Annotated in this window: 220 protein-coding genes, 2 tRNA genes, 1 pseudogene and 2 riboswitches (2 of these 225 cut by a window edge); of the genes and pseudogenes, 112 read left to right on the top strand and 111 right to left on the bottom strand. The window is 63.6% G+C overall.

The genetic code is table 11. The annotated features are described in order from the left end of the window. The 4 genes in view from AC5Y5C_RS05925 to AC5Y5C_RS05940 are tightly spaced (each overlapping or abutting the next) and all read right to left on the bottom strand, a layout consistent with a single transcriptional unit that may run on beyond the window. Positions 1–572: the 5' portion of an AAA family ATPase gene (locus AC5Y5C_RS05925; RefSeq protein WP_499969992.1), read on the bottom strand. 394 nt of this gene lie to the left of the window's left edge; the window shows 572 of its 966 coding nt (coding positions 1–572); it begins with the start codon at positions 570–572; the stop codon falls past the left edge of the window. Beyond that, positions 569–1,723: a DUF4350 domain-containing protein gene (locus tag AC5Y5C_RS05930; RefSeq protein WP_499969994.1), complete on the bottom strand. Its 1,155-nt coding sequence runs from the start codon at positions 1,721–1,723 to the stop codon at positions 569–571. The genes AC5Y5C_RS05925 and AC5Y5C_RS05930 overlap by 4 nt, the downstream gene beginning before the upstream one ends. After that, complete coding sequence (locus tag AC5Y5C_RS05935) at positions 1,705–2,352, bottom strand: DUF4129 domain-containing protein (protein ID WP_499969996.1); 648 nt, start codon at positions 2,350–2,352, stop codon at positions 1,705–1,707. The genes AC5Y5C_RS05930 and AC5Y5C_RS05935 overlap by 19 nt, the downstream gene beginning before the upstream one ends. Further along, positions 2,352–3,380, bottom strand: a complete 1,029-nt coding sequence (locus tag AC5Y5C_RS05940) for a glycerophosphoryl diester phosphodiesterase membrane domain-containing protein (RefSeq protein WP_499970624.1) — start codon at positions 3,378–3,380, stop codon at positions 2,352–2,354. The genes AC5Y5C_RS05935 and AC5Y5C_RS05940 overlap by 1 nt, the downstream gene beginning before the upstream one ends. A gap of 269 nt (positions 3,381–3,649) precedes the next feature. Here AC5Y5C_RS05940 and AC5Y5C_RS05945 point away from each other — a divergent pair, with 269 nt between their 5' ends. Next, positions 3,650–4,348 (top strand): class I SAM-dependent methyltransferase, encoded by a 699-nt coding sequence (locus tag AC5Y5C_RS05945; RefSeq protein ID WP_499969997.1) that lies wholly within the window; start codon positions 3,650–3,652, stop codon positions 4,346–4,348. Here the strand turns inward: AC5Y5C_RS05945 and AC5Y5C_RS05950 are convergent. From AC5Y5C_RS05950 to AC5Y5C_RS05960, 3 genes are all read right to left on the bottom strand, one after another. Beyond that, positions 4,345–5,673, bottom strand: a complete 1,329-nt coding sequence (locus AC5Y5C_RS05950) for an HNH endonuclease signature motif containing protein (RefSeq protein WP_499969999.1) — start codon at positions 5,671–5,673, stop codon at positions 4,345–4,347. The genes AC5Y5C_RS05945 and AC5Y5C_RS05950 overlap by 4 nt on opposite strands. Before the next feature lie 92 nt (positions 5,674–5,765). After that, positions 5,766–6,590, bottom strand: coding sequence for a DNA-3-methyladenine glycosylase family protein (locus AC5Y5C_RS05955; protein WP_499970001.1), 825 nt, complete (start codon positions 6,588–6,590; stop codon positions 5,766–5,768). A 38-nt stretch (positions 6,591–6,628) separates the two neighbouring features. Next, positions 6,629–7,231 (bottom strand): hypothetical protein, encoded by a 603-nt coding sequence (locus tag AC5Y5C_RS05960; protein WP_499970003.1) that lies wholly within the window; start codon positions 7,229–7,231, stop codon positions 6,629–6,631. Positions 7,232–7,492: 261 nt separating this feature from the next. Between AC5Y5C_RS05960 and AC5Y5C_RS05965 the strand changes: the two genes are divergently transcribed. Both AC5Y5C_RS05965 and AC5Y5C_RS05970 read left to right on the top strand, forming a co-directional pair. Continuing rightward, positions 7,493–8,737, top strand: a complete 1,245-nt coding sequence (locus AC5Y5C_RS05965; RefSeq protein WP_499970005.1) for an acyltransferase family protein — start codon at positions 7,493–7,495, stop codon at positions 8,735–8,737. A gap of 71 nt (positions 8,738–8,808) precedes the next feature. Further along, positions 8,809–9,513, top strand: coding sequence for an Rv0518 family GDSL lipase (locus AC5Y5C_RS05970; protein WP_499970007.1), 705 nt, complete (start codon positions 8,809–8,811; stop codon positions 9,511–9,513). A gap of 181 nt (positions 9,514–9,694) precedes the next feature. On the opposite strand, the gene AC5Y5C_RS05975 is transcribed toward AC5Y5C_RS05970, so the two are convergent. The 6 genes from AC5Y5C_RS05975 to ponA2 form a co-directional block, all read right to left on the bottom strand. Then, the gene (locus tag AC5Y5C_RS05975; protein ID WP_499970009.1) at positions 9,695–10,279 is read right to left on the bottom strand and encodes a hypothetical protein; all 585 of its coding nucleotides are present in this window, start codon (positions 10,277–10,279) and stop codon (positions 9,695–9,697) included. A gap of 69 nt (positions 10,280–10,348) precedes the next feature. Further along, positions 10,349–10,492: a hypothetical protein gene (locus AC5Y5C_RS05980; RefSeq protein WP_191986564.1), complete on the bottom strand. Its 144-nt coding sequence runs from the start codon at positions 10,490–10,492 to the stop codon at positions 10,349–10,351. Between the two features lie 99 nt (positions 10,493–10,591). Next, positions 10,592–10,665 (bottom strand) — tRNA-Pro (locus tag AC5Y5C_RS05985). A 101-nt stretch (positions 10,666–10,766) separates the two neighbouring features. Next, a complete protein-coding gene (gene cds1 / locus AC5Y5C_RS05990; protein ID WP_499970011.1) occupies positions 10,767–11,837 on the bottom strand; it encodes an L-cysteine desulfhydrase Cds1 in 1,071 nt (356 codons plus the stop codon). 1 nt (position 11,838) lies between these two features. Further along, positions 11,839–12,801 (bottom strand): metallophosphoesterase, encoded by a 963-nt coding sequence (locus AC5Y5C_RS05995; RefSeq protein ID WP_499970013.1) that lies wholly within the window; start codon positions 12,799–12,801, stop codon positions 11,839–11,841. Positions 12,802–12,887: 86 nt separating this feature from the next. Then, positions 12,888–15,308: a transglycosylase/D,D-transpeptidase PonA2 gene (ponA2, locus tag AC5Y5C_RS06000; protein WP_499970016.1), complete on the bottom strand. Its 2,421-nt coding sequence runs from the start codon at positions 15,306–15,308 to the stop codon at positions 12,888–12,890. A 261-nt stretch (positions 15,309–15,569) separates the two neighbouring features. Between ponA2 and AC5Y5C_RS06005 the strand changes: the two genes are divergently transcribed. After that, complete coding sequence (locus AC5Y5C_RS06005; protein WP_078311587.1) at positions 15,570–15,887, top strand: WhiB family transcriptional regulator; 318 nt, start codon at positions 15,570–15,572, stop codon at positions 15,885–15,887. Positions 15,888–15,993: 106 nt separating this feature from the next. On the opposite strand, the gene bagB is transcribed toward AC5Y5C_RS06005, so the two are convergent. Both bagB and bagA read right to left on the bottom strand, forming a co-directional pair. Continuing rightward, positions 15,994–17,115: an ATPase BagB gene (gene bagB, locus AC5Y5C_RS06010; protein WP_499970019.1), complete on the bottom strand. Its 1,122-nt coding sequence runs from the start codon at positions 17,113–17,115 to the stop codon at positions 15,994–15,996. Further along, complete coding sequence (bagA, locus tag AC5Y5C_RS06015; RefSeq protein WP_499970626.1) at positions 17,112–18,107, bottom strand: ATPase BagA; 996 nt, start codon at positions 18,105–18,107, stop codon at positions 17,112–17,114. Before bagA ends, bagB begins: the two co-directional genes overlap by 4 nt. Positions 18,108–18,222: 115 nt before the next feature. On the opposite strand from bagA, the gene sp36 reads away from it, so the two are divergent. Genes sp36 through AC5Y5C_RS06035 form a run of 4 tightly spaced genes read left to right on the top strand, consistent with a single transcriptional unit; the run spans position 18,223 to position 20,499 of the window. Further along, positions 18,223–18,384: a Sp36 family protein gene (gene sp36 / locus AC5Y5C_RS06020; protein ID WP_005063257.1), complete on the top strand. Its 162-nt coding sequence runs from the start codon at positions 18,223–18,225 to the stop codon at positions 18,382–18,384. Next, on the top strand, positions 18,381–18,854 hold the full coding sequence (locus AC5Y5C_RS06025; protein WP_499970022.1) for a RidA family protein: 474 nt from the start codon (positions 18,381–18,383) through the stop codon (positions 18,852–18,854). The genes sp36 and AC5Y5C_RS06025 overlap by 4 nt, the downstream gene beginning before the upstream one ends. Next, positions 18,854–19,639 (top strand): MBL fold metallo-hydrolase, encoded by a 786-nt coding sequence (locus tag AC5Y5C_RS06030; protein WP_499970024.1) that lies wholly within the window; start codon positions 18,854–18,856, stop codon positions 19,637–19,639. Before AC5Y5C_RS06025 ends, AC5Y5C_RS06030 begins: the two co-directional genes overlap by 1 nt. A 14-nt stretch (positions 19,640–19,653) precedes the next feature. Next, entirely contained in the window at positions 19,654–20,499 is an 846-nt protein-coding gene (locus AC5Y5C_RS06035; protein WP_499970025.1) for an EamA family transporter, read from the top strand. A gap of 10 nt (positions 20,500–20,509) precedes the next feature. Here the strand turns inward: AC5Y5C_RS06035 and crp are convergent, their stop codons facing one another. Both crp and AC5Y5C_RS06045 read right to left on the bottom strand, forming a co-directional pair. Then, entirely contained in the window at positions 20,510–21,184 is a 675-nt protein-coding gene (gene crp / locus AC5Y5C_RS06040; protein WP_499970026.1) for a cAMP-activated global transcriptional regulator CRP, read from the bottom strand. Positions 21,185–21,275: 91 nt separating this feature from the next. After that, on the bottom strand, positions 21,276–21,614 hold the full coding sequence (locus AC5Y5C_RS06045) for a hypothetical protein (protein WP_499970628.1): 339 nt from the start codon (positions 21,612–21,614) through the stop codon (positions 21,276–21,278). Between the two features lie 283 nt (positions 21,615–21,897). On the opposite strand from AC5Y5C_RS06045, the gene nth reads away from it, so the two are divergent. The 4 genes from nth to marP are packed head-to-tail and all read left to right on the top strand — an operon-like array spanning position 21,898 to position 25,257. Beyond that, positions 21,898–22,578 (top strand): endonuclease III, encoded by a 681-nt coding sequence (gene nth, locus AC5Y5C_RS06050; protein WP_499970630.1) that lies wholly within the window; start codon positions 21,898–21,900, stop codon positions 22,576–22,578. 1 nt (position 22,579) lies between these two features. Next, entirely contained in the window at positions 22,580–23,233 is a 654-nt protein-coding gene (locus AC5Y5C_RS06055) for a TlpA family protein disulfide reductase (protein ID WP_499970028.1), read from the top strand. A 3-nt stretch (positions 23,234–23,236) separates the two neighbouring features. Next, positions 23,237–24,001, top strand: coding sequence for an NUDIX hydrolase (locus AC5Y5C_RS06060; RefSeq protein ID WP_499970030.1), 765 nt, complete (start codon positions 23,237–23,239; stop codon positions 23,999–24,001). 2 nt (positions 24,002–24,003) lie between these two features. Next, a complete protein-coding gene (gene marP, locus AC5Y5C_RS06065; protein WP_499970632.1) occupies positions 24,004–25,257 on the top strand; it encodes an acid resistance serine protease MarP in 1,254 nt (417 codons plus the stop codon). Here the strand turns inward: marP and AC5Y5C_RS06070 are convergent. Both AC5Y5C_RS06070 and AC5Y5C_RS06075 read right to left on the bottom strand, forming a co-directional pair. Next, a complete protein-coding gene (locus AC5Y5C_RS06070; protein WP_499970032.1) occupies positions 25,241–26,212 on the bottom strand; it encodes an alpha/beta fold hydrolase in 972 nt (323 codons plus the stop codon). The two genes, marP and AC5Y5C_RS06070, sit on opposite strands and share 17 nt — an antisense overlap. Before the next feature lie 32 nt (positions 26,213–26,244). Continuing rightward, positions 26,245–26,769 (bottom strand): phage holin family protein, encoded by a 525-nt coding sequence (locus AC5Y5C_RS06075; protein ID WP_499970034.1) that lies wholly within the window; start codon positions 26,767–26,769, stop codon positions 26,245–26,247. Positions 26,770–27,049: 280 nt separating this feature from the next. Here AC5Y5C_RS06075 and AC5Y5C_RS06080 point away from each other — a divergent pair, with 280 nt between their 5' ends. Then, complete coding sequence (locus AC5Y5C_RS06080) at positions 27,050–27,745, top strand: chymotrypsin family serine protease (RefSeq protein WP_499970634.1); 696 nt, start codon at positions 27,050–27,052, stop codon at positions 27,743–27,745. A gap of 76 nt (positions 27,746–27,821) precedes the next feature. Here AC5Y5C_RS06080 and acs read toward each other — a convergent pair whose 3' ends face one another. After that, entirely contained in the window at positions 27,822–29,768 is a 1,947-nt protein-coding gene (acs, locus tag AC5Y5C_RS06085) for an acetate--CoA ligase (RefSeq protein WP_499970037.1), read from the bottom strand. Positions 29,769–29,953: 185 nt separating this feature from the next. Here acs and AC5Y5C_RS06090 point away from each other — a divergent pair, with 185 nt between their 5' ends. The 5 genes from AC5Y5C_RS06090 to AC5Y5C_RS06110 are packed head-to-tail and all read left to right on the top strand — an operon-like array spanning position 29,954 to position 35,879. Next, positions 29,954–31,573, top strand: a complete 1,620-nt coding sequence (locus AC5Y5C_RS06090; protein WP_499970040.1) for a peptide ABC transporter substrate-binding protein — start codon at positions 29,954–29,956, stop codon at positions 31,571–31,573. After that, positions 31,570–32,541, top strand: a complete 972-nt coding sequence (locus AC5Y5C_RS06095) for an ABC transporter permease (RefSeq protein ID WP_499970042.1) — start codon at positions 31,570–31,572, stop codon at positions 32,539–32,541. The genes AC5Y5C_RS06090 and AC5Y5C_RS06095 overlap by 4 nt, the downstream gene beginning before the upstream one ends. Next, entirely contained in the window at positions 32,534–33,448 is a 915-nt protein-coding gene (locus AC5Y5C_RS06100) for an ABC transporter permease (protein WP_499970044.1), read from the top strand. The genes AC5Y5C_RS06095 and AC5Y5C_RS06100 overlap by 8 nt, the downstream gene beginning before the upstream one ends. 6 nt (positions 33,449–33,454) lie before the next feature. Further along, on the top strand, positions 33,455–35,095 hold the full coding sequence (locus AC5Y5C_RS06105; protein WP_499970046.1) for an ABC transporter ATP-binding protein: 1,641 nt from the start codon (positions 33,455–33,457) through the stop codon (positions 35,093–35,095). A 40-nt stretch (positions 35,096–35,135) separates the two neighbouring features. Continuing rightward, positions 35,136–35,879, top strand: a complete 744-nt coding sequence (locus AC5Y5C_RS06110; RefSeq protein ID WP_499970048.1) for a Fic family protein — start codon at positions 35,136–35,138, stop codon at positions 35,877–35,879. A 404-nt stretch (positions 35,880–36,283) separates the two neighbouring features. On the opposite strand, the gene AC5Y5C_RS06115 is transcribed toward AC5Y5C_RS06110, so the two are convergent. Then, positions 36,284–37,108 (bottom strand): HAD-IB family hydrolase, encoded by an 825-nt coding sequence (locus AC5Y5C_RS06115; protein ID WP_499970636.1) that lies wholly within the window; start codon positions 37,106–37,108, stop codon positions 36,284–36,286. A 436-nt stretch (positions 37,109–37,544) separates the two neighbouring features. Between AC5Y5C_RS06115 and ssd the strand changes: the two genes are divergently transcribed. From ssd to AC5Y5C_RS06150, 7 genes are all read left to right on the top strand, one after another. Next, positions 37,545–38,630 (top strand): septum site-determining protein Ssd, encoded by a 1,086-nt coding sequence (gene ssd / locus AC5Y5C_RS06120; protein ID WP_499970051.1) that lies wholly within the window; start codon positions 37,545–37,547, stop codon positions 38,628–38,630. Then, the gene (locus AC5Y5C_RS06125) at positions 38,627–39,787 is read left to right on the top strand and encodes a TadA family conjugal transfer-associated ATPase (RefSeq protein WP_499970054.1); all 1,161 of its coding nucleotides are present in this window, start codon (positions 38,627–38,629) and stop codon (positions 39,785–39,787) included. Before ssd ends, AC5Y5C_RS06125 begins: the two co-directional genes overlap by 4 nt. An 11-nt stretch (positions 39,788–39,798) precedes the next feature. Beyond that, complete coding sequence (locus AC5Y5C_RS06130) at positions 39,799–40,554, top strand: type II secretion system F family protein (RefSeq protein ID WP_499970638.1); 756 nt, start codon at positions 39,799–39,801, stop codon at positions 40,552–40,554. Next, positions 40,551–41,135 carry a type II secretion system F family protein gene (locus AC5Y5C_RS06135; RefSeq protein WP_499970057.1) on the top strand — a complete coding sequence of 195 codons (585 nt, stop codon included), beginning with the start codon at positions 40,551–40,553 and terminating at the stop codon, positions 41,133–41,135. Before AC5Y5C_RS06130 ends, AC5Y5C_RS06135 begins: the two co-directional genes overlap by 4 nt. A 75-nt stretch (positions 41,136–41,210) precedes the next feature. Continuing rightward, positions 41,211–41,378 carry a DUF4244 domain-containing protein gene (locus AC5Y5C_RS06140; protein WP_499970059.1) on the top strand — a complete coding sequence of 56 codons (168 nt, stop codon included), beginning with the start codon at positions 41,211–41,213 and terminating at the stop codon, positions 41,376–41,378. A 41-nt stretch (positions 41,379–41,419) separates the two neighbouring features. Beyond that, positions 41,420–41,704, top strand: a complete 285-nt coding sequence (locus AC5Y5C_RS06145) for a TadE family type IV pilus minor pilin (protein WP_499970640.1) — start codon at positions 41,420–41,422, stop codon at positions 41,702–41,704. Then, positions 41,613–42,041, top strand: coding sequence for an Rv3654c family TadE-like protein (locus tag AC5Y5C_RS06150; protein ID WP_499970642.1), 429 nt, complete (start codon positions 41,613–41,615; stop codon positions 42,039–42,041). Before AC5Y5C_RS06145 ends, AC5Y5C_RS06150 begins: the two co-directional genes overlap by 92 nt. Here the strand turns inward: AC5Y5C_RS06150 and AC5Y5C_RS06155 are convergent. Further along, positions 42,042–42,221 (bottom strand): annotated as a pseudogene (locus AC5Y5C_RS06155) (TetR family transcriptional regulator); the annotation flags it as partial. Between the two features lie 46 nt (positions 42,222–42,267). On the opposite strand from AC5Y5C_RS06155, the gene AC5Y5C_RS06160 reads away from it, so the two are divergent. Together AC5Y5C_RS06160 and AC5Y5C_RS06165 are read left to right on the top strand one after the other, a co-directional pair. After that, positions 42,268–43,227: an alpha/beta hydrolase gene (locus AC5Y5C_RS06160; RefSeq protein WP_499970061.1), complete on the top strand. Its 960-nt coding sequence runs from the start codon at positions 42,268–42,270 to the stop codon at positions 43,225–43,227. A 93-nt stretch (positions 43,228–43,320) separates the two neighbouring features. Beyond that, positions 43,321–44,424: an NADH:flavin oxidoreductase/NADH oxidase gene (locus AC5Y5C_RS06165; RefSeq protein WP_499970063.1), complete on the top strand. Its 1,104-nt coding sequence runs from the start codon at positions 43,321–43,323 to the stop codon at positions 44,422–44,424. Here AC5Y5C_RS06165 and AC5Y5C_RS06170 read toward each other — a convergent pair. Then, positions 44,421–46,730 carry a DEAD/DEAH box helicase gene (locus tag AC5Y5C_RS06170; RefSeq protein ID WP_499970064.1) on the bottom strand — a complete coding sequence of 770 codons (2,310 nt, stop codon included), beginning with the start codon at positions 46,728–46,730 and terminating at the stop codon, positions 44,421–44,423. The two genes, AC5Y5C_RS06165 and AC5Y5C_RS06170, sit on opposite strands and share 4 nt — an antisense overlap. Before the next feature lie 337 nt (positions 46,731–47,067). On the opposite strand from AC5Y5C_RS06170, the gene AC5Y5C_RS06175 reads away from it, so the two are divergent. The 3 genes from AC5Y5C_RS06175 to topA all read left to right on the top strand — a co-directional run bounded on the left by AC5Y5C_RS06175 (position 47,068) and on the right by topA (position 50,954). Further along, positions 47,068–47,271 carry a cold-shock protein gene (locus AC5Y5C_RS06175; protein WP_078292536.1) on the top strand — a complete coding sequence of 68 codons (204 nt, stop codon included), beginning with the start codon at positions 47,068–47,070 and terminating at the stop codon, positions 47,269–47,271. Positions 47,272–47,384: 113 nt separating this feature from the next. Continuing rightward, positions 47,385–47,972 carry a hypothetical protein gene (locus tag AC5Y5C_RS06180; protein ID WP_499970067.1) on the top strand — a complete coding sequence of 196 codons (588 nt, stop codon included), beginning with the start codon at positions 47,385–47,387 and terminating at the stop codon, positions 47,970–47,972. Between the two features lie 186 nt (positions 47,973–48,158). Next, positions 48,159–50,954 carry a type I DNA topoisomerase gene (topA, locus tag AC5Y5C_RS06185; RefSeq protein ID WP_499970069.1) on the top strand — a complete coding sequence of 932 codons (2,796 nt, stop codon included), beginning with the start codon at positions 48,159–48,161 and terminating at the stop codon, positions 50,952–50,954. On the opposite strand, the gene AC5Y5C_RS06190 is transcribed toward topA, so the two are convergent. Continuing rightward, a complete protein-coding gene (locus tag AC5Y5C_RS06190; protein WP_499970071.1) occupies positions 50,951–52,441 on the bottom strand; it encodes an adenylate/guanylate cyclase domain-containing protein in 1,491 nt (496 codons plus the stop codon). The two genes, topA and AC5Y5C_RS06190, sit on opposite strands and share 4 nt — an antisense overlap. Positions 52,442–52,603: 162 nt before the next feature. Between AC5Y5C_RS06190 and AC5Y5C_RS06195 the strand changes: the two genes are divergently transcribed. The 5 genes from AC5Y5C_RS06195 (at position 52,604) to AC5Y5C_RS06215 (ending at position 57,095) form a co-directional block, all read left to right on the top strand. Beyond that, the gene (locus AC5Y5C_RS06195; protein ID WP_499970072.1) at positions 52,604–53,809 is read left to right on the top strand and encodes a DNA polymerase III subunit delta'; all 1,206 of its coding nucleotides are present in this window, start codon (positions 52,604–52,606) and stop codon (positions 53,807–53,809) included. A 57-nt stretch (positions 53,810–53,866) separates the two neighbouring features. Further along, positions 53,867–53,942: transfer RNA gene (locus AC5Y5C_RS06200), tRNA-Thr, on the top strand. A 332-nt stretch (positions 53,943–54,274) separates the two neighbouring features. Beyond that, complete coding sequence (locus tag AC5Y5C_RS06205; RefSeq protein WP_499970074.1) at positions 54,275–54,796, top strand: hypothetical protein; 522 nt, start codon at positions 54,275–54,277, stop codon at positions 54,794–54,796. Beyond that, positions 54,763–55,944 carry a hypothetical protein gene (locus AC5Y5C_RS06210; RefSeq protein WP_499970075.1) on the top strand — a complete coding sequence of 394 codons (1,182 nt, stop codon included), beginning with the start codon at positions 54,763–54,765 and terminating at the stop codon, positions 55,942–55,944. The genes AC5Y5C_RS06205 and AC5Y5C_RS06210 overlap by 34 nt, the downstream gene beginning before the upstream one ends. Next, positions 55,941–57,095: a hypothetical protein gene (locus tag AC5Y5C_RS06215; protein WP_499970076.1), complete on the top strand. Its 1,155-nt coding sequence runs from the start codon at positions 55,941–55,943 to the stop codon at positions 57,093–57,095. The genes AC5Y5C_RS06210 and AC5Y5C_RS06215 overlap by 4 nt, the downstream gene beginning before the upstream one ends. On the opposite strand, the gene AC5Y5C_RS06220 is transcribed toward AC5Y5C_RS06215, so the two are convergent. Both AC5Y5C_RS06220 and AC5Y5C_RS06225 read right to left on the bottom strand, forming a co-directional pair. After that, a complete protein-coding gene (locus tag AC5Y5C_RS06220) occupies positions 57,035–57,457 on the bottom strand; it encodes a helix-turn-helix transcriptional regulator (protein WP_078311548.1) in 423 nt (140 codons plus the stop codon). The two genes, AC5Y5C_RS06215 and AC5Y5C_RS06220, sit on opposite strands and share 61 nt — an antisense overlap. 262 nt (positions 57,458–57,719) lie before the next feature. Next, positions 57,720–58,412: a GAP family protein gene (locus AC5Y5C_RS06225; protein WP_499970078.1), complete on the bottom strand. Its 693-nt coding sequence runs from the start codon at positions 58,410–58,412 to the stop codon at positions 57,720–57,722. Between the two features lie 204 nt (positions 58,413–58,616). On the opposite strand from AC5Y5C_RS06225, the gene AC5Y5C_RS06230 reads away from it, so the two are divergent. Then, positions 58,617–59,312 (top strand): CPBP family intramembrane glutamic endopeptidase, encoded by a 696-nt coding sequence (locus tag AC5Y5C_RS06230; RefSeq protein ID WP_499970644.1) that lies wholly within the window; start codon positions 58,617–58,619, stop codon positions 59,310–59,312. Here AC5Y5C_RS06230 and AC5Y5C_RS06235 read toward each other — a convergent pair. Continuing rightward, positions 59,309–59,743 carry a DoxX family protein gene (locus AC5Y5C_RS06235; protein ID WP_499970080.1) on the bottom strand — a complete coding sequence of 145 codons (435 nt, stop codon included), beginning with the start codon at positions 59,741–59,743 and terminating at the stop codon, positions 59,309–59,311. The two genes, AC5Y5C_RS06230 and AC5Y5C_RS06235, sit on opposite strands and share 4 nt — an antisense overlap. An 83-nt stretch (positions 59,744–59,826) precedes the next feature. On the opposite strand from AC5Y5C_RS06235, the gene AC5Y5C_RS06240 reads away from it, so the two are divergent. Continuing rightward, positions 59,827–60,387, top strand: coding sequence for a TetR/AcrR family transcriptional regulator (locus AC5Y5C_RS06240; RefSeq protein WP_499970082.1), 561 nt, complete (start codon positions 59,827–59,829; stop codon positions 60,385–60,387). On the opposite strand, the gene AC5Y5C_RS06245 is transcribed toward AC5Y5C_RS06240, so the two are convergent. From AC5Y5C_RS06245 to AC5Y5C_RS06255, 3 genes are read right to left on the bottom strand one after another with little or no spacing between them, the layout of a single operon-like run. Further along, positions 60,384–60,947, bottom strand: a complete 564-nt coding sequence (locus AC5Y5C_RS06245; protein WP_499970084.1) for a DUF4352 domain-containing protein — start codon at positions 60,945–60,947, stop codon at positions 60,384–60,386. The two genes, AC5Y5C_RS06240 and AC5Y5C_RS06245, sit on opposite strands and share 4 nt — an antisense overlap. Next, positions 60,944–62,590 (bottom strand): CocE/NonD family hydrolase, encoded by a 1,647-nt coding sequence (locus AC5Y5C_RS06250; protein ID WP_499970086.1) that lies wholly within the window; start codon positions 62,588–62,590, stop codon positions 60,944–60,946. Before AC5Y5C_RS06250 ends, AC5Y5C_RS06245 begins: the two co-directional genes overlap by 4 nt. Before the next feature lie 10 nt (positions 62,591–62,600). Further along, positions 62,601–64,373, bottom strand: coding sequence for a hypothetical protein (locus tag AC5Y5C_RS06255; RefSeq protein ID WP_499970088.1), 1,773 nt, complete (start codon positions 64,371–64,373; stop codon positions 62,601–62,603). A gap of 105 nt (positions 64,374–64,478) precedes the next feature. Here AC5Y5C_RS06255 and AC5Y5C_RS06260 point away from each other — a divergent pair, with 105 nt between their 5' ends. Beyond that, on the top strand, positions 64,479–65,423 hold the full coding sequence (locus AC5Y5C_RS06260) for an NAD-dependent epimerase/dehydratase family protein (RefSeq protein ID WP_499970091.1): 945 nt from the start codon (positions 64,479–64,481) through the stop codon (positions 65,421–65,423). Here AC5Y5C_RS06260 and AC5Y5C_RS06265 read toward each other — a convergent pair. Together AC5Y5C_RS06265 and ppgS are read right to left on the bottom strand one after the other, a co-directional pair. Next, a complete protein-coding gene (locus AC5Y5C_RS06265) occupies positions 65,367–65,735 on the bottom strand; it encodes a DUF2304 domain-containing protein (RefSeq protein ID WP_499970093.1) in 369 nt (122 codons plus the stop codon). The genes AC5Y5C_RS06260 and AC5Y5C_RS06265 overlap by 57 nt on opposite strands. Further along, positions 65,732–66,442: a polyprenyl-phospho-N-acetylgalactosaminyl synthase PpgS gene (ppgS, locus tag AC5Y5C_RS06270; protein WP_499970095.1), complete on the bottom strand. Its 711-nt coding sequence runs from the start codon at positions 66,440–66,442 to the stop codon at positions 65,732–65,734. Before ppgS ends, AC5Y5C_RS06265 begins: the two co-directional genes overlap by 4 nt. A gap of 110 nt (positions 66,443–66,552) precedes the next feature. On the opposite strand from ppgS, the gene AC5Y5C_RS06275 reads away from it, so the two are divergent. Then, a complete protein-coding gene (locus AC5Y5C_RS06275) occupies positions 66,553–67,938 on the top strand; it encodes a WS/DGAT/MGAT family O-acyltransferase (RefSeq protein WP_499970098.1) in 1,386 nt (461 codons plus the stop codon). A 16-nt stretch (positions 67,939–67,954) separates the two neighbouring features. Here the strand turns inward: AC5Y5C_RS06275 and AC5Y5C_RS06280 are convergent, their stop codons facing one another. The 4 genes from AC5Y5C_RS06280 to AC5Y5C_RS06295 all read right to left on the bottom strand — a co-directional run bounded on the left by AC5Y5C_RS06280 (position 67,955) and on the right by AC5Y5C_RS06295 (position 75,769). Beyond that, entirely contained in the window at positions 67,955–69,286 is a 1,332-nt protein-coding gene (locus AC5Y5C_RS06280; RefSeq protein WP_499970100.1) for a polysaccharide biosynthesis protein, read from the bottom strand. Next, on the bottom strand, positions 69,244–70,608 hold the full coding sequence (locus AC5Y5C_RS06285) for a M1 family metallopeptidase (protein ID WP_499970102.1): 1,365 nt from the start codon (positions 70,606–70,608) through the stop codon (positions 69,244–69,246). The genes AC5Y5C_RS06280 and AC5Y5C_RS06285 overlap by 43 nt, the downstream gene beginning before the upstream one ends. After that, positions 70,605–74,609, bottom strand: a complete 4,005-nt coding sequence (locus AC5Y5C_RS06290) for a Pls/PosA family non-ribosomal peptide synthetase (RefSeq protein WP_499970105.1) — start codon at positions 74,607–74,609, stop codon at positions 70,605–70,607. The genes AC5Y5C_RS06285 and AC5Y5C_RS06290 overlap by 4 nt, the downstream gene beginning before the upstream one ends. A 179-nt stretch (positions 74,610–74,788) precedes the next feature. Beyond that, positions 74,789–75,769 (bottom strand): TerC family protein, encoded by a 981-nt coding sequence (locus AC5Y5C_RS06295; protein ID WP_499970108.1) that lies wholly within the window; start codon positions 75,767–75,769, stop codon positions 74,789–74,791. Positions 75,770–76,026: 257 nt separating this feature from the next. Beyond that, positions 76,027–76,171: riboswitch (SAM riboswitch) on the top strand. A gap of 32 nt (positions 76,172–76,203) precedes the next feature. Between AC5Y5C_RS06295 and AC5Y5C_RS06300 the strand changes: the two genes are divergently transcribed. From AC5Y5C_RS06300 to AC5Y5C_RS06315, 4 genes are all read left to right on the top strand, one after another. Further along, entirely contained in the window at positions 76,204–77,514 is a 1,311-nt protein-coding gene (locus AC5Y5C_RS06300; RefSeq protein WP_499970110.1) for an aminotransferase class V-fold PLP-dependent enzyme, read from the top strand. A gap of 82 nt (positions 77,515–77,596) precedes the next feature. Then, positions 77,597–79,186 carry a flavin-containing monooxygenase gene (locus AC5Y5C_RS06305; protein ID WP_499970113.1) on the top strand — a complete coding sequence of 530 codons (1,590 nt, stop codon included), beginning with the start codon at positions 77,597–77,599 and terminating at the stop codon, positions 79,184–79,186. Continuing rightward, positions 79,183–80,142 (top strand): SDR family NAD(P)-dependent oxidoreductase, encoded by a 960-nt coding sequence (locus AC5Y5C_RS06310; RefSeq protein ID WP_499970115.1) that lies wholly within the window; start codon positions 79,183–79,185, stop codon positions 80,140–80,142. Before AC5Y5C_RS06305 ends, AC5Y5C_RS06310 begins: the two co-directional genes overlap by 4 nt. Before the next feature lie 69 nt (positions 80,143–80,211). Continuing rightward, on the top strand, positions 80,212–80,631 hold the full coding sequence (locus AC5Y5C_RS06315) for a hypothetical protein (protein WP_499970117.1): 420 nt from the start codon (positions 80,212–80,214) through the stop codon (positions 80,629–80,631). A 21-nt stretch (positions 80,632–80,652) separates the two neighbouring features. Here the strand turns inward: AC5Y5C_RS06315 and AC5Y5C_RS06320 are convergent, their stop codons facing one another. After that, entirely contained in the window at positions 80,653–81,174 is a 522-nt protein-coding gene (locus AC5Y5C_RS06320) for a 2-oxo-4-hydroxy-4-carboxy-5-ureidoimidazoline decarboxylase (protein ID WP_499970119.1), read from the bottom strand. Positions 81,175–81,288: 114 nt separating this feature from the next. Between AC5Y5C_RS06320 and AC5Y5C_RS06325 the strand changes: the two genes are divergently transcribed. Next, positions 81,289–81,975, top strand: a complete 687-nt coding sequence (locus AC5Y5C_RS06325; protein ID WP_499970123.1) for an MmpS family transport accessory protein — start codon at positions 81,289–81,291, stop codon at positions 81,973–81,975. Here AC5Y5C_RS06325 and AC5Y5C_RS06330 read toward each other — a convergent pair. Further along, complete coding sequence (locus AC5Y5C_RS06330; RefSeq protein ID WP_499970127.1) at positions 81,972–82,460, bottom strand: inorganic diphosphatase; 489 nt, start codon at positions 82,458–82,460, stop codon at positions 81,972–81,974. The genes AC5Y5C_RS06325 and AC5Y5C_RS06330 overlap by 4 nt on opposite strands. 92 nt (positions 82,461–82,552) lie before the next feature. Here AC5Y5C_RS06330 and dacB point away from each other — a divergent pair, with 92 nt between their 5' ends. The 3 genes from dacB (at position 82,553) to tilS (ending at position 85,952) form a co-directional block, all read left to right on the top strand. After that, entirely contained in the window at positions 82,553–83,950 is a 1,398-nt protein-coding gene (dacB, locus tag AC5Y5C_RS06335) for a D-alanyl-D-alanine carboxypeptidase/D-alanyl-D-alanine endopeptidase (RefSeq protein ID WP_499970129.1), read from the top strand. Between the two features lie 68 nt (positions 83,951–84,018). Further along, complete coding sequence (locus AC5Y5C_RS06340) at positions 84,019–85,020, top strand: zinc-dependent metalloprotease (protein WP_499970646.1); 1,002 nt, start codon at positions 84,019–84,021, stop codon at positions 85,018–85,020. Next, a complete protein-coding gene (gene tilS / locus AC5Y5C_RS06345; RefSeq protein ID WP_499970131.1) occupies positions 84,999–85,952 on the top strand; it encodes a tRNA lysidine(34) synthetase TilS in 954 nt (317 codons plus the stop codon). The genes AC5Y5C_RS06340 and tilS overlap by 22 nt, the downstream gene beginning before the upstream one ends. Before the next feature lie 9 nt (positions 85,953–85,961). Here the strand turns inward: tilS and AC5Y5C_RS06350 are convergent, their stop codons facing one another. After that, positions 85,962–87,458: a flavin-containing monooxygenase gene (locus AC5Y5C_RS06350; RefSeq protein ID WP_499970134.1), complete on the bottom strand. Its 1,497-nt coding sequence runs from the start codon at positions 87,456–87,458 to the stop codon at positions 85,962–85,964. Positions 87,459–87,547: 89 nt separating this feature from the next. On the opposite strand from AC5Y5C_RS06350, the gene hpt reads away from it, so the two are divergent. After that, entirely contained in the window at positions 87,548–88,129 is a 582-nt protein-coding gene (gene hpt, locus AC5Y5C_RS06355; RefSeq protein ID WP_499970136.1) for a hypoxanthine phosphoribosyltransferase, read from the top strand. Positions 88,130–88,242: 113 nt separating this feature from the next. Here the strand turns inward: hpt and AC5Y5C_RS06360 are convergent, their stop codons facing one another. The 6 genes from AC5Y5C_RS06360 to AC5Y5C_RS06385 form a co-directional block, all read right to left on the bottom strand. Then, the gene (locus tag AC5Y5C_RS06360) at positions 88,243–88,851 is read right to left on the bottom strand and encodes an SIMPL domain-containing protein (protein WP_499970137.1); all 609 of its coding nucleotides are present in this window, start codon (positions 88,849–88,851) and stop codon (positions 88,243–88,245) included. Positions 88,852–88,854: 3 nt separating this feature from the next. After that, complete coding sequence (locus tag AC5Y5C_RS06365; RefSeq protein ID WP_499970139.1) at positions 88,855–89,604, bottom strand: SIMPL domain-containing protein; 750 nt, start codon at positions 89,602–89,604, stop codon at positions 88,855–88,857. Between the two features lie 24 nt (positions 89,605–89,628). Next, positions 89,629–90,660: a zinc-binding dehydrogenase gene (locus tag AC5Y5C_RS06370; protein ID WP_499970141.1), complete on the bottom strand. Its 1,032-nt coding sequence runs from the start codon at positions 90,658–90,660 to the stop codon at positions 89,629–89,631. After that, positions 90,660–91,877 carry an LLM class flavin-dependent oxidoreductase gene (locus tag AC5Y5C_RS06375; RefSeq protein ID WP_499970143.1) on the bottom strand — a complete coding sequence of 406 codons (1,218 nt, stop codon included), beginning with the start codon at positions 91,875–91,877 and terminating at the stop codon, positions 90,660–90,662. Before AC5Y5C_RS06375 ends, AC5Y5C_RS06370 begins: the two co-directional genes overlap by 1 nt. Next, positions 91,874–92,839: an alpha/beta fold hydrolase gene (locus AC5Y5C_RS06380; RefSeq protein WP_499970145.1), complete on the bottom strand. Its 966-nt coding sequence runs from the start codon at positions 92,837–92,839 to the stop codon at positions 91,874–91,876. Before AC5Y5C_RS06380 ends, AC5Y5C_RS06375 begins: the two co-directional genes overlap by 4 nt. 254 nt (positions 92,840–93,093) lie before the next feature. Continuing rightward, the gene (locus AC5Y5C_RS06385; protein ID WP_499970147.1) at positions 93,094–93,912 is read right to left on the bottom strand and encodes a Coq4 family protein; all 819 of its coding nucleotides are present in this window, start codon (positions 93,910–93,912) and stop codon (positions 93,094–93,096) included. 62 nt (positions 93,913–93,974) lie between these two features. Here AC5Y5C_RS06385 and AC5Y5C_RS06390 point away from each other — a divergent pair, with 62 nt between their 5' ends. Continuing rightward, the gene (locus tag AC5Y5C_RS06390) at positions 93,975–94,637 is read left to right on the top strand and encodes a helix-turn-helix domain-containing protein (protein WP_499970149.1); all 663 of its coding nucleotides are present in this window, start codon (positions 93,975–93,977) and stop codon (positions 94,635–94,637) included. On the opposite strand, the gene AC5Y5C_RS06395 is transcribed toward AC5Y5C_RS06390, so the two are convergent. Continuing rightward, positions 94,634–96,202 carry a substrate-binding domain-containing protein gene (locus tag AC5Y5C_RS06395; protein ID WP_499970648.1) on the bottom strand — a complete coding sequence of 523 codons (1,569 nt, stop codon included), beginning with the start codon at positions 96,200–96,202 and terminating at the stop codon, positions 94,634–94,636. The two genes, AC5Y5C_RS06390 and AC5Y5C_RS06395, sit on opposite strands and share 4 nt — an antisense overlap. Before the next feature lie 205 nt (positions 96,203–96,407). Between AC5Y5C_RS06395 and AC5Y5C_RS06400 the strand changes: the two genes are divergently transcribed. The 15 genes from AC5Y5C_RS06400 (at position 96,408) to clpC1 (ending at position 112,232) form a co-directional block, all read left to right on the top strand. After that, positions 96,408–96,836 (top strand): hypothetical protein, encoded by a 429-nt coding sequence (locus AC5Y5C_RS06400; RefSeq protein WP_499970650.1) that lies wholly within the window; start codon positions 96,408–96,410, stop codon positions 96,834–96,836. Positions 96,837–97,005: 169 nt separating this feature from the next. Beyond that, positions 97,006–99,294: an ATP-dependent zinc metalloprotease FtsH gene (ftsH, locus tag AC5Y5C_RS06405; RefSeq protein WP_499970152.1), complete on the top strand. Its 2,289-nt coding sequence runs from the start codon at positions 97,006–97,008 to the stop codon at positions 99,292–99,294. Position 99,295: 1 nt separating this feature from the next. Further along, positions 99,296–99,910 carry a GTP cyclohydrolase I FolE gene (gene folE, locus AC5Y5C_RS06410; protein ID WP_499970154.1) on the top strand — a complete coding sequence of 205 codons (615 nt, stop codon included), beginning with the start codon at positions 99,296–99,298 and terminating at the stop codon, positions 99,908–99,910. A 7-nt stretch (positions 99,911–99,917) separates the two neighbouring features. Beyond that, a complete protein-coding gene (folP, locus tag AC5Y5C_RS06415; protein ID WP_499970156.1) occupies positions 99,918–100,958 on the top strand; it encodes a dihydropteroate synthase in 1,041 nt (346 codons plus the stop codon). Then, the gene (gene folB / locus AC5Y5C_RS06420; protein ID WP_499970157.1) at positions 100,955–101,338 is read left to right on the top strand and encodes a dihydroneopterin aldolase; all 384 of its coding nucleotides are present in this window, start codon (positions 100,955–100,957) and stop codon (positions 101,336–101,338) included. The genes folP and folB overlap by 4 nt, the downstream gene beginning before the upstream one ends. Further along, on the top strand, positions 101,338–101,874 hold the full coding sequence (gene folK, locus AC5Y5C_RS06425) for a 2-amino-4-hydroxy-6-hydroxymethyldihydropteridine diphosphokinase (RefSeq protein WP_499970159.1): 537 nt from the start codon (positions 101,338–101,340) through the stop codon (positions 101,872–101,874). The genes folB and folK overlap by 1 nt, the downstream gene beginning before the upstream one ends. Continuing rightward, the gene (locus tag AC5Y5C_RS06430) at positions 101,874–102,341 is read left to right on the top strand and encodes a DUF3180 domain-containing protein (protein ID WP_499970161.1); all 468 of its coding nucleotides are present in this window, start codon (positions 101,874–101,876) and stop codon (positions 102,339–102,341) included. Before folK ends, AC5Y5C_RS06430 begins: the two co-directional genes overlap by 1 nt. A gap of 70 nt (positions 102,342–102,411) precedes the next feature. Further along, the gene (locus AC5Y5C_RS06435; RefSeq protein ID WP_499970162.1) at positions 102,412–103,947 is read left to right on the top strand and encodes a DUF6779 domain-containing protein; all 1,536 of its coding nucleotides are present in this window, start codon (positions 102,412–102,414) and stop codon (positions 103,945–103,947) included. Positions 103,948–104,101: 154 nt separating this feature from the next. After that, entirely contained in the window at positions 104,102–105,067 is a 966-nt protein-coding gene (locus tag AC5Y5C_RS06440) for a Rossmann-like and DUF2520 domain-containing protein (protein ID WP_499970164.1), read from the top strand. A 9-nt stretch (positions 105,068–105,076) separates the two neighbouring features. Beyond that, positions 105,077–106,021 carry a pantoate--beta-alanine ligase gene (panC, locus tag AC5Y5C_RS06445; RefSeq protein ID WP_499970166.1) on the top strand — a complete coding sequence of 315 codons (945 nt, stop codon included), beginning with the start codon at positions 105,077–105,079 and terminating at the stop codon, positions 106,019–106,021. Between the two features lie 12 nt (positions 106,022–106,033). Continuing rightward, positions 106,034–106,456 carry an aspartate 1-decarboxylase gene (panD, locus tag AC5Y5C_RS06450; RefSeq protein ID WP_499970168.1) on the top strand — a complete coding sequence of 141 codons (423 nt, stop codon included), beginning with the start codon at positions 106,034–106,036 and terminating at the stop codon, positions 106,454–106,456. A 2-nt stretch (positions 106,457–106,458) separates the two neighbouring features. Next, a complete protein-coding gene (locus AC5Y5C_RS06455; RefSeq protein ID WP_499970170.1) occupies positions 106,459–107,274 on the top strand; it encodes a type III pantothenate kinase in 816 nt (271 codons plus the stop codon). 63 nt (positions 107,275–107,337) lie between these two features. After that, on the top strand, positions 107,338–108,840 hold the full coding sequence (gene lysS / locus AC5Y5C_RS06460; RefSeq protein WP_499970171.1) for a lysine--tRNA ligase: 1,503 nt from the start codon (positions 107,338–107,340) through the stop codon (positions 108,838–108,840). 162 nt (positions 108,841–109,002) lie between these two features. Continuing rightward, positions 109,003–109,347, top strand: a complete 345-nt coding sequence (lsr2, locus tag AC5Y5C_RS06465) for a histone-like nucleoid-structuring protein Lsr2 (protein ID WP_078300490.1) — start codon at positions 109,003–109,005, stop codon at positions 109,345–109,347. A gap of 350 nt (positions 109,348–109,697) precedes the next feature. Continuing rightward, positions 109,698–112,232, top strand: a complete 2,535-nt coding sequence (clpC1, locus tag AC5Y5C_RS06470) for an ATP-dependent protease ATP-binding subunit ClpC (protein ID WP_499970173.1) — start codon at positions 109,698–109,700, stop codon at positions 112,230–112,232. A 61-nt stretch (positions 112,233–112,293) separates the two neighbouring features. Here clpC1 and AC5Y5C_RS06475 read toward each other — a convergent pair whose 3' ends face one another. The 4 genes from AC5Y5C_RS06475 to AC5Y5C_RS06490 are packed head-to-tail and all read right to left on the bottom strand — an operon-like array spanning position 112,294 to position 116,019. Further along, on the bottom strand, positions 112,294–113,160 hold the full coding sequence (locus AC5Y5C_RS06475; RefSeq protein ID WP_499970175.1) for an LLM class flavin-dependent oxidoreductase: 867 nt from the start codon (positions 113,158–113,160) through the stop codon (positions 112,294–112,296). 32 nt (positions 113,161–113,192) lie between these two features. Beyond that, the gene (locus tag AC5Y5C_RS06480) at positions 113,193–114,185 is read right to left on the bottom strand and encodes an ABC transporter substrate-binding protein (RefSeq protein ID WP_499970177.1); all 993 of its coding nucleotides are present in this window, start codon (positions 114,183–114,185) and stop codon (positions 113,193–113,195) included. 8 nt (positions 114,186–114,193) lie between these two features. After that, positions 114,194–114,967: an ABC transporter ATP-binding protein gene (locus tag AC5Y5C_RS06485; protein ID WP_499970179.1), complete on the bottom strand. Its 774-nt coding sequence runs from the start codon at positions 114,965–114,967 to the stop codon at positions 114,194–114,196. Then, positions 114,967–116,019 carry a FecCD family ABC transporter permease gene (locus AC5Y5C_RS06490; protein ID WP_499970180.1) on the bottom strand — a complete coding sequence of 351 codons (1,053 nt, stop codon included), beginning with the start codon at positions 116,017–116,019 and terminating at the stop codon, positions 114,967–114,969. The genes AC5Y5C_RS06485 and AC5Y5C_RS06490 overlap by 1 nt, the downstream gene beginning before the upstream one ends. Before the next feature lie 104 nt (positions 116,020–116,123). Then, a riboswitch (cobalamin riboswitch) is annotated at positions 116,124–116,346 on the bottom strand. A gap of 172 nt (positions 116,347–116,518) precedes the next feature. Between AC5Y5C_RS06490 and AC5Y5C_RS06495 the strand changes: the two genes are divergently transcribed. Then, positions 116,519–116,725 carry a CbtB domain-containing protein gene (locus AC5Y5C_RS06495; RefSeq protein WP_499970182.1) on the top strand — a complete coding sequence of 69 codons (207 nt, stop codon included), beginning with the start codon at positions 116,519–116,521 and terminating at the stop codon, positions 116,723–116,725. A gap of 15 nt (positions 116,726–116,740) precedes the next feature. Then, on the top strand, positions 116,741–117,535 hold the full coding sequence (locus AC5Y5C_RS06500; RefSeq protein WP_499970184.1) for a CbtA family protein: 795 nt from the start codon (positions 116,741–116,743) through the stop codon (positions 117,533–117,535). A 154-nt stretch (positions 117,536–117,689) separates the two neighbouring features. Here AC5Y5C_RS06500 and AC5Y5C_RS06505 read toward each other — a convergent pair whose 3' ends face one another. Together AC5Y5C_RS06505 and mhuD are read right to left on the bottom strand one after the other, a co-directional pair. Beyond that, complete coding sequence (locus AC5Y5C_RS06505) at positions 117,690–119,003, bottom strand: serine hydrolase (RefSeq protein WP_499970186.1); 1,314 nt, start codon at positions 119,001–119,003, stop codon at positions 117,690–117,692. Positions 119,004–119,026: 23 nt separating this feature from the next. Continuing rightward, on the bottom strand, positions 119,027–119,344 hold the full coding sequence (gene mhuD / locus AC5Y5C_RS06510; RefSeq protein WP_499970188.1) for a mycobilin-forming heme oxygenase MhuD: 318 nt from the start codon (positions 119,342–119,344) through the stop codon (positions 119,027–119,029). A 56-nt stretch (positions 119,345–119,400) separates the two neighbouring features. Between mhuD and AC5Y5C_RS06515 the strand changes: the two genes are divergently transcribed. Further along, positions 119,401–120,201 carry an alpha/beta fold hydrolase gene (locus AC5Y5C_RS06515; protein ID WP_499970652.1) on the top strand — a complete coding sequence of 267 codons (801 nt, stop codon included), beginning with the start codon at positions 119,401–119,403 and terminating at the stop codon, positions 120,199–120,201. A 4-nt stretch (positions 120,202–120,205) separates the two neighbouring features. On the opposite strand, the gene AC5Y5C_RS06520 is transcribed toward AC5Y5C_RS06515, so the two are convergent. Next, a complete protein-coding gene (locus AC5Y5C_RS06520) occupies positions 120,206–120,409 on the bottom strand; it encodes a hypothetical protein (protein WP_499970190.1) in 204 nt (67 codons plus the stop codon). A 71-nt stretch (positions 120,410–120,480) separates the two neighbouring features. Between AC5Y5C_RS06520 and AC5Y5C_RS06525 the strand changes: the two genes are divergently transcribed. Next, positions 120,481–121,437 (top strand): helix-turn-helix domain-containing protein, encoded by a 957-nt coding sequence (locus AC5Y5C_RS06525; protein WP_499970192.1) that lies wholly within the window; start codon positions 120,481–120,483, stop codon positions 121,435–121,437. Here AC5Y5C_RS06525 and AC5Y5C_RS06530 read toward each other — a convergent pair. Next, complete coding sequence (locus tag AC5Y5C_RS06530) at positions 121,434–122,276, bottom strand: HhH-GPD family protein (protein WP_499970654.1); 843 nt, start codon at positions 122,274–122,276, stop codon at positions 121,434–121,436. The two genes, AC5Y5C_RS06525 and AC5Y5C_RS06530, sit on opposite strands and share 4 nt — an antisense overlap. A 26-nt stretch (positions 122,277–122,302) precedes the next feature. Here AC5Y5C_RS06530 and AC5Y5C_RS06535 point away from each other — a divergent pair, with 26 nt between their 5' ends. From AC5Y5C_RS06535 to AC5Y5C_RS06545, 3 genes are all read left to right on the top strand, one after another. Next, positions 122,303–122,917, top strand: coding sequence for a carbonic anhydrase (locus AC5Y5C_RS06535; RefSeq protein ID WP_499970194.1), 615 nt, complete (start codon positions 122,303–122,305; stop codon positions 122,915–122,917). A gap of 151 nt (positions 122,918–123,068) precedes the next feature. Beyond that, complete coding sequence (locus AC5Y5C_RS06540; RefSeq protein ID WP_499970195.1) at positions 123,069–124,610, top strand: LCP family protein; 1,542 nt, start codon at positions 123,069–123,071, stop codon at positions 124,608–124,610. A 134-nt stretch (positions 124,611–124,744) separates the two neighbouring features. Next, positions 124,745–125,488: a hypothetical protein gene (locus AC5Y5C_RS06545; protein WP_499970656.1), complete on the top strand. Its 744-nt coding sequence runs from the start codon at positions 124,745–124,747 to the stop codon at positions 125,486–125,488. Here AC5Y5C_RS06545 and disA read toward each other — a convergent pair. Beyond that, positions 125,485–126,570, bottom strand: coding sequence for a DNA integrity scanning diadenylate cyclase DisA (disA, locus tag AC5Y5C_RS06550; protein ID WP_078331302.1), 1,086 nt, complete (start codon positions 126,568–126,570; stop codon positions 125,485–125,487). The genes AC5Y5C_RS06545 and disA overlap by 4 nt on opposite strands. Positions 126,571–126,620: 50 nt before the next feature. Between disA and AC5Y5C_RS06555 the strand changes: the two genes are divergently transcribed. Continuing rightward, positions 126,621–127,136: a PaaI family thioesterase gene (locus AC5Y5C_RS06555; RefSeq protein ID WP_499970197.1), complete on the top strand. Its 516-nt coding sequence runs from the start codon at positions 126,621–126,623 to the stop codon at positions 127,134–127,136. Here AC5Y5C_RS06555 and radA read toward each other — a convergent pair. Beyond that, on the bottom strand, positions 127,126–128,559 hold the full coding sequence (gene radA, locus AC5Y5C_RS06560; RefSeq protein ID WP_499970199.1) for a DNA repair protein RadA: 1,434 nt from the start codon (positions 128,557–128,559) through the stop codon (positions 127,126–127,128). The genes AC5Y5C_RS06555 and radA overlap by 11 nt on opposite strands. A 414-nt stretch (positions 128,560–128,973) precedes the next feature. On the opposite strand from radA, the gene AC5Y5C_RS06565 reads away from it, so the two are divergent. Beyond that, entirely contained in the window at positions 128,974–130,089 is a 1,116-nt protein-coding gene (locus AC5Y5C_RS06565; RefSeq protein ID WP_499970201.1) for a ferredoxin reductase, read from the top strand. 173 nt (positions 130,090–130,262) lie between these two features. Then, positions 130,263–131,357, top strand: a complete 1,095-nt coding sequence (locus tag AC5Y5C_RS06570; RefSeq protein WP_499970658.1) for a fatty acid desaturase family protein — start codon at positions 130,263–130,265, stop codon at positions 131,355–131,357. A 29-nt stretch (positions 131,358–131,386) separates the two neighbouring features. On the opposite strand, the gene AC5Y5C_RS06575 is transcribed toward AC5Y5C_RS06570, so the two are convergent. From AC5Y5C_RS06575 to AC5Y5C_RS06585, 3 genes are all read right to left on the bottom strand, one after another. Beyond that, positions 131,387–131,752, bottom strand: a complete 366-nt coding sequence (locus AC5Y5C_RS06575; RefSeq protein ID WP_499970203.1) for an MmpS family transport accessory protein — start codon at positions 131,750–131,752, stop codon at positions 131,387–131,389. A gap of 82 nt (positions 131,753–131,834) precedes the next feature. Next, positions 131,835–132,290: an MmpS family transport accessory protein gene (locus AC5Y5C_RS06580; protein ID WP_499970205.1), complete on the bottom strand. Its 456-nt coding sequence runs from the start codon at positions 132,288–132,290 to the stop codon at positions 131,835–131,837. 98 nt (positions 132,291–132,388) lie between these two features. Continuing rightward, positions 132,389–133,087: a copper chaperone PCu(A)C domain-containing protein gene (locus AC5Y5C_RS06585; protein WP_499970207.1), complete on the bottom strand. Its 699-nt coding sequence runs from the start codon at positions 133,085–133,087 to the stop codon at positions 132,389–132,391. A gap of 379 nt (positions 133,088–133,466) precedes the next feature. Between AC5Y5C_RS06585 and AC5Y5C_RS06590 the strand changes: the two genes are divergently transcribed. The 6 genes from AC5Y5C_RS06590 to AC5Y5C_RS06615 all read left to right on the top strand — a co-directional run bounded on the left by AC5Y5C_RS06590 (position 133,467) and on the right by AC5Y5C_RS06615 (position 138,554). Continuing rightward, positions 133,467–133,955 carry a CarD family transcriptional regulator gene (locus tag AC5Y5C_RS06590; RefSeq protein WP_499970209.1) on the top strand — a complete coding sequence of 163 codons (489 nt, stop codon included), beginning with the start codon at positions 133,467–133,469 and terminating at the stop codon, positions 133,953–133,955. After that, positions 133,945–134,619 carry a 2-C-methyl-D-erythritol 4-phosphate cytidylyltransferase gene (gene ispD, locus AC5Y5C_RS06595; protein WP_499970660.1) on the top strand — a complete coding sequence of 225 codons (675 nt, stop codon included), beginning with the start codon at positions 133,945–133,947 and terminating at the stop codon, positions 134,617–134,619. Before AC5Y5C_RS06590 ends, ispD begins: the two co-directional genes overlap by 11 nt. Further along, positions 134,616–135,092, top strand: coding sequence for a 2-C-methyl-D-erythritol 2,4-cyclodiphosphate synthase (ispF, locus tag AC5Y5C_RS06600; protein ID WP_499970211.1), 477 nt, complete (start codon positions 134,616–134,618; stop codon positions 135,090–135,092). The genes ispD and ispF overlap by 4 nt, the downstream gene beginning before the upstream one ends. 11 nt (positions 135,093–135,103) lie before the next feature. Continuing rightward, positions 135,104–136,513 carry a cysteine--tRNA ligase gene (gene cysS, locus AC5Y5C_RS06605; protein ID WP_499970213.1) on the top strand — a complete coding sequence of 470 codons (1,410 nt, stop codon included), beginning with the start codon at positions 135,104–135,106 and terminating at the stop codon, positions 136,511–136,513. Between the two features lie 2 nt (positions 136,514–136,515). Next, a complete protein-coding gene (gene rlmB, locus AC5Y5C_RS06610) occupies positions 136,516–137,463 on the top strand; it encodes a 23S rRNA (guanosine(2251)-2'-O)-methyltransferase RlmB (RefSeq protein WP_499970215.1) in 948 nt (315 codons plus the stop codon). Between the two features lie 92 nt (positions 137,464–137,555). Further along, positions 137,556–138,554: a glycerophosphodiester phosphodiesterase family protein gene (locus tag AC5Y5C_RS06615; protein ID WP_499970217.1), complete on the top strand. Its 999-nt coding sequence runs from the start codon at positions 137,556–137,558 to the stop codon at positions 138,552–138,554. Between the two features lie 52 nt (positions 138,555–138,606). On the opposite strand, the gene AC5Y5C_RS06620 is transcribed toward AC5Y5C_RS06615, so the two are convergent. The 6 genes from AC5Y5C_RS06620 to kstR all read right to left on the bottom strand — a co-directional run bounded on the left by AC5Y5C_RS06620 (position 138,607) and on the right by kstR (position 145,315). Next, positions 138,607–139,323: a LamB/YcsF family protein gene (locus AC5Y5C_RS06620; protein ID WP_499970219.1), complete on the bottom strand. Its 717-nt coding sequence runs from the start codon at positions 139,321–139,323 to the stop codon at positions 138,607–138,609. 18 nt (positions 139,324–139,341) lie between these two features. Beyond that, the gene (locus AC5Y5C_RS06625) at positions 139,342–140,172 is read right to left on the bottom strand and encodes a metal ABC transporter permease (RefSeq protein WP_499970220.1); all 831 of its coding nucleotides are present in this window, start codon (positions 140,170–140,172) and stop codon (positions 139,342–139,344) included. After that, positions 140,165–140,950 carry a metal ABC transporter ATP-binding protein gene (locus AC5Y5C_RS06630; protein WP_499970222.1) on the bottom strand — a complete coding sequence of 262 codons (786 nt, stop codon included), beginning with the start codon at positions 140,948–140,950 and terminating at the stop codon, positions 140,165–140,167. The genes AC5Y5C_RS06625 and AC5Y5C_RS06630 overlap by 8 nt, the downstream gene beginning before the upstream one ends. Positions 140,951–140,987: 37 nt before the next feature. After that, positions 140,988–141,866 (bottom strand): metal ABC transporter solute-binding protein, Zn/Mn family, encoded by an 879-nt coding sequence (locus AC5Y5C_RS06635; protein WP_499970224.1) that lies wholly within the window; start codon positions 141,864–141,866, stop codon positions 140,988–140,990. A 179-nt stretch (positions 141,867–142,045) separates the two neighbouring features. Continuing rightward, entirely contained in the window at positions 142,046–144,577 is a 2,532-nt protein-coding gene (gene otsB, locus AC5Y5C_RS06640; protein ID WP_499970662.1) for a trehalose-phosphatase, read from the bottom strand. Positions 144,578–144,637: 60 nt separating this feature from the next. Then, positions 144,638–145,315, bottom strand: a complete 678-nt coding sequence (gene kstR, locus AC5Y5C_RS06645) for a cholesterol catabolism transcriptional regulator KstR (RefSeq protein WP_499970227.1) — start codon at positions 145,313–145,315, stop codon at positions 144,638–144,640. A 192-nt stretch (positions 145,316–145,507) separates the two neighbouring features. On the opposite strand from kstR, the gene AC5Y5C_RS06650 reads away from it, so the two are divergent. Then, positions 145,508–147,625, top strand: coding sequence for an acyl-CoA dehydrogenase family protein (locus AC5Y5C_RS06650; protein WP_499970230.1), 2,118 nt, complete (start codon positions 145,508–145,510; stop codon positions 147,623–147,625). Here the strand turns inward: AC5Y5C_RS06650 and AC5Y5C_RS06655 are convergent. The 3 genes from AC5Y5C_RS06655 to AC5Y5C_RS06665 all read right to left on the bottom strand — a co-directional run bounded on the left by AC5Y5C_RS06655 (position 147,605) and on the right by AC5Y5C_RS06665 (position 149,785). After that, complete coding sequence (locus AC5Y5C_RS06655; protein ID WP_499970232.1) at positions 147,605–147,901, bottom strand: hypothetical protein; 297 nt, start codon at positions 147,899–147,901, stop codon at positions 147,605–147,607. The genes AC5Y5C_RS06650 and AC5Y5C_RS06655 overlap by 21 nt on opposite strands. A 227-nt stretch (positions 147,902–148,128) precedes the next feature. After that, a complete protein-coding gene (locus tag AC5Y5C_RS06660; RefSeq protein WP_499970234.1) occupies positions 148,129–148,740 on the bottom strand; it encodes a hypothetical protein in 612 nt (203 codons plus the stop codon). Further along, a complete protein-coding gene (locus AC5Y5C_RS06665) occupies positions 148,733–149,785 on the bottom strand; it encodes a 2Fe-2S iron-sulfur cluster-binding protein (protein ID WP_499970236.1) in 1,053 nt (350 codons plus the stop codon). Before AC5Y5C_RS06665 ends, AC5Y5C_RS06660 begins: the two co-directional genes overlap by 8 nt. Before the next feature lie 266 nt (positions 149,786–150,051). On the opposite strand from AC5Y5C_RS06665, the gene hsaA reads away from it, so the two are divergent. The 4 genes from hsaA to AC5Y5C_RS06685 all read left to right on the top strand — a co-directional run bounded on the left by hsaA (position 150,052) and on the right by AC5Y5C_RS06685 (position 153,405). Continuing rightward, positions 150,052–151,248 carry a 3-hydroxy-9,10-secoandrosta-1,3,5(10)-triene-9,17-dione monooxygenase oxygenase subunit gene (gene hsaA, locus AC5Y5C_RS06670; RefSeq protein ID WP_499970238.1) on the top strand — a complete coding sequence of 399 codons (1,197 nt, stop codon included), beginning with the start codon at positions 150,052–150,054 and terminating at the stop codon, positions 151,246–151,248. A gap of 15 nt (positions 151,249–151,263) precedes the next feature. After that, on the top strand, positions 151,264–152,166 hold the full coding sequence (hsaC, locus tag AC5Y5C_RS06675) for an iron-dependent extradiol dioxygenase HsaC (RefSeq protein WP_499970240.1): 903 nt from the start codon (positions 151,264–151,266) through the stop codon (positions 152,164–152,166). 2 nt (positions 152,167–152,168) lie between these two features. Continuing rightward, complete coding sequence (gene hsaB, locus AC5Y5C_RS06680) at positions 152,169–152,741, top strand: 3-hydroxy-9,10-secoandrosta-1,3,5(10)-triene-9,17-dione monooxygenase reductase subunit (RefSeq protein ID WP_499970243.1); 573 nt, start codon at positions 152,169–152,171, stop codon at positions 152,739–152,741. 319 nt (positions 152,742–153,060) lie between these two features. Beyond that, positions 153,061–153,405 (top strand): hypothetical protein, encoded by a 345-nt coding sequence (locus AC5Y5C_RS06685; RefSeq protein ID WP_499970244.1) that lies wholly within the window; start codon positions 153,061–153,063, stop codon positions 153,403–153,405. 32 nt (positions 153,406–153,437) lie between these two features. On the opposite strand, the gene AC5Y5C_RS06690 is transcribed toward AC5Y5C_RS06685, so the two are convergent. Next, positions 153,438–154,553, bottom strand: a complete 1,116-nt coding sequence (locus AC5Y5C_RS06690) for an agmatine deiminase family protein (protein ID WP_499970246.1) — start codon at positions 154,551–154,553, stop codon at positions 153,438–153,440. Between the two features lie 142 nt (positions 154,554–154,695). Between AC5Y5C_RS06690 and aqpZ the strand changes: the two genes are divergently transcribed. Then, positions 154,696–155,451 carry an aquaporin Z gene (gene aqpZ / locus AC5Y5C_RS06695; protein WP_499970248.1) on the top strand — a complete coding sequence of 252 codons (756 nt, stop codon included), beginning with the start codon at positions 154,696–154,698 and terminating at the stop codon, positions 155,449–155,451. 18 nt (positions 155,452–155,469) lie between these two features. Here the strand turns inward: aqpZ and AC5Y5C_RS06700 are convergent, their stop codons facing one another. Beyond that, positions 155,470–156,741 (bottom strand): hypothetical protein, encoded by a 1,272-nt coding sequence (locus AC5Y5C_RS06700; RefSeq protein WP_499970250.1) that lies wholly within the window; start codon positions 156,739–156,741, stop codon positions 155,470–155,472. Positions 156,742–156,888: 147 nt separating this feature from the next. Between AC5Y5C_RS06700 and arr the strand changes: the two genes are divergently transcribed. Beyond that, entirely contained in the window at positions 156,889–157,314 is a 426-nt protein-coding gene (gene arr / locus AC5Y5C_RS06705) for an NAD(+)--rifampin ADP-ribosyltransferase (protein WP_499970251.1), read from the top strand. Positions 157,315–157,332: 18 nt separating this feature from the next. On the opposite strand, the gene AC5Y5C_RS06710 is transcribed toward arr, so the two are convergent. Continuing rightward, positions 157,333–157,719, bottom strand: coding sequence for a DoxX family protein (locus AC5Y5C_RS06710; protein ID WP_499970253.1), 387 nt, complete (start codon positions 157,717–157,719; stop codon positions 157,333–157,335). Positions 157,720–157,882: 163 nt separating this feature from the next. Here AC5Y5C_RS06710 and AC5Y5C_RS06715 point away from each other — a divergent pair, with 163 nt between their 5' ends. Then, positions 157,883–158,815, top strand: a complete 933-nt coding sequence (locus tag AC5Y5C_RS06715; protein ID WP_499970255.1) for a hypothetical protein — start codon at positions 157,883–157,885, stop codon at positions 158,813–158,815. Positions 158,816–158,846: 31 nt separating this feature from the next. On the opposite strand, the gene ipdE2 is transcribed toward AC5Y5C_RS06715, so the two are convergent. From ipdE2 to AC5Y5C_RS06735, 4 genes are read right to left on the bottom strand one after another with little or no spacing between them, the layout of a single operon-like run. Then, positions 158,847–159,800, bottom strand: a complete 954-nt coding sequence (gene ipdE2, locus AC5Y5C_RS06720) for an acyl-CoA dehydrogenase IpdE2 (RefSeq protein ID WP_499970258.1) — start codon at positions 159,798–159,800, stop codon at positions 158,847–158,849. After that, positions 159,797–160,762 (bottom strand): acyl-CoA dehydrogenase family protein, encoded by a 966-nt coding sequence (locus AC5Y5C_RS06725; protein WP_499970262.1) that lies wholly within the window; start codon positions 160,760–160,762, stop codon positions 159,797–159,799. The genes ipdE2 and AC5Y5C_RS06725 overlap by 4 nt, the downstream gene beginning before the upstream one ends. Further along, entirely contained in the window at positions 160,759–161,922 is a 1,164-nt protein-coding gene (locus tag AC5Y5C_RS06730; RefSeq protein WP_499970265.1) for an acyl-CoA dehydrogenase family protein, read from the bottom strand. The genes AC5Y5C_RS06725 and AC5Y5C_RS06730 overlap by 4 nt, the downstream gene beginning before the upstream one ends. Then, entirely contained in the window at positions 161,922–163,526 is a 1,605-nt protein-coding gene (locus AC5Y5C_RS06735; RefSeq protein ID WP_499970269.1) for a FadD3 family acyl-CoA ligase, read from the bottom strand. Before AC5Y5C_RS06735 ends, AC5Y5C_RS06730 begins: the two co-directional genes overlap by 1 nt. 99 nt (positions 163,527–163,625) lie before the next feature. Between AC5Y5C_RS06735 and AC5Y5C_RS06740 the strand changes: the two genes are divergently transcribed. The 5 genes from AC5Y5C_RS06740 to AC5Y5C_RS06760 all read left to right on the top strand — a co-directional run bounded on the left by AC5Y5C_RS06740 (position 163,626) and on the right by AC5Y5C_RS06760 (position 167,864). Then, complete coding sequence (locus tag AC5Y5C_RS06740) at positions 163,626–164,828, top strand: acyl-CoA dehydrogenase family protein (RefSeq protein ID WP_499970666.1); 1,203 nt, start codon at positions 163,626–163,628, stop codon at positions 164,826–164,828. Further along, positions 164,825–165,613, top strand: a complete 789-nt coding sequence (gene ipdF / locus AC5Y5C_RS06745; protein ID WP_499970271.1) for a (5R,7aS)-5-hydroxy-7a-methyl-1-oxo-2,3,5,6,7,7a-hexahydro-1H-indene-carboxyl-CoA reductase — start codon at positions 164,825–164,827, stop codon at positions 165,611–165,613. The genes AC5Y5C_RS06740 and ipdF overlap by 4 nt, the downstream gene beginning before the upstream one ends. Before the next feature lie 79 nt (positions 165,614–165,692). Beyond that, positions 165,693–166,328, top strand: a complete 636-nt coding sequence (locus tag AC5Y5C_RS06750) for a TetR/AcrR family transcriptional regulator (protein WP_499970668.1) — start codon at positions 165,693–165,695, stop codon at positions 166,326–166,328. A 17-nt stretch (positions 166,329–166,345) separates the two neighbouring features. Then, positions 166,346–167,494, top strand: coding sequence for a steroid 3-ketoacyl-CoA thiolase FadA6 (fadA6, locus tag AC5Y5C_RS06755; protein ID WP_499970273.1), 1,149 nt, complete (start codon positions 166,346–166,348; stop codon positions 167,492–167,494). A 40-nt stretch (positions 167,495–167,534) separates the two neighbouring features. Further along, a complete protein-coding gene (locus AC5Y5C_RS06760) occupies positions 167,535–167,864 on the top strand; it encodes a hypothetical protein (RefSeq protein ID WP_499970275.1) in 330 nt (109 codons plus the stop codon). Here AC5Y5C_RS06760 and AC5Y5C_RS06765 read toward each other — a convergent pair. From AC5Y5C_RS06765 to AC5Y5C_RS06785, 5 genes are all read right to left on the bottom strand, one after another. Continuing rightward, positions 167,861–168,199 carry a hypothetical protein gene (locus tag AC5Y5C_RS06765; RefSeq protein ID WP_499970277.1) on the bottom strand — a complete coding sequence of 113 codons (339 nt, stop codon included), beginning with the start codon at positions 168,197–168,199 and terminating at the stop codon, positions 167,861–167,863. The two genes, AC5Y5C_RS06760 and AC5Y5C_RS06765, sit on opposite strands and share 4 nt — an antisense overlap. Positions 168,200–168,268: 69 nt before the next feature. Further along, positions 168,269–169,339: a (3aS,4S,5R,7aS)-5-hydroxy-7a-methyl-1-oxo-octahydro-1H-indene-4-carboxyl-CoA dehydrogenase gene (ipdC, locus tag AC5Y5C_RS06770; protein ID WP_499970670.1), complete on the bottom strand. Its 1,071-nt coding sequence runs from the start codon at positions 169,337–169,339 to the stop codon at positions 168,269–168,271. 32 nt (positions 169,340–169,371) lie between these two features. After that, on the bottom strand, positions 169,372–170,118 hold the full coding sequence (locus AC5Y5C_RS06775; RefSeq protein WP_499970279.1) for a CoA-transferase subunit beta: 747 nt from the start codon (positions 170,116–170,118) through the stop codon (positions 169,372–169,374). After that, a complete protein-coding gene (locus AC5Y5C_RS06780) occupies positions 170,115–171,050 on the bottom strand; it encodes a CoA transferase subunit A (protein ID WP_499970281.1) in 936 nt (311 codons plus the stop codon). The genes AC5Y5C_RS06775 and AC5Y5C_RS06780 overlap by 4 nt, the downstream gene beginning before the upstream one ends. Positions 171,051–171,055: 5 nt before the next feature. After that, positions 171,056–171,826: an enoyl-CoA hydratase family protein gene (locus AC5Y5C_RS06785; protein WP_499970283.1), complete on the bottom strand. Its 771-nt coding sequence runs from the start codon at positions 171,824–171,826 to the stop codon at positions 171,056–171,058. A gap of 94 nt (positions 171,827–171,920) precedes the next feature. Here AC5Y5C_RS06785 and AC5Y5C_RS06790 point away from each other — a divergent pair, with 94 nt between their 5' ends. After that, positions 171,921–172,703 (top strand): SDR family oxidoreductase, encoded by a 783-nt coding sequence (locus AC5Y5C_RS06790; protein ID WP_499970284.1) that lies wholly within the window; start codon positions 171,921–171,923, stop codon positions 172,701–172,703. A 3-nt stretch (positions 172,704–172,706) separates the two neighbouring features. Continuing rightward, positions 172,707–173,618 carry an SDR family oxidoreductase gene (locus tag AC5Y5C_RS06795; RefSeq protein ID WP_499970286.1) on the top strand — a complete coding sequence of 304 codons (912 nt, stop codon included), beginning with the start codon at positions 172,707–172,709 and terminating at the stop codon, positions 173,616–173,618. A 45-nt stretch (positions 173,619–173,663) separates the two neighbouring features. On the opposite strand, the gene AC5Y5C_RS06800 is transcribed toward AC5Y5C_RS06795, so the two are convergent. After that, entirely contained in the window at positions 173,664–174,167 is a 504-nt protein-coding gene (locus AC5Y5C_RS06800) for a nitroreductase family deazaflavin-dependent oxidoreductase (protein WP_499970289.1), read from the bottom strand. A gap of 17 nt (positions 174,168–174,184) precedes the next feature. Here AC5Y5C_RS06800 and AC5Y5C_RS06805 point away from each other — a divergent pair, with 17 nt between their 5' ends. After that, complete coding sequence (locus tag AC5Y5C_RS06805) at positions 174,185–174,571, top strand: DUF8021 domain-containing protein (RefSeq protein ID WP_499970291.1); 387 nt, start codon at positions 174,185–174,187, stop codon at positions 174,569–174,571. Positions 174,572–174,686: 115 nt separating this feature from the next. Continuing rightward, a complete protein-coding gene (locus AC5Y5C_RS06810; RefSeq protein ID WP_499970295.1) occupies positions 174,687–175,931 on the top strand; it encodes a cytochrome P450 in 1,245 nt (414 codons plus the stop codon). Between the two features lie 46 nt (positions 175,932–175,977). Here the strand turns inward: AC5Y5C_RS06810 and AC5Y5C_RS06815 are convergent, their stop codons facing one another. After that, a complete protein-coding gene (locus AC5Y5C_RS06815) occupies positions 175,978–177,138 on the bottom strand; it encodes a steroid 3-ketoacyl-CoA thiolase (RefSeq protein WP_499970298.1) in 1,161 nt (386 codons plus the stop codon). Positions 177,139–177,355: 217 nt separating this feature from the next. On the opposite strand from AC5Y5C_RS06815, the gene AC5Y5C_RS06820 reads away from it, so the two are divergent. The 6 genes from AC5Y5C_RS06820 to ltp2 are packed head-to-tail and all read left to right on the top strand — an operon-like array spanning position 177,356 to position 183,416. Continuing rightward, the gene (locus AC5Y5C_RS06820; protein WP_499970300.1) at positions 177,356–178,615 is read left to right on the top strand and encodes a cytochrome P450; all 1,260 of its coding nucleotides are present in this window, start codon (positions 177,356–177,358) and stop codon (positions 178,613–178,615) included. A gap of 22 nt (positions 178,616–178,637) precedes the next feature. Continuing rightward, entirely contained in the window at positions 178,638–179,699 is a 1,062-nt protein-coding gene (locus AC5Y5C_RS06825; RefSeq protein ID WP_499970302.1) for an acyl-CoA dehydrogenase family protein, read from the top strand. A gap of 9 nt (positions 179,700–179,708) precedes the next feature. Further along, positions 179,709–180,872 carry an acyl-CoA dehydrogenase FadE29 gene (fadE29, locus tag AC5Y5C_RS06830; RefSeq protein ID WP_499970304.1) on the top strand — a complete coding sequence of 388 codons (1,164 nt, stop codon included), beginning with the start codon at positions 179,709–179,711 and terminating at the stop codon, positions 180,870–180,872. A 29-nt stretch (positions 180,873–180,901) separates the two neighbouring features. Then, complete coding sequence (locus tag AC5Y5C_RS06835; protein WP_499970672.1) at positions 180,902–181,861, top strand: bifunctional MaoC family dehydratase N-terminal/OB-fold nucleic acid binding domain-containing protein; 960 nt, start codon at positions 180,902–180,904, stop codon at positions 181,859–181,861. Further along, the gene (locus AC5Y5C_RS06840; RefSeq protein WP_499970306.1) at positions 181,858–182,259 is read left to right on the top strand and encodes a MaoC family dehydratase; all 402 of its coding nucleotides are present in this window, start codon (positions 181,858–181,860) and stop codon (positions 182,257–182,259) included. The genes AC5Y5C_RS06835 and AC5Y5C_RS06840 overlap by 4 nt, the downstream gene beginning before the upstream one ends. Before the next feature lie 2 nt (positions 182,260–182,261). Further along, positions 182,262–183,416 carry a 17-hydroxy-3-oxo-4-pregnene-20-carboxyl-CoA lyase gene (gene ltp2 / locus AC5Y5C_RS06845; RefSeq protein ID WP_499970674.1) on the top strand — a complete coding sequence of 385 codons (1,155 nt, stop codon included), beginning with the start codon at positions 182,262–182,264 and terminating at the stop codon, positions 183,414–183,416. Between the two features lie 205 nt (positions 183,417–183,621). On the opposite strand, the gene AC5Y5C_RS06850 is transcribed toward ltp2, so the two are convergent. The 3 genes from AC5Y5C_RS06850 to kstD all read right to left on the bottom strand — a co-directional run bounded on the left by AC5Y5C_RS06850 (position 183,622) and on the right by kstD (position 186,798). Continuing rightward, the gene (locus tag AC5Y5C_RS06850) at positions 183,622–184,146 is read right to left on the bottom strand and encodes a hypothetical protein (RefSeq protein ID WP_499970308.1); all 525 of its coding nucleotides are present in this window, start codon (positions 184,144–184,146) and stop codon (positions 183,622–183,624) included. Positions 184,147–184,241: 95 nt separating this feature from the next. Then, complete coding sequence (gene chsH3, locus AC5Y5C_RS06855; RefSeq protein WP_499970310.1) at positions 184,242–185,108, bottom strand: enoyl-CoA hydratase ChsH3; 867 nt, start codon at positions 185,106–185,108, stop codon at positions 184,242–184,244. 10 nt (positions 185,109–185,118) lie between these two features. Then, a complete protein-coding gene (gene kstD / locus AC5Y5C_RS06860) occupies positions 185,119–186,798 on the bottom strand; it encodes a 3-oxosteroid 1-dehydrogenase (protein WP_499970312.1) in 1,680 nt (559 codons plus the stop codon). A 97-nt stretch (positions 186,799–186,895) separates the two neighbouring features. Here kstD and AC5Y5C_RS06865 point away from each other — a divergent pair, with 97 nt between their 5' ends. The 4 genes from AC5Y5C_RS06865 to dmpG are packed head-to-tail and all read left to right on the top strand — an operon-like array spanning position 186,896 to position 191,351. Continuing rightward, positions 186,896–188,545 (top strand): FAD-binding protein, encoded by a 1,650-nt coding sequence (locus AC5Y5C_RS06865; protein ID WP_499970314.1) that lies wholly within the window; start codon positions 186,896–186,898, stop codon positions 188,543–188,545. Beyond that, positions 188,538–189,323: a 2-keto-4-pentenoate hydratase gene (locus AC5Y5C_RS06870; protein WP_078331251.1), complete on the top strand. Its 786-nt coding sequence runs from the start codon at positions 188,538–188,540 to the stop codon at positions 189,321–189,323. The genes AC5Y5C_RS06865 and AC5Y5C_RS06870 overlap by 8 nt, the downstream gene beginning before the upstream one ends. A gap of 19 nt (positions 189,324–189,342) precedes the next feature. Further along, positions 189,343–190,272 (top strand): acetaldehyde dehydrogenase (acetylating), encoded by a 930-nt coding sequence (locus AC5Y5C_RS06875; RefSeq protein WP_499970317.1) that lies wholly within the window; start codon positions 189,343–189,345, stop codon positions 190,270–190,272. Between the two features lie 2 nt (positions 190,273–190,274). After that, positions 190,275–191,351 carry a 4-hydroxy-2-oxovalerate aldolase gene (dmpG, locus tag AC5Y5C_RS06880; RefSeq protein WP_499970319.1) on the top strand — a complete coding sequence of 359 codons (1,077 nt, stop codon included), beginning with the start codon at positions 190,275–190,277 and terminating at the stop codon, positions 191,349–191,351. A 1-nt stretch (position 191,352) separates the two neighbouring features. On the opposite strand, the gene AC5Y5C_RS06885 is transcribed toward dmpG, so the two are convergent. The 20 genes from AC5Y5C_RS06885 to AC5Y5C_RS06980 all read right to left on the bottom strand — a co-directional run bounded on the left by AC5Y5C_RS06885 (position 191,353) and on the right by AC5Y5C_RS06980 (position 213,742). Next, positions 191,353–192,330, bottom strand: a complete 978-nt coding sequence (locus AC5Y5C_RS06885) for a hypothetical protein (RefSeq protein WP_499970321.1) — start codon at positions 192,328–192,330, stop codon at positions 191,353–191,355. 74 nt (positions 192,331–192,404) lie between these two features. After that, complete coding sequence (locus tag AC5Y5C_RS06890; RefSeq protein ID WP_499970323.1) at positions 192,405–193,064, bottom strand: hypothetical protein; 660 nt, start codon at positions 193,062–193,064, stop codon at positions 192,405–192,407. Between the two features lie 10 nt (positions 193,065–193,074). Further along, on the bottom strand, positions 193,075–193,812 hold the full coding sequence (locus tag AC5Y5C_RS06895) for a hypothetical protein (RefSeq protein ID WP_499970325.1): 738 nt from the start codon (positions 193,810–193,812) through the stop codon (positions 193,075–193,077). 1 nt (position 193,813) lies between these two features. Continuing rightward, on the bottom strand, positions 193,814–195,328 hold the full coding sequence (locus AC5Y5C_RS06900; protein WP_499970327.1) for a hypothetical protein: 1,515 nt from the start codon (positions 195,326–195,328) through the stop codon (positions 193,814–193,816). Positions 195,329–195,349: 21 nt separating this feature from the next. Beyond that, positions 195,350–195,985 (bottom strand): DUF7161 family protein, encoded by a 636-nt coding sequence (locus AC5Y5C_RS06905; RefSeq protein WP_499970330.1) that lies wholly within the window; start codon positions 195,983–195,985, stop codon positions 195,350–195,352. Then, positions 195,972–202,457: an alpha/beta hydrolase gene (locus AC5Y5C_RS06910; protein WP_499970334.1), complete on the bottom strand. Its 6,486-nt coding sequence runs from the start codon at positions 202,455–202,457 to the stop codon at positions 195,972–195,974. The genes AC5Y5C_RS06905 and AC5Y5C_RS06910 overlap by 14 nt, the downstream gene beginning before the upstream one ends. Positions 202,458–203,609: 1,152 nt before the next feature. Then, entirely contained in the window at positions 203,610–204,092 is a 483-nt protein-coding gene (locus AC5Y5C_RS06915; RefSeq protein ID WP_499970336.1) for a YbaB/EbfC family nucleoid-associated protein, read from the bottom strand. After that, on the bottom strand, positions 204,089–205,663 hold the full coding sequence (locus AC5Y5C_RS06920; RefSeq protein ID WP_499970338.1) for a hypothetical protein: 1,575 nt from the start codon (positions 205,661–205,663) through the stop codon (positions 204,089–204,091). Before AC5Y5C_RS06920 ends, AC5Y5C_RS06915 begins: the two co-directional genes overlap by 4 nt. Positions 205,664–205,666: 3 nt before the next feature. Next, entirely contained in the window at positions 205,667–205,981 is a 315-nt protein-coding gene (locus AC5Y5C_RS06925) for a hypothetical protein (protein WP_499970340.1), read from the bottom strand. Positions 205,982–206,044: 63 nt separating this feature from the next. Further along, complete coding sequence (locus AC5Y5C_RS06930; RefSeq protein WP_499970342.1) at positions 206,045–207,061, bottom strand: 3-oxoacyl-[acyl-carrier-protein] synthase III C-terminal domain-containing protein; 1,017 nt, start codon at positions 207,059–207,061, stop codon at positions 206,045–206,047. Positions 207,062–207,063: 2 nt separating this feature from the next. After that, positions 207,064–207,828: a hypothetical protein gene (locus AC5Y5C_RS06935; RefSeq protein ID WP_499970344.1), complete on the bottom strand. Its 765-nt coding sequence runs from the start codon at positions 207,826–207,828 to the stop codon at positions 207,064–207,066. Between the two features lie 188 nt (positions 207,829–208,016). Next, positions 208,017–208,307, bottom strand: a complete 291-nt coding sequence (locus AC5Y5C_RS06940; RefSeq protein ID WP_358149776.1) for a hypothetical protein — start codon at positions 208,305–208,307, stop codon at positions 208,017–208,019. Between the two features lie 49 nt (positions 208,308–208,356). Then, a complete protein-coding gene (locus tag AC5Y5C_RS06945; RefSeq protein WP_358149773.1) occupies positions 208,357–208,629 on the bottom strand; it encodes a WXG100 family type VII secretion target in 273 nt (90 codons plus the stop codon). A 70-nt stretch (positions 208,630–208,699) separates the two neighbouring features. Continuing rightward, positions 208,700–209,515 carry an ESX secretion-associated protein EspG gene (locus AC5Y5C_RS06950; RefSeq protein ID WP_499970346.1) on the bottom strand — a complete coding sequence of 272 codons (816 nt, stop codon included), beginning with the start codon at positions 209,513–209,515 and terminating at the stop codon, positions 208,700–208,702. After that, positions 209,512–210,621: a PPE domain-containing protein gene (locus tag AC5Y5C_RS06955; RefSeq protein WP_499970348.1), complete on the bottom strand. Its 1,110-nt coding sequence runs from the start codon at positions 210,619–210,621 to the stop codon at positions 209,512–209,514. The genes AC5Y5C_RS06950 and AC5Y5C_RS06955 overlap by 4 nt, the downstream gene beginning before the upstream one ends. A gap of 42 nt (positions 210,622–210,663) precedes the next feature. Next, on the bottom strand, positions 210,664–210,948 hold the full coding sequence (locus AC5Y5C_RS06960; RefSeq protein ID WP_499970350.1) for a PE domain-containing protein: 285 nt from the start codon (positions 210,946–210,948) through the stop codon (positions 210,664–210,666). Positions 210,949–210,958: 10 nt separating this feature from the next. Beyond that, positions 210,959–212,308, bottom strand: coding sequence for a hypothetical protein (locus tag AC5Y5C_RS06965; protein WP_499970352.1), 1,350 nt, complete (start codon positions 212,306–212,308; stop codon positions 210,959–210,961). Positions 212,309–212,314: 6 nt separating this feature from the next. Continuing rightward, complete coding sequence (locus tag AC5Y5C_RS06970; protein ID WP_499970354.1) at positions 212,315–212,602, bottom strand: hypothetical protein; 288 nt, start codon at positions 212,600–212,602, stop codon at positions 212,315–212,317. A gap of 460 nt (positions 212,603–213,062) precedes the next feature. Then, entirely contained in the window at positions 213,063–213,419 is a 357-nt protein-coding gene (locus tag AC5Y5C_RS06975; protein WP_499970356.1) for a YbaB/EbfC family nucleoid-associated protein, read from the bottom strand. Beyond that, on the bottom strand, positions 213,416–213,742 hold the full coding sequence (locus AC5Y5C_RS06980) for a hypothetical protein (RefSeq protein ID WP_499970358.1): 327 nt from the start codon (positions 213,740–213,742) through the stop codon (positions 213,416–213,418). The genes AC5Y5C_RS06975 and AC5Y5C_RS06980 overlap by 4 nt, the downstream gene beginning before the upstream one ends. 135 nt (positions 213,743–213,877) lie before the next feature. On the opposite strand from AC5Y5C_RS06980, the gene AC5Y5C_RS06985 reads away from it, so the two are divergent. From AC5Y5C_RS06985 to AC5Y5C_RS07005, 5 genes are read left to right on the top strand one after another with little or no spacing between them, the layout of a single operon-like run. Further along, entirely contained in the window at positions 213,878–217,114 is a 3,237-nt protein-coding gene (locus AC5Y5C_RS06985) for a MinD/ParA family ATP-binding protein (RefSeq protein WP_499970360.1), read from the top strand. A gap of 23 nt (positions 217,115–217,137) precedes the next feature. Continuing rightward, on the top strand, positions 217,138–218,952 hold the full coding sequence (eccA, locus tag AC5Y5C_RS06990) for a type VII secretion AAA-ATPase EccA (RefSeq protein ID WP_499970362.1): 1,815 nt from the start codon (positions 217,138–217,140) through the stop codon (positions 218,950–218,952). A gap of 6 nt (positions 218,953–218,958) precedes the next feature. After that, positions 218,959–220,875 carry a MinD/ParA family ATP-binding protein gene (locus tag AC5Y5C_RS06995; protein WP_499970364.1) on the top strand — a complete coding sequence of 639 codons (1,917 nt, stop codon included), beginning with the start codon at positions 218,959–218,961 and terminating at the stop codon, positions 220,873–220,875. Between the two features lie 17 nt (positions 220,876–220,892). Beyond that, entirely contained in the window at positions 220,893–221,198 is a 306-nt protein-coding gene (locus tag AC5Y5C_RS07000) for a hypothetical protein (RefSeq protein WP_499970366.1), read from the top strand. A gap of 37 nt (positions 221,199–221,235) precedes the next feature. Next, on the top strand, positions 221,236–221,565 hold the full coding sequence (locus tag AC5Y5C_RS07005; protein WP_499970368.1) for a YbaB/EbfC family nucleoid-associated protein: 330 nt from the start codon (positions 221,236–221,238) through the stop codon (positions 221,563–221,565). A 7-nt stretch (positions 221,566–221,572) separates the two neighbouring features. Here AC5Y5C_RS07005 and AC5Y5C_RS07010 read toward each other — a convergent pair whose 3' ends face one another. From AC5Y5C_RS07010 to AC5Y5C_RS07035, 6 genes are all read right to left on the bottom strand, one after another. Next, positions 221,573–222,826, bottom strand: coding sequence for a hypothetical protein (locus tag AC5Y5C_RS07010; protein ID WP_499970370.1), 1,254 nt, complete (start codon positions 222,824–222,826; stop codon positions 221,573–221,575). A 105-nt stretch (positions 222,827–222,931) separates the two neighbouring features. Continuing rightward, the gene (locus tag AC5Y5C_RS07015) at positions 222,932–223,207 is read right to left on the bottom strand and encodes a hypothetical protein (protein WP_499970372.1); all 276 of its coding nucleotides are present in this window, start codon (positions 223,205–223,207) and stop codon (positions 222,932–222,934) included. Positions 223,208–223,880: 673 nt separating this feature from the next. After that, positions 223,881–224,207: a monovalent cation/H(+) antiporter subunit G gene (gene mnhG / locus AC5Y5C_RS07020; RefSeq protein WP_499970373.1), complete on the bottom strand. Its 327-nt coding sequence runs from the start codon at positions 224,205–224,207 to the stop codon at positions 223,881–223,883. A gap of 5 nt (positions 224,208–224,212) precedes the next feature. After that, positions 224,213–224,497 carry a monovalent cation/H+ antiporter complex subunit F gene (locus AC5Y5C_RS07025; protein WP_499970375.1) on the bottom strand — a complete coding sequence of 95 codons (285 nt, stop codon included), beginning with the start codon at positions 224,495–224,497 and terminating at the stop codon, positions 224,213–224,215. Beyond that, entirely contained in the window at positions 224,494–225,072 is a 579-nt protein-coding gene (locus AC5Y5C_RS07030; protein WP_499970377.1) for a Na+/H+ antiporter subunit E, read from the bottom strand. The genes AC5Y5C_RS07025 and AC5Y5C_RS07030 overlap by 4 nt, the downstream gene beginning before the upstream one ends. Then, positions 225,069–226,217, bottom strand: partial view of a Na+/H+ antiporter subunit D gene (locus AC5Y5C_RS07035; RefSeq protein ID WP_499970676.1) — the 3' portion only. The gene runs 444 nt beyond the window's last position; 1,149 of the gene's 1,593 nt are visible here — the last part of the coding sequence; the start codon falls outside the window, past its right edge; its stop codon occupies positions 225,069–225,071. Before AC5Y5C_RS07035 ends, AC5Y5C_RS07030 begins: the two co-directional genes overlap by 4 nt.

A 226,217-nucleotide genomic window follows, 5' to 3' on the forward strand; every position in this document is an offset into this window, starting at 1 on the left:
AGGATGGCGATTTCTTGATCACGTTCCGGCAGAGAGACATTGAGCTTCATCAGAAAGCGATCCAGCTGAGCCTCGGGCAACTGATAGGTGCCCTCGTACTCGATGGGGTTCTGGGTCGCGGCGACGATGAACGGGTCAGGCAGTGGACGGGGGGTGCCGTCGACCGTCACCTGACGTTCCTCCATGGCCTCCAGGAGCGCCGCCTGAGTCTTGGGAGGAGTGCGGTTGATCTCGTCGGCCAGTAGCAGATTGGTGAACACCGGACCGGCGCGGAATTCGAACGCCGCGGTACGCGCGTCGTAGACCAGGGACCCTGTCACATCGCCGGGCATGAGGTCGGGGGTGAACTGGACCCGTTTGAACTCCAGGGACAGTGCCGCCGAGAGTGTGCGAACCAAAAGAGTTTTCGCGACACCCGGAACACCCTCTAACAGGACATGCCCGCGGCATAGCAGCGCAACGACCAGGCCGCTGACCACCGAGTCCTGCCCGACGACCACGGTGGCGATTTGTTCACGTAACGCGGCGAGGGCATTGCGTGCGGCGTCCTCACTGGAAGTTGCCTGTGTCACGAGTCGCGGACCTGCCTTTCGATGATGTCAAGCTGCTGAGTCAGATTGGTGAGCTGCTGGTCGTCGGTTGGGACGGGGCCGAACAGCACGTGGTGAATCTCCTTGGCATTTCGGCCGATTCGCTGCGACACGGTGGTGGTGATGACCTGTGGCCGCTCGTCGACCGGGAGGCCGAGCCGACGCACGATTCGGTACCGTGCCGCCTCGCGGAGCGAGTCGGAGGCGAGGTCGCGGGCACGGCGCGACCGATACAGCCGCCCCCGCCCCTCGGTGGTTTCCGAGGCGCGCACGATCACCGGAAGTTTCTCGGCGACAATGGGACCCAAGCGGCGACCGCGCCAGACGGCGAGTAGCAGCACCGCGATGCAGAGCTGCCAGATGGCCATGCTGACCTGGTCGGGGATCAGGTCGCCCATTGATTTCGGTTGGGCACTGGTGCCGACCTTCGGCCGTTCGGGTACGTACCACACCAGATGGGAGGAGCGGCCGGCGAGATTCATGGCAAGTGCCGCGTTGCCCTGCTTGGCCAGCTGCGCATTGGTCAGCGGGGTGTCATCACCGAGCACGGTAATGGTGTGGTTGGCGTCCTGATAGCGCACCAGCGTGCCTGCATAGCAGCTGATTTGGCCCGGGCCCGGGTTGGTGAATGTGTAGGTGGGGCCGATGTACGTCTGAATTGCGCCGGCGTGCTGGGCTTCCCTCAGATCGCAATTCGGTGTGGCGATCTCGTCGCCTTGATACGAGGTGATGCGTACCTGCGCGGCCAGCCGTTCCCGGGTAGCGGAAAAGGGCGTCAACAGCAGGCGATCCCCCGGAAGCTCGACGAGGACGTCCAGTATGTCGTCGGTGATGTTCCCGTTGTCCAGCACCATGAGTTGGCTGCCGGGGCGCATGGCTTCGCGGACCTCGGCGATGGTGGTGGCGCGTGTGACGGTGATACCGCGGTCGCGCAGCAGTTCGGCGAGCGCGTGCCCTCCGCGCTGGGTGACGGCATCCGGATCCAGATAACCCTCGGGCCGAGGTGATTTGGTGACGAGTAGGGCAGTGACGACGATGCCGACCAATGCGGCGAGTATCCACGCCCAGGTGCGCCAGCGGTCCCGGAGACGTGGAGATGTCGCGGTACTGACGGTCACCGCACCGCCTCCCATCCGGTTGTTACGGCGGGATCGGTAGAGGCGACGAGCACCGGCGCATCGCGGATATGGTCGTCCAGCGCGGCGATCTTGCGATACGCCTGCTCGGTGCCTGGGCGTTCGCCGTAGCTCACGTCGTTGAAAATTTCCGCGCTGGACCGAAACTCCATTGCCAGCGAGGGCAATTCGCGCCCGGCATCGGCAGCCAGCTCGTTGGCGGTACGGCCCGGCACCGGGGTGAGGATCGTGCGCTCTTCGAGCTGACGTGCCACGGCACGCAGCCGGTGCCTGATGGCCGAGGCCCAGTCGCCCTGGGCTGCTGCTAATTCAGCGGCCGCCCGGTGTTCTGTCGCGGTGAGCTCACCGGATTCGAATAGCCCGAAATCGCTGCCGCCCCTGGTCCGGACCGCGCGGCGGGCAATGCGGACCAGCAGCACGACGGCGGCGATGACGATGAGCGTGGTCACCAGGATGGTGAACCAGCCGCCGGGAAGCTCGCTGGCCCGGAACTCGAGATAGTTCAGGTGGTCGATGATCCAATTGATCAGACGGTCGAGCGGCGAGGGGTGCTCGTAGATCGGTTTGGCGAGTTCGCGCTGGGCTGCTTCGGCCGCCGACTCGCGGTCGATATCGACGGCCGGCATTACACCTGAACCGGGGGATACGCGGGCAGCCACAACGCATCCGGGTCGATGCCCGGTTGGCCGAGACGTTCCCGTGTTCTGGTCTCGGTCTGCAGCACCAGATCGAATGCCTCGGTGCGCATCCGCTGATCGGTGTACAGCAGCACGTGCACGGCGGCGTTGAAGGGCAGTGTGATGATCTGGGCGATGATCACGCCGACAGTCGTGAGTGCCAGCCCCAGGATCATCGCCGTACTGCTGGTGTTCGAGGTGCCCATGCCCATGCCGATCTGCCCGGCGATGCTGAAGGGCATTCCTAGGATGCCCGCGACGAAGCCGACGATGACCGAGGTGAGCAACAGAATGCCGAGTAGACGCCAGTAGCTCTTGCGCACCAATGACATCGACCGGCTCAGTGCCCCGAAGACGTTCTGGCGCTCCAGGATCAGCACCGGTGAGGCGAGGGCGAAAACAGGGATCAGATAAAGGTAGAGCGCCAGGAATCCGAACCCGAGTGCTAAACCTGCAGGCACGGCGCCCCATGGGCCGACGGTGAGGGCAAGCGCGACCACGCCGGCGACACCGACCGCGAGGGGCAGGGCGAGCAGTAGGCCTGAAGCGAGTGCCAGCCCGATGAGAGCCCATATGCGCGGTTTGGCGCGCTGCCATGCGGCCCTGGGGGTGGTGTGTTCGCCGAACACCGAACGCCCGACGGTGACCGTGAGCATGCCGCTGAGCACGATGGTGACCAGCATGGTGATCACGTAGCCGATCAGTGCTCCGCCGACGTATCCGACCCCGAATACGGCGGCAAATGCGTCGTCACTGTTCGCGCCGAAGCCGGCGGCGCCGCCGAGGAGCCCCACGATGGGGCCCGCCTGCAATGCGAAGGTCAGCAGCTGACTGAGAACCACGACGACGGCCGTGAGGCCGATGGTTGCTTTTGGGTTGGCGCGGATCGCGGCCACGGCCCCGTTGTAGAGAGCGGACAGATCCAACGGCCGCAGCGGGATGACTCCGGGTTTCAGGGCTGGCGGCACCGGGGTCACCCAGTAGGGGGCCGGCGGCGGGCTCGGGTACCCGGGCGGTGGCGGTTGATATCCGGGTGGCGGGTATCCATATGTCGGCGGAGGGCCATAGCCAGGGGCAGCAGGAGGGTAGGCGGGCGGTGGTCCCGGGGGTAGCGGAGACGGCGTGACGCCCCCCTCGTCGTTGCTCATTGTTCCATTTTGGCGGCTGAGGACGTTCCTGGCAATTGCCTCTCAATTTAGATGTCAGGACCCTTGACATATGTCAGGCGAGTTGACATTCTGGAGATATGACTGAGAAGAGCGCCACAGAGGAATTTGATCTTGCGTTTGAGGCCGCGTACCGCGGCGAGAGTCCCGATGGCCTGGGTGTCAGGCCGCCGTGGAGTATTGGTGAGCCACAGCCCGAGATTGCGACGCTGATCGCCGAGGGCAAGGTGCGTGGAGAGGTGTTGGACGCCGGCTGTGGTGAGGCGGCGACCTCGCTGTATCTGGCCGAGGTGGGACACACTACCGTCGGGCTCGACTCCGCACCGAAGGCCATCGAGCTGGCGAAAGGCTATGCGGCCGAGCGTGGTCTGACTAATGCCAGCTTCGCGGTCGCGGATATCTCGTCCTTCACCGGGTACGACGGGCGCTTTGACACGATCATCGATTCGACGCTGTTCCACTCGATGCCCGTTGAACTGCGCGAGGGTTATCAGCGTTCGATCGTCCGGGCCGCCGCACCTGGGGCACGCTACTACGTCCTGGTCTTCGATCGCGCCGCCTTCCCGGCCGAATCACCCGTCAAGGCCGTTACCGAAAACGAACTGCGGGATGTGGTTTCGAAGTACTGGTCCATTGATGAGATCCGCCCGGCGAAGATCTACGCGAACTTCAACGGATTCGAACAGGGTGTGGCGCAGGGCTTCGCCCGGCACCAGGTCGAGCCCGACGGCCGGTCATCGGTTGCGGCATGGTTGCTCTCGGCGCACCTGGCAGGCTAGCTATCCAGGATGAACCGCTCGGGGTGGTGGTAGTCATTGGTGCGGGACTGGCCAGTATCGAGGTGCGGCGGCGGAATCCATTCGGTAATTCCGTCGCTACGACGTTTTCGCGTGGTCCAGCCCTGTTGGAGCAGCCGATGATGCGGGCCGCAGGCGAAGGTCAGATTGTCGATGTCGGTGGGCCCATCGTCGCGCCAGTCGTCGACGTGATGTACCTGGCAGAGATAACCGGGCACCGTACATCCGGGCGCCGAACAACCGCGATCCTTGGCGTGTAAGACAATTCGTTGATCGGGAGTGGCGATCCGTTTGGAACGCCCGAGGTAGAGGGGGCGGCTGTCGTCGTCGAATATCGCGAGGTAATGCAGGGCGTGGGCAGCCATCCGGATTAGATCGGGGATGGGCACCATGTTGCCGCTGCCCGATATCGCCCGCCCGGCCGCGCTCCGCAGCTCGCTCAGCGTCGTCGAGACCACCACCGTGACGGGTAATCCGTGATGTGAGCCCAGCTTGCCCGAGGTCAAGATGCTGCGTAGGCACGCTCGTAGCCCATCGTGGTTTCGCTGGGCGCAAGTTCGCGTGTCTCGCTCGGCGGCCGCCGAGTCGGGTTCACCTTCGGTCATGGGAGATTCATCGCGAGGATCGCACATGCCTGGCGCCGCGAGCTTGCTCAGTACTGCGTCGAGGTAGGCCCGGGTCTCCGGATCCAGCATGCCGCTGACGGCGCTCATCCCGTCGGGTCCCTGGCGTCCGATCGATATGCCCCGCCTGCGGGCGCGGTCGACGTCGGAGAACCGGCCGTCCGGATTGATCAGAGCCGCGATCCGATCGGCGCCGGCGCGGAGTTGTTCCGGGCCGAACTCGGTTCCCATTGATGCCAGCCGCTCTTCGGCGGCGTCGCGAGTATCGGCGTCGACCGCGTCGGGTAAGAGGTCGAAGAACCTGCGGATGATCCGCACGTGCTCGTCGCCGAGGCGGCCCTCTCGCAATGCGTGGGCGGCATGCGGAAGTAGGGGTTGTAGCGGCTCGCCAGTGAATGCACGCCGCGGGCCGAGATGTGCGGCGTCTGCGAGGCGGCGCCGGGCGGTTGCGGTGCTTATCGAGAGGTGCCGTGCGAGCACCTCCGCGAATGACGCACCGCCCAGCGCGGCCGGCGAACCGCGTTCCACCAGCCGGGCGGCGAGCGTGTGTGAAGCCGCGGTGATCTTGCGCTGGGCGACCTCTAATTGTCTTAGTGCCGAGAGTAATTCGGGGTTATTGAGCTCGTCGAACGACGACTCGACGACAGCCGTGGCCGTCGTCAGTAGATCGTCGATGGGACTCATGCCTGAAGGCTATGGACGACGACCGACAGCTGGCCGAGGTTATCCACAACCGCGATGGCTATCCACAAGTTCGACGAACCGCTTGTCGGATCTCAGAAGTTACGGTAGTCGCGCACGGGCATTCGTGATCCGCGCCTCTCCGGCTTGGGTGCTACGAGCTCGATAAGTCGAATGACGCGATAGCGTTGCCCGGCATAGGGTTCCAGGAGTTCCAGCATGCCGGCGTCATCCGTTTTGTGGCCGGCGAGTGCGAAGCCCACCTGTCCGGCGATGTGATAGTCCCCGACAGGGACGGCGTCGGGATCGCCGAGCGCACGTGCTCGGATCTCAGCCTCGGTCCACGGCCCGACTCCATAGATCGAGGTCAGGTGCTCCGGTTTGGTTTCCACGTCGACGGTCGCGGCGATGCGGACGGTGCGCATGCGGACCGGTTCTGCACCGGACTTGTGCCACTCCCACGACGGGATGTCGAGCCATTTCCTTTGGGGCGGTGGGACCTTGGCGCCCTCCAAGTCGGTGCCGACATGATTGAGCAGATAGCGCCAGGCGCGCCAGGCCTCCGCGCCGGGCACCTTCTGTTCCAACACGGCGGGGACGAGGGCTTCCCAGACGCGATCGCTAGCACCGATACGGACGCCCCTCGCGCCCTGGACCAGGTGGGTGATGACGGCGTGTTTCGGTGTTAGTGCCTGGGGTTCGTCGTCGGCGCCCAGTAGGCGAGGAAGGCGATCGAGCAGCCACTCGGCGCCGTCACCATAGGCGCGGCCGACGACGGTCTTGTCTTCACGCGAGATCGTCAGCACGCCGGGGCCATCCGGGGTGTAGGAGCCCCGGGTGATGGATCCTCCGGGGGATACGCGATATGTCGGGTCGGTCGATCCGCGGCGGTGGATGCCGAGCGTGCGGCGAATATCCAACGGCCACGGTGGAACCCACTCGCGGGTGAGTGGCGCTGCTAGGCCCCCGGGCAGAACTTCCAGCCGCCCGTCTCCTTTTTGAACTCGATGTCGTGCTTGCCCTTGGCGTCGGTGATGTGAATGACGGCGGTGTCGCCATCGATCTCGAGGCCAGTGATTTTCGACGGTCCGTTATCGGCCTTGGTCAAGGCGTTGAGGTCGGGTGCCTGGCCGCTGCCCGCGATGTCTTTGAATGCCTCGCGGTACTTGGCACAGAAGAAAGTGAGCATCTTCTTGAAGTCGTTGGCCTTGGCGGCCTCGGCCATGCCGGAGATGGTCTGCTTGATCTGCTTGATGTCCTCGTCTTTGTTGGAGCCGGAGGAGCGAGGGGCATCGACGATCTGATCGCTGGCGGCGGTGGTCCGCTCGGTGCTGGAGTTGGTGGTGGTGAGGCCGAGCACCAGTAGTGCGATCAGGAAGATGCCGAGCGAGCCGCCGACGAGGGCCAGGGCCTTCTGCTGCGGAGACATCGGCGGCCGAGGCGGCTTCGGGGTGGGGAAGTACCCGCCGGGGGGCTGACCATACTGACCGGGCTGGGGGTATCCCGGGAACTGCGTCTGAGGCTGCTGGTACTGGCCGTGGGGGTACTGCGGTTGCGTCATCTGTGTGTCTGTCCTAGCGCTGCGGTCATGGCGTTCCCTGCCAGTGTGCCGGATGGGGGAAACAGAAGTGCGGGACCCGGTGTACTGCCTCTGCGAGATGAACCTCTGTGCCTCACACGCAGCATGTCCGAGATTCAGGCATTGGCAGGTTGCGCTGTTAGTCTCCGAAGAACGCCGGAATTGGGTCGCGGGGAGGCGTGCTCGACCGGTCGATCGCAAGGAAGCGCGAAAGAGCTGGTAACGAGCCTGACGGAGAGAGTTGTGCGCGGCGGAGAGATCAAGGCCCTCACGGGACTTCGCATCATCGCCGCGCTCTGGGTTGTGCTCTTTCATTTCCGGCCACTCCTGGAGGAAGCAGCCCCCGGATTCCGGTCCGCGCTGACCCCCATCCTCAACTGCGGCGCTCAGGGCGTCGACCTCTTCTTCATTCTCAGCGGATTCGTGCTGACCTGGAACTATCTGGATCGCATGGGCCATCACTGGTCCACCCGGGAGACACTGCACTTCCTGTGGCTGCGCCTGGCGCGGGTGTGGCCCGTCTATCTGGTCACCATGCATCTGGCCGCCCTGTGGGTCATCTTCACCATGCACGTCGGGCACGTACCCGAGCGCACCGACGGGTTCGACGCCATGAGCTATGTGCGCCAGCTTTTCATGGTGCAACTGTGGTTCCGTCCGTACTTCGACCTGTCCAGCTGGAACGGTCCGGCGTGGTCAATCAGCGCCGAATGGCTGGCCTACCTGCTCTTCGGCGGCCTGGTCCTCGTCGTTTTCCGGATGGCGCATGCGACCCGTGCCCGCAGCCTGATGGTTCTGGCCGTGGTGGCCTCCCTGCCGCCGGTCATCCTGCTGTTGCTGACCGGGCAGTTCTACACCCCGTGGAGCTGGTTGCCGCGCATCGTCATGCAGTTCACCGCGGGTGCGCTGGCCTGCGCGGCGGTGAGCCGCCTGCGGCTGACTCACCGTTCTCGCCATATCGCCGGCTACGTGGCGATCGCGATTATCGCGGCGATCGTGGGTGCGCTGTACCTCCTGGACGCTCATCCGATCTCGGGAGTGACCGATAGCAGCGGAGTGGTGGACGCTCTGTTCGTGCCGTTGGTGATGGCACTGGCGGTGGGCATCGGCCCGCTGCCGACATTGCTCTCGACACGCATCATGGTCTACGGCGGACAGATCTCGTTCGGGCTGTACATGGTGCACGAGCTCGTGCATGTCTCATGGACATGGGCGACCAAGCAATTCGAGCTCTCGTTGACGGACCCTGGCGGTGGCTGGATTGTGATCGGTCTGATTGCGCTCGCCGTGGTGCTGTCGATGGCGCTATATCACTGGGTGGAGGAACCCGGACGGCGGTGGATGCGCCGCATGATCGGCGTCACCAAGCCCGCCATCACCGACCATCATGCCCTGCACAACGGGCAGAAACACCGAGCGCCCGCGGACTTGACGGAGCCCGAGCGCAAGCCGGTTGCCGTCGGCTCGGTGGATGTAACGCGCCGTTAGTTTCAAACGAATAACGCTGTGCCGCAGTCGGGCTGAGGGCCCGTAAAATGCTGGGGACAGTGGAGGTAGCAGTGGTTCGTCTGGCGGCGTTCGTCATCGCATTCGCGTTCCTTATCGGTTTTCCCGTCGGCCAGGCTGCCGAGCGGCCCGCGCCCGTGCGCCCGTACCGACTGCTCAATTCCGGGTCCGGTCTGAACCACGTCGCGGTGGTCAGCGATTCGTATACGACCGGCACCAGGGAAGGCGGCCTGGGTGCCAAGTCGTGGACATCGCTGGCCTGGCGGATCCTGAGCCGTGAAGGCGTCCGGGTTACCGCCGACGTCGCGGCCGAAGGGCGTGCCGGATACGGCGTGCGCGGTGACCACGGCAGCGTCTTCGCCGACCTCACCGGTCGGGTGGTGCATCCCGACGACGAGCTCGTGGTGTTCTTCGGCTCGCGCAACGACCAGGGCGTCGATCCCGACGTGTACGCCGAGGTGACTCGCAACACGCTGGCGTCCGCGCGGCGCATGGCACCGGCGGCCAAGCTACTGGTGATCGGCCCACCCTGGCCGACGGCGGATGTCCCCGACGTGGTGTTGCAGCTGCGCGACATCCTGTACGGCCAAGCCCGCGCGATCGGCGCGTCCTGGATTGATCCGTTGGCCGAACGGTGGTTCGTCGGGCGCCCGGAGCTGATCGGCTCGGACGGCGTACACCCCAACGACGCCGGGCACGCCTACCTGGCCGACAAGATCGCGCCGCTTATCGGCACCCGGCTGACCCGTCGGCTCTAGTCGGCGATCACGCCCAGAGCGCCGCGAAATATCGGTAGCAGCTCCCCGAGATCGGTTATGGCACAAACGGATCCAGAGTGGGGCCCGGATGGGCGGTGTCACCGAATATTCAGTTCACGAATCAGGCCGCCTGCATCCCGAAGGACACAGGCGGCCTGATCTGTGATGGAGTTTTAGAGCGTCAGCGCATCAACGATGTCAGCAGTGGATTGCCCGAGGTCTCGGCGCGCTTCTCCGGATCGGTGCAGTCCTTCCACTTTCCGTTTTCCTGCACGAACTCACGCTGCTGGTTGGCGGTCACGTCGTGACCCTGCGCGGTCACCGCCGCAGTCGCCGTCGGCCCGGTCACGTTGATGTCCGAGACGTTGTAGGTGACGCCGGACAGCACTTCGCGAGCCGCGTTGCGGAACGAGGTCCGGTAGGCCTTCTCGTCGTTGTTCTGGATCGCGGTGGTCAGTGCCTGAGTGGTCGGACCGGAGACCCCGGCCGCCGAGGCGACCGCACCGATCATTCCGGGCCCGTATCCGGCCACTTCACCGATCGGGGGGATCTGGTCGTCGGCGGACTTCGAGGCAATCGTGCCGCGGTACTTGTCGCAGAAGAATGTCGACAGCGTGGCGTTGTCGAGCGACTTGATCGCGGAAGCCTCGCCGGAAATGATCTGCCGGATCTGCTGCTCATCGGCAGGTGCGGCGGCGGCCAGCGCCGGTCCGCTGAGTGCGGCTGCCAGTGCGATCACACCGGCACCCACAAGGCGATTCTTCATCTGAAAGCTCCCATCGTCGGGTTTTGTCAAACCTTACCGAATGAAATGTCGCGTGCCCGGGCTTAGCTGTTACCGGTACATCGCGACCAGGAGCACCAGCCCTGCCAGCACGCCGATCAGCATCACGGCCTTGCGCAGCTTCCACACGAGAAGCAGGGCGATGGCGATGGCCGCAAGGGCGACAGGATTCGACGCGAGTTCAGAGACGGCCATGCGTCCACCATGTCACGGTGCCGGGGCAACGGGGCGCTTCGCCATGCGCATGAAAAGGGCCCTGACCGGGGATTCCTGGTCAGGGCCTTACTTCTAGCGTCGGGGTGGCGGGATTCGAACCCACGACCTCTTCGTCCCGAACGAAGCGCGCTACCAAGCTGCGCCACACCCCGCTTTGAAGCCACGCAAGGGTATCGCATCGAGGGCTTCGGTCGCGAATGCGTTGAGCCGCGGGCCTAAAAATCAGGCCTGACGTGCCCTTACGCCGTGAGGTCTAGCCCCAGTGGCCGGTGTCCTCGAACTCGGCCAGCCGCAGTGACGGCCCCTGCAGGTCGAATCCCTGCTCGGCGATCCACGCGTCGTCGAAATAGGTGTCGGCATAGCGGTCACCGGAGTCGGCCAGCAGCGTCACCACCGACCCGCTGACGCCCGTGGCGGCCATCTCGGAGATGAGCCGGAACGCGCCACATAGGTTGGTTCCCGTCGACGCGCCCACCCGACGACCCAGCACGGCGCTGGCATGCCGGGTAAGCGCCACCGACTCGGCATCCGGTATCTGCTCCATGCGATCCACCACCGTCGGTAAGAACGACGGCTCCACGCGGGGACGTCCGATGCCCTCGATGCGCGACGAAATCCCGGTCACCACCTCATGTCCCGCGATGTATGACGGGTAGAAAGCCGAGTTGTCGGGGTCGACCACGCATAGTTGGGTGAGGTAGCGCCGATACCGGATGTAACGCCCGATGGTCGCGCTGGTGCCGCCGGTGCCCGCGCCGACCACGATCCACGTTGGCAGCGGGTGCTTTTCGTGGTGCATCTGGTTGAAGATCGATTCGGCGATGTTGTTGTTGCCGCGCCAGTCGGTCGCGCGTTCGGCGTTGGTGAACTGGTCCAGATAGTGTCCGCCGGTCTTGTCGGCGAGCCGCTGCGCCTCGGCGTACACCTGCTGTGCTTGATCGACGTAATGGCAACTGCCGCCCTGTGATTCGATCAAGGCGATCTTGCTGGGGCTCGTCGAGGCCGTCATCACGGCGATAAACGGTAGCCCCAGTAGTTGTGCGAAGTAGGCCTCGGAAACCGCGGTCGACCCGGAGGAGGCCTCCACGATTGTGGTGTCTTCCCCGATGAACCCGTTGCACAGGCCATACAGGAAAAGTGAACGCGCCAAACGATGTTTGAGGCTCCCGGTGATGTGGGTGGACTCATCCTTGAGATACAGCTGTACATCCACGGCGTCGGCCCATGCCGCAGGCAACGGATATCGCAGCAGATGGGTGTCGGCGCTACGGCGGGCATCCGCCTCGATCAACCGGACCGCGTTATCGGCCCACGCGCGGCTCACGTCACTGCGCGGTGGCACTGGGGAGGCGGTCGCCGGATTCGGCGCCGGCCCCTTGACCGCGGACGCGCGCGGGCACCAGGGTCAGCAGCGTCGCCTCCGGGCGGCAGAAGAACCGCATCGGCGCGAACGGTGATGTCCCGATACCCGCCGACACGTGCAGCTGCATGTGCGAACCCCACTGTGACGGGCCCTTCACTCGGGAACGGTCTAGCTCGCAGTTGGTGACGATCGCCCCGTAGAACGGCAGGCACAGCTGCCCGCCATGGGTGTGACCGGCCATCACCAACTGGTAGCCGTCCTCGGCGAAGCGGTCCAGCACCCGAGGCTCCGGCGAATGGGTCAGCCCCAGTCGCAGCGTGGCCAGCGGATTCGGCATTCCGGCGATGGTGTCGTAGCGGTCCCGATGCAGATGCGGATCGTCCACCCCGGCCGCCGCGATCCGCACCCCGGCGACTTCCAGCTCGTGGCGGGTGTGGGTCATATCGTGCCAGCCGCGCTCGGTGAACGCGGCGCGCAGATCCTGCCATGGCAGCGGTTCACCGTGCTTGCGCTCGTCGCTCTTGTACAGATACTTAGCGGGGTTTTTCAGTCGCGGACCGAAGTAGTCGTTGCTTCCGAAGACGAAAAGCCCTGGGATCGAGAGCAAATCGCCGAGTGCCTGGACAACCGAGGACACCGCCTTGGGATGGGCCAGGTTGTCGCCGGTATTGATCACCAAGTCCGGCTGCCACTGTGCCAGCTCACGCAACCAGGCCTGTTTGAGGCGCTGACCGGGCCGCATGTGGATGTCGCTGATGTGCAGCACGCGCAGCGGAGAGGCGCCGGGATCGAGTACATCCATCGTCGCTTCACGGATGGTGAACGCGTTGCGTTCGATGACCGACGCGTACCCGATGCCCAGCGCGGCCGAACCGGCGGAGTAGGCGGCGGCCCGCTTGATAACCGTGTTGAACGACGTGTTCATCATCCGAGAGTAACTCCGAAAGCTGAGCGACCCCTGATCACCTGCGCGAAACGTGGCGAATTTCTCGTCAACGACCGAGAGCTAGATCACGGGGGCGGCGCCAGCACCGGCACGGTGATCGGCGGCAGGCCGGGGATATTCACGATCGTGGTGGTCATCTCGCCCGGCGGGCCGCCCAGGCCCGGAATGACGATAGGCGGCGGGGCAGGCGGGATGCCGTTACTCAGCATGATGGTGACGAGAGAGCCGGGGATGGTGGTTCCGGACGGGCTGGTTCCGACGACCTCGTTGAACGGTGCGGTGCTGTTCACCACGCTGGCCTGGTCGGCCACCCTGAATCCGGCCTTCTTGAGGACGTCACGTGCCTCGGATTCGCGCAGCCCGTTGATGCTGGGCACCTTGGAGCCCGGGCCTCCTTCGACATACCGCGGTTCAGTGGGCGGCAGCGCGGTAGGGCCGTAGTTCTCGGCAATCGGTTTCATGGCCTCGAACCAGGCCCGCGCGGGCTCATTGCCGCCGTAAAGGTTTCCGTCGCCGCACTTGCGCAGCGGGAACGAGCACAGATCGCCGGGGGTCGTCGAATCGTCGAAGATGTAGCTCGCCCCGGCCACGTTGTTGGTGAATCCCAGGAATGCCGAAGACCGATGTGCCTCAGTGGTTCCCGTCTTACTGGACAACGGCAGGCCCCAACCGACCGAACCCGCCGAACCTGCGGCGGTGCCGCCGGGCTGGTCGTCCTTGCTCAGGGCGTTGGCGAGGGTATTGGCGAGCCCGGTGGGTACCGCCTGCTCGCAGGCCTCGACCGTCGTCGGTACCTCTTTGCCGTGGCGGTCGAAGACCTTGTCGATGGGATTGGGCGGGCACCACTTGCCGCCTGAAGCCAAAGTGGCCGCCACATTGGATAATTCGAGAGCATTGACCTGGATGGGACCCAGTGTGAAGGAGCCCAGGTTGTATTTTTTGATGTAGTCCGCCAGGCTCTCGTCGCCCTCGGGGTCATAGGGCTTGGCGGTGCCCGCCTGCGCGTAGGAACGCATGCCCAACCTGACGGCCATATCGACCGCCTTGGACACGCCGATCGACTGAATCAGCTTGGCGAACGCGGTGTTCGGCGAGGTCGCCAGGGCATCGGTCACGCTCATTTGCCCGCGGTAGTTACCGACGTTCTTGACGCACCAATTGTCCTTGGGGCAGCCCTTGGTGCCATCGCTGCTGCCGAGGCCCTTGGCCGCGAAGGTGGGTGGCACGTCGAGCACGGTGTTGATCCCCATGCCCATATCCATGGCCGCGGCGACCGTGAAAATCTTGAAGATCGATCCGGCGCCGTCGCCGACGAGCGAGAACGGCTGCGGCTGCATGGTCTCGTTGGTCGCGCCATCCAGACCGTAGGTACGGCTGGAGGCCATGGCCAGGATGGGGTGGGCGGTCTGCCCGGGTTTGATGACGCTCATGACGTCGGCGACGCCGTTGAGCCCGGGGTCGGCGACGTGGGAGACGGCCTGCTTCACCGAGTTCTGGACATCGGGATCCAGGGTGGTGCGGATGAGATACCCGCCCTTCATCACCTGGTCCTTGCTGATCCCGGACTTGGTCAGGTAGTCGAGCACGTAATCGCAGAAGAAAGCGCGGTCGCCGGCGGCGATGCAGCCGCGCGGCAGCTCGTTGGGCTGGGGCAGCACACCGAGGGGCTGGGCCCTGGCGGCCAGTAGTTCACTCTTCTTCTCTGGGGCGTTGGCGATCATCGTGTCCAGCACCAGGTTGCGGCGCGCCAGCGCGCGTTCGGGGTTGACGTACGGATTCAGTCCGGAGGTGGACTGCACCATCCCCGCCAACAGCGCCGCCTGCTGCCAGTTCAGGTCCTTGGCGTCGACCCCGAAGTAGGTCTGTGCGGCATCTTGCACACCGAAGGAGTTGTTACCGAAGGACACCAGGTTCAGGTACCGGGTCAGGATCTCCTGCTTGGTGAAGGTGCGGTCCAGCCGCAGCGCCATCCGGATCTCGCGCAGCTTGCGCGCGGGGGTGGTCTCGATGGCGGCCTTACGTTCGGCGTCGGTCTTGGCCACCACCAGCAGTTGGTAGTTCTTCACATATTGCTGCTCGATCGTCGAACCACCGCGGGTGTCCTCGTCGCCCGAGGCGTACCCGGCCAGGCCGCCCAGCGTGCCCTTCCAGTCGACACCGTTATGCGAGGTGAACCTCTTGTCCTCAATGGATAACAGGGCCAGCTTGATGGTGTCGGCGATCTGGTCGGCGGGCACCTCGAAACGCCGCTGTGTGTAGAGGTAGGCAATCTTGTTGCCCTTGGCGTCTTCCACCGTGGTGACCGCGGGCACTTCACCCTCGAGCAGCTGCGTGGAACCGTTGGCCACGACATCGGATGCCCGATTGGATGCCAGCCCGAATCCGCCCGCGAAGGGGAACATCAGTCCGGCCAAGATCACCGCCGCGATAAGCCCGCAGCCCGCGAGCTTCGCGAGGGTCACCGTCTCGGGCGGGCGTTCTGACATACGCACAGGGTACGTGGCGTGCCCAGGGGTGTCTGCGGGTAGTTGATCGGTAACGCGGGGCCCCGAAAAGGCGATGAAAAGACGTTGTCGGCACAACCGTCCCAAAAAATTCGGATCAGGTGTTGCGTTGGAGATCCCTGACCACTAACTTGATCTCACGGTGTGATTCAAGTTACACACCGAGCGGACTGTGGCCCACGCCTCTTGTAGGCCGCTAGTGACAGACAGAAGGGATAGCCAGTGTCAGCTTCACGGCCAGCCATGAGTGCTTTACATACAGTGGGATCGATCGATGGTGGAGAAGCACGCATTGCCTGGGTCTCACAGGCCAGATGCAGACAAGGCGATCCTGACGAGTTGTTCGTCCGCGGAGCGGCACAGCGTAAGGCCGCAGTCATCTGCCGGCACTGCCCGGTGATGATGGAATGTGGTGCCGACGCTCTGGATAACCGGGTGGAATTCGGCGTGTGGGGTGGACTGACCGAACGGCAGCGCCGCGCGATGCTCAAGGCGCACCCCGAGGTGGAGTCCTGGGCGGACTTCTTCGCCGCGCAGCGCAAGCACAAGAGCGCCGTCTAACGCAGCGCGGTTAAACGCAGCGCCGTCTAATACCTAGCGCCGAGCGCGCGCTCAGGCACACCGATCCGTGAGGATTGGAGTACTTGAGTGCGCGCTCGTTGCGTTTCTAGGAAGCGACGCCGGTGATCTGATCGGCGATGGCGCGCAGCGCATCCACGTCAGAGACATCGAACGGGAGTGAAGGCACCCCGACGATCGGGACCGTGGGGTTGGCGCCGGTGAACCGTGACAGCAGCCGGATCTCCCGCTTGGCGGTCGCGGCGCGCTCGGCGTGAACCCGTAACATCGCCCCGGGCAGGCTGTATTCGCCCGATTCCTCGAGATTGTCCGCGACATCGATGGCGCGTTCGACGGTCAGGCTCGATAGCGTGGGGTGGGTGCGGTTAAGGATGAGCCCCGCCAGCGGCATGCCCTCCTGGCTCAGCCGCTCAACGAAGAACGTGGCCTCACGCAGTGCATCGGGTTCGGCGGCCGACACCACAACGAACTGGGTGCTGCGCCGGCGCAGCAGCTCGTAGGTGCGGTCGGCCTTCTCGCGGAATCCTCCGAACGTGGAGTCCAGTGATTGCACGAACATTGAAGCGTCGGAGAGCAATTGCGATCCGAGCACCGTCGACAGCGCCTTCATCGCCAGCCCGACGGCTCCGGTGACGATCCGCCCCAGGCCGCGGCTGGAGCCCAGCAGCATCTTCCAGAGGCGTCCATCCATGAAGCTGCCCAACCGCTTTGGCGCGTCTAGGAAGTCAAGGGCATTGCGGGACGGAGGAGTGTCCACGACGATCAGGTCCCATTTGTCTTCATGGAGAAGCTGCCCCAGTTTCTCCATGGCCATGTATTCCTGCGTGCCCGACATGGACGTGGCGACGGTCTGATAGAACTTGTTGTCCAGGATCGATTGTGCGCGATCGGATCCCGCGTGCTGGACCACCAGCTCGTCGAAGGTGCGCCGCATATCGAGCATCATCGCGTACAGCTCACCTTTGACGCCCTCGACGTGCACCTGTTGCGGCGTGTTGCCCAGCGCTTCGATACCCAGTGACTGCGCCAGCCGGCGTGCCGGGTCGATGGTGAGCACCACGACGGTGCGGCCGTACTCGGCGGCGCGTAGCGCGACTGCCGCGGCGGTGGTGGTCTTGCCGACACCGCCTGCGCCACAACAGACCACGACGCGGTTCTTGCGATCTTCGAGGATGGCCGCCATGTCCAAGACGGCAGGTGTGTTGCTCATCGGACTCCCTGCTCGGCCAGGCTCTCGGCCAGTTCGTAGAGGCTACCCAGGTCGACGCCGTCGGCCAGGGTGGGTAATTCCAGTCGAGGTATCTGCAGCTCGCCGAGCAGCTCTTCACTCTCGGCGCGCGCACGCATCCGTGTCGCATGCTCGATCGTCTCGGTGAGCAGACCGGCGAAGTCCGCGTCGGACAGAGTTACGTTGTTATCGGTCAACGCCTTACGCACCGCGTCGGCATCGACGACGCCCTCGGCCGCCTTGTCCAGATCCGCAGGCGACAGGTGCGGCACCACGGTTCGGTTGACGATGACGCTGCCGATCGGCAGCCCCATCCCGCTCAGTTCGGCGATGGCCTCGGCGGTTTCCTGCATGGGCAGCGCCTCAAGCAGGGTCACCAGGTGGATCGCCGTCTGATCCGAGTGCAGCAGCCTGCGCACTCCCTCGGACTGAGAGTGGATGGGGCCGCCCTTGGCGATATCGGATAGTGCCGACGTCACGTCGAGGAAGCGGGCGATGCGGCCGGTGGGCGGCGCATCGACCACGACGGCGTCGTACACATGCCGTCCTGACTTGTCGACGCGGACGATGCACTCCTTGATCTTTCCGGTCAGGATGACGTCTCGCAGACCCGGCGCGATGGTGGTGGCGAACTCAATGGCTCCGATCCGCTTCATCGCACGCCCGGCCAGACCGAGGTTGTAGAACATCTCGAGGTACTCCATGAACGCCGTCTCGATCTCGACGGCGAGGGCGTTCACCGCTCCGCCGCCCTCGGCGGTGGCGATCTTGAGTTCCTTGGGAGCCAGCGGAGGCACGTCGAAAAGCTGGGCGATGCCCTGCCTGTTTTCGACCTCGACCAGCAGTACCTTGCGGCCACCCGCGGCGAGTGCGAGGGCCAGGGCCGCGGCGATGGTGGACTTTCCAGTCCCACCCTTGCCTGTCACAAAGTGCAGTCGTGCATTCGCGACTCGTGCGGGCCAGGCATCTGACAAGGGCCCCGCCGCCGCATCGCTGGGGGAGTCAGGGGAAGTGTTCACCACGCACGCATGCTAACCGTCCATCATCGAGCCGATGTCAGAACGTCTGTGCTTGTCTAGGGTTGCGTGTATGACCGAACGCACCGCATGGGAGTACGCCACCGTCCCGCTGTTGACACATGCCACCAAGCAGATCCTGGACCAGTGGGGAAGTGACGGCTGGGAGCTGGTGAGCGTGCTACCCGGGCCCACCGGTGAACAGCACGTCGCCTACCTGAAGAGGTCGAAATGAGCACGCATAGTGCCCGGCTCGCCGAGCTCGGAATCGCACTGCCCGCCGTCGCGGCGCCCCTGGCCGCGTATCAGCCCGCGGTGCGCAGCGGCAACCACGTCTACACCTCCGGGCAGCTGCCCATCGTCGACGGCAACCTGGTTACCGCCGGCAAGGTTGGGGCCGAGGTCACGCCGGAGGATGCCAAGGCACTGGCCCGTATCTGCGCCCTCAATGCGGTCGCCGCGGTAGACGCACTCGTCGGGATCAACAATGTCGTGAAGGTGGTCAAGGTCGTCGGATTCGTCGCCTCGGCACCGGGGTTCACCGGCCAGCCCGGCGTGGTGAACGGGGCATCGGAGCTGCTGGGCGACGTATTTGGGGATGCCGGTGTGCACGCGCGCTCGGCCGTGGGCGTTGCGGAGCTGCCGATCAACGCCCCGGTGGAGGTGGAGATCGTGGTGGAGGTCAGAGCGGAAGTCTCCGCCTGATGCCCCATCCCGCCTACGGGCAACTGCGTCCGGTCACCGAGACCGCTTCGGTGCTGCTGGCCAACAACCCGGGAATGATGACGCTGGAAGGCACCAACACCTGGGTGCTGCGGGCGCCTGGCAGCGACGAGGTCGTCATCGTCGACCCCGGTCCGGGTGTCGCCACCGGTGACCCCGATGTGCATGTCGAGGAGCTGGCGAAGATCGGCAAGGTGGCCCTGGTTTTGGTGAGCCATCGGCATTTCGACCACACGGGTGGTGTCGACCGTCTGGTCGAGCTGACCGGTGCGCCGGTGCGCGCCGCGGACCCGGCGTGGCTGCGCGGCGATTCGGTCGCGCTGACCGACGGCGAGCGCGTCGACGTCGCGGGGTTGTCGATCGCTGTGCTCGCGACGCCTGGGCACAGCGATGATTCGGTGTCCTTCGTTCTCGAGGACGCGGTACTGACCGCCGACACCATCCTCGGACGGGGTACGACGGTCATCGCGCAGGACGGCGGAGGCTTGGGCGACTACCTGGAATCGCTGAAACGGCTACAGGGACTGGGTAAGCGGACGGTGCTGCCCGGCCACGGCCCCGAGCGGGGCGACCTGGCGGCGGTCTCGGCGGAGTACCTGGCGCACCGCGAGCAGCGTCTTGATCAGGTGCGCGGGGCGCTATCCGCGTTGGGTGAGGACGCCTCGGCGCGGCAGGTTGTCGAATTCGTGTACACCGATGTGGACCAGGCGCTATGGGGCGCCGCCGAATGGTCGGTGCAGGCGCAGCTGGACTACCTGCGTTCCTAACCAATGAATTACCTATGAATTCGATTCCCCTGGCCCTCACGGGATCGCTCAGCTGGGGTATCAGTGACTTCATCGGCGGGCATGCGAGCAAGCGTCGTTCCACGCTTGCCGTCCTCGCGCTGAGCCGGCCCGTCGGGCTGGCCGTGGTGGGGCTGGTGGCGCTGGTGACGTCGTCATCGCATTTTGATGCCCGCACACTGCTTGGAATGCTTTCCGGCCCCGCGGCTTTCACGGCTCTCTACGCGTTGTATCGCGCGCTTGCCATTGGGCCGATGGGTGTCGTCTCGCCCATCGCAGCGGTGGGCGCGGTGGTACCGGTCATCTGGGGTGCCATGATCGGACAATCACTTTCGGGACTGACATATCTGGGACTGGCAGGCACACTCGTCGGCGTCATGTTGTCCTCGGCTTCACAAGGGCTTGACGGACGGCGTCCCGGGCGGCAGGTGCTCGTGTGGTCGTTCTTTTGCATGGTGATGTTCGGGGTCTGCATGATCCTGCTCGCCGAGGCAGGCCGGTACCACCCCGTGGAGGCGGTGGTGGTTTCTCGCGCCACCGAGGTGGCGCTGATCCTCGTGCTCGGGGCCTTCAGCTGGAAGAGCCTGCGGGAGAACATGCGCCCGCCGTTCGGGGCGGTGCCCTTCGCAGGGGTGCTCGACACCTCGGCGATCCTGCTTTTCACCTACGCCTCGGCGCGCGGCAGCCTCGGCGTCGCGGCGGTGCTGTCCTCGCTGTACCCGGTGGTGACGGTGCTCATCGCGCGACTGGTACTCCATGAGCGGCTGAGCCGGATTCAACAAGCCGGAGCGGTGCTGACGCTGGCGTGCGTCGCGGTGGTGGCGTTCAGTGCATCACGCTGATGCACGAGTGCTAACGCGCGCGGCGAGCCAGACGCTCCGAGTCGGAGATCAGAACGCTCTTGCCCTCCAGCCGGATCCAGCCGCGGTGCGCGAAATCGGCCAGCGCCTTGTTCACGGTCTCGCGTGACGCGCCCACCAGCTGAGCGATCTCCTCTTGGGTCAGGTCGTGCGTCACGCGCAGCGCACCGCCCTCCTGGGTGCCGAACCGCTGGGCCAGCTGCAGCAGCTGCTTGGCCACGCGGCCGGGCACGTCGGTGAAGATCAAATCGGCGAGATTGTTGTTGGTGCGGCGCAGGCGGCGAGCCAACACCCGCAGCAGCTGCTCGGCGATCTCCGGACGGTCGGCGATCCAGGCGCGCAGTGCGTCCCGGTCCATCGACACCGCGCGCACCTCGGTGATGGTGGTGGCGCTGGACGTCCGGGGTCCGGGGTCGAAGATCGACAGCTCACCGAACATGTCCGACGGTCCCATGATCGTCAGTAGGTTCTCACGGCCGTCGGGTGATCGTCGGCCGATCTTCACCTTGCCGGTCATGATGATGTACAGACGGTCGCCAGGCTCGCCCTCGGCGAACACCGTGTGCCCGCGCGGAAAGTCAACCGGCTGCAGCTGCTTCGTCAGCGCCGAGATGGCACTCGGTTCGACACCCTGGAAGATTCCGGCCCTGGCCAGGATCTCGTCCACGTTTGCCCCTTACCCAAATTCGTTGGTCATGCTTGCGCTGGCCTGCTCGACATGAGTCTAAAGGCCAAGTCGCTAAAGAACGTGATCCAAGCTACACCGCTGCCCCACCGGCACGCAGTGAATCCACCACCGAATGCCGTGAGCGCATGGAGGGCACACCCTCGTCACGCAGGCGATTCATGGACGAACCGTTGATTCGTGGCTGGTTGTAGCCGTTTGTCGTGGCCTCGTACACCGCCTCCAACGACGGCTCGATGCGTTGCAGCTGACGCCGGTGCAAACCCTCGATGGCCGACGGCATGCCGTCGCGCGCGAGCCGATTCATATCCGATGGACTCGCTTGGTCCAGAAAATCGGCGACCTCACTCGGTTGCAAGGTATGCCGCATCAACCCGGCTTCCAGCCTTCCCAGCCCAAGGCTGGCAAGCATGAGAAGTCCGGGTACCAACAAACCGAATAGGCCCGACACGGGTTGAAGTAAACACGTCCAAGATCTCGGCGAGGTCACGAAAAACAACCGGTTTGTCCTGCGCAGGGATGCAATCGGCGGACGTGCTCACCCGTGCCGTGTCTCAGGCCCCCGCTACCCTGGGCTTGTGTCTGTGACCGGATCGGCCTCTAAGCCCAGAGCGAAATCGACGGCGAAGACGCCGGCCCCGGTCCGAACCTGGAAGCCCGAGACGCACGCGGGACTGGTCCGTCGGGCGCGCCGGATGAACCGCACTCTGGCGCAAGCATTTCCACACGTCTACTGCGAACTCGATTTCACCACGCCGCTGGAACTGGTGGTCGCCACCATCTTGTCGGCGCAGTGCACCGATGTCCGGGTCAACATGGTGACTCCCGCGTTGTTCGCCAAATACCGCAGCGCGGAGGACTACGCCGGGGCCAACCGGGCCGAACTCGAAGAAATGATCCGCACCACCGGCTTCTACCGAAACAAGGCGAACTCGATCATCGGGCTGGGCACCCAGTTGGTGGAGCGATACGGCGGCGAGGTGCCGCCGCGTCTGAAGGACTTGGTCACCCTGCCCGGCATTGGGCGCAAGACCGCAAACGTTGTTCTGGGCAACGCCTTTGACATCCCGGGCATCACCGTCGACACGCATTTCGGGCGACTGGTACGGCGTTGGGGATGGACCGAGGAAGAAGACCCGGTCAAGGTCGAGCACATCGTCGGCGAGCTGATCGAGCGCAAGGAATGGACCCTGCTCAGTCACCGGGTGATCTTCCACGGTCGACGCGTATGCCATGCGCGCAAGCCCGCCTGCGGGGTGTGCGTGCTGGCTAAGGACTGTCCGTCGTACGGGCTGGGCCCGACAGCTCCCGAACTGGCGGCACCGCTGGTGAAGGGGCCGGAAACCGAGCACTTGCTGGCCCTGGCCGGGTTGTGACGTGGCTCGGCTCAGCACCGGGGCACGGTGGACGATCGTCGGCGTGGTGCTGGTCGCCGCACTGATCACCGTCATGTTGTCGCAACAACGCGATCAGCGGCTGCCGGGGCCGCGGGGGCAGGATCCTGTCGCCGCGCGGGAACGCCGAGACGCCGACACCCCAGCAGCCCTCGCGGAGCTGCGTCGCCAGGCGCAACTGCCCCCATGCCCGACCGCGGGCAGCGGCCCGGGCATGCCGGAACTTGCCGGGATAACGCTGGAGTGCAGTGGTGCCGGGGTGCCGGTCGGCGCCGTGCTCGCCGGGCGTCAGGTAGTGCTGAACCTGTGGGCCTACTGGTGCGGTCCGTGCGCCGATGAGCTGCCGGCGATGGCCGAGGTGCAGCGCCGCGCGGGCGACAGGCTGACCGTTGTCACGGTGCACCAAGACGAGAATGAGGCGGCCGGGCTGGCCAAGCTCGCCGAGCTTCATGTCCGGTTGCCGATGATCCAGGATGGCGCCCGCCGTATCGCAGCCGCGCTCAAGTCACCGAATGTCATGCCCACCACGATTTTGATCCGCGCGGACGGTAGCGTTGCCCGAGTGCTACCGCGTTCGTTCACTTCGGCGGATGAGATCGGTGCCGAGGTGGAGCAAGCGTTGGGAGTGAGGTTCTAGGTCGTGACTGCCGATGAGCCGCTTGCGCGACGAGGATTGGCGACGGCGCCGTTGACGCCTGGCGCTGCTCCTGACTGGATGCGACCGCTGGTGGACAATGCCGCGGGCGTCAAAGACATCTATGGCCGAGGCGTGCACCCCGCGATCAAGGCGGTGCTACGGGCGCGCAAGCTGCCCTCCTCCGGGCGGCCGGCGGCCGTTTTGGTGCTGGTATCCGCGGACGGAACGGTGACCGACCCCACCGAGGCAGATCTGTTGCTCACGGTGCGGGCATCGACCCTGCGTCAGCACAGCGGCCAGGTGTCGTTTCCGGGCGGCGCTACGGATCCTGAGGACGGGGGGCCGGTGGGCACGGCATTGCGTGAGGCCCACGAGGAGACGGGGCTGGACCCCGTTCGCGTGCAACCGCTGACGGTGATGGACCCGCTATTCATCCCTCCGTCCGGTTTCCACGTCTCGCCGGTGCTTGCGTACTCACCCGATCCCGGTCCGGTCCTTGCCGTCGATCCGGGCGAGACCGCCGACGTTTCGCGCGTGAAGATCGGTGACCTGGTCAACCCAGCGAATCGGATCATGGTGACCAAGAAGACTTTTGGTATTCGTTATAGCGGCCCGGCCTTCCTGCTGCCGGGGATGCTGGTGTGGGGCTTCACCGGGCAGATCATCGCGGCGATGCTGGAGGTGTCCGGCTGGGCACAGCCGTGGGACACTCGTAACCTTCGTGATCTTGATGAGCTACTGGCCGAGCACCTGGGAGGGTCGGTATGAACCTGAATCCATCGCAGTGGCTCGATATCGGAGTCATCGCCGTCGCATTCATCGCGGCGGTGTCCGGATGGCGTTCTGGCGCATTGGGTTCCCTGATGTCTTTCGTCGGGGTGATTTTGGGTGCGGTGGCGGGAATCATGCTGGCCCCGCATGTGGTGGGTAACCTGGAAGGGGCGCGCACCAAGCTGTTCGCCTCGCTCCTGCTCATCCTCGTCCTGGTGGTCATCGGGGAGGTCGCGGGCGTGGTACTGGGCCGGGCCATGCGTGGCGCCATCAAGAATCGGGCGCTACGTGCTGGCGATTCGGTGGTGGGGGTCGTGCTGCAGGTGGCCGCCGTCTTGATTGCCGCATGGCTGCTGTCCATCCCGATGCAAAGCTCCGCTCAACCGAATATCTCTGCGGCAGCACGTGAATCGAAGGTGCTCAGCCAGGTCGACAAGTATGCCCCGGACCAACTCCGGAAGGTTCCCAACGATCTGTCGAAACTGCTGGATACCTCCGGGCTGCCCAGCGTGTTGCAGCCATTCGGCAAGACTCCCATTGCGGCCGTCGACGCGCCGGAATCAACCTTGGCCGACGGTCCGGTGGTGCGCGGAGCCGAGCCGAGCGTCGTCAAGATCAAAGGCATTGCCCGCAGCTGCCAAAAATCACTTGAGGGAACCGGATTCGTCATCGCTCCGCACCGAGTGATGTCGAATGCCCACGTGGTAGCCGGCACGAATAGTGTCACCGTGGAGTCGGCAGGGCAGACCTTCGACGCCGCGGTGGTGGCCTACGACCCCAATGCGGACATATCGATCCTCGCAGTTCCGGATATGCCGGCGGCGCCGCTGGTCTTCGCGCCCCAGCCGGCCAAGACCGGGGACGACGCCATCGTGCTGGGCTATCCGGGTGGGGGGAACTACCGGGCGACACCGGCGCGGGTCCGGGAGATCATCGAACTGAATGGCCCCGACATCTACCGGTCCACCACAGTCACCCGCGAGGTGTACACCGTGCGAGGCTCGGTGCTGCAGGGCAATTCAGGCGGCCCGTTGATCGACACGGAGGGTCGGGTGCTCGGGGTGGTCTTCGGGGCGGCGATCGACGATGACGACACCGGCTTTGCGCTCACCGCCAAACAGGTCAAGGATCAGCTCACCAAGGCGGAGCTCGCCGACCCCGTCGGCACCGGCACCTGTATCTCCGCGCCCGAGGCCAACAAGGCGCCGGAGCAGCCCGTCAACGCGCCGCACGCAGTCACCGGCGCCCGATAAAACTCCGTAGGTGTTCGTTGACGGTCGCGGGATCTTCCTCGTGGCCGTAGTGGCCCACCCCGCGTAGCGCGGCGAACTGGCCGTGGGGCGCGAATCGCAGTGACCGGTGCACCGGGTCGGCGAGCACGTAGGGATCGGTATCGCCGCGCATGTGGAGCACGGGGACAGACAGTTCTCGATTCATTGAGCGCATGAAACGCCAACCTTCGCTGCGCAATTGGCTGCGCACCGCCCACCGCTGGTACTCCAGTGCGCAGTGGGCCACGCCCGGGATGGCGATCGCGGTGCGTAGCTCGCTGATGGTCTCGGCGAAATCGTCGGTGGTGGTCCAGTGCGCACCCGCCCGCGAGCGCACCAGTCGTTCCAGCTCGGCGCCGTGATGACGTATCAGGGTGCGTTCGGGGAAGATCGGCACCTGATAGCGCATCAGCGAGGGCAGCAGAGCCCCACCTTGTCCGGTTCCGCGGAAGGTGGCGGTGCGTAAGGCGATCGGGTGCGGTGAACTCACCACTGCGATGGCATCGACAAGACGCGGATGCAGGTTGGCGGTGGCCCAGCAGACCAGCCCGCCCTCGGCATGCCCGACGAGCGTGGCCGACGTATGGCCTAGCGCGCGAATCAATCCGGCGGTATCTCCGGCCAGTGTCCATCCGTCGTATCCACGCGGCGGCTTGTCACTGCCCCCGTAGCCGCGCAGATCGACCGCCACGACGCGGGCATCCCTCAGCTCGCGAAGCTGATGACGCCAGGACCACCAGAAGGACCCGAATCCGTGCAGCAGCAATACGAGTGGTCTGCTGGTGACGGGCGTGTTCGGCGGGTTGGCGTCTTCGTTGTTGGTGGCCTCCACCACGTGAAACCGAATTCCATTGGCATGCACGTCGAAATGGCGCCATGGGCCGACGATGCGGACCACGGATGGGTCGGGATGTCGGGCCGTCTGGTCAAACAGCATGGATGTGTCGGTATCGAGCCGACGTCGATCGGCTACCAGCCCGACGGGTCTGCGGGCTTGGCCGACTTGGTCAGTGCCGGAGTCTCATCGTCCCGTGAGGTGAATACGGTCCGTGTTTCCTTGACGGAGGCGATGGTGTCGCGTGGTCCCCGGATTCGTCTGACCTGGAGGAAACCGATCAGCACTGCGAGGATGGCGACGAACACCATGGCGGCGAAGATGATCAGGTAGGAGGCCCACGCGGGCAGCCACATCTTGAGGATCTCGGCAGCGAAAAAGAAGAAGAAGAACGTCGAGTAGAAGAGGACGACGAGCGCCGCGATGAAGAAGACGCTGCCCGCCACACCCTTCTTGACGTCCCGGACGACCTCGGCGCGGGCCAGCTCCACCTCGGCGCGCACCAGGGCGGAAACCTGGGCGGTGGCATCACGGACGAGATTGCCGATGGTGGGTTCGCCGGTGCCGGTCGCGTTCGGATCGGACAGCGGGATGGCGGCGACTGTAATCGGAACACCATTGCTGTCTGTGCGGTAGTTGCGGCTTCCAGGGCTGCTCACTGTGCTCCCTCCGTGTCCCTTGCGGGTCCGGTGTGATTCCGGTGAAAACTAGTGCGGCCTATGTTGCCACGTCGGTAGCGCCGGGGCTGCGGCGCGTCTGACCTGAGGGCGTCGTTACCCAATCGATAACACTGTGACAGAAGTGGCCAGTGTGAATCTTGTTTAGAATAGGGGCAGGCATGGCCGACGGGGGAGAGATGCGGCCGGAATGAGAAAGGCTGCACCGATGAGCCGCATGCGCGATGAGGCTAAAGCGCCGAAGAGGTCATCGGTGCTGCTTGTGCGGTACGGGCTGCCGGTCCTGATCGCACTGTTCGGCCTCGTCGTGGGTGTGTCTCCAGCCGGTGCGGCTCCCGCGGCCGGCGCCGATGACAAGGTGCCCATGGGCGGAGGAGCCGGACTGATCATCAACGGCGACACCCTCTGCACGCTGACGACTATCGGTCACGACAACAAGGGCAATTTGGTGGGCTTCACCTCGGCACACTGCGGCGGTTCGGGCTCGCAGGTGGCCTCGGAGGACTTTCCCAAGAAGGGCGTGCTCGGCAAGTTCGTCAACGGCAATGAGCAGTACGACTACGCGACCATCCAGTTCGATCCCGAGAAGGTGCAGCCGGTGAACACCTATAAGGGCTTCACCATCACCGGAATCGGGCCGGACCCGCAGCCGGGTGATATCGCGTGCAAGCTGGGTCGTACCACCGGCAACTCATGCGGCGTGACCTTCGGAGCGGGAGCCGAGCCCGGCACATTCATCAATCAGGTCTGCGGACAACCCGGGGACTCGGGTGCGCCGGTCACCGTGAACGGTCAGCTGGTGGGAATGATCCACGGCGCCGCCACCAAGCTGCCGGTGTGCGTCATCAAATACATCCCGCTGCACACGCCGACCACCACATACTCCATCAACACCGTGCTGGCCGATATCAACGCCAAGAACCGCACCGCCGGAGTGGGGTACACCCCGGTCGGCTAGATCCCCACCGAGCGCGAGCCTGGCGCGGAAATCAGGTCGAATTTCCGCGTGATGCTCGCGCTCGATTCGGGTGGACCTACTTGCTGGCCCTGATCGCCTCGAAGACACTGGGGTCGACCAGTGTCGAGGTATCGCCCAGCTCGCGTCCCTCGGCCACATCACGCAACAGCCGTCGCATGATCTTGCCGCTGCGGGTCTTGGGCAGCTCGGGCACCACGTGAATCTCGCGCGGCTTGGCGATGGGCGAGATCTCCTTGGACACCTGGGCTTTCAGGTGTGAGACGAGCTCGTCACCCTCCACGGTATGGCTGGCCTTCAGAATCACGAACGCCACGATGGCCTGCCCCGTCGTGTCGTCGGAGGCGCCGACGACGGCGGCCTCGGCGACACCTTCATGTCCGACAAGTGCGGATTCCACCTCGGCGGTGGAGATTCGGTGACCAGAGATGTTCATGACGTCATCGATGCGACCCAGTACCCAGATGGCTCCGTCGCTGTCATAGCGGGCGCCATCGCCGGCGAAGTACCAGCCCTTCTCGGCGTAGCGGGACCAGTAGGTCTCTTTGAACCGCTCCGGATCGCCCCAGATGCCGCGCAGCATCGACGGCCATGGCTGATCGAGAACCAGATACCCGGTGACGGGCTCATCGCCGCTCGCCGACTCAAGCCGATTCCCCTCGTCATCAACGATTTTCGCGGAGATGCCAGGTAACGCGCGCATTGCCGAACCTGGCTTGGTGTCGGTGATGCCCGGCAGCGGGGAGATCATCGCCGAGCCCGTTTCGGTCTGCCACCACGTGTCGACGATGGGGGTGCGGTTGCCGCCGATGACCTCCCGGTACCAGCGCCAGGCCTCCGGGTTGATCGGCTCACCGACGCTGCCGAGCAGTCGCAGGCTGGACAGGTCATGCGCGAACGGGATCTCGCGGCCCCACTTCATGAACGTCCGCACCAATGTGGGAGCGATGTAATAGATGGTGACGCCGTATTTTTCGATGATCTCGAAATGCCGGTGCTCGTTCGGGGAGGTGGGTGTGCCCTCGTACACCACCTGGGTGGCACCGTTGGACAGTGGGCCGTAGACGATGTAGGTGTGACCGGTGACCCAGCCGATATCGGCTGTGCACCAGTACACGTCGGTCTCAGGCTTGAGGTCGAAAATGTTGAAATGCGTGTACGAGGTCTGTGTCAGGAAGCCGCCGGAGGTATGCACGATGCCTTTGGGCTTTCCGGTCGTACCCGATGTGTACAGCAGGAACAGCGGATGTTCGGAGTCAAAGGACTCAGGGGCATGAGTGGTATCGGCGCGGGAAACCGTCTCGTGCCACCATAGGTCGCGCTCCTGGGTCCATCCGACGGGAATCTCGGTGCGGCGCACCACGAGAACATGTTCAACGGAACTCGGTTCGCCCCCTAAGGCCTCGTCCACGGCGGCCTTCAGCGGAGCCGCGGTACCACGGCGCCATTGTCCATCGGAGGTGATGACGAGCTTGGCCTGGGCGTCGTCGATGCGTGCCCGCAGCGCGGCCGCGGAGAATCCCGCGAATACCACCGAATGCATCAGGCCCAGCCGCGCACATGCCAGCATCGCCACGATCGCCTCGGGCAGCATCGGCATGTAGATGGCTACCCGGTCACCGGAAACCAGGCCCAGCTCAGTCAGATAGTTGGCCGCCTGGCTGACCTGAGCCAGCAGCTCGGCGTAGGTGATGGTGCGCGTGTCACCGGGTTCGCCCTCCCAGTGGATGGCGACGCGGTCACCGTTGCCGGCCTCCACGTGCCGGTCGACGCAGTTGTACGCGACATTGAGCTTGCCGCCGACGAACCATTTCGCGAACGGCGCATCGGACCAGTCGAGCACCTCCCCGAAGGGCTCGCTCCAGTGCAGGCGGCCCGCCTGCTGCGCCCAGAACCCGAGCCGGTCCTCCTCGGCCGCCTGATACAGGTCGGCGGTCGCGTTGGCTGTCGCCACGAACTCTGGCGACGGCGGGTAGCGATCCGGTTCGGTGCTGATTTCAGTCATCTGATCTGGCCTTTCTGCCATAGACAGGTCCGCTTCGAGAGCCTAGTGGGCGGTCTCGGTTACCGAGAAGTAATTGAGGTCGTCGTTCAGATTCGGGCGTGGCGGTGTGTCGATGAAGAGACATCGGCGTAATACCCGCCTATGGTTCGTCCTACCTATTTCAGCTACCGAAGGAAAGGATGAGGATGAGGTTCCGCCAACTGGCCGTAGCGTTGCTCGTTGGTGTTGCCGCGCTCCTTCCCTCCGGCTGCGGTGACCTCGTGACTCCGGCGCCGCCGGGCTACTTCAGCATGTACATCACCGAGCCCGAGCACACCTTGGTGCCGGGAAACACCACAGAGAATCAGGGTGGTCGGATCCTGCGCTCGCTATTTACCGCGCTGGTCGAGTTCAACAACGACACCGCCGAGGTGGAATACACCGGTGCGGCCGAATCGGTCACCAGTCATGACAACGTCAACTGGACGATAAAGCTCAAGCCTGGATGGACATTCCACAATGGCGAACCGGTGACATCCCAATCCTACGTGGATGCATGGAACTACACCGCCCTGAGTACCAACGCCCAGGGTTCCTCGAGTTTCCTCGCCAATATCGAGGGGTTCGATGATCTGCAGGGCGACCCGAAGAACAAGATCCCCCCGCGGGCGACACGGATGCGCGGATTGCATGTCGTGGATGACCTGACGTTCACGGTGCGGCTGAACACTCCGTTCGCGATTTACCCGATGACCTTGGGGTACACCGCGTTTCTCCCGTTGCCCAAGGCTTTCTTTCGGGATCCGGCCAAGTTCGGGGTGCACCCGATTGGCAACGGTCCGTTCAAGGCGGACGGCGATTGGGTGCGCGGCGTCGGATTCACACTGAGCCGCTATGACCAGTACGCCGGCCCGAAGAAGGCCAAGTCCAAGGGCCTGATTTGGCGGGTCTACACCGAGGGTCTGACCGCGTATACCGATATGCAGGCCGGCGCCCTTGATATCCAGCTCGACCTGCCCGACTCCGCGTACGAGAACGCCAGAGCCGAATTCGGATCGGCCTTTCTCGAGCGGCCACGCCCGGACATCACCTCGCTGGGCTTCCCGATGTATGACCCGCGCTTTGGGGATGTGCGTGTGCGCCAGGCAATTTCCATGGCCATCGATCGCGAGGCAATTACCCAGGTGATCTTCTCCGGCACGCGTACGCCGGCCACCTCCTACGGTTCGGCGGTGGTCTACGGGTATCGCAAGGGGGCGTGCGGAAAGCTATGCGAGCTGCACGTCGATGAGGCCAATAAGCTGCTCGATGACGCTGATTTCGATCGAAGCAAGCCCGTCGAGCTGTGGTACAGCTCGTCGAGCACCGGAGCGCTGTCGTGGGTGCAGGCCATCGGAAATCAGCTGCAGTCCAACCTAAAAGTGCCCTATATCCTCAAGAGCCTGCCGTGGTCGCAGTTCCTGCCGTTGCAGGACAGCAAGGGGATGACAGGACCCTTCCGGTCCGGATGGGTGATGGATTACCCGTCGATCTACAACTTCCTGGAGTCGTTGTACGGCACGGTGGCCCTTCCTCCGGCCGGCTCGAACTACGTGTTCTACAGCAATCCGGCGTTCGATGAGCTGCTGCGGCAGGGCAACAACCAACCGACCGTGGAGCTCGCCACCAAGGCGTACCAGAAGGCGGAAGACTTGTTGTTCAAGGATCTTCCGGCCGCCCCGCTGTTTTATGAAGTAAATCAAGCGGTGCATTCCAAGCGGGTGAGCAATGTCAAGATAGGCATCCAAGACTGCATCGAGTACGCCGATGTGGAGGTCACGCAATGACCGCCAAACTTCTTGATGTCCGGCACTTCTGGCAGAACGCGGGCATGTTTCGATACATCGTGAAACGCCTGCTGCTGGCCGTCCCGGTGCTCATCGGAACGTCACTGCTCATCTACGCCCTGGTGTACGCGCTACCGGGCGACCCCATTCGGGCACTGGCGGGCGATCGCCCTTTCACTCCCGAGGTCATGGCGCAGCTACGTGAACGCTTTCACCTCAACGATCCGTTCTTGGTGCGCTATGGCAAGTACATCGTGGGCTTTCTGCACGGCGACTTCGGTACCGACTTTCAGGAACGCCCTGTGGCGCACACTGTTTCGCAGCGACTGCCGGTGACCTTGAGGCTCACGGTGGTGGCAGTGGCATTCGAGACGATCATCGGCATCACTGCCGGAGTGCTGTGTGCTGTGCGCCGGGGATCGTTCTACGACAACCTGGTCCTCGTCACGACGACACTACTGGTCTCGATGCCGGTGTTTGTGCTCGGCTTCTTGGCGCAGTACCTGTTCGGCTTCAAACTCGGCTGGTTCCCCATCGCCGGAATCCGGGACGGCTGGTACAGCTTCCTACTACCCGGACTGGTGTTGGCCTCACTGTCCATGGCCTATGTCGCCCGCCTTACCCGGACTTCGATGCTCGAAACGATGGACGCCGACTATGTCCGCACTGCCCGCGCCAAGGGCATCTCCGAATCGCGCATCCTGCTGCGGCATACTCTGCGTAACAGCCTAATTCCGGTCGTCACGTTCATCGGCGCCGACGTAGGTGCCCTGCTGGCGGGTGCCGTCGTCACCGAGTCGGTGTTCAACATCCCGGGACTGGGGAGGGCGACATTCGACGCCGTCCGAAACCAGGAGGGTGCCGTGGTGGTGAGCATCCTGACGCTGATTGTCTTCTTCTACATCTTCTTCAATCTCGTCGTCGACATCCTGTACGCGCTGCTGGATCCGAGGATTCGCTATGAGTGACCCTGTGCACGCACCGGGCCCGGTGTCGGGCCCCGACGCCGCTGCCGAATCACTGGTGGAGCAGGCGGACCTCTGGGGTAACGCGTGGAAATACCTGCGCCGCAGTGGCTTCTTCATCACCGGATCGATCTTGTTGACGATCCTGGTCTTGATGGCCTTGGCTCCACAGCTGTTCACGTTCGGGAAGGATCCCCGCGAGTGTGACCTCTATCAGGCCCGTAAGGGGATCAGCGCAGCCCATTGGCTGGGTACGGACCTGCAAGGCTGCGACTACTACGCCAACGTGGTCTATGGGGCCCGGGTGTCATTGACGATCGGGCTGATCGCGATGGTGGGAGTTCTGATCATCGGCGTCTTCGTTGGGGCGCTGGCGGGATATTTCGGGGGCGTCGCTGACTCCACTTTGTCCCGGTTGACCGATGTTTTCTACGGAATACCAACGATTCTGGGCGGAATGATCCTCTTGTCCGTAGTCGGTCATCGCACAGTGTGGAGCGTCGCAGGTGCGCTGATCGTGTTCGGCTGGATGACGTCGATGCGGCTCGTGCGGTCCAGCGTTATGGCCATCAAACAGAGCGACTATGTTCAGGCCGCCATCGCGTTGGGAGCGCCGACATGGCGAATCCTGCTGCGACACATACTTCCCAATGCATTGGCGCCGGTCCTCGTATACGCCACCATCGCGGTGGGCAGCTTCATTGCCGCGGAGGCCACGCTCACCTATATGGGAATCGGCCTGGAGTTGCCCGAGATTTCGTGGGGGCTGCAGATCAATGACGGACAATCCCGTTTTGCTACCACGCCAAGACTGGTGATTGTTCCGGCTCTGTTTCTCTCGGCCGCGGTACTGGGCTTCATCATGGTTGGTGACGCCCTCCGGGATGCACTCGATCCGCGGAGGAGGTAGGTGGCGGTGTCCACAGATTCCGTGATCGAGATCAGCGATCTCACGGTCGATTTCGAGGTCGACAAACAATGGGTGCCGGCCGTCAAGGGCGTCTCGCTTACCGTCGCCAAGGGCGAGGTACTCGCTATCGTCGGCGAGTCCGGCTCGGGAAAGTCCACGACCGCCATGGCCATTCCGGCACTGTTGCCCTCCAGTGCACGGATTGAAGGAAGCATCAAGCTCAACGGTGCCGAGCTGCTCGGTGCCACCAATGACGAGCTGCGCGAGGTGCGCGGCAAGGATGTTGCCGTCATCTTCCAGGAGCCGATGACGGCACTGAATCCCGTGTACACCATCGGCTGGCAGATCGCCGAGGCCGTGTGTGCGCATAAGAAGATGACGCGTAGGCAGGCACGCGATCGCGCCATCGAGCTGCTTGAGCTGGTGGACATGCCTGAGCCGCAGAAGCGGGTCAAGCACTACCCGCACCAGCTTTCCGGCGGGCAGCGTCAGCGCGCGATGATCGCGCAGGCTCTTGCGCTAGATCCAGGGCTGCTGATCGCCGATGAGCCCACCACCGCGCTCGATGTGACCGTCCAGGCCGAAATCCTTGATCTCATGCGCGATCTGCGGCATCGCATCGACGCCGGGATCATTCTGATCACGCACGACATGGGTGTGGTGGCCGACATGGCGGACCGGATCATGGTGATGAAGGACGGTGCGGTCGTCGAGGAGGGGGATGCCGACGGCATCTTCCACCGGGCACAGCAGCCGTACACGCAGCAGCTGCTGGCGGCGGTTCCGCACCTGGGTGCGACGCTGCACGATACTGACGAATCTTTTGAACCGGCAAGCGATCTGGCGCTGAAGGTGGAGCGTGCGGTCATCGAGTATCCGGGCCGCGGGGGAAGTTTTCGCGCCATCGACGATGTGTCCTTCTCCATCGGTAGGGGTGAGGTGGTGGGCCTCGTCGGTGAATCGGGATCCGGGAAATCCACCATCGGGCGCGCCGCGGTGGGGCTACTCAAGGTGACGTCGGGAACCATCTGCGTTGCCGGGCAGGATATTTCGAAGGCTAACCGCAAACAGCTGCGGGACATCCGCAGCAAGGTGGGGGTGGTGTTCCAGGATCCGGGATCCTCGCTGAATCCGCGATGGCCGATCGGTCAGTCAATTGCCGAGCCGTTGACCTTGCACACCGATATGGGTCGTTCCCAACGGGAAAGCAGGGTCAAGACGCTGCTGGATCAGGTGCAGTTGCCCGCGAACATGCGAAACCGCTTCCCCCATCAGCTCTCCGGTGGGCAGAGGCAGCGTGTCGGCATCGCGCGGGCCTTGGCGCTGGAGCCGACACTGCTGATCGCCGATGAACCGACCTCGGCGCTGGATGTTTCGGTGCAGGCGCGGGTGCTCGAACTATTCGCCGAGCTGCAACGTGAGCACGGGTTCGCTTGTTTGTTCATCAGCCATGACCTGGCGGTCGTCGAATTGGTGGCGAGCCGCATCGCGGTGCTCAACCATGGCCGCCTCGCTGAATTCGGTTCTGATAAACAGGTATTGACCGCGCCGACGGATGACTACACCAAACGTCTGCTGGCGGCGGTTCCGGTTCCCGACCCCGAGCAGCAGCGAATCCGGCGCGAGGAGCGCAAGGCGTTGCGGTGAGTCTCTTGGACGATGCGCCATTCAGTACGGTTAGGGCACCATGACTGATCCACTCGCGCCGCTGGCCACCTTGCCGGGAGTATCCGAAGCCGCCGAATCTGCTCGTGACGCGCTGAGCAAGGTGCACCGTCATCGCGCGAATCTGCGGGGATGGCCGGTGACCGCGGCCGAGGCTGCGGTGCGGGCGGCCAGGTCCTCATCGGCGCTGGACGGTGGCTCGATGAAGCTGAGCGCCGATGGAGCGGTGGATGACCCGATACTCGCCGGCGCGCTGCGTGTGGGCCAGGCCCTCGATGGAGATGCGCTCAGCCAGATGACGTCGGTGTGGTCGCGCGCGCCGCTGCAGGCCTTGGCGCGTCTCCATGTGCTGGCGGCCACCGGCATGGCCCATGAGGACACCCTGGGACGGCCGCGCCCCGGCGTCGATACCGACCGGTTAGAGCTGTTGGCGCAGCTGATCTCGGGTGGAACATCGGTGTCCGCCCCTATTCTTGCGGCGATTGCACACGGGGAACTATTGGTGCTGAACCCATTTGGTTCCGCAGACGGTGTGGTCGCCCGCGCGGCGTCCCGGCTGGTGACAGTGTCGCGCGGTCTTGATCCGCATGCGCTCGGTGTTCCCGAGGTGATGTGGATGCGGCAATCGGGCAGGTATCGAGAGCTCTCCTCCGCTTTCGCGGAGGGGACGCCTGAAGCCGTCGGCGCGTGGATTATCTTCTGCTGCCAGGCATTAGCGGCAGGTGCTGCTGAGGCGACATCGATCGCCGACACCGCGTCGACCTGACGGAAGCGTGTCGGCACATAAAAACGGGCGACGGTCCGAATAAATCGGCCCGCCGCCCGTTAGCACGGATCCTCCGGTTACCAAGCGTGCAATATGGGTTGTGTGGGTGGCCTCGGCGCTTTCACGACGCTTCAAACTCGGACTTCACCCAAGAAGTCTGATGAGTCATCTCTGTCCGCGATTACGCAGGCCCACAACGCTTCTGCCCTTGTCGCGGCGTGCTCCGCGTGGGTGCCGTGGTCCGTGCTGGGAATCCTAGGTCGGGAGATCGATTCTTCTCTTCCGAGTCGACCTTGGCCTTGCCAGGCTTCCGTACCTTCTTTCTACACTGAGACGACGGTCACATCAAGGGGCAATTCCAATGGTCACTACTTTGTTACGTGCGTGCCAAAAGTGACGAGTGTCTAGTATTGCGTCCGCAACTTGCGGATCAACGAATAGGTAAGTGCCCCAGCGGCAATGGCACTCAGTCCAACAGCGGCGGTGGTGGCTGCCGCGGCGCCGGAGGGAACCGGTATCCGATCGCCCAGCGATACGGGCCGCGAGAACGTCAGCACCGGCCACCCGCGCGCCATGGATTCCTTGCGCAGCGCTCGATCCGGATTGACGGCTGTCGGATGACCGACAGATTCCAACATCGGTAGGTCGGTAATCGAATCCGAGTAGGCGTAGCAGTGTTCCAGTGGATAGCCCTCGCGTTTGGCGAGTTCCTGGATCGCCGCCACCTTCCCTTCGCCGTAGCAGTAGAAGGCGACATCGCCCGTGTACTTCCCGTTCTCCACCACCATGCGCGTTGCCATCGCGTGGGTTGCGCCGAGGGCACGAGCGATGGGAGCGACAATCTCTTCGCCCGAGGCGGAGACCACTACAACATCGCGGCCGCAGAGCTTGTGGTCGGCGATCAGGTCGGCGGCCTCGGCGAACACCAGCGGATCGACGATGTCATGCAGCGTCTCGGCAACGATCGCCTTCACCTGCTCGACGTCCCAGCCCGTACACATATTGGTGAGGTGCGTACGCATGCGATCCATCTGGTCGTGATCGGCGCCGGACAGCAAGAAGAAGAATTGCGCGTAACTCGATTTCAGGACAGCGCGTCTATTTATTAGGCCCTGGTCGAAGAACGGCTTACTGAACGCGAGTGTGCTCGACTTTGCGATCACGGTCTTATCCAGATCGAAGAAGGCTGCCGTCCTGAGAGCCTGCCCGGTGTCCGTGGGCTGGCTCATGGCCGCGGCATCCCGGTCCTCAACGGAAGGAAAGGGCCCGGGTTCCGTTGCGTGGTCGGTCACAGCTCGAGGATAGATCTCGCCGGGTTCGCCGTCGTGTCCATCTGGAAAGTCGCAGTTCAACGGGGGTGGTCTGGTAACGCGGCAGCGCCAGAAGAAGGGTTGCCTTTCTTTCGCTTTTTTCGGCCGATTGGTCTTGCCACCCTCACCCGGTTCGTGTGTATAGTGGGGTTACTCGGCTATGCCGAGTGTGTCTCAGCCCGACCCCCCGGGGCTGAAGCACGACGACCCTCGCCTCCTCCCCCCCTGGCGAGGGTCGTCCTCTTTTCTGGGGACGTTTATCACCGGTTTTTGCGGTTCACCTCGGATTTATCCACAGATTCGTATCCATCCCCAATCGCTGTGAGGCCTCTGGCGCTTCCTCCGTGGAACCTCGATGGTGGAGCGTGTGGAGGGAATCGCGGGGGAGCCGATTGTCGTAGCCATGTGCGATCGAGCTCTTGGCAACGACATCGAACGGATTGTCGCGGCGACCGGTAAACCATTGATCCTCGCTACTGACGCCGGCGCGATCAGCAGGCAGGCGTGGACCCGTGCGAGCGCCGTGGTGCTCGACGGCGCGGACCCGTCGCTGGATATGGTCACTCGACTGCCGCGTCGCGCGCGGGTGCTGCTCGTTTCTCGGGACGAGCCGACGAGTGAGACGTGGCGCAGGGCGGTCGCGGTGGGTGCCGAGCAGGTGCTCGCGTTGCCCGAGGATGAAGCCAGGCTCATCGAGGCCTGTTCTGCGATACGCCCCACCGCCGGCTCGGGCCATTCTCCAGTGATTGCTGTGGTGGGTGGACGTGGTGGGGCCGGTGCATCGGTGCTGTGCGCCGCGATTGGTCTGAGTACACCGGGCGGTGCGCTCATCGTGGATGCCGATCCGTATGGCGGTGGTATTGACCTGTTGCTGGGGTGGGAGGACGTCGAGGGCCTGAGGTGGCCGGATATCGATATGCGCAGTGGGCGAGTGAGTTTCGACGCTCTTCGCCGAGCACTGCCACACCGTCGCGGGCTTGTCGTCGTGTCGGGCGACAGAACGGGGGGCGGTGGCAACGCGGAGGCGGTCGGCGGGGTAATCGACAGCGCGCGGGAAGCGGGAGTTCCGGTGATAGTCGACCTGCCGAGACGGCTCGGTGCGACGAGTGTGGCCGCACTGGAGCGCACCGATCTGGTGGTCGTGGTGGTCCCGGCCGAGGTACGGGCGTGTGTGGCGGCTGCACTTGTGACCACGGCGATACAGGTCACCAACCCGAATGTCGGTGTTGTGGTGCGCGGTCCGGCTCCGAGTGGATTACGTCCGGCAGCGGTGGCCGAAATCGTGGGCGTCCCCATGATCGCCGCCATGCGGCCGGAACCGAATCTCGGCAATCGTCTCGACAACGGTGGTCTGCGACTATCGGGGCGCTCACCGTTGAGGGGTGCCGCGCAGGCGGTGTTGGCGCTGGTCTCGCGTGACGGCAAGGGCGTGGCGGCATGACCGGATCGTTGATCGACCGTGTTCGGGAGCGCCTCGCCACCGAGAATGTGACACTGCGCCCCTCTGCAGTGGCCGCGCTGATACGCGCTGAGTCCGGTGGTGTGCTGGGCGATAGCGATGTGCTGCACAACATAAAGGAGCTCCAGAGTGAGCTGACCGGTGCCGGCATCCTAGAACCGCTGTTGTGCGCGGAGGGTACGACGGACGTCTTGGTGACTGCACCCGATCGAGTCTGGGTGGATGACGGTCAAGGACTGCGGCTCACCACCGTGAGATTCGCCGACGAGGCTGCGGTGCGCCGACTCGCGCAACGGTTGGCTCTCGCGGTTGGGCGGCGTCTCGATGACGCGCAGCCATTTGTCGACGGCCAGCTGACCGGCGTCGGTCCGCCGCGTTCGGTGGTGCGCATCCACGCGGTGCTGACGCCGGTCGCGGTCGGCGGGACATGTGTGTCGCTGCGCGTATTGCGGCCCACCGTTAAGGGTTTGGAACAGCTGATCGCCGATGGCACTGTTGCGGAGGATGCCGGAAGGCTACTTCGCGGGATGCTGGCCGCCCGGCTGGCCTTCCTTGTCACGGGAGGCACGGGCGCGGGTAAGACCACCTTGCTTTCGGCACTGCTCGGAGCCGTCCATCCGTCAGAACGCATCATCTGCGCCGAGGATGCCGCAGAACTCGCGCCACGTCACCCGCATGTGGTCACGCTGGCAGCGCGCACCGTCAATGTCGAGGGTGCAGGGGAGGTGACCCTGCGCCAGTTGGTACGTCAGGCATTGCGAATGCGACCCGACCGAATCGTGGTGGGCGAGGTGCGCGGTGCCGAGGTTGTCGAATTGCTGACCGCACTCAACACCGGCCACGATGGCGGCGCGGGAACCGTCCACGCGAACGCTCCGGCGGAGGTCCCCGCAAGGTTGGAGGCGCTCGGAGCCCTAGGCGGACTTGACCGCGCCGCACTCCACTCCCAGTTCGCCGCGGCGATTCAATGTGTTTGTCACATAAGACGATTTGGGAATATTCGGAGACTGACGGAGATCGCGGTGGTCTGCAAGGGCGACGACGGGATTGCGCGGGTGATACCCGCATGGAACGTCGACGGCAGGCCTTGTTCCGGCGCGGAGCATCTTGACGCGCTGATCGCGCGGAGTGCGACGTGACACAGGTTCTTCTGCTGCTTGCCGCGGCATTTCTCATCGTGCCGCAAAGACACTCCCGCCTAGGGCGGCACAGATCACATCCAAGGTGGAACTGGAAACTGGCGGCGGCACCGCTGGGTGGCCTGACACTGATGGTCCTGTGGTTGTTGCCGACGTCAGTGGTGATGGCGGTGGGTGTCGCAGGTGGGACATTGTGCGTGCGGTGGCGCCGTCGTCGCCGGCTGATGGTCCAATCGGGAGAACTGACTGTCTTGGAGTCCGGCCTCGACGTGGTTGTCGGTGAGCTGAGGGTGGGCGCACATCCTGTGCGCGCTTTCGAGGTCACCGCGGCGGAGCTTGGAGGAGCGGCGGGGGAGGTGTTCGCCGCCGTCGCTGCGCGCGCACGCTTGGGAGTGACGCTGGATCCGGCTGTGCCGGAGCACGGGCCATTGGCATCGCAATGGGATCGGATCAGCCGCGGCTGGATGCTGGCCCAGCATCACGGCCTGGCCATCGCAGATCTGCTCGACGCATGTAGAACGGATCTACAAGAACGACAACGGTTCACGGCACGAGTAAATGCCGGTCTCGCCGGGCCACGTGCGACGGCAGCGGTGCTGACCGGATTGCCGGTAGCGGGAATCGGACTTGGGCAGATGATCGGAGCCAAACCGCTTAGCGTGCTGTGCGCGGGCGGAATGGGCGGCGTGCTGCTCGTTGTCGGGGTGACGCTGGCGTGTGTCGGTCTGCTGTGGTCCGACGTGATCACCGGGAAGGCATTGCGGTGATCACGGCCCTGTTGCTGCTTGCGGCGGCAATGTTGATCGCGCCGGGGGCTTTGCGCGCCCACGCCAGGCTGCCGCACGGCGATGCATCCGTTGTCACGGAGCGCGGCGCCACCGAAAAGGGTTTGTTAGGAATGGCGTTCAGCCTTGATGTGCTGAGCGTGTGTCTTCGGTCGGGGATGCCACTCGCGACCGCTGCGTTGGTGGTGTCCTCTTGCGCACCGCCAGAATTGGCTCGAATCCTGAACCGCGCAGGGGAGATGCTCGCATTGGGCGCACCGGCCTCGGCGGCCTGGGCCAGCCCGGGATCGGCGGACGATCCGGGATATGAGCAGCGGCAGGCGCTGACTAGATTGGCCCGGCGATCGGCCGATTCCGGCGCCATGATGGCCGACGGCATTGCCTCGCTGGCCGTGCAGTGTCGCAGGGATGCATTGGATTCAGCCGTGGCCACCGCCGAACGTGCCGGCGTGCTGATTGGCGCACCGCTGGGCCTGTGCTTTTTGCCGTCATTCGTCTGCCTGGGCATCGTGCCTGTCGTGATGGGTTTGGCGAGGGATGTGTTCAGGAGTGGTGTGCTGTGACCCGCGGAAGTGCCGCGGGGCTGAGAGGGAGGGAATCCATTGATACACAACATATTTACGAAGCTACGCCGACGGATGGTGGTGGTCGTCGAGTCCGAGGACGGCATGTCCACCGTGGAGTATGCGATCGGGACGATCGCCGCGGCGGCCTTCGGGGCAATCCTCTACGCAGTGGTCACCGGGGACTCGATTGTCAGTGCGCTCACCAATATCATCACGCGCGCACTCAACACCAGCGTCTAGGCGACGACGCCGGAGCCGTCACAGTCGAGGCCGCGTTCGGCATAGCAGCGCTGGTGACGGTACTTGTGCTGTGTTCTGCGGGAATCCAGGCAGTGTCGATGCAGGTGCGCTGTGTGGATGCCGCGCGTGAGGCGGCACGATTGGTGGCCCGCGGAGATGATTCCGATGCCAGGGCGGTTGCGCGTCGGATCGCTCCCCGCGGGGCGGTGCTCGAGGTTCGCCGCGACGGCGACTATGCGGTGGCGCGGGTCACCGCGACGAGTCGATTGCTTCCCGCTATTACGATTGCGGCCGAGTCGGTTTCAGCGATGGAACCCGAGGGCTGACCACGGCTCGGCGACCATCATTGCGGTGGCCATGATGGCGGTGCTCTTGGCGTTGACGGCTGGGGGTGCCACGGTGGGTTCGGCCGTAGCAGCCCGGCATCGTGCACAGGCTGCCGCCGACTTGTCTGCGCTGGCCGGGGCGCAGCACGCGCTGTACGGCACGGCTCCCGCCTGTGCGGAGGTGACCCTTGTCGCCCGGAGGATGGGCGCCGCCGTCATCAGCTGCATGGTCGAGGATCTAGACGTGGTTGTCGGCGTGTCTGTTCCGGTGATATTGGGTCGATTCGGCATGGGTCCGGCGCGGGCGTCTGCCAGAGCGGGGCCGGTCACGGACTGAGTCTTTGTTCTTGAAGTGGTGATAGGTCGGACCGACCGCGATATCGGCGGCATCGGCGATGGCATCCATGGTGACCGCATGTACCCGCGCTCCACGAAGGGCCCTTCGGCCGCATCGGAGGATGGCTGCGGTCGTTACGGCTGCGCGGCGGTCTTGACGTCGGGCCCTGGCCTCAGACACCTACCGAGGTTACGGGCGCACGATCGCCTGGCGGTAGCGTTACCGGATGATCGTCACCCTGCACCCCAAGTCGGGTCTCAAGGCTCGGTTGCCGTTTCTGTTCGTATTGCTCTTCGTCAAGCCGCTGCTTATGTTGTTCCCGATTTTTGACGCCGGTCTTCGGCAGCTCAAGTGGCTGGATCAGGGCGCCCAACGAGGTCCCGACGCGCCCGGCATCGAGCGGAGGCGGATCGCGCTGGCCGACAGGCCCACGGATCTGATGGTGCCGGCCGGGGCGCAAGCCGACGACTCTGACACTGCCATTCTCTATCTGCACGGTGGTGCGTTCATCGCGTGCGGCCCCGCCACACACCGCAAGATCACCGGTCTGTTGGCGCGTCAGCTCCAGATCCCCGTCTACGTGCTCGACTACCGGCAACTGCCGGAGGTCGGTGTGGGCTCTTCGGTGGCGGACGCGGTGCAGGCCTACCGAGAGCTACTGCAGGACTACGCACGGGTGATCGTCGTCGGCGACTCGGCAGGCGGGTACCTGAGCGGCAAGGTCATCGAGTATGCACACACCCATGGCCTGCCGAAACCTGTTGCCTATGTCGGGTATTCACCGCTACTAGATCTGGACTTGGCTTCCAATCCTTCTAGTACCAGTCGTCACGACGCATATCTACCCAAGGGCAAACTCGCGAAGTTGGCGCCCAAATTCGACAGGGGTCCAGTGGAATTCACTGGAGAACGTCGGGTGATCTCGGTACCTGTCGAGGCGTTCCCGCCCACGCTGCTCATCACCGCACAGGCCGAGTTCCTGGAGCCTGACGCTCTGGAGCTCGCCGAGAAGCTCACCGCGGCAGGCGTGGTGGCCAAGGTGCACAGCTACTCATGGCAGCTGCACGCCTTCCCTGCCATCGCGGTCTCGCGCGATACGGCCGAGGCCGTGGTTCTCTCCGCCGACTTCATCCGCGAGGCGCTGTCGGTATCCGGGCAGGGGCAGGCGACCGAGCAGACGGGGTAGTCGGGGCGCGGGAAATATTCCGCACGCGTCTGCGTTGCATTGTGCCGGGCCAGCCATGCTGGCCGTCGACCCGACGCGAGGAGCCTTCGGACCATGAGCCTGCTGTTCGAGCCGTACCGGCTACGCGACATCAGTATCCCCAACCGGATATGGATGTCGCCGATGTGTCAGTACTCCGCGAACCCCACCGGGCCGTTGACCGGGACGCCGAACGACTGGCACCGCACCCATCTGATCAGCCGCGCGGTCGGTGGGGCCGGGTTGGTGTTCACCGAGGCCACTGCCGTCAATCCGCAAGGGCGGCTCTCCCCGTATGACACCGGACTGTGGAACGACACCCAAGAGCAGGCCTGGGCGGCCATCGTGGAAAAGATCAAGAGTTTTGGCGCCGTTCCTGCGGTTCAACTCGGGCATGCTGGGCGCAAGGCGTCGACCGTCGCGCCATGGGATGGGCATCGTTCCTTGGAACCCTCGGACTCGTTGAGCTGGAAGACAATTGGTCCCACCGATGCACCGTACGGCGACTTCGCGACACCCGCAGCGGCCACCGCCGCCGATCTCACCGCTATCGTCGCGGACTATGTGGACGCCGCGCGGCGCGCGTTGCGGGCGGGTTTCCAGGTGCTTGAGGTGCACGCCGCGCACGGCTACATCCAGCACCAGTTCCTTTCTCCGGCAAGCAATTCTCGCACTGACGAGTACGGCGGCTCATTCGCTGGCCGGGCCAAGCTCACCCTGGATACCGTCACGGCGGTACGTACCGTCTGGCCCGAACACCTGCCGCTGTTCGTCAGGGTGTCTGCGACCGACTGGGTATCCGAGGAGTCCGGGCTGGAGGCAGACAGCTGGACACCTGACCAGACCGTCGAGCTGGCCGGGCTGCTCCAGGCACGCGGGGTAGACCTCATCGATGTATCGACGGGTGGCAACGTGCCGCACGTCCGGATCCCGACGGGACCCGGATACCAGGTGCGGTTCGCCCGGCGCATCCAGACCGAAACAGCACTTCCCGCAGCGGCAGTCGGCATGATCACCGAGCCGCGTCAGGCCGAATCGATCCTCGCCGCCGGTGATGCCTCTGCGGTGCTACTGGGCCGTGAGCTGCTGCGTGACCCCTACTGGCCGCGGCGGGCGGCGCGCGAGTTGGGTGCCGAGCTGAGCCCTGCGGCACCGAAGCAGTACGCGCGAGCGTTCTAGCCCGGTAGCCTGGACAGTACCAACCGCAGTACCTTGACGGCTGCGGCCTTGTCCAACGGGGAATTCCCGTTGCCGCACTTGGGCGATTGCACACACGAGGGGCACCCTGCCTCACATTCGCACGCCTCGATGGCGTCGGCCGTGGCGCCCAGCCAGATCGCCAGCTGCTGGTACCCGCGGGCAGCGAAGCCCGCGCCTCCGGGGTGGCCGTCGTAGACGAACACCGTCGGCAGACCGGTCTCGAGTTGCAGCGCGGTCGACACCCCGCCGATATCGCCGCGATCACAGCTGGCCACCAGGGGCAGCAGCCCGATCGCGGCATGCTCGGCGGCATGCAGGGCGCCGGGCGTTGTGAGTGCATCGATATCGATGCCTGCCAACGCTTCCGGTGTGACTGTGTACATCACCGCCTTGGTGCTCAGTGTCGAGGACGGCATATCGAGCTCGACGAAGTCGAGAATCTCGCCGGTTGCCAGCTTGCGGAGATACCCGATCACCTGGTGGGTAACATCCACCGGCACCAGCCCAATCTGTATATCGCCCAGGTGCACCCGTTCGCCCTCGCCCGTGATCGCGATATCGATGGTGGACCGGGCGAACGTCGAATAGTCGGGAATAGCGCTGTGCACCAGAGCTATTCCGTCGCTGAAATCGAGCGAATCGACCAGATACGTCTCGCCGGAATGGAGATAGACCGCTCCCGGATGCACCGCGGCCGGGGCTCGACCGGTATCGACGGTTCCCAGCACCCGCCCGGTGTCGGCTTCCAAGATCATGATCTGGCCACCGATCGATCCACGGATATCCACCGCTGCATAGGGATTGAGCCCCGGAGCGGCGAAGTATCCGCCGGGCCGCTTGCGTAGCAGGCCGTCATCGACGAGTCCGGAAACCGCCTCCGTCGCATCCAGGGAATGCACATCCTCCTCGGTCAACGGAAGTTCTGTTGCTGCGCACAGTAAGTGAGGTCGCAGCACGTGGGGATTGGTCGGGTCGATCACCACAGCCTCGATGGGCTTATTCAGCAGCGCGCCCGGATGGTGAACCAGATAGGTGTCCAGTGGATCGTCGCGGGCGACCAGCACCACCAATGAGCCTTGTCCGCGGCGGCCGGAGCGGCCGGCTTGCTGCCAGAAGGAGGCCACGGTGCCCGGGAAACCGGCCACCACGACGGCATCCAATCCGGCGATGTCGACGCCCAGTTCAAGAGCGTTCGTCGTCGCTGCGCCGGTCAGCGAGCCCGTCGACAGGGCGTGCTCCAATGCCCGGCGGTCCTCCGGTAGATATCCCGCTCGGTATGCCGCCACTTGGGATACCAACGCCGGATCGATCTCGGCCAGCCGATGGGCGGCACCGAGCGCCGTCATCTCCGCTCCGCGCCGCGATCGGACGAAGGCCAGCGTCCGGGCGCCTTCCTGGACCAGATCGGCCAGCAGCCGGGAGGCCTCGGTACTGACCGGGCGCCGCACGGGTGCCCCGTTCTCGCCGGTGATCGGCAGCAATGGTGGTTCCCATAGGGCGACCGTGCGCATCCCATGAGGCGATCCATCGGTGATCACTTCTTCGACCGGCTGCCCGATCAGTGCCTGGGCTGCCGAACCGGGGTTCGACGTGGTGGCGCTGGCGAAGACCACCGTCGGATGCGAACCATAGCGTGCGCACAAGCGCAGCAACCGCCGCAGTACGAGAGCCACATTCGACCCGAAAACTCCGCGGTAATAATGGCATTCATCCACCACGAGGTAGCGCAATCCGCGCAGGAAAGCCGACCATCGGGTGTGGTTGTGCAGCAGGGAAACATGCATCATGTCGGGATTGGTGAAGATCCACCGCGAGCTCTCGCGTGCGAACCGCCGCAACTCGTTGGAGCTGTCCCCGTCGTATGCGCAGGGCAGCACCCGCTCGAAACTTTCCATCCCCGTGATCAATTCGCGTACCGAGCGCAACTGGTCATGGCCGAGCGCCTTGGTGGGCGCCAGATAGAGCGCTCGTGCCCGCGGCTCGTTGGCCAGGGCGGTCAGGATCGGCATTTGGTACGCGACCGACTTCCCGGATGCGGTTCCGGTGGCTACCACCACGTGGCGTCCCGCGAACGCCAAGGAGGCCGCGGCGACCTGGTGCGACCATGGAACGCTCACCCCCTGGGCGGCAAAGGCGGCTACCGCATCGGGATGCGCCCACTGCGGCCAGGCGGCCACCTCGGCGTTTCGGGCCGGGATATCACAGATATGCCGCACCGGGGTCTCGCCGCGCGGTGTACCGGCCACGATGAGGTCCAGCAGTTCGCGGCCATAGCTGACTGTCACCGCAAAACCCGCCGTGACCTGCACACTTGTGCCAAAACGGTGCCGGTTTCGCTACCGCAGATGGCCATAACGCCAGGGTAGGGCAGGCCGAAAGAGGGGCGAAGTTTCGCCACTGTTCACCGAACTTCCCGCCAATTATGTGGCACACCGCTATCGCCAACGCCCTAAACATGCTCTACTTAAGGGGGTCGCAGCTTCTGTGTTCGTGTTTTGCACTCGCAGGATCGACGTTGTGATCGCGGTTACTGCGAGGATGATTCCACGGGGTATGGCGGTCGGAACGGGGCCCGACGTGCCGAACGGGTATGTCGAACCCAAGTAAAGAAAGATCAAAGAAATGCCACAGGGAACTGTGAAGTGGTTCAACGCGGAAAAAGGCTTCGGATTCATTGCGCCCGAGGACGGCTCCGCTGACGTCTTCGTCCATTACACCGAGATCTCGGGCAACGGATTCCGTACCCTTGAAGAGAACCAGAAGGTCGAGTTCGAGGTAGGCCAGAGCCCCAAGGGCCCGCAGGCTACCGGCGTCCGCGCCGTCTGACCCACATCCGTCGAAGGAACGCCCCTGGCCATGGCCGGGGGCGTTTCTCGTTCCAAGAATCTCCCGCGCGCGGGAGAGCCCCCTAGCTCGCGGAGAAAGTACTGTCTGTGACTGTGAGCCAGCTGTCCTTCTTTTCTGCCGAATCGGTGCCTCCCGAGGTCACCGATTTGGCTGGGCTGCTGGCCGGACCAGGCCAGGTCGTGGTGGGCACAGGGGGTGCCCGGATTTCGGTGGTCGTGGACCAGCCGTGGCGTGCGCTGGCACTGGCCGAGATGATCACCGAGACCGGTCTGCAGGCAGAAGTGGGCCACACCGAGACCGGGACAGAGAACCATCCGCTGGTGCGTACCGCGATGGATCCCGCGGTATTGCCGGTCGCGCGCGAGTGGACCCGCGGCGCGGTGAAAACCGTGCCCGCGCAATGGCTACCGGGTGCGCGTGAGCTGCGGGCATGGGTGCTTGCCGCCGGGGCGCCGGAAGCCGACCGGTACCTCCTGGGGTTGGACCCACATGCCCCTGATACCCATTCGCCGCTGGCGGCTGCGTTGATGCGGGTGGGCATCGCTCCAACCCTGATCGGAACACGCGGCGCCAATCCGGCGTTGCGGATCAGTGGGCGGCGCAGACTGGGACGGCTACTGGAAAACATCGGAGAACCACCCGGCGACACCGACGCATTTCGCGTCTGGCCGAGGGTTTAAACGGGTTTTAGCAGCGGTTTAGTGAGGACTCGGACACGCTTTTAGCCACCCTGATATCGGGAATACCGATGTCTATATGGAAGGCTAGGTTTGCGCAATTGGCGCGGGGGTGTCATCTTGTGACCACGGTGGACCGCCCCTACACCGTATATATGCGGCTTAATGCGCAGGTAAGGAGACGAAGCAGTGCGACGGCTCGTCATCGTCGAATCACCGACGAAGGCCCGCAAGATCGCTGGCTACCTCGGCGACGGATACGTCGTCGAGTCTTCGCGTGGCCACATCCGGGACCTTCCCCGTGCTGCCGCCGACGTCCCCGCCAAGTACAAGTCCGAACCCTGGGCCCGTCTTGGAGTGAACGTCGACGCCGACTTCGAACCTCTCTACATCGTCAGCCCCGATAAGAAGGGCACCGTCACCGAGCTCAAGGGCCTCCTGAAGGACGTTGACGAGCTCTACCTCGCGACGGACGGTGACCGCGAGGGTGAGGCCATCGCCTGGCACCTGTTGGAGACACTCAAGCCCAAGGTGCCCGTCAAGCGCATGGTGTTCCACGAGATCACCGAGCAGGCGATCCGCGCCGCCGCCGAGGATCCGCGCGACCTGGACACCGACCTGGTCGACGCACAGGAGACCCGCCGCATCCTCGACCGGCTCTACGGCTACGAGGTCAGTCCCGTGCTGTGGAAGAAGGTCGGCCGGAATCTGTCTGCCGGGCGTGTGCAGTCGGTAGCGACCAGGATCATCGTCCAACGTGAACGCGATCGCATGGCGTTCCGCAGCGCCGGGTACTGGGACCTGGGCGCCGAGTTGGATGCCGGCAAGGACAACCCGGCGGCGAAACCTCCTCGCTTCTCAGCCCGCCTGCTGAGCGTTGACGCGCTGCGGGTGGCCTCGGGCCGTGACTTTGACTCCCTGGGCCAGGTCAAGAAGGCCGACGATGTGTTGGTCCTCGACGAGGTGCGGGCCAACGCCCTGGTCGCCGGGCTGGCTCAGGCCACACTGACGGTCGCCTCCGCCGAGGAGAAGCCGTACACCCGCAAGCCCTACCCGCCATTTATGACATCGACGCTGCAGCAGGAGGCCGGGCGCAAGCTGAGGTTCTCCTCCGAGCGCACCATGAGCATCGCGCAGCGGCTGTACGAAAACGGCTACATCACCTATATGCGTACCGACTCCACGACGCTGTCGGAATCAGCGTTGACTGCTGCGCGCAGCCAGGCAGCGGAGCTGTACGGAAGCGAATATGTACATCCTTCGCCGCGGCAATACACGCGCAAGGTGAAAAATGCGCAGGAAGCGCACGAGGCAATTCGTCCGGCGGGTGAGACTTTTAAAACTCCCGGCCAATTGCATTCGTTGATCGACAATGACGAATTTCGTCTGTACGAGTTGATCTGGCAGCGCACGGTTGCCTCGCAGATGGCCGACGCACGTGGCACCACGCTGAGCCTGCGGCTGGCGGGTACCGCCACCTCCGGCGAGCAGGTGGTGTTCACCGCCAGCGGTCGCACCATCACATTCTCCGGCTTCCTGTCCGCGTACGTCGAGACCGTGGATGAGCTGGCCGGTGGCGAGGCCGACGATGAGGAACGTCGCCTGCCGCGGCTCACACAGGGCCAGACCGTGACGGTCACCGAGCTGTCCGCGGATGGACACACCACCAATCCGCCCGCCCGCTATACCGAGGCCTCGCTCATCAAGGCATTGGAAGAGCTGGGAATTGGGCGTCCGTCGACCTATTCGTCGATCATCCGGACCATCCAGGACCGCGGCTACGTGCATAAGCGCGGCAGTGCGCTGGTGCCCTCATGGACCGCCTTCGCAGTGATCGGATTGCTGGAGCAACACTTCGGTCGTCTCGTCGACTACGACTTCACCGCCGCCATGGAGGATGACCTCGACGAGATCGCCTCCGGCAACGAACGGCGCACAAACTGGTTGAACGCCTTCTATTTTGGTGGCGAGCACGGCGTCGAGGGCTCCGTGGCCCGCGCCGGCGGTCTCAAGCGCCTGGTCGGTGTGAACCTGGAAGAGATCGACGCCCGCGAGGTCAACTCGATCAAGCTGTTCGACGACGACCAGGGCCGCCCTATCTACGTGCGGGTCGGAAAGAACGGGCCGTACCTGGAGCGGATGGTGGCCGACCCGGATGGTGAAGCCGGGGCTGTCATCCCGCAGCGTGCCAACGTCAAGGACGGCGTCACCCCCGACGAGCTGACGGTCGAGATGGCCGAGCAGCTGTTCGCGATTCCGCAGGAGGGCCGGACACTGGGTGCCGATCCGGAGACCGGGCACGAAATCGTCGCTAAGGATGGACGTTTCGGTCCCTACGTCACCGAGGTGCTGCCCGCGCCGCCGGAGCAGCTCGACGCTACCGAAGCGGATGCGAAGCCAAAACGGGGTGCCAAGAAGGTCGAAGGGCCCAAGCCGCGCACCGGCTCGCTGCTGAAGTCCATGACGTTGGAGACCGTGACGCTTGAGGACGCACTCAAGCTGCTGTCGTTGCCGCGTGTGGTCGGTGTCGATCCCGCCAACGGCGAGGAGATCACCGCGCAGAACGGGCGCTACGGCCCATATCTTAAGCGCGGCACGGACTCTCGGTCGCTTGCTACCGAGGATCAGATGTTCACCATCACCCTCGACGAGGCGTTGAAGATTTACTCCGAGCCTAAACGCCGTGGCGGACAGGCGGCCTCGGCAGCTCCGCTGCGTGAACTGGGCGCGGATTCGACGACCGGAAATCCGATGGTGATCAAGGACGGCCGCTTCGGGCCCTATGTCACCGATGGCGAGACCAACGCCAGCCTGCGTAAGGGCGATGACGTGCTGTCGATCACCGACGAGCGTGCCTCGGAGTTGCTTGCCGACCGCCGAGCGCGTGGTCCGGTGAAGCGGGCCAAGAAGGCGCCGGCGAAGGCAGCCAAGAAGGCCCCGGCCAAGAAGGCTCCGGCGAAGAAGGCCGCCAAGAAGGCGACCTAGCCGTGACGCGGCCGCGCGACCTGTGTTGACACGTTGCGGCCGCGCAGCTCGACGGTCTCGCCGACGTTCCAGCGCAGCGCTTCCTCGTCGCGAGCCTCCATGACTGCGGAGGCCGATGCCAGCACGTTTCCGGGTTCGTTCTTGGCCAGCTCGGTAAGCCGGGCCGCTTCGTTCACCGGGTCGCCGATGACGGTGTACTCAAAGCGCGCCTGCGCTCCGATGTGGCCGGCGATAGCGCGTCCGGCGGAGACGCCGATTCCGAAATCGTTGGAACCCAATACATTAGTGAGCTCATCGGCCAGCTCGCGCGCGGCGGCCAACGCGGCCGCAGCGCCATCGGGATGGTCGATGGGAGCGCCGAAGATGGCCAGCGCCGCGTCGCCCTGGAACTTGTTGACGAATCCGCCGTGCTTGTTGACGGTGTCGACGATGACTCGGAAGAACTCGTTGAGGACCCGTACGACCACTGCCGGGCCGCGGGTGGAGGCCAACTGGGTGGATCCCACCAGGTCCACGAACAGCACTGCCACACTGCGTTCCTGACCGCCGAGCTCGGTGCCGTATTCGAGCGCCCGGCGTGCGACATCCTCACCGACGTAACGGCCGAAGAGGTCGCGTAGGCGTTGTCGTTCTCCGAGATCGCGCACCATGTCGTTGAACCCGGCCTGCAACAGTCCCAGCTCGCTGGCGTCGTAGATCGGTACGTGGGCGTTGTAGTTGCCGCGCTGCACTTCACTAAGCGCCCAACGTAATTGGCGTAGCGGATCGGCGATCGAGGTGGCCACCAGCAATGTGCCCATCAGACCGATCGCCAACGCGATGATCGCCAGGATCAGGATGGAGCCAGTGAGATTATCGGCATTGGACTTCAGGTATCCCGCGCGCTGCCCCACGACGGTAAGCACGATTGCCAGGATCGGCACGCCGGTGCTCAGTGCCCAGGTGAGGACCTGGCGGACGATAACGCCTGGGGCAGTGACATTTTCCGGTACACCACGGCGCAACGCCTGAATGGCCACGGGGCGCAGGACACGCTCGGATTGCAAGTAGCCGATGATGCTGGTCGTGGTGGCCCCCAGCACCGTCGCGAAGGCGGCGACAAGCACCGAGCTATGGGTAGACGACCAGGTGACGGCGACGAATATCGCGCCACCTACCAGCCACGTCGCGACGCTGATGACAGTGCGATAGAAGGGCATCTGCAAGGCGCGGACGCGGACGTCCTCGGATCCCTCGGACTCGAAGTCGGGGGAGCTGTACTGCCAGCGCAGTACGGGAAGCAGCAGGTAGGTGCTCACGACGGCACCGGCAACAAAGAGGATGAACAGCGAGACGCCGAGAATGATCAGCCGCTGTGTGCCGAGCTCGGACAGCTCCACCCGGTCGCTCGGTGGCAGACCGAACCGCAGGAAGCCCAACACGAACAGCGCCCCGACCAGGTTGGACTGGGCGATACCCATGATGAAGAGGGGCCACGGCGTTCTCATGACCCATCGCGAGTACCGGGCTGCGCGTGCAAGCGGGCGCTGGTCTGCCCTTCCCTCCGCGCCAGTCACTCGTTAACCGTAGCTGTCGGCGGTGACGGCAGCGTTTCACACGCCTATGCGGCTTGTTCTGGGAGTCGGTTCCGGCGGCTAGGGTTGGATTCGATGAGCGGGGTTTTCGGGCGCCTGGTGGATCAGGGAGCGGTGGTTTCCACGCTCTCATCTGCGGCATTGGCTGCGCGTGGTGATGACGTGGGCCGGATGACTCATGCGTGGTTGTTTACCGGGCCGCCGGGTTCGGGCAGGTCGGTCGCGGCTTTGTGCTTTGCCGCAGCCCTGCAGTGTGAATCGGAAGGTGCGGCGGGCTGCGGGGAATGTCGTGCCTGCACGACCACGATGGCCGGCACCCATGCTGACGTGCGCAGAGTCGTTCCCGAGGGATTATCGATCGGCGTCGACGAGATGCGCGCCATCGTGCAGGCGGCCTGGCGCCGGCCGAGCACCGGGCGTTGGCTCGTGGTGCTCATCGAGGATGCCGACCGGTTGACCGAGGGTGCAGGCAATGTCCTGCTGAAGGTGGTTGAGGAGCCTCCCCCGCGGACGGTGTTCTTGCTGTGCGCACCGTCGGTAGACCCCGAGGACATCTCGATCACCCTGCGCTCACGTTGCCGGCATGTGGCGCTTGTCACTCCTTCGGTGGCGGCCATCGCGCAGGTGTTGATGGAACGCGATGGGATCGATGCCGAGCAGGCGCAATGGGCGGCCTCGGTGAGCGGCGGCCATGTGGGTCGGGCGCGCAGGCTTGCCACCGACGAGCAGGCTCGTGCGCGGCGTCTTCGGGCGCTGGGGCTGGCCAGGGAGGCGGCCACTCCGACGCGGGCGTACGCTGCGGCCGAGGAACTCGTCACCAGCGCGGATACCGAGGCCAAGGAGCTGACGGTCGCGCGTAACGAGGCCGAAGAGGAAGAACTGAAGACAGCGCTGGGGGGCGGGGGCACCGGTAAGGGCGCAGCGGCAGCGCTGCGCGGCTCCGCGGGCGTCTTGAAGGACCTGGAACGTAAGCAAAAATCGCGTCAGACCCGAGCATCGCGAGACGCGCTGGACCGCACGCTCATCGATCTGGCCACTTACTTCCGCGACGCGCTGGTGCTGTCGTTCGGCGCTGCGGAGGAGGGCCGGGTGACGTTGCATCACCCCGATATGGCGGACCGGCTGGAGCCCATGGTGGACCGGGTGCCACCGGAACAGCTCCTGCAATGCATCGAGGCTGTCCTGGAGTGCCGCGAAGCACTGGCGATGAACGTGAAGCCCAAGTTCGCAATCGATGCCCTGGTCGCGACGGCGGGGCAGGCGCTGCGCCCGTCGGAATGAGATTGGGAGTCGCGGCAGGGGTGCCGTAGACTCTCGGGCGCTGGGTTCGCCCGGCGCGCTGCCCTAGCTCAGTCGGTAGAGCAATTCACTCGTAATGAATAGGTCGGGGGTTCGATTCCCCCGGGCAGCTCCACGCGGGTTACGTGACCGCTTCGTGATTGCGGTCGGCTGTCGCCGTAAGCCTCTTGAGCTCGGCGGTGAACTGCCTGGCCTCTAGATTCGGGAGCACCATGGAATTGGACGGACGCCTTCAGCGAGATGGTTGCGTGCTGCGGTACTAACGTCGCCATCATCACAGGAATCGCAGAGGTCGTGATTTCCGATGTGGGTCACGTCCTCACGGTGGATGCCCCTGCCTCGGTGGATGCCGCTCTCGTCACTTTTCTCTGGCACTTGACGGTAAATCACTCCGCCCCCGGGTGCTTCTGCTGTGGTCGCAACGTTGGGCCGCTAGCATCAATTCTCATGTGGTTTGCACGGCGCGACGCTGGCCCTTATGGCCTGGTCGTTGCTGCGGTAGACCAGGTGCTAGCCACGGCCACCAGCCGGGCAGGCTCGGTGGTTGACGTGGCACATAGCTGGGCACACGCGAACGGTCGGGTGGTAGACATCGAAGATGCGCCGCTCGCGGCGGGCGTTTTTGGTCAGTGGATATCGTTCCCCGACAGGGACCTGGTGCAGGTCGGGCAAGGAGTCGTGGGCCGCGACCGTACGATCGCACACGAATTGGGCCACATGGTGCTGGGTCATCGCGGTCTGCCGATTGCCGACTACGCCGCGGAGCACGTCCGAGCCGTGCCGCCTGAGCTGGTTGCCCGCATGCTGCAACGTAGTTGCGGCGCCGATGATGAGCCCCACAGCGACGAGCGTTGGCCGCAGGATGAACTGGCTGCTGAGCGGTTCGCGGGCTTACTCATCCGCCGTATGCGGGCTGGGCGAGGCGTCCACACCAGGTGGAGCCCGTACATGGACGACGCATTGGGGTGATCGACCCGGCGCTATGGCATGTGATGGCTGTTGGGCGCATTGCGTTTCTGCTCTGTTTCCTGCCGGTTCTGCTCTATCGGATTTGGCGGCTGTGGCGGTACCCGGCATCTGCCCCTGCGGTTGCAGCCACCTCCTTTGGTGTGGTCATGTGGTTCTGGCTGGTCCTCCTGTCCGATGTCTGGTGGTCGGCACTGCCGCCGCCTGTTCGCGCATCCAGCTTGGGCGGCTGTCTGGTCACCACAGTGGCCGTCTGTATACAGATCTTCATTCTCGGCATCAGCGGCTCCGCTTCGCGGGCGCGGGTCAGGCGCGGTCGGCGAGTCATCTTCGTGGTCACGGCGATTGTGCTCGCTGTGGTTGTGGTGTCCGCCAACCTCAGTCCGGTACTACTGGAAACGGAGGACCTGCACGAGCTCACCAATACTCTGCTGGACGGTGGAGATCGTGGCGCGATTGTGTCGTCGGTCGTCGGCAATGGGTATCTGGCAGTCTCGCTCGCGCAACTGATCTGGGTCGGAATTCGCCACGCCGACTCGACGCCGGTTGGCACCGGTTTGGGCTTGCTTGCAGTTGCCTCTTCCTTCGAGATCGTCGCGGTTGTCGTTGGAGGAGTCTTGCGGCCGTTGACCGGGGGGCACGATGTCATCTCGGGCGTATATGGGTTGGTGCTGCAGAGTGTGGGCGGAGGCGTCGGCGTGACCTTGATGGCCGTAGGCTTTCTCTGGCCCCCGGTGGTGCTTCGTATTCAAGCGCGGCGAGCTGAGCGACGTCTACAGCCGCTTCACGATGAGTTTGTCCGCCTGTTTCCACAGCTGTTCCCTCCTATGGAGCCACGAATACGCTTGTCGGACAAAGTATTCGAATGGGCGATGCATATCCAGGATGGGCTCACGCTTTTGGCGCAGACCCGCGGGGTGCCCCTTGAAACCGATGCCCCAGCCCCAGAGGACAAGTCGAGACGCGCTCTTGCTGTAGCGACGTGGATTGTGGGTCAGTCAATTCCAGGATTTGGTTGCAAATGGCTTAGTACCCCGGCTGGAGTGAGCGATCAGGCGTGGGTGCTCGCCATCGCCGATGCCTATCGGGGCCGTGCGGATGCCTTTGGTACGCGGGAAACACAACGTGGGCATCTGTCGGTGGCGCTGTGACTAGCCGCGCGGCGTGGGAGCTGATGCAGATTGTGCGCGTGGCTGTGCTCGTCTGCTTTCTGCCGGTGTTGCTGTACCGAATCCGGCGGATTGTGCTTGATCCCACGTCAGTCCCTGCTGTCGCGGTAACTGCCTTCGGGATGTCGGTGTGGATCTGGTTCGTGGTGTACACCGACTGGGTGTGGGCGGCACTGCCACCTGGTGCGCGTGCCGTCAGTGTCGTCGGTTGGCCGGCCATCACGATCGCGGCGTGTTTACAGGTCTTCGTCATCGGTATCAGGGGCGACGCGTCGCGGGAGCGTATCCGCCGTGGGCTGTGGGTCACTGTTGCGGGAGCAGTCATCGCTCTCACGATCGTCGTTGTCGCCGTGCATCACAGTGAGGTGATCGGGATGGCGGGCGATGCGCTGACGATCGCAAATATCGTGTATTCCGGGGCTGATCGCGGAGCGGCCATCGCTGTTGCGGTGAGCAGCGCGTACATGATGTTAGTGGTCCTGCAGCTCGCGTGGGTCGGCTCTCGGAACGCCGATCGAACTCCCGTCGGCGTCGGTCTGGGACTGTTAGCGGCCGCGTCTATGTTCCAGGTTGTCGCGAGCTTCTGCGGAGGAATCTGGCGCCCGCTGAGCCATGGCGAGGGCTTTATCGGCGGCGCCGTCGGCGTGTGGTTGCAGACGTGGCCAGGGTGTATTGCCGCGGCTTTGATCGTCGCGGGCTTTCTGTGGCCGCCGGTGATGCTGCGTGTCCAAGCACGCCGAGAATTACGGCGACTACGGCCGCTCCGTGACGCTCTCGGTGGCATGTTCCCGGGGCTGTTTCCGCCGGTGGAGTCGCGAATCCGCTTGTCGGATTTGGTCTTCGAATGGATGACGCATATCCAGGATGGCCTCACGCTGCTAGCGCAGAGCCGCCGGGTGCCGCTCGTAACCAACTCCCCGGTGCCAAGAGGCGGTTCCGAACGGATGCTGGGTGTAGCGAATTGGCTTGTCGATGAAGCGGTTCCGGGATTCAGTTGCGAATGGCTGCGTCCGCCCGACGGCGTGAGTGACGGGCCCTGGGTGCTCGCGATCGCCGATGCCTACCGGGAGCGTCAGGAACGTTTGGAGGCTCCGGCTTCCTTGTCGGGTATGCCCTCTACTTTGCGTAAGTGATCGACCATGTCAGCGATCGCCTGTCGACTGTTCTCGGAAAGCGCGTAGCTTCGTTGCGCGATTTCACGCACTTTCGAGTCACGCAGCTGCACAAGCCAATCCAGATCGCGATTCACCGACGCCGCGTAGTCGGCGTCATAGAAGTAGGCGGGACTCACCTGAAAGAACTCTGCCAGAGCCGTGACGATGTCCGGCGCAGGGTTCGACCGTTCGCCTTTGCGTAGGAGCGAGAGATAGGGCGAAGACACCTCGACGCCGCGCTCGCCAAGTGCGGCGACCACTTCGTTGAGGGAATAAGGTCCGCGCCCCGCCGGATGCACCGTGGCAAACAGATGGCTCAAGCGCTGCGAAAAGTCCGGCACCGCACCCCCTCACATACTTTCACTTCGCAGCCCAACGATACACGCACATGCTGTGCTGCTCACCGTAGGTCTGCGGGTGTCCGAGCGATATGCAACTTATCGGAAGGGTAAGTGATTGACAAGGACTATTTACTGACAGTAATGTCCGATGTGTTCGTTCGGCTAATCAAGGTCGATCGTGCTCGGCTGGCCGCTCGCTGTGCTCATCGTGGGGTTGAGCACAGCGAGCGACCAGCCGAATTTTGTATAACCCTGCCGCTGATCAGCGGAGCCCCAGTGCGCTGTGATGCACCAGCGCACTGACGATGAGGACGCCCCCCAGGCATAGGAAAATCACCCGAATCGCGGTGGGCGCGTATCGCGTCACCGCCCGTACCAGCGTGCGTTGCGCCCGCCGCGCGCCCGGAGATCGTCGCGTCGACAGCACGACAATCAGCAGACTGGGAAGGATGGCGACTAAGCCGTAGCCGACCAGCAGCAACGGCCACATGGACGGCAGTGGGTGACGTGAGGCGAGCATCGCCAGTGCGCTCAGATATGGAACAGATGTGGGAGCCTCCGCGTAACCCAGCGCGAGCCCCACGAGTGCAAGAAGCCACGGATGGCGGCGCGCAATGGTGCGAATCCACGGCGGGGTCACTGGCTCGGTGAACCAGGTCAACGCCGCAACTGCGACCAACAGAATGCCGATGACCAGTTGGGCCCAATACCTGGTAGATGGAGTGATGTCCGAACCACCGGCCACGTCGGTCAGCGAGCGCACACCGAGCACGGTCGCCAGTCCAAACGTGAACAGCGCCACGAACAATCCGGTGACGAAGCTGAGGCCGCCGGGAAACGCTGATCGGCGCTCCAGCCGCGTCACATAGACGATCGTGGTGGCAATACCGATGTTGAGCACGTTGAGGGCATCCAGACAGGCGAATCCCGCGAATGCCAGCAACAAGGTGAGCACGGTTTCAGAACTTACGTGAGGGCGGATCATGTTCCGGCTAGCGCAACGTTGTGGGCACTGCCACAGTTGGACCCGGGCCGGGACCCGGAACGGTCGTCCCGACTGGATCACACTCTGGCCTGGGTCAACGGGACCGCCGGTACTCTGGACCGGATGCCTACTGAGACTGCGGCTACTGCTGCGCCCCTGCCTGGATTGCGGGACGTGCGCACCTATATCGACATTGCCGTCGTGGTCGCTGTTCTCATCGCCACCAATCTGATCGCGCACTTCACGACGCCGTGGGCCAACATTGTCGTGGTCCCGGCGGCGGCCATAGGGCTACTCGCGCTGATCCGCTACCGTGGTCACTCCTGGGCCGAGCTGGGATTGGCCAGCCACCATTGGCGTTCCGGCGCAAAGTACGCCGCCGTGGCGGTCGTCATCGTCGGCACGGTGATCGGCATTGGCCTGCTGCTCCCGATCACCCGCCCGATGTTCCTCAACAGCAGTTATGCGACGACGGTTTCGGGCGCACTGCTGGCCTCTTTCGTCCTGATCCCGCTGCAGACGGTGATTCCCGAGGAGCTCGCCTTCCGGGGAGTTCTGCACGGGACGATGGCCCGGGCCTGGGGCTTCCGGGGAGTCGCAGCCGCCGGGTCCCTGCTGTTCGGCTTCTGGCACATCGCCACGTCGCTGGGTCTGACGACCGGCAATGTCGGCCTGACGAGGCTGCTCGGGGTGGGAATGTGGGCGCAGATCGCCGGCGTCGCCGGAGCGGTGGTCGCCACCGCGATCGCTGGGTTCGTCTTTACCTGGCTGCGTCGCCGCAGTGGCAGTCTCTTGGCGCCCATCGCCTTGCACTGGTCGCTCAACGGGATGGGAGTCCTGGCCGCGGTCCTGGTCTGGCACCTGATCTAGGCCCAAACGACGATCGCGGTCGCTGCGAGAAACAGCAGCTGTTCAGCGGTGCGCCAGCCTAGCGGAGTGGAAAGCGGGCTGGACCGCTGGCTCGCGGCATACACGTTGGCCGGAAACATCATGAGCAGCAGCACGCCTAGGCATGCGGCGGCTACAACTCTCGTCGATGGCACCAGCACTCCGACCGCGCCGAGCAGTTCGAGCACACCGGTCAGCGCCACCAGAAACCCGGCCGCGGGGACCCGTGGCGGCACGATCGCGATCATCGCATCACGCATCTTCGGGACGAAATGCGCGACGCCGGTCAACGTGAACATCGCGGCAAGACCGACCGCCACGGCTGCCGGCCATGAATTGACGGTCGTGAGGGCTTGGACGCCGATGAGGCGCGCCAGCAGGGTCCCCGCGATCAAGGCGATAAGCGGCGCCATGACAATCTCCAATCTTGACAGTGACTAGATGGACGATACTCCCAAACTAGCCACTGTCAAGATTAAAGGTTTATGCTGGTGCGATGTCATATCACCATGGCGATCTGCGGGCGGCGATACTGGCTAGTGCGGCCGAGATGGTGGCGCGGCGCGGCACCACCGAGCTGTCGCTGCGAGAACTCGCCCGGGAAGCGGGTGTCTCGCACGCCGCACCGGCCCACCACTTCGGCGATCGCCGCGGTCTGTTCACCGCTCTGGCCGCCGACGGATTCACCAAACTCGCCGAGGCTCTCGACGGCGCACGCCCTGACTTTCATGCCGCGGCGTTGGCCTATGTGGACTTCGCACTTGCCCATCCGGGCCACTATTCGGTGATGTTCGAACCCGCGCTACTGGATTGCACCGACGCGGAACTCACCAAGACACGAGATCGTGCCGGCGCCGCCTTGAACGCCGGGATCGCGACGCTGACGCCCCGGCAGACGTCGGCCGACAAGGTCACCGCGGCCCGCGCGGCCTGGTCCTTGGTGCATGGGTTTGTCGCGCTGTGGTCCAGTGGGGCGCTTGCCGATTCACGCGATGACGCCGACCCCAGGACGATCGCCTCGCAGATCGCCTACACACTGTTCCCGCCCACCGACTAGCCGAGCAGAACCTTCGCGCCCTTGGACCTGTAGTCGATATGCAGGTCGATCTCCTTGGGGACGGTGCCGACCGGGACGTCGTAGACGAGCACCGACCGCTTCTGCGTGCCGGGTCCGAGTTCTGCGCCGGGCTCGAGTTGTTCGGCGTTGCGCGCCAAAATGTTTGCCATGCTATCGGGGGCGTATTCCTGACCCGTGGCGGCTCTGAGTTTCTGTTCGTCCCCGAGGAAGGAATGCGTGATCTTTCCGAGGTTCAGAACCTCCACGTGCACGACGACGAAGGTGCCGGTCGCCGTCGCCTGCAGGGCTGGATTCGTCTGGTCGCCGACTGTCCCGGCGTCGCTTACCCGTGTGACCACGAATGCGAGGTCACCATCGCGTACCTGTTGTCCGAGGGCGCCGGGCCTACCTTCCTCCGCGGTAACCACCTTGGTTTCGGCGCCGCCGCCGCTGGGGCCGACGTGAATGAGGGTTGGCCGACTCTCTGAAGTCTCGCCGCCGGAGCAGGCGGTGAGCAGTATCCCGATAAATGCCAGCGCGGAAATGGGTTTGGTGATCATGACGTGCGCATCACCGGAAGCGTCACGGCAGAAGGGTGTTCCTTGTCGTGGCGGACCTCGAAGCGGATCGGGACAATGCGACTGGCAGTCGCCAGCGGCTCGCCGGAACCGGTGTTGCGTGCGTGGTTCGGAAACGCGCCCCCGCTGACCTGGACTCGCAGCCGGTGTCCCCGCGCAAAACGGTAGCCGCTGGGATGCATGATGACCTGAACCGGTGAATCCGTCGTACCGTTCAGCCTGACGATTCCATCAGATACGTTGTGGGATAATCCCTTCCGGTTAACATCGCAGAGTCTGACGAACAAGTCACCCTGGCCGCTGTCGGTTGCCGCATGGATAGAGGCCGAGATGGGGCCGATGATGTCGAGGTCGCTCGTCAGCGGCTCGGTGGTGTAAACCAATACGTCGGAGCGTTTTTCGGTAGCCGAGTTGTCTCGCTGGCCAGAGGCCCTGGCGTCCAGCAGTGGCCCGCCGACCACCGGAGTGGGGTCCTCCGGATCGTATGTGAATGTGTCGATGGACTTAACATCTTGCGGTGCTTGCCAATCCAGCCCGCCATCCGGGCGCAGATGCAACAGGGTGGGTGCCGACTCCTCGGGTGGCCAGTGATCGAAGTCCAGCCACTGGCCGGCCTTCTGGAGGTAGGCCCGTACCGGAGCGCGGTGTGTCGATGAAGCGTCGCCCTTCAGGTGCGTCGCCAGCCATGAAAAGCTATCGGTTATCGCCGTCTTGATCGATTTCGCGTGGTCCCATGGACCGATGGTGATTCGCCGCGTGCAGTTCGCTTTCTGTAGCTCCTCGTAATCACGGAGCTGGCCTACCAGAAGCAGATCCCACCATCCCGTCACCATGCTCACCGGTGTACTGAGCGTTGCGAGCTGTGGGGTGTGGTTGATCTCGTCCCAGTATTCGTCGTCGTTATGGTCGGTCACGGTGCGCCAGAAAGGTTCTGGCTTTCCGATCGCGGCGTTGTCGGCCCGGCCGAGAGGCAGGTGGTCCATCGCCCGGCGCACGCGCTTTCCGTGGGCGCCCGCCCTGAGCAGACGGACCAGCTGGGAGGCGTCCGGTGAGCCGATCGCCGCAGACCACGACAGCAGATTATGCAGGTTGAACGACCCGCCCGGGTAGAAGAGCTCGGTGAAATTACTGGTGGTGATCGCCGGGCACATGGCCGCCAAGGGCGGCTCGACGTACGGCGCCACCGACCATTGGGTGTGCCCGAGGTAGGACGGCCCGGCCGTTGCTAGTGTGCCGTCACACCACGGCTGATCCCGGACCCAGGCCGCGGTGGCCAGGCCATCTGCGCGTTCTTGCCGAAAGGCGTCGAATTTCCCCTGGGAACCGAACTGGCCGCGGGTGTCCTGGAGTACGACCTGAAATCCCTGACGTGCCAACAATGTTGCCCACAGCTGGCTGATCATGCCTTTTTTGTCGTATGGCGTGCGGAAGATGACGGCCGGCATTGGGTCCCGTCCGGGCGGGCGGAAGTGGTCGGTAGCGAGTGCGACGCCGTCGGGCATCTTGACCTGGATGTCCCGCCGCGTCTGTACCTCAGCGGACTGGGGTTCTGGCAGGTCGAGTAGCTTCTCGAGGAGGGGTGCGGACAGTCGTCCGGTCCAGGTCAATGCCAGTTCTTCGAGCATGGCGCCCAATCTACCGGGGCGCGAGCGCTCCCACCGGTCCGACGGCGACGCACAGTGATAATGACTGGGTAATCGGTTGCAGGATAAGCGAATTACCTGAACCTGGGAGCCTGATGAATACCCGATTGAGCCCGGGGCGAACCGGAACTTTGACCCTGGGCCCATTGGTGAACGATGCCCAGACCGCGCCCTCGGTATTGGCCAGGTAGTTCAGTTCGACGATCCAGTCCGCGGGAAGCAGCGGTCCGGTCAGGGGCATGGTCTGCGTGGACTGCACCAGGTACCCGCATCCCGGGACTGGCCCCTCGGTGAGGGCACGCACCCACGTCACCTGGGCGTCCAGCAGGTGGCCGTAGCGGTCGAGCATCCGCAACTGCGTTGTGGTGGAACCGATCTCTGGCCGGGGTTGGACCAGCGCGAACATATGGCTCAGTAGGTTCTCCGGCCGTACCACATTCTGCAGCACCAGCGGGTCGACTTCCTGATCAAGGACCGCGGGCCCATCTGCGACCGCAGCCAAGGACTCCCTCACAGTGGCGAGGTAGGGCGTAGCGGGGTTGTTGCGCCAGGTGCGCAGATAGCTGACCGTCGAGACCAGGCTGCTTGCCACGAATAATGCCAACGCACACGCGACCAGCGCGGTGCGTCGACGAGAACTGTCCAGGCACCCGCTGCCCGGACAGTTCGGGGCGGTGAGCCCCACCGCGGCCAGCAGCGTTGCGACCACCACCAGATCCGGCAGATACCGCAAGGTCTGCGCGAGCAGCAGTGCTGTGAACGCCGATGAGCGCATCAGGTAAATCGGCACTTCACTGGCCGCCAGATAACCCAGCAGCGTCAGCCACACCGGTGCGAGCCGCTGCTTACGACAACACGTCAGCACGACCGTCGCGCCCAGCGCGAACGCTCCCAGCCAGATCACGAATGGCGACGGCTCGGCCCACGGGGAGCTGGGCACCCAGCGGTCCCAGTGCCACGGCCCACCCACCAACCCGGGGAGCACCCCATGCGTGAACGAGCGTTGTAGCAGTGACCACGTCATCGACAGATCGGTGCTCCATCGTTTCTGGTCGACCACCACCAGGTACAGCGCAATCCACGCCGCGGTGAGTACCCCGGCCGGAATCCAGAGCGTCGCGCCCCGTCGCCATGTCCGTGGCAGCGCCGACCATCCGTCGCCACGCAGATAGGCCAACAGTGTCACCACCGCGAATGCCACGAACGGAATGACCACAGACTTCTCGAAGAACAGCAGCCCGCCGAGGAACGCGCCCATCGCCGTCGCGGCGAACCTGTGGTTTCCGGTGCGATCCAGCAGCACCGTATCGGCCACGAACCAACACATCGCGGCCAGCAACGGCAGGGAATTCAGCGCGGCGGCCCACCAGGTGAAGCCGGGTATTGCGAGCGGCGTGAAGAGCGCGAACGTGAGCGGAACAAGCAGCGCCGGCCGCCAACCCAAAATCACCCACAGCGCCCGCAGCAGTGCCAGGGACGCCAACGTTTGCAGAATCATCAGGCTCAGCGCGGGCCAGAACCAATTCAATGGTGCGAGCTTGGTGATGATGCCCGCCAGCAAGAAGGCCGCGGGCATGACGTGCCCATCGTGGTCATCGAACAGATACGACGGAGAGAACAAGCCCTGCGTGCCGGCGCGGCCGACCAGGATCAGATCATCCCAATAGAAGTCGCCCCCGAAGGCCAGTACACCGCGAACCACGAGGTGCACCACGATGAGGGCCGCTGCGGCAATGGCAACGCGGTTGGTTCTGGCGAAAGGCATCAGGGCCCGAGACTAGCGATGAACGCTTGCGCGAAGAACATCAGGCACGGTCGGTAGGGTGGGGCCGAATGCCGTGAGCTATGCGAACAAAGAGGGAGTCGCCACGTGCGGGCAATGGTTACCGGAGCCGCAGGATTTATCGGATCGACGCTGGTCGACCGGCTTTTGGCGGACGGACATGAGGTAACGGGACTGGATAACCTGGCTACCGGCAAGGTGACGAATCTGGAGGCTGCCGAGGCGCATTCTGCCTTCACGTTCGTCAAGGACGACATCGTCGAGGCGGATCTGGACGCCGTCGTCGCCGAGTTCTCACCCGAGGTGATCTTCCATCTGGCCGCGCAGATCGACGTGCGTCACTCGGTGGCCGACCCGCAGTTCGATTCTTCCGTCAATGTCGTAGGTACGGTGCGGTTGGCCGAGGCCGCGCGCAAAGCGGGCGTCCGCAAGATCGTGCACACCTCTTCGGGCGGATCGATCTACGGCACTCCGGAGCAGATCCCCACCAGCGAGTCTGTGCCTACCGATCCGCATTCGCCGTATGCGGCGGGAAAAGTGGCCGGCGAAATCTATCTCAACACCTTCCGGCATCTGTACGGGCTGGAGTGCTCGCATATCGCACCGGCCAATGTGTATGGGCCACGGCAGGATCCGCACGGTGAGGCGGGCGTGGTCGCCATTTTTGCGCAGGCGCTGCTGTCGGGGCGCCCCACCAAGGTGTTCGGTGATGGCAGCAATACCCGTGACTACGTGTTCGTCGACGATGTGGTGGAGGCCTTCGTGCGCGCCTCCGGCCCGGACGGCGGCGGACAACGTTTCAATGTCGGTACCGGTGTGGAAACCAGTGATCGGCAACTGCATTCGCTGGTGGCCGCAGCCGCCGGCGCACCGGACGGCCCGGAGTTCCATCCGCCGCGATTGGGTGACCTGCGTCAGTCCTGCCTGGACGTCGGCCTGGCCAAGCGTGTGCTGGGGTGGGAGCCGAAGGTGCCGTTAACGGACGGAATCGGCCGGACTGTCGATTTCTTCCGGCGGCTCGGCACCGCGTAGCGCGATGGCTCGCGCGAGCCGCGAGTAGCGCAGCTCCAAATCCTTGAAACGCAGGTAGGTGCTGAGCGTGGTGAATGCGAACGCGATGATCAGCGCGTAGAGCATGAGGTCGGTACCTCGGCCCAGGCCGAGCCAATGCGCCAGTGTGGTGGTGTCATTGGGCCGCAGGATGGCGTAGATGCCCGCGACCACGAACACGACGAACCCGAGCTTCACCCATGCCTTGGCCTGCGCGGTGCTGCGCGAACGTAGCAAGTACACCAGCAGCAGCAGGACCGCGACGATCAGCAGCGGCTGTATCCAGGTGATCACGGTAACCTCCGGCGGAACGCGGTGTCGAACATGATGTTGACCCCGTTGATCAGTGACTGGCCCTTGGCCATCGAGTACTCGGTGTACAGAATGTCGACGGGTTGTTCTGCTACCCGCCAACGATTTTCGTCGATCATTGCGATGAATTCGCTGGCGTGGCCCATGCCGTTCATCGTGATGTTGAGGCCGGTGGCGACGGTTCGGTTGAACACACGCAGCCCGTTGTGGGCGTCGGTCAGGTTCAGTCGGCGGGTACGGGGACTCAACAGCACAACGGTTTTCAGCACGATGCGCTTGATCAGGGGAACATGACCGGGAGCGGACCCGGCACCGAAACGGGTGCCGACGATGATGTCGAGTGGTTCGAGTCGCAGCCTGTCCACCATGGCCACCACGTCCTTGACCTGATGTTGGCCGTCAGCGTCGAATGTGACGAAGATCTGGGCACCGGGCTGCGCGCGCGCATATTCGACACCGGTTTGTATCGCCGCGCCCTGACCCAGATTGACGGGGTGCCGGACTACGTGCGCCCCGGCGCCGTGCGCCAACGCGGCGGTGCGGTCCTTGCTGCCGTCGTCTACACAGACGATATTGGGGAACGTGCCGAGCGCCGCGGCGATGACGTCGGCGATGACTGGCCCCTCGTTGTAGGCGGGGATGACCAGCCAGGTATCAGCATTGGCGCTGTTGCTCCCGGGGATGCTCACTGGGATCAAGGTAGCACCGGCGGTCTGTCGGCGGGCGTCGGCTCTGTCCGACCCCGACGAGTCCTGCCATTCCGGCAGAAGGGAAGGTCGGCGGCACTAATGTTTCGGCCATGCAGCGGCTGTCTGGGGTAGATGCGGCGTTCTGGCACGCCGAAACGGCGGGTTGGCATATGCACATCGGGGGACTGTCCATCTACGACCCCACCGATGCGCCCGACTACAGCTTTGAGCGGGTTCGCAGCCTTATCGTCGAGAGACTTCCGTCCATGCCGCAACTGCGTTGGCGAGTCACCGACGTGCCGCTGGGCTTGGATCGGCCGTGGTTCGTCGAAGACGAGGAACTAGATCCCGACTTTCATATTCGTCGCATCGGTGTTCCCGCGCCCGGCGGTCGTAAGGAGCTGGAGGAGCTGGCAGGCCGGCTGATGTCGTACAAGCTCGACCGATCCCGACCGCTTTGGGAGCTGTGGGTTATCGAGGGTGTCGAGGGCGGGCGCGTTGCCACGCTGACCAAGATGCATCACGCCATCGTCGATGGTGTTTCGGGTGCGGGTCTGGGCGAGATCCTGTTCGATATCGCTCCGGAGCCGCGGCCCGCGCCGGACGACACTGTCGGTTCGTTGGTGGGGCTCGGACTGCCCAGTCGTGAGCGCATCCTGTTGAGTGCGTTGGTCAACCTGGGCGTTAAAACGCCCTATCGGGTCGTTCGGCTGGTGCAGCAGACGGTTCGCCAGCAGCTGGCGGTCTTCGGCATGGAACGGAAGCCACCCGGATACTTCGAGGCTCCGCACACTCGTTTCAATGCGCCGGTGTCGCCGCACCGGCGCATCTCCGGGGCGCGCCTCGAGCTGGCGCGCGTGAAGGCACTCAAAGACGCGTTTGGGGTCAAAGTCAACGACGTGGTGCTGGCCATCGTTGCCGGCGCCGTCCGGGACTATTTGGCCAAGCGCGACGAGCTGCCGGATAAACCGCTGATCGTGCAGATCCCGGTATCGGTGCGCACCGAGGAGACCGACGGTGAGGTCGGCAATCAGATCAGTTCCATGACCGTATCGCTGGCGACGGATATCGACGATCCGGCCGCGCGGATCAGGGCGATTTACGAGGGAACGCAGGGCGCCAAGGAAATGGCGCGCGCGATGTCGGCGCATCAGATCATGGGGTTGACGGATACGACGCCGCCGGGGCTGTTGCAATTGGCGGCGCGGGCGTACACCGCCAGTGGGCTGTCCCGGAACCTGGCCCCGATCAATTTGGTGTTGTCGAACGTCCCGGGTCCGTCATTTCCGCTCTATATGGCCGGTGCCCAGTTGGAGTCGATGATCCCGCTTGGTCCGCCCGTTATGGACGTGGCCCTCAATATCACGTGCTTTTCCTATATGGAGCACATGGACTTCGGGTTCGTCACCACACCGGAGGTCGCCGCGGATATCGACGAAATGGCCGACGGTCTCGAAGCGGCGCTGAGGGAATTGGAGCACGCTGCAGGGTTCTGAGCGTATCGGGCGCCACTCAACCGATGATGTCCTGGGGAGCCTGCGGGTCCCGCCAGAAGGCAAGCGCGGCCACATGCACGACGATGCCGACGACGGGCCCGCCTATCAACGCGATAACCGTCCGCTCCTCCAAGCCGAGCGGCAACAGCAGTAAGAGTGCCGAGACCACTGTGGCCCCAACCCATCCCACCGAATAGGCCAGGTGCCGGGCATGTGCCACGGTGGCCGCCCCGGTGAGCGTCAGCAAGGCGATCATCACCGCACCGGCGGTCAACCAGCCCAGGAGTGGACCGCCCGCCTGATATGCCGGATCGAACACCGTCCGCAGCAACCAGGGGCCAATGGTCGTAGCGAGCACGATGCCTACCGTCCCGACACCGGTGATGATGGCGGCGGGGGTGATGAGCGCGCTCAGGCGCCGATCCCGCTCATCCACGAAATGGGCTATGAGGTTGCCCTGCAGCGCTGTCAGCGGCACCAGTAGCGGCGCACGGGTCAGTGTGACGGCCAGGATCACGACGCCGCCGGTGGTGCCCAGATCGCCTGTCGTTGACTGCAACAGCACCGGAAAACCCATCACCAGAACCGCACTGGCCGCGGCCGCGGCGATCGAATGCCGCGCGCCGCGCAGGAATTCCATGGTGTCGACGAGCGCGGGTACCGTGAGCGCCTCGCGGGTCGGTTTCGAGACCACGGTGAGTAGTAACCAGGACATCGATCCGGCCACCGTCGCCCACAGATACCCGACAAGCCCGATGGTGGCCACGAAGGTGACAACTGCCACCACCAAACGGATTCCCGCATCTGTCACCATGAGCACGCCGTATTGGGTCCACCTGCCCGACCCGGCCAGGGCCCCCAGGGTGGTCGCGTGCATACAGAACCCGGCGAGCCCACCGGCAAGCAAGGCCACGCTGAGCCAACGAAACTCGGTGAACACCTGCGATGCCCACAGTGGTGCGGTGCCGACGATGCCGACGGCGGAAGCGATGGCGAACGCGACGGCGATCCTGATCGGAAGGGTGGTGGACAGGGGGGAGCGCTCACGCTGTGCCAGCGATAGTCGCACTTCGCGAGTGGTCTCCTGCAGTAACCCATTGGCCGCGCCGGTCACCAGACCGAATGCACCCCAGAAGACTCCGAATACCGAGAACAAGGCGGGGCCCAGCTCGCGGGCCGCCAGGTACAGCACGGTGTAGCCGCAGATCGCGCTGATGGCTGTGGCCACACCGATTCGTGCGAAGCTGGAGCGGACCGATGAGCCGCTCGGGTGGAGAGGCTCAAACTCGGTGGGGCCGGCGTCGGTCACTTCCGGTCCAGGGGCGGCAGCTGCTTCTCGTAGAGCCATCCGGTCCATAGCGGCCGCAGCGATTCGTCGGAGTAGCCGGCGGCCAGGCCGGTGAAGTCGTCGGTGATGACGGTGCTGTGTCGGTACCGAGTGGTCCAATCCTGCAGTAGCGCAAAAAACTTGGTGTCACCGAGCCGCAACCGCAAGGCGTGCAACGTCAATGCGCCGCGCTTGTACACGCGATCGTCGAACATCAGTTGTGGGCCTGGGTCGGCCAGGATCAAGTCTTGGGGGAGGTCCTTGAGTTTTTGGTGGTAGTGGCGTGCGCGGGCATCGGCCGACGGTCCACCGGACTCTTCGGACCACAGCCACTCGGCGTAACAGGCGAACCCTTCGTGGAGCCAGATGTCGCGCCAGCGGCGTGCAGTGACGCTGTTGCCGAACCACTGGTGCGCCAGCTCATGTGCAACGAGTCGCTCAGAGTGCCGCTGCCCATCGCAATGGTTGGCCCCGAACACCGAAATGCCTTGTGCCTCCAGCGGGATATCGAGTTCGTCATCGGTGACTACCACGGTGTACCCGGCGGCGAACGGGTACGGGCCAAACTGTTTGATGAACAGCTTCATCATCTGTGGCTGCCTGCCGAAGTCGTGAGTGAACCGGTCATACAGCCGGGAGGGGAGCGCGGCGTTCATCGAGATCGGGTTCTTGGCGAGCTTGACGGTCTGGTAGTCCCCGATCTGCAGCGTAGCCAGGTAGGGCGCCATCGGCTCGGGCTGCTCGTAGGTCCAGGTAGTGTGTGCGGCCCGGACTCTCCGGGATACCAACTCTCCGTTGGAGACAACGCAGTACGGGCTGTCGCTGCTGATGACAAACCGATAGCTCGCCTTGGAGCTGGGGTGATCGTCGCACGGGAACCAGGACGCCGCGCCGTTCGGCTGTCCGGCCACCAGCGCGCCATTGGACAGCTCCTCGAACCCGACGTCTCCCCACATGCTGTTGATAGGTCGTGGTGATCCGCCGTACCGGATAGCGATGGTCATGGCTGCTCCCGCGGGGATGGCGGTGGCCAGCTTGACGGTGATCTTTCCGCCGCGATGCCCGAAATGTGTTGGACGCCTGCCATTCACGGTCACCTTCGAGACACCGAGAGTATCGGCGAGGTCGAGGGTGAACTCCTTGAGAGTGGCGAGGGTGACGGCGGTGATCATCGCGGTACCGGTCAGCCGGTTGATGGCCACTTTGTATTCCAGGTCCAGCTCATAGCGCGACACCCGATACCCGTAGTTGCCGTTCTGTGGCAGATAGGGATCGATGATCGGAGGCCGTGGGGGAAGCCTTTTGGCTAGTTTCCTTCCTGGCTTCTTATCAGGTTTGGTCATGCCGCCCCGGAATTCTTATTTGGGGAAACCTTGCCGCCCTTGGGCTTTTTCGGCGCCATCGGATCCAGCTTGCCCCATGGAGAAATGGGGTTGCCCTGCCACCTGGTTGACGGAGGTACGACGTCACCACGGACAACCAGGGAGGCGGGGCCGACCGTAGCGCCGGCCCCCAGTTCGGCGGCGGGGAGCGCGACACAATGTGGTCCGAGGGTGGCACCCTCACCGAGGGTCACGGTGTCCATGCGCATGATCCGGTCGTGGAACAGGTGTGTTTGCACCACGCAGCCACGGTTCACGGTCGCGCCCGTGCCCAGGGTCACCAGATCGGCCTCGGGTAGCCAATACGTCTCGCACCACACTCCGCGGCCGATCTTCGCGCCCAGACCCCGCAGCCACCAGTTCTGCATCGCCGTTCCCGATGCGGCGCGTGCGAACCACACGGCGGCAACGGTTTCCACGAAGGTATCGGCGACCTCATTGCGCCAGACGAACGAGGACCAGAGCGGCTTCTCCACGGCCTTGGTGCGCCCGACCACCACCCACTTGGCCACGACGCTCACCACGCCGGCCACGGCGCCGGCGATCAGTAGCACCACGCCACTGAGTGCGCCGGCCGCCCAGAAATTGGACCGAATGGCGATCGTCTGCAAAGCCAGAAGTACCCCGACCCCGATCCCGAACGTGACGATTATCGGGATGATGCGGCATGTCTCCACGATCCCCCGCATGACCTTGAGCCGGAATGGGGGCTCGAATGTCAGCGCGGAATCGGCGCCATCAGCCTTGCGCCGAAGGCGCTTCGGTGGGCTACCGATCCACGACGAACCCGACTTGGCCTTGTGCGGAGTCGCCGAGAGGACGGCGACCAGCGCGTCATTGGGCACCTTGCGGCCCGGCTGGGTAATCCCCGAGTTCCCCAGGAATGCGCGCTTGCCTATTCGGGCCTTGGCAATGTGAATCCAACCGCCGCCCAACTCATAGGACGCAACCATGGTGTCGTCGGCAAGGAATGCGCCGTCGTCGACCTCGGTGAACTTCGGTATCAGCAGTGCTGTCGAAATCTCGGTGTCTTTACCGATTTTCGCGCCCAGGATGCGCAGCCACCATGGAGTCAGTTGGCTGGCGTAGATGGGGAACAAATAGTTACGGGCGGCATCCATCAGGCGTTCTGTGGCCCACAGCTGCCATCCCTGTCGGCTACGGACGGGGTGATACCCCTCGTGCACACCGATCGACATTAGCCGCACCAGTACCACGGTGATGGTGGCGTACACGATCACGCTGACCAGTGCCGCGCCGGGTGTCCACATGAGCGCGGGCACCACGGCTTCACAAACCGTCGCCGTGTTCCTGATGCCAAAGGCCACCACGCCGAGTCCCGCCGCCAGTGCGAACAAGGGCAGTCCGCCCAGCAGGATCGATGTCACCCCGTAGATCGGCACCCATTGCCCAGCTCGGGGCGGACGGTAATCCGGCCACGGATGCCGGGCCTTGCCAGACTTCACGGCCGGTGAGCCCTTCCAGTACTGGCCGTTCTTGACTTTGCCGATAACGCCGGAAGCCGGTGCGACATCTGCGTTCTTGCCGATGACCGCTCCCGGTAACAGGGTGGTGCGGGCCCCGACGGTGGCGTCGTCGCCGACGACGATGGGGCCGAGATGGAACTTGTCGCCGTCAACCCAATGCCCGGACAGATCGACTTCGGGTTCGATGGAACTGCGGTCGCCGAGCTCGAGCCAGCCCGTTACCGGCGGCGAGGAATGCAGGTCGACACCGTTACCTACACGTGCACCCAACGCCCTGGCGTAATACACCATCCATGGTGCGCCGGAAAGGTTCTCGGCGCCGCTGGCAGTGGCGAGCCGGTCGGCGATCCACACTCGGAGGTGCACACTTCCGCCACGTTCGTATATCCCGGGTTTGACCCCGGACAGCAGTAGCCGCGCGCCGATGACGGTGATGCTCATGCGGCCCAGTGGTGTGATGAAGAGGACGAAGGCCGCCAGCAATACCCACCAGTTGACCGTGACCAGCCATGGCACATTGCTGAATATTGCGAACACGTTGTTGGCCAGAGCGAGCCAGGTAGCCCATTGCAGGCCCGTGAGGGTGGTCAACGGAACTGTCGCCACCAACTGCGCCAGCTCGGCCAGCCGCGGTACCGGCTTCACGATCCGGGGTTCGACCTCGATAGGAGGCGCCAGCTCGTCCAGATAGGTGGCCAGCGATCCGAGCCGTGGCTGGTCGTACAGGTTCGCGACGGTCACCTGCGGGTAGCGCTGCCGCAATGCCGCGACCAGCTGCGCGGCGGAGAGTGATCCGCCGCCGAGAGCGAAGAAGTCGGCCTCGGGCCCGTCGACCGCGGCCGCCAGGATGTCGCGCCACAATCCGGCGAGCCAGCCCATGGTGCCGCCCAGTTCAGTGGCATCCTCGTCGGCATTCGTTCCAGGTGGCGGCCACGGCAGTGCGTTGCGATCGACCTTTCCCGATGTGCGCGTGGGCAGTTCGTCAAGCTTGACTAATCGCGGCACCAGCGCGGCCGGTAGCGACTCGGCCAGGCTCGCACGGGCCGCGGCGATGTCGAAGTTGGGGTCGGCACTGGCGATGTAGCCGACCAGTAACGGGGTGCCGCTGGCGGTCTTGCGCACCGCGGCCGCACCCCCACTCACACCGGGCAGGTTGACCAGCGCCGCATCCACCTCGCCGAGTTCGATGCGCCGGCCGCCGACCTTCACCTGGTCGTCGGCGCGGCCCTGGAAGTACAACCCGTCGGGTTCCAGGCGCACCAGGTCACCGCTGCGGTAGGCCCGTGACCATCCCAAAGTATTTAAAGGAGCGTACTTTTCGGCGTCCTTTTCGGGATCGAGGTACTTGGCCAGCCCGACGCCGCCGATGACCAGTTCGCCGATCTCGCCGTAACCGACCTGGTTGCCCTGCGCATCCACGACTGCCAGATCCCAACCCGGAAGGGGCAACCCGATGCTGACGGGGCTGATCCCGTCGAGTCGTGCCGCGCATGCGACCACGGTCGCCTCGGTGGGTCCGTAGGTATTCCACACCTCGCGGGCGGCACCGTCTTCCCCGGTGGCGAGCCGTTCGGCCAGATCCGGCGGGCAGGCCTCGCCGCCGAAAATCAGGAGCCGCACCGCCTCCAGCGCTTCCGCCGGCCACAATGCGGCCAGGGTGGGCACCGTCGACACCACGGTGACATCGCGAGATACCAGCCACGGCCCCAGATCCATGCCGCTGCGCACCAGGGATCGCGGCGCGGGTACCAGACACGCACCGTAGCGCCACGCGAGCCACATCTCTTCGCACGAGGCGTCGAAGGCCACAGAGAGTCCGGCGAGCACTCGGTCATCTGGACCAATCGGATTGTCCTGCAAGAACATCTGTGCTTCGGCGTCGACAAAGGCGGCCGCGTTGCGATGCGTCACCGCCACGCCCTTAGGAGTGCCGGTGGAACCCGAGGTGAAGATGATCCAGGCGTCGTCGCGTGGTGTGGGTTTGGTGGCGCGCCAGCCACGCGAGGAACCGGGTCCACGAACCAGGCCGCCGGGGGTGATCACGGCGGCCACCTGCGCCTCGCCGAATACCAGCGCCGCGCGTTCCTCGGGATCGTCGGCGTCGACGGGAACGTACGCGGCTCCCGCGGCCAGGGTCGCCAGGATCGCCACATAAAGCGAGTAGCTGCCCGAGGGCATCCGGATGCCGACGCGATCACCGCGCCCGATTCCCCGGGTGCCAAGCCACTCGACACTCGCCTCGACGTCGACGATGAGCTCGGAGTACGTGAGCTGGATGGTGCCGTCGTCGATGGCGGGCGCGTCGGGGTGCTCCGCGGCGGTGGAGTAGAGGATGTCTATCAGGGTCCGGGCCGGAGGGGCTGACCTGCCGAGCAGGTACTGCGGGGGCACCGGGTGGGCCGGGGTGTCATGAGCGGCGGGCTGGGGGGCCTCTTCGCGCGCGCGGCTCATGGGTGACTCGTCGGGGCCGGTCACGCTGCTCCTCGTTAGTTCCGCGTCGGTTTTGTGAGCCTGGAGGGGTACCGCAGCGAGCCTATCGGTCCGGGTGCGGCTGAGCTCGTCGCCGCGCGGAAGTGGTCCGCTGGGCACGGTCACCCCATGGCCGCCAAGTTTGCCACGGCGGTCCGCCAGCCGATTCCTTCGGGCGTGGAGCCCTAGCCCTCTTTCGCCGTCCGCCTGGTCTTGTACAGGCTGGCGACGGTGGTGATGAGCAGCGTCACGACGATCACCGCAAGACTTGCCAACGTGGGGATCTCGGGCACATGCACCGGCTCGCCGCCGTTGATGAAGGGAAGCTCGTTCTCGTGCAGCGCATGCAGGATCAGCTTGACGCCGATGAAGAACAGGATGAACGCCAGCCCCTGCGACAGGTACACCAGTCGCTTGAGCATGTCGCCGAGCAGGAAGTACAGCTGGCGCAGACCCATGAGGGCGAACACGTTGGCGGTGAACACCAGGTAGGGCTCTTTGGTGAGCCCGTAGATCGCGGGGATCGAGTCGAGCGCGAAGAGAAGATCGGTGGTGCCCAGGGCGACGATCACCAGGAACATCGGCGTGATGAGTCTGGCGCCGTTCGCACTGTTATCCCGGACCCACAGGCGCAGGCCGTCCCACGTGTCGGTCGTCCGCAGGTGCTTGCGGGCGAACTGCACCACGGCGTTGTCGGCGTCGTCGTCATGCTCGGTGTCGCGCGCCAGGTTGACGGCGGTGTACACCAGGAACGCGCCGAACAGATAGAAGATCCAGGAGAACTGGTTGATGGCCACCGCGCCCAGGGCAATGAAGATGCCGCGGAAGATCAGCGCCAGGATGATGCCGATCAACAGCGCCTCTTGCTGATAAACCCGGGGCACTTTGAAGCTGGCCATGATGATCAGGAAAATGAACAGATTGTCCACCGAGAGGCTGTATTCGGTGAGCCAGCCCGCGAAGAACTCCAGCCCGAACTGGCTGCCGTGGAAGAACCACACCCAGAGGCCGAATGCCACCGCGAGCCCTATGTAGACGCTGAGGGCGGTGGCAGTTTCGCGGACGGAGGGTTCATGGGGCCGCCTGCCGATCACCACGACGTCGACCAACAAGATCGCGACCGTGACGGCCAGCGTGATGATCCATTCGAGCTGGGATACCTGCATGAAATAACCTCCGGTCGCCAAAACGCCGGAGGTCTCTTCCGCCGGCAGGTGACCGGCCTGCGGCACCGACCGGTCCGACAATGGCCGATGTGATGACGACACCGCAGCGAAGGAATACTCCCCTCCGCTAGTCAGTCTGCCCTATGGCGCGGGGATCGGAAAATCGAGCTGGATTCACGAGCTGACACGGCGGGATTTGAAATCACCCTGCGTAATGCGCTTGACGGTGGCTGCGAACGGCGAGCAGACTGCGCACAGGTCATGAGTACCAGCGATAAGCCCTGGCTAGCTGGTCGGCAACCCTCCTCCATGCCGTTTGTCTTCACGCAGGCGGCTCATCCACGGCGGGGTGCTCCAGGTGACGACCTGGCCGCGCTCAACCGGGCGCGGCAAGCGTGGACTCGCCGGGCGGGTCCGGTGAGATGGGATGTCACATGTCAGTATCCAAACCTTCAGCATCCGAACCTTCTGGGTCCGAGCAACCGGCTGCGCGTGTTGTGGGAGCCGATATCAAAGTTCCACTGGCCCAAGGTGGCTGGATCCGTTACGCCAATTTTGACTATGCCGCCAGTGCGCCCGCACTCTGCGACGTCGCGGACCGCGTCACCGAACTGCTGCCCTACTACGCCAGTGTGCATCGTGGCGCCGGATACGCCTCACGCGTGTGCACGACTCTCTACGAGGGCGCCCGTGAGACGGTGGGACGCTTCGTCGGGGCCGCCGCCGACCACCACGTGATCTTTACCCGTAACACCACCGACTCGTTGAATCTGCTCGCCTCGGCGGTGCCGGGTGAGGTGGTGGTTCTCGATATCGAGCACCACGCAAACCTGTTGACCTGGCAGCGATATGACGCCCGGGTGGTAAGGCATCGAGCGACCGTTGCAGACACCGTCATCGCCTTGGCCGACGAGCTCGCCCGGCGGCCCGCCGCACTGCTGGCCGTCACCGGCGCTTCGAATGTCACCGGCGAGGTGCTGCCGTTGGCCGAACTCGCGGCCGTCGCACACCGGTACGGAGCGAGGATCGCCGTCGACGGGGCGCAGCTGGTTCCGCACCGCCGAATCGACCTGGTGGCAACCGGAATCGACTACCTCGCGTTCTCCGGGCACAAGCTGTATGCGCCGTTTGGTGCCGGAGTCCTTGTGGGGCACAGTGACTGGCTCGACACCGCGAGGCCTTATCTTGCGGGTGGCGGGGCGGTTCACAATGTTGGTATCGACAGGGCCGAGTGGCTCGTGGGACCGCAGCGGCATGAGGCGGGCACGCCCAATGTGGTCGGCGTCGCCGCCGTGGCGGCTGCGTGCGAGGCGTTGGCCGCGCTGGGGGATATAGGCCACGTCGAGGATGCGCTCACCGCCCAACTTCGGGACGGGCTCGCCGCGATCGAAGGTGTTGACACCCTGCGCATTTGGAACAGTGGCCGTGACGTACTGGGCATTGTTTCCTTCACTGTCGCCGGATACGCACCGTCGGTCGCCGCGGCCTATCTGTCGGCCGAACACGGAATCGGGCTGCGGGACGGCAGATTCTGCGCGCATCCGCTGCTGGCCAGGCTGGGCAGGCCAGGGGGCGCGTTGCGCGCAAGTATCGGGCTGGGCACCACCGCGAGTGACATCACGCGCCTCGTCGATGCCATCGGTGAGCTCGTCCACCATGGGCCGGCGCTGACCTATACCGAGCGTGACGGGCAAGTCGGGCCGGTTGACGACAAAAGGCCGCTCCCGGATTTCCTGGTGGTCTAGGCGCCGACACAGTATTCGTTACTTGTAATACGTGATACTTTCAGTTCGACACATCACAGGGTCGGACTGACAAGGACGTCGAATGACTAGTACACGTGTGCGGGGTAGTGAGATCAACGGTCGGGAACGGGCTGTTCCCGACCATGAGGTCGTGATCATCGGGGCGGGCTTCGGTGGCATTGGTGCGGGTATTGAGCTGACCAAAAGGGGTGTCCACGACTTCGTCATCCTGGAGAAGTGGGGCGCTGCCGGAGGCACCTGGCATGCCAACAAGTACCCGGGGGTTGCCGTGGACATCCCCACCTTTATCTACAGCTTTTCTTACGACCAGAAGACCACCTGGTCCAAGTTCTTCACGCCCGGTGACGAGCTTGAGGGATACGCCAACGAACTCGTGGACAAGCATGAACTGCGCCGCAAGATCCGGTTCAACGCCCGCGTGGTGCGCCAGGAATTTGATGAGGCGCATAACATGTGGGCTCTTACTCTGGATGACGACAGCGTCATCACGGCTCGGCACGTGATCGCCGCGACGGGTGGCCTCGAGCAACCCAAGCTGCCCGAGATAGACGGTATCGACTCCTATCGGGGGGTACTGATGCACACCGCGTTGTGGGATAAGGATATTCAGCTGGCCGGAAAACGAGTGGCGGTCATCGGCACCGGCGCCACCTCACTGCAGCTGGTTCCGGAGATCGCCCCCGAGGTCGGCCATCTCACCGTCTTTCAGCGCACCCCCATCTATGTGGGGCCCAAGCCCGACCTGAAGTACAACGCGTTCTGGCGGGCCCTGTTCGGGTTCCCGGGTGTCGCCAAGGGCATTCGGCACGCCATCAACCTCAGTACCGCATACATCCCGGACGCCGTCTTCAAGCTCGACTCCAAATACGTCGAATCCGCCTCGATGGCCCTGGCGAACCGGATGCGCGGCTGGATGCGTACTCAGGTCGATGATCCGGTTACCCGAGAGAAGCTGCTGCCGTACTACGGTTTTGGCTGTAAGCGCCCTTCGTTCTCCAATACCTACCTCAAGACGTTCAACCGTCCCAACGTCGCCCTGGTGACCGAACCCATTCAACGGATCACCGAGAAGGGCCTGCTGACCGCGGATGGGGTCGAACACGAAGTGGATGTGTTGATCTGCGCCACCGGTTTCGCGATCTGGGACCACATGCCGGCCTTCCCGACCGCCGGTCGGCGCGGCAAGGATCTGAAGCAGTTCTTCCAGGAGAACCGTTATCAGGCATATCAGGGCGTTTCGGTGCCGGATTACCCCAACTTCTTCCTCGTCCTCGGACCCTACGGATACGTCTTTGGGCCCTATCACATGCTGATCGAGTCGACCACCGCGCACGCGGCCCGGGTGATAGCGGAGACGAAGAAGCGTGGTGCCACCACCGCCGAGGTCAAGCAGGATGTGCACCAGGCTTACTTCGACAAGATGCACGCGCGCAATGAGAATCACCTGTGGCTCTCGCCGGCATGCTCGACGGCCAATACGTACTACATCGACAACCATGGTGATTCACCCTTCCGCCCAGGCGGTTTCGGTGAAATGTACTTTCACAACAAGTACTTCCGGCTGGACAACTACCGGTACGGCACCGAGACGGTGGCGCCGGTGGTGAAGGCGGCGCCGAGGCGCAAGCGCAACAAGGAGGTTGTGGGATGAGACTGCTGCCGGGGCGCAAACCAGAACTTGTCGTCGTAACCGGAGCCGGAAGCGGCATCGGGCGAGCCATCGCTATCCAATTCGCCCGGGGCGGGGCGGAGGTGGTGGCCTCCGATGTGGATCTGACGACAGCCCAGGAAACGGCCGCGATCATCCACCGAAAGGGCCATCGCGCGGTGGCTTTTCAGCTCGATGTCACCGATCCGGCGGCCTGGGAGCGGTTCGCTGATCAGGTGCGGGCCGAATACGGTGTCCCCGATGTTCTGGTGAACAACGCGGGCATCATGGTCGGCGGGCGCTTCTTCGATCTTGAGCAGGAGCACTGGGAAAAACAGTTCCGGGTCAACGTATTCGGTGTCGCCTATGGCGGACGAGTCTTTGGCAAGCAGATGGCCGAACGTGGCCGTGGCGGTCAGATCGTCAATATCGCCTCGGCGGGGGCCATCACCCCGACGCCGATCTTCCCCGCCTATTCGGCCTCCAAGGCGGCGGTGAAGATGCTGAGCGAGTGTATGCGGATGGAATTGGGCCCCAAGGGAATCGGCGTATCCGCGGTGTGCCCCGGCTTCATCAACACCAACATCGGGGTAAACGCCACCGTCGCCGGCCTGGACCTTCGCGATGATGTGCGCGAGCGCGCGAACAACGCGATGAGGGCCTTCCAGTCCTCTGCCCCGATGCGGGTACTGGACCAGCTGATCGGTCCCCCACAGGTCGCGCGGGCCACGGTCCGCGCGGCGCGCTACAACTTTGCGGTGGCTCCGGTGCGTCCCGAAGCGTGGCTGGGCTACTTCTTGAGCAGGCTCCTGCCCGGTCTCAATCGACATTTCATGTATCCGATTCCGTACTGGCTCGGATTGGATATCGACACGCTCATGCCCAAGGTGCAACATGTCATCGACAACCTGACCGAACGCACCTCGTCGGCGCCGCTCACCGAGCAGCCGGCGGTGTGATCGGGGCCTATCGGCTCACCCGGAATTCAACGATGGCCATGCCTGGACCTCGTCGGTACCGTGGCGGCTGTGGCGACACAACATCAGACGTTTCGGGTTTTCACCGACGATGCTGCAGGCTGGCGTGAACTGACCAACGGAACGGGTGTCACCGCACGCGTCAATGCCCCCGATCTCAAACAGGCACAGCGGGCCCGGCACTCTCTGCGCACCGCGCGCAAGGACGCACCCGCGGTCATCCTGGATGTCTACGTGCACGTCGAGGCCGACTCGCGATCGGCGCGTAAACATTTCGCCAGCCTGAGAGTGCCGTCGGCGGTCTCGTATGCGGGCACGCCGGAAGGGCTGGCCGGTTTGATAGCCGATATCTACCTGGCCGGTGTCGCTGACGGGGTCACTCTGATTCCGGCGTCGCCCACCATGGACATCAGCTGTGCCGCACGCCGCGTATTGGCGCTGCTGCCCCAGCGGATACCGCTGGCGGCCTAAGCGAGCCCGTAGGCGCGGCGCTCACCAGTTGTCGTAACCACCCTCGGGGCCGAGCATGCGCTCCAGCCGGGTGCGATTGATCTTCGCGAGCTCGTTGCGCGTCACCTTGCGCTCGGTATCGACGTCGTGGTGCATGCGATCAGAGATCGCGCGCAGCACCGAGGAACCATCCTGTCCGCACATGTGCATGACGAAGCGATGACCGAAGTGGTGCTCGTATCGATGCGCGGCGGCCCGCAGCGCTGCCATCATCCCCGGCGTCTCATCGCGGATGGCGCATTGCTCGGCATGGGATCGTGCACTTCCCGGCCGTTTTCCCAGCGCCGGATAGGCGATCAGCACCTCGTCCAGCGACTCCTCGGACAGCGCGAACAACTCATTGTCGGCGAATCGGAACAGGGCATCATGATTGGCGAACGGCCGCCCCGCGGCGATCTTCCGTGCCCAGGTCACGCTGCCACCGCACTCGTACAGCGCGTGGACCGCTTTGGTGTCGGGCATCTGGTTGAACGTGTCGCGGCCGATGCCCTGATGCATCAACATAGGACCATGATTCGACGGGGCGCTGCTGTTCGCTAGAGGGGGACCGTGCATTTTGCAGGAGCTTAACGCGACGTAACATTGCACCGAGTAAGACTGGGGAGGGAGTGGGGGACAGTGACGGATCCAGCCTGGCAGCAGTACCCGCAGGAGCCGTGGCCGCCCGGCGAGCCGATTCCCTATCCCGAGGATCCGAAGCCCCCGAAATGGCCATGGATAGTCGCCGGCGTCAGTGTTCTGGCGGTGCTGGCGATAGCCCTGACGGCGATCGTGGTCATTACCCGCCGAACCGAGGTGGCAGCTCAGACGACGGTCACCGTCACTCCGTCGACGACGTGGACGGGGCCCAACGATGTCCCGTTGCCGTCGATAACGACGACCGAGCCGCCGCCGCCATCACCACCCCCGCCGAACCCCAGCACCGGTGTCGAGACCACGCCAACGACCACCGAGGCGCCTCCGGTGCCCACCACGACCGAGGCGCCCACGCCGGTGCCCACGACGGGTCAGGGTCCCGGGGGTTCCGGGAACGGCGGCAAGAGCGTCACCTACAGCGTGGGTGGTCAGGGCGGCGGGGTCAATGTCGCCTATATGACGGACAACGACTATGTGCGTGTGTCGAATATTTCGCAGCCGTGGGCGGTCTCGGTGACGGTTACACGTCGGGACGTTCCGCTGACCATGAATGTCACCATGGTCGGCGAGGGCACCATCAGCTGTTCCATCACCGTCGACGGAGTGACCGTCGCCCAAAGCAGCACTGACGTGTTCGCCGTCGTATGCCAGGCGCCTATGCCGGGCTAGTGCCCCTGGGTTTTGAGGCGCTCGAACGACGCCACGACCTCGGCCTCGGCCTCGGTGCGGCCCACCCAGTCGGCAGCCTTGACGAACTTGCCGGGTTCCAGGTCCTTGTAGTGCACGAAGAAGTGCTTGATGGCGTCCAGGTCGAAGCTCGACACATCGCCGATTTCCTGGATGTGATCCCAGCGTGGGTCGCCCGCGGGCACACACAGCACCTTGTCGTCACCGCCGCCGTCGTCGACCATCTTGAACATGCCGACGGGCCGAGCCTCGACGATCACACCGGGGAAGACGGACTCGGGTAGCAGTACCAGGGCGTCCAGCGGGTCGCCGTCCTCGCCGAGGGTGTTCTCGATGAAGCCGTAGTCGGTGGGGTAGGCCATCGGGGTGTAGAGGTAGCGGTCCAGGCGCACGCGGCCGGTCTCGTGATCGACCTCATACTTGTTGCGCTGTCCCTTGGGGATCTCGATGGTGACGTCGAACTCCACACCCGCTCCTTGAATGTCGGTGGTACTCAGTCGGTCGGTCTTCGCGCAAGCGCTCGTCCAGCGCGCACCAGGATAGCGATACCCTGCAGAGCATGGTCACCGCCAGGGCACTTGATCCGCGTCGCTGGCGGCGCTCTACCCACGTTCTGCTCGCTGTCGCCGTCGTGCTGGCGATTGCCGCGCTGGTTCTCGTGGCGTCGCTGACCACCGGAGCTTCTACTTCCCGCCCGTCGCAGAACGCCGACCCAGAACCGACGCTTGTCACCCCGAAACCGGGCCTCGTCCCGGTTTCGGATTCGGCACCGGTGCCGACGGCAGATGGTTTGGCAGAAGCGCTGGACAAGGCGCTGGCCGATCCGGCGCTGGCCATGTTCACCGGCCGGGTGACCGACGCACTGACCGGCCGCGAGCTGTGGCAGCAGGGCTCCACGGTGCCGATGGTGCCCGCGTCCACCAACAAGGTGCTGACCGCAGCGGCCGCGCTGCTCACCCTTGATCGGGCCGCCAAACTCACCACCTCGGTAGTGGCGGATACCGCCGGACAGCGGGGATTGGTGACCTTGGTCGGCGGTGGCGATCCGATTCTCAGTGCTGCGCCGGCCGATGCCGACACCTGGTACCGCGATGCCGCGCGCATCAGTGATCTGGCCGAGCAGGTCCGTAAGTCGGGGGTCAGTGTCACGTCGATCACGGTCGATATCAGCCGGTTCGGTGGACCGTCCATGGCGCCCGGATGGGATCCGGCCGATATCGACGGCGGCGACGTCGCGCCCATCCAGGCCGTGATGCTCGACGCGGGCCGTACGCAGCCGACTGACTACGACTCGCGTCGTTCCACCACCCCCGCACTCGACGCGGGCCGTGCACTCGCCACGGCGCTCGGGGTCGACCCGGACGTGGTGCGGTTGGATGCGGCGCCGCCGACGGCGAAATCCATTGCCTCCGTTCAGTCGGCACCGCTGATGGAGCGGCTGCGGGAGATGATGAATGCCTCCGACAACGTCATGGCCGAAACCATTGGCCGCGAAGTGGCGCTGGCCTCGGGCCGGTCGCAGACCTTCTCCGGAACCGTCGATGCGGTCACCAGCCAATTACGCAGCGCGGGAATCGACCTCACCGGTCTGACACTGCGTGATTCCAGTGGGTTGTCGGTGGACGACAGGGTCACCGCACGAACCCTCAACGAGGTCATCGGAGCCGCCGCCGGCCCCGACCAGCCGAAGCTGCGTCCCCTCCTAGATGTGCTGCCTATCGCGGGTGGCAGTGGCACGCTGTCCGAACGCTTTGTCATCCAAAATCAAACCGCGGCAGGATGGTTGCGCGCCAAGACGGGCTCGCTCACGGGTGTGAACACCTTGGCGGGTGTGGTCACCGATGTCAGCGGGCGCGTGCTGACCTTTACGCTGATGCAGAATCAGGCGACCGCACCCACCGCGCGCAATGCGGTGGATAACACCGCAGCGGTATTGCGGTCATGCGGATGTAGCTGATGGCCGTGCCGGATCGCGTCGCGAAGGGCGGAGCCGGAACCGAGCGCCCCGAGTTGACGGTTGGCCGCATGGTCAACTGGGAGTTCGCCGCGACGGTGGGCGCCAAGCTGGCCCGGCCCGCGCCGCCCACCACCGAATACACCCGTCAGCAGGCCATCGACGAGCTGTCGGATGCCGCGCTGCGTGCGGAAGCCCCGGTGCGTGAGCTCACGGGCCTGGCGGATGGTCTAGTGGTACCGGAGGCGCGGATTATCGATCGCCCCCGTTGGATCGCGGCCGCAGCCGAATCCATGCGCGTGATGGCCGGCGGTGACGGCGGATCCGCGGGGTTTCTGTCGGGCCGTGTCACCGGGGCGCAAACCGGCGCGGTACTGGCATTTGTCTCGTCGGGCATTCTCGGGCAGTACGACCCGTTCACCGCGGACGGTGCGGGTGCATTGCTGCTGGTGTACCCGAACGTCATCGCCGTGGAACGCCAACTTCGGGTGCTGCCAAGCGATTTTCGGATGTGGGTGTGTCTGCACGAGGTGACGCATCGCGTGCAGTTCTCGGCCAACCCGTGGTTGGCGGACTACATGTCGGGCACCTTGGCAACGCTCGCGCATGAGCAAGAGGAGGATGTGGCGGCCATGCTCGGTAGGCTGGCCGCGTTTGCCCGCTCGCCGAAGGGGCAGGGCGAGAACGGGATTGTCGATCTGCTGCGTGCCATGCAATCCGAAAGTGGCAGGGATGCACTGGATCGTCTGCTGGTACTGGGCACACTGCTCGAAGGGCACGCCGACCACGTCATGGATGCAGTGGGTCCGGCCGTTGTCCCTTCGGTGTCAACCATCAGGTCTCGCTTCGAGGCGCGGCGTGCACGCAAACAGCCACCGCTGCAGCGGATCATCCGTGCCCTCATCGGCATGGATGCCAAGATGCGTCAGTACACCCGCGGTAAGAAATTCGTCGACCACGTGGTGGGAACGGTGGGAATGGAACGCTTCAACACGATCTGGCAAGACGCCGAGACACTGCCCAAGCCCGCCGAGATCGAGAACCCGGACCAATGGATCGCCCGAGTACTCTAGCGCTGCGCCGGGCCGTCAAATCATTTGGTGCTCAGCACCTTCCGGATGCGAGGAAAGTGGCGGTGGCAGTTTCAGGCGGAGCGGATTCGCTGGCGCTTGCCGCGGCCGCGGTCGCGCAGGGTTGGGCGGTGAGCGCGCTCATCGTCGATCATGGGCTGCAGCACGATTCCGCCGAGGTCGCGCGCAGGGCACGGAACCAGGCGTTGGCACTGGGATGTCATGAAGCCTTAGTCCTTTCGGCGATCGTCGACGGCGCGGGCGGTCTCGAGGCCGCAGCGCGCGATGCGCGGTACGCCGCGTTGCGCGAGGCCCGGGATGGCTTACCCGTGCTGCTCGCCCATACTCTCGACGACCAAGCCGAGACGGTGCTACTGGGGCTCGGGCGAGGATCCGGCGGGCGTTCCATCGCCGGAATGCGCCCCTGGGATGATCCCTGGGGGCGCCCTCTTCTGGACATCCGCCGAACCGAGACGCGGGCCACGTGTGTCGAATTAGGCCTCACTCCTTGGGAAGACCCGCACAATGTCGACTCCCGCTTCGTCCGGGTGCGGCTGCGCCACGAGGTGCTGCCGCTGCTGGAGCAGGTTCTTGGTGGCGGTGTCGCCGAGGCGCTCGCCCGAACCGCGGCGTCATTACGGGACGACGGGGATGCGCTCGACGAACAGGCACGGGCAGCCTTTCCCGGCGCGGGGTCCCTGGCGATCTCGGGTCTGCGCGACCTGATGCCCGCTGTGCGGCGACGGGTGATCAGACTCTGGCTATTGGCGGGCGGCGCACAGGATTTGAATGACAGCCAGCTTCGTGCGGTGGATTCGCTGATCGTGCAGTGGCGTGGGCAAGGAGGGGTTGCGGTGGGCGCGGACCTGCCATACCAGCGCCTGGTGGCGTCCAGATCAGGTGGCCATCTGGTGCTGTCGATCCGTGATGTCTAGCGTGCCGGTCTAGGTGATTGCGAAATCCTCGCGGATCGGCGAGGTGAGTGTGCGACGGTAGTCCACTGGGGGCCAGGGCCACAGCTCCGGTACTCCGTCGGCCCCTAGATACCAACTGTCGCATCCGGTGGACCACACCGTGTTGGGCATCGCCCGGCGCACGTCGGCGTTGAAGGTCTGCGCGGCGTGCGCCGTGGGCGCCACCGATCGAACTCGGCCGGAACGGATCTCGTCGATCCAATGCATCGCGAATTTCACCTGTGTTTCGGCGATCGAGATCAGTGAGTTGTTCCCGATCGGGCTGTTCGGACCGATCAGGAGGAAGAAGTTCGGAAATCCGGCGAGGCCTACGGCCCGGTATGCACGCGGTCCATCGCTCCACACCTCGCTGAGCTTGATCCCGTCGCGCCCGATCACCTCCATGGGGCGTAAGTACGAGTGCGCGTCAAAACCTGTGGCACACACCAAGATATCGAGTTCATGCACAACTCCGTCCTTGGTGATGACGCCCTGCGGGACGATGCGTTCAATCCCCTCGGTGAACACCGAGACATTGGGGCGTTGCACCGCCTTGAAGAACGGCACCGACATCACCAATCGTCGGCATAGCGGCTCGTAATCGGGATGCAGCTTTTCGCGCAGCGCCGGATCGCGGATGAGTAGCCGATGCGATGCCCGCACGAATCCTTGGATGAGCCGGCGCCGGATTCCGGGATTGACCACCGATCCGCCGACGCCGCGTTCAAAATAGAAGCGCCACAGGCGATAGGAGAATCTGTTGAGAATCGGCACGCGGGACCATATCGACTTCGACATCGCCGAATAGGTGAAGTTGGGGACCGGTGCGACCCATTGTGCCGAGCGCTGGAACACCGCGAGGCTCTGCACCTCTTCGGCGAGCGCGCTGATGATCTGGACTCCGGAGGATCCGGTACCGATAAGCCCCACCCGCTTCCCGGCGTACGGCACAGAGTGATCCCATCGCGCCGAGTGAAAACACGGACCCGCGAAGGTGCTCAGCCCGTCGATATCAGGGAGGCGTGGTAGGTGAAGCACCCCGGTAGCACTCACCACGACGTCGGCGGTGTCGCGACTCCCATCGGAAAGCCCCAGTTCCCAGTGGGAATGGCCGGGCCCATCGACCCATTCGGCCCGGCTGACGGCGGCGCCAAAACGGATGTTCCGTCGCAAACCCTGCTCGTCGGCGAATCTGACGAAATACTGGTGGATCTCTGGGCCAGGCGAGAAACCCTTACTCCAAGCGGGATTCGGGGCGAAGGAGTACGAGTAGTAGCGCGACGGTACATCGCACTGCAGACCCGGGTAGGTGTTGTCCCGCCAGGTTCCGCCGACCTCATCGGCCTTCTCGTAGACGGTGAAGTTGGTGATACCCCGGTGCCGGAGGGTGGAAGCCATGCACAGCCCGGACATGCCGGCCCCTATCACCACCACGCGGATATCGCGGGACGGCGGCTTTTCGCTTGCCCCGTAAGCGTCATTGCTCACGTTTCCATAGTGGCCTATTTCGTAAACAAAGTCACTAGCCAATGTCACCGGGTTGGAGAGCTACTGCCCTCCATGGCACGCTGTCGGTCGTGACCTGCGAACAGGATCAGGCATGTGGCGAGCAATATTGCGGCGACGTGAAGTCGGTGCTCCTCACTGAGGAGCAGATTCGCGCCAAGACTCAGGAGCTTGGCGCCGCTATCGGCGAGAAGTATCGCGACATCGATGGTGACCTGCTGCTCGTGACCGTGCTCAAGGGTGCCGTCATGTTCGTGTCGGATTTGGCCCGGGCCATCCCGATCCCGACCCAGATGGAGTTCATGGCCGTCAGCTCCTACGGCTCGGCAACGTCGTCCTCCGGCGTGGTGCGGATCCTGAAAGACCTCGATCGGGACATCCAAGACCTGGACGTCCTGATTGTTGAGGACATCATCGATTCGGGACTCACTCTGAGCTGGCTCATGCGCAACCTCGCCTCGCGGGGGCCGCGCTCGCTCAATGTGGTCTCGCTACTGCGTAAGCCCGAGGCCAAGAAGGTCGATGTCGACGTGGCCCTCGTCGGCTTCGAGATCCCCAACGAATTCGTGGTCGGTTACGGGCTGGATTACGGCGAGCGCTATCGCGACCTGCCCTTTATCGGCACGCTGCACCCGCGCGTCTACACCGACTGACTGTCGGGCGGTCTTCGCGCGGGCGCTCATTAACTGAAGGTCTTCGCGCGGGCGCTCATCGACTGAAGGTCTTCGCGCGGGCGCTCATCGACTGAAGGTCTTCGCGCGGGCGCTCATCCCAGCTCCCACGTCACGGTGATCTCGGCGCTGACAGTCTGCTGCCCCGCTTCTACCGGCGGCCCACCCGAGGCCCGCAGCATCGCGAACTCGGCGCGCGGGGAAGGATTCGAGCGGCCGCCGGTCTCGTCGATGCGCAGGACCTTTCCGAGAGCGCCACCGGAGAGGGTGGCGTACTGCTGAGCCCGCGCCTTGGCATCGGCGAATGCCCGCTCGCGCGCCTGTGTGGACAGATCGGTGCTGTCCTGCAGATCGAAACTGACCCCGGAGAGCTGTGCGGCTTCGCCTCCCGCGGTGACCGCCTTGTCCAGAACGTCGGACACCTTCGATAGTTCGCGGACAGTGATCCGTACCGAGTTGTCGGCGGAATACCCGGTGATCCGGTTGCCGTCGAACTGCGGGTGCACCGACATCCAGGCAGTCCGGACATCCTCGGCCGCCACCCCCGAGTCGAGCACCGCATCGATCACCGCGCGGGCCTTGGCCTTCACCTCGGCCATCACCCCGGCGATATGCCGTGAACGCACCGAAACGCCGACGGTGGCCATGAACACGTCGGGACTCCCGCTGGCCTCGCCACGGCCGACAACCGTGATGTCACCCATGGTCTAGTTCAGCTCCCAGATGACGCTCACTTCGAATGTCACCGTCTGCTGTCCGGGTTCCAGCGGGGGCGCGAAGGAGGCGTCCGCCTGCATGGGTGCCCGCTTGCCCATCATCGGCGCCGGGGGAGGCACCGAACCGTGTGACTCGTCGATCCGCAGCACCTTGCCCAGCGTGGAGCCGGAGAGGTCGGCGTACTGCTCGGCACGGGCCTTGGCGTCGTTGAAGGCACGCTCCCGCGCACCCTTCACCAGGTCGGCGTCGTTGTCGAGATCGAAGCTGACCCCGGAGAGCCGCGCCGCGTCGCCACCGGCCTGCACGGCCTTGTCGAGTACTTCGGAGGCTTTCTTGAGATCGCGGATGTTGATGCGCACAGAATTGGTGGCGTTGTACCCGGTAATACGCGCGGGCCCGCCCTGCGGGTACGTCTGTTCCGGCTGGATGGACAGCTCATTGGTCTGGACGTCCTCGCGGGCCACCCCTGCCCCGACAACGGCGTCGATGACGGCCTGGGCCTTCTGACTGGCCTGAGATAGCGCGCCGGAGACATCCTTGGCGGTCACCGACACGCCCACATCGGCGCGCAGGACATCGGGTGCGCCCTTGACCTCGCCCTTGCCGACGACGGTCACATTCCGTGTGGACTCGGTGCTGCCGGTCGAATCGTCACCGCAGCCGGCCAGGAGCATGGCCATCGCCGCTGCCGCAGCCGCCGCGGTTGTCCGGGTCAGTGCTTTCCGTCTTAGTACCCGCATGTCACGTCCTGTCCTCCCCAACTTTTACGGCACCACCAAAATCTTGCAATGGTGCCCCGGATTGCCGAGATCGGCAAAAGCTGCCCCGACGTCTTCAAGACCTACCTCACCTGTGACAAGGTGCGCAACATCGATCTCGCCGTGTGCGATTCGCCGTAGCGTTTCGGAGAACTCCGCGGGGTCGTAGGCGAGCACGAATTGGAGCGCAACTTCCTTGGCGATCCCGAAGTACGGCGTGATGGCATCGGGCTCCATACAGACGCCGACCACGACCACCCGCGAGCTGTGCGGTGCGCCTCGCAGCACGTCGTTCAGGATGCCCGGCACCCCGACGGCCTCGAAGATCACCGGCGCGCCCTTGCCGACCCGGGACCAGGCCTCGAAGGTGGGTTCGGTGCTGGGGTCGACTACTTCGTGTGCCCCCATGAGCCGGGCCAGATCGCGGCGGGCGGGGGAGAAGTCTGCGGCGACTATCGGCTCGATGCCTAAGTTGTGCAGGGCAGCTATCACCGCTATTCCGACGGGGCCGCATCCGATGACGATCGCTCCGGTGCCCGGCTGGATGGTCGATTTGTTGACGGCGTGCAGGCCGACCGCCATCGGTTCGGTCAGCGCCGCATGTCTGGGGTCGAGGCCGTTGGGGATGGGCAGCAGCAGCGGTGCGCTCAGTAGCATCTGCTCGGCGTAGCCGCCGAGTGTGCTATTGCTATAGACGATCGGATTGATTCCGTTGGTGGACAATAGGATCGGAATCGAAGTGACGGCGGTCCCGGAGGCCGGAGCCTGCGTCCCCGGCCCCGCCTCGATTACTTCCGCCGCGAACTCGTGCCCCATGAACACGTCGGCCCCGAGGTCGACGCCGTCGGTCAGGCTGGGCATACCCGCCATCTGCTTGGACAGTTCGATGGCCCGGGCCCCGTGCTTTGCGAAATGCAGGTCGGATCCGCAAATTCCGCATGCGGAGACCTTGACGAGCACCTGGCCCTCTCCGGGCACCGGGTCGGCAACATCGTCCCGGTAAACCATCGCACCGTTGCGCAGCACCGATGCCCGCATTAGATCGAGTCCTTCACTGAGTTATCTGTTTTGCGCGCGAGCCGCTCATCACTGACGTGCTCACCGATCGCCTTGGCGACGGCCTCACCGGCACGGCCCAGTAGCTCGCCCCGCTTGGCCTGCGCCCAATCGTGGGAGATCTTGGCGGCGGTGAGTTGGCCACTGAAATGTGGAACCACCTTGCGGGCAAACAGATCATAGGACTTGAACGTCGCCTCCGGCGAGGCCCAGTCGTGCCCGAGCATCAGAAAGGTGCCGAATCCACCAGATTTGTCGAGCAGGTCCTGGATGTAGTCGATGGCATCATCGGGAGTCCCGATGCAGCAGTTGCCTTCGTCCACATAGGCCTTGACGAATTCGTGCGGGTCCTGCGGTGCGCCGTCTACTTCGTTGGCAAGGGGTAGTACCCCCACCGCACCGAAATAGTGTGCGTAGTCCGGCAGCCCGTATGTGCAATCCGCGATGGCCTGCCCACGGGTCTCGGCTAGGTGCACGATGCCGAGAACCCGCCACGCCGACCGATCCGGTTCGGGATGGCCGTGGACCGCCGCCTGCTCACGGACCACCTCCCACGCGTTTTCCAGCGCTGCGAATCCGCCGGGGATAGACGCCGACAAGGACAGCAGACCCGCGCCGAGTTTCCCGGCCAGCCGGGGACCCGACGGGGAAAACATGGCTGCGGTAAGGATTTCCGGGTAGGGGTGGGTATAAGGGCGTAGTTGCAACTGCGCGTCCCGCAGAGTGAACCAGGATGTTTCGCGGCTGATGCGTTCCTCCGGTGCCGCGCGCAGCAGTGCCATGATCGCTTCCAGCGACTCCTCCTGCATCTGTCGCTGATCCACCGGGTCGATGCCCATCATGTATGCGTCGGTCGGCAGCGCGCCCGGCCCGGTGCCGAAGATGACGCGGCCTCGAGTGATGTGGTCCAACAGAATCCAGCGATCCAACACCATCAACGGATGGTGATAAGGCAGCGATACTACCCCGGTGCCCAGTCTGATGTGCTTGGTGCGCTCGGCTGCGGTGGCGATAAAGACCTCCGGACAGGAGATCAATTCGTAGCCACCGGAGTGATGCTCACCGAACCATGCCTCGTCATAGCCCAGGCGGTCCAGCGCCACGACTCGGTCCAGGTCGTACTCCAGTGCGGTGGTGGGATTTTGGCCGACTGGGTGGAACGGCGTGATGAAGGCGCCAAAGCGCAGCGGGGTGTTCATCGTGCAATCTTGTTCAGGAATCCCAACAGTGCGGCATTGACCTCGTCCGGCCGCTCCTGCTGAATCCAGTGTCCGGCACCCTCGATCAGGATGTCACCCCGATTATCGGTACGGTACTTCGCACTCCCCGAATGGTCGGTGAAACCGAGGACGGGGTCGTTCGCACCGGCGACGAATAGGGACGGCACAACGACATTCACTCCAGCCAGCCGTTCGGTAAGTGCCCAGTTGCGGTCGAAGTTCCGGTACCAGTTGAGTCCGCCGGTGAATCCCGTGCGGGTGAATTCCGCGATGTAGTGGTCCAATTCGGTCTGACTCAGCCATTCGGGAAGCTCGCCGGGATCGGTCATGCGCTCGATGAACCCCGCCGGGCCCGGTGCGATCATCTTCGCACCGTCGATGCGGGCCATTCCGGCCAGCATGCGGCGCATCGTAGCTGTCGGATTCCGGTTGAGGTCGGCATCGGCGACCCCGGGTTCCTGGAAGTACAGGATGTAGAAGAAGTTGTCGCCGAACAACTTTTTCCAAGCCTGCGTGGGGGCCACTTGGCTGCGTCGGGTGAACGGGACGGAAAGACCGACGACACCCTCGACGCGCTCGGGCACGGCGAGCGCGGTATGCCAGGTGACGACGGCGCCCCAATCGTGCCCGACGAATGTCGCCTTGCCGGCACCCACCTCGTCCAGGATGCCCAGCAGATCATCGGATAGTGCTTCGATGTTGTAGTCATCGATATGCGCGGGCGCGCTCGACCTGCCGTAACCACGCTGATCAGGCGCGATGACGTGATACCCGGCGGCGGCGAGCGCCGGAATCTGGTGGCGCCAGGAATATGCCAGCTCGGGGAAGCCATGGGCCAGAACGACTACCGGCTGGCCGGGTTCACCAGCCTCGACGATGCGCAGGTGCACGCCGTTTGTGGCGATGTCGCGTTCCCGGATATCCACAGCGGCATCGGTCATGAGCGCATTCTCACCTTCTGAGGGCGGCCAACAGCGTTGTGACTGCCACTAAACCACAACGCACAATCGCCGACCAGGGATGCCGATTATCGGTTGCACGGGATCGATGGCGTTCGCACCAGGCTCGGCCACGTTGCGTGCGTAGGTGTTCAAAATATGAGACGTTGCAGCGATCTTGTCAACGATTCTAGAATTTCCCATCCATCCCGCGGCTCGATCCGCGTGTGATAGCCAACGAGACGCTCGGTGACCTTTCAGGCTGCGATGGGGCCCGCAGCGAGAATGCGCTCATAGTTCCACGGTGTTGGGGGTTTGATGGATGGAGGCGTCCACGTCGTCACCCATCTGCCCTGGGGGTGGGCCACCTCGGCCGGTGACACGCCCAGAATGTCCTGGACCTCGTGGTAGGGCCGTTCGAGCAGCTCTTCCCAAGGGGCTGCCATTAACAGATCCGCGCGACGGCCGCGCTCCACCGCCTGGCGGTAGTAGCGGAGTTTGAACGGCGCCGATGCGCCGGGCAGGGCGAGTGCTCCGAACATGCCGAACTTCTCCAGCGGTCCGGCGGGTTCCATTTGTCCGCAATGGAATCCGATGTTGGCCATCTCGCCGGCGATGTCCGGGCCGTAGCCGCCGATGGTGTGAAACATGTCGTGGAGGGCGGTGCCTCTCATGATCATGTAGTAAAAGTCCTCGTCCCAATTGTTCTTCTCGGCGATCGGCCTGATGATGTTGGATTCGCCGAACACGCCTGCGTCGAGCTTGTTGGTGTTCAGGAACGATAGGTACGCGTGCCCTAGGCTGCCGAATGGCAGCGAGTCCAAATACTCGACGTCGTTGAGCACGGCGAGTAGGTCTGGTTTGTGCTTGAACAGGTTTCGGCCGTTCGGATGGGCCCGCACCTGGTAGTAGGCACGTGCAAAGACGGGCGCTTCCATCCCGAGGAAGGCCTCATAGATATCGCCGTGGTACTTGGCGTTGATCAGCATGCGCCAGGCCTTCAGCCAGGGAGTCCACGTTGCGCGGGCTGGTACGACACCGCCGGGATTAGAGTATTTGGCCAGGTTGTTCAGCATACGAATGATAATAGGCAGATATAACAAAGTGTCAATATATTGCACGAGGAGGCGGCTAGGGGATGGCTCGCAAGAGTGAGGGCGAGGGCAAGACTCCCCGTGGACGCGGCCGGCCACCGGGGGGCGGAAACACCGCCCAGCAGGCGCAGGCCCAGCTTCTTGATGCCGCGGAGCGGTTATTCATCGAGCGTGGGTATGGCGCGTCCACGATGGAGGCCATCGCGCGGGAAGCCGGATACAGCCGAGCGGTGGTGTATCGACATTTCCGAAACCGGGACGACCTGATGGACGCCCTGGTGGTCCGCGCGACGATGGGCGAGATCACGAAGATGATCGGCCGCCTGATCGTTCTGAAAGACCTTGCCGAGATCATTCCCGAGTCGATGGTGATCGTGTCGGTGGAGGTGGGTGCCAATCCGCTGCTGCGGGTGCTCGCGGACCGCGACGATCACGGCACGGTCGCATCATTAATTGTCAACGCCCCTAATCTCATTGACTTGCTCACATCCATGTATGCGGGGGTCTTCAGTACCCGGATGTCTGAGGTGCGCACGGGCGTTCGGCCCGAGGATGCGGCGCGTTACGTGCTGTCCGTCGCGTTGTCCCTGCTGCTCGGTCTGATCCCGGGTACCGACAACCCTGAGCAAGTTCGGCGCTACGTCCGGGTTTTTGTGTTGCCCACGTTGCTTGCGAACCCGCCGGAGCCGGAGGCCGTCTTCGTTTAGTGTGCGGCGGCCCGAGCCCGGATGAGATCGGTGACGATGTTGGGGATCTCGTCGGCACTACGCGCGACTCGGCTGGCTCCGCCCGGTGTGGCCTCCGAAATCTGTTTGAGGACATCGGCATCCGCGTCCTCGGTGATGCCGAGGGTGATGAGCACCACGGGGCGCGCCGGGTCTTGTTCCTTTTTTAAGGTGGCAAGCAGCCGATCCAGGAAAATGCCGTTCGCGTCCTCGTTCGCGCCATCGGTGATGATTACCACGCTGTTGATGAAGTAGGGGTCGTATGTGGACTGCACCGTGTGAAACGCGGCGAGAGTGGTGTCGTACAAGCCTGTTCCACCTCCGACGAGGGCATCCAGTCCGCGGCCGTCATCGAGGAGGAGTTGGCGCTGGGTCTTGTCGCCCACCTTCGCGCTGAGCATGCGAAGCGGCTGCAGCTCTCTCCAGTCCTGGCCCGGCCCGCCCTTGTCGATCGAGAACACCCACAAACCGATCTGAGCGTTCTCCGGGAAGAGGGGCAGCCCGTTGTCGATCGCCTGACTCAGCAATGCCACGCGTGACACCGGCCCCGCGGGAAAACGCATGGATCCCGAGACATCGAGTACCGCGAGCATCCGGGAAGGCAAGGCCAGCACCGCATATCGGCGCATCGCGGTGTCAAACGCGGTCAGATCGTTCACCGTGAGTGTCTCCACCGTCCCCACACCCTTGCCGTCCAGCGGCGCGAAGTCCGGCCCTCGGAATCCGGCGCTCATCAACGCATCTGCACCATTGCTACCGGAAAGGCGTTCGGCGAGCGCTTCTCCGGACTGTTTGGCCTTGGCATGCCGATCGTTGGCCGATTCGGTGACGGCTATCGGATAGTTCAGGGTCGGTGTGCCGGTGGCCGGGACAACGGCGGTGAGCAACGCGCCCGGGTGCTTGGAGTTGTATTCGAGCAGCTGCTGTTCGGTGGATATCGCCAGGCCGCCACTCTTGGCCACCTCGCCGAGACGTTCCTCGGCGCTGCTCTGCCGGGTGTTCGTCAGCTGTGCCTGCGCGATCGGGACGAGCGCCGCGGTGATGACGTTGGAATCGCTCTTTCCCTGTTCGGCTTCGGCAAGCGCCCCCAGCACCGGACCCGCCGCCACGGTGTCTTCCAGCGGATTGCCGATCCGCAGCCCGGGCTGTTTCAACACGCTCAACCACGAATCGAACGTCGGCGCCTCACCTTGTTTGGCGACCACCACCACGGGGGTCCTGGCCACGGACTGACTGGCCGAATCCAGTGGCGACCCGGTGGTGCGCATCTGCTTCACCAGCCAGATAGAGGAATCGGGGAGCCACAATGCGGGCGCGCCGCCGGGCTTGCCGATTGTCGCGGCCGTCGCCGCGGAGGCCTTCGCGTCCACGGTGATTTTTGTGCAACCGAGGTCCTTGGCGCTCGCACCGTCAGCGGCCTTCGCGATGACCGGAGCGATGGCCGGGTCGGCAGCGACGGTGAAGGTGTCGACATCTCCGCACCGGCCGACCAGCTTCGTGAAGGCGAACACCCCGAGCCCGCTGAGCAGGATCGCTATGACCGCCAGCGCAATCCACTTGGGCACACTCGAACCACCCGAACGCTGTCTTCTGCGATTGCGTTCACTGTGGCGACCAGGCATGACTGGACCTCTTCGTTCTCGGCCGCACGCAGACCCGGTGCCCGCGTTCGTGAGGCTGGGCGATAGTACCGTGAACAAGATCACTGACTGGAGGGCTGAGCAGGCGGTTGACGGTCGTCAAAGGGGAATCATGCGGGCATTGGCGGGGCTGGTGTTGTGTGCGCTATTAGCTGGGTGTTCGTTGTTCACATTCGGGGATGAGAAGGCCGAGGTGCCTATCGCGCAGGCCGAAGCGTTCGGGCGGATCGACCTCCCGCAGGGGGTTCAGGTTCTCAAGGTGTTGAGAACGCATTTCCAGGACACCCTCTACGAGGTGGCGTTGCGAGCCACCGCGCGGGACGTGGAGACGATGCTGCGGAACTCGAAGTTCACCGAGCCATTCCGGCTGGTACCGGATCCCTCTGCGCTGACCGTCATCGCAGGTCCCTCGATGTCGGGGGCCACAAACGTCAAGGAAGCTCAGGACCATGTCGAGAAGCCCTGGGTATACCGCCATATCGTTCAGGACATCAGGTCGCCCGACGAGGTTTACCTGCACGTGAAGCTCTTCAATACCTGACCGCGCGCGAAGCCCGGGGACTACCTCGTTCACCCTGGGCGTAGTGCACGCCACAGATGCGAACATGCAGGTGAGGTAGCCTGAGAGTTCTTGATGAATACCTATATGGCTTCCTATGGCCGCCCCATGACGACGGAAGGACCGGGCCGCTGACCGCGGCCGACGCTGTATGAACCGGACAAACGTGTTTCGCACCCTGGGCGTCATCGTGGTGGTGCTGCTGCTGGGGTGGTCGTTCTTCTACTTCGGCGACGACACCCGCGGTTACAAACCCGTAGACACCACGGTCGCGATCAAGCAGATCGACACCGACAACGTCAAGAGCGCCCGCATCGACGACCGCGAGCAGCAGCTGCGCCTGGACCTCAAAGCCGGGAACGGGGATACCGAAAGCAAGGACAAGGTCATCACCAAGTACCCGACCGGGTACGGAGTGCCGCTGCTGGAGAAGTTGAACGGCAAGGGTGCGACGGTCAGCACAACGGTGAACCAGGGCAGCATCCTGGGATCGCTGCTGCTGTACCTGCTGCCGGTGATCCTGCTTGTGGTGCTGTTCTTCGCGTTCAGTCGCATGCAGTCCGGCGGCCGCGGTATGGGCTTCGGTTTCGGTAAATCACGTGCCAAGCAATTGTCCAAAGACATGCCGAAGACCACCTTTGCCGATGTGGCCGGGGTAGATGAGGCCGTCGAAGAGCTCTACGAGATCAAGGATTTCCTGCAGAATCCGTCGCGCTACCAGGCGCTTGGCGCCAAAATCCCGCGTGGTGTGCTGCTCTACGGGCCGCCTGGTACCGGTAAGACGCTGCTGGCCCGCGCGGTCGCCGGCGAGGCCGGCGTGCCGTTCTTCACCATCTCCGGTTCGGATTTCGTGGAAATGTTTGTGGGCGTTGGTGCTTCGCGTGTGCGTGACCTGTTTGAGCAGGCCAAGCAGAACAGCCCCTGCATCATCTTCGTCGACGAGATCGACGCCGTTGGTCGCCAGCGTGGTGCCGGTTTGGGGGGCGGGCACGACGAGCGCGAGCAGACGCTGAACCAGCTGCTGGTCGAGATGGACGGCTTCGGCGACCGACAGGGCGTCATCCTCATCGCGGCCACCAACCGCCCTGACATTCTCGATCCGGCGCTGCTGCGCCCCGGTCGCTTCGATCGGCAGATCCCCGTGTCGAGCCCCGATCTGGCCGGGCGCAAGGCCGTGCTCAAGGTCCACTCGGCCGGCAAGCCGTTCGGCCCCGATGTGGACTTCGACGGGTTGGCCAAGCGCACTGTGGGCATGTCCGGTGCCGACCTCGCCAACGTCATCAACGAGGCCGCGTTGCTTACCGCGCGTGAGAACGGCACCGTCATCACGGCAGCCGCGCTGGAAGAGTCCGTGGACCGGGTCGTCGGTGGGCCGCGCCGCAAGGGCCGCATCATCAGTGAACACGAAAAGAAGATCACCGCCTATCACGAGGCCGGGCATACCCTGGCCGCCTGGGCGATGCCCGACATCGAACGCGTGTACAAGGTCACCATCCTGGCGCGCGGTCGCACCGGTGGTCACGCCATCGCAGTACCCGAGGACGACAAGGGTCTGGCCACGAGGTCCGAGATGATCGCGCAACTGGTATTCGCCATGGGTGGTCGCGCCGCCGAGGAACTCGTGTTCCGTGAGCCGACCACCGGCGCGGTGTCCGATATCGAGCAGGCGACCAAGAAGGCCCGCGCCATGGTCACCGAGTTCGGCATGAGCGCCAAGCTCGGTGCCGTGCGATACGGCACCGAACACGGTGATCCGTTCCTGGGGCGCACCATGGGCACCCAACCCGACTACTCGCACGAGGTTGCCCGCGAAATCGATGAGGAGGTGCGCAATCTGATCGAGGCGGCGCACACCGAGGCGTGGGCCATCCTCACCGAGTACCGGGATGTGCTGGATACATTGGCCGGTGAGCTGCTTGAGAAGGAGACGGTGGTCCGCAAGGAACTCGAGGAGATTTTCAAGGACGTCCAGCGCCGTCCACGGCTGAAGATGTTCGACGACTTCGGAGGCCGGATTCCGTCCGACAAGCCCCCCATCAAGACCCCGGGTGAGCTTGCCATCGAACGCGGCGAACCCTGGCCGCCCCCGGTCCCGGAGCCTGCGTTCAAGAAGGCCATCGCCGAGCAGGCGGCCGCCGACGCACCCGCAAACGGAGCACCGGTCGGGCCGAATGGACCCGTACCGAATGGTCAAGGCGGCCAGCCTGTTCCAGCGGGAACCCATCCTGGTCAGGCTCCGGGCGCCAACTACGGCGCTCCCGCGGGCTGGTACGCACCAGGCTGGCCGCCCCAGGGGCAGCCGCCGTACCCACCGCCTGGGTATCCGCCGCAGGGCCACGCCCAGTACCCGCCGCACGTCCCGCAGCCTTACCCGTATCCGGTGCCAACTCCTCAGCAGCCGGCACCGGCCCCGGATGAGGGCAGCGAGAGCAAGAGCTGACATGAACTCGCCCGAGACGGCCGAGTACAACGGCCATCCGACCGGCCACGTCTTCGACCAGGCACGTGCCGAGGCCGCAGTCCGCGAACTGCTCTATGCCGTTGGTGAAGACCCGGACCGAAATGGGCTGGTGGACACCCCCGCTCGCGTGGCGCGGGCGTACCGAGAGATATTCGCCGGTCTGTACACCGATCCGGACACGGTGCTTAACACCACCTTCGATGAACAGCACGACGAACTGGTGCTGGTGAAATCGATACCGATGTACTCGACATGCGAACATCACCTGGTGTCGTTTCACGGTGTCGCACACGTCGGATACATCCCCGGCGAGCACGGCCGAGTCACCGGACTGTCGAAAATTGCTCGTCTGGTTGACCTTTACGCGAAGCGGCCGCAGGTGCAGGAGCGGCTGACCGCGCAGATCGCCGACGCGTTGGTGCGCAAGCTGGAGCCGCGCGGTGTGATCGTTGTGGTAGAGGCCGAGCATCTGTGCATGGCCATGCGGGGTGTGCGCAAGCCGGGGGCGACGACCACCACCTCCGCCGTACGAGGCCAGTTCAAACGTGACGCTGCCTCGCGGGCCGAGGTTCTCGACTTGATGATGAGGGCATGATCGGGACGTGACGGATACTCCCGCACTGACTCATATCCTGGGAGTCGTTAATGTGACCGACGACTCCTTCTCTGACGGTGGGCAATTCATCAGACAGTCGGACGCGGTGGCGCACGGATTGGCGCTTGCCTCCGCCGGCGCGGATATTATCGATGTGGGTGGGCAGTCGACGCGTCCGGGCGCAACGCAAATCAGGCAGAAAATCGAAATGCAACGGGTCATCCCGGTGATTAAAGAGCTTGCCAGCCATGGGATTAACGTAAGCGTCGACACCATGCGCGCGGAGGTCGCGGCCGCCGCGGTCGAGTCGGGCGCGAACATGGTCAACGATGTCTCGGGCGGCCGGGCAGATCCGGAGATGGCCCCGCTGATGGCGAAGCTGGGTCTGCCGTGGATTCTGATGCATTGGCGCTCAAAGAACTTCATACACACGCCCACTGCCAGAAACTACGGCGATGTGGTCACTGATGTCTCGCGTGAGCTCATGGAGTCGGTGGAGGTTGCGCTCAACGCCGGGGTCTCGCAGGACAAGCTCATCCTTGACCCGGGACTCGGTTTCGCCAAGACCGCGCACCATAATTGGCTACTACTGCAAGCGATTCCGGACCTACAGGAGCTGGGCTACCCGATACTCATCGGCGCCTCCAGGAAACGATTCCTGGGATCGTTGCTTACCGACCTCAAGGGTGTGGAACGGCCGGCAGACGGGCGTGAAACCGCCACCGCCGTGATCACCGCGCTCGGCGCGCTCCATGAGGTGTGGGGTGTGCGTGTCCATGACGTCACGGCGTCCATGGATGCGCTCAAGGTGGTGCGCGCGTGGGAGACCGGCGGTATCGAGAGCATCGAAGAGGACGAGGAAGAGGGCCAACAGCAGTCGCAGGTCCGGCACCCCGAGCCGGAGCCCGCACCCGCCGTCGATATGTCTCAGGACGAGGTGACCACGGAGGTGACCGTGCGGACCGTGCGACCCGAACCCACTAAGACCGCGGGTGGCAGGTGGCGTCGCGAGGTCGCGCAGCGCGGGGCCAAGGGCGACAAGAAATGACCGACCGCATCGAGCTACGGGGCCTCAAAGTCTTTGGATATCACGGGGTTTTCGAGCATGAGCGTCGTGACGGCCAGGATTTTTCGGTGGACGTCACCGTCTGGCTGGACCTTGATACCGCGGCAGCGACGGATCAGCTGGCCGACACACTCGACTACGGAGAGTTGGCTCAGCGAGCCGCCGCGATCGTATCCGGCCCCCCACGCAACCTCATCGAATCGGTCGCGGGCGCGATCGCCGATGACGTGATGACCGATTCCAGGGTTCATGCGGTCGAGGTGGCGGTTCACAAGCCCGACGCGCCGATTCCCTTGACGTTCAGCGATGTCGCGGTGGTGGCCCGCCGTTCCCGGAGATCTAGGCCCGGGGGATCGTCGTAATGACCCGCGCGGTGCTGTCCATCGGATCCAATCTCGGTGACAGGCTTACGCACCTGCAATCGGTCGTCGACGCGCTGGGTGCGGATGTGGTCGGGATATCACCGGTGTATCAGACTGTTCCGTGGGGACCGGTTCCGCAGTCCGACTTCCTCAACGCCGTCGTCATCGCGCAGGGGCGTGAGCCCTGGGAGTGGCTCACGGTGGCGCATCGCCTTGAGCAGTCCAGGGAGCGAGTGCGCGGCGAACGCTGGGGTCCGCGGACTCTCGATGTCGACGTGATCAGCTGCAGGCAAGGTCTCGATGACACCGCAGCCACCACCGAGGTACTTTCCGATGACGCTGAATTGACACTGCCTCATCCGCGCGCACACCAGCGCGCCTTCGTGCTGGTCCCGTGGCTCGCGCTCGAACCGGAGGCGGTCCTGACCGTCGAGGGACAGCTCCGCCCGGTGGCCGAGCTGGTGGCCGGTCTCGCCGCGGCCGAACGTGACGGTGTACTGCGCGTGGACGACACCCTGATCGGTCCGGTGACGTAGTGGGGCCCACCCGGATCCGCGATCTACTGATCGCGGGCGCCGTGACGGCGATCCTCGGCTTCTTCTTCGTCTCGGCGTCCTATGGGTCCCTGCCACCGATTCCTTTGCTCGCCGGTGTTTCACTGCTGGTGCTCGCGATCGCAGAAGGCGGCTGGGCGTTCTACATCCGTGACAAGGTGACCGACGGGGAGATCGGGTCCGGTACGGGGCGTTTGCCGGCGCTTCTGGTGGCGCGTTCGGTGGTGGTCGCGAAGGCGTCGGCGTGGCTTGGCACACTCATGACCGGCTGGTGGCTGGCGATGCTCGTCTACATCCTCCCGCGGCGCGCGCAGCTGGCCGCGGCTGTGGCCGACACACTGGGCGTGCTGATCGCGACCGGTTGTGCGCTGGCGCTCGTGGTCGCCGGGCTATGGCTTCAGCATTGCTGTAAGTCGCCGCCCGAGCCGCCCGCGACTCCCACCCAGTAGCACTCGCGCATGTCGAATCGCCGATTCGAGGTCGGCCAGCACACTGCACTGTCCGGGTACAGTCACCCCCATGACGATTCCCACCCGAGCGGCGAAGCCGCGGCGTGGCAGTCGGCGCCCCGGGTGGGCGTTGCTGACCGCGTTGCTGGTGCTGGCGATCGGCTCTGGGATTGCCCTGGTTTTCACCGATAAGGCCATCTATTTGCGCGTCGGTTTGTTGCTGGCGCTATGGGCCGCCGTCATCGCGTCTTTCGCCGCGCTGACCTACCGCAGGCAGAGCGACACCGATCAAGCGAAGGTGCGCGACCAGAAGCTCGTCTATGACCTGCAGCTGGAACGGGAGATTTCGGCGCGACGAGAGTACGAATTGACGGTCGAGAGCAGATTGCGTCAGCAGCTGGCGGGGGAGATCGAGGCGACGGCCGCCGACGAGATCGCAACGCTGCGCGCCGAGCTCTCCGCGCTGCGCACCAACCTGGAGATCCTCTTCAACACCGAGCTGAGTGACCGGCCCGCCATCGAACACGATCCGATTCGCGCGTTGGGACCTTGGCCTGGAGCTGAGCCCGAGCCCGCCCCGAACGCAGGTGCGCCGGCGACCGCGTTCGCCCGTTCCGTCCGCGAGCCGCAGCCCGCGCCCGCCGCGGAGTATCAGGACGTCACCGCGGTCGAGGAGGACAGTCGGACATCGGAGTACCCGATCATCGATGTTGCTGAGGATCCGCACCATGTCGATGAGGACGAGGCACCTGCCACGCCGCCTTATCCGGCACCTCCGTACTACGGGGCCGCTCAACCCCACGAGCCCGAGCCGTATCAGCAGCCAGTGTCGTCCGGGACGCATTGGCGTCCGCAGCCCGAACCGCGCGTGGTCCAGCCCCCGATGCCAGAGCGTGAACCCGAGATCCCGGCCCCAGCGGCCTCGGAATCTGCCCAGCCACCGTATTGGGCTGCCAGGCAAGAGGATTGGGATGCCGCGGCTGACGGCGAAGATTGGGATCCAACGCCCCAGCCGATGGCGCCGCCCGAGCAGCCCGCCCCTCAACCGGCGTGGAACGCGCCCGTTCCGGACTGGAATGCGGCCCCGCCGCCACCTCCGAGCGCCTGGGCTCCGGCACCTGCCGAAGGCCAGTGGCTGCCTCCTGGAACCTCCGGAAGTAATTGGGCCTCCAACGAACCGGCACCGTCTCCAACCCCGTACCAAGCGGAACCAACCGCAGGGCGTCACTCGGGATCTCCGTCACGGCACCAGGCGCCGACTGCGCCAGAGACGGCCGGCGGGGGGCATTGGGCACCCGCGCCGTCCTATCCGCCGCCTCCGCCGGCCCCTGAACGGCCGAGCCATCCCGAGAGCTCGGGAGGCCACCGTGCGCCGGAGCCCGGCGAGACCCGCGGACGACGCCGAGCCCCGGAACCCGAGGAGCCCGGCGAGACCCGCGGACGACGTCGGGCTCCAGAACCCGAGGAGTCCGACGAGACCCGAGGTCGGCGTCGTGTCGAGGAAACGGGGGGCTTCTCGGTTGCCGATCTACTGGGGCGTCTCCAGCGCGATCCCGCCGAGTCCTCGGAGTCCGGTGGCGGCGGTCGCCGGCGTCGCGAGGACTGACATCGTCCGATTTCGTCATCGTGCGCCAAAGTGAGCAATCTAACGGCCCATGCCCCTGCCGATAGCGCTGCGGTGGGATTACCCTGCTGATGACCGTCCGGTACCTGCCAGGCAGGACTGGAACGTATCTAGTCTGCGAGGTGTGTCCTTCAGCATGTCTGAGGCTTTCAATGTCGATAGCCACGCGGATAGCCCAGCCGATGGGCCATTTGACGGCTTGCGGCCTGCGCGTCTGGCCGTCGGGATAATCTCCGCCGGTCGAGTCGGTACGGCGATAGGTGTCGCGCTGGAAGCGGCGGGTCATTTCGTCGTCGCATGCAGCGCGGTCTCTGATGCCTCGCGGCGACGTGCCGAAGAACGCCTTCCGGAAAGTCAGGTCCTGCCCGCCCAAGAGGTCGCTCCACGCGCGGAACTGTTGATTCTCGCGGTGCCGGATCGTGAGCTGGCGCCGCTGGTATCGGGGCTTGCCGCCACCGGTTCGGTACGGCCGGGAACGATCGTGGTGCACACGTCAGGTGCCAACGGCATCGCGATCTTGGAGCCATTGACTGCCCTCGGCTGCATTCCGCTGGCCATCCATCCCGCCATGACCTTCGTCGGCGGTGACGAGGATATGGAAAGACTTCCCAACTCCTGCTTTGGGATTACCGCAGCCGATGAGACTGGATACGCCATCGGCACGGCACTGGTGCTGGAGATCGGTGGCGAACCGGTGCGCGTGCGCGAGGACGCCCGCACCCTGTATCACGCGGCGCTGGCGCATGGCAGCAACCATGTTGTGACGCTGGTGCTGGATGCGGTTGAGGCGCTGCGCTCGGCGCTTTGGGGGCAGGAACTGTTGGGGCAAGAGACCATTGGTGACGGACCGGGCGGACTGCCTGAACGGGTACTCGCACCTTTGGTACGTGCCGCCGTCAACAATGCGCTGGACCGCGGGCAGGCCGCTCTAACGGGTCCGGTGGCGCGGGGAGACGGGGCCACCATAGGGCGCCACCTCGACGCACTCGCCGAGACCGATCCGGCGCTGGCCGAGGCGTATCGCGCCGATGCTCGCCGTACCGCGCAGCGCGCACACGCACCTCAATCGGTTTTCGCCGCACTGGAACCCCGGACTAGGTAAGGCTGTTTGATGACGAGTTTGTATGGGCCGAAGGGGCCGAAGGGCTATCTCAGTGGAGAACTCACCGTTCACCACGATCCGGACACGATGTATGACGTGTCGAAGGCATTGCGGCATACCGGTCGACGGGTCATGTTGGTACCGACCATGGGGGCGCTGCATGAAGGCCATCTGACACTGGTGCGGCACGCCCGCAAGGTGCCCGGCGCTGTAGTCGTGGTGTCGATCTTCGTCAACCCCTTGCAGTTTGGCGCTGGCGAGGACCTCGATGCCTATCCGCGCACACTGGAATCGGATGTCGAGAAGTTGCGTGGCGAGGGTGTCGAGCTGGTATTCGCTCCGAGTGCCGAGGCGATGTATCCCAATGGTCAGCGCACCACCATCCAGCCCGGACCGCTCGGTGCCGATCTTGAGGGTGCTTCGCGTCCAACTCATTTCGCCGGGATGCTGACGGTAGTGCTCAAACTGCTGCAGATCGTGGCACCTGACCAGGCGTACTTCGGTGAGAAGGATTACCAACAGTTGGTGCTCATCCGTCAGATGGTCGCCGATCTCAATATCAAGACTCGCATCGTTCCGATACCGATCGTCCGTGAGGCCGACGGACTGGCGATGTCCTCACGGAATGTCTACCTGAGCCACGAGCACCGGGAGCAGGCCGGCGCATTGTCTGCCGCTCTGCTTGCCGGAATCTACTCGGCCTCGGCGGGTCCGGAAGCGGCTCTAGACGCCGCCCGTGCGGTACTCGATGAGGTGCCTGCCATCGAGGTGGACTACCTCGAGGTGCGCGGCGCCGATCTCGGTCCGACCCCGGCGCATGGCCCGGGCCGCATGTTGGTGGCGGCCAAGTTGGGTAACACCCGGCTTTTGGACAACGTTCCCGTGGAATTAGGCGGCGGAATCGGCTCCTCTGGGCCCGCAGACCCCGATCACGCACTACCCTGGCGAAACTGACTGGAGAACCTGATGTTCCGGACAATGATGAAATCAAAGATCCATCGTGCGACCGTGACGCATGCCGATCTGCACTACGTCGGCTCGGTCACCATTGACCCCGAGCTGATGGAGGCCGCGGACCTGCTGGAGGGGGAGCAGGTCACCATCGTCGATATCAATAACGGTGCGCGGCTTGAGACCTATGCGATCACGGGCACGCGCGGTAGCGGGGTCATCGGAATCAACGGCGCTGCAGCACATCTGGTGCATCCCGGGGATCTGGTGATCCTCATCGCTTACGGTGTGATGAGCGATGAGGAGGCTCGTGCCTTCACACCGCGTGTGGTCTTTGTCGACTCGGACAACAAGCAGGTTGAGCTGGGCGAGCATTCCGGCGATCCGGCGTACGTGCCCGAGAACTTTGGCCTGGTATCGCCGCGCGGACTGGTATAGCCGTGCTGCTGGCCATCGACGTACGTAATACGCACACCGTTCTGGGGCTGATCGCGGGCGCCGGCGAGCATGCCAAAGTTGTTCAGCACTGGCGGATTCGCACGGAAACCGAGATAACCGCCGATGAGCTGGCTCTCACCATCGATGGACTTATCGGCGACGACAGCGAGACGCTGACCGGGGTTGCGGCCCTGTCCACCGTGCCATCTGTGCTGCACGAAATGCGGGGCATGTTCGATCAGTATTGGTCGGCTGTTCCACAGGTCCTCATCGAGCCCGGCGTCCGCACCGGCCTCCCGCTGCTTGTCGACAACCCGAAAGAAGTCGGCGCCGACCGGATTGTGAATTGTCTTGCCGCACACAGCCGATTCGGTTCGGCATGCATCGTGGTGGATTTCGGGTCTTCGATTTGTGTGGATGTGGTGTCGGCCAAGGGCGAGTTCCTGGGGGGTGCGATAGCCCCGGGTGTGCAGGTGTCCTCCGATGCCGCTGCTGCCCGCAGCGCCGCTCTGCGACGGGTGGAGCTGACCCGGCCCCGCTCGGTCGTCGGCAAGAACACGGTCGAGTGCATGCAATCGGGGGCGGTTTTCGGATTCGCCGGGCTGGTGGACGGGCTGGTGGAGCGCGTGCGTCGCGATATCGACGGCTTCAGTGGCGCCGGTGCCACGGTGGTGGCCACTGGACACACGGCTCCGTTGATCCTTCCCGAGACCCACACCGTCGACCGCTACGAGGAACACCTCACCCTCGACGGCCTGCGGCTGGTGTACGAACGCAACCGGGCTGACCAGCGCGGTAAGGCCCGCGCGGCCAAATAGATACCCACACGTCGGAATCGGCAGCGCAGTCGGAGCCAAGCACTACCGCTAAGCTGCCGAGACGTGACTGATCCTGACGCGCAGACCAGCTTGCCGGAACAATTTCGCATCCGGCAGGCCAAGCGCGAGAAGTTGCTCGCCGAGGGTATCCAGCCGTATCCGGTAGAGGTGCCGCGAACGCACAGCCTCAAGCAGATTCGCGATGCTTACGTGGATCTGGAGACGGACACCAGCACGGGTGACCAGGTGGGTGTTTCGGGCCGTGTCATCTTCTCTCGTAACACCGGCAAGCTCTGTTTCGCGACGCTGCAGGAGGGCGACGGCACCTCATTGCAGGTGATGATCAGCCTCGCCGGCGTCGGCGAACAGGCGCTCGCCGACTGGAAGACCGATGTGGACCTTGGTGACATCGTCTTCGTACGGGGAGAGGTCATCAGCTCGCGTCGGGGTGAGCTGAGTGTTCTGGCGGACGGCTGGTTGATGTCCTCCAAGTCCCTGCGTCCGCTGCCCGTTGCTCATAAGGAGATGTCCGAAGAGACCAGAGTGCGCCAGCGATACGTGGACCTCATCGTGCGGCCGGAGGCGCGCCAGATTGCGCGGCAGCGGGTCGCGGTGATGCGCGCTATTCGTGATGCTCTGCACCGGCGCGGATTCCTGGAGTTGGAGACGCCGATCTTGCAGACCCTCGCCGGAGGCGCTGCGGCCCGCCCGTTCATTACGCATTCCAACTCGCTCGATATCGACCTGTATCTGCGTATTGCGCCGGAACTTTTCCTGAAAAGAGCTCTTGTCGGCGGCTTTGACAAGATTTTCGAGCTTAACCGAGTTTTCCGAAATGAAGGGTCGGATTCGACGCATTCTCCCGAATTCGTGATGCTGGAAACATATGAGACGTACGGCACATACGACACCGCCGCAACAATGATCCGTGAGCTCATCCAGGAGGTAGCGGACGATGCAATGGGTACCAGGCAGGTGATGTTGCCCGACGGATCGGCCTACGACTTGGACGGCGAGTGGACGACGATGGAAATGTATCCGTCGTTGTCGGATGCTCTTGGCGAGGAGATCACACCCGATACTCCGATTGCCACGCTATGGAAGATCGCCGATCGGGTGGGCGCAGAGATTCCTACCGACCGCGGTTACGGTCACGGAAAACTCGTCGAAGAACTCTGGGAACACCAGGTCGGTGACAAAATGTACGCGCCGACGTTTGTTAGGGATTTCCCGGTCGAGACATCCCCGCTGACTCGTCAGCACAGGAGCATCGCGGGCGTGACCGAGAAGTGGGATTTATACGTTCGGGGCTTTGAATTGGCGACCGGTTACTCGGAACTGATTGACCCGGTGATCCAGCGCGAAAGGTTTGTTGACCAGGCACGACTGGCTGCCGCCGGCGATGATGAGGCAATGATTCTTGATGAGGATTTCCTCGGCGCGATGGAGCACGCGATGCCGCCCGCAGCGGGAACCGGGATGGGTATCGACCGCTTGTTGATGGCGCTTACCGGACTGGGAATTCGCGAGACGATCTTGTTTCCGATTGTCAGACCTACGCTTTGATCTACGCGTTCGAATTTTGTCTCACTTTTCAACTATGAGTGTAGTCAATCGCTTGCCTTGAGCGGAACACGCGCAGCCTTGCGCGTATGTTGAACTTTGCGGCAATCCGTGGCATGTTTGAGGCGGACCAACGGGGGTTCCGGTTTTGGAAGGACAAAGGGAATGGCTAAGAAGGTCACGGTCACGCTTGTCGACGACGTCGATGGCGAAGCGCCTGCCGACGAGACCGTTGAATTCGGTATTGACGGCGTGACTTATGAGATCGACCTTTCTTCTAAGAATGCGGAGAAGCTGCGCAATCAGCTCTCTACTTGGGTCGAGCATGCTCGACGTGTCAGCGGGCGTCGTCGTGGGCGGGGGAGCTCAGGAACAGGCCGCGGGCGCGCGAGCATCGATCGCGAGCAGAGCGCGGCGATCCGGGAGTGGGCACGCAAGAACGGTCACAATGTGTCGTCACGTGGTCGCATTCCTGCCGAAGTTGTCGACGCGTTCAACGCAGCCAACTAAGACTGCCAACTAAGACTGCCAACGGGCACGTCCTGCCGGGAATTTCGCTTAGGGCGAATCCGGGCCAAAATCGGAAACGTTTTCACCGTATCTGGCGTTGTTCGGTTGCCTAACAAGCACCGCCGGGTGCGGTGATTCGCATATTTGGGGACGGTTCCGCCGGGTTCCGTGAGTTCCTCTGAGTACCTTCAGGGGCCATCTCCTGGTATGCGAGCACCGCACCGACTACGGCTGACCACTAGAGTGGCGATTAGGTCCTAGTGCCAGCGGAGATGAGCCGTTTGGGGGGAGCCCCGAGCGGCAGGATGAACCGCTTGCGCAAAGGCCGGACGAGGAAGCGAGGGAGACCGATGTTCGAGAGATTTACTGACCGCGCGAGGCGGGTGGTTGTGCTGGCCCAAGAAGAGGCCCGCATGCTCAACCACAACTACATCGGCACCGAGCACATCCTGCTGGGTCTGATTCACGAGGGCGAGGGCGTTGCCGCCAAGTCGCTGGAGTCACTGGGCATTTCCCTGGAGGGGGTGCGCAGCCAGGTCGAGGAGATCATCGGCCAAGGGCAGCAGGCACCGTCCGGACACATTCCCTTCACTCCCCGCGCCAAAAAGGTGCTGGAGCTGAGCTTGCGCGAGGCGCTGCAGCTCGGCCACAACTACATCGGCACCGAGCACATCCTGCTGGGTCTCATCCGTGAGGGTGAAGGCGTCGCAGCTCAGGTGCTCGTCAAGCTGGGCGCCGAGCTGACCCGGGTGCGCCAGCAGGTCATTCAGCTGCTGAGCGGCTACCAGGGTAAGGAGACTGCGGAGTCCGGTACTGGGGGCCGTGGTGGCGAGGCCGGCACACCTTCCACGTCGCTGGTCCTCGACCAGTTCGGACGCAATCTGACCGCTGCCGCCATGGAAGGCAAGCTCGACCCGGTCATCGGCCGCGAGAAGGAAATCGAGCGGGTCATGCAGGTGCTGAGCCGCCGCACCAAGAACAACCCGGTGCTGATCGGCGAGCCCGGTGTCGGTAAGACCGCCGTCGTCGAGGGCCTGGCGCAGGCCATCGTGCACGGCGAGGTGCCCGAGACCCTGAAGAACAAGCAGCTGTACACCTTGGACCTCGGGTCCCTCGTGGCCGGCAGCCGCTACCGCGGTGACTTCGAGGAACGCCTGAAGAAGGTGCTCAAGGAGATCAACACCCGCGGCGACATCATCCTGTTCATCGACGAACTGCACACGCTGGTCGGTGCGGGCGCGGCCGAGGGCGCAATCGACGCGGCCTCCATCCTCAAACCCAAGCTGGCCCGCGGCGAGCTGCAGACGATCGGTGCTACCACTCTCGACGAGTACCGCAAGTACATCGAGAAGGATGCCGCCCTGGAGCGTCGTTTCCAGCCGGTGCAGGTGGGCGAGCCGACCGTCGAGCACACCATTGAGATCCTCAAGGGTCTGCGCGACCGCTACGAAGCACACCACCGGGTGTCCATCACCGATGGTGCGCTGGTTGCGGCGGCCACCCTGGCCGACCGGTACATCAACGACCGGTTCTTGCCGGACAAGGCGATCGACCTGATCGATGAGGCGGGCGCCCGCATGCGCATCCGCCGGATGACCGCTCCACCAGACCTGCGCGAGTTCGACGAGAAGATCGCCGATGCGCGCCGGGAGAAGGAATCGGCCATCGACGCTCAGGACTTCGAGAAGGCAGCGCGGCTGCGCGACTCCGAGAAGCAGCTGGTCGGTCAGCGGGCAGATCGTGAAAAGCAGTGGCGTTCAGGTGATCTGGACGTGGTCGCTGAGGTTGACGATGAGCAGATCGCCGAGGTGCTGGGCAACTGGACTGGTATCCCCGTGTTCAAGCTGACCGAGGAAGAAACCACTCGGCTGCTGCGCATGGAAGACGAGCTGCATAAGCGGATCATCGGGCAGGAGGACGCCGTCAAGGCCGTCTCGAAGGCCATCCGCCGCACTCGTGCCGGTCTGAAGGACCCACGGCGCCCCTCGGGTTCGTTCATCTTCGCCGGACCGTCGGGTGTCGGTAAGACCGAGCTGTCCAAGGCGCTGGCCAACTTCCTGTTCGGCGACGACGACGCGCTCATCCAGATCGACATGGGCGAGTTCCACGACCGCTTCACCGCTTCACGGCTGTTCGGTGCTCCTCCGGGATACGTCGGATACGAGGAGGGCGGTCAGCTCACCGAGAAGGTGCGTCGCAAGCCGTTCAGCGTCGTGTTGTTCGACGAGATCGAGAAGGCTCACCAGGAGATCTACAACACCCTGTTGCAGGTCCTCGAGGATGGTCGTCTCACCGATGGCCAGGGTCGAACGGTCGATTTCAAGAACACGGTGCTGATCTTCACCTCGAACTTGGGCACTTCGGACATTTCGAAGGCCGTTGGCCTCGGGTTCTCCGAGGGCGGCGGCGGCTCGAACTACGAGCGGATGAAGCAGAAGGTCAACGACGAGCTGAAGAAGCATTTCCGGCCCGAGTTCCTGAACCGCATCGATGACATCATCGTCTTCGAGCAGCTGACTCAGGAGCAGATCATCGAGATGGTCGACCTGATGATCGGACGGGTGGGCAAGCAGCTCAAGGTCAAGGACATGGCGATGGAGCTCAGCGACAAGGCCAAGTCGTTGCTCGCCAAGCGTGGGTTCGACCCGGTGTTGGGTGCGCGGCCGTTGCGACGGACCATCCAGCGCGAGATCGAGGACACCCTCTCGGAGAAGATTCTCTTCAACGAGATCGGTCCCGGCGAGCTGGTCACGGTCGACGTCGAGGGCTGGGACGGCGAAGGCGCCGGCGAGGACGCGAAGTTCACGTTCGTCGGCCGTCCGAAGCCCGCTCTGGTCACCGGTGAGGAGCCGGCCGCCGACCTGGCGGCCTCCGCCTCGGAGTAGACAACCCAAAAACGCCGAGTGTGAGCATCACAGCTCGCACTCGGCGTTTTTTGTCGCGGGATCAGCCCGCCAGCAGGGGCCGTACCTCCTGGCCCAGGCTGTGGATGTAACCGACGAGATCGGGCTCGTTTCCGGTCGGGGACGCGATGAAGTCCGTGACGCCGAGATCCCGTAGCGCGTGGAGCTGCTCGGCGACCTCAGCGGCCTCTCCGCCGAGACTCGCCGAAGCGTCAAAGGATATCCCCGGGTAGTGGCCGGGGTCGTTCGCGATGAGTTGGGCAGCACCAGGGCCGACACTGATGGTGCGGCTCAAGAAGATCCGGTGACCGGGGCTGGGGGCTATCAGGGCACAGTGGGCGGCGATGTTTTCGGCGGGAACCATGCTGGTCAGCAACGTGCCGTCGCCCAGGCGGCCGGCCAGTCGCAGCGAGCGGGGCCCGTCCGCGCCGACCATGATGGGCAGTGATTCCGCGGGCGGCCAGTCCAGCCGGACCCCATCCAGCCGCACATACCGCCCGTCGGTACTGACTTCCTTGCCCGCCAACAGATCCCGCAGTGCGGTCACATACTCCTGGAGAAGGGTCAGCGGCGAGCCGACCTTGGCGCCAATTTGCGCCATGTGAGGCTGCCAGCCGTGCCCGATTCCCGGTAGCACCCTGCCGGGAAAATTGCGGGCCAGAATGCTGTAGTCCATTGCGGCGGTCACGACATTGCGTACCGGTGCCGAGAGGAATCCTGTACCCACGCGGATCCGCGCGGTGGCCGAAAGTGCCAGGGAGGCATACGCGATCGATGTGGTCGCAAAACAGTCCTCGCATACCCACAGATGATCGAGCCCGGCGGAATCGGCGGCCCGTGCCGTCTCGAGTAGCCGTTCCGGTGCGAGCGATGGCGGCACCATCAGGCCGAGGGTGGTGGGCGAGCTCATGTCGTCACCCTAGCCCTAGACGCCGACAGGGTTCAGAATCCCTTGTCGCGCAGGTAGTTCGCCAGGGTGACGATGGCGTCCGGATTGCGCGGTCCCTCGACCAGGGCGGCGTAGGGCAGCACGATGAAGTTTCCGTCGCGGACCGCCTGGGTGTGCTTCATCAGTGGCTGTGCCTTGAGCAGGTTGATCTTCGTGCCGGCGGTGTTGTTGGGGCCCACCCCGTAGTCGCAGATGATGATCACCTGCGGGTCGCGCTGGGCGGCGGTCTCCCATGCGGTTGTGGTCCAACTGTCGTCGAGATCGGAGAAGACGTTGCTGCCCCCGGCCTTCTCGATGATCTGCTGTGGCGCGGCGTTCTTGCCGGAGGTGAACGGTTCGGCCTCGCCGCTGTCGTACAGGAAGACGCGCGCGGGCGGCCGGCCCTGGGGCAGGCGTGACTGCACGCTGTCGATGGTTTTGCGGTAGGTGGCGATTAACTCCGTCGCGCGTTCCTGAACTCCAAAGATGGCCCCCAGGTTGGCCAGATCCTCGTAGAGGGCGTCCAGGGGAGGCTTGATACCGCGCCGGACTGTGCCGGGCTGACGACATGCCTCGGTCAGCTGATAGGGCACCGACCCGATCGACCGTACCCAATCCGGGGTCAGCCCCGAGGTCTCGTTGAATCCGTAGCTCCACCCGGCGAATACGAGATCGGGCCGCGCGGCTTGCACCGCTTCGCGGGTGAATCCCTGGCCCAGGTTGGTGGTGGACTCAAACTGCGCCTTCCACGGCGAGGTCTTGACGTCCCGATCCTGTCCGGCGTCCATGAAGTAGCCGGCCATCCGGTCTTGTAAGCCGAGTGCGAACATCAGCTCGGTAACCCCGGTGTCATTGCTGACGGCTCGGGTAACCGGTATCGGAACGTCAAGCGGTGCACCGCAATTTTCGACGGACACCCGCCCTGTTCCGGGGCTCTGCGCCTCGATGGTCGCGCAGCCTGCCGATAGCAGCGACACCACCACCGCCATACCGATGAGCGCCTTCATTCCTTCTCCTACCTTTCGCGCTGAGCGTCGAAGATGACCTGCGGAACACCGCTTCGTGGGTGCGCGATGACATGACAGCCGATGCCGAACCATCGGCCGATGGATTCGGCGGTGATGACCTCGTGCGGTGAACCTGACAGCACGATGCGTCCCTCGGCCATGACGTGGATCGTGTCGCAGTACTGTGCCGCGAGGTTGAGGTCGTGCAGAGCGGTGATGACCGTAATACCCAGCACGTGAGCCGAACTGAGTATCGAATACTGATGGCGTACGTCCAGATGATTGGTGGGCTCGTCCAGCACCAAGACCCGCGGCTGCTGTGCGAGGGCGCGGGCAATGAGAACCCGTTGGCGCTCCCCGCCGGAGAGAGAACTGAACTTGCGATCCGCAAGCGCCGTCACATCCGCCGTCTCGGTGGCCTCCGCGCAGATGCGGCGGTCCAGCTCGGAGGTGCCGCGCAGGGATGTACCGTGCGGCAGCCGACCGGTGGCAACCACTTCCGCGGCTGTGAAATCGAAATCCAAGGACATGTCCTGGGTCAGTGCCGCCACCTGACGGGCGTTCTCCCGCATGCTGAGCGCCCGTACCGACACGCCATTGACCGCTACGTCGCCGGTGGCAGGAGTAAGCGCACGGTACAGACAACGCAGGGTTGTCGACTTGCCGCTGCCATTGGGCCCGACAATTCCGACGAATCCACCCGACTCAACCTGCATGTCGATACTCGAGACGATTCGGCTGCCTGCGATATCAACCGACACGCTCCGATAGGCGACATCCATCAGCCGACAGCTCCCGCAGACATCGCGCGGCGGCGCATCAGTCCGACGAAGACCGGTACTCCGACGGCCGCGGTGATCGCGCCCAGCGGAAGCTCCTGTGGTGGAATCATGGTCCGCGCAACGAGATCGGCGGCGACAAGGAAGCATGCACCAAGCACCGGCGCCACGATCAAGACCCGGCGGTGATCCGCGCCGACCAGTAGCCGTGCCGCATGTGGAATGACCAGTCCCACGAAACCGATGGCTCCGCAGATGGATACAAAACATCCAGTCATGACGGCCGACAGCACGAACAGTGCACCCCGGAACCGCCCGGCGTGCAGCCCCAGCGACGCGCTCACCTCGTCACCCATCGCGAGGGCGTTGAGCTGGCGGGCCAGCCCCGCGACACAGAGGATCCCGATCAAGGTTGCCGCGAGTGCCACCGGGACCTTGTCCCAGGACGACGCCCCCAGGCTGCCGAGCAGCCAGAACATGACGCTACGCGCCGCTTCGCCATTCGGCGCCAAGAACACCAGCACGGTCGTCACCGCGGATAGCCCGTAGCCCACTGCGGTACCTACCAGAACCAGCCGCAGCGGTACCAAACCCTGTGGGGTACGGGCGATTTGATACACAAGCGCGGTCGCGGCGAGGGCGCCAAGCGATGCGGACAGCGACAGCGCATAGGCGCCGAAGGTGCCCAGCGCCCCGTAGACCACCACCGCGGTGGCGCCCACCGAGGCCCCTGACGAGATGCCGAGAACGTAGGGATCGGCCAGGGCGTTGCGGACCATTGCTTGCACGAGTACGCCCACCACGGCCAGTCCCGCGCCGACGAGGATGGCGAGTATCACCCGTGGCAGTCTGGACTCGATGACGATCCGGTAGTTCGCCGCATCGGCGGCCCGAACGGAGCCGCCTGTCGCGCCCACCCAGAGGAAATGCAGACAGTCGCGCCAGGGCACGTCGGCGGTGCCGAACGCGAGCGCACCGATCGACAGCAGCACCAGCGCCACCAGGCCACCAGCCGCCGCGAGGACCACCGGCCGCTCGGGTTGTGCTGCGGGCATCGGTCTTCCTGCGTCGTCGGATCGCAGATACCGGGGCATGACGGATATGCCACATAGGCGCTACCCACCAGGCGATCCCTCGGCACTGGCGAATGACTGCACCGGGCGGTGCGGCCGCGTTGGCAGGTCTTCGGACTCGTGAACACGAGACTTGTGCGCCTCACCTACTGGCGGCTGCTTCCCGGGCCTGAACCCAGTGCTCTACGTGCCGCTGTCGTTTCCACATACCGCTGCGGGGCAGCTCCGGATTCACACCGGATTCCCTCTTGCGATCTCCGGAAGCACTTTCCTGGTGCTCTCGGAGAAACCAATGCGAGGCCAAAACTATCACTCGAACGCACGGCCGAGCTGCGTCGACTAGGCTCAGTTCGTCCTTCGACAGGATGGGAACCTGGTGTAATCCCAGGACGGTCGCGCCACTGTGAGAGTCAGACCCCGGCCTGTCGATTCCACAAGAGAATGATCAAATCCGGGACGCGGTATTCCGAAAAGGAGCAACATGGCACACACAACGTCCGCCAGCCATCCGGTTGCGGTGTCGATTCCCCAGGCAGCGCTGTGGTTGAGCATGACCACCCTCCTCGGGCTGCTCGCGTACTACTTCATCGGCATCGATCAGGGTGCGGTGTCGGTCTTCGGCAGCGATATGCATGTTCATGAGTTCGTGCATGATGCCCGCCACCTGCTCGGCTTCCCCTGCCACTAGCAGCGGACCCAATACATGGAAAAGTCAATAATTCTGCGCGGCTTAGGCTTCGGCGCACTGGGTGGTGTCCTGTCCTTCATCTTCGGATGGATCTTCGTCGAGCCCGTCATCGACAGGGCCATCGCCTATGAAGAAGGCAGAGGCGAGGTGCAGGGTGTACTCGACGAGGCGGCCGGTATCCATGCCCATCACGAGGGTGCGGAACTGTTCAGCCGCTTCGCCCAGGCCAACGCGGGCTTGGCGCTCGGTGTCATCGGATTCGGAATCGCGATGGGCGCGCTGTTCGCGGTGGCGTACGTGGTCGCGATCGGCCGGGTTGGCAATCTCAGCCCGCGTGCGCAGGCACTAGCCGTCGCGGGCGGTCTATTTCTTGTGTTGTATCTGGTGCCGTTCTTGAAGTTCCCGGCCAACCCGCCGGCGGCGAGTGCCGAGGGCACCATCGAAGAGCGCACCGGATACTTCGTGCTGATGATTCTGGTCGCGGCGATCGCGTTGGCGGCGGCGCTGTGGGCGGGCCGAAAGCTCTCCGAGCGTGTCGATACCTGGACGGCCACGCTTGTTGCCGCGGCGACGTTCGTCCTCCTGGTCGGGCTCGTCATGGCGGTTACGCCGGGATTTGTCGAGGCGCCCCAACCGCTGCTCGATGCTGACGGGAAGATCGTCTATCCAGGTTTCCCGGCGCACGATCTGTATCTGTTCCGGCTGTACTCGTTCACGACGCAGGCCATTATGTGGGCGACGATCGGTATCGGGTTCGCAACGGTGGTCGGCCGCAAGCCCGTCTATGCCGAGACGCCTGTTACCGGTTAGCCGGCCGCCGAGTCTGAATCTCACGACGCTTTCTGCCACGAAACCGTCGTGAGATTCAGACTCGTCAGAAACAAACAGAGGCGCGGGCGCTCATCCCAGTTTGGTGGTCTTCGCGCGAGCGCTCATCCCAGTTTGGTGGTCTTCGCGCGAGCGCTCATCCCAGCTTCTTGAAGACGCCCTTGGCCAGGCCGATGACCCATCCGGCCGCGCCCGGGCCGAACGCGCGGTCCCAATTCAGCTGGAAGCTCACCACATACGGCTGACGGTTGCGATCCTCGGCGTACCAGCTGAAGGTCAGATCACCGGGCAGATTGCCGCCCTTGGCGCCGATATACCGCCAATTCTCGCTGTGTAGATCGATACCGGGCTCTGCTGACAGGATGCCGCGAATCGGAGCTGCCGGGCCGACGGCAACCTTCTGCAGGGCCGCGTGGACCCTGCAGATGTCCTCGGCGCTGCCGTACCACTCGATGCCGAATTTCGATGCGGGCGTGGTGGTCCGGTCCGGATCCAGCTTGTAGGGGTGGGTGTCGGCCTCAGCGAGCATCTGCCCGCGCTGGGCGGGTGTGGTGGCGTCCTTCCATTGCTGACGGACATCGGGTATTCCCCACCCGATGTTGAACAGCTCATGCATGGTGGGGAAGGGGGTCATCGATGCCGGGTCATGATGTCCCGCGTCGGCAAGGGCCTTCTCGATCGCGTGCCGACCGAGGCGGTTGATCAGCATGTCGGTGCCCATGTTGTCGCTCACCCAGATCATCTTCTGGGCGGCAGTGCGCACCGACACCGTGGAGCCCGTCGGGAGCTTGTCCATCGAGCTTCCCAGCGCCTTGCCGCGATCTGTGACGGTGAGTTGGTCATCCCAGGTGAGGGTGCCCGCATTGATGGCGGTGCCGGTGGCCAAGAGCACATAGAGCTTGAAAACCGAAGCCAGCGGCATGGATTCGGAGGTATTGGTTCCGGCGACCTGTTCGCATTGGCCGTTGACGATCTTCGAGGCACGGTAGGAGTACCGGCCGCCTGATGCCGACAGCGCGGTGTCGACATCCGACCACTCGGCGATGGTCGGGGGCTGCTGATACGGAACCAGCCTGTCGACGTCGCCCTTGTTGTTGGTACGCAGCCCGATGTCGACATTGGCGCCATAGGGGGCGATCAGGTGGACGGTGGAGCTGTTTGCCGCCAGATCCACGGAACTCACCTTGTATGGGCGATCGACCCACAGCTTGGTCATGATCTCGGTGTAGTCGTCGACCTTGTTGGCGGCGGCCAGCGTCGCCACACCCTGCTTGCCGATCGGCCAGTTGGAGTTCAACATGTCGATCAGCTGTTGTGAGCGCAGACCCGGAGGCGTGCTGGTATCGACGTCACCGTGCGGCACCTGCCGCAGTTTGATGCCACACCCCGCCATACCGCCCACCGACAGAGTCACCACTGCCACCGTGCATACGGAGACGGCGCGCGTCATGCGCGCGCGCAGCGAACCCCTGTTCACGCCTTGGTGGCGGCCCCGGTCACGTCGAGCACAACCTCGAACTCCAACAGGTGGGCGCCCTTAGCCACGGGCTTGGCCTGCTGGCCGGCATGTGCTTCGACCGCCGGACCGGTGGCCCAGGCCTGGAAGGCCTCCTCGGACTCCCACTGGGTGACCACGAAGTAGCGGTCTTCTCCCTTGACGGGGCGCAGCAGTTGAAAGCCCAGGAATCCTGGCTGGTTCTCGACTGCTCCGGCGCGGTGAGCGAACCGCTTCTCCAGCTCCGGACCTGCACCCTCGGGGATCTCGATTGCGTTGATCTTCACCACGGACATGGGTTCAGGTTACCGTGCGGCCTCCCACGTGATTCGGGGCGATGATTGGGGTGATGATGACAGACATGGACCCGGACTGCCTGCTCGACCGAGGCGGCCTGTCAGAAACGTCGGGGGCGTCGGGGGCGCCGTCCATCGTCCTTGTGCATGGCTTGATGGGCCGCGGAAGCACCTGGTCGCGACAGTTACCCTGGTTGCGGGAGCTGGGCCGCGTCTACACCTATGACGCGCCCTGGCATCGCGGGCGGGATGTCGTTGATTCCCAACCGATTTCGACAGAGCGCTACGTGGATGCCCTCGCGAAGGCCGTGGGCGAGCTCGGCAGGCCGGCCCTGCTCATCGGCCACTCCATGGGCGGACTGCATTCGTGGTGCCTGGCGGCCGAACATCCGGAGCTGGTGTCGGCGCTGGTGGTGGAGGACATGGCCCCCGATTTCGTCGGCGGAACCACCGGCCCCTGGGAACCCTGGCTGTACTCCTGGCCAGAAGTTTTCACGTCTGCCACAGATGTCATCAGTAGATTCGGATCTGTTGCAGGCCAGTACTTTCTGGAGGCGTTTGACCGGGTTCCCGAGGGCTGGCGATTACATGGCCCGATAGACAAATGGATCGCCACTGCCGCGGAATGGGGTGTCCGTGAATTCTGGGACCAGTGGCGAGGGGTGCGTTGTCCGTCACTGCTGCTGGAGGCGTCGGTCACCGTGGCGCCGCCCGGGCAGATGCGTAAGATGGCCGAGATAGGTTGGAAGACAAGCTATTCGAAGATCGAAGGGGCGGGGCATCTGATTCACGACGATGCTCCCGAACGGTACCGTTCCGCTGTCACGGAATTCATCGCCGCGCACGGAGCCCGGTAGTTCGCTAGCGCCGAGAGTGGATTACTTCCATTTCGTGTAGTTGCCGTTCCAGGTCGCGGTCATCGGCGAAGGTGCCGCCGAGAGGTGCTGCGACTCGGAACTGGTCGAGGTGGATTCGGAAGGTCTTGTTTCGGCGGGCGATCCAGCTCAGGGCGACCGCCAGGGCGAACGGGAATGTCAGTACGAGAACGGCGGCGAGGATGGTCATGGCAATAATTGTCTTCTGATGCATATCGCGCCAACAGTGGCGGAATTGACGATCTTCGATAATATTCAGCCATGTTGCGTTCGGTGGCTGCCCTGGTCCTCGACCGGGTTGCCGTTTTCGAGTTCGGGGTGATCTGCGAGGTCTTCGGCATTGACCGCGCCAGCGACGGCGTTCCAAACTTCGATTTCCGCGTCTGCGGAGTCGAGGCCGGTGTTCCACTGCGCACGACAGTGGGGGCGTCGATCATCCCGGATCGTGGGCTTGAGGGGCTCGCCGACGCCGATCTGGTGGCGGTTCCTGCCCGCCCCTTTACCCATGGTTATCCACCGGAGGCCCTGGAGGCGCTGCGTGCCGCGGCAGACCGCGGAGCCACCGTGCTCACCGTCTGCTCAGGTGTCTTCATCGCCGGCGCGGCAGGGCTGCTGGACGGACGCCGCTGCACCACGCACTGGATGTACACCGACGAGTTGGCCCGGCGGCATCCGACGGCGACCGTCGATCGCGACGTGTTGTTCGTCGACGACGGCGACCTCATCACCAGCGCGGGGACGGCTGCGGGCATTGACGCCTGCCTGCATCTGGTGCGCCGCGAGTTAGGCAGCGAGATCACCAACAAGATCGCGCGACGCATGGTGGTACCGCCGCAGCGTGCGGGTGGCCAGCGTCAGTTCATCCCACAGCCGGTATCCGACGTGGAAACCAACGGCTTTGGTGGACTTTTTGATTGGTTGATCGAAAACATCGATCAGACGCATACGGTGGCCGATCTTGCGGCGCGCGTGCACATGTCGACTCGTACATTCGCCCGTAAGTTCACCGACCAGACCGGTGTGACGCCGATGCGCTGGATCATCGACCAGCGGGTGCTGCTGGCCCGGCGTTTGTTGGAACAGACGGATCTTGACATCGATACCGTCGCGGCGCGGAGCGGTTTCGGCACCGCGATTCTGTTGCGCCATCACTTCCGCCGCGGCGTCGGCATCACCCCCACTGATTACCGCAAGACCTTCGCGGTGGCTGCCGGCTAGCCGCCCTCGCCGGCAAGCGCGAAGCGGCCATCCGGGGTCTGCTCCACCAATCCATCGACCAACAGTGAATCCAATGCGCGGTCTCGCTGGGCGATATCGGAGAGCCACACCACATCGAGCTGTGCCCGCTCTACGGGAATGCTGCTGCCGCGCAATACATCTAACAGCCGCCCACGTACCTGACGATCGGTGCCGGCATACTTCTGCACCGGCCGCGCCGGTGTGTCCAACTCGGGGTGCCCCGCCTCATGCCACGTGCAGGAACTGAGCGGACAGAGCGGGCATTGCGGTGCGCGCGCGGTGCACACCAGGGCGCCCAACTCCATGAGCGCCGCCGAGAACCGTGCGCCGTTGTCGGCGGGCAGCAGCGCCTCGGCGTCCCGCAGGTCGCGTGCCGAGGGAGTCGAGTCCGCAACGCCGCGTACCACCCGTGCGATTACCCGGCGAACGTTGGTGTCCACCACGGGAACCCGCTGCCCGTACCCGAAGCAGGCAATAGCGCGTGCCGTGTACGCACCCACGCCCGGAAGCGTGAGCAGAATCTCCACATCGTCGGGTACCTGATCGTCATAGTCGCGGGCCAGCGCGGTGGCACACTCATGCAACCGCATGGCCCGGCGCGGATAACCGAGCTTTCCCCATGCGCGTAAGACCTCTGCCACAGAAGTTTTCGCCATCGCCGACGGAACCGGCCACCGCGCCACCCATTCCCGCCACACCGGTTCCACCCGGGATACCGGGGTCTGCTGAAGCATCACCTCGCTGATGAGGATGTGCCACGGTGTCGCTTCGGGGCGACGCCACGGCAGATCCCGCTCGGCGACATCAAACCAGTTCAAAAGTTCGTCAGGGCACAATGACGGGTATGACAGCTGATCCGAGGTCCGCCTGGAAGGCACTCAAAGAGGGTAACCAGCGTTTTGTTGGTGGTTACCCGCAGCATCCGAGTCAGAGTGTTGTGCGTCGCGCCGAGCTGGCCAATGGTCAGAATCCGCATGTGCTGTTGTTCGGCTGCTCTGATAGCCGGGTGGCCGCGGAGATCATTTTTGATCAGGGCCTGGGTGACATGTTCATCGTGCGTACCGCCGGTCAGGTGATCGACTCGGCGGTGCTGGGTTCGATCGAGTATGCGGTGGCGGTGTTGGGGGTGCCGCTGATCGCGATCCTGGGGCATGACTCCTGTGGCGCGGTGGGCGCCACGGTGGCGGCCCTGGACACCGGTGAGGTACCGGGCGGGTATATCCGTGATCTGGTGGTGCGGGTGATGCCCTCGATTCTGGGTGGCCGCAAGGACGGGCTGACCCGGATTGATGAGTTCGAGGCCCGCCATGTCGAAGAGACCGGTATCAAGCTGCTGCAGCGCTCGCAGGTGGTGGCCGATGCGGTCAAGGCCAAAAAGCTTGCCCTGGTGTATCTGACCTACAAACTCGCCGACGGACGCGTCGTTCTACACGGCCACGTCGGCGATATTGGCGAGTAATAATCCCAAACCCCGAGGTCAAGCCCCCTTCGGCAAACGTCACATGGCATCTTGCCGCCTGTGATGGGAGAATTAGAACGAATGCAGATTTCTCTGGGGGAGGGATGGGTAGTTCGGTGTGTACGTTGCTGCCACATCGGGGTAATGACCGGTGAGCCGCGACAGCGGTCGCAGTCGGCCGAAGCACGCACTACCTAAGTCGAATAACCGCTGGTCGGTAAGTAAAACTGCGGCCGGGCGCATCATCTTCGCACTGCTGGCCTGCGGCAGCCTGGTGGTAACCGGCGCCGGTTGGCAGGTGTTTTACAAGGCGTTCAGCCACGTCCCCACTTCGGGGGCGGAGGCCGAAGGTGGCAAGTCGAGCGACGGCTCCATGAACATGCTGCTGATCGGCCTTGATTCGCGAAAGGATCAGGACGGCAACGACCTGCCCAAGGCGGTGCTGAACCAGCTACATGCCGGTGATTCGGACGCGGGCGGCTACAACACCAACACGTTGATCCTCGTGCACGTCGGTGCCGACAACAAGGTCACCGCGTTCTCGATCCCGCGCGACGACTGGGTACCGGCCGACGGCATCCCCGGCTACAAGCACATCAAGATCAAGGAAGCCTATGGCCTGACCAAGGCCAATGAGGCGGACAAGCTGGTCAGCGAGGGCGTCACCGATCAGGCCGCGCTGGAGCAGCAGAGCCGCGAGGCCGGCCGCCGTGCCACCCTCAATGCCGTCCACCGTCTGACCGGTCAGCCCATCGACTACTTCGCCGAGGTCAATCTCGTCGGCTTCTACGACTTGGCCTCCGAGCTCGGTGGTGTCAACGTCTGCCTGAACAATGCCGTCTACGACAGCTACTCGGGTGCCAATTTCCAGGCGGGAGAACAAACACTCAATGCCTCACAGGCATTGGCGTTCGTGCGTCAGCGCCATGGGCTGGAAAACGGCGACCTCGATCGCACCCATCGCCAGCAGGCGTTCCTGATTTCGGTGATGCAGCAGCTGCGCAATGCCGGCACTCTCACCGACATCACCAAACTCAACGGCCTGATGAACGTCGTCCACAAGGATGTCGTGCTGTCAAAAGGTTGGACCGAGAAGCAATTCCAGCGCATCGGGCAGATCGCGGACGGCAATGTGAACTTCCAGACTCTGCCCGTGGTGCGATACGACACCATCAACGGTGCGGACGTCAACATCGTCGACCCGGTCGCGATCCGGGCCAAGGTGGCCGCCGCCTTCACGGGCGATGATTCGGCGCACGTGTCTGCCCCGGCGACGCCTACCAGCACAGTCGATGTCGTGAACGCCACGTCGACGTCCGGTCTGGCGACCACGATTTCGTCGGCACTGGTTAGCCGCGGTTACACCAAGGGCGACGTGCGGGATCCGGAAAGTGGCGAATCGACCAGTACCACCATCGATTACGGTGCAGGCGCTGGTGCCGACGCCAAAGCGATGTCAACCATGTTGGGTATCGACGCGAAGCCCAGCGTAGATCCGACGCTGGCGCCCGGGCGAATTCGAGTCATGTTGGGCGACGGGTACTCCGCGCCATCCGATGTCTTGAGCGCTGAAGACATCGGCACCGCGAGCTCGATGTCCGGCTCGTCGAGCTCGGACTCCTCTGACTACGCACCGCCGGACTCGGGTAAGCCGGTGGTCGGCAGCAGTAGCGGCGTTCCCTGCGTGAACTGACGTGGGATGGCTGCAAATAGCCCCCAACGGCCCCCGAATAGCCCCCAAATAGCACTGTGAAGTCTGCGTAGCTCGCCGACACGCCGAGCGAGGTCGGCCATCCTATAGTGACCTGCGCTTACCGTTGAATCGTGATTGACATGCACCCCTCAGGCCCGCTGCCTTCAGAGATCTACTGGCGGCGCCGCGCCCTCGCGATCGGCGTGGCGGTGGTCGTGGTTGCCATCGTTGCCGCGGTGATCTTTGCGCTGGTAGGTGGCAGTGCAGGAGCTGACACGAAGGCCGCGGATCAGCCCGCTGAGGCGGCGTCCCCGGCCGGTCAGCCGGTCATCCTGCCGCCCAACGAGATCAAAAAGCCGACCGATAAGCCTGCGGATGCTCCGGTCCATGACGGGCCGCCCATTGCCAAGCCCGAACTGGTGCCGCCGGTGGCCCTGAACCCTGGTGACGACTGCCCCGACGCGACGCTTGCGGTGAAAGCCTCCACCGATAAGCCCAGCTATCTTGCCGGTGAGCAGCCCAAGTTCACCATGGTGGTCACCAACATCGGCCTGGTGCAGTGCAAGCGCGATGTGGGTGCCGCCGTGCTGGCCGCGTCGGTGTTCAGCATCGACAACAAGCGGATCTGGGCCAACCTGGACTGCGCTCCGTCGCAAGAGAACTCCATCAAAACCTTCAACCCGGGAGAGCAGGTGACCACCGAGGTCACCTGGACCGGAATGGGCTCAGCGCCGAACTGCCCGCTGCCGCGTCCGGCCATCGGCCCGGGAACCTACTCGCTGGTGGTACAGCTGGGGGATCTGCGCAGTGCACCAGTACCTTTCATCATCGGCGAGAAGCCTGCCGACGCGCCTCCGCCTGCCGCCCCGCCGGCCTAGCCGGTCTGTTCGGTAAGGGTCGACTCGGCAAGCCGGGATAGCCCCTCCCGGATGTGCCGGGCCCACATGGCTCCGATGCCCTCCACCGACTGCAAGTCGGTCGCACTGGCGGCCAGGAGCCCTTGCAGAGATCCGAAGGCTCTGACCAGCCTGTCGATATGCGCGAACTGCAGCCGGGGGATGTGCGTCATCACCCGGTAGCCGCGGGAGCTCATCGCGGTGTCTTGGGCTTCGACGGTGGACGGGTATCCGAATGTCCGCGACAGCACCGTCAGATCCAGCAGATCGGTGTCCGAGAGGGCGTCCAGATCCTCAAGAGTTGATGCGATCTGCGCCTGCGACGGGGGTTCGGGATTGGCGTGATAGTCCCGTACCAGTAGCTCGCGTTCGGTGTCGTTATCGCCGACAAGCTCGCCGATCTGCAGTTTGAGCTGCCGTCCGTCGGTGCCCAGCTCGATGACGTCGAGTTCGATGTCCTGACTGATCCGGCGTACCAGCTCCAAGCGCTGCGCCACCGTCATGACATCGCGCAGGGTGACAAAGTCCTCGATCTCCGCGGTGGACAGCGACGAGGTCACCTCGTCCAGCCGTGTCTTGTAGCGCTCCAGGGTGGATACCGCCTGGTTGACCCGCGACATGACGGTCGCCGAATCCATGACCACGTGCCGGATACCGGCCGTGTACACGCTCACGATGTTCATCGAATGACTCACCGACACAACGGGATAATCCGTCTGAATGGCGGTTCGCTCCGCAGAGCGGTGCCGGGTGCCGGACTCGTCGGTCGGAATGGACGGGTCGGGCACCAGTTGCACATTGGCGCGCACGATGCGCGATCCGTCCGTGTCCAGCACTACCGCGCCATCCATCTTGGACAGCTCACGAAGTCGAGTGGGGGCGAAGGCGACGTCGAGTGAGAAGCCGCCGTCGCAGATGCTCTCGACCTTGTCGTCGTAGCCGAGAACAATCAGCGCCCCTGTGCGACCACGCAGGATGCGTTCCAGCCCATCGCGTAGAGGTGTGCCCGGCGCCAACCGGGCCAGGGTCTCCCGCATCCGTGCGTTGGCTTCCGCGTTGTCCATCGCGCCCCTCCCTCTCCAGGCTCGGTTCGCCGCAGTTAGATTACGTGGTCATGTCGACGTGGACGTTGCCCGAGGGGCTAGAGGCCGTTAGTCGCGGCCCGGAAGCTCCCGCCTCAGGTGCCGTACTGAACCCGGGTTGGCCCCGCAGGTTCAGCTACCCGGGGCCCGAGGAGGACCTGTGGGGGACACGGTTCTACGCCGGTGACGGCGCTAGCGTCACGGGACAGTTTGAGGTGCTCCCAGAACTGGAGGGTGGACCGGGAGTCATCCACGGCGGCGTGATGGCGGCCATTTTCGATGAACTCCAGGGTGTTTTGGGCATCGTGACGCAGCTGATCGCTGTCACAGCGCATTTGGAGATCGACTATCGCAGGCCGATTCCCGTTGGGGCGACGGTGGATTTGGCTAGCGCTGTGGAGGGCAGGGCCGGGCGCAAGCTGTACACGACGGCGAGTGCGCGTATAGACGGTGAACTGGTGGCCGGTTCGCAGGGCATCTTCGTGATCATCGACCCGGACGCGCACTACGGAGACGGTGCCTCGCGGGCGCTTGGTATCAGTCCGTAGCGCCGTCGGCGCGGCTGCGTGCGAGCCGCAGGCTCGGGCGCTTTTCGGGCTCGATTCGGCGGGCTTCCGAGAGCACCTCGAGGGCCCTGCCCACTGTGGGGCAACGTAGTAGATGCATTCCGGCGGGGTGTAGGTCGTCCCCTTCGGGAGGTATCACCGCGTGCGTGTATCCGAGGCGTGCGGCTTCGGCGATGCGTCTGCCCACGGCGGCGGTGCGGCGGATATCGCCCGCCAGCCCGACCTCGCCGATGAACACCATGTTGGCCGGTAGCGCGATATCGGTGTACGCGGAAGCTACCGCCATCAGGACAGCCAAATCGGCGGCCGGGTCGGTCATTCGCATGCCGCCCACCGTCGCCATGTAGATATCGTTATTGCCCAAGGGGATTCGGCCGTGCCGTTCCAGCACCGCGGTGACCATCGCCGAACGGGCGTGATCGAGCCCGCTGACGGCGCGGCGTGGCGAGGGATTGGTCGATGTCGTGACAAGGGATTGCACCTCGCCGAGTAGCGGGCGCTTGCCGTCGACGGTAACTGTTACCGCGGTACCCGCCGCGGCGTTCTCGCGATGCTCCAGGAACAAGCCGGACGGGTCGGTGACGCATTCGATTCCCTTGTCGCGCAACTCAAAACATCCGACCTCGTCGGCAGCGCCGAATCGGTTCTTGATCCCACGCACCATGCGCAATGCCGAGTGCTTATCGCCTTCGAAATGCAACACCACGTCCACCAGGTGCTCCAGAGACCGCGGGCCCGCGATGGCGCCGTCTTTGGTGACATGACCGACCAGCACCATCGCCACCCCCGACGACTTGGCAGCCATGGTGAGTGCCGTTGTCACCGCGCGTACCTGCGTGACACCACCGGTCACCCCGTCGGCATCGGTCGTGGACATTGTCTGTACCGAATCGATAACCGCCAGTGTGGGTTTGACAGCATCGATGTGACCCAACACGCTGTGCAGATCGGACTCGGCCGCCAGGTACACCTCGTCGTGAATGCAGCCGGTGCGCTCGGCCCGCAGTCGGACCTGGGCCGCGGATTCCTCACCGCTGATGTACAGGGCTCGTCCGCCCGAGGCCGCCCACTGGTGGACAACCTTCAGCAGCAGCGTCGATTTCCCAACGCCGGGCTCGCCGGCCAGCAGGTTTACCGAGCCGGTGATGACACCGCCGCCGAGCACCCGGTCGAGTTCGGAGACGCCTGTGGGTTGGTGCCGTGTGCTGTCGGTCGCAATGCTGGTGATGGGCACTGCCGCCGTGGCAGGCGCCACCGACCGCGCTACCCCTAGTCCGCCGACCGTGGACAGCACAGCGGTCTCGCCGACGCTGCCCCAGGTACCGCAATCGGGACAGCGACCCACCCATTTGGCGGTGGTGTGCTGGCATTCCGAACAGCGATATTGCGCGCGGGGTTTGGCCACACCGCGACGTTAGCCTCCGGGTGTGACAAGACCGGGCCAACGCGGCGCAGCTGAGGCTGACGGTGGCTTCTATCGGGATCGGGCTCGGTAGATGTCTGTGCAATCCCGTGTCACTCACGGCGATCCCGTGTCACCAGTGCTCCGGGCTCCGGGCCGGTCGAGCATTCGTGCTGGATATGTTTCCTGCTGTCGCCGCGATTGGTATTCAACTGTGCACTTTTTATGAGAACTCTGAGCGAATTGGTCGTGGAGGCGCACTGCCAGGAAAGCGCAGTGGGGAAACTTTATAAATATATGCTCTGAACTGTGTCAATATGTCCGGCGTTATGAGCGTCACGGCGACCTGACTTGCGACCGAAGACGTCCTGTCATACTGTTATTGGTGTACAACTGTTAACCGAAATGGAGCCAAGCATGCCTCTCGATATTCAGGCTTTGACTTCTTCTCGGCTCGCGCGTCGGGTGCTGACCTCCTCGTTCGTCAAGGCGGCCACGACTCCGCACGGAGTTGACCGCTACTTCGAGATGTTTGATCCGTTGTGGTCCACGACTGAGACTCGCGCCGAGGTCACCGACGTCGTCCGGAAGACCAAGGACAGCGTCACTTTGACGCTGCGTCCCAATGCCAACTGGAAGGGCTTTCGGGCCGGACAGTATGTCAAGCTCTCGGTGGAGATCGACGGCATCCGCCGCACTCGTTGCTACTCGCCGGCGAATTCGCAGTTCCGTCGTGACGGCCAGATCGAGCTCACGATCAAAGTGGACCCGAACGGACTTGTTTCGCCCTGGGTGCTGGCTAACGCCGAGCCCGGCTTGGTCGTGCAGATCTCGGCTGCGCAAGGCGAGTTCTATCTGCCGCTACCGCATCCGCGGAGCATCCTGCTGATCAGCGGTGGTTCGGGAATCACGCCGGTGATGTCGATGCTGCGCACGCTCACCGACAAGGCATATATCGGAAAGATCACCTTCCTGCACTACGCGTTCACCAAGGACGACGTGATCTACCAGGCTGAAATCGACGAGATCAAGGCCAAGTACGACGGCGTCAGGATCTTCCGTGCGTATACCGAAGCGGCCGACGGAGACCTCGAAGGCTACTTCAGCAAGGAGCACCTGCTCGCCGCTGACCGCCACTACGCAGAAGCCGAGACATATCTATGCGGCCCGGTGCCGCTGATGAACGCGGTCCGTGAGATCTTCGATGCCGAGGGTCTCTCGGACAAGCTTCACCTTGAGCAGTTCGCCGCTCCCATTCGCACCGTCGGCACCGACGAGGCCGAAGGTGATCTCACCTTCTCCGAGTCGAATACGGCCGTCGCCAACAACGGCCAGACGATCCTCGAGCAGGCTGAGGCCGCGGGCCTGACCCCGGAGTACGGCTGCCGCATCGGCATCTGCTTCACGTGTGTTCGCAAGAAGGACAGTGGAACGACCCAGAACGTTCTGAACGGCGACCTCTGTAGCGACGGTGACACCAACGTCAAGCTCTGCATCAACAAGCCCATCGGCGACGTCGTCATCGCCCTCTGATCAATGCCGAGCCAGCCGCTACCACTAGCCCCGAAGGAGACACGGAAATGACCACTTTCGCACCCGCCGCCAAGCAGAAGAACCAGAAGAAGCCGACTACTTACGCACCCCCGGCCAGGCCGAACGACCTCAAGAAACTGTCTTCCGAGCAGATCGAAGAGTTCGGCAAGGAAATGGACGCCCTGCGTGCCCGCATCGTCGCCGACCTTGGTGAGAAGGATGCCGAGTACATCCGCGGCATCGTGACCACGCAGAAGAAGCTCGAACTCGCCGGCCGCGCGCTGCTGTGGGCTGGCTGGTTCCCCCCGGCCTGGCTGGGAGGAGTCGTTGCGCTTTCTCTCTCCAAGATCATCGACAACATGGAGATCGGGCACAACGTTATGCACGGTCAGTACGACTGGATGCAGGACCCGGCCTACACGTCGAAGAACTTCGACTGGGACAACACGATTCACGCCGACAGCTGGCTGTACACGCACAACTACGTGCACCACACTTTCACCAACATCGTCGGCAAAGACCATGACGCCGAGGGTTACGGCGTCATGCGCATGACCGAGGAGCAGCCGTGGCACCCGATCTGGCTGCTCAACCCCGTCTTCTGTGCCGCCCTGCAGATCTTCTTCCAGTGGGGAACCGCGCTCCAGGAGCTCGAGTCGGAGAAGTTCTTCAAGGGTGAGAAGTCGTGGTCCGACATGAAGGACGGGCTTGCCCGGTTCCGCGCGAAGGCCGGCAAGCAGGCGCTCAAGGACTACGTCATCTTCCCGCTGCTCTCGGGTCCGGGCGCGCCGTTTACCTTCCTCGGCAACATGGCGGCCAACCTGGTCCGCAACCTCTGGGCGTCGTCGGTGATCTGGTGTGGTCACTTCCCTGAGGAGGTTCAGACGTTCTCGATCGAAGAGACCGAGGACGAGAGCCACGCCGCTTGGTACTACCGCCAGATCCTCGGCTCGGCCAACTTCACCGGTTGGAAGGGCATCGACATCCTCTCGGGCAACCTGAGCTATCAGATCGAGCACCACCTGTTCCCTGACCTCCCCGCGTATCGCTATGCGGAGATTGCGGTGGAGGTTCGCGCGATGTGCGACAAGTACGGCATCGCCTATCACGAGGCGTCGATGGCGAAGCAGCTGGGAAGCGTCTACAAAAAGGTGTTCAAGCTTTCGTTCCCGGACAACTTCTTCGAGAAGTCGCCGATTGCAACGATTGCAGACATCGTCGCGTTCCCAGTGCGGATGGTGAGGCGCCGGTTCCAGGCAGCTGCCTGAGCTTTGTCGTCAGGCCGCCTCCGGCTCCGCTAATCAGGGGGCAGCGGAACGATCCGGTCCTGACAGTTCACGGTCTTCTCGCCGTCGTTGGATAGGACGGTCTGTCCGTCCACCAGAATCCGGCAATAGATGTGGCCCGAGCCCCAGATCGCCGTCACCTGCTTGACGGTGTCCTTGTACGGCCAGGCCACCGTGACCGACCATGGCAACTTGACCCCGCTGACAGCCTGCGGCAGTCCGGAATAGTCGCCATAGCTGATGGTGCCGGCTTCCGGTGTCTTGCCTGCGGCCCACACTAGATAGGTCACCTTGGGCGGCGCGGCCTGCGCCGTCCCGGGAAGGATCAGGCCAACGACCGCTGTCGCTGCAGTTACCGCTGCCAACGTTCGCTTCACGGCGTCCTCCCGGTTCTGGCTTTGGGCCGGAAGCTATCACGGCGACGGCGGGCCAATGGGCCGAATCGTCACACCGCCGGCGTCACTGAGCGCGACTGCAAGGGTCGCCATCCACCTTGGTGAAGATGCCGACAATGGAACCGGAATTGCCGCGCATGCAGTGCTCGCGGGGTAGGCCGTCGGTGACATGGCTGCAGGTGGCTAGCTCCACGCGATCGTCTTCGTCGACCACCTGGCCGTCGATGAGGATCTGACAGAAGATTCGGGGACCGTCCCCGGTGTTGTATCCGGTGACGTTGATGAGGGGATGCTTGGTGTCATCGGTCCACGTGACGTCCTTGCCCCACGGCAACTGCGGATTCATCGCGCCGTGTCGAGATCCGTCTGCCTCGTTGTAACCGATGGTTGCCGCGACGAGTGGGCCGTACTCCGCCCACACCCTGTAGGTGACCGTTTTGGGTGCCGCGTGCGCGGCAGGCGCGGTCACGGCCGCGCCCATCATGGCCACTACCGCCGTGCAGGTAAAGAGCCGTTTCATGGGCGCAAGCTAGCACGAAAAAAGCGAGAGCCCGAGACGGCGGATCGCCGTCCCGGGCCCTCGCTTCGCGACTGTGTTAGTGCTCGGTTAGTGCTCGGTTAGTGCTCGCCACCCTCGTGGCCGCCCTCATTGCCAGTGTGCTGGCGAGGTGCGCTCGGCCCGGCGTCGATGGGCACCGCGACGGTGACCTCTCCGGCCTTCTCGAAGGTAAAGGTGAACCGGTAGGTCAGGCCGTCGGCCAGATCCTTCGTCAGCTGCAGCTGCGCTTTGCCGCGCTTGATCGTCGGATCGTTCGAGGTCTGCGGCTTGGCTTCTGGAGCCTTGACCTCCGTCGTGGCGACTCCGGGCTCGGTGGACGGGGTGGCGCCGTGCTCACTGGTGCTTCCTTCTGGACCGGAGGCCTCGACGGCAGGCTCTTGGCCTTCGGCGGCTCCTACGAACAGGCGGCCGGTGGCCGGGATATCGCTGTCTCCGCTCAGTGTCACCTTGCCAATGTCGTCCGGAGAGGAAACAGAGGTGAGTTTGTCGTTGACGTCAGCGGATTCATTCGTGATGACCAGAACGAGCTCGGCCTTCTGTCCAGCACGCTGTTTCACCGGGTCGGAGCTGCCGACGAGGTGGATGTTGCGCAGGGCGAGCTTGCCGAGGTTGGCGCTGCCACCGTTGATCGCAGAGGACTGATTCGCTGTCTGCGAGATCTGCCCCGAACCGCAGCCAGCGAGGGCGGTCGCGAGAACCGCGGCACCGAGAAGTGTCATAACGCGAGCGGTGCTGCGCTGGGACCGAGTGCGAAACACAGGCATCTCCCTGATTCGATAGCGGCTCCGGACAGTCCGAAATCCACCTGCGGCCGATAGTCCTATAGACAGTAGTAGGTGCCTCACGAGGACGAAAACAGCGGGGGCGCTCGGGATGAGTGGCTTGCGCGATGACGCACCAGATCCGTCCGGATATGGTGTTCGAGCCCGACATCGGGGAACCGGTGTGACCTGGATTACCGCTTGTGAGGGCTGGTTTATGGGCTGGCCGGCGGGGCCGCCGAGGGTTGCTGGATGCACGAAAACGTCACCCTGTCAACCCCGAGGGTTCACCTGCGGTGCCCCTGACCTGCGCCGTTGGTGCGCATGCCGAGATACGCCATGATAGAATTGGGTATCGAAAGGGGCACGAAACAAGATGATATTTAAGGTCGGAGACACCGTTGTCTATCCACATCACGGTGCAGCGCTGATCGAAGCGATCGAGACCCGAACCATCAAAGGCGAGCAGAAAGAGTATCTCGTCCTGAAGGTTGCCCAGGGCGATTTGACTGTTCGTGTGCCTGCAGAGAATGCCGAGTACGTCGGCGTCCGTGACGTGGTGGGCCGCGAGGGTCTGGACACGGTCTTCCAGGTGCTGCGTGCACCGCACACCGAAGAGCCGACCAACTGGTCCCGTCGATTCAAGGCCAACCAGGAGAAGCTCGCTTCCGGTGACGTGAAGAAGGTCGCCGAGGTCGTGCGTGACCTGTGGCGTCGCGAGCAGGAGCGCGGCCTGTCCGCAGGCGAGAAGCGGATGCTGGCCAAGGCTCGTCAGATCCTGGTCGGTGAGCTAGCGCTCGCGGAGAACACGAACGCAGCCAAGGCCGACATCATGCTCGACGAGGTGCTCGCAGCTGCCTCGTAGGACGGCGGCGATAGTCCCGGCCGCCGGTCTCGGTGTGCGGCTGGGTGCGGATATTCCGAAAGCCTTCGTCACTGTCGGCGGCCGGACCATGCTTGAGCGTTCTGTCGATGGCTTGTTGTCTTCCGGGGCCGTTGACGAGGTAATAGTCGTAGTCGGCGCCGATCAGCTAGATAGGGCCGCGGCCCTGTTGGGGCCTGCTGCCAGGGTTGTGCAGGGCGGCGCCGAGCGCACCGATTCGGTACGCGCCGGGCTGGCCGTCGTGGCCGGGGCGGACTGGATTCTTGTTCACGATGCGGCTCGTCCGTTGACCCCCCCGGACATGATCGCCCGCATCGTGGCAGAACTACATGAAGGCCGCTCCGCGGTCATTCCGGCGATAGGGGTCGCGGACACCATCAAATCGGTTAATTCGGCGGGCGTTGTGAGCGGCACACCTGACCGGGCCAGTCTGCGTGCTGTGCAGACTCCGCAGGGATTTGCGGCCGATGTGCTCAGGCGCGCGTACGCGGCCGCCGGCGATACCGCTACCGATGACGCCGCACTCGTCGAGCAGATCGGTGAGAGCGTTCACGTGGTGGAGGGTCACCGGCTGGCCTTCAAGATCACCACAGCGCTCGACATGACGTTGGCCGAGGCAATCCTGAGCAGAGAGGTACCCCAATGACCGCATTGCCCCGGGTAGGCATCGGTACCGATGTGCACCCGATCGAGGGGGGCAAGCAATGCTGGCTACTCGGGCTGCTGTTCCCAGATGCCGATGGTTGTGAGGGGCATTCGGACGGTGATGTTGCCGCACACGCCCTATGTGATGCCCTGCTCTCGGCAGCTGGTCTCGGGGATGTGGGCGCGGTATTCGGCACCGGTCGGCCCGAATGGTCGGGTGTCAGCGGGGCAAAGATGCTAACCCACGTGCGGGAGCTGCTGCACGACAGCGGTTTCGGGATCGGTAACGCTGCGGTTCAGGTCATCGGGAATCGGCCGAAGATCGGACCCCGCCGGGCGGAGGCTCAGGAACTACTGTCCGGCCTTCTCGGGGCGCCGGTTTCGGTGTCGGCGACCACAACCGACGGGTTGGGTCTGACGGGACGCGGCGAAGGCTTGGCCGCGGTGGCAACGGCGCTCGTCACAGCGCTGTAAGCTCGCTGGTCGTGACCGGTCACGCTCCGCTTCGGCTTTATGACACCCGCGTGGGTGCCGTGCGTGACTTCGTGCCTTTGCGGCCAGGATCGGTCTCCATCTACCTGTGCGGGGCAACAGTGCAGGGTCTGCCCCATATCGGGCATGTGCGCAGTGGTGTCGCCTTCGATGTGCTACGTCGCTGGCTCGCCGCCCGCGCGTATGACGTCTTGTTCGTTCGCAATGTCACCGATATCGACGACAAGATCCTTAACAAGGCGGCCGATGCGGGTCGGCCGTGGTGGGAGTGGGCAGCGACCTACGAGCGCGCCTTCGATGAGGCATACGACGCCCTCGGAGTGCTGCCGCCCTCGGTATCGCCGCGTGCGACGGGGCACATCACTCAGATGATCGAGCTGATCGAGCGGCTCATTGATACCGGGCATGCCTATGCCAGTGGCGGTGACGTCTACTTCGACGTGCTGAGCTATCCGGAGTACGGGCAATTGTCCGGGCACAAGATCGACGATGTGCACCAGGGCGAGGGTGTTGCGACGGGGAAGCGCGATCCACGCGACTTCACTCTGTGGAAGGGCGCCAAGCCCGGTGAGCCGTCGTGGCCGACCCCATGGGGACCTGGACGCCCGGGCTGGCATACGGAGTGCGTGGCGATGTGCGAGTCATATTTGGGCGCGGAGTTCGACATTCACGCAGGCGGGATGGATCTGATATTCCCGCATCACGAGAACGAGATCGCGCAGAGCCGGGCCGCCGGCGACGGATTCGCCCGATACTGGCTGCACAACGGCTGGGTCACCATGGGTGGCGAAAAAATGAGCAAGTCGTTGGGCAACGTATTGTCCATTCCCGCTGTGCTGCAACGTGTTCGGGCTGTCGAGTTGCGCTACTACCTGGGTAGTGCGCACTACCGCTCAATGCTCGAGTACTCGGAGACCGCGCTCGCCGACGCGGTAAAGGCCTACTGCGGTATCGAAGATTTCCTGCATCGAGTGCGTGTTCGGGTTGGCGAGGTGCCCGTGGGTACCTGGACCCCCGCTTTCGCCGCTGCCCTGGACGACGATCTGTCGGTGCCGATCGCGCTTGCCGAGGTCCATTCCATGCGCGCCGACGGAAACAGGGCGCTGGACGGCGGCGACCACGAGGGCGCACTATCGGCGGCGGCGAGTGTCCGTGCCATGATGTCGATCCTCGGTTGCGACCCGCTCAATGAGCGCTGGGAGACGCGTGACGAGACGTCCGCAGCACTGAACGCCGTCGACGTGCTGGTTACCGCCGAGCTGGAGCGGCGGGGAACGGCCCGGGCAGAGAAGGATTGGGCGCTCGCAGACGAGATCCGGGACCGGCTCAAGCGCGCGGGTCTGGAGATAACCGATACCGCAGACGGCCCGCAGTGGTCCCTTACGAGTAGTGACGAAGAGTAGCAATGGCAGGAAATTCTCAGCGCCGTGGTGCGGTGCGTAAGCCCGGTACCAAGAAGGGGCCCACCGTCGGTTCCGGCGGTGTGCGCAGACGCGGACTGGAGGGCAAGGGCGCGACGCCGCCGGCCGAACAACGGACGAAGCATCCAGCCGCCAAACGGGCTGCTGTCCAGCGGAAGGTCAGCGACGCCAAGCAGCGTCGACTCAAGCAGGGTGACGAGTCCGAGATGGTGCTGGGTCGTAACCCGGTGCTCGAATGCCTGCGTACAGGTGTGCCGGCAACCGCGTTGTACGTGGCCGTCGGCGCCGATAACGACGAGCGGCTGACCGAATCGGTATCGCTGGCCGCCGACGCCGGGATCGCGATCTTGGAGGTGCCACGGCCCGACCTGGACCGCATGAGCACCAACGGATTGCACCAAGGTCTCGCGTTGCAGGTTCCGCCGTACCGCTATGCGCACCCCGACGACCTGCTGGCCCGTGCTCGCGCGGAGGCGCAGCCCGCGTTGTTGGTGGCGCTTGACAACATCTCGGACCCACGCAATCTGGGCGCCATCGTGCGCTCCGTAGCTGCTTTTGGCGGACACGGCGTCGTCATTCCGCAGCGGCGCAGCGCATCGGTGACGGCCGTCGCCTGGCGTACCAGTGCGGGTGCGGCGGCACGCCTCCCGGTCGCGCGTGCCACGAATCTGACACGCACACTCAAGGATTGGCAAGACAAGGGAATCACCATCGTCGGACTCGACGCCGGTGGAGATACCGAGCTCGACGAGCTCGACGGTGCGGGCGATATCGCCGTTGTGGTGGGGTCGGAGGGTAAGGGGCTGTCTCAGCTGGTCCGCAAGACCTGTGATGCCGTGGTGTCGATCCCGATGGCGGGGCCGGTCGAATCGTTGAATGCCTCGGTGGCCGCTGGTGTGGTCCTCGCGGAGATCGCACGTCAGCGTCGCTGATTCCTTGGCGGCGAGAAGCCAACTGTGTACGGAAAATGGCTGTTTGGTGTACGCGAGTGCCTTCTCGGTGAGAGTGACATAACCTCATCGCCATGAAGCGCTTGGCCGCCATCCTCGCCGTCACCCTGGTACTGGCATCCTGCGGCGAAAAGGACAAGGCGCCCTTCGACCTGCAGGCCCACCGGGGTGGACGCGGTGAAACCACCGAGGAATCATTGCGCGCCTTCGCTAAATCCCTCGAGCTCGGGGTGAGCACCCTTGAACTCGACATCGTTGTCTCCAAAGACCGCAAACCCATGGTCTGGCACGACCCGGTGATCGACCCCGCGAAATGCTCCGACACCACCCCGGCTTCGCCCGGCGATCCGCAATTCCCCTACGTCGGAAAGCTGGTGAAAGACCTGACTTCTGACCAGCTGCGCACGCTGGACTGCGGCAAGCTGCTCAAGGATTTTCCCCAGGCAGAGGTCGTCAGGAACGACCGAATTGCCATGCTGCCAGAGGTTTTCGCCCTCTCCGATTCCTACCACGCCGATGTGCGGTACAACATCGAGACCAAGGTGGAGGCTGCCGAACCACAGAAATCGGCGGAACCACAGGTGTTCGTCGACGTCATCCTCGACGCGATCCGCGCGGCGGGCAAGGGCGACAAAGTCGAAATTCAGAGCTTTGATTGGCGCACGCTACCGATGACCCGGCGGGCGGAACCGGGCATCCCGCTCGTCGCATTGTGGGACGAAACCACGTGGTATCCCGGCTCTCCGTGGTTGGGCGGGGTGGACCCGGCCATCGTCAAGGACCCGATCGACGGTGCCAAGCAGATTGGTGCCACCATCCTGTCGCCGGGATACACCGTGCCCTATGGAGGGAAGGTGGGTGACCCCGGTTTCGCGCTGGTGGCAGACAAGAAGTTTGTCGACAAGGCGCACGGTTTGGGACTCAAGGTCATTCCCTGGACCATCAATGATGCCGAGACCATGAAGGTGCAGATCGACGCCGGTGCAGACGGGATCATCAGCGACTACCCGACCACGCTACGGAAGGTTATGGCAGAGAAGGGCCTGCCGCTGCCGCCGGCATATCACCGCTAGGCACATGAGCCCACGTCGGGGCCGGGAGGTATCTCCGGTGGGGGCACCTGATCTAGACGAATGGAGCCAGCTCGATTCCGTTGGCTGTCAGTGCCGTGCGAACAGCCCGCGCGATCGTCACCGCATCCGGTGAATCACCGTGCACGCATATCGATTCAGCTATTTGGCTAAGGGCCGCAACGCGCGCCCCCACCGCGGCGGGATCATCCAGTATCGCGCCCGGCTCGCCGCGCGGCACCAGGGTGCCGTCGTCACGGTAGGCCCGGTCGGCGAAGGCCTCGGCCACCACCCGCAGCCCCAATTCGTGAGCGCGGTCCCCGAACACACCATGCGGCAGTGTCAGCACGGGGAGATCGGTACCGACATCCCGTACCGCACGCGCAACGGCATCCGCCTGAGCTTCGTGGTGGATGATTGCGTTATACAGCGCGCCATGCGGTTTCACATAGGTCACCGACGATCCCACGGTGCGGGCCAACGCGTCTAGTGCGCCGATCTGATACACCACGTCGGCGTAAAGGTCCTCGGCGGAGATATCGATGAACCGGCGACCGAATCCCGCGAGATCGCGGTAGCCCACCTGTGCGCCGATGCGGATACCACGTTCCGCGGCGGCCCGACACGTGCGAAGCAATGTCGCGGGATCGCCCGCATGGAAACCGCAGGCGAGGTTGGCGCTCGTGACCACATCCAGCATGGCCTCGTCATCGCCGAGGCGCCACGCGCCGAAACCCTCACCCAGGTCGGCATTCAGGTCGATGCGGTTCATCGTGCGAGCCTAGCTCGCTCAGGCGTGCCGATACCGCCCGATGACACGGCAGAGCAGATAGATGGATACGGCGATCATGGTGACAAAGACCGAAATCGGTACGCCCGGCGCCAGGGACAGCACGATTCCGCCGATGGCGGCGATTTCGGCGAAGACGATCGACAACCCGATGGCGCGCGCCGGCGATGAGGTGATGCGGGCTGCGGCCGCCGCGGGCGTGATGAGCAGTGACATCACCAGCAGTGCGCCGACGATCTGTACACCCTGCGCCGCGGTGAGGCCGACGAGGGCGGCGAACACAATTCCCAAGGCACGCACGGGGACTCCGCGAGCCTCGGCCACGTCGGGGTCGACGGTGGCGAACAGCATTGGCCGATAGGTGACTGCCAGTACCGCGCCCACCACGATGCTCACCACGACGAGCATCAGCAGCCCGCTGTATCCGACGCCGACGATCTGCCCGGTCAGAAGCGCGAAGTTGGTGCCGGTGCGCCCCGGATACATGTGGATGAACAGCACCGCCAACCCCAGCCCGAAGGCCATGACGACACCGATTGCAGAGTCGCGATCCTTGGTGCGCTGCCCGAGGATGCCGAAAAGTATTGCCGCGACCACGCTTCCGAGTAACGCGCCGGTGCCGACGTTGGCGCCGGCCAAGAGCGCGGCGGCGGCACCCGTCAGCGATAGCTCACTGGAACCGTGCACCGCGAAGGACATCTGACGCATCACCACAAACGGGCCGATGAGCCCCGCCAGCAGCCCCAGCAGCGCGGCCGCCACGATCGCCTGCTGCACGAAGTCGCGTCCGAGGAGGTCGGCGGTGAGAGAAAGGTCGAAGAAGCTATTCATGTGCGTGCTCCGCACATTCCGCGGTGAGCTGCCGGTCTTCGCCCACGACCACGTACTGTCCGCGCACCTTCACCACATCGATCTGGGCCCGATACAGCGCCGATAACGTCTCGGTCGTCATCACTTCGTCGACGGCGCCGATCCGAAAGCGGCCGTCTACCAGGTATAAAATCCGGTCCACATACGGCAGGATCGGGTTGATCTCGTGGGTCACGAAGAGTACAGCCGTCCGTGTGCTGCGCCGCCGTTTATCGAGCAAGGCGCAAATCTGTTGTGCGCTTGCCGGATCGAGGTTCAACAGTGGCTCGTCGCAAAGCAGGAGTGCGGGATCGCCTGCCAGCGCCTGCGCGATGCGCACCCGTTGGAGCTCGCCACCGGATAGCGACGAGACCGCCTTGGTGGCCAGATGACTGGCATCCACCTGATCCAGCGCAAGGTTGATCGCTGCGCGACGACGCGCCCGGCCGGCCGGATTCAGCGTGGCTAAGCCCCAACGGTGCCCATCGATCCCGAGGCCCACCAAGTCTTCGGCACGCAGGATCAGGGCGTTGTCGGCAAGCCGATGCTGCGGAACGTATCCGAGGTCATCGGCGACGGTCATGGCGCCTTGGGTCAGCGGGACTTCGCCCAACAGCAGCCGCAACAGTGATGTCTTTCCGGAACCGTTGGGGCCTAATACCGCGATGAACTCGCTTGGTTCGATCGTGAGGTCGAGGTCCTCCCAGAGGGTTCGTCCACCGCGATTGAGCGAGGCATTGCGCAGTGTCGCGACACTCATGCGGCCATTATCCGCTGATGGTCTTCGCGCAAGCGGCTCATCCTAGGGCCGTGGCGAGATGCTCGGTGGTCGTCCGTTGCCAGCTGACGTAGTCGGTGCCGTCGGGCAGGGTTTCGGTCACGATCACCACCGGGACGCCATGGGATTCGGCGGCCTGCTTGAGCTGGTTGGTGGCCGGTCCGGAGGTTTGGGAGTTGAAGAGCAGGGCCGCGATCTGTCTGGTGTTGATCAGGTCCAAGGCAGTGGCGACGTCCGCAGGGGAGGGGTCCTGGCCTTGCTCGGCAGCTTCGGCGAAGTCGTGGGGCGTGCGGTCGACGAGTTCACAATGAGAGACCAGGTGACTGGCCACCGGTTCGGTTGCCAGGATCGCCTTGCCGTGGTCTTTCTCGGCGATGCCGTGCTGCAGATCCGAAATCGAGTCAAGCTGCTGCCCAAATGTTTTGGCATTCGCGCGATAGGTGCCGGCGTCGTCCGGGTCGGCCTTGGCGAGCTCGTCAGCGACGTGATCGGCTACTTGTTTGGCGGTGCTCAAGCTGTAGAACACATGCTCATTCTTGTCCGCGGAGTCGGCGGGAAGAAGCTGGTAGGCGTTGACCCGTGGCTGGCCGTCCTTGAGCAGCTTGTCGATGAACGGGTCGTAGCCGTCACCGTTGTACACCACCAGGGTGGCGTCCTGGACCTGCGCGGCCGCCGCGGGCGTCACCTCGAATGAATGCGGATCAGTGTCGGCACCGCTGACTAATGCGCTCACCTTGGCATGGTCGCCGGTAACGGCCTTGGCCACCGAAGCCCACGCGTCGGTGGAAGCCACCACCGTAAGTTCACCGGACCGCTGGGCGGTGTGGCCGCAGCCGGAGAGGACGAGCGTTCCGATGGCCGTAACCGTCACAGCCAACCCAGCCACGCGAGCGTGCACAGCAGACCTCCAGCCCATCCAGTAATGAAAACGGTTTTCATTATGGGGGATGGGTGGTGAGAGTGCAAAACGTGTCAGCCCTCGGTGAGCTTGGTTGCCACGCGCAGCGCCGGGAGCAGCAGTGATCGTGGTGCATATCGGCCGGCCACGGCCATCGCCTGCGGGAGCTGAATGGACCGTTAGGAAAGCAGGGCCGCGCAGCGCAGCAGCCCGATATGGCTGTACGCCTGCGGGTGGTTGCCTAACGAGCGTTCGGCCACCGGGTCGTACTCCTCGGACAGCAGGCCGGTGGGGCCGGTGGCCTTGACCAGCTGGTCGAACAGCAGCTCGGCCTGTGATCGCGCGCCGATGAGCAGATATGCCTCGACGAGCCAGGCGGCGCACAGGTGGAAGCCACCCTCCCCGCCGGGCAGCCCATCGTCTCGGTGATATCGGTAAACTGTTGCACCACTGCGTAATTCGGCCTCGGTGGCGATCACTGTCGCGGTGAATCGGGGATCGGTGGGCTCGATCAGTCCGGATAGTCCGATGTAGAGGGTGGCGGCATCAAGATCGGTGCCGTCATAGGCGGCTGTGAAGGATTTGACCGACTCGTTCCAGCCCTTTTCCACGACCTCGGCGGCGATCTCGTCGCGCAGTGCGGCCCAGGATGGCGGGGTGTCCCGCTGGAATTCTTCGGCAAGCTTCACCGCGCGGTCCACTGTCACCCAGCACATCACCTTGGAGTAGACGTGGTGTCTTGGATTTCCCCGGATCTCCCAGATTCCGTGGTCGGGTTCGTACCACCGCCGCTCGACGGCAAGAACCATGTCGGAAACCAGGTTCCAATCGGCATCGGTCAATGGATCGGTGTGTCCGAGGCGCTGACGCGCGTGGGTCAGGTCATGGATGAGTTCCACCACGGGCCCGAAGACGTCGAGCTGTACTTGTGAATTGGCGGCGTTACCGACGCGGACCGGGCGCGAGCCCGCATACCCGGGTAGCGAGTCGATCACCGCCTCGGGCGGCAGCACCGTTCCGGCCAATGTGTACAGCGGGTGTAGGCGATCAGGACCCGGCAGATGCTCTAGCACCCGGTGCAGCCAGCCCAGTAGACCCTCGGCTTCGCTTAGCGATCCCAACGCCACCAGTGCCGACGCGGTCATCGACGCATCACGTAGCCAGCAGTATCGGTAGTCCCAGTTGCGGATACCACCAATGTCTTCCGGCAACGACGTGGTGGCGGCGGCCATGATGGCGCCCGACTCCGAGTGCACCAGGCCACGCAACGTCAGTGCCGAGCGCTTCATCAGACCGGGTTTGCGCTCCGGCAGCGTCAGGGTCTGGGCCCAGCCGCGCCAATACGATTCGGCCCGTTCCCGCAGCTCGGGCTCCGAAATCGAACTTTCGCCGAGATCCTCAGAGCCGCAGCGTAGTTCGAGGATGACCGGGCCTTTGGCTGGGCTAATGGTCGCAGTGGCGGTCTGATCGTCGGCTCCGATTGCCCAGACGACGCCGGGTGCGCGCAGCACGATGGGATCGTTGGTACCCAGCACGCGCAGGCCGTCGTCGTCGGCGACCAATCGCACGGGAGCCTGGCCGAACTCGGGGCGCGGGGCAAAAGTGACCACTGCATCGGCCTCGCCGGTGACAACCCGAATCAGATCGGTGCGTCCGGGGATCTCATCGTGAGCCAGGTAGTCCGTGACTTGCAGGCTAGCCCAACGTGTTTCGACGGTCATGGTGCTGTCGATGTACTTCTGGCCAAGCGGCAGCGCAGACCGTGCGGGGCCTATGGTGAAATGTCCGGCCTCGTCGCCACCGAGGAGTTGGGCGAAGACGGCGGCCGAGTCAGGTTCGGGGTGACACATCCAGGTGACGCCGCCGGTGGGGGTCACCAGCGCGATGGTGCGCGAATTGGCGAGCATGGTGAGTCGCTCGATGGGTGTGGCATGTCCGCCGAGTAGCCAGGTGCGGCGCTCCTCAAGCAGGAAAGCCAATGCTGTGCCGACTGATTCGGTATCCGGTATGCGGTATCCCGCCAGGGTCTCGCCGTCACCCACCTTCACGCCCAGGTCAGGACCATGCAGCCGCGTGAACACCTTTTCGTCGGTGACATCATCGCCGAAGAACACCGCGGCAGTCGCGCCCTCCTGATGGCGCAGGATGTCGAGCGCCTGTCCCTTATCGGTGGGTATGACGGCGAATTCGAGGACCTTCTTGCCCTCGGTGACCTGCGCGCCCCAACCGTTGGCCACGGTAAGTGCTTGGGCCAGCGCGGCATCGCCGTCCTCCGACGAGGCGTTACGTACGTGCAGTGCGACGCTTGCCGGCTTCAGCTCGATGGCCACCCCGGCGTACTCGGCGGCGATGGCCGACAGCTTGTTGGCAATGGTCTTCAACAGCGCCTTGGCGTCTCCGTCGATAGCGTGCACGAACCCGGCATCGAACTCCGAACCGTGACTTCCGACCAGATGCACCTCGGAGGGCAGCCGCGAAAGGGTCGCTAGATCGCGTAGTGCACGGCCGGAGATCAGTGCCGAGGTTGTCGACGGTAGTCCCGCCAAAGCCCGCAGCGCCGTGGTCGATTCGGGGTGCGGGCGTGCGTCATCGGGGTTGTTGACCAGCGGGGCTATCGTTCCGTCGTAGTCGGAGGCCACCAGCAGCCGGGGCGTACGGGCGACCTCGGACAGAGCCCGGCGCAGTTCGACAGGCAGATCTTGGGCACTCACCACGGGTCCCGAGTCTACGTCCGCTACCTACTCGGGGTTGGTTAGGCCAAGCGTCGCTTGTCAGGTAATTCCAAGCAGCAATCTGACGGTGCGATCGAGCCGGTGGCTCACATCGGTTGCCGATGCTCGCCGCGTCAACCAGGCAATCATGTTGGATGTCCAGACATCCGAGATGACGCGGGCGATGTGGAACTGCGCGTCGGAGGGGGCGTCGTCACCGGCCATCGCGCGGGCGAAGATGCCGTCCATCAGCCGGCCCACGTGATCAACCTCACCGGCGGCGGACGCGTCGGCGAAGACCAAGGCGCGTGTCATCGCCTCGGTGAGTAAGGGATTGCGCTGCATGTTGCGGTTCAACCGGGTGATGGCCGTGTGCAGGCGTTCATAGGCGGTGCCGCCGCTGACGGCTCCGCGATCTGATCTCGCGTCGATCTGCTCGAACTCGCGCTCCAGCGCGGAGACCAGTAGATGCACTTTGGAGGGGAAGTATCGATACAGCGTGCCGACGGCGACGTCCGCACGCTCGGCGACGGTGCGCATCTGCACCGCTTCATAGCCGCCCTTGGAGGCGATGGCCAAGGTCGCATCCAGGATGCGCTTGCGGCGCTCGCGCTGGGCGGTCGAACCGAGATCGTCGTCGGACAGTGCTGAGACGGCAGCAGGCTGGTCCGCCGCGTCGGTATCACCGCTAGCTGACTGCGCGGCTTCCGATGCGCTAGATGTCCGAGGCGTTGCCATGGCGTCTGTACTCCCTGCGTTCACGTTCTGGTTCAGCGCACGACTATACGGATCACCGTCGGCCGTTTCAGGTCTCCCTGGCCTGCCGGTAGTGCTCTGTACAGCCTGAATGCGTTCCTACTACACTGAACCCAATCACGATATTAGAACACGTTCTAGTCTCATGTACCGGAATCAAGCCGAGGAGAATCTGTGTCGTCCGATGTGCAGGAAGCCGCCCGGGACGCGGTCCGTCAGTGGGCCAAGAGCGCGGCTGTCATCGAGTCGGTCCGGAAGATGGAGGCCGGGAACAACGGGTGGGGCCCCGCGTATGCCGGCCTCGCTGAACTGGGCATTTTCGGTGTAGCGGTGCCGGAGGCGGCCGGCGGTTCGGGAGCCGGATTCGATGACATGATTGCCATGGTCGACGAGGCTGCGGCGTCCTTGGTGCCGGGGCCGGTTGTCACCAGTGCAGTGGTCGCGGTGGTGCTCGCGACCGACGGACCCGCGGAATTGGTCGCGGCGCTGGCCGCCGGGGAGCGCACGGCGGGGCTGGCGCTCAGCGGGAGCCTGACCATTGCCGACGGGCTGGCTTCGGGCGTGTTGCCCGCGGTGCTGGGTGGTACGGCCGACGGAGTGCTGTTGGCCCCGGGGCCCGATGGTTGGGTGCTGGCCGACTGCGTGGGGGCCGGCGTCACGGTGGACATCAAGAAGGCGACCGACTTCTCGCGCCCGTGGGCTGCGGTCACCCTCAACAGCGCCGCGGTGCATCCGGTGGGCCTGCCGGGCGCCACTGTCGCCGATCTGGCGACGGTGACTCTCTCGGCCGAGGCGGTGGGGGTGGCGCGCTGGGCGCTGCAGACCGCCGTCGAGTATGCGAAGGTGCGCGAGCAATTCGGCAAGCAGATCGGCAGTTTTCAGGCCATTAAACACATGTGTGCGGAAATGCTGTGCCGTGTGGAGCAGGCCGATGTCGCTGTCTGGGATGCCGCCGGGTGCGCGCAGGATGTCATCGCCAATAGTGGTGATTCTCAGCAGCTTTCGCTTGCCTCCGCCGTTGCGGCGGCAGTTGCCGTCGATGCCGCGGTGGCCAACACCAAGGATTGCATCCAGATTCTTGGTGGTATCGGATTCACCTGGGAGCATGATGCGCACCTGTACCTGCGGCGCGCATACGCGCTCCAGTCCTTCCTGGGTAAGCCCGCGGTATGGCGACGCAGGGCCGCCGCGCTGACGCTCGGGGGAACTCGCCGCTCGCTGACCATCGACCTCGGTGATGTGGAGACCCAGCGTGCGCAGGTCGCGGCCACCGCTGCGGAAATCGCCTCGGCGCCAAGGGATGAGCACCAGGTTCGACTGGCCGAGACGGGCTTCCTGGCGCCGCACTGGCCCGTGCCGTATGGGTTGGGCGCAGGGGCCGCGCAGCAGCTGCTCATCGACCAGGAGCTGCATGCCGCGGGCGTCGCGCGCCCCGATCTTGTCATCGGATGGTGGGCCGCCCCCACCATTCTCGAGCACGGAACCCCTGAGCAGATAGTGCAATTCGTGGCACCCACGTTGCGTGGTGAGATCGAATGGTGCCAGCTGTTCTCCGAGCCTGGTGCCGGTAGTGACCTTGCGGCGCTGCGTACCAAGGCCACCCGGGTTGGCGGCGGGTGGAAGCTGGACGGCCAGAAGGTCTGGAATTCCAAGGCTCAGATCGCGGACTGGGCGATCTGCCTGGCACGCACCAATCCCGATGTTCCTAAGCACAAGGGCATTACGTATTTCCTGCTTGATATGAAGACCCCCGGGATCACCGTGCGGCCGCTGCGTGAGATCACCGGCGAGGAGATGTTCAACGAGGTCTTCCTGGACGGTGTCATCGTTCCGGACGAGTACGTGGTGGGTTCGGTCGATGACGGGTGGCGCCTGGCGCGCACGACACTGGCCAACGAGCGGGTGGCGATGGCGGGGGGCGGCACACTCGACGAGGCGATGGAGTCGCTACTCGCCCTGATCGGGGATACCGAACTAGATGCGGCTCAACTCGATACGCTCGGTGTTTTCGTGTGCTCGGCGCAGACCGGCGCGCTGCTGGATCTGCGCACCGCGTTACGGGCCATCGGTGGTCAGGATCCGGGTGCGGCCTCGAGTGTCCGCAAGCTCGTCGGTGTGCGTCATCGTCAGGGACTGTCGGAGCACATCCTCGACTACGTGGAGACCCATGGTGCGGTGGAGTCACATGAGATGTGGCTGTTCATGCGGGACCGGTGTCTGTCGATCGCCGGAGGTACCACCCAGATCCTGCTCAGTGTGGCGGGGGAGCGGCTACTCGGCCTGCCGCGTTGACAGCCAGCAGTCAGCTCGGGTGCGCATGCGGTGTTGCGTGCTGCGCGGGACCGCTCCCGGACTGTAGAGGCCGTGGCCACGGCGACGAACTCGGCCGAGCTTGACGTCGGTGCGCAGTGCATCCGAGATCGTCTTTGACGGGCGACCATCTACGTCAAAACCGATGTCCGTCAGCATGATGGCCATCTCGGACACGGTGGTGAGCCTGTGGCGATGGATATGCAAGACAAGCAGGTAGCGCAAATCGGTGCGCAGCGAGCGGGTCCGCGCGCTCATGTTCAGCACCCTGCCACGGGGCGCCGACATGGTCGGGCCGACGTCTCAGACGACACACATCTGGTGCCCGCCTCTATGCGACAACTGTTGGGGTTGCCCACCGAGCCAATTTTTGTCGCATAGACGCGGGCAGCACACATACATGTTCTGGGCGGGCCGGATTCCGCGCTAGTTCGGCTGAGGCTGCTGTCGCGTCGCTGGAAGCCAGTCCGTCAACGTGGTGACGGCTAGCTGAACCGGGCCTGTGCGCAGGCGTCGGGCGAGATCACGCTGCGGCCACCGATACTGGCCTCGACGTGGCTGCACACGATGTAGTCGGCGTCGAGCTTGGGTTGCCCTGTCGCCCAATCGGTGGGCTGAGTGGTGCCGGTGATCCGGAAGCGGTCCACATCGCCTCCGCCGAAGTACACGGTGGTGAGCAGCCAGGTGCTACCGCCGTTGTGCTCCACGGTGTTCGGATTGTCAGCCCACTGCACCCAGAGGTAGTTCATCCGATCCGAGGTGCGTAGTTCGGTGGTCTGCTTGGCCCACAGGTCGCCTCCGAATCCCTCAATCCCGTTGGGGGTCCGCAGATTGAAGCTCGCGGTGTAATAGCACTGCCGCTCGGCCTTGCGACAGTCGGCGGTGGCGTGCACCTCGAGCTGGCGGCCCTCGTCGACGGGAGTGCTGACGTCGGTAGTTTTGACCTCGGCGGTGGCGGCACCGGGGAATACCAGGGAAGTGACCACCAGTGATACGGCGGCCAGCGCCGATTTCAGGGACTTCATGATGTCGGAATGGTATCGGCCCGGTCGGGCCGCGGCGCCGGGATCCTCTTTCTGCACCCGACGTTCACTCATCGAAGGTGACGTTGACATCGTCGGTCTCGGGAACCGCCTGGCACGCCAGGATGTACCCGTCGTCGATGTCGTTCTGGGACAGCGCGTCGTTGACGAGCATGCGGACCTTGCCATCCTTGAGGATGCAGGCACATGTCATACAGTGTCCCTCGCGGCAGGAGAATGGCGCGTCCAGCCCCTTGGCGAGCAGCACGTCGAGCAGTACGGTGCTGCGTGGCCAGCCGACGGTGTGGGTTTCGCCGTCGAGTTCCACGGTGGCCGTGGCCGGCGGTTCATCATCATCCGACGGCGCGGCAAGGACTACCTCGGCGAACGGATCGCTCTCCAGGGACCGGAACACCTCAATGTGCACACGGTCCTCGGGCATTCCGTTGCCTTTGAGTGCTGCCTCGGAGGCGTCCATGAACGGCCCGGGGCCGCAGATGAAGGCCTCATGCCCGGCGAACGGTGCAGCCAGGGTGGCCAGTGACTGCGTCGAGGGCAACCCCTGCACCGATTCGAGCCAGTGGATGACGGTCAGCCGTTCCGGATATCGCGTAGTCAGTTCGCGAAGTGCGGTCCCGAAGATCACCGATTGCTCGTCGCGGTTGGCGTAGATGAGTACTACCTTGCCGGTGCCCTGTGAGAGCGCGGATTTGCAGATCGCCATCATCGGGGTGATTCCGCTGCCGCCCGCGACGAGGAGGAGATCTCGGCTCAAGTCCTTGGGGACGAACACCCCCGAGGGTGCCAGTACGTGCATGCGCATACCGGCATGCGCGTTATCGCAGATCCAGTTGGACCCGTAGCCATCGACGGTGCGCTTGACCGTGACCGTCAACCGGTCGTCGATATGCGGGGAGCTCGATAGCGAGTAGCAGCGCGCCACCGATCCGGTGCGGTCGGAGGGAATGCGCAGCGTGAGGTACTGGCCGGGTGTGTACTCGAACTTGTCGGCCGCATCCTCGGGAATGTCGAAGACCAGGGACCTGGAGTCGGCGGTCTCGTCGATCACCTCGGCGATGCGCACCTCGAGGACGTGCTTTCCCAGCGGAACGTCCGTCACGTGATTTCCTCCGTCGTTGTCGTCGCCAGGCCTGGCTGAACTAGAACAGGTTACAGAATTGACCTTCGGCCCTACAACACTGTCGTTGCTTCGTTCCAGATGAGCGCGCCTTCCCGGGGTGGGCGAGGCGGTGTCGACACAGATCGAAACGTGTTCTAGTCTCAGCAGGGAACACGCGCTACCACCGTGGGTGTACAGCGGGTGTCATGAACTACTAGCCCTAGTTTGTGCCGACTGATGCTAACTACAGCAGTGGAGGAAATGCAGTGACGACGACCGAACAGCGGGAGCATTCTGACGAGGTTCTCTCGGTGCTTTCTCAGATTGACGACCTGCTGCCGATCCTGCGCAAGCGTGCGCAGGAGACCGAGGACCTGCGGCGTCTGCCCGACGCCACGGTCGCCGAATTGCAGGAGATCGGCTTCTTCAAGCTGTTGCAGCCCTCGCAGTGGGGTGGATACGAGACCGCCCCCACGACCTTCTACGAGGCGGTGCGCCGGCTGGGCAGCGCCTGCGGCTCAACCGGTTGGGTCTCCTCGATCATCGGTGTGCACAACTGGCACCTGGCCCTGTTCGACCAGAAGGCCCAGGAAGAGGTCTGGGGCGACGACACCAACGTGCGGGTGTCCTCCTCATACGCGCCCATGGGTGCCGGCGTCGTCGTCGATGGCGGGTACCTGGTGAACGGCGCGTGGAACTGGTCCTCGGGCTGTGACCATGCCACCTGGGCATTCCTCGGTGGCCCCGTCATCAAGGACGGCCGGCCGGTCGACTTCGGCAGCTTCCTGATCCCGCGTACCGAATACCGCATCGACGACGTGTGGAACGTCGTCGGTCTGCGTGGCACCGGTAGTAACACCGTCGTGGTCAAGGACGTGTTCGTGCCGTCGCACCGTTTCTTGTCGTACAAGAAGATGAACGACCAGAGCGCCGGTGGCTACGAGACCAACACTGCATCGGTGTACAAGATGCCTTGGGGCACCATGCATCCCACCACCATCACCGCGCCCATCATGGGCATGGCGTACGGCGCTTACGACGCGCACGTCGAGGCTCAGGGCAAGCGGGTGCGCGCGGCATACGCCGGTGAGAAGGCCAAGGATGACCCGTTCACCAAGGTGCGGGTGGCAGAGGCTGCCAGCGACATCGACGCCGGGTGGCGTCAGTTGATTGGGAATGTGGGCGACGAGTACGCCCTTATCTCGGCGGGCCAGGAGGTTCCGTTCGAGCTGCGTGCCGCCGCACGCCGTGATCAGGTGCGTGCCACCGGCCGGGCGATCGCCTCGATCGATCTGCTGTTTGAGAACTCCGGCGCCACCGCACTCTCGAATGACGCACCGGTACAGCGCTTCTGGCGTGATGCGCACGCCGGACGTGTGCACGCGGCCAATGACGCTGAGCGGGCTTACCAGATCTGGGGCAACCACGCCTTCGAGCTGCCCGCCACCGACACGATGGTTTAGGAGAGCGTCAGCAAGATGAGCATTATCAAGGCACTCGGGTACATGCGGATCGAGGCCACCGATGTAGCTGCTTGGCGTGAATTCGGAACCAAGGTGCTCGGCATGATGGAAGGCGCCGGTGACACCCCCGCCGCGCTCTATCTCCGGATGGACGATGTCGCGGCTCGTCTGGTGATCGTGCCGGGCGAGAACGACCGGCTGCTGGCCTCGGGCTGGGAGGTCGCGGACGCGCCGGCGTTGCAGGCAATTCGGGACCGCCTGGACAACGCGGGTGTCGAGTACGCCGAGGGCACCAAGGTCGAGGCTTCCGACCGTAAGGTCGAGGGGCTGATCAGGTTCCAGGATCCGTCGGGAAACGTGCTGGAGGTGTTCCACGGAGCCCAGTACCTGGGTCGCCGATTCGTGAGCCCCTACGGCCACAAGTTCGTCACGGCCGAGCAGGGTCTGGGGCACGTGGTGCTCACCTGTACCGATGACGCTGCGGCGCAGGCGTTTTACGAGGGTGTGCTCGGCTTCCGGCTGCGCGACTCGATGCGGCTGCCGCCGCAGCTTGTCGGCCGTCCGGCCGATGGTGACCCGGTGTGGCTGCGTTTTTACGGGTGCAACCCGCGCCACCACGCGCTGGCGTTCATGCCGATGCCCAATCCGACCGGAATCGTGCACCTGATGGTCGAAGTGGAGAATTCCGACGATGTCGGCCTCTGCCTGGACCGGGCAAACCGGAGAAAGGTCAAGATGTCGGCCACTCTGGGTCGGCATATCAACGACAAGATGCTGTCCTTCTACATGAAGACTCCCGGTGGGTTCGATATGGAATTCGGTTGCGAGGGTGCTGAAGTCGATGACGAGAGCTGGATCGCACGCGAGAGCGTCGGTATCAGCCTGTGGGGCCACGATTTCAGCGTTGGGTTCAAGTAGAGATGCCGATATCGCAGATCGATCCCAGGGCATTCCGGAATGTGCTGGGGCAGTTCTGTACCGGCGTCACCATCATCACCACGACGCATGAGGACGCACCGGTGGGCTTCGCCTGCCAGTCATTCGCGGCGCTGTCGCTGGAGCCGCCGCTGGTGCTGTTCTGTCCGACCAAGCAATCCCGGTCCTGGGCGGCGATCGAGGCCTCGGGCAAGTTCTGTGTGAATGTTCTGGCGGAGGACCAGCGCGAGGTATCGGCACGATTCGGTTCGCGGGAGCCCGATAAGTTCGGCGGAATCGATTGGCACCCATCGGGTCTCGGATCACCGATCATCGATGGTTCGCTTGCGCACATTGACTGCGAGGTCGCGAACGTATACGACGGCGGGGATCACTGGGTGGTGTTCGGATCGGTCAAGGAGCTGAGTGAAGCTCCAGCGATTCCCACCGCTTCCCGACCGCTGCTCTTCTATCGCGGGCAGTACACCGGCATCGAACCAGACAAGACCACGCCCGCCGATTGGCGCAACGACCTGGAAGCATTCCTCACTGCCACCACCGAGGACACCTGGCTGTAGCAAGGTTGCTCACCGGGTTGCGGGGTGCCTCGGGTACCCTCGCCACATGGTGAACGGGCCGGTTGCTGAGTACCCGAACGAGCCTCAGAAGGCGCCGGGAGGTCCTTGGTTCGGCGTAGCGTCAGTCGCCCTCGGCATCATCGCCCTCGCACTTCCTCTGGCTCCGGTGGACATGACTGGGTTGCGGCCCCTAGCGTGCGTCATAGGTCTGCCCGGTCTCGTCCTTGGCATTATTGGTTGTGTTGGCCCGAGGAAGGCCAAAGTTGTTGCGATAGTGGGTACCGTCTTGTGCGCGCTAGCGCTTGTCATGGGAGTTGCGATGTTCGCAAGCGGCGAATTGCGCAAGGCTCCTGAGCAGGGCAAGACTGCGGATCAGACTGAGACGGTGCTACGGAACGACCTCAATGTGCATATTGGGGAGGTCACCGGCCAAGGCTGGCAGAGTCAAGTTCGTGTCACTCTGTACAACAAGGGCAGTGACATGGCGACGTTCTATGTCGAGATCCAGCAGAAGCATGAGGGCCGGACGTGCAAGACGTCGATAGGTGTGGACGCCCTGTTACCGGCGAAGACCTACGAGCAGGACATGTACAGCTGCTTTGGCGATGACTCCCTGTTGCTATCGTCTACGTTCAATGTGGTTGCGGCTCGCAAATCCGCGTAGTCGGCAGTGCACGTATTGGTCTGACGGACAGTTTATTTCGCAGGCTCCTGCTGTGTGGCGCAGTGGATGCCACCGCCGCCGGCGGCAATACCGTCGATATCGAGCTGCACGACTCGACGGCCGGGAAACACACGTTCCAGAGTGGATTTGGCTTCCGCATCGGCACGGGGATCGCCGAACTCGGGCGCGATGACACCGCCGTTGCACACATAGAAGTTGATGTAACCCGCAGCGAAGTCTTCCGATTCGAATTCATTGCGCCCCTGCTCGGGTGCTTCGAGCACTTCCACACGCAGGGGGCGGCCGGCCGCATCCGTTGCTCTTTCGAGGATCGTGAGATGTTTACGTGTCACGTCGTAGTCGAATGAGTCGGGGTCGCCGTCCAGTCCAGCGACGACAACACCCGGCCCGGCGAACCGCGCGTAGAAATCGGTGTGCCCATCGGTGATATCCACGCCCGCGATACCCGGTAGCCAAATGATCTTTTGCAGACCAAGTAGTCGCTGTAGCTCCGCCTCGGCGTCTTTTTTGGAGCGTCCCCGGTTGCGGTTGTTGTTGAGAACGCAGCTTTCGGTGACTATCGCGGTGCCCTCACCATCGACTTCGATCCCGCCGCCCTCCAGGACGAGATTGGTGTGCAGAGCAGGAACTCCGGCGAGCTTGGCGACTTCGGTGGCGACCTTGGCGTCCGAGTCGTGCTTCTGTTTGTTGCCCCAGCCGTTGAAGTTGAAATCAACAGCGGCTCTGCCGGTGTCGTTACGAACGAACACCGGGCCACTGTCACGGATCCACAGATCGTCCAAGGGCGCGGGAATCAAGTCCACGTTGGGTCCTGCCAATTGGCGGGCCAACTCGGTCTCGTGCGGTCGCACCAGCATCGAGACCGGCTCGAACTGTGCGATGGCCCGAGCGATCGCTGCGAGATTCTGCTGAACCTGCCGAGTGAGCCTTCGGCCCCAGATCTCTTCACTGGCGCCGAAGGCCATCCAGGTCCGCAGGTGTGGTTCGCCCTCATCGGGCATGCGCCAGGTGCTTCCGTCGCTCACCTCGCCATTATCGTGGGGTTCGCCGGCTAAGTCGGCACACGAGGCCAGCATGATGCCGCTCGCTATCGCCGTACCGAGATTGAAGAGCTGTCGCCTGCGCATCGACCCAGTGTCAACTAATTTGAGCTATTGAGCGAGACCAGATTTCGTGATGTAACCGTTTCTGATATGTGGCTGTGTGGTTGGGTCCAGCATTGGTAGTAATCAAGATCACTCGAGTTCTTCCGAACGAAGGGATCTGATGGTGACCAAGACGAGTACGAAATTATTGGCCGAGTTACTCGGCACGTTCTGGCTGGTCTTAGGCGGTTGTGGCAGTGCGATCTTCGCCGCCAAGAACGTCGCGGATGCAGGAGAAGGTAATACGGGTGCGATCCAATTGGGCATCGGATTTCTCGGTGTGGCACTGGCTTTTGGACTAACGGTCGTGACGATGGCCTACGCGGTGGGTCATATTTCGGGCGGGCATTTCAACCCTGCGGTCACGTTGGGCGCGGTGGCTGGTGGGCGTCTTCCTGCCAAAGAGCTTCCGGGCTACTGGGCGGCGCAGGTGCTCGGCGGGCTGCTCGCCGGCACCGCGTTGTGGTACATCGCCCGGGGTAAGCCGGGTTTCGAGGCTACCGGGAACATGGCGGCCAACGGCTACGGTGAGCACTCGCCCAACCACTATTCTCTCGCCGCCGTGCTGGTCACCGAGATAGTGCTCACCGCGGTGTTCATCATGGTGATCCTGGGCGCCACCGACGTTGGTGCTCCCAAGGGATTTGGTCCGCTGGCGATCGGCTTGTGCCTCACGCTGATCCACCTGATCTCGATTCCGATCAGCAATACGTCAGTGAACCCGGCTCGATCGACCGCCGTCGCCTTCTTCAACGGTGGTGCGGCCCCGGGGCAACTGTGGCTGTTCTGGGTGGCTCCATTGATTGGCGGTCTAATCGGTGGTGTGCTCTATCCGTTCTTGTTCGACAACACGAGGCTTTCCCCGACGACTGCGGACTAAAGCCCGTGGCCGAACACGCTAGGCGTACCAGCGGCTGGCGTGTTCGGCATGCGTCGCCAGGTAGGCGCCTGGTCCGAAATGCTCGTCATAGAAGTCCAGATCGATGTTTTGGGCCTGCAGGTACATCAGGACGTGCACGGTGGGGACGGTGCCGGGAATTTTACCGAAGGTGTCGTAGATGTACGACGCCTCGACGGTGACGATTTCTTGGATCGCCTCGGCGGGTAACGCAGCCGATCGCACCTTGCGTGAATCGGCCCACGCCCCGGGCGTATCCGGGTGGAAGGGTCCGCCCGGACCGTACTTGCGCTCGATGTACTTCTGCACCCCGGCCGCGACCGTCGGCACATGGGGAGGACTGAGGGTTTCGAAGAACCCGGGCAATCCGGTGGCGTTCGGGAACGGCCAGCGGCCGTCGTTGTCGGCACGGAATCCGATGCCGGGGGCGCGCCGGTCGCCGGATCCGCCGAGTACCGACAGCCTGTCGAGCCCGTCGAACATCCAGCCGCCCAAGCCCAGCCCTTGGAGCAGCAGCACCCCGTTGTGGGTGGCGGTGGACAGTTCGGCGCTGGCCTCGGTGAGCGTGTACTGCTCGACGAAGGACAACGGAATCGGGTCGTCGTAATTTCTTAAACCGCTGAACTTTTCGGTGCCGGGGATGCTCTGGTTGTTGACATCGTCGTAAACGAGGTAGCCGTTGGCGGCGAAGAAGGACAGGTTGGCGATCAGGTGCTCGGCCAGATCGGCCACCGGGAAGGCCAGCAGGCTGCCCGGGTGGTTGCCGATCCAGGTGTTGTGCCCCTCCATATAGGGCTCTTCCCGCGGCAGCTCTAGCCGCGTGTCCGAGATCCGCACATACGAATCGGCGGTATGGGTGATCCATTCCTCGATGGTCGCGAAGTCCTGCGGAGGTTCATCCCGGGTGGGCAGCAGGTATATCCCGGTGTCGTCGGTGAAGAAGAGCTGACTGGTGTGAAAACCCGCTGCCGAGGGAAACGTGCGACCGGTTGCGCTGCCGGAGTAGTTCGGAAATGCGGGGGCATACCCCGGGTGGTGCGTGATGCCGTAGTGCCATCCGGTGACGCCGCCGACCACCGAAAGAATCAGTGCCCGTTCTACTTCCGATATGGGGGTGACGGGATGACTGCTGGTGTACGCAAGCGGACCGTCGGGGATGCGTCCGCCGAGGGGGAATCGCCGCGACCTGCGCCCGGTGATCGCTGCCAACAGCGGGAACGTAGTGACCTGCGCGAGCGCTTCGCGTTCTCGGTCGGATATCTGTAGCGGCATGGATCAACCCGACCACTGAGTGGTTGTGCCGGTCAACCTTTTGGCTTCTCCCCTTTCAAAATATGACACGTTGGGGGGCTTGCGGCAAGCCCCCCAACGTGGCGCACAATCCTGCGACCACGAATTTTCCACCGATGGGAGCTGGATATGACGGTGCCGGACTTCTTCGAGGCGCACGAGTCGGGTGCGTACTTCCACGGCACCAAGGCCGACCTCGAGATAGGCGACCTGCTGATGCCCGGGCATCTGTCGAACTACGAGGAGGGCCGCATCATGAACCACGTCTACGTGACGAGGACATTGGTCGGTGCGGGGTTGGCGGCCATGATGGCCAAAGGCGACGGCAGGGGCCATGTCTATATCGTGGAGCCCGAGGGCAGCCTGGAAGACGACCCGAACGTGACGGACAAGAAGTTTCCGGGGAATCCGACCCACTCGTACCGCACCCGGGAGCCCGTACGCATCGTTGGCGAGGTCATGGATTGGGTAGGGCCCCCGCCCGAATTCATGGAAACCTTCCGGGCCGGGCTGGTCGATCTCCAACGCAAAGGAAACGCGACCATCCACGACTAGACACGACTTAAAACACCGCTACGCCGTGCGCCGGACCTTGAGTGCCTCGGTGATCATCGGAATCTGCAACGGCAACCGGGCGATCGCGCCGAGCTTCAGCGGCAGCGGCTTGTTCCACCACAGCCGCACCATATTGATGTTGGCCGGGAAGACGGCGATGAACAGCAGCGCCGCGATCGTGCCGCCGAGTCTGCGAGTCTTCGGCGCGAGCAAAAGCGCCCCGGTTCCGAGCTCGGCAACACCCGAGGCATACGTGTAGAAACGGGCCTCACCAGGCAGTTCGGTCGGGACGATGGCGTCGAAGGGTTTGGGCGCGACGAAATGCACCACGCCGACACCGAGGAGCACGGCGGCGAGCCGGTAGGCGGGAAGTCGTGACGGATCGGTGGTGAGGCTGTTGCTCATGGGTCCGATCGTATTGCCTGCGGGCAAATGGCGGTATAAATACTCGAGCTCGTGTTAATTACATTCCGCCGCAGTCTATTTCAGAGTCTTCTCGACTCTTGCCGAGAAGACAATAGTCACGCACCTGCCGGGCGGATACGGTCGAGCCGAGATTGCCCCCTTAATGAGGGCGCGAGAGGAAGCAATGGCGTTCGAGTATCTGCTGGCGTTATATCCGATGGGCCACGAGATGCTCAAGGTACGGATCAGCGATGGTTCGTCGACCGTCTTGGTGAGCGGTCTGGATTCGGGCCCCGACGGTATCTGCGTAGACCCGGCGCACAGGTACGTGTATTGGACGAACATGGGGAAGCCCAGTCTGCCCGAAAGGCGTCCACTGACATCCGATGCCGATCTGAATTTCTACCGCCAGAATGGATCGCTCGAGCGCGCCGAGCTGGATGGCAGCGGGCGCACCGAAATCCTGCCGGAGGGTTCGTTCGTCACAGGAAAGCAGCTGGCCGGAGCATGGGAAATGCGGCGGCTCTACTGGTCGGACAGGGAAGGCGCGGCGATCAGGAGCGCCCGGGTGGATGGCACCGACCTGCGCGACGAGGTGGTTGTTGCTACCACTGCTACCGGCCGACGGGATCTGCTGAACCAGTGCGTAGGTGTCGCGGTGGATGAAGTGAATGGCCACCTGTATTGGACGCAGAAGGGGCCGCCCAAGGGAGGCCTGGGGCGAATCTTCCGCACATCACTCGACGGATCACCTCATAGTCGCGACATCGAAGTCTTGTGGTCGGACTTGCCGGAACCGATCGATATTGAGATCGATGTGGCCGATGGCATGCTGTATTGGACCGATCGCGGCGCGCCTCCCTTGGGAAATACGTTGAACAGAGCGGAAATTCCGGTGGCGGGTGAGCCCGGCGGGGATATCACCGTGATGTCGCAGGGGTATCGCGAAGCAATAGGGCTGGCCCTGGACAAGGATGCAGGTCTCGTATACGTCGGAGACTTGTCCGGGGCGATCCGTGCCGTCAACCTCGACGGCACCGGGGATCGTGCCATCTTCACGGCGCCGGGATTTCTCACCGGAATCGCCGGCGTGTAGCGCTCCTGTGCTGGCGGCGGCTGCCTGACTTCTACAGTCCGGCAGCACTCTCCAAGCTTGGGAGCAGTTCGCGCGGTGTACCCAGCAACAGTGCACTGCCATGTGCACGTTTGAAGTACAGATGGGCATCGTGTTCCCACGTGATGGCGATTCCGCCGTGCAACTGGATCGATTCACCGGCCACGATCGAGAGCGCCTCGCTGGCTTTGATTCTCGCCACGATAGCGGCCTCGGTAGTGAGATCTTCGATGGCTTGGTAAACGGTCGCGCGAGCCGACTCGACCAGCACGTACAGGTCGGCCATCCGGTGTTTGAGAGCCTGGAAGCTGCCTATCGCGCGTCCGAACTGCACGCGCGTCTTGGTGTACTCGACGGTGAGTTCCAGAGCGCGCGCCGCTGCGCCCACCTGCTCGGCCGCCAGCAGGAGCCCGGCCTTGTCGATCAGCCCTGGGGCATTGCCGATCGGTTGGCCGCCGCTCACCGCGACCGCGGCCAGCCGGCGGGTGGGATCCATCGTGGATAACGGAGCAGCGGTGGCGTTCTCCACTCGATGTACTTCATCGCCTTGCAGGGTGAGTACTACGTCCGCGTTAGCTCCGTTGACGACGTATCCGGGGTCGAAGGCCACCGCGCCGATCGACTCACCGGAGGCCAACGATTCCAACAGCTCACCGTCGTACCCGGCCGCGAGGAGGGCGAGCTCCGCCCACAAGGTGCCCATCAGTGGACTGGGTACCAGCCCACGGCCGAGCTCCTCCACGACGACGGCCGCATCCGCGAGCTCGCCACCGGCACCGCCTAATTCCTCCGGAACCAATAACGCGGCGGCACCCACCTGTTCGCACAGGACGGTCCACAGGTTCTCGTCGTAGCCGCGTTCGGAATCCATCGCGGCGCGGACGGCGGCAGAGTCGGCCCGTTTGGTGACCAGCGAGCGGACGGTGTCGCGCAGCAGTTGCCGCTCGGCGTTCGTGGAACGGCTCACAGTGCCTCCAAAACTCGTGCGCGGTGCCACTCTGCCGTGCCCCACGCCGAGGTCAGTGCCCGCACCTTGAGGATCCACAATGACAGGTCGTATTCGGCGGTGAAGCCGATAGCGCCGTGGGTCTGCAAGGAGGAGCGCGCGGCAAGGTAAGCGGCCTTGCCGGCAGCGACCTTCGCGGCGCTCAGATCGCGTGCGGCATTGGGAGAGTCCTCGGCCAAGGACAACGCCGCGCCGTACACCAGCGGGCGGGCCAGTTCCAGTGCGATGTGGACATCGGCAAGTTTGTGCTTGATGGCCTGGTAGGAGCCGATCGGGCGCCCGAACTGGGAACGTTGCTTGGCGTACTCCACCGCGCGGTCCAGCAGGGCCTGACCGGCACCGACCAACTGCGCCGAAATCGCAAGCACGCCAAAGTCAATGGCGCGGCTGGTGTCGAGGGAGACGCCACCGCCCATCGGTGTTACATCGAACACCCGGCGGGTGGCGTCGATTGATTCGTGCTGTGTGCCGACCTGTGCCTCGCGGAACCCGATGTCGTCGGCGATGAGCACCAGCCCCGCAATGTCCGCGTCGAGCGCACGCGGCGTGATGGGAGGTGCGGCTACCGTGACGATGAGTTCTCCGGAGGCCAGTTGTGCGGACCGCTCAGCTCCGTTTTCATCCTCGGCGAGCAGAACCGGTGCCACCGCCAGGGACTCGACGACCGGTCCGGGCACCGCCCACTTGCCTAAACCTTCCAGTGCGACAACCAGATCGACCGGATGCGCGCCGATGCCGTCGTACTTTTCGGAAACCGCAAGGGCCGTAACACCGAGATCGGAAAGCGTTGACCACACGGCGAGGCCGGGCTCGTGGTTACCGGTTGCCCATGCGCGGGCCGCGGCGGGAACATCAGCGGCCATCAGGGCGGCGTCGATGCTGGCTGCGAAATCCCGCTGTTGAGTGTCCAGATCGAACCTCACTTGGTACCTCCCGTGCGAGCGCTCTCCCTGGGGAGGCCCAGGATCCGCTCGGCGATGATGTTGCGCTGAATCTCGTTGGTGCCTGCATAGATCGGTCCGCCGAGGGAGAACAGGTACCCCGCGGTCCAGTCCGAGTCACCAAGCTCGGGGAGCTCGCCGTCGGCGCCGCGCAGGTCGATCGCCGTCTCGTGGAGGGCGACATCCAGCTCTGACCAGAAGACCTTGGTGATGGAGGATTCGGCACCGAGCTCGCCGCCAGCGGACAGCCGGGTCACGGTGCCGAAGGTGTGCAGTCGGTAGGCCTGCGCGGCGATCCAGGCATCGGCAACACGCTCGGCCGCGAAACCGTTATCCGGGACCGATTTCCATAGTTCCACCAACCGGTCCGCGGTGGCCAGGAAGCGGCCGGGACTGCGCAGTGACATGCCGCGCTCATTGCTCGACGTGCTCATGGCCACGCGCCACCCGTCATGTACCGCACCGATGACGTCCTCGTCGGGAACGAACACGTCGTCCAGGAAGATCTCCGCGAAGCCGGCGTCACCGTCAAGCTGCGGGATGGGGCGCACTGTGACGCCGTCGGCCTTGAGGTCGAACATGAAGTAGGTCAATCCCTGGTGACGCTGGGCCTCCGGGTCGGAGCGAAACAATCCGAATGCCCTGTCCGCGAAGGGTGCTCGTGAGCTCCAGATTTTCTGCCCGGACAGGCGCCAGCCGCCGTCCACTTTGCGGGCGGGGGAGCGTAGCGAGGCCAGGTCGCTACCCGATTCCGGCTCGGACCAAGCCTGGGCCCAGATCTCCTCGCCGTTGGCCATCTTCGGGAGAATGCGATCCAGCTGGTCCTTGCTGCCATGCGCGAACAGCGTCGGCCCAAGCAAGAACATGCCGTTCTGGCTGATGCGCGCGGGGGCGCCTGCCTTGAAATACTCCTCCTCGAAAATCACCCACTGCAGCAGGGTGACATCTCGGCCGCCGTACTCCTTCGGCCAGGACACTGCGGAGAATCCCGCGTCGTAGAGGGTCCGCTCCCACTTGCGGTGCAGCACAGCACCTTCAGGTGAGTCATAGGAGGGCAGCGGCGGATTCGGGGTGTTGGCGGCCAGGAATTCGCGCACCTCCGCCCGGAAGGCCTCGGTTTCGTCGTCGAGCAATAGGTCCATTACGCAGTCTCCTCGTGCATGGCGCGCAGAGTGGGTTTGACCACCTTGCCGCCCAGGTTGCGGGGAAGCCCATCGAGAAACTCGACGAACCGCGGTTTCTTGAAGTTCGCCACATGCTGTGCGCAGTAGTCGATTACGGCCTGCGAGTCGAGGTCGGCGCCGTCGCGCAATACGATGTAAGCCTTCCCGACCTCACCGAGCCGCGCGTCGGGAACTCCGATCACGGCGGCGTCGGCCACACCATCCAGGCGCATCAGCACTTGTTCGATCTCGGCGGGGTACACGTTGAACCCGCCGCAGATGTACATGTCCTTGAGACGATCGGTGATGGTGAGATTTCCGCGGTCGTCGAGCTTCCCGATATCGCCGGTGTGCAACCAGCCCTCGGAGTCGATGGCCTCGGCGGTGGCCTGCGGATCGTCGAGGTAACCCTTCATCACGTTGGCACTGCGCAGTAGTACTTCGCCCTCATCGCCCGGCTGCTGCGCGCCGTCGATCCGCAGCTCATAGCCGATCATCGGACGCCCACAGGTGGTCGCGACAGTGAGCGCGTCGTCATCGGAACGGCAGATTGTGGCGAAGCCTTGAGTCTCGGTGAGGCCGTATGCGGTAAGCACCAGATCGAAATCCAGTTCGGACTGCATGCGTTCGATGAGCACCACCGGGACGACGGCCGCACCTGTTACGGAATACCGCAGCGAGGTCAGGTCATAGTTCTTGCGGGCGGGATGGTCGAGCAACATTTGGAAGATGGTGGGCGCGCCGGGCAGCACGGTGATCTTGTGTTCCTGGACTGCGGCCATCGCTTTTTCGGGGTCGAAGGTCAGCTGTGGCATGAGCGCCGCGCCGGTCTGCAGACAGGCCAGGATGCCCGCCTTGTATCCGAAGTTGTGAAAGAACGGGTTGACGCACAGATACCGGTCGTTCTCCGTGAACTCGCCATAGGTGGCCCACGCCAGGGAGGCCGCCAGCGGTTGGCGGTGCATACACAGCACGCCCTTGCTGCGCCCGGTGGTGCCGGAGGTGAAAAGGATGTCGCTGATGTCTTCGGAGCTCACCATGGACTTGCGCTTGTCGATGTCCTCGTCGGTCACGTCATCTCCGTGTGCGACGAATTCGTCCCAATTGGCGTGGTCACCGGCTTCCACCGCGACGCGCACGATGTGAGCCAGGTCAGGGAGACTCGCGATGTCCAGTTGGGTGATTCGATCCGAGCCGAGGAAGACTCCGACCGACACCAGCACGCGAGCCTCGCTGCGCTGCAAGATGTCCGTCGCCTCGTCGACTGTGTAGCGGGTGTTCATCGGGACGACGGCGGCTCCGGCGTACTGCGCGCCCAGGCAGGCGATGGGCCAGTGCCACGAGTTGGGAGACCAGATGGCCACCCGGTCTCCGTGCTTGATGCCGAGCGCGATCAGTGCGGCGGCGAAGCGCCGGGCGCGAATGCGAAGTTCGGAAAAGGACAGCCACGAACCGCCGGGTGAACCGCCTGCGTGAAGACCGTCAGGCCCGGCATAGAGGGCATCGCGATCACCAAAACGAGCTGCTGCCTGGTCTAACGCGGCCGGAATGGTGAGCTCGGGTGTCTGCTGCGCCGACTCCATACGCGTCCGACCCACCTTCCAATAACAAGCAAGTGCTTGGTAGGTTAGCCTACAGGTGTGGGTGAGTTCCAAGCGGCTTCCGAGCGTCCGTTATCGGAGATCTCCGATGATGGGGATGAGTCGCTCGCGCGAAGACCAGACGATGAAGTGCGTGCCGAGATCCGGGAATGGCTGGCCGAAAACCTTGTCGGTGAGTTTGCCGAGCTGAAGGGTCTTGGTGGCCCCGGCAGCGAGCATGAAGCCTTCGAAGAGCGCCTCGCCTGGAACCGCCACCTGGCCGCCGCGGGCTGGACCTGCCTGGGCTGGCCCGTCGAGCACGGGGGACGCGGAGCCACCGTGAGTCAGCGCGTCATCTTCTACGAGGAGTACGCGCGGGCCGAGGCGCCGCACAAGGTGAACCACCTGGGCGAGGAGCTCCTCGGTCCGACGCTCATCGCCTATGGCACCCCCGAGCAGCAGCAGCGCTTCCTTCCGGCCATCCGTGACGTCACGGAGCTGTGGTGTCAGGGCTATTCGGAACCTGGCGCGGGGTCGGACCTGGCGAATGTATCCACTACCGCGGTGCTCGACGGTGACGAGTGGGTGATCAACGGGCAGAAGGTGTGGACCTCCCTGGCCCTGCAGTCGCAGTGGTGCTTCGTGATCGCCCGTACCGGAGCCGACGAGTCGGCGACATCAGGCCAGCGGCCCGGACGTCATCATGGCCTGTCGTATCTGCTTGTACCCCTTGATCAGCCGGGGGTCGAGATTCGGCCGATCATCCAGCTGACCAGCACCTCGGAGTTCAACGAGGTGTTTTTCGACAATGCGCGCACCGCCGCCGATCTAGTGGTCGGAGAGCCCGGCGATGGTTGGGGGGTAGCCATGGGCACCCTGACCTTCGAACGCGGTGTCTCGACACTGGGTAACCAGATCACCTATGCCCGTGAACTTTCCCGGCTGGCCGGGCTCGCCAAGTCCAACGGCTCGGCGAACGATCCGGCGATCCGGGAGCGCCTTGCTCAGGCCTATGTAGGGCTTCGCACGATGCGTGCCTATGCGCTGTCCACCATGGACGAGGAGCGCCCCGGGCAGGACAACGTGTCAAAGCTGTTGTGGGCCAACTGGCATCGCGATCTGGGTGAACTTGCGATGGAGATCATCGGAAAGTCGACCCTGTTGACAGATGACGGCGAGATGGACGAATGGCAGCGGTTGTTCCTCTTCTCTCGCGCCGACACCATCTATGGCGGTTCCAACGAGATTCAACGCAACATCATCTCCGAGCGGGTGCTCGGTCTACCCAGAGAGGCGCGCCAGTGAGCTTGTCGCAGGCACCGGAAGAGATTGCCGGGCACGGACTTCTGAAGGGCAAGGCGGTTGTCGTCACCGCCGCGGCGGGCACCGGTATTGGATCCTCCACTGCGCGCCGTGCTCTGGCCGAGGGGGCCGACGTCGTCGTCTCCGACTACCACGAGCGTCGCCTCACCGAGACCCGTGACGAGCTCGCGGCGCTCGGGCTGGGCAAGGTGGCTGCGGTGGTCTGTGATGTCACTTCCACCGCAGCTGTGGATGCATTGGTCACCGAATCCGTTGCAGCCCTGGGCCGTATCGACGTGCTGGTGAACAATGCGGGGCTCGGTGGTGAGACTCCCGTCGCCGACATGACCGACGAGCAGTGGGACCGGGTGCTCGACGTCACCCTGACCTCTACCTTCCGCGCAACCCGTGCAGCCCTGCGGTACTTCCGTGAGGCCGGACACGGCGGCGTCATCGTCAACAACGCGAGCGTGCTGGGCTGGCGCGCCCAGTACGGACAGTCGCACTACGCCGCGGCGAAGGCCGGCGTCATGGCGCTCACCCGATGCAGTGCCATCGAGGCCGTCGAGCACGGGGTGCGCATCAACGCCGTTGCCCCGAGCATTGCCCGGCATAAATTCCTCGACAAGGTGACCTCCTCGGATCTACTGGACAAGCTCTCCTCCGACGAGGCATTCGGTCGTGCCGCCGAACCATGGGAGATCGCCTCCACCATTGCCTTCCTGGCCAGCGATTACTCAAGCTATCTGACCGGCGAGGTCATCTCGGTGTCCAGCCAGCGGGCGTGACGTGCGCCATGAAGTGCACTCAACGGTGACCAAACAAGCGCTTGGTTGATACAGTGGGGAGGTGGACAACGTGGCAGAAATGCGAGAGCCGGATGCTCTTCGCGCAAGTGGCTCATCGCAGCCCTCTCGGCGTGATGAGCTGCTGAGCCTTGCGGCCGCCATGTTCGCCGAACGTGGTCTGCGTGCCACCACGGTTCGTGATATCGCCGATGCGGCGGGAATCCTGTCCGGCAGCCTCTATCACCACTTCGACTCCAAAGAAGCGATCGTCGACGAGCTACTGCGCGACTTCCTCGAGGGACTCTTCGCGCGGTACCGCGAAATTGCGGCGGCCAACCTGAACCCTGTTGACACGCTCAAGGGGCTGTTTCTGGCCTCGTTCGACGCGATCGAATCCAAACATGCGCAGGTCGCCATCTATCAGGCGGAGGCTCCCCGACTGCTGTCTCAGGAGCGGTTCGCCTATCTGAACGAGCTCAATACCGAGCAGCGCGAGCTGTGGCTGGAAGTGCTGCGCGACGGCATTGCCCAGGGTTACTTCCGTTCGGATCTCGATGTGGCCGTGGTGTACCGGTTCATCCGCGACGCGACCTGGGTGTCGGTGCGCTGGTTCCGCCCCGGTGGCTCACGCACGGCGCAGGAAGTCGCCGAACAGTACCTCTCGATAGTCCTCGGCGGGATCACCACGAACAACGCCGTTCAGTCACCCGAATAAACATAAGGAGATTCACCATGCCTGAGGCGTACATCATCGACGCTGTGCGTACCGCCGTCGGTAAGCGCAACGGATCGCTGTCCACGGTGCACCCGCTGGATCTGGGTGCAGCGACCTTCAAGGGACTCTTCGGCCGTGTCGATGTCGACCCTGACGCCATCGACGACGTGATCATGGGTGTGCTGGATGCCATCGGCGGGCAGGCCGGCAATGCCGGACGTCTGGCGTGGCTGGCGGGTGGATACCCGGAGGAGGTGCCAGGCTGCACCGTTGACCGCCAGTGTGGATCCAGTCAGCAGGCCATTTCCTTTGCCGCGCAGGCTGTTATGTCCGGTACCGCCGACCTGGTCGTGGCCGGTGGTTTCCAGAACATGAGCCAGATCCCGATCTCGGCGGCGATGCTTGTCGGCAAAGAGTACGGATTCACGTCGCCCACGGCCGAATCCGAGGGCTGGCTGCACCGCTACGGCGACCAGGAAATCTCCCAGTTCCGCGGTGCCGAGATGATCGCAGAGAAGTGGGATATCAGCCGCGAGGAGATGGAGCAGTTCGCACTCGCCAGCCATGAGCGGGCATTTGCCGCTATTCGCAACGGACACTTCGACAATGAGATCATCCCGGTCGGCGACTTCCGGGTCGACGAGGGGCCGCGCGAGAGCACGCTGGAGAAGCTGGCGGGGCTCAAGACGCTGGTCGAGGGTGGGCGCCTCACCGCCGCACTGGCCAGCCAGATCTCCGACGGCGGCAGCGCCACCCTGGTCGCCTCGGAAGGCGCGGTGAAGGCGCACGGCCTCAAGCCGCGTGCCCGCATCCATCACATCAGCGCCCGCGGTGATGACCCGGTGTTCATGCTGACCGGCCCCATCCCCGCCACTAAGTACGCGCTGGAGAAGACTGGTCTGACGATGGACGATATCGACGTCGTCGAGATCAACGAGGCCTTCGCCCCCGTGGTATTGGCATGGGCCAAGGAGCTGGATGTCGATCTGAAGAAGGTCAATCCCAACGGCGGCGCTATCGCCCTGGGTCATCCCTTGGGGGCCACCGGCGCCAAGCTGTTCGCCACCATGCTCAATGAGCTGGAGCGCACCGGAGGCAGGTACGGCCTGCAGACGATGTGTGAGGGCGGCGGCACTGCCAACGTCACCATCATCGAGCGCCTCTGATCGTTCTCGCCGTCGAGCATCCGAGGCGTAGCCTCAGGGAATGCGTGCTGGAATCCTGATCGGCGCGGCCGCGATGGCGTTGGGCGTCATCGCGAGCGGCGCCCCCGCATCTGCCGAGCCGTGTCCACCGGAGGTGTGCAGCATTCCTGGATTGCCGGGCGGCAGTTTGCCCTTCAATCCGCAGATGTCTGACCTGCCGCAGGACCCGATGTGGATGGGCCAGGCCTGGGATTGGTTGAGCAAGCGGGACAACACGGGCATGTTCGATGCCCCGGGGCCTGCGGAGTTCATCCGGTCGCAGCCATCCGACTCGGGGATCCCGGAGCAGGCCCCTCCGCCCTTACCGGGTCCTGCTCTGCCGGGCGATTAGTTCTGAGCCCAGGTCCCGTATGGCACATCCGGATCGGTGCCGAGTGGGGTCGACGGGTCAGCCCCGCCGATATCGGTTGCATGGTCGGGGACATACGGATCGGTTCCGTACGGCACTCCGGGATCTGCGCCACCCACGGATTGGTCTTGTCGTAACACGTGGCCGCGACCGCGCTCGGTGGGCAGTTCCATGGAGCCCTGTTTTGGGGTGTGAATACCGTGGTTAGGGCCGGATGGCTGGTCGTTATCGGCGGCTGCGAGGGGGGCGAGCACGATGGCCGCGCCCGCCGCCAAACAACAGGCAGCTGTCGAGAAGGTGAACGTTCGGTGTCTCATGTCTCCAGGATTCTCTTCCAGCCTGTGAATCCGCTGTCTGAATAGCGTGAATTTGCTGGAGGAGAATGCCTAGATGATGGTGGCGTTCGCTGCCTTGAGGTGAGTGACGGCGTCGGTGACGATCGTGTCGATCAGCTCCTGGCAGCTTGGCAGGTCTTCGAGGATGCCCGCGACCTGACCAGAGGCGAGAACACCGGCACCGGTGTTCCCTTCGACAAGGCCGGCTTTCAGTAGCATCGGAGTGTTCGCCGCCATGAGCACCTGAGACCAGGTGAGTTCCTTGCCGTGGCGCATCGCCAGGCCGTCCTTGACCATGGACCGCCAAGTCATGCCCGACATCTTCTTGAATTTGGCCGCATTCAGGATTGCTGCGCTGAAACCGCGCACCCGCGAACCACTTTCGAGCTTCTCAACCAGCTCGGTACGCAACACCCGGTGCGGCATGCCGTCGACACGGGTCGACACCACGGTGCCGTCGAGAGCCGAGGCCAGGTAGCGCTGCTTGACCGCATCCGGCACGGTGCTATCGGAGGTCAGCAGGAACCGGGTGCCCATGGCCACACCGGCCGCGCCATAGGACAGCGCTGCCGCGAGGCCACGCCCGTCGAAGAATCCACCGGCGGCGATGACCGGCATTGCGGTGTCTTTGACGGCGTCGAGCACCGAGGGGAGTAACAGGGTTGTCGCGACCGGACCGGTGTGTCCACCGCCCTCGCCGCCCTGCACGATCACCGCGTCGGCGCCCCAGGCCGCGACCTTCTTGGCATGCTTGGCCGCCCCAATGGACGGAACCACCACCACGCCATTGTCTTTCAGCTTCGCGATCAGATCCTGCTTGGGTGCCAGCGCAAACGAGGCGACCTTGACCTTCTCGCGGATAAGCAGATCGATGCGCTCCGTGGCGTCACCGGCGTCGGCGCGAATGTTCACACCGAACGGCTTATCGGTCAGCGACTTCGTCTTCGCGACCGCTGCGACCAGTTCCTCCAGCGTCATGGTCGCTGAGGCGAGAATGCCCAGACCGCCGGCGTTGGAGGTGGCGGCAACCAGGCGCGGTCCCGCCACCCAGCCCATGCCCGTCTGCACGACGGGATGGTCGATGCCGAACAGCTCGGTCAGCGGTGTCCTGAGGACCGGAATTGAATGTCGCCGGCCCTGCGGCTCCGAAGCGCTCACTGCTTGATCTCTTTGTCCCGAAACGACTTCGGATCAATCACCTCACGGATGATCCGCAACTCTTCCTCGGTGGGCAACCGGGTCTGGCCGGCGTCGGCCAGACCGTGCACCTCGAAGCTGGTGTTGGATGCGACGTCCTCGGCCGAGACTCCGGGGTGCAGGGTCAGTGCTTGCATCTCGTGGTTGGGGCCGTTGAAGTCGAACACGCCCAGGTTCGAGATCACCCGGAACACGTTGAGGTACTTGAAGGCGGGGTTCGCGGGGTCCGCCCTGTCATATCCGACGCCGGACACGATGTCGACGGAGTTGCCGAAGACGCGCGTCGAGTGGTTACCCACCCAGTACGAGGTGGCGTGGTTGATGGTGTTTCCCGGAGCGCCGCGCACACCGAACATCTGCCGGGTGGGTTGTTGCAGCGGACCGAACGCCGAGAGGTTCTGATTGCCGTAGCGGTCAATCTGGTTGGCGCCCATGACAACATGGCGACGTCCGGAGGCCACCACATCGAACACCTTGCGGAAGGGCATCCATCCCTCGATCGGAGAGGTGCCGCCAATCGCCGGTGTCTCGGCCATCAGGACGGCCTCGCCATCCGAGAGCACCAGGTCGGGGGAGAAGGTCAGGCGGGCAAGCCGGGCCCCGACGGTGGACATCGTCGACATCGCGGAGGCCATGATCTCGCCTGCGTCCCTGAACAACTCGGCGCATGCGACGGCGCATACCTCGGCGCGGGAGATTGTCATGACTTCTGCCCTCCATTTTCTGCTCTTCGCGCAAGCTGCTCATCGCGATTTTCTGCTCTTCGCGCAAGCTGCTCATCGCCGAAGCGCTTGACGGCTGCCTGGTAGTCCTCTTCGGAACCGGACAGGTATGTGTCGACGAACTTCTGCCAGGTCTCCGGATCGCCGGCGGCTTCGGCATAGTGCCGCTGGAACTTCTCGTCACGGCCGTAATCGGCGGCACCAATGGTGAAATGCGCGCCACCGGGTGCCTCGACCACCTTGTCGACCATCATGCGGTTAAGCAGAAGAGACTGCAGAGGAACGGCTTTCACCAGCTCCTCGGTGGAGACGATCTTCTCCACCGAAAGATAGCGGCGCTCGGCGGCCAGGCAGTAGAGATCGTCAAAGTACGGGTCGACGCCGGTGTAGGCGGCGTTCCCGGTGACATCACCGAGGTTCAGGTGCACGAATGCGGCATCCAGGTTCAGCGCGGGCATCGCGACCAGGGTCTCGTTATCCGCGTACGGCGACGTGACGGTCTTGAGCTCGTCGCCCCAGAAGTTCATGACGTCGGAGCCCAGCCCCGCCCGGATGGGTAGGAACGGCAGGCGGGCGGCGGCGGCCTCCAGTCCGCACTTGACCATGCCCTCATCCATCTCGCGGGACTCGATCGCACCCGTGGTGCGCGCCTTGGCGAACCATGGGTCATAGAACGGCGGTGAATCCAGGGAGACGAAGCCGTAGTAGGCCTTCTTCACCTTGCCCGCAGAACACAACAGGCCCAGATCTGGTCCGCCGTAGGTCACGACCGTCAAATCCTTGATATCCGAGCGCAGAATCGCACGCACGAAGGCCATCGGCTTGCGGCGTGAACCCCAGCCACCGAGGCCGATGGTCATGCCGCTACGCAGCTCGCCGACGACCTCGTCGAGTGAAGATCGTTTGTCGCTCATATTTTCTACTGCCCTTTCGGCTTTCCGGTCTCGACGAATGCGTCACGGTGTTCGTCGGCGACACCCGCGAGATTGAGCTCGAATGTGAAACCCTGTTCCATGCGGTAGCTCGACTCGACGTCCTGCGGGTCGATGAAGTTGATCGCTTCCTTGGCGGCCCGGATCACGCGGGTGTCCTTGGCCGCGATGTCACGTGCGACGCGGAGCGCGGCTTCGTCGAGCTCCGCGCGCGGCACCACCTCGTGGATGGATCCGTAGTGGTGCAAGGTCTTCGCGTCGATCTTTGCTGCGGTATAGAACATCCGGCGCATTACATGCTGGGGGACCAGCCGCTGCAGATGAGTGGCGGTGCCGAGCGCGCCGCGGTCTACCTCGGGCACGCTGAACACCGCATCGTCGGAGGCGACGATCACGTCAGCGTTGCCCACCAAGCCGATTCCACCGCCGAGGCAGAAGCCGTTGACGGCGGCGATGACGGGCACCTTGCAGCGATATACCGCGCTGAAGGCCTCGAAACACCCGCGGTTGGTGTCGATCAACGCGGCGTAGCCCTTCCCCTCGGCCTGGGTGGCCTGCATCTCTTTGATGTCGGCGCCCGCGTTGAACCCGCGGCCCTCGGCCCGCAGGATCACCACGTGGGTGGACGGGTCGTTGCCCGCCGCCAAGATGGCGTCGGCCAGCTCAAACCATCCGCGCGAGGGGATGGCGTTGACCTTCGGGTAGTCGACGGTGACGGTGACGATGCCCGGTTCAACCGTCGCGGTGATGATGCCCATGAGACTCCTCAAGGTACCGAAACAAGCACTTGCTTGGTACGCTACCATGGCTCGAAAGCGCAGGACAAACAGTAGGAATACAGCAAGGAGCGACGTGCGAACCCCTTACGAACTCGGCCTGGCGGGCCGTGTCGTGCTGGTCACCGGGGGTGTCCGCGGCGTCGGCGCCGGGATCAGCCGGGTGTTCGACGAGCTCGGTGCGACGGTGATCACCTGCGCACGCCGCCCCGGCGAGACCCCTTACGAATTCCATTCCTGCGATATCCGTGACGAGGAGTCGGTGGACGCGCTCATCGACGCCATCGTGTCCGGGCACGGGCGCCTGGATGCTGTCGTGAATAACGCCGGCGGGGCACCCTTCGCGCTGGCCGCTGATGGGAGCCACAACTTTCACCGCAAGATCATCGAGCTGAACCTGCTCTCTGCCCTGCTCGTCTCGCAGCGCGCCAATACCGTGATGCAGCGGCAGGACGATGGCGGCACCATCGTCAACATCACCAGCGTGAGCGCAAGCCGTCCCTCCCCGGGCACGGCCGCCTACGGCGCGGCCAAGGCAGGCCTGGAGAGTCTGACTCGGAGTCTGGCGGTGGAATGGGCGCCCAAGGTACGGGTGAACGCCCTGGCCGCCGGGATGATCCGCACCGAGCTCTCGGAGATGCACTATGGCGACGAAGACGGGATCGCGTCGGTCGGTGCGACGGTTCCACTGGGCCGTCTTGCCAATCCAGACGAGATCGGTTGGACCGCAGCGTTTCTTGCCTCACCCTTGTCTTCCTATGTGACCGGTTCGGTCCTCACGGTTCACGGCGGAGGGGAGCGTCCGGCGTTCCTCGGCGCCGCCAATGTCAATAGCAATGAGAACGGCGAAAAGGAATAGAACATGCCAGGTTTGCTCGACGGTCGGGTCGTCATCATCACCGGCGCAGGCCGGGGTATCGGTCGTGCGCACGCGCTGGCGTTCGCCGCCGAGGGCGCACGCGTGGTCGTCAACGACATCGGCGTGGGCCTGGATGGATCGGCAGGCACCAGTCCGGCCCAGGAAGTCGTCGAGGAGATCAAGGCCGCCGGCGGCGAGGCCGTCACCAATGGTGATGATGTCGCCGACTGGCACGGTGCCAAGAACTTGATCGACACCGCGGTCAATTCCTTTGGCCGTCTGGATGTTCTGGTCAACAACGCGGGCTTCTTGCGCGACCGGATGCTCGCCAACATGAGCGAGGAGGAGTGGGACGCGGTGATCCGCGTGCACCTCAAGGGGCACTTTGCGCCATTGCGGCATGCCGCCGCCTATTGGCGTGACGAGTTTAAGGCAGGCAACGGGGTGGACGCCCGCGTCATCAACACCAGCTCGGCCGCCGGGTTGCAAGGCAGTGTCGGACAAGGGAACTACGCCGCAGCCAAGGCTGGTATCGCTACCTTGACCCTGCAGGCCGCCGCCGAGATGGGCCGCTACGGCATCACCGTCAATGCCATCGCTCCGGCCGCGCGCACTCGGATGACCGAGGCGGTCTTCGCCGAGACCATGGCCAAGCCCGAGGATGGCGCGTTCGACGCGATGGCTCCGGAGAACGTCTCGCCGCTGGTGGTGTGGCTGGGCAGCCCGGAGTCTCGCGAGGTCACCGGCAAGGTGTTCGAGGTCGAAGCGGGCATCATTCGCGTCGCCGAAGGCTGGGCCCACGGCCCGCAGGTGGACAAGGGAGCTCGTTGGGAACCAAATGAATTGGGCCCCGTGGTCACCGACCTGCTCGGTAGGGCGCGCACTCCGGTTCCGGTCTACGGCGCGCAGGGCTAGCCCCTGCGCGAGGCGCTACTGCCCCGAAACGGGATTCGTGGGACTTTATGCCCGCTCCAGGATGACGACCGGGATCTTGCGAGTCGTGTACGACTGGTATTTGTCGAAGTCCGCATACAGCTCGACCAGCTTGGGCCAGTAATAGGAGCGTTCCTCATCGGTGGCGGTGCGCGCCGTCATTTCTCGGATATCGCCCTTGATCTGAACGGTGACTTCAGAATTCGCCTTCAGGTTGAGGTACCACGCCGGGTTTGCATCACGTCCACCTTGCGATGCGACCAGGATAACCTTGTCTCCGTCGGGTAGATAGAGCAGCGCGCTCAGCCGCTTCTGCCCGGTCTTGCGACCGGTTGTGGTGAGCAGCAGTACGGGTATGCCCCACGGGAAAGCCGCACCTACACGCCACTTTCCGCCGAGGCGGCCGTCAGTCCGCTGGTACAGCCAGACGTTGGCTGTGGTCATCCACTTGATGAGCTTGCCGGCGAACTCGGAGTTCAACTGGGCGGGTGCGTTCGCGGGGGAGCCGCTCGCGGATAGACCATCAGACATGGCCCTATGCTACGAGGGTGTCAACACCTGGAGCCTCAGACGAAGTACGTATTGCCGCAGCGAATGCATACATCGAAGCCCTCGTCACTCATCAGGCGGACGCGGTGCCGTTCGCTCCGGAGTGCGTGCGGATCGAGCAGGGTGTGAAGACCGGGTTCTCTGGAGATCACTTGCGGCGCAGCCTGAACAACGGTCCGCAGTTTCGCCTGATCGCCGCAGCTTCCAATCGGCAGTTCCGTGTCGAGGGGGAGAACGTCGTCGCAAGTTTCGTCATCGAGACCAAGGCGAAGGTGGCACGGTGGCGCGTTGTCGCCAAAGTGGACGAGACGTTCAAAATTCCGGCCGATGACCCCCGGATTCATCACATCCGTGCCATCTTCGTCCCGAAGCTGGCACGCACCTAGAACATGTTCTAGATCGGAATTTTTTTCTCCACCCACCCTTGTCCTGGGGCCGATTTCTGTGCTTCACTGCCACTAGAGCCATTAGTGAATTGCGTCACAGGCCCGGAGGTACAGCGTGGTACATCCCAACCTTCCCGAGAATATCGATTTCACGGATCCCGACCTTTTTGTCCACGGGATCCCGGAGGGTGAACTCGCCGAATTGCGGCATACCGAACCGATCTGGTGGAACCACACCGAGCGCGGGGTTGCCGGGTTCGATGATGACGGCTTTTGGGTGGTGTCCAAACACAAAGACGTCAAAGAGATCTCGCTTCGATGTGACGTGTTCTCCAGCGAACAGAACACCGCGATACCGCGTTATCTGCCCACCACCCCGCGTGAGCGGATCGACGCTACGCGCTTGATCATGCTCAACATGGACCCACCGCGGCACAGCAGGCTGAGGCATATCATCAGTCGAGGGTTCACGCCGCGCGCAGTGAACCGACTCCGCGAGGATCTCAACACCCGGGCGCAAGGCATCGCGAAGGCCGCAGCGCAGACGCAGCACGGCGACTTTGTTGAGCAGGTGGCCTGTGAGCTTCCGTTGCAAGCCATCGCGGGTTTGATGGGTACGCCATTGGATGAGCGCGAACAGCTTTTCGATTGGTCCAACAGGCTGGTCGGTTCGGACGATGGCGAGGATGACAGCGCGATCGCCAGCGCCGAGTTGCTGATGTACGCCATGGGAGTCGCAGCCCAGAAGGCCGTGGAGCCGGGTCCCGATATCTGCACCGATTTGGTGAATGCCGATATCGACGGCCAGAAGCTATCCGATGACGAGTTCGGTTTCTTCGTCATGCTTTTGGCGGTGGCCGGCAATGAAACGACCCGCAACTCCATTACGCATGGCATGCACGCCTTCACCCAGTTCCCGGAGCAGTGGGAGCTGTACAAGAAGGAGCGCCCGGAGACGGCGGCCGATGAGATCGTCCGCTGGGCGACTCCGGTCACGTCGTTCCAGCGGACTGCGCTGGAAGACACCGAGCTTGGTGGTGTGCAGATCAAGAAGGGCCAGCGTGTGGTCATGATGTACCGCAGCGCCAACTTCGACGAAGAGGTCTTCGAAGATCCCTTCAGCTTCAACATCATGCGGGACCCCAACCCGCACGTGGGATTTGGCGGAAATGGTGAGCACCATTGCGTGGGGGCCAACCTGGCCCGCATGACCATCAACCTGATGTTCAACGCCATCGCCGACCACATGCCCGACCTCGCGTCGGCGGGTGAGCCCGACAGACTGCGGTCGGGGTGGCTCAACGGCGTAAAGCACTGGGAGGTCGACTTCTGTCCGGCCGGCTACGGACGGGCCAGCTGACGGAAAAGCCCCCGGCACCGCGGCGCCGGGGGCTTTTGGGTAGCTGTTAGATCCGCTCGATGATGGTGCCGGTCGACAGCGCGCCACCAGCGCACATTGTGATCAAAGCCGTTGACTTGTCTGTACGTTCGAGCTCGTGCAGCGCCGTGGTGATCAGGCGGGCACCGGTGCTGCCCACCGGGTGGCCCAGCGCGATCGCGCCACCGTTGACGTTCACGCGGTCGAAGTCCGGCTTGTGCACGGCGGCCCACGACAGCACCACCGAGGCAAAGGCCTCGTTGATCTCGACGACGTCGATGTCGCCGATCTTCATGCCGGCACGGTCCAGCACGCGCTGCGTCGACTGCACCGGTCCGTCCAGGTGGTAGTAGGGCTCGGCGCCAACGAGGGCCTGAGACACGATGCGGGCGCGTGGGCGCAATCCGAGGGCCTTGGCTCGGTCTTCGTCCATGAGCAGTACCGCGGCGGCGCCGTCGGAGATCTGCGAGGAGGTACCGGCTGTGTGAATACCCTCCGGCATAACGGGTTTCAGATTGCCTAGGGATTCAAGGGTGGTATCGCGCAGACCTTGATCCTTGCTGATGGTGAGGGTTTCGCCGGTGGGATTGCCTTCCTTGTCCACCTGAGGGGCATCCAGCGCGGTGATCTCACGGTCGAAGCGCCCCTCGGCCCAAGCCTGCTTGGCCAGTGCCTGCGAACGCACCCCCAGCCCGTCGACGTCGGCGCGAGTAATCCCGCGGCGCTTGGCAATCCGCTCGGCGGCCTCGAACTGATTGGGCATGTCGACATCCCAGGAGGCGGGGCGCGGGATGCCGGTGCCGCCGACGTTGGCGCCGAGCGGGACTCGGCTCATCGATTCGATGCCGCAGGCGATGCCGGTATCGATGGCACCCGAGTAGATCAGGCCGGCGATGAGGTGGTTCGCCTGCTGAGCGCTGCCGCACTGGCAATCGATGGTGGTCGCGCCGGCGGCCTCGGGCAGCCCGGCGTGCAGCCACGCCTGCCGGGTGATGTGTCCGCCCTGCTCGCCGAACTGGGTCACGCAGCCGCCTATTACCTGCTCGACCTCGTGCGGGTCGAGACCGGCACGGGCGATCACCGACTTCTGGATGCTGCCCAGCAGCTCGGCGGGGTGCAGCCCCGCCAGCCATCCACCGCGTTTGCCGATGGGGCTGCGCGTTGCTTCGACTATGACCGGATTACCCATGGAGCTGCTCCTTTGCGCTCTTAACGTTGGCTTCACGGTAGAACACGTTCCAGTCTGGAAGCAATGAGAACGTGTTCTTCCCCCATGCACCACGTTTTGTCTGCGCTGATCGTGTGATTCAATGGGGCTAGAGAGTGTCGTATCTCACTCGGCTCTCACTAGATGCTCTAACAAGATCGTCCCTGAATGACGCCCTGAAAGGCCATAGGAGTTCAACGTGGTGCACCCCAGCCTTCCCGCCGGTTTCGACTTCACCGACCCGGAGATCTACGCAGAACGGCTCCCGATCGAGGAGCTCAAGGAGCTACGGAAGACGGCTCCCATTTGGTGGCAGGAGCAGGCCGACGGCGTCGGCGGCTTCAACGACGGCGGGTATTGGGTCGTCTCCAAGCACAAGGACGTCAAGGAGGTGTCCCTGCGCAGCGATGTCTTCTCCAGCTGGGAGAACACCGCCATCCCGCGGTTCCAGGACGACATCACCCGCGAGGCCATCGAGCTGCAGCGCTACGTCATGCTCAACATGGACGCCCCGCACCACACTCGGCTGCGCAAGATCATCTCCCGCGGGTTCACTCCCCGGGCGATTGGCCGGCTGCGCGACGAGCTGAACGAACGCGCTCAACAGATCGCGAAGAACGCGGCGGCGAGCGGCAGCGGTGACTTTGTCGAGCAGGTGTCGTGCGAGTTGCCGCTGCAGGCCATCGCCGGTCTGCTCGGGGTACCCATCGAGGACCGGGGCAAGCTCTTCAACTGGTCCAACGAGATGACCTCGTACGACGACCCCGAGTTCTCTCACATCGACCCGGCGGCATCGTCGATGGAGATCCTGGCCTACTCGATGGAGATGGCGAAGCAGAAGTCCGAGAATCCCGGCGAAGACATCGTGACCACGCTCATCAACGCTGAGGTCGAGGGGGAGGGCAAGCTCTCCGACGACGAGTTCGGCTTCTTCGTGATCATGCTCGCGGTGGCAGGAAACGAGACCTCCCGCAACTCGATCACGCAGGGCATGATGGCCTTCACCCAGTTCCCGGAGCAGTGGGAGCTGTACAAGAAGGAGCGCCCGGAGACGGCGGCTGATGAGATCGTTCGCTGGGCGACTCCGGTCACGTCGTTCCAGCGGACTGCGCTGGAAGACACCGAGCTTGGTGGTGTGCAGATCAAGAAGGGCCAGCGTGTGGTCATGATGTACCGCAGCGCCAACTTCGACGAAGAGGTCTTCGAGGATCCCTTCAGCTTCAACGTCATGCGTAACCCCAACCCGCACATGGGATTCGGTGGTAGCGGTGCGCATTTCTGCATCGGCGCGAACCTGGCCCGGCTGACCATCAATCTGATGTTCAACGCCATCGCCGACCACATGCCGAACCTGGCTCCGGCCGGCGATCCGAAGCGGTTGCAGTCCGGCTGGCTCAACGGCATCAAGCACTGGCAGGTTGACTTCACCGGCGCCAGCGGCTGCCCGGTTCTGCACTAGAAATTAAAGGGATACGCACGCTATGGATTTCGCTTTCGCAGAGGAGCAGCAGGCTGTCTCCGATGTGGTCGAAGCGGTGCTTGCCGATCGTGAGTTCGTCGGCGTGGTGCCCGAGGTCGGATACGACGACGGATTGTGGCAGTCTCTGGCCGCAAACGGTGTCCTGAACCTCGCCCTACCCGAACGGCTGGGCGGTGACGGTCTCGGCCTGTCCGAGGTATCGGTGGCATTGCGAGTGCTCGGGAAGCACGGCGCATTGACGCCGGCGCTGGCGACGCTCGGATTCGGCGTGGTTCCCCTGGTGGAGCTGGCCTCTGCGGAGCAGCAGGACAGGTTCCTCGATGGCGTCGGATCTGGCGGAATCCTCACCGCGGCGCTCGATGAGCCCGGCGCTGCCCTACCTTCGTCGCCCTCGGTTTCCGCCGTGCGTGATGGGTCTTCGCTGGTGTTGAACGGCCGCAAAATCGGCGTTCAGCATGCCACGGAGGCGAATTGGATACTTGTCACCACCGACAATGGCGTCGTTGTGGTGGCACCTAATACCCCGGGTGTGACGATCGTCCAGACACCGACGGCCAGTAAGGCCGCCGAGTACGCGGTGACATTCGCGGACGCGTCGGTGCCCGATTCGGATGTGCTGGCCGGATCTGTTGAGCGAGTGAACCAGCTTGCCCTAGCGGCGATTGGTTCCTACGCGGATGGATTGGTCTCCGGTGCCCTGCGTCTGACTGCCGACCACGTGTCGAATCGGGTGCAGTTCGGCAAGCCGCTGGCCACCTTCCAGGCGGTCTCGCAGCAGCTGGCGGATGTGTACGTGGTCTCGCGGACGCTGAACCTCGGTGTCACATCTGCGGTGTGGCGCCTCTCGGCGGCCCTTGACGCGACCGAGGATTTGGACGTCGTCGCGTTCTGGATGGCCGCGGAGGCGCAGCGAGTCATGCAAATCTGCCATCACCTTCATGGCGGTCTCGGCGTCGACATCACGTACCCGATGAACCGTTATTACTCGACGATCAAGGACCTGAGCCGCCTGGTCGGCGGGTCCTCCGAGCGCCTGGACGTTCTCGCCGCGGCGCAGGTTTAGGAGCCAGTGATGCTGATTGACCTCACGCCGGAACAGGCGAAGTTGCAAAGCGATCTGCGACAGTATTTTTCGAACCTCGTCACCGCCGATGAGACCCGCGAGATGATGGTCGACCGTCACGGCTCGTCCTATGAGGCCGTTGTGCGCCGGATGGGCCAGGACGGCTGGCTCGGTGTCGGATGGCCCAAGGAGTACGGCGGACACGGATTCGGCTCGCTGGAGCAGCAGATCTTCATGAATGAGGTCATGCGCGCCGACGTGCCGATGCCCCTGGTGACGCTGCAGACCGTCGGCCCGACCCTACAGAAGTACGGCACCGAAGAGCAGAAGAAGAAGTTTCTGCCCGGAATCCTGGCCGGTGAAATCCATTTCGCCATTGGGTATACCGAACCGGAGGCCGGCACCGACTTGGCGTCCCTGCGTACCAGCGCAGTACGCGATGGCGACCACTACATCGTCAACGGTCAGAAGATCTTCACCACCGGTGCCCACCAGGCCCAATACATCTGGCTGGCCTGCCGCACCGACCCCGATGCGCCCAAACATAAGGGCATCTCCATTCTGATCGTCGACACCAAGGACCCCGGCTACTCGTGGACGCCGATCATCACCAATGACGGGGCGCACCACACCAACGCCACCTACTACTCCGATGTGCGGGTTCCAGTGGACATGCTGGTGGGCGAGGAGAACCTGGGCTGGAAGCTCATCACCACCCAGCTGAACCACGAACGCGTTTCGCTGGGCCCATCCGGTCGGATCGCGGGCATGTATGACCGCGTCTACGAGTGGGCCGCCAAGCCGGGGCCCGATGGCGTGGCGCCGCTGGCGCATGAGGATGTGCGTCGAGTCCTGGGTGAGATGAAGGCCGTATGGCGGCTCAACGAGCTGCTCAACTGGCAGGTGGCCTCATCGGGCGACGACATCAGCATGGCCGATGCCGCCGCGACGAAAATCCTGGCCACCGAGTGGATTCAGAAGCTCGGCAGGCTCAGTGAGGGCGCCGTGGGCCGCTATGGCGATCCCGCCGACGCGAACACCGCTGAGACATTGGAATGGCTTGATGCACAGACCAAGCGTCACCTGGTGATCACCTTCGGTGGCGGTGTGAACGAGGTGATGCGCGAGATGGTGTCGACGGCAGGACTGGGCACGCCCAGGGTTCCGCGGTGACCAGCGACTTGCGCGAAGAACGGGCAGATATGAGCGTCGTGGACATCCAAGACGGTTTCTCCGAGATCAAGGCTGACGGCCCGAGCGCCCCGCGTGTGGCGCGGGATCCGGTGAACCAGGCCATGATCAACAACTGGGTCGAGGCGATGGGAGATCGTAACCCCATCTACGTCGACGAGGAAGCCGCCCGTAGTGCGGGTCATCCTGGCATCGTCGCGCCGCCGGCGATGGCACAGGTCTGGACCATGGCCGGGTTGTACGGTGAGCGCTCCGGAGACGACCCGTTGGGCCGGGTGATGGAGCTCTTGGATGCGGCGGGCTACGAGTCAGTGGTCGCCACCAACTATGAGCAGATCTATCACCGTTATCTGCAGCTGGGTGAGCAGGTCACCACCACCAATGAAGTGACTGAGGTCTTCGGGCCGAAGCAGACAGCACTCGGTGAGAGCTGGTTCATCAACATCCACGCCGAGTGGCATGTGGGTGATGAGCTTGTCAATGAAATGAACTGGCGCATCATGAAGTTCCGGCCGGGCGCTAAGAAGTCGGCCAACGTACCGGAGGATCTCGATCCGTCGAAACTGATGCGTCCATCGTGGTCGCGGGACAGCGCGTACTTCTGGGAGGGCGTTGCGGAGCACGAGCTGCGGCTGCAGAAGCGCCCCGACGGTTCCTTGCAGCATCCACCGATTCCGGCGGTGTGGCAGGACCACAGGGACCCGGTGGCGCCGTCCGACTATGTCGTGGCCAGCGGCCTCGGCACGGTGTACAGCTACGTGATACACCACGCTCCTCAGGTGCCGGGGCGCACACTGCCTTTCGTGATCGCGCTGGTGGAGCTCGAAGAGGGTGCTCGGATGCTGGGCGAGCTTCGAGGGGTGTCACCCGACGAGGTTCAGATCGGGTTGCCGGTTCAGGTGACGTATTTGGACTTCCCGGCCGAGGGTGAGAATCCGGCGTGGACCCTGTACGCATGGGAGGCTGCGTGACTACCGTTGGCGAGAAGCTGCCCGAACTGAAACTCGAGGGCACTCCGACGTTCATTGTGTCGACCGCACTGGCGACGCGTGACTTTCAGGACGTGCATCACGATCGGGACCTGGCGCAGGCCAAGGGATCCAAGGACATCTTCATCAACATCCTGTCCGACACCGGTCTGGTCGAGCGGTTCGTCACCGACTGGGCCGGACCTTCCGCGCGGGTGAAATCCATATCCCTGCGTCTGGGTGTGCCGTGGTATGCGTACGACACCACGGTGTTCTCGGGCGAGGTGATCGCCGTCGAGGACGGCGTGGTGGAAGTGGATGTGGTGGGTAACAACAGCCTTGGCGCGCATGTCACTGCCAAGGTCAAGCTGGCAATGGGACCTGAAGGGAACACCGAGTGAGCTTGTCGGGTAAGGCCCATATCGCGGGCATCGGTGCCACCGACTTCTCGAAGAAGTCGGGGCGATCGGAGCTGAGGCTGGCGGCCGAGGCAGTGCTCGATGCGCTCGAGGACGCGGGTCTGTCCCCTGGAGAGGTCGACGGCTTGGTCACCTTCACCATGGACTCCAATCTGGAGACCGCGGTCGCTCGTTCGACGGGCATCGGTGAGCTGAAGTTCTTCAGCCAGATCGGTTACGGCGGCGGGGCTGCCGCGGCGACGGTCCAGCAGGCCGCGTTGGCGGTTGCCGCCGGTGTCGCGGAAGTCGTTGTCGCATATCGCGCATTCAACGAGCGCTCGGAGTTCCGGTTTGGTCAGGTGATGACAGGACTGAGCTCGACCGCCGACTCGCGAGGCGTGGAGTACAGCTGGTCGTACCCGCACGGGCTGAGCACCCCCGCTGCCTCGGTGGCGATGATCGCCCGCCGGTACATGCACGAATATGGCGCTACCAGTGCTGATTTCGGCGCGGTGTCGGTGGCGGACCGTAGGCATGCCGCCACCAACCCGAAGGCGTTCTTCTATGGCAAGCCGATCACCATTGAGGACCACCAGAATTCGCGGATGATCGCCGATCCGGTGCGGCTGCTGGATTGCTGCCAGGAGAGCGATGGCGGGGTGGCGATCGTAGTCACCACCCCGGAGCGGGCGAAAGATCTCAAGAACCGGCCGGTGGTCATCGAGGCCGCAGCCCAGGGTTCCAGTGACGACCAGTTCACCATGTACTCGTACTATCGGGACGAGCTCGGGCTGCCCGAGATGGGTCTGGTCGGTCGGCAGCTGTGGGGCCAATCAGGCTTGACTCCCAACGATATTCAGACCGCAATCCTGTATGACCACTTCACCCCGTACACGCTGCTGCAGCTCGAAGAGTTGGGCTTTTGCGGTAAGGGTGAGGCCAAGGATTTCGTCGCCAACGGTGCTATCGAACTGGGCGGCAAGCTGCCGATAAACACGCATGGCGGTCAGCTCGGCGAGGCGTACATCCACGGTATGAACGGCATCGCCGAGGGTGTGCGTCAGCTGCGCGGAACGTCGGTCAACCAGGTGCCGAACGTCGAGCACGTCCTCGTCACCGCCGGCACCGGTGTGCCGACCTCCGGCCTCATTCTGGGGTAGGCCACGCGCATACTTTTCGCCCGTGTTCTGTGGTTACTCTCCAGGACTTGTCGGCCCCGCATTGGACGCCTCAGCCCGCGCGACTGACCTCGCTCATGGGCGGTGTGGAATATGACGGCAATCAGCATGGGTCAAAACCGTCGCCACTGGCTGATCGTGCGTGCCGTCGCGGGGGACTACCCCGATGATGTGGTGCGACGCGGACTCACCCGGGCAGCGTGACCGCTGGTCCATTGGGCGGGTGGGGGTTGCCGTACGCGGCCTGCGCGGGGCCGGGCAGATCGGAGCTGGCCGCTACTTGCGTCAAGGAGCACCGGTTGTCGCCGTACGCAGCGGGGGCGTTCGGGCGGGTGTCATTGGGGATTTCGTCGGGCTTGCCCGCGACGACGAAATATTCGGTGCCAATGTCGAAGCTGCGTCCGCAGGACGGCCCGAAGTTCTCCACCTTGACCGTGGTGGTGGAGCCGACGTCACCCTTGTAGACCTCACGAACAGCAAATTGGTAGATCGTGCGGCCGGTGTCCGGATCGCTGATCAGCTGTGTGTCAGTAGGCGTTCCGACAAAGATCGCTTGTGCATGCCCCAGCCATTCCTTCACGGAGGCGGCGTCCCTACGTACGTCGACGCACGAGCAAGCGCAGGCAACGCCAGGCGACAGCGCGGTGGAGGCGGCGATACCACTGGCTGTGAGCGCGAAAATGGCGGCAGAGGAGCTTATCCATCGAAGCATGAGCAAATTATGCCCCGTGGTATTGGCGAGGGTAACCATATGTAGAGATTTCACACAGGAAATATGCATGTGGTTACTGGCGTTGCGGGAAGTTTCTATGTGTAGGTGAGCTCCACGTCGGCCAGCGCCGGGGCGTCCGGCTGATCGGAGCGATCAGCCACGACTGCAGAGATCAGCAGCTTGCCGCCTTCATTCCAGATGCGGGTCTTGAGCGTCTCGCCCGGGAACACCACACCCGCGAACTTCGCGGCATACGACGTCACCCGCGAGGCATCCCCGTCGAGCGCGGCGTCGACGGCCGCCTTGCACACCACGCCATAGCTACACAGCCCGTGCAGGATCGGACGGGGGAATCCTGCCGCCGCCGCGAAGGCAGGGTCGGAGTGCAGCGGGTTGCGGTCTCCGCAGAGCCGGTACAGCAGCGCCTGCTGCGGAAGAATGTGGGTGGACACCTCGAGGTCCGGCGCGCGCTCGGGGGCCCCGCCGGCAGACGACGGTCCGCGCTCTCCGCCGAAGCCACCCTCGCCCCGCGCGAAGATCGACCGACGGATCGTCCAGAGAGGCCCCTGGTTATCGGAAGTTGTTGTCTCCGTGACAATGACGGCAGCCTTACCCTTGTCCCAGATCTCCACGATCTTGCCCTCGGAGCGGGCGGAGCCCGACGGGGGTAACGGCCGGTGCGCGGTCACCTGCTCGGTGCCGTGCAGGATCTTGGCGAGGTCGATCTCGATACCCGGGAACGACACCTTGGGTGGCTCCACCGCGTGGAAACCGGAAGCTACGGTCGCGAACGTCGGCAAGACCTGCGGGGTCTTGTCTTGCAGGTAGCGCAGTTCGGTCTCGCTCACTGGATCGGAACCCGCTCCGATCGCGAGGTGATACAGCTGCACATCGGACGCGGTCCATGAGAATTCGGCGGGCTCGACGGCGGCGCCCAGGGCGATATCGACGTTGATAGGCATGAGCCCGACCCTACTTTCCGGCGATATCGAGTGCGGCGAGGTAACCCCACGTCATGGCCGGGCCAATGGTCGCGCCCGGACCGGCGTAGGTGTGACCCATCACCGGGGTGCTGACATTGCCTGCGGCGTAGAGACCGTCGATGACGCTGTTGTCATCGCGCAGCACCCGGCCCCGCACGTCGGTGCGTACGCCACCCTTGGTACCCAGGTCGCCAGGTACCATCTTGGCCGCGTAGAAGGGGCCCTTCTTGAGCTCGCCCAGATTTGGATTCGGCTTGTTAGTCGGGTCGCCGTAGTAGCGGTCGTAGGCGCTCTTGCCGCGGCCGAAGTCCTCATCGGTACCGCTGCGAGCGAAGCCGTTGAACCGTTCGACGGTCTGTACCAACGCGTCCACGGGCAAATTGGTCAGTTCTGCTAACCCCTCGATGGTGTCGGCCTTGACGATGACGCCCGACTCGATCCATTTGCTCGGAATCTTTTGCCCCGGCTGCAATCCGGCGAAGATGTATCGGTTGCGGTATTCCTGGTCGAAGAGCAGCCATGCGGGCAGGTTTTCGCCCGGGCCGGGGCCCTGGCCGTACGTGCCGCCATACATGCGATGGGTGGCTTCGACGTAGGGCAGCGACTCGTTCATGAACCGCTTGCCGGACGCGTTGACGATGATGGATCCGGGGGAGTTGCGCTCCGACAGCGCGAACCACGGCCGGCCCACCAGCGGAACCGTTGGGCCCCACCAGGAGTCCTCCATGAACTCCAGTGCAGCGCCCAGCTTTTCGGCCGCCAGGATGCCGTCGCCGGTATTGGCCTTGGCTCCAACGGTCCAATCGGCGGTGATGGGGGCACGCTGGTACTTCACGCGCATCTGCTCGTTGTGTTCGAACCCACCGGAGGCGAGAATGACGCCGCGACGTCCTCTGATAAGGGTGGGCTCGGATGCTTCTGGAGCGCCCGTTTCGCGTACGTAGACGCCCTTGACGGTGCCGTTCTCGATGTAGAGATCAGTCAGCGCGGTATTCAGCTTCACCGGAACACCGGCGTCGCGCAGACCAATACGCAGCGCTGCCGACAGCGCCCGTCCCATGCCGACGAGCTTCTTGCCGGTGCCCTGCGCCCAGAAGGTGCGTACGCCCACGCGCAGGCTGCGCAGCACGCCCCGCGGGTGACGTTTGAGCTGGTTCAACCGCACGTAATCCTGTTGGCGCACCACGACATTCAGCGGAACCTTGCCGTACGGCGGCTCCAGGTGGGGCAGTTCGTCGCCAAGCTTCTTGGCGTCGAACGGCTTGGGCTCCACCGAGCGGCCGGCCGAGCGTCCGCCCGGGGCCTCGGGATAGTAGTCAGAGTAGTTGGGCACCCAGTCGAGCTTCAGCGGCGAGTTCGCTAACACGAACGAAAGCATCTCCGGGCCGCGATCCAGGTAGGTGTCGATCTTCTCGCGGGGGACGACATCGCCGATGATGTTGTAGAGGTACTCGCGGGCTGCCTGGGGTGTGTCGGTCTGGCGGGCCTTCTTGAGCACCTCGTTGTTGGGGATCCAGACGCCGCCACCGGAACGGGCGGTGGATCCGCCGAAGTGGGCGGCCTTTTCGATCAGTACGGTGCTCAGTCCGTTGTGTGCCGCGGTGAGCGCCGCCACCATGCCGGCGCCACCACTTCCGACGACGACGACGTCGTACTCCTGCTCAGTCATGTAGAACACGTTATAGAATTGAGGCGGCCCGGCGCTACCGGCGCTGGCCTGTGGTTTCACCGCCCGGACACTTTGATGTTGCGGTGAAAACAGAAACTTGTTGCTGTTTTGGCTATATCACGTTAAGGGAGGCCCAGTGCCGGGTGATGTCGAGGTGCCCGCGGTGCCTTCCCCAGATGTCGTCATCGTCGGATACGGGGTGGCGGGGGCGTCGGCCGCGCTGGCAGCACTGGAGCGCGGGGCGTCCGTGGTGATCCTGGAGCGATTCGACGGCGGCGGAGCTTCGGCCATTTCAGGGGGCATTTACTACGCCGGCGGCGGCACCAATATCCAGCGCGACGCGGGTGTCGAGGACACCCCGGAGCTGATGCTGGAGTACCTGCAGCTTGAGGTCGGGGACGCGGTGAAGCCCGAGACGCTGCAGAAATTCGTCGACGGCAGCGTCGATACTCTGGATTGGCTGCAAGGTTACGGAGTTCCGTTCGAAGGTTCGCTGGCTCCGTTCAAGACTTCGTACCCCACCAACGACTACTACCTCTACTTTTCCGGCAGTGAATCCTCTGGCATGGCACGTGCCGTCACCACGCCCCGTCAGCGCGGGCATCGGGCGTTCGGTCGGGGCGTGTCCGGCAAGGCGTTGTTTGCACCGTTGGCGGCCTCCGCGGAACGTTTGGGCGCCGACGTGTGGCGGCAGACCCGGGTCACGGGGCTGATCGTCGAAGACGGTCGCGTCGTCGGGGTGCGCGGGGTAACGCTGAAGGATGCGCCGGGCTGGGTCCGCCGGCTGTATTCGCGGCTCACGCACTATGCGACCAAGCCGGGCATCTACTATCCGCCGATGCGAAAGGCGTTGGAGGGGCCCGCCTATGCGTTGGAGCGTCGGTTTGCCTCGCCATTCGAGATCCGCGCCAACGACGGGGTGGTGCTGTCTTCCGGTGGGTTCATCGCCAATCGTGAGCTGGTGGAGCGGTATGCCCCGGCGTACCAGGACGGGTTGCAGCTGGGCACCGCTGGCGACGACGGCACCGCGTTGACGCTCGCGGAACCATTGGATGCCGCCACCGGGCACCTCGGCGAGATCTCGGCATGGCGTTTTATCGTGCCGCCGGCCGCGTTCCTGGGCTCGCTGTTGGTGGATGCGAAGGGCCAGAGGATGGTTGACGAATCGCGATATGGCGCCGCGCTGGGCAAGGCGATTGTGCAGCAGGCCGGCGGGGTTGGATATCTGGTGGCGGACAAGGCGTTGGTGAAGCGGGCCCGGCAGCAGCTGGGTTCGCAGACGCTGTGGTTCCAGCGGGTCCAGGCAGAGGCATTCCTCAACGTGGGACGCAAGAAGGCCGGATCCATCGGAGCGTTGGCGGCCAAGGCGGGTATCGATCCGGAACTGTTGGCGCGCACCGTGTCCGAACATAACCGGGCCATCGCGGACGGCACTCCGGACCCGTTCGGGAAGCCCGACGACATCCGAGTCCCCATTGAGCAGGGACCGTTCTATCTGTTCAACGTGTCCATCAAGACCAACATGTTGAATCCATGTCCCATGCTGACTCTTGGCGGGCTGGTCGTCGACGAGGAGACTGGTGCCGTGCAGACCACATCGGGCGCGGCGATCCCGGGGCTCTATGCCGCCGGGCGCGCGGCGGTGGGTATCTGCTCCAATTCGTATGTGAGCGGATTATCCCTGGCCGACTGCGTCTTCTCCGGGCGTCGGGCCGGGACCGAGACTGGGAGACACGTAGATGCTTAGTTCCGAAGTTCGCGACGCCATCGCCGCTGATCTGGCCGAGGCCGAGCGCACCAGGGTGGCCATCGCGCCGCCCACCGACACCTACCCGGATTTCGGTGTGGTCGACGCCTATGAGATCCAGCTCATGAACATTCGCTCCCGCCTAGCGGACGGAGCCAAGGTCGTGGGGCACAAGGTAGGCCTATCGTCCGAGGCGATGCAGAAGATGATGGGTGTCCACGAGCCGGACTACGGGCACCTGTTGGCCGATATGGAGTTGTTCGAGGATGTCGCGGCCTCGGCGTCCAAGTTCCTCTTCCCGCGGGTCGAGGTGGAGGTCGGATTCATCCTGGCCGCCGACTTACCTGGTGAGGACTGCACCGAGGACGATGTGCTGGCGGCGACGGCGGCGTACGTGCCATCCATCGAGGTGGTGGACAGCCGAATCACTAACTGGCAGATCAAGATCTGTGACACCATCGCGGATAACGCCTCGTCGGCCGGATTTGTCATTGGCAAGCAACGTGTTTCGCCGAAGGATATCGACATCAAGTCGATCGATGCGGTGCTCACCTGCAACGGTGAGAAGCTGGCCGAGGGCAGAAGCGATGCAGTGCTGGGCAATCCGGTGACCTCAGTGGCGTGGCTGGCACGCAAGGTGGCCTCGTTCGGGGTTCGTCTGCGGGCCGGAGATGTAGTGCTGCCGGGTTCGTGCACACGCGCGTTCGATGCGCATCCGGGGGACGAGTTTTTGGCCGAGTTCGCCGGACTTGGTTCGGTCCGTTTGGCTTTTGAATAGGCGAGGTAGAGGAGACATGGTGAACAGGCAGCCTAAAATTCAGGCAGCGATCGTCGGTTCGGGAAACATCAGCACCGATCTGCTGTACAAGTTGCAGCGATCCGAGTGGCTCGAGCCACGATGGATGATCGGCATCGACCCCGAGTCTGAAGGTCTCAAGCGCGCCCGTGGCTTCGGTCTGGAAACCTCGCATGAGGGTGTGGACTGGCTGCTGGCGCAGGACGAGAAGCCCGATCTGGTGTTCGAGGCGACCTCAGCGTACGTGCACAAGGCCGCCGCACCGCGGTACGCGGAGGCCGGGATCCGGGCGATTGACCTGACCCCTGCCGCGGTGGGTCCGGCCGTGGTGCCCCCCGCGAATCTGCGTGCGCACCTCGATGCTCCGAACGTCAACATGATCACTTGCGGCGGCCAGGCAACGATTCCGATTGTTTACGCGGTGAATCGGGCGCTCGTCGCCCAAGGAAGCCAGGTGCCCTACGCGGAAATTGTCGCCTCCGTCGCGTCTGTCTCGGCGGGGCCGGGCACACGCGCCAACATCGACGAGTTCACCAAGACCACATCTAGGGGTGTGGAGGTGATCGGTGGTGCAAAGCGCGGCAAGGCCATCATCATCCTGAACCCGGCAGACCCACCGATGATCATGCGCGACACCATCTTCTGTGCTATTCCGGAGGACGCGGACCGGGATGCGATCGCCGCGTCGATCCATGATGTGGTGAGCCAGGTGCAGCAGTACGTTCCCGGATACCGGTTGCTCAACGAGCCGCAGTTCGATGAGCCGTCGGTGGTCAACGGCGGCAACCACGTCGTCACCACCTTCGTAGAGGTGGAGGGCGCCGGTGACTTCCTGCCGCCGTATGCCGGAAACCTGGACATCATGACCGCGGCCGCGACCAAGGTCGGCGAGGAAATCGCCAAAGAACTTCTATCAGCGAAGGTTTCGTAATCATGGGTACGGACACCAGCACTCAGCTTTTGGGCACCGACGGCATCTTCTTCGACGCCGCCTGGGACGTTCGGATCACCGACACGTCGCTGCGTGACGGCTCGCACCACAAGCGGCACCAGTTCACCGCCGATGAGGTGCGGGCGATCGTCGCAGCCCTCGACGGTGCCGGGGTGCCAGTCATCGAGGTGACGCACGGTGACGGTCTGGGTGGATCGTCGTTCAACTACGGGTTCTCTAAAACCCCTGAACAGGAACTGATCAAGCTCGCCGCGGAAACCGCGACGAATGCCAAGATTGCCTTCCTGATGCTGCCGGGTGTAGGCACCAAGGAAGACATCATCGAGGCGCAGGGTAACGGTGGATCCATCTGCCGCATCGCGACCCACTGCACCGAAGCCGATGTGTCTCTTCAGCACTTTGGGCTGGCGCGCGAGCGAGGGCTGGAAACCGTTGGCTTCTTGATGATGTCGCACACCATCTCGCCGGAGAAGCTGGCCAAGCAGGCCCGGATCATGGCCGACGCCGGATGCCAGTGCGTGTATGTGGTCGACTCCGCAGGCGCGCTGGTTCTCGACGGCGTGGCGGACCGTGTTGCCGCGGTCGTAGCTGAACTCGGTAACGACGCGCAAGTTGGTTTTCATGGGCATGAGAACCTGGGGCTCGGTGTTGCCAACTCGATCGAGGCGGTGCGCGCCGGTGCCAAGCAGATCGATGGCAGTACAAGGCGTTTCGGTGCCGGCGCGGGCAATGCTCCGGTCGAGGCACTGATCGGCGTCTTCGACAAGATCGGTGTGAAGACGGGTATTGACTTCTTCGATATCGCCGACGCTGCTGAAGAGGTTGTGGCGCCCGCGATGCCGGCCGAATGCCTGCTGGACCGCAACGCGCTGATCATGGGCTACAGCGGGGTGTACTCCAGTTTCCTCAAGCACGCCATCCGGCAGGGGGAGCGGTACGGGGTGCCCGCGCACCAGCTGCTACACCGGGCTGGTCAGCGCAAGCTCATTGGTGGGCAGGAGGATCAGCTCATCGACATCGCGCTGGAGATCCAGCGGGAAAACGCGGCGAAGGGGTAGGTCAGCGGGCTCGGTAGCCGTCGCTTGCGATTGTCAGGACGAACTGGCCGGGGGCTTCAAGGTCATTGATGTACGCGCGCAGGCCGTTGAAAATATTGAAAGTGATCAACGGGGAGCGGCCTCGGTGCCCGGGCCGAGGTTCGCGGGACGCGCCGTTGAGTGGGGCAGATAGGGCCGTGTGAGGAAGTGCGCGCCGTCCGACCTCGGCCTCGGTGACGGCGAGATTGACAGGCGCCGTGATCACGTATGTCTCATAACCTTTGACGGTGGGCTCCTGCCAGTCCAAGTGCCAACCGGAAGTGGTATCGCCGATCCGGCAACCCAGGTACTCGCTCCAACGATCTATTGCTGCAAGGGTGTACTCGGCGACGCTAAGAACCTCCTTGCGGGAGAGTTCCGTCCGCCGCGGCTCGTCGGGATAGATGAGCGGTTCGCGTTCATCCGCCGGATTCAGCGGCCAGTGGCTGACATAGCGGCCGGGGTACGTGCCGACATTGCGATAGCGGCCGAAGTAGCGCGGCGATACGACGCGGAGGGTGTCGTATGGATCCGCTTGATTGAGGCGTTCGATTCTGGAGCGAAATCCGTAAGGCCCAGGTGCCCAGTTCATGGTGGTCGCATCGCCAACATCGGAAATCGGATACCGACTGTAGATAGGTGACAGGATGGTGCCTTCTAAGCGGAACCGGTTGACGCTGTCTCGGGGCATCCTTACGGAACTCGTTACATAGAAGCCGTTCTTGTCGCCATAGGCGTCGAACGCCCGCTGATGTCCGCCGCCCAGCGCGGTCTGGGCCTGATCCAGGCGCAGGAAGGTCTCAGTCGGTCTGGTCCCTTCGCGCGACAGTGCTTCCATGATTTCGCGCGTGAGCTGCACACCGAACGCGGTGGCGGAATTCGCCTGGCGCCAAGTGAGCCAATGCCGGGATGACACCTCACCCGCGGCGCAGCCCGGTAAGTCGACAACCGGGATGGGCACCGGACGCTTAGGTGGAAGGTTACGGGTCTGGGCCCACAGCCATTCACCAAAGCCGAATTGGCCCCATGGCTTGCTCATGCGGTGACCGTCACATCGGGGCGGTAGTGCCGCAACCATGTGCCGATAGTGCCACGCGTCCAATCATTTTCGAACTCGTTAGGGAAGATGACGGCTTGGACTGCTTGGAATGTCTGTCCCTTGCGTAGTTTCGAGCCGGAGTTACGGTCGTGGGCTTTGAGGATTGCGTGCGGGGCACCAGGGAGGGGACTTAATGTGCCCTCGCCAATGATGCCCGCCACGAATGCGGTGCTTGCGGTGGATACGGCTGCGTTGGCCATGGCATTGAGGGGCCCGCCGATGAATCGCATCGTGCCCGAGGACAAAGCCGAGTTGTGCGTTTCAATTCGGGCGACTGCGCTCCAGGGGATCTCGATAGCAACTGCGTTGTCGAGGCGCTGCAACCCGCTGGGAGACAGTATGAGACGCGTCTGCGTGCCGTACTGGCCCGTGAGTTGGGCATGCTTGCGGGTATACATCAGATATGGCACGGCAACCGCTGCGATAAATCCGCCGATGAAGGAGATGGCAGCGACAGTCGGGAACATCAGGCCGAGTGTCACCGCCACTACGAGCCACGACACAACACCGGCCATGATCAACAAGGGGATTCCTCGCTTGAGCACCTCAGTGGGCTCAAGGATGCACCGAAGTTCTACCGGTTGATCAAAGTTCATTGGCGTTTTCCTACTTCACAAGACCAAGGTCAGATCGTGTGACGACCGCCCAGTCGTCGTTATCGTTGATGAGCTGCACGCCGGAGAGGGCCGGAGTTTCAGCGACCATGCCTACGATGGCGTCCCAGCTCATCCCGCCATACGCGTATCCCGTGCGGATCCTGTTGGTGTAAGCCTGCACAAGTCCGTCGACACCGCCGGCCGATGAGGTGATGAGTGTGGGTTGTTCGGATTCTGATGATGGCGGTGTCAATCGCACGAAAAGTTCCCTGTCATTCAACCGTCGCTGTAGCGCCGAGAACCACTCTGCCCGTGGGTGATCCGCTGATTCGGCGATCAGCGATTCGATTGTGTCGGCGGGTTTGTTCATGCTCGGCAGAAGGTCCAAGATGGCGGCGATCTGGCCCTTTCGGATCGGTACCCGACTGCCCTGGATGTTCTTGACGATCAGCCACTCGACGGGCGGTATTTTCGACGCCAGATCCAGGACAGTTCGCCATGGTGCGCCAGCGAATTGTTTCCACAGCTCGGGATGCGTTTTCGAGGGGTATGCCACCAATGCGTACGTTCCGTCAGCCATCTCCAGTAGCGGGGTATTGATCTGCTCTTCCCCATCAACGTCCTTGATATCAACGGAATAGAAGAGCTCGTGATCGTCGAGGGCGAGGAACAGCTCACTGGCCAACTGCTGGTCCTGGGTTGTGGCTGCACGCGTGATGAGTTCCTCGATGCCGTTCGCTGGACTCATCTCAGTTCACTCCCCTCACGCGCTGCGCGAACCTGCTCGCGAATACGTACGCCGTCTCCGATGGGGGCGCCGAGGTGGATGCTTGATCGACTATGCCGTCATCGGCGACCAGGAAAACCATTCGTCCGATGGCGATTTGGCCGTCGGCTACCGGAGTGAACACCTGCCATCCCATATCCAGCCGGTCGGCAACGAGGCGGTCCAGCGGGTAGTTGGTGGTATTGATCTGGTTGATCCGGCAGAAGTTGACGACAAGCTCCTTGGCCGTGCTCTGGTCGATCGGGGGGTAGTACGGAAGGAGCACATCGGTGGCATCGAGCTGTGCGAGCGCCTCCGCGATGTCGAATGATCCGGGCACACCGTCCAGGAACAGCCGCGTGAGGTGACTTTCGGAGGCGATGCGTGCCGCGGCGGCGCGCACGAGATCGATTGCGGCGTAATGATTCCTGTCGGAAGGCTCGACGCCGATGCGCCGCAGGATGCTCTTAATCAGGTTGGCGGTGGTTTCGGTCGTCCACACGCCCGGGACACCGCGGGCAATCTCATCGGTTGGCTTCCAAGGGGTTTCGCTCTGGGTGAGCGGACGAGCCTCCGGCAGATCAGAGCGGTACCAATGTTGTCCGTCCCACCAGTAGCAGAACGACAGCAGGCCGTTGGCGGTACGGGGGTCCAGGTAGAGGTTGTGCACCCAAGATGGCGCGTTCCGATACAGGTCCGGCCAAGCGATGGCGCCCTTGTATGCAGCAGAGAGGAGTTGAGAGTCATTGCTGCCGCCGGACAGAACACCCCGGTTGCCGGGCAGGCGCGAGAGTGTGCAGCCGCCGTTGTCACCCAGATACAGCTGAAAGGCAGGATCGGCGCGAGGACCAACCGGGGCGTCGGAGCCACGGCAGAGGGCGGATAGCACGGCAACGCGCGCCCATATTTTGGCGAAAGAAGGGATTTCGTCATCGGATTGGCGGGCATCGCTGACGGCTATGGCGCGGGCCCTGGCCTGGGCGGCGGTGCGCATCTGTTGGCCTTCGTTGCCCATGTAGGCGAGCAGCCACAGCGGTGCGTCTGGACGCGGAAATTCCTCGAAGTCACGCAGATATGCCTCGGGGGGCAGGCGTAGCTCGACGGGAATTTCGTTGTCACCGTAGTCGAATGCGACCTGGAGGGCGCCGGAACTGTCGCAGTCAAACATCAGGCGAAGCCAGGGACCGCGTTCGGTGATGCTGATCAGGCGATGGGTGCGGATCGGGTCGATGACATCTGAAGTGATGGGCATCCGTACAGCGCCGTCAGGTGTCGTGACGACAATACTCGCGATCTCTTGGCCACCGGCGAAGCTGAATGCGCCATGCAGACTTTCCCACCCTGCGGGCGCGGCTTGAGCGATCGACTGAACGACCTGCTCGACGAGAGCTTTGGGATCTTGGCCCGAGGGCGCTGGTTCGACGTCGACGCTGATACCCGCCTTGGTCAAGGAGTCGGCTGCGTAGCGGGTCGGATCGAACTGTTGGGGCTCGGTCATCGGCCACTCTTCCTCGTTTTGTCATTCCGCATGGACAGCCAATTGGTCGAATCTGACGAATGCGTATTTGGGTGTCCCAGGAACAAAAACTCGCAAAGTAAGGGTTGGGTTCGGTTCGTCATCGAGAACAACTACCTCAGTAGCGCCTGCTGGTAGATCGGCTGGCCAGCCCGCGTCGTCCGTTGGCTCGTGGGTGAGCAGCTTCGCGGTCCGGGCCCTAAGGCCCGTCTGATCGACGAGTACTTGTTGCCAAGGCTCAGTGCGATCCAGTTTACCGTCGCCGAATAGTTGAAACGCGCGGTCGGCGAGATCCGACTGATTCTCGGGCGTCATGTCCCAAGCCTCGGCATCCAGATCGTAGAACAGGTGGAGGGTCCCGTTTGCGGAATTCCTCTCGACAGTCACGGCTGCGGCATTCCAAAGGTTATCGACAGGCAGCCCCTCTTCTTTCCGAAGCTCTTCGACGATGCCCGTAATTGATCCGTGACAAGTGGTAGAGCCGGAATACCAATTCCGATTGGAAAAACGGAACCCGGACGAGCTTACAACCCTATCTCCGACATGCAAGAAGAATGCATATCGGTCCCACGGTTTTTCATTTAGTCGGGGATCTGACTGCAGGAGTTCGACTATCCTGTCTATATCAGTTTGACTCATCCTGAATTCCATCCCTGTCGAGTTCGATAGGTTTCTTTAACTTCTTGATTATCTGGTCCACAGTGAGGCGTTTAAATTTCTGGCCACCAGTATTATCGAACTTCTTCTGATTGAAGTAAATTTCAGTATCAGTACCCGCCTTGTTGACGGCATACTCCACTGAGACCGTATCAGGCCGCTCCGACGGTGGATTCAGGTCGATGCGCGCGTATACCTCGCCGCCTTGCTGGATGAAAGCGGCCCATTCGTTCTCCATGGTCTTAAAAGCGCCACGGTTGAAGTTGGCATCCTGCGGGAACAGATTTGCGAACTCTTGATCGAGGGTGAAACGAAATGCGGACATATGGCCGGCATCGTCTCCGTCATGGCCTGAACTAACTTCTCCCTGTGCACGCGTTTCGCTGGTGGGCCTCTCAGGCACAGGATCAAAAGTCTGTCGGTGTAGAAAGTCCACCCGAGCAGGATGGCCGTCCACGAGAGTGAATACCGCGGTGTTTCGTCCTACCGTGACTTCGATTTCTCTGACCTGGGAGGTGGGGAAATCTCTGTGGGCACCGCGCTCAAAATCACGCTCGATTCGTGTGCGGTGCACGTGTGTCGTGTCGGGGTGGTTCATGATGTCAGCCTTGGCAACCCCAGGCTCACCTAGATGCGAGTCCCATGCATAGTGGCGCTCTGTGACTCCTGGCCGTACGTCACGGGTCGTATGTGGCTCACCTGGACCATTGTCGAGCATGTAACGCTTGGGTGTCTTCTGTCTGTCGCTTGACTCGTCAGAGTCGGCGTTTACGTCATCGTGGGTTTCATCGCGATGGTCACTGCTTGAACGCTCAGGTTCACCTCGTGGGGGATGTGCATGATCCCGCGTGGAGTTGCTGGATGGGCTGCCCTCTCGAATTTGGGGTAGTTGTCCCGGGTTCTCCGGGTCGATCCCCAATCCCTCGTTGACGCTCTTCCGGCTAGAGGTGGACTTTTCGACTATCCGCTCGAACAGATCGCGGCCTTCGCGTCCTTCCGCTGCATACCGCCGGACGACGTCGTCCCAGGAATGGTTGGGGTTTTCTCGGTTTAGCTTCGCCGCTCCATCGCGGTCAGCCATCAATTCGCGTGCCCACGTGCGTAGCTCGTTACGCATGCGGGCCATCGCGCGAGCGCGACTTTCCGGGTCTACGCCTCGCGCGACCATGTCGTCGTGTAACGCGCGCATTCGTTGCTCGCCATTGAGGTACACGGTGCGGGTCTCGTGTCCGGATAGAGACCCCGGATGGTATCCAGGCAGTTCCAATTGATTTGAGATGTGATCGGAGGGATAGACAGCTTCGTCGAGGTGTGACTGTTCCTGCTGTTCGGTGATGTCATCTTCTCGAGCCGGACGTGGTTCGGGACCCTCGTGAGTCTCGTTGGGCTGAGACCATAGAGGTCCGGCCTCGTCGCTGGACACGAGTGGCGTCGTTTCCTGACCGTTCCCAAATTCGGCGGGGCGATCGCCGATCATCTCCGTCGGACGGTTCAGGTCGATATCGGCGGGGCGAGCCTGACTGATGTCAGCCGGTCTGTCAGCATCGAGATCGACCAGCCTGTTTCGGTCAATGTCGGTTGTTTGGGTGTGATCGATTTCCGGCGGTACCTCGTGAATATCGTTTGTTCCCTCGGTGACCTGAGCCAGGTTCGGGTAGTCAATCTCCGGTGTATTCCGTAGACCGGTGTCAGGGATCTCATCGGTCTTCGGATAGGTGATCTCAGGTGAGTCCGTCTTGCCGATGTGGGGTATCTCGTCGCCGCTGTCCGGGTATTTGACGGTCAGCGGATTGTCTTGTCCGACATTGGCTATTTCGTCGGACCTAGGGTAATGGAAACCGTCCTCGGGTGTCCGGCCGCGTTCCGTTTCGAGCGCGGTCTGGCCGATGCGCTGATGGTCGGTCGAGCGCTCGGCGTGGGCCGCGAACTCGTGCGGATTCATCGGGTGGGTCGGGGTGCCGTCTTCGTGGAACGTCGCGATGTCTGCGTGCGTGACGCGGTCGAGATCCCTTGGTGGCCATAGGTGTGTGCCACCTGTCTGGCGATCGACCACGAGCGGGCGCGCGGGGTCATCCGGGTTCGGTTTGACGAGAAAGGTGTGCGCACCCGGGTGTCCCTCGGACAGGCCCGCGCGGTCGTAGGTATGCACCACGACAACCTGCTCGCCGCGCTGTGTGGCCGCGATGATGTCCTCGGTAGTGCCCTCGCGCAGGTGTGTGCCTAGCGCCGCCTCGAACGCTCCGCGCGTGGCACCTTCTGGCCCCACGTCACCCAGCGCGTCTCGCCAGACATGTGAACCGCCAAGATCCTGAAGCACCGACGGAACACATTGTCCCGGGCCGGGATAGCCAGTGGGTGGATCTGCGTTGCGATACGTTGCGGCATCGTGACTCGGGCCCACACGGCCACGCTGGTCCGGACCTATCGGAGTAGCAGTGCGTGGATCCGGCGACTCCAGTGTCAGCCGATGCGTATCCCCGGTCGAGATATGGACGAAGTTGGCAAGCGATTCGGTGGGGCGCGCATGTGGATCGATGGAGAGCCGCGTATTTTGGCCGTCGGCCTCAAAGTGCTCGGTGCTGAAGTAGTTCACATGCGCGCTGATGAGCTTGCTTGTGTGCTGTGGCGAGACGTACTCGGCCGCGATACGAGTCGCGCCAAACTCACGCATCGCAGGATCGAGACCAAGTCCGCCCAGATGCAGCCGCCCCGATATCCGGTTGAAGTGCCCATCCTGGCTGCCGCCCACCCAGGTGACCAAGTCGTGGCTGTTTGAGGCGACATAGACGTTTTCGGGGCCGATCCCGAAATCGCTGGCGTGGTGCAGCGGGCCAGCACCTGGAGAACCAAGCAGAATGACGGTGTCGACGTAGTTAGCGAGGCGGCCGTGTTGCCCCGCGAAGGCTGTCGTGGTCGACCCGTAGGAGTGTCCGAACATGTTGATTCGAGTGTCAGCGCCGACGGTCCCCGCTAGCGCCGCGACATCGTGTGCGAGTCGGTACCCGCCCAGCCTTGCGAGAGTCGTGCTCGGGGTGCGGGCCATCCCTAGCCCCGACGGGGCGTCGTAACCGATCCATGCGATGACTGCATTTGGTTGACCGGGTTGCTGCTCGTTGGAGCGGATGTAGTGATTCTCCGCATTGATGATGTTGCCATCGATGCTGCGGATTGTGGACGTGATACCTGGCGTGTGCACCGATACCACCCGCGCCGCGTCCAGGTCTCCGACGGCGACTGCAATCCGCCCGTCGCCGCCAAATGCCTTGGGATCGTACGCAAGTAGCTGACGTGTAGGCGTCGTTGCAGTGTCTGGCACTCCATACGTTGCGCGCCAGGTTGCATCGACATTCTTGTACGGCGCCATCTCGTTGTCGAAAAGTGCCGCCAGGCGGTTGAGAGCGCTCGGCTTGTCGTGAGTCGGATCGAAGTGGTCCGGTTTGGGGTGCTCGTTTGGGCTGGCGAGGTGATCGTCCATCGCGTTGGCGTATTCGCGAATTTGGTCTTCGAGCTTGGGGTGACGACTGACCATGTCTTCAACGAGGTTGTGGCGGTTGAGAGTGTCTCGGACATGGGCCGGAAGTCCGTCCAGATCGCCGAGCTTAGATTGGTGGCCCGGCTGAGTCTCATGGTCGATAAGTGACCTCTGCTCATCGGGAGTCAGCGCGTCCCACTTCTCGCGAACAGCCTGGGCCTGGTCGTGTGCATTACGGGTGTCGTCGGCAGTGGCACCCTCATGCTGCCTAGTGCGATGCTCTTCCAGCGAGTCGATGGTGTGTTCCTCGCTGGCCTTGTGTGACGATTCTGATGAGTGCTGCGGTGACCGGGTGGTCTGGTCGCCGTCCCCGTGTCGACCGCCAGTCGAGTCTGTATCCGGCCCTCTGTAATAGGTAGTTTCCCCGGTCGTCTTGTCGCCGATCCTGGTGGTGTCGTACAGCTTGTGCCGGCCTGGCGCGTCACCTCCGTCGGGTGTTACAGCGGCTTCGACGCATGCGGCCCAATCGACCGGGCCCATGCCTTCGCTAAGGATGTCGCGGAGGTTGGTGGCGCTGTCCACAGTGTGTGGCGTTCCCTGCGTATCCAGACCGTGCGGCGCATGCAGGGTGTAGTTGGGCATCACCTCACCTTCCGTATAGGTCCGGGAATAGACCCCAGATACATCTTGGCCGGTCTCGATGCGGTTGCCGAGCCCGTCCGTGATCCGTGCTCCGTGCTCTGCGTACACGGTGACCGAAGTGCCATTGGGGACGGTCACCGTCCCGTTCTCCGGGTTGTATGTGCCGTGCCCGCTGAGCTTGACTCGTCCGTCATCCGCGCGGGCATCGTCGTTGACTTGAGTGTTCTTATCGGTGCTGCCCGGGTCCGATGATCGTGTGTGGTCACCCCGCTCCGGGGTGGACCGTTCGGGGCTTACTGGCTCACGGCTCGTGGGGGTGTCGGATTGGTTCTGGCTGCTATCCGAGCGAACTTGTTGCGGTGCATCCGTTCTGGTCTGTGGTACAACCGGACCAGCCTTGTCGTTCGCGGTCCCGGTTGGCTGCGTACGCGTCGATTCCGGGCCCGATGTGACCTGTTGTCCCGTAGGCGCGGATTCGGGAGCTTTGGCAGGCGTGACGGCACTATCTGCACGATGTGTGGTTGGCGCCCCGGAGGCCTGCGAGCCAGGAGTCGCGGTATGGGCAGGAGCCGATGTGCTGGAGGGTGATTGGGTCGTGGAGGTGGTGCTCGTCTGGGTTGTCGTCGTAGCCGAGGGGTGAGTCGTACTCGGGCTCATGGCGGATGGCTGAGTTCCGGCAGGACCAGCAGCAGCGGGCTGGGTGCCGGCAGGCTGCTGTGATGCGGCTTGCTGACCCTGATGCTGCTGAACTGGCCCGGAGTCCGTGGTTGTTGCCGGATTTTGTTGTATACCTTCGGTATTCGTCAGGGTATGAGACTGAGATGAACTCTCTGCACCCGACGGTCCGGGCTGCTGCGTGTCGACGCCAGTCGGGGTGTGTGGCGCTACCTCGGTAGTGCCGTGCAGTGTCGTCGTGGAGTCGCTGGCATTAGCATGGCTAGGTACGGCCGAGTCATTCACAGCTGCTGCGGGATTCGGGTGTGACGGGGTAGATCCGTTAGTGGTGCCGGCTTGGCTGCCGTTGGCTTCATGCGGTTGCGGGCCGGTCTGCTGTGTACCGTGTTGTGTTGTGCTGTGCTCGCCACCGCTTTGTTGGTGGGTAGGGGACCCGGATTCCGTTGTGTTCGAGGTACTTCCGCTGTGTGAGGGAGAGCCGTTCTGTCCGGAGTTCGACTGTGATCCGTTGTGGCTGTTGTTGTTTGCGCTGGATTCGCTGCTGCTATTGCCGCCGTGGTCGGTGGTACCCGTACCTCCATTATGTCCCGAGTTCCCGGTGTCGCTTGTGCTGGCGGCGTGAGTGCCGAGGCCACCATGCACGCCGCCAGACAACGCGCCAGAGCTGGCTCCGCCGAAGATGGAGAGAGCGGTGAACTGCGTGTCGCGGTTTCCGGCCCAGAGTGCACCGGTTCCTGCGAGGTTCCCGACCACTCCGGCGGAATATCCGGTTACCGCTCCCGAGGTAAATCGGCCAGCGGCGGTGTTGTTGATCTGCCCTAGCGGTGCGTTCTTCAGCAGCTTGCCCGCACCAAACGCCGTCGCCTGGCCGCCGAGCGCACCTGCTGCGGAAGATATTGCGGTGTCGCGGATTTGGCCGGTATTGAACTTTTCCCGCATGCCGTCATTGATTTGGTATGCCTGAATGCCCACCTCTTGTCCGACGCCGATCGCGGTTTCGAACGCGACGTTGGCGGCGACCCGGCTAGCGCCGAGAGCGATCTTCTGGGCAGTGCTGCGAGCTGCTTGTCGTGCCACACGCTCCGCGGCCTTCTTGGCGGCCTGCTTTGCGACTGTCTCTCCGAATTCCTTGACGAGTTGTTTAATCGCGGTTCGAGCGCCGGCTTCGGCAAGTTTCTCGACGATCTGTCGCAGAAGTTGTGACATCGCCTGGCGCACAGCCGTAGTGGTTAGCGCCTCGATAATAGGGATAGTGCCGAGTGACCCACCGAAAGTTGCCCAGGCTGAGGCCAGAGCAAAGGCGATCTCGACAGCTGCGATCCCAAGCGAGGTCAGGATCATCAGTTTCGTGTACTGAACTTGCATGGCGTGCGCGTCGCTGAGATCGGCGAGCCCGTCCATAGCCTCAGAAAGTTTGTCGAGTGCGTAGTCGCCTTCGAACCAGTCTTTGAAGACCTTATCGACTGCGTCGGCGGACTCTCCGGAGAACGATGCTCGGATCTCTTCCTTGATTCGATTCAGTTCTGGGACAAGATCTTTGAGTTCACCAGACGATGTCCGCCAGCCCGAGCCCAGACGCTTCATGGCATCTTCGTCGCCCTCCGGCCATTCCTCTCCAACAAGATAGGCAACCCATTGGAGCGAACCGGGGATCGTGATAGTCATACGCTGCGACCGACCTGCGTGGAATCGTCTGCCGACTCTGAGGAGGGGGATGCTTCGTTGGAGGTGTTGTGCTGCTGAGGCTGTCGATCATGTTCAATACCAGCCGCGTGTTCTGGGTTGTTGGAGAGTGCGGCCGCCGACACGGGGCGACCTGGCTGCTGTCCGGCCGGCCTAGTGCTGAGTGCCGCCGCTGAGTTGGGCTGGAATGAACCTTGAGTGCCTGAGGTTGCGGCCGAAGTAGCTGATTTAGCAGAGTGCTTGGGTGGTTTGGCGAGGCTCGGTGGCGGTGTTCCCGATGATGCCGGGGGAGTCGACCTCGGTGATCCGCCCGAAGATGGTGCACCAGACTGCCCGACACCTTGGTTGGGTTGCTGTGTGGGCTGAGGGGGTGATGACTGAGAGTTAGACGCTGCGACGGGCGTATCTGACCGTTCGCTTAGCGGGCTTACTGCAGCAGTTGCTTGGCCTGAAGCAGTTTGGCCTGCTGGCGTGATTGTCGGACCTACAGGGCCGTCGCCCCAGGAGGGTCCGGGTAAAGCAGGCTGCGAGCTCGCTGGCTGCCCAGACGAACTCGCGGGCTGGGCAGTCGCTTGCTGTTGGCCTGACGGAGATGAAGACTGGCCAGAGCTGTGGGTTGCGAAGGCCGAGTCAGCCTGCGAATTGGGCTGCTGCGGCTGATTCGACGGCGGATCGTTCGGTTGATCGGTCTTCGTCTTGTTGGGATTCGACGTGGTTCGTGATGGCGCTGAACCGGGGGATCCAGAACCAGAACTGCCGCCGTTAGATATCCCCGACGTACTGCCGTTCTGTCCGGCACTATCGTCATCATCCTGCTGTTCCAGAGCGTCCGCAGTGTCACGGATCGTATCGGAAAAGCTGTGAAGCGTTTTGCTCTGGCCGTCGAACACACCGCTCACCCATTTGAGCTGAGCGATGTAACCGTTCCCGCCGCCAGCGAACTGCTGGCCGTCCTTCGAGCCACCCCATTTACCGTCCTCGCTGTTCGCCCGGCTGAGGATCTGTTGGGTCAGCGAGTCGAATCGGCTCGCGAAGTCCTCAACGTGTCGTGCGTTGTTTCGCAGCTCGTCGGGAGAGAGGCTTACGTCGTCGCCAGCCACCGAGTGCGTCCTAGTCGATGGTTATGCACGACAGTCATGCTCGGATTCCAAACCAGGGCTCGTCGTCGCCTTGGTGATGGTCGCCCGGGTCGCCCTCAAGATTGAGGCGAGACGGCGAGTTCGGCGGTGCCAGCGACGGTTTAGGGATCGCGGCGGTGAAATCACGAATGTCGGGCGCATCCGGGATGAGCTCAGACAGCGACGGGAATACCTTGCGACGCTCAGCGGCGGGCGCCATCAACGCGGCGGCCTTGGATTGCACATCCTTGGCGGCAGCCTGCGCGGCCTGGGTTACGTGCCCACCAAGGTCGTCAACATCGAACTCGTCGAGATAGTCACGATCGATCTTGGTTTCGATGACGATGCCTTGCGCGTTGACTGAAACAGTGACGAGCCCGTCGGCCGCTGTCGCGGTAGTAACAAGTGCCGCTTGCTTCTTCTGAATGGCTGCAATCTCAGCCATCTGCTCCTCGGCTTGCGCCAAGATCTCCGTGAAATCAATGCCGCCGCCTGTCACGTCAGTCGCTTCTCACCGACCACTGGCACGATCGCTTCGGATTCTCCTAGGAGCTCTTCACCATTCTGCTTGGTGCGAAGAGCCTTGTTGACTTTGTGTTCCTTGTCGCTGCCTCCGCGGTTACCCGCGGCAGGAGCCCCTCCGCCCATACCGCCGGCCGTTCCCTGGCCTGCGACTCCGGCTCGCGAGGCCTGAACGGCGGCAGTTGATGCTTTACCGGCGTTACTGACGGTGCTACCAGTCCCACTCCGAAGTGCCTTCTCAGCGCTAACGCCCTTGACGGCCGAACCGCCACCTACGCCACCAGCCGGTTTGATGCCGCTCACGGCCTTACCGTTGTTGAGCGCGAGGGCGCCTTCGGGAATCGCGGGATTAGCGCCCAGGCCATTTTGCGACAGGCCGCCGAGTGCCTGGTTGAGTGCGTCGGTAGCCCCACTCAACGCCTGTTGACCAGCACTGGCAGCTTGTTTCGCCGCATCACTTAGCCCGCTGGTGATCCCACTCAGCGCCTGGGCAGGATTAGTGCTGGAATTATTGGCATTCGGGTTCGTAGTGTTCTTATTCTGTAGATTCTTTAGCGCGTCGGTGTATTTCTTGGTATCCACAGGTGTACCCGACTTGTTGGACAGTGGGTTGCCTCCTCCTCCACCACCACCGCTTCCATTTCCGTTTCCACCTGGGCCGCCGGGGTTCTGTCCAAAAGTCATGTTTGGCGGGGATGGCAAATTGGGGAAGTCCTCCACAACTTTCATCGCCGCGTCCTGGTACGTGTCGCGGAAGAGTTGGACTGCCCGCGCATAATCTTTGATAGATCGGTTAATTTCGTCCATCTCGTCGATGGCCTGCTGCGCTGGAACGTACCCGTCGCTATTGTTTCGCAGCCGACCATCGCCGTCGAGATGGTATTTCGAGTTGAAGTCGTTAATCTTTTCGTCTAATTTTGCCTTGTCGAAATTTCCATCTTCGATGAGTTTATCGTTAGGGTCCAGCAGCTTAAACTGGTCTTGAACATACTGGAATGCAGTACTTAGCACTGTTAGTCGGTTATGGATTGCTTCCGAGGACGGTGTGAAGTCGTATATTGAGGTCTTCGTGACGTTCTTTACTGCGCTGTCGGCAGCGCTAGCACTTTCTCCTGACCAATGTCCGGACACCGATTCCTCTACTTTGGACTTGAAGGTCTCGGATTGGGTCTTCAGAGTTGTGCCGGCCTCTTTCCAAGCGTTTGCGTAGCCCGTCATCCGCGTCGGGCTCAGCGCCTCACTTTCCTTACGCAAGGCGGCGAAGGTCTTAGATTCCCAGTTGACCGCCTGTGGACCGTGCACATACTTGTCCAGCTCTTGCTTAAAGCTTCGGTCCGAAAGTAGACCCGGAACAGGACCGAGTAACCGGCTATCAAATTTTGGCTTGTTTGGATCATTATCGGCTCCTGGAGTGGGGGCTGATAGATCTTTGAGCTTGCCATCGGCACCCAGTAAGTTCTGCCGATCGGGGAAATTTGTGTTAGTTACCCAGGAATCGTCGTACTCGCCGCCCATTGCGGCACCGAGGTAATTTCCTACGCTACCCATGTTTTACTGCTGATCCTCGTTCTGAAAAGCTATTACGGCATCGTTGGCGGTTTGAACGAAATCTTCAGTGTTAGTCAGCTGTTGCTTCACGTAGTTGGTCAAAGTTGCACCGCGGGCGTCGAACGCCTTCTTTAGAGCAGATGCGAATGGATTGTCATTCCCGAATCCGGTGGTGTCACTAACCGATGCGTTAATGACGCTCTGAAGGCCTGTCTTGTAGGCGTCTATCGCGCCGTTAATCTTTGGCATTACCTCGGGATCAAGGAATAGCTTCTTGGAAGCAGTGTCGGCATCTAACGAACTCCATGGACTAGACATTATTCCTCATTTCTATTTATAGGATCGACTTATGGCGATTCGACATCGCATTTGGTGGATGAGCTATAGCGCAACATTGAGGGGAAGCTTCACCTCCTCTTCTATACGAATCAGAACCGCAGCCGAATTGACGAAATTCCCAGAAGAGAAAAGAAGTACGAGGTCACCGCTTCTGGCAATTTTGCCATTCATCAAGTAGGCAAGATTCAAGCAGAAGTCAGACACCGTGAGGTGGCCGAATCTCTCACCAAATTCGTAGAGGCGATAGTCCGGCCGTAGATGCGTTCTCTTGGCGATCAATTCTGACATATATCGTGGTTTTATGAACGATGGAGCAAACCAGTCTACTTCTTCAGCTCTGATACCAGCCTGCTGATAACAGTCAGTGATCGTGCTGACGGCAGTCTTAAAGCTCTCTCGCGCATTGTAGGCGGCTAACTGAGGGTTCGTGTTGGCGCTGTTTGTGAATCTGGCGGTCCAATCCGACAGCTCGGGAAATGAGGGATCGTCTATTCCGTAGTCTGCTCTGCTGCGCATCTCATCGGCAGAGGGATTGTACGATCGGGCGGACACGGCAATTATCTCAGCGAAGCCTTTGTCCTTGTTAAGAATTGTACAGAACGCGCTGTCTCCCATCAGCGAACCTTCGGTTGCCGCGCTCTCCGCGTATTCGTAGCGATCAAAGATGAAATTACTGTCACCGCCGGTTACCATCGCGTAGTCACCTGCCCACCCGGCTTCGAGTATCGCGTCCGCGAGCATAATTCCAAACAAGCCTCCGGAGCAGAACTGACGTATCTCCGTCGCTGATCCAGCCGTTGTTTTGTTGAGAATGGACTGTTGCAATGAGTTTTGAATTGGCCAAAAGTGCTCACCTTGAAAGAGGGAGCCGCAGTGAAAGGAGGCTGCCAAGCTTTCAGCCGCTTTGAGCAACAGCGCAGGCTCGATCTGCTCGGCGGCCAATTCTGTCATTTCATGAACCGAAAGCATGTCTTTTGGGGTGGTCGACAGATGGCGTGGCAATCCCAGTGAGTCAGCGCCCTTGGGAACGTAAGTGGAAACCGTACTGAGATGGGCCATTGTCAGTCCGTCTGCCTATGAGCTGCGAGTTTCTGTGCAGCATTTGCTTGAATAGCTTCGACAGTCCGGAACGTTTTTATAAGATTGGGAATAGTTGCAGGGACGATCTGGATAACGTCGGGATTTTCATTGACAAGGTATGCGCCATCGGCGGCAATGTTAACCAGAGTCAGATGGACAGGATCTCTGAGCTCGTAGTCCAGACTGAAATCGACCGACACGCTGAGGAGGATTGAACTAGTAACATTCAATCCTTGGAACAACTTCGACAAGGAATCGGATTTACGGGGTATGTCCTGCCGTGCGTGTTTCCCGGGGCGAAATTCAGGCAATGCCCGAATGAGTACTTGGGGGAAGTCTACATTTGCGCAGCCTCGAACCTGGACGTCTGAACCAAACAAATACTCGTCGCTGGGATCTTGGGTGATGACCGCGCTATATGCGTTGGTGCCTATGGTGCCAAACAGTCGGTAGATTTCCTCTGAGGGTCCGCGGTTAATTTTGCCGAATCCCCGCACGATCAGTGCTGGGTGCCGCAGCGCCTCAAGAACGTACACGCGGTACTGGTTCATCCCAGCTCGTTGACGATCCAGCGCGGCGATTCGATCAGCTTCTACCTCTTCCATGTAGGTTTGCCGATTGCGGTAGCCGAGAGGGAAGGGCAGCTGGTCGAATCCCAGTGCTTCGCATGTGCACCTGAAGTCGAAACCACTCATGTTCCACGACTCGATGTCATGGTGAACCGGCGCGAGGTCTCCGGTGATCATGCTTCATTTTCTGACGCGAATCGAGTGGGGGCGCCACTGCATGACGCACCGCATATTGCTGAGCGGAAGTTTTCGGAGGCGATGTGTGAGTTCATACGTCCGTCATGGAGTCGTAGGCGGAACGCCAAAATTGGTTGGCGGGGTTCGGTTGGTTTGTAGCCAACCGAACCCCGCCAATTGCTTAGAACTTAGATGTTCGCAGCGCGGTACCGGTCCAGGTCCTGCATCTCGTCATTCTTTGCACGAGCGCGGGCCTGCGACTGGCTCACATTGTCGGTCAGCTCGGAGAACATCCGGTCGATCTCGAGGGCCTTGCCGTGGATCGCTGCGGCCGTGCCACCATCGAATACGTCGTTGAGGGTCTCGAAGACCTTCTTGACGCGTTCTTGAAGTTCGCCCACCTCAGCAACCTTCTTGTCCAACGTATCGATGTGCTCGTGGTTGGCGTCGAAGTTGTACTGCATGAAGTCGCCGCTCATTTTTTGCTCCTGTCTTAGGGTGAGATTGGGTATGCGTACTGCATAGCAATTAGCTGGTGGCGTCCTGGTTGATGAAGTCGTTCAGGCTCTCGTCCGAGTAGTCAACAGTCTCTTCGAGCTTTGCGATGATCGAGTTGAATTCGGTGAGGTGTTCTTCCTGGCCCTGTCCGAACTTCTGTGCCGAAGCACCCTGCCAGTTGCTGGTCGTCATGGTTTCACCCTCGACCTGCCACTGCTTCAAAACATCTTGAATTGAGTTGACCTCGCTGCGAACGTTCTTCATCTTGGCAAGGGCCTCGCTGTGCGAAACTTTCAGTCCCATTTCTTCTCCTCAGTTTGTGTGTTTGCAAAATTCGATAGTGATTTACGGTTGAAGTATTGTCCGTTCGCCCCTATGGATTTCCCTCCCATTCGCATGGCAACAGCTCGATGAGCTGTCGGATGGCCTGAGTGATGGTGTGATTGGACGCGCCTTTGATGGTCGCCCAGACTTGGCCGCTAGGGGCCCGACTCGGGGCCGCCACCAAACGGCCCCGTTTTGTATAGAAGATCCCAACGGCGGCAGGTGTCCGCTCGATGCGGTCTTCTTCAGCGTCAATCGCGTGATACACAATCTCCGCGAACGCCATTCGGGTCGACAACGCCGCGCCGAGCGTCATCGCAGCTCGCGTATCAGCCCCTAGTGTTCTGACACGGTCGGCGAGAATCGCGGGGTCGTGGGTCCCAAACAGTGCGTCGCGGGCCGCGTCGATGGGGGCACCGACCGGATCAATCTGTGCGGCATCCGCGGCGGGTAGTTCAGACATCAGAGCCTGTATCGCTTCCGCAGCCTCGCCGTGTCCCGCGACTTCCCGCAGGGTGATCTCGTTTCCGATACGGCGCGCCAACGCCACGCGCTTTCCGTTGCGAACCACCGAGACTCGTGAAATGCCGTCCGGTGTCACCAGTCGCATCGACAAGTCGCGATCCGGCCGTTGTAGCAGCCGGATGGTCGCGATCAGCTCAGGTGCCACCTGACCTTCGGAAATCAGCCCGCGTTCGGTCAGTTGGGTTGTTGCGGCGTCAAATGCGTCGTCTAGCGCGGAGTGCGTCGCGTATCGCGGCCGGATGGCTAGAACGACCGGAAACGACTGCACACCAATGCGATTACCGATGACCTGTAGTTCGTCGTCGGTCAGGGTGTAGGCAGCGGCGAGCGCATTTGTCATACGCTCTCCCGGTCTTGGCCGATGACAGGCGGAGACACCCAACTATCGGACACTTGCTCCAGCGTCCGCGCCGATTCATTGGCGTCCCACTTAGGGACGTCAGGCTCCGCCGGCACCACTAGTTCGTCGAACACGGAACTAGTCGGGGACCAGCTGACACTGGACACCGCGAAAGGTGAGTCATTCTGTGCCGTCGCGGGCAGCCAGGCTTGTCCCGCCCCAGACACTCCGGCAGCAGCCTCGCCGCCGCCTTCAAGGGCTGAAGCCGGCCGCACGGAATCGAACTCACGGTCGTTGTCATGGCCGCGCCCCGCGCCCATCATTCCGCTCATGGGGCCCATGCCACCCATACCGCCCATACCGCCAGCGCCCGCACTAGCTGCTCCGGCGGTAAACCCGACACGTTGCAGCTGCGCGGGGGGTGCACTCTCCTTGATCCGACGATCCTGACGCGGCGACAGGGGTGTCGGCGTCATCCCGCCACCGCCGCCGCCACCACCGCGACCACCGGCGGCTTTCGCCGCGGCCTCCTTGGCATCCTTCTCGGCCTTGAGGGCATCCCCGGATACCACCTGCGGCGGGAGCGGCTCCTCCCACATCGCAGCTAGCGGGGTGACGGCCTCCTCGTATTGGTTCATCACCATGGCGGCATCGGCCTGGTCTGCCGTCGCGCTTTCGTCGAACTCGGCGAACGTCCCGGTGAGTACCGCGCCGTTATAGGCGGCCAACGACGCCATCATGTCGTGTCGGGCCTTGCTTTCAATGGCCTCGGTCACGCTCGGCATCGCCAGGACCGCAACGGTATTCGCGACCGCGGCTTCCTCTGCGCGTTGGCCATTGGCGGCCGCGTTGATCGCCGTGGCCGTAAGCCATTCGCCAAACGCCTCCAGGCGTCCGATGACGGCTTCGGACCCGCTACTGCTCCACGCCCCACGCAGTGTGTCCAGAATCTTGCGGTACTCCTCCGAAGCGGTCGCGTGCGCGTTCGCAATCCGCACCCAAGCGGCACCGGCCTCGCCCATCGAGGTGGGACCGGGACCGTTGGTGAGGTCACGCGCGAGCTGCTCAGTGCTCCGCGACTCCCAGACGACATCAGTGAATCCCACGCAAACCTCCCCTCACATCAAATTACCGGTTAAGCCGGTTTGTTAGACCCGATCGATCTCGGCAGCGGTGTTGCCGTGAGCACGCATGGTCGCGGCAATCTCGTGCAGCTCGTTCAGACCGGCCTGATTGGCCTTGGCATATGAGCCCTTTACCTCGTTCATGGTGCTGGCGGCGCGGACGGATACCTCGTCGCTTCCGCCGGCGATGACATTGAGTTTCGTATCCTCATCCTGCATCACCTTCTGGAGGCGATCCGCCAGCGCGTCGAGCTGCTTGCTGGCCTCGGCAACGTCGCCGACATTCATCGAAAAATCTGAACTAGCCATGTTCTGTCTCCTAGATCCTCAGGTCGATTTCTTGCACTTCGTGTGGATCGGCTTCACCGATGACCGGTGGAGCCACGCTGCCGAGATCGCCGATGATCTCCCCGCCTTGGTCGCTGGTGTGCAGGAAGTCGGCCGAGGTGTGGCCGCCGCCCTCGCTGCTGCTGCCCCCACGACTGCCAGCGCCGGGCGCCATGCCCATGCCGCCGCCTCCGCCCATGCCGCCGGTTGAGCCTGCTGCGGAAACGCGAGCACCGGAAGAGCCCACTTTGCCAGCGGATTCACCACCTCCGGAACCGGCGCCGGGCATTGCGGTAGCGCTGCGGGCGCTGAGACTCTGCTTTGGCGTCGAGGCACCACCACCACCAGCGCCTCCTGTTTTGGCGGCGTGACTACCACCGGTCGACAGTGGCTTAGCGGTACTGACAGCCTTCTTTGCGGCGTCTTTCGAGGTGCCCTTTGTCGCCGACATCATCTTGCCGATCATTCCGGTCCCGGTCTGGACGCCAGTGCCCACGCCCTGGGTGACCATGCCTAATCCAGAAGTGAGGAGTCCGGTCACGGCCTGGAGTGCGGGGCCCATCATCTGCATTCCGATGCTGGCGACATCTACCGGGGCACCGGCCGCAGCTGTGGCTGCGGCATTGCCCGATAGTTTGCCCTCGGCTTCGGCCATCACCTGGGAAGTCTCTGTGGTCGCTTTGGTCGCAGCTGCCATTACCTTGGCGTAACCCCACGGGGTGGCGATATCCCCGCCTACGGACTGCACCGTCTTTTGGTATTCCTGCAGTATTTGCTGAACCTTTTGGCGTGTTTTCGCCGTAGTGTCCGCGGCTGATTGAGTTTCCGAGCCCAGCTTTTGGCCCTGGTTCGACAGGTTGGCGCCGCTCTTTGCCGCCTGAGCAGTCTTGTTGGCGGTGGCGTCGGATGCCTGGCCCGACCAGCCTCCGCCCGAGTTGGACTTGGAGGCCGAGCTTAGGGCTGAGGTCGCGCCCTCGATGGCCTTCGAGACCGATTCGAACATCTTTGTAGGATCTAAGGCCTGGAAGATGCCGGTACCCAGTGAACTCAGGGCCTCTGTGACAGGCGAGATGAGTGACGAGGGATCCATCGGATTGCCTTGGCCGGCATCGGCCTGCCCGTCTTGGGTACCCCGCTCTTGGCCCGGCTGAGTCCCCTGCCCTGGCATTGCCGGAACCCCGAGCTTGTTGAGCATGTCGTGGACCGGCATGTTGAGAAAGTCGGCAAGGTTCTGCTCGGACGCATTGATGACCGGACCAGGGTCGTATCCTGGGACCTGGTGCGCCAAGACAGCCGTTGGACCGCTCGCGACCGGGCCTGGCGGCGGGTTGACCTCAGCCATAGGAACCTACGCACCCATGTCTGTGACTTGAAAGGCCGCGTTCGTGCCTTCCGTGGCCACCGCAATGCCGGTGTGCAGGGCGGCTTGCTGCAGCGCGCCGGCGATGTGGCTCGCCTGTGCGGGTCCAAACGCAGCAAGAAACTGCACTCCAAATGGCCCGACGGCTTGGGAGACCTCCGCCACGGACTGCGCTGTATCGACAGAGGCGGCCTCAGTGACCTGCGTGCCCCCTTCAGCAGCCGTCATCGCGAACTTGCTGAGCGTGGTCCAGACCGCTTCCACGTCCTTAGCCATTTTCCCGCCTCCTGACTCCGATGAACCGGCTTGCGCCAGTTCCTTCCCCTGCAGTTGTCCGTGAGCATAGCTGGAACGTTCTGACAACGCGAGTTGTCAAGGGAAAAATTGGGGTGAACAATGGTTGCCAGCGTCGCACTTGGTGGCAGTCCGGCCTCGGTGTGGTGCCGAATGGGCGGTTGGTGTCGGGATATGTGGGCACTACCTGCAGGTTCGGCGTCTGCTACTCAATTGACAGTTTGTCCAGTTGTCGCACTACACGCATAGTGGATATTTCCTGTGATCCGCATAACGCGGATCTGTAAGTCCCATTGCATTTGTCGGACGTCGGCGTCCAACAAATAGCCAGCCGCCAGGCGCGCGGGGGACATGTTCTCGGCGCTCACTACGTCGCTGGTCTCACTACCTGCCACGAGGCGGTAGTGAGACCAACGGTCGTTGCCTGTCGATCTCGCGAAGGTTAACTCTGGCCCGGTGTGAAGGTCGTGCCGTCCCATCGAGTGAGCGGCGTTTTCCGCAGCTCATTGAACTTCTTATCGAAGTGATCCCCAAGGAATCGCTGGCGCTCCAGGGCGTGTTGGGCGGCCGCCTGCGCGGTCTCCACGATGAGCTTGGCCAATGCGTCGGCCGACAGCTTCTGAGCTTGACTGCTCAACCAGAGACCCGTCATCGCCCCGAGCCCGTCGACCTGGACCTTTACCGCCTGGTCTTGGCTGACCATGCTCACCGAGATCGAGTGGCACTCGTCAGTCATGGCCTGCATGAGGTCGCGCTGCTTGCGGATACGCGCCATCAGGGATTCTGCTAGACCGCTCATACGCTTCTCATCCATGTCTGCGGCTGATCGTCTTCCTCCTGGCCAAGGACTGTTTCCTCTGCCGTTGCCAGTTCGGCCTCGGTGGGCAGTTCCAGCGTCCGAACAATCTCCGCGCCGAAAGGCTCTTGGAGGATCTCTCGTCGTCGGGCAACCTGTTGACGAAGGGCCGAGAGCTTGCACAGCGCCAAAATCTCGTCCGCGAGGGCCTGGGGTGATCTCTTCATCTCGCGTTGGTCGATCTTGAGGCTCATCGGCAGACCCTGCTCGGTTGTAGTCACCGAAATCGAGCCGGTCCGCGATCGCACTGAACGCTGCGCGGTCATCGCTATCTCCCTTAGGCTGATTGTTGACGACGGGGGTTGAGTCGGTCGTCTGACCGGTCTGGATACCTGTGTGCTAACTACTGAGTACCATCAAACTCTACGACCGTACGGCGATTGAGGAAGGGGAGGGGGACGTTGCCCAAGCAGGACCGCGTTGCTCCCGTCCGTCCTCCGTGGCTGCCCGAAGAGGATGATCATCGGAGGGGGTTGTTCAGGCGTCGCCGCAAAGCTGAATCGGAACCCGAAGCCACCCCGGTAAGCCGTGAGAAGACACCGGCAATACCGGCGTCAGCGGCATCATCGCCGAAGCCCGACAAGGGCAACGGCTCGCCACCAAAACGTTTGGTCGAGGAGCAGGAGGCTGACGCCTCGGCAAACAAGCGCGGAGATGAGAACTACTTCGTTCCGGCACGTTCGGAATCTGCCGAGATCGAGCCGGTTGAACCAGCGCGGGTGGATCCGGAATCGGAAAGCGCAGGGCCCGAAACAGATTCAGCGCCACCAAAGATCGTCACGCAGTCGACTCCCTTGGAGCTACAGACACCCCCTCCACTTCCTGAACCGAGTAACACACCTTCAGCCGGAGCCAGTCAGCCCACGCCGACGCCAGAAGCGTCGCCGGTAGTCACCGAACTTGAGTCCGAATCGCTGAGGGAGCTGGACGACTGGTCCACTGAGGTGGTCGCGGCCGAAGCCGTCACCCCGGAGCCAGCTACGCCTGTCGTCGGGTCAATATCGCAGCTGGAGGCACCTGACTCTGAACCAGTGATGTCCACCAAGTTCGTTGCACCGCCAGCGCCGGCCTCCGAGGCTCCAGAGGGGTCGGTCGGATCGGACCCGTTCTCTCGGTTCAGCGAACTTGAGGCCAAGCTACGACAGATGGGGCTCGACGAGAGCATCCCGGAAGCGGTCCGGCAGAGTAGGCCCGCGTTGGAGTCGGGCGTGGACGAGAGTCAGCCGAGGAAGTTCATTCCCCCTGAGCAACTGATCTTTGTGGGCGATCCGGAACCGGCTGTGTCTGAGCCGGTTCCGTTTGCTCGCGACGAGGAGTCGACGGCTGTCGGTGCACCGGATGTACATGAGCCACCGCGCTCGCGGCATGCGGCACACGGTGAAGTGAAGAATGGCGAACCGGAGTCGGAGCCGGAGGCTGTTGTGCTGGAACCAGAGCCAGAGCCCGAGGCTGTTGTGTCGGAGCCGGAGCCGGAGCCTGAGCTTGTTGTGCTGGAACCAGAGCCAGAGCCCGAGGCTGTTGTGCCGGAGCCGGAGCCGGAGCCAGAGCCCGAGCTTGTTGTGCCGGAACCGGAGCCAGCCCTCGCGCAGTTGCCGCCAGTCGAGATTCCTCGGAGCAATGAGGCTGACGATATCGACGCACGTGCGGCGGCATTGCTTCAACGGATCGAAGCCAAGCGGGCAGAGCTCAACAGAGATATTGCCGCGATTAGCGAGCCTGATGTCGAGGTGGATCAGGTTGACGCTGAGCAGAATTCGGAAAACTTCGCGTCAGCGATAGCGGCCCCGCCGCCGTTCGTTCCAGAGTCCGAAGCGGAGGCCACGGTTCCCGAGTCCGAGCCCATCACGTCGGAATCGGTGGATCTTGTGACCGATTCGGTCGTGGAAGTTTCGGCGGTGGAACACGATTGGGAGCCACGGCCGGTGGAGGTTGATCCTGTTGCGGTGGTCTCTGAGCCGGAATCGGACGCTTCAGTCGGGGAAGCGCGGGAAGCGGAAGCTGCCGCCGAAGCGGTATCGGAGCAGTCCGCTGAATCCGTGTGGGTGGCACACGCGGAACCTGAGCAGACGGCGGCGCCGGAGCTCCAACAGGCCAATGTGCCGTCCCCAGTTGTAACGCCTGAATCTGTTGGACTGCAGGAGCCTTCGGTACCTGATGCAGTGCAGGAACCACGCGAAGAGACTCGACCACCTCGACCGGTTGGCCGGAGGTTGGCGACGCCGCCTTGGCAGATCCCAAACGCGGTGCAGCAAGCACCGGTGGTCGAACCCCCGCCGGGTCCCGCGTACTACGTACCGCCGCAGCAGCCTGCGGCGCATGTGCCACCTCCCGGCTGGACGCCTGGGCCAGAACAACTGCAGCCATGGCCGCCGCAGCAGCAGGGACCTCAGCCAGCCGCAATGCCTGCCCCTCCGCAAGGCCCGGATCCGTATGCCGGGCAGCATCCTCCCGCATTGCAGGTGCCAGGTGGCGAGATGCCTTGGGGGCACGGACAGCCTCCGCCGGGTCCGCTGCCTCAACAGGTCAACCAGATGCCGCCACCTGGTTGGGTCCCTGCGCCGATGCCGCAACAACAGCAACAACCACCGGAGCCTGTGTATCCGATACACCAGGAGGCGCCGCCTCTGCCGCCCGGCCACGTGCCTCCACCCCAGTTCAACGCGCCGCCTGCGAACTATCAAGCGCCACAGGCATATCGGATGCCTCCTTCGCTCGATGAAGCCGCGATTATTAACCGTGGTCTGCATGCCCCGCGGTCCGGCTGGCGTCGCGCAGTGCATCGTGCCAGTGCGGGACATGTAAACCCCGGCGACTCTCGCAAGGATCGAGATCGTGAAAACTTGCTCGCGCGTATCCGGCAGCCGATCCTCGGTGACTATCGGATTGCGGTTCTATCCATCAAGGGCGGGGTGGGAAAAACCACCACCACACTGGGCCTCGGGTCGGCCTTTGCCACGGTTCGTACCGACCGCATTATCGCCGTCGATGCCAACCCCGACCGCGGCACTTTGGCTGAGCGTGTTCGTAACCAGTCGACCCATTCCACGGTGCGTGACCTGCTCAACGACGACCACATCAACAGCTACGCTGACGTCCGCAACCACACAAGAATGGCCACGAGCCGTTTGGAAGTGCTTGCCAGTGAGCAGGATCCGGCAGTATCCGAGGCGTTCGGAGAGGTGGACTACCGCCACACGATCGAGATCTTGCAGCGGTACTACAACATAATCCTGACTGACTGCGGGACAGGCATTATGCACTCGGCCATGACTGGCGTGCTGGACCTTGCGCACACCATTGTGTTAGTCAGCTCGCCAGCCATGGATGCGGCACGCAGTGCCTCGGCGACGTTGGATTGGTTGATGCAGCACGGACATTCAGGCCTCGTCCGAGAGGCTCATGTGGTGCTTAGCGCTTCGCGACCCGGGTCGGCCGGTATCAAACTCGACAAGGTGTACGAGCATTTCGAGGCGCGCTGTAGGTCCATCCACTTGGTGCCATTCGATCCGCACCTCGCTGAGGGTGCTGATGTCGACTTCAATCTATTGGGCCCGGCCACCAATGAGGCGTATCTGGGCTTGGCCGGGGCGATCGCGGAAAACTTTTCTCGGCTGCGCACGCGCGAACAGCAAATGTAATACGAAAGAGGCAGGGAAACATCATGGTTGACAGCAGGGACGCTCAGCGGGTGTTCGACGCGGGGGTGCTCTCGCTTGGCATTCCGATCGATGGACTGGAGACCGATCGCGATGTCGAGTACGCCAAGCTTGCCTTCCAACGCGCGACCGAATACGACGCCGAGATGTGTGACGCCTGGCTCGGCCGCGCCGCGGCGGGGGATACCAGCCCCGAGGTGTTCTTCAACCTTTACCGCACCAGCGAAGCATCGATGTTCCGTGAACAACGCAGGTTGGGGTTGCAGCCTCGGGCATTGGCCGGGCTTTTCGAAACTGGTCTTTACATCAACTACACCCTGGCGACATTCACCGAGGTCTGGCTGGCGTATGCGGCAAGCCTGATCGGGGGCAAGGACTTCGGCGAGGCCGAACATGTGCTCGATGAGTTGGACAAGCGCCGGGCGCGGATGGCTGACGGCAACAAGGACGCGCAGGAGATCTGTGCCTACATGCGCGGAGTTCTGCACTTCACTACACAGCGTTGGCCGGATGTCCTTACCGCACTGGCTAGTTCAGCCTCGTTTACTGATTCGTACATTGGTGCGGGCGCGCACCTCATGGTCGGTTCGGCTTGCGCACAGATGGGGCTTTTCGGCGAGGGGATTCGGCGCCTTGACCAGGCCGCCGAAGGGCCAATTCCTGCTGCCAAGCGGGCCGCCGAATTCTGCAAGGGACTGACCCTGCGAGAGATGGGTAAAGAGGACGAAGCGCGGGTCATCTTTGAGCGGCTTTACAGCGAGGAGCCGGGATTCGAGGCCAACGCGGCCGCGCTGCGCGACCCGAAGTACCGGCTGATCATCACAAGTCAAGAGATCATCGACTCGCGTACCGACAAATGGGATCCCAGCACGGCGCGTACCGGTGACCAGATCGATGCAGAGGGCCTGGAAGAGCGCAACAATCAATACCTGCAGGCCGCGCAGGAGGAACTGGATCGCCAGATTGGCATGGCAGAGGTCAAGACTCAGGTCGCCAAGCTACGTTCGGCGGCCAAGCTGGCCAAGATACGCGGAGACAAGGGGCTCAACGCCGCCTCACGTAGCCTGCACCTGGCCTTCACCGGCCCCCCAGGAACCGGTAAGACCAGCATTGCCCGAGTTGTCGCCCAAACTTATTGTGGTCTAGGTCTTCTCAAGACACCCACAGTGGTGGAGGCCAAGCGGCAGGACTTTGTGGGGCAACACCTGGGCAGCACCGCCATCAAGACGGATGCGCTGATCGATAGCGCTATGGACGGAGTGCTGTTCATCGACGAGGCCTACACGCTTATTCAGACCGGTTTGTCGGGTGGAGACGCATTCGGCCGCGAGGCTGTTGACACTCTGCTTGCACGCATGGAGAACGATCGTGACCGCCTCGTGGTGATCATCGCGGGATACGACGGTGAGATCGATCGTTTCCTGGCCTCCAACGATGGGTTGGCATCCCGCTTCACCAAGCGGATCAGGTTCGCGTCGTATACGTCGGCAGAGTTGGGTGACATCGGGCGGGTTATCGCCAAGGCGCGTGATTCGGACCTGTCCGAAGAGGCGTACAACGAGCTGGTAGGAGCATGCACAAGTCTGTACGACGGCGAGTCGGTAGACCAGGCCGGGCAGGCGCGCCGGAACATCGACCTCGCCGGTAATGGCCGTTTCGTTCGAAATGTCATCGAGTCCGCGGAGGAGGAGCGGGAATTCAGGCTCAGTGAAGAGCATGGGGCAGGCTTAGAAGATCTTGACGAGAGTGCGTTGATGCGTATCGAGGCGGCCGACATGCGTTCGGCACTCGCCAACGTACTTGGGATGCTGGCCAAGTGATCCGCCATGGCTGAGCAACCCAATAATCAGGGTGATGGTCCGCCGACGAGTGGCCCGTGGCGCGAGCCGATTCCCGACGGCTTAGGCCAGGACTCGGGGCGTGCGCCGCGCCGTCGGGCCGCTAAGCAGCAGGCTCAGAACTTTGTACCCCCGAGCGCCGACTACTTCCCGACGCTCACGCCAACGCCGCCACCCCCGTTGCCCAAGGCGCCCAAGCTGAGTCGTCGTCAGCGCAGCCATCAGCGCCCGCTGGCGCCTACGTGGGAGCCTGATCCGCTCAGCGCATACGGAATGCCGCAGCAGTATCAGCAGCCGGCGCCTCCTCCTCAGCAGGCGCCGCCGGGCCCTGCGCAGTATCAGCCGCCGCCGCAGCAGTATCAGCAGCCGGCGCCTCCTCCTCAGCAGGCGCCGCCGGGCCCTGCGCAGTATCAGCCGCCGCCGCAGCAGTATCAGCAGCCGGTAAATCCTGTTGTGCCGCATCATAATTACTACGTACCCCCGCCGAGTCGAGGCAACGTTGACCCCCAGGTCTCAGAGCCTGAAGTGGTACCGGCGCCGCAGCGAGACGGGGGATTCGCCCCGCCCGAGGTCAATGAGCCGACGCTAGAGGCGCCGATTGTCGGACCGCAAGAGTCGAGTCAACCGCTCGATGTACCGATACCGCAGACAGAGTTCGCACCTCATGTCGTGAGTGCGCAGCCGCCGGTGAATGTGGCACCAGAGCCACCTCAGACCGCTCCCGCACCGTTCATCCCGCCGCCGCGGCCGCTACCTGCCCCGCAAGGGCCGCCGCCGCAGCCTTCGGCACCCCCGCCGTCCTCGGTAAGCACACCGCCGCCAGCCTTCCCGCGTGCAGATTGGAACGCTCCTGTGACGGCCCCGCCGGTGCATGGGCACGCGCCCCATGTCCCCGTTGCGACCCCTTTCACGACGGCGCAGCCGGAGACGATGGCCTACCAGCAGGCGCCACACCACCGCTCACAGGGGCCGTCGGTTGATCAGCTCGGGTTGATCCGGTCTGTCAAGCCACTACCAAAATCGGGATGGCGCAAGGTTGTTCACCGGTTGTCCGGCGGCGCTATCAACCCCGGTGAATCGTCAGAGGAGACAACCCGTTCCGCACTTATCGAGCGCATCAACGCTCCGGTGCGCGGCGACTACCGTATTGCGGTTCTGTCGCTGAAGGGGGGCGTCGGTAAGACGACTTCGACATTCTCACTCGGTGCGACCTTCGCGTCATTGCGCGGTGACAGGGTGATCGCGGTAGATGCCAATCCGGACTTCGGTACGCTCGCTCAGCGCGGACCTGACGAGACACGCTCTTCGGTTCGAGATCTGCTCATGGACAACGATATTCATCGCTACTCGGACGTGCGGCGACATACTTCGCAAAGTGCGAGCAGGCTTGAAATACTTGCTTCCGAACGTGATCCGGCGGCGTCCGAGCTGTTCTCTGAGGCCGACTATCGCGCGGTCATGCGCATACTGCAGCGCTTCTACAACATCATCCTGACCGACTGTGGCACTGGGCTGATGCATTCGGCGATGGCCGGAGTGCTGGACGAAGCCAACGCCATTGTGCTGGTCACATCCCCAGCCATCGACGGTGCCCGTAGTGCGCTGGCGACGCTGGATTGGCTTGATCATCATGGTTATTCGCATTTGGTACGGCAGTCGGTGGTGGTGATCAGCTCATCGCGGCCAGGTGCATCGTCGGTCGACCTGGAACAGTTGAGCCGACATTTCCTCACCCGGGCCCGCGCGGTGCACATCGTCCCGTTCGACAACCATCTGTCGGAGGGCTCAGAGATCTCGTTGGATCTGATGGGTAGAAAGACTCGAATGGCATTCACGGAACTGGCGGCCGCGGTGGCCGATGGGTTCCAACACGGAGGGCGCGACACGCGGCGCAGGTGGAACTGATCGAATTGAGAACGTAGATGTCAATGCCCCAAGTGCCCGCTCACTTCATCGCGTCGTCGCGCAACGACAGTATTGTGGTTCTCGCCAATGAACGAGGGCTGCCGATCAGGCTCAAGCTCGATGCTAGCGAAATGTCCAAGCCTCCAGAACTTCTCGCGCAGTCTATCCTGGAGTTGTGCAAGCTTTCTGCGATGCGCCAACAGGTCGCACGCCGTAAGCAATTCGAGGGCTCGCCGTATGCAGCATCGGTATGTCGAAGCCTGCGATTAGCGACCGAACAGCAGTTGTCCGATGCTGAGGAAGCCCAGTTCGCGGATGACTGAGCCAACGAGAAGCCTGGCAGATTCCGTGGTCGCGCGAATGCGAAAGCAGCGCGACCTGCTTCATGCGATGAACGACGAAAGCCAGTCGACGTCCGTGGAGGTCAGTAGTCAGGACCAGTCGGTCAAGGTCACGGTTGATGCGCACGGTGCCATGACGGGCCTGAAGATAACGAGCCAGGGCCAGCGTCTTGGACCTGATCTGCTTGCTCAGCGCGTCCTGGAAACAGCCTCCGCCGCAGCGCAACTGGTTCTACAGCGCCAGCAGTTCGTCAACGCGGAGTTTTCACAGCGGTTCGCTGCGTTACAGCAAGAACCCCTGCGGCGATGGGACGGCACGATGTTCACGCCCGGACGGCCGGGCGGGTAGCGAGAAACTACTTCGGCGGATTTGTTCCGGGCTCATCCTGAGCCACTTCGTCTCCGAGAACCGCCGGACTAGCAGTTCCCTGGTCGCCGACTACCTCAGCGCCCTGAAGTGCGGTCTGCAGGAATGAGGCGGTTTCATAATCGTCACTACCCGCACCGGCTTTGGATCCGACTCCCGCACTTCCGCCTTTGGCGGTTCGAGAATTCTCCGCGCGGCCCACCATGCCGCCACCTGTTGGTGCCTTGGCGGGTGCGGCACTGGCAGGAGGGGTTGCCGCAGCGGCACGAGGCGCGGCTGAGTTCGACCCGGGCGGTGCGGCGAGTCCTCCCCTGAGTAGTCCTCCACCGTTGTTCACGGAATTGGACAGATTGCTGTTCGGGGTCAGACCAGTTGCGCGGCCTGAAGATCCGGTGAGGGCCCCCTTCATCACTGGCCTGGCTGTCATGCCGTGAGAGGCACCGGCGGAGCGCCCGGCACCCCCAGACGTCGAGTTGCCAAGGAGCGATGAGAGCTGCGACGCCGTGCTGCTCGCCATCTGAACGACCGGGGAGACGGCTTGGGAACCGGCTTGCGGTATTGACGTGAGCGATAGCGGAGCACCGATCGCCGAAACGATCCCGGACTCGGCGCCCAGCGAACTTTGTAGTTCGGTCATGCACTGAACGGCCATTTCAACAGCCTGGGTACACGCCTCGGCAATCCCTGGTGCGGTCCAGGGAAGCCCAGGCGTCAGTGCCGCCATTTTGGCCTCCCACTCGTGCAGGATTTCCATAAGCCGAGTTTCGGCTTGCGTCACATCCGTAGCAGATGAGGTGAGGCTGCCGCCGATTCCACTGGATTGCAGGGCTACCTCGACGCCGTTGAGCACAGCCTCCAACGACTTGGCCATCGTCGCAATTCCCGCGAGACCCTGCCAGATGCCACCGAGCATGCTGGTGGCTTGTTGCACCGCCTGCCCCGTGGTTTCGAAAGTCTTGGATATCCCGTCGTACATTTTCGGAGGGTCGTATCCCTCGTCGAACTTCCCCGTACCGAGAGTGCCGAGCGCATCGGTCACAGGCTTGATCATCGATCCCGGATTGAACGGACTCCCTGCGGCTCCAGCAGCGGGCACGCCCGGGGTCTGAGGCAAGAGCGGAGCACCGGGGGGCGGGGGCTGGATGCCCAGCTGTGTCAGCACCTCATGGACAGGAATGTTGAGATAGTCCGCCAGGCCCTGCTCCTGCGCATTGATATGCGGTGTCGGGTCGTATCCCGGCACCTGTTGGGCTACCTGGAGTGAGGGGCCAACCGAAGAGGAATCCGACGGTGACGATGGGTTTGCATCAGCCATAGGATTTAAGTGCTGGTCGCGCGTAGTCGCCAGTTACAGCTCGGAGTCGACGGCGACGTAGGACGCCTTGGAGACCACGGTGCCGACTCCGGTACCTGCGTGCACCGCTCCGAGCAGTAGTGTTCCGGCGAGGTTGACCGCCTGCGCAGGGCCGTACGCGGCCAGGTAGATGGCGCCGATCGGCCCCACTGCGGCCGCCGCAGCACTCATCATGCCGGTCGCATTCACCGAGCCAGCGGTGGTGATGGCTGTTGCTGCGCCCTCCTGGACGCCCGCGAACGCCTCCAAACCGACAGGCACTACCTTCATGTCCCCCATGGTCCCTCCCTTTCCTGACGGTCAAATCTTTGCTCCAGGCTAGCAGGGGTAACGCGTGAATGCACCCCCAGACTGATGGCTCAACTGAGTAGCTTGGGAAGTGCATCCGAACTCTGGGAAAACTTGTGGCAATTACCTGGGTAGGCAGCGGCCAAGTATTTAGCCATGTCAATTGGGGCTTCGGCCAGTTGGCAGACAACTCGGGCTTTGGCTGATACTTGGTAGGGCCGGGTTGCCGTGATGTCCTCAGCGGCTCTTTCTACGAGGGCCAGGTGGAATACTTCAGGTGAGATATCGGGAGGTTCTGTGTTTCGTCGCAGGTCAAGTCGTGTGCGGCGGCGGGCTCCGCACCTCCCGTTGGCCGGCGGCTACGAATTTGAGGACACAGCGGTAACGATTCCGATTCCGGTGGTCCCCAGCGTGGAACACGAGTCGTATTACGTTCCAGATCCCGTACCTGATCCCCTACCTCCCGCCTATCCAGGCGAGCCATCGACCAGCGCGCCGTCCGCGACACTTGGGCAGTCCGATGACCAATTGCCGAGCTGTTTCGCTGCGGAGCACCAGACGAAGGCATGGCCCGCGCGCGGGGAGCCGACGGCCAACGTGTCTGCGGCCCCGTTTTGGAATCGTCGGAACACGCGCAGATAGTGCCCCGGCTCGCTTAACGCTCTAGTTCGTCGGTCGTCATCAGGTCGTCGCGGACGCTCCGCTCGTGATACGCGAGCCGTGCCACCCGGTGTGCGACCACCGGGGCGGTGATGATGGTGAACAGCCCGGTAAGCATGATCATGCTGACGTCGGCGTGCCCGCGAAGCCGCAGCGCGGCGCCGGCCAGGACCAGCAGCAGTCCCAGCACCTGCGGCTTAGACGCCGCGTGCATGCGGGCCAACGTGTCAGGAAAGCGCACCACGCCGATCGCCGCGGTGAGGGCCAGCACCGAACCGCACAACACCAGTACACCGGAGATTCCGTCGAGAAAAGTGTTCATCGCGGTTACCTCCTCTCGTCAGGGAGATCGATCGCGGTGTCGGGCACCCGGAATCGCGTCACGCTCACCGAGCCGAGGAAACTGATCAGCGACAGCGCCACCATGCCGTACAGCACAGTGGAATCGAGGCTGTAGGCGGCCCATGCGGCCAGCACACACATCGTGACGGCCACCAGGGTGTCCACGGCGACGAGCCGGTCCAAAGTGTTGGGTCCGGCGAGCAGCCGGTACATCGTGACGGTGGCCGCGGCGATGAGCAGCACCGCGGCCATATGCCATAGGAGGCTCATGTCCCGGCCCTCGTCTCGGACTCGTCGACGGTGCCATCTTCGGGATGCCAATCGGTGTCGCGCTCGAAGGCTGCGATGAAGAGTCGTTCCAGTTGGCGTAATTGGGTGTAGAAGCTCGCCACCGCCTTCGGCGAACCCACATCCAACACGTGCACGTACGCCAGTCGGCGTTCTTGGTCTATCTCCAGGACTACCGAGCCGGGGATGATCGTCAGCGTATTGAGCAGCAGGGCCATCACCAGATCAGATTTCACCGAAAGCTGTGCTCGCAGTACGGCACTCAACGGTGGCGGGCCGGGTCTGATCGCCAACCACGCCACCTGCAGACTCGAGAGCGCCAGGTAGTACGCGACCGTGAATGCAAGGCCGATCATCGACACTACATGCAGACGGCCCTCGACCGGCATCCGCGGCATCGGTAGTAGGACTGTGATGGCCAGTGCCACCAGCAGTCCGGTCATGGTGTTGGCGACCGAGAAGTTGCCCCACAGCATCGTCCACACCAGCATCAGCCATACCAAAATCCAAGCCCGCAAGATGATTTCGCGAGGGCCGTGCATTACCAGGCTTTTCATCGTGGTCCACCCCCGAGGACGGCACTGATGTACACCGTGCGGTCACGGACCTCGGCGGCGGCCCGATCGCTGATCCCCATGATGGGTCCGGCGAAGACGGTCAGCGCCACCCCGACCGCGATCAACCCCAACGTGGGAGCCAGCATCCCCGCCGGCATCCGGCCCACGTCGGCTCGGTCCACGAACGCGATCTCTTCGCTATCGTCGAGAAGTGCGGACGGTGAGGCCGCAGCGAGGTCGCCCTCCGGTGCGTCGGCGCGTGGTCGCCAGAACGCCTTGGTCCAGACGCGGGCCACTGCATACAGGGTCAGCAGACTCGTGATCGTGCCTCCGGCCACGAGGCTCCACGCCAGCACCGAGCCCTGCAGCGACCCTGCCTCCAGGAGTGCGACCTTGCCGATGAAACCCGAGAACGGTGGGATGCCACCCAAGTTCAGTGCCGGGACGACGAATGCGAAGGCCAGCAGGGGACTTGCGGCGGCGAGGCCCCCCAGACGGTTCAGCGACGATGCCCCGGCCTGCCGTTCGATGAGTCCTACCACGAGGAACAACGTCGTCTGCACGATGATGTGGTGTGCCACATAGTAAATAGCCCCGGACATACCGAGCTCATTGGACAGCGCGATACCGAAGATCATGTACCCGATATGGCTGACCAGAGTGAAGGACAGCAGTCGTTTGATATCGCTCTGGGCAATGGCGCCCAGGATGCCGACGATCATGGTGAGTAGGGCGGCCACCAGCAGTACCGTGTTCAGCACACCGCCGGGGAACAACAGGGAATGCGCACGAATGATGGCGTACACGCCCACCTTGGTGAGCAAGCCCGCGAAGACCGCCGTCACGGGTGCCGGTGCGGTGGGGTAGGAGTCGGGTAGCCAGGTCGACAGCGGAAAGACCGCTGCCTTGATGGCGAAACCCACCAGCAGCACCGCGAAGATCGCCATCCGGGTACCCGACGGGATGCCGTCTGCGCGGACCGCTATTTCCGCCATGTTCAAGGTTCCGGTTGCCGCGTACACGAACGCGATTCCCAGCAGGAAGACCACCGAGGACATCATCGAGACCATCACATACGAGATGCCGGCACGCACCCGGTCGGCACTGGCTCCGATGGTCAGCAGCACGAAGCTCGCGGCAAGCAG

This window comes from Mycobacterium sp. NGS15 (assembly GCF_059813245.1).

Bases quoted from the DNA above. Each gene is read 5' to 3' on its own strand.
- AC5Y5C_RS06095 (WP_499970042.1), top strand. From the start codon at position 31,570: ATGACCGCCAAACTTCTTGATGTCCGGCACTTCTGGCAGAACGCGGGC.
- AC5Y5C_RS06565 (WP_499970201.1), top strand. From the start codon at position 128,974: ATGCCTCTCGATATTCAGGCTTTGACTTCTTCTCGGCTCGCGCGTCGG.
- AC5Y5C_RS06005 (WP_078311587.1), top strand. From the start codon at position 15,570: ATGAGTGCTTTACATACAGTGGGATCGATCGATGGTGGAGAAGCACGC.
- AC5Y5C_RS06320 (WP_499970119.1), bottom strand. From the start codon at position 81,174: ATGTTGATGCATCAGGGCATCGGCCGCGACACGTTCAACCAGATGCCC.
- AC5Y5C_RS06895 (WP_499970325.1), bottom strand. From the start codon at position 193,812: ATGAGTCCAGCGAACGGCATCGAGGAACTCATCACGCGTGCAGCCACA.
- ispF (WP_499970211.1), top strand. From the start codon at position 134,616: ATGACCGCATTGCCCCGGGTAGGCATCGGTACCGATGTGCACCCGATC.
- AC5Y5C_RS06090 (WP_499970040.1), top strand. From the start codon at position 29,954: ATGAGGTTCCGCCAACTGGCCGTAGCGTTGCTCGTTGGTGTTGCCGCG.
- AC5Y5C_RS06110 (WP_499970048.1), top strand. From the start codon at position 35,136: ATGACTGATCCACTCGCGCCGCTGGCCACCTTGCCGGGAGTATCCGAA.
- AC5Y5C_RS06030 (WP_499970024.1), top strand. From the start codon at position 18,854: ATGCCCCATCCCGCCTACGGGCAACTGCGTCCGGTCACCGAGACCGCT.
- AC5Y5C_RS06440 (WP_499970164.1), top strand. From the start codon at position 104,102: ATGTCTGAGGCTTTCAATGTCGATAGCCACGCGGATAGCCCAGCCGAT.
- AC5Y5C_RS06940 (WP_358149776.1), bottom strand. From the start codon at position 208,307: ATGAGCGGCGACTTCATGCAGTACAACTTCGACGCCAACCACGAGCAC.
- AC5Y5C_RS06795 (WP_499970286.1), top strand. From the start codon at position 172,707: ATGCCAGGTTTGCTCGACGGTCGGGTCGTCATCATCACCGGCGCAGGC.
- AC5Y5C_RS06100 (WP_499970044.1), top strand. From the start codon at position 32,534: ATGAGTGACCCTGTGCACGCACCGGGCCCGGTGTCGGGCCCCGACGCC.
- AC5Y5C_RS06490 (WP_499970180.1), bottom strand. From the start codon at position 116,019: ATGCCCGCAGCACAACCCGAGCGGCCGGTGGTCCTCGCGGCGGCTGGT.
- AC5Y5C_RS07015 (WP_499970372.1), bottom strand. From the start codon at position 223,207: ATGAAGGTAGTGCCTGTCGGTTTGGAGGCGTTCGCGGGCGTCCAGGAG.
- bagB (WP_499970019.1), bottom strand. From the start codon at position 17,115: ATGAGCAACACACCTGCCGTCTTGGACATGGCGGCCATCCTCGAAGAT.
- AC5Y5C_RS06070 (WP_499970032.1), bottom strand. From the start codon at position 26,212: ATGCTGTTTGACCAGACGGCCCGACATCCCGACCCATCCGTGGTCCGC.
- folE (WP_499970154.1), top strand. From the start codon at position 99,296: ATGAACTCGCCCGAGACGGCCGAGTACAACGGCCATCCGACCGGCCAC.
- AC5Y5C_RS06685 (WP_499970244.1), top strand. From the start codon at position 153,061: ATGTTCGCAAGCGGCGAATTGCGCAAGGCTCCTGAGCAGGGCAAGACT.
- AC5Y5C_RS06160 (WP_499970061.1), top strand. From the start codon at position 42,268: ATGATCGTCACCCTGCACCCCAAGTCGGGTCTCAAGGCTCGGTTGCCG.
- AC5Y5C_RS06435 (WP_499970162.1), top strand. From the start codon at position 102,412: ATGACGATTCCCACCCGAGCGGCGAAGCCGCGGCGTGGCAGTCGGCGC.
- AC5Y5C_RS06255 (WP_499970088.1), bottom strand. From the start codon at position 64,373: ATGCCTTTCGCCAGAACCAACCGCGTTGCCATTGCCGCAGCGGCCCTC.
- AC5Y5C_RS06245 (WP_499970084.1), bottom strand. From the start codon at position 60,947: ATGATCACCAAACCCATTTCCGCGCTGGCATTTATCGGGATACTGCTC.
- AC5Y5C_RS06775 (WP_499970279.1), bottom strand. From the start codon at position 170,118: ATGACAATCTCCCGCGCCGAGGTATGCGCCGTCGCATGCGCCGAGTTG.
- AC5Y5C_RS06240 (WP_499970082.1), top strand. From the start codon at position 59,827: ATGTCATATCACCATGGCGATCTGCGGGCGGCGATACTGGCTAGTGCG.
- AC5Y5C_RS06760 (WP_499970275.1), top strand. From the start codon at position 167,535: ATGCGTGCTGGAATCCTGATCGGCGCGGCCGCGATGGCGTTGGGCGTC.
- acs (WP_499970037.1), bottom strand. From the start codon at position 29,768: ATGACTGAAATCAGCACCGAACCGGATCGCTACCCGCCGTCGCCAGAG.
- AC5Y5C_RS06235 (WP_499970080.1), bottom strand. From the start codon at position 59,743: ATGGCGCCGCTTATCGCCTTGATCGCGGGGACCCTGCTGGCGCGCCTC.
- AC5Y5C_RS06960 (WP_499970350.1), bottom strand. From the start codon at position 210,948: ATGGCTAGTTCAGATTTTTCGATGAATGTCGGCGACGTTGCCGAGGCC.
- ssd (WP_499970051.1), top strand. From the start codon at position 37,545: ATGGTGGAGCGTGTGGAGGGAATCGCGGGGGAGCCGATTGTCGTAGCC.
- clpC1 (WP_499970173.1), top strand. From the start codon at position 109,698: ATGTTCGAGAGATTTACTGACCGCGCGAGGCGGGTGGTTGTGCTGGCC.
- AC5Y5C_RS06730 (WP_499970265.1), bottom strand. From the start codon at position 161,922: ATGGACCTATTGCTCGACGACGAAACCGAGGCCTTCCGGGCGGAGGTG.
- eccA (WP_499970362.1), top strand. From the start codon at position 217,138: ATGGTTGACAGCAGGGACGCTCAGCGGGTGTTCGACGCGGGGGTGCTC.
- rlmB (WP_499970215.1), top strand. From the start codon at position 136,516: ATGGCAGGAAATTCTCAGCGCCGTGGTGCGGTGCGTAAGCCCGGTACC.
- AC5Y5C_RS06735 (WP_499970269.1), bottom strand. From the start codon at position 163,526: ATGGAGTCGGCGCAGCAGACACCCGAGCTCACCATTCCGGCCGCGTTA.
- AC5Y5C_RS06815 (WP_499970298.1), bottom strand. From the start codon at position 177,138: ATGGGTAATCCGGTCATAGTCGAAGCAACGCGCAGCCCCATCGGCAAA.
- folK (WP_499970159.1), top strand. From the start codon at position 101,338: ATGACCCGCGCGGTGCTGTCCATCGGATCCAATCTCGGTGACAGGCTT.
- AC5Y5C_RS06630 (WP_499970222.1), bottom strand. From the start codon at position 140,950: ATGAGTGTCGCGACACTGCGCAATGCCTCGCTCAATCGCGGTGGACGA.
- AC5Y5C_RS06305 (WP_499970113.1), top strand. From the start codon at position 77,597: ATGACTAGTACACGTGTGCGGGGTAGTGAGATCAACGGTCGGGAACGG.
- AC5Y5C_RS06295 (WP_499970108.1), bottom strand. From the start codon at position 75,769: ATGCAGGTATCCCAGCTCGAATGGATCATCACGCTGGCCGTCACGGTC.
- AC5Y5C_RS06765 (WP_499970277.1), bottom strand. From the start codon at position 168,199: ATGAGACACCGAACGTTCACCTTCTCGACAGCTGCCTGTTGTTTGGCG.
- AC5Y5C_RS05930 (WP_499969994.1), bottom strand. From the start codon at position 1,723: ATGGGAGGCGGTGCGGTGACCGTCAGTACCGCGACATCTCCACGTCTC.
- AC5Y5C_RS06925 (WP_499970340.1), bottom strand. From the start codon at position 205,981: ATGTCTAGTCCATGGAGTTCGTTAGATGCCGACACTGCTTCCAAGAAG.
- AC5Y5C_RS06520 (WP_499970190.1), bottom strand. From the start codon at position 120,409: ATGACCATCCTCGCCGCCGTTCTCGTACTGACATTCCCGTTCGCCCTG.
- AC5Y5C_RS06190 (WP_499970071.1), bottom strand. From the start codon at position 52,441: ATGAGAACGCCGTGGCCCCTCTTCATCATGGGTATCGCCCAGTCCAAC.
- AC5Y5C_RS07025 (WP_499970375.1), bottom strand. From the start codon at position 224,497: ATGAGCCTCCTATGGCATATGGCCGCGGTGCTGCTCATCGCCGCGGCC.
- sp36 (WP_005063257.1), top strand. From the start codon at position 18,223: ATGACCGAACGCACCGCATGGGAGTACGCCACCGTCCCGCTGTTGACA.
- kstD (WP_499970312.1), bottom strand. From the start codon at position 186,798: ATGACTGAGCAGGAGTACGACGTCGTCGTCGTCGGAAGTGGTGGCGCC.
- AC5Y5C_RS06365 (WP_499970139.1), bottom strand. From the start codon at position 89,604: ATGCGGGTACTAAGACGGAAAGCACTGACCCGGACAACCGCGGCGGCT.
- AC5Y5C_RS06625 (WP_499970220.1), bottom strand. From the start codon at position 140,172: ATGAATAGCTTCTTCGACCTTTCTCTCACCGCCGACCTCCTCGGACGC.
- AC5Y5C_RS05995 (WP_499970013.1), bottom strand. From the start codon at position 12,801: ATGAACACGTCGTTCAACACGGTTATCAAGCGGGCCGCCGCCTACTCC.
- AC5Y5C_RS06935 (WP_499970344.1), bottom strand. From the start codon at position 207,828: ATGATCACCGGAGACCTCGCGCCGGTTCACCATGACATCGAGTCGTGG.
- AC5Y5C_RS05950 (WP_499969999.1), bottom strand. From the start codon at position 5,673: ATGAGTCCCATCGACGATCTACTGACGACGGCCACGGCTGTCGTCGAG.
- AC5Y5C_RS06205 (WP_499970074.1), top strand. From the start codon at position 54,275: ATGTGGTTTGCACGGCGCGACGCTGGCCCTTATGGCCTGGTCGTTGCT.
- fadE29 (WP_499970304.1), top strand. From the start codon at position 179,709: ATGCTGATTGACCTCACGCCGGAACAGGCGAAGTTGCAAAGCGATCTG.
- AC5Y5C_RS06025 (WP_499970022.1), top strand. From the start codon at position 18,381: ATGAGCACGCATAGTGCCCGGCTCGCCGAGCTCGGAATCGCACTGCCC.
- AC5Y5C_RS05960 (WP_499970003.1), bottom strand. From the start codon at position 7,231: ATGACGCAACCGCAGTACCCCCACGGCCAGTACCAGCAGCCTCAGACG.
- AC5Y5C_RS06535 (WP_499970194.1), top strand. From the start codon at position 122,303: ATGACAGCTGATCCGAGGTCCGCCTGGAAGGCACTCAAAGAGGGTAAC.
- arr (WP_499970251.1), top strand. From the start codon at position 156,889: ATGACGGTGCCGGACTTCTTCGAGGCGCACGAGTCGGGTGCGTACTTC.
- AC5Y5C_RS06035 (WP_499970025.1), top strand. From the start codon at position 19,654: ATGAATTCGATTCCCCTGGCCCTCACGGGATCGCTCAGCTGGGGTATC.
- folB (WP_499970157.1), top strand. From the start codon at position 100,955: ATGACCGACCGCATCGAGCTACGGGGCCTCAAAGTCTTTGGATATCAC.
- AC5Y5C_RS06115 (WP_499970636.1), bottom strand. From the start codon at position 37,108: ATGAGCCAGCCCACGGACACCGGGCAGGCTCTCAGGACGGCAGCCTTC.
- ponA2 (WP_499970016.1), bottom strand. From the start codon at position 15,308: ATGTCAGAACGCCCGCCCGAGACGGTGACCCTCGCGAAGCTCGCGGGC.
- AC5Y5C_RS06505 (WP_499970186.1), bottom strand. From the start codon at position 119,003: ATGACGCGCGCCGTCTCCGTATGCACGGTGGCAGTGGTGACTCTGTCG.
- AC5Y5C_RS06785 (WP_499970283.1), bottom strand. From the start codon at position 171,826: ATGGGCATCATCACCGCGACGGTTGAACCGGGCATCGTCACCGTCACC.
- AC5Y5C_RS06905 (WP_499970330.1), bottom strand. From the start codon at position 195,985: ATGAGTCAAACTGATATAGACAGGATAGTCGAACTCCTGCAGTCAGAT.
- AC5Y5C_RS06555 (WP_499970197.1), top strand. From the start codon at position 126,621: ATGTCGACGTGGACGTTGCCCGAGGGGCTAGAGGCCGTTAGTCGCGGC.
- AC5Y5C_RS06930 (WP_499970342.1), bottom strand. From the start codon at position 207,061: ATGGCCCATCTCAGTACGGTTTCCACTTACGTTCCCAAGGGCGCTGAC.
- AC5Y5C_RS06485 (WP_499970179.1), bottom strand. From the start codon at position 114,967: ATGGATGTCGCCTATCGGAGCGTGTCGGTTGATATCGCAGGCAGCCGA.
- AC5Y5C_RS06710 (WP_499970253.1), bottom strand. From the start codon at position 157,719: ATGAGCAACAGCCTCACCACCGATCCGTCACGACTTCCCGCCTACCGG.
- hsaB (WP_499970243.1), top strand. From the start codon at position 152,169: ATGCCGATATCGCAGATCGATCCCAGGGCATTCCGGAATGTGCTGGGG.
- AC5Y5C_RS06165 (WP_499970063.1), top strand. From the start codon at position 43,321: ATGAGCCTGCTGTTCGAGCCGTACCGGCTACGCGACATCAGTATCCCC.
- AC5Y5C_RS07000 (WP_499970366.1), top strand. From the start codon at position 220,893: ATGTCAATGCCCCAAGTGCCCGCTCACTTCATCGCGTCGTCGCGCAAC.
- AC5Y5C_RS06515 (WP_499970652.1), top strand. From the start codon at position 119,401: ATGACAGACATGGACCCGGACTGCCTGCTCGACCGAGGCGGCCTGTCA.
- AC5Y5C_RS06590 (WP_499970209.1), top strand. From the start codon at position 133,467: ATGATATTTAAGGTCGGAGACACCGTTGTCTATCCACATCACGGTGCA.
- AC5Y5C_RS06900 (WP_499970327.1), bottom strand. From the start codon at position 195,328: ATGACCGAGCCCCAACAGTTCGATCCGACCCGCTACGCAGCCGACTCC.
- AC5Y5C_RS06570 (WP_499970658.1), top strand. From the start codon at position 130,263: ATGGACGCCCTGCGTGCCCGCATCGTCGCCGACCTTGGTGAGAAGGAT.
- AC5Y5C_RS06150 (WP_499970642.1), top strand. From the start codon at position 41,613: ATGCGGTGGCGCGGGTCACCGCGACGAGTCGATTGCTTCCCGCTATTA.
- AC5Y5C_RS06750 (WP_499970668.1), top strand. From the start codon at position 165,693: ATGCGAGAGCCGGATGCTCTTCGCGCAAGTGGCTCATCGCAGCCCTCT.
- AC5Y5C_RS06690 (WP_499970246.1), bottom strand. From the start codon at position 154,553: ATGCGCAGGCGACAGCTCTTCAATCTCGGTACGGCGATAGCGAGCGGC.
- AC5Y5C_RS06175 (WP_078292536.1), top strand. From the start codon at position 47,068: ATGCCACAGGGAACTGTGAAGTGGTTCAACGCGGAAAAAGGCTTCGGA.
- AC5Y5C_RS06965 (WP_499970352.1), bottom strand. From the start codon at position 212,308: ATGGCTGAGGTCAACCCGCCGCCAGGCCCGGTCGCGAGCGGTCCAACG.
- AC5Y5C_RS06375 (WP_499970143.1), bottom strand. From the start codon at position 91,877: ATGAACACCCCGCTGCGCTTTGGCGCCTTCATCACGCCGTTCCACCCA.
- AC5Y5C_RS06890 (WP_499970323.1), bottom strand. From the start codon at position 193,064: ATGAACTTTGATCAACCGGTAGAACTTCGGTGCATCCTTGAGCCCACT.
- AC5Y5C_RS06945 (WP_358149773.1), bottom strand. From the start codon at position 208,629: ATGGGACTGAAAGTTTCGCACAGCGAGGCCCTTGCCAAGATGAAGAAC.
- tilS (WP_499970131.1), top strand. From the start codon at position 84,999: ATGGATCGCCCGAGTACTCTAGCGCTGCGCCGGGCCGTCAAATCATTT.
- AC5Y5C_RS06275 (WP_499970098.1), top strand. From the start codon at position 66,553: ATGCAGCGGCTGTCTGGGGTAGATGCGGCGTTCTGGCACGCCGAAACG.
- chsH3 (WP_499970310.1), bottom strand. From the start codon at position 185,108: ATGCCTATCAACGTCGATATCGCCCTGGGCGCCGCCGTCGAGCCCGCC.
- AC5Y5C_RS06045 (WP_499970628.1), bottom strand. From the start codon at position 21,614: ATGCTTGCCAGCCTTGGGCTGGGAAGGCTGGAAGCCGGGTTGATGCGG.
- AC5Y5C_RS06495 (WP_499970182.1), top strand. From the start codon at position 116,519: ATGGCACACACAACGTCCGCCAGCCATCCGGTTGCGGTGTCGATTCCC.
- AC5Y5C_RS06950 (WP_499970346.1), bottom strand. From the start codon at position 209,515: ATGACAAATGCGCTCGCCGCTGCCTACACCCTGACCGACGACGAACTA.
- AC5Y5C_RS06580 (WP_499970205.1), bottom strand. From the start codon at position 132,290: ATGAAACGGCTCTTTACCTGCACGGCGGTAGTGGCCATGATGGGCGCG.
- AC5Y5C_RS06480 (WP_499970177.1), bottom strand. From the start codon at position 114,185: ATGAAGGCGCTCATCGGTATGGCGGTGGTGGTGTCGCTGCTATCGGCA.
- AC5Y5C_RS06920 (WP_499970338.1), bottom strand. From the start codon at position 205,663: ATGGGTAGCGTAGGAAATTACCTCGGTGCCGCAATGGGCGGCGAGTAC.
- AC5Y5C_RS06250 (WP_499970086.1), bottom strand. From the start codon at position 62,590: ATGCTCGAAGAACTGGCATTGACCTGGACCGGACGACTGTCCGCACCC.
- AC5Y5C_RS06475 (WP_499970175.1), bottom strand. From the start codon at position 113,160: ATGAGCTCGCCCACCACCCTCGGCCTGATGGTGCCGCCATCGCTCGCA.
- AC5Y5C_RS06285 (WP_499970102.1), bottom strand. From the start codon at position 70,608: ATGACCAAACCTGATAAGAAGCCAGGAAGGAAACTAGCCAAAAGGCTT.
- AC5Y5C_RS06975 (WP_499970356.1), bottom strand. From the start codon at position 213,419: ATGAGCGGTCTAGCAGAATCCCTGATGGCGCGTATCCGCAAGCAGCGC.
- disA (WP_078331302.1), bottom strand. From the start codon at position 126,570: ATGGACAACGCGGAAGCCAACGCACGGATGCGGGAGACCCTGGCCCGG.
- lsr2 (WP_078300490.1), top strand. From the start codon at position 109,003: ATGGCTAAGAAGGTCACGGTCACGCTTGTCGACGACGTCGATGGCGAA.
- fadA6 (WP_499970273.1), top strand. From the start codon at position 166,346: ATGCCTGAGGCGTACATCATCGACGCTGTGCGTACCGCCGTCGGTAAG.
- AC5Y5C_RS06655 (WP_499970232.1), bottom strand. From the start codon at position 147,901: ATGAGCGCGCGGACCCGCTCGCTGCGCACCGATTTGCGCTACCTGCTT.
- AC5Y5C_RS06280 (WP_499970100.1), bottom strand. From the start codon at position 69,286: ATGGCTCTACGAGAAGCAGCTGCCGCCCCTGGACCGGAAGTGACCGAC.
- AC5Y5C_RS06195 (WP_499970072.1), top strand. From the start codon at position 52,604: ATGAGCGGGGTTTTCGGGCGCCTGGTGGATCAGGGAGCGGTGGTTTCC.
- AC5Y5C_RS06800 (WP_499970289.1), bottom strand. From the start codon at position 174,167: ATGTCTGATGGTCTATCCGCGAGCGGCTCCCCCGCGAACGCACCCGCC.
- AC5Y5C_RS06360 (WP_499970137.1), bottom strand. From the start codon at position 88,851: ATGGGTGACATCACGGTTGTCGGCCGTGGCGAGGCCAGCGGGAGTCCC.
- AC5Y5C_RS06700 (WP_499970250.1), bottom strand. From the start codon at position 156,741: ATGCCGCTACAGATATCCGACCGAGAACGCGAAGCGCTCGCGCAGGTC.
- AC5Y5C_RS06300 (WP_499970110.1), top strand. From the start codon at position 76,204: ATGTCAGTATCCAAACCTTCAGCATCCGAACCTTCTGGGTCCGAGCAA.
- AC5Y5C_RS05945 (WP_499969997.1), top strand. From the start codon at position 3,650: ATGACTGAGAAGAGCGCCACAGAGGAATTTGATCTTGCGTTTGAGGCC.
- AC5Y5C_RS06825 (WP_499970302.1), top strand. From the start codon at position 178,638: ATGGATTTCGCTTTCGCAGAGGAGCAGCAGGCTGTCTCCGATGTGGTC.
- AC5Y5C_RS06370 (WP_499970141.1), bottom strand. From the start codon at position 90,660: ATGCGGGCATCGGTGCTGCGCAACGGTGCGATGGTTTACCGGGACGAT.
- AC5Y5C_RS06125 (WP_499970054.1), top strand. From the start codon at position 38,627: ATGACCGGATCGTTGATCGACCGTGTTCGGGAGCGCCTCGCCACCGAG.
- AC5Y5C_RS06615 (WP_499970217.1), top strand. From the start codon at position 137,556: ATGAAGCGCTTGGCCGCCATCCTCGCCGTCACCCTGGTACTGGCATCC.
- AC5Y5C_RS06980 (WP_499970358.1), bottom strand. From the start codon at position 213,742: ATGACCGCGCAGCGTTCAGTGCGATCGCGGACCGGCTCGATTTCGGTG.
- AC5Y5C_RS06870 (WP_078331251.1), top strand. From the start codon at position 188,538: ATGCTTAGTTCCGAAGTTCGCGACGCCATCGCCGCTGATCTGGCCGAG.
- AC5Y5C_RS06660 (WP_499970234.1), bottom strand. From the start codon at position 148,740: ATGAGTGAACGTCGGGTGCAGAAAGAGGATCCCGGCGCCGCGGCCCGA.
- AC5Y5C_RS06140 (WP_499970059.1), top strand. From the start codon at position 41,211: ATGGTGGTGGTCGTCGAGTCCGAGGACGGCATGTCCACCGTGGAGTAT.
- AC5Y5C_RS06780 (WP_499970281.1), bottom strand. From the start codon at position 171,050: ATGAGCGACAAACGATCTTCACTCGACGAGGTCGTCGGCGAGCTGCGT.
- AC5Y5C_RS06835 (WP_499970672.1), top strand. From the start codon at position 180,902: ATGAGCGTCGTGGACATCCAAGACGGTTTCTCCGAGATCAAGGCTGAC.
- AC5Y5C_RS07005 (WP_499970368.1), top strand. From the start codon at position 221,236: ATGCGAAAGCAGCGCGACCTGCTTCATGCGATGAACGACGAAAGCCAG.
- AC5Y5C_RS06310 (WP_499970115.1), top strand. From the start codon at position 79,183: ATGAGACTGCTGCCGGGGCGCAAACCAGAACTTGTCGTCGTAACCGGA.
- AC5Y5C_RS06910 (WP_499970334.1), bottom strand. From the start codon at position 202,457: ATGACTATCACGATCCCCGGTTCGCTCCAATGGGTTGCCTATCTTGTT.
- AC5Y5C_RS05980 (WP_191986564.1), bottom strand. From the start codon at position 10,492: ATGGCCGTCTCTGAACTCGCGTCGAATCCTGTCGCCCTTGCGGCCATC.
- AC5Y5C_RS06340 (WP_499970646.1), top strand. From the start codon at position 84,019: ATGGTCAACTGGGAGTTCGCCGCGACGGTGGGCGCCAAGCTGGCCCGG.
- AC5Y5C_RS06715 (WP_499970255.1), top strand. From the start codon at position 157,883: ATGAGGGCGCGAGAGGAAGCAATGGCGTTCGAGTATCTGCTGGCGTTA.
- nth (WP_499970630.1), top strand. From the start codon at position 21,898: ATGAACCGCACTCTGGCGCAAGCATTTCCACACGTCTACTGCGAACTC.
- panD (WP_499970168.1), top strand. From the start codon at position 106,034: ATGTTCCGGACAATGATGAAATCAAAGATCCATCGTGCGACCGTGACG.
- panC (WP_499970166.1), top strand. From the start codon at position 105,077: ATGACGAGTTTGTATGGGCCGAAGGGGCCGAAGGGCTATCTCAGTGGA.
- AC5Y5C_RS06995 (WP_499970364.1), top strand. From the start codon at position 218,959: ATGGCTGAGCAACCCAATAATCAGGGTGATGGTCCGCCGACGAGTGGC.
- AC5Y5C_RS05935 (WP_499969996.1), bottom strand. From the start codon at position 2,352: ATGCCGGCCGTCGATATCGACCGCGAGTCGGCGGCCGAAGCAGCCCAG.
- AC5Y5C_RS06850 (WP_499970308.1), bottom strand. From the start codon at position 184,146: ATGCTTCGATGGATAAGCTCCTCTGCCGCCATTTTCGCGCTCACAGCC.
- hsaC (WP_499970240.1), top strand. From the start codon at position 151,264: ATGAGCATTATCAAGGCACTCGGGTACATGCGGATCGAGGCCACCGAT.
- dacB (WP_499970129.1), top strand. From the start codon at position 82,553: ATGGTCACCGCCAGGGCACTTGATCCGCGTCGCTGGCGGCGCTCTACC.
- ftsH (WP_499970152.1), top strand. From the start codon at position 97,006: ATGAACCGGACAAACGTGTTTCGCACCCTGGGCGTCATCGTGGTGGTG.
- AC5Y5C_RS06525 (WP_499970192.1), top strand. From the start codon at position 120,481: ATGTTGCGTTCGGTGGCTGCCCTGGTCCTCGACCGGGTTGCCGTTTTC.
- mhuD (WP_499970188.1), bottom strand. From the start codon at position 119,344: ATGTCCGTGGTGAAGATCAACGCAATCGAGATCCCCGAGGGTGCAGGT.
- dmpG (WP_499970319.1), top strand. From the start codon at position 190,275: ATGGGTACGGACACCAGCACTCAGCTTTTGGGCACCGACGGCATCTTC.
- AC5Y5C_RS06400 (WP_499970650.1), top strand. From the start codon at position 96,408: ATGCGGGCATTGGCGGGGCTGGTGTTGTGTGCGCTATTAGCTGGGTGT.
- AC5Y5C_RS05975 (WP_499970009.1), bottom strand. From the start codon at position 10,279: ATGAAGAATCGCCTTGTGGGTGCCGGTGTGATCGCACTGGCAGCCGCA.
- AC5Y5C_RS06390 (WP_499970149.1), top strand. From the start codon at position 93,975: ATGGCTCGCAAGAGTGAGGGCGAGGGCAAGACTCCCCGTGGACGCGGC.
- AC5Y5C_RS06500 (WP_499970184.1), top strand. From the start codon at position 116,741: ATGGAAAAGTCAATAATTCTGCGCGGCTTAGGCTTCGGCGCACTGGGT.
- AC5Y5C_RS06620 (WP_499970219.1), bottom strand. From the start codon at position 139,323: ATGAACCGCATCGACCTGAATGCCGACCTGGGTGAGGGTTTCGGCGCG.
- AC5Y5C_RS06385 (WP_499970147.1), bottom strand. From the start codon at position 93,912: ATGCTGAACAACCTGGCCAAATACTCTAATCCCGGCGGTGTCGTACCA.
- AC5Y5C_RS06970 (WP_499970354.1), bottom strand. From the start codon at position 212,602: ATGGCTAAGGACGTGGAAGCGGTCTGGACCACGCTCAGCAAGTTCGCG.
- AC5Y5C_RS07030 (WP_499970377.1), bottom strand. From the start codon at position 225,072: ATGAAAAGCCTGGTAATGCACGGCCCTCGCGAAATCATCTTGCGGGCT.
- mnhG (WP_499970373.1), bottom strand. From the start codon at position 224,207: ATGAACACTTTTCTCGACGGAATCTCCGGTGTACTGGTGTTGTGCGGT.
- AC5Y5C_RS06380 (WP_499970145.1), bottom strand. From the start codon at position 92,839: ATGACCGATGCCGCTGTGGATATCCGGGAACGCGACATCGCCACAAAC.
- kstR (WP_499970227.1), bottom strand. From the start codon at position 145,315: ATGGCAACGCCTCGGACATCTAGCGCATCGGAAGCCGCGCAGTCAGCT.